Origin of the sequence: Vibrio profundum, from assembly GCF_050337555.1 — a bacterium.
GTDB lineage: Bacteria > Pseudomonadota > Gammaproteobacteria > Enterobacterales > Vibrionaceae > Vibrio > Vibrio profundum.
Map to the genome: position 1 here is coordinate 1 of NZ_JAKJTA010000009.1, position 212126 is coordinate 212126.

At 43.4% G+C, this 212126-nt stretch carries 189 protein-coding genes and 3 pseudogenes; 103 read left to right on the forward strand and 89 right to left on the reverse strand.

Features of this window, described 5'->3' with window-relative positions:
- Positions 1-218, reverse strand: a 218-nt coding sequence (locus L4C34_RS09705; RefSeq protein ID WP_428787760.1) for a transposase, incomplete at its 3' end; no start/stop codon positions are given.
- 153 nt (positions 219-371) lie between these two features.
- On the opposite strand from L4C34_RS09705, the gene L4C34_RS09710 reads away from it, so the two are divergent.
- Both L4C34_RS09710 and L4C34_RS09715 read left to right on the forward strand, forming a co-directional pair.
- On the forward strand, positions 372-1256 hold the full coding sequence (locus L4C34_RS09710) for a hypothetical protein (protein WP_428789149.1): 885 nt from the start codon (positions 372-374) through the stop codon (positions 1254-1256).
- A 73-nt stretch (positions 1257-1329) separates the two neighbouring features.
- The gene (locus L4C34_RS09715) at positions 1330-2349 is read left to right on the forward strand and encodes a hypothetical protein (RefSeq protein ID WP_428789150.1); all 1020 of its coding nucleotides are present in this window, start codon (positions 1330-1332) and stop codon (positions 2347-2349) included.
- A 140-nt stretch (positions 2350-2489) separates the two neighbouring features.
- Here the strand turns inward: L4C34_RS09715 and fhuB are convergent, their stop codons facing one another.
- From fhuB to L4C34_RS09735, 4 genes are all read right to left on the reverse strand, one after another.
- Positions 2490-4463, reverse strand: coding sequence for a Fe(3+)-hydroxamate ABC transporter permease FhuB (gene fhuB, locus L4C34_RS09720; protein WP_428789151.1), 1974 nt, complete (start codon positions 4461-4463; stop codon positions 2490-2492).
- Positions 4460-5386 carry an iron-siderophore ABC transporter substrate-binding protein gene (locus tag L4C34_RS09725; RefSeq protein ID WP_428789152.1) on the reverse strand — a complete coding sequence of 309 codons (927 nt, stop codon included), beginning with the start codon at positions 5384-5386 and terminating at the stop codon, positions 4460-4462. The genes fhuB and L4C34_RS09725 overlap by 4 nt, the downstream gene beginning before the upstream one ends.
- A complete protein-coding gene (locus L4C34_RS09730; RefSeq protein ID WP_428789153.1) occupies positions 5380-6147 on the reverse strand; it encodes an ABC transporter ATP-binding protein in 768 nt (255 codons plus the stop codon). Before L4C34_RS09730 ends, L4C34_RS09725 begins: the two co-directional genes overlap by 7 nt.
- Positions 6148-6259: 112 nt before the next feature.
- Positions 6260-8446 (reverse strand): TonB-dependent siderophore receptor, encoded by a 2187-nt coding sequence (locus tag L4C34_RS09735; RefSeq protein ID WP_428789154.1) that lies wholly within the window; start codon positions 8444-8446, stop codon positions 6260-6262.
- A gap of 274 nt (positions 8447-8720) precedes the next feature.
- Between L4C34_RS09735 and L4C34_RS09740 the strand changes: the two genes are divergently transcribed.
- Positions 8721-8972, forward strand: coding sequence for a DUF6500 family protein (locus L4C34_RS09740; RefSeq protein WP_428789155.1), 252 nt, complete (start codon positions 8721-8723; stop codon positions 8970-8972).
- 42 nt (positions 8973-9014) lie between these two features.
- Here L4C34_RS09740 and L4C34_RS09745 read toward each other — a convergent pair whose 3' ends face one another.
- The 6 genes and pseudogenes from L4C34_RS09745 to L4C34_RS09770 all read right to left on the reverse strand — a co-directional run bounded on the left by L4C34_RS09745 (position 9015) and on the right by L4C34_RS09770 (position 17158).
- Positions 9015-9812 carry a substrate-binding periplasmic protein gene (locus tag L4C34_RS09745; RefSeq protein WP_428789156.1) on the reverse strand — a complete coding sequence of 266 codons (798 nt, stop codon included), beginning with the start codon at positions 9810-9812 and terminating at the stop codon, positions 9015-9017.
- Between the two features lie 280 nt (positions 9813-10092).
- A pseudogene (locus tag L4C34_RS09750) lies at positions 10093-10449 on the reverse strand (helix-turn-helix domain-containing protein); the annotation flags it as partial.
- Positions 10450-10507: 58 nt separating this feature from the next.
- Positions 10508-12982, reverse strand: a complete 2475-nt coding sequence (locus L4C34_RS09755; protein ID WP_428789157.1) for a GNAT family N-acetyltransferase — start codon at positions 12980-12982, stop codon at positions 10508-10510.
- On the reverse strand, positions 12979-14169 hold the full coding sequence (locus L4C34_RS09760; protein ID WP_428789158.1) for an MFS transporter: 1191 nt from the start codon (positions 14167-14169) through the stop codon (positions 12979-12981). Before L4C34_RS09760 ends, L4C34_RS09755 begins: the two co-directional genes overlap by 4 nt.
- Complete coding sequence (locus L4C34_RS09765) at positions 14166-15557, reverse strand: lysine N(6)-hydroxylase/L-ornithine N(5)-oxygenase family protein (RefSeq protein ID WP_428789159.1); 1392 nt, start codon at positions 15555-15557, stop codon at positions 14166-14168. Before L4C34_RS09765 ends, L4C34_RS09760 begins: the two co-directional genes overlap by 4 nt.
- Positions 15558-15562: 5 nt before the next feature.
- Entirely contained in the window at positions 15563-17158 is a 1596-nt protein-coding gene (locus L4C34_RS09770) for a pyridoxal phosphate-dependent decarboxylase family protein (protein ID WP_428789160.1), read from the reverse strand.
- Positions 17159-17638: 480 nt separating this feature from the next.
- Between L4C34_RS09770 and L4C34_RS09775 the strand changes: the two genes are divergently transcribed.
- The 4 genes from L4C34_RS09775 to L4C34_RS09790 all read left to right on the forward strand — a co-directional run bounded on the left by L4C34_RS09775 (position 17639) and on the right by L4C34_RS09790 (position 20231).
- The gene (locus tag L4C34_RS09775) at positions 17639-18124 is read left to right on the forward strand and encodes a YbhB/YbcL family Raf kinase inhibitor-like protein (protein WP_428789161.1); all 486 of its coding nucleotides are present in this window, start codon (positions 17639-17641) and stop codon (positions 18122-18124) included.
- Positions 18125-18201: 77 nt separating this feature from the next.
- The gene (locus L4C34_RS09780; RefSeq protein ID WP_428789162.1) at positions 18202-18990 is read left to right on the forward strand and encodes a helix-turn-helix transcriptional regulator; all 789 of its coding nucleotides are present in this window, start codon (positions 18202-18204) and stop codon (positions 18988-18990) included.
- Positions 18991-19110: 120 nt separating this feature from the next.
- Positions 19111-19521, forward strand: a complete 411-nt coding sequence (locus tag L4C34_RS09785; RefSeq protein WP_428789163.1) for a hypothetical protein — start codon at positions 19111-19113, stop codon at positions 19519-19521.
- A gap of 158 nt (positions 19522-19679) precedes the next feature.
- Entirely contained in the window at positions 19680-20231 is a 552-nt protein-coding gene (locus L4C34_RS09790) for an inner membrane-spanning protein YciB (RefSeq protein WP_428789164.1), read from the forward strand.
- 90 nt (positions 20232-20321) lie between these two features.
- Here L4C34_RS09790 and L4C34_RS09795 read toward each other — a convergent pair whose 3' ends face one another.
- Entirely contained in the window at positions 20322-21143 is an 822-nt protein-coding gene (locus L4C34_RS09795) for a 5'-nucleotidase, lipoprotein e(P4) family (protein WP_428789165.1), read from the reverse strand.
- Between the two features lie 374 nt (positions 21144-21517).
- Here L4C34_RS09795 and L4C34_RS09800 point away from each other — a divergent pair, with 374 nt between their 5' ends.
- From L4C34_RS09800 to L4C34_RS09835, 8 genes are all read left to right on the forward strand, one after another.
- Positions 21518-22699 carry a diaminopropionate ammonia-lyase gene (locus L4C34_RS09800; protein WP_428789166.1) on the forward strand — a complete coding sequence of 394 codons (1182 nt, stop codon included), beginning with the start codon at positions 21518-21520 and terminating at the stop codon, positions 22697-22699.
- A gap of 357 nt (positions 22700-23056) precedes the next feature.
- The gene (locus L4C34_RS09805; RefSeq protein WP_428789167.1) at positions 23057-24031 is read left to right on the forward strand and encodes an ABC transporter substrate-binding protein; all 975 of its coding nucleotides are present in this window, start codon (positions 23057-23059) and stop codon (positions 24029-24031) included.
- A 77-nt stretch (positions 24032-24108) separates the two neighbouring features.
- The gene (locus L4C34_RS09810; protein ID WP_428789168.1) at positions 24109-25740 is read left to right on the forward strand and encodes a methyl-accepting chemotaxis protein; all 1632 of its coding nucleotides are present in this window, start codon (positions 24109-24111) and stop codon (positions 25738-25740) included.
- 21 nt (positions 25741-25761) lie between these two features.
- Positions 25762-27381: an ATP-binding protein gene (locus L4C34_RS09815; protein ID WP_428789169.1), complete on the forward strand. Its 1620-nt coding sequence runs from the start codon at positions 25762-25764 to the stop codon at positions 27379-27381.
- Between the two features lie 234 nt (positions 27382-27615).
- Entirely contained in the window at positions 27616-29052 is a 1437-nt protein-coding gene (locus tag L4C34_RS09820; RefSeq protein WP_428789170.1) for a hypothetical protein, read from the forward strand.
- Between the two features lie 3 nt (positions 29053-29055).
- Positions 29056-30120, forward strand: coding sequence for a TolB-like translocation protein (locus tag L4C34_RS09825; protein ID WP_428789171.1), 1065 nt, complete (start codon positions 29056-29058; stop codon positions 30118-30120).
- Entirely contained in the window at positions 30117-34937 is a 4821-nt protein-coding gene (locus L4C34_RS09830; protein ID WP_428789172.1) for an OmpA family protein, read from the forward strand. Before L4C34_RS09825 ends, L4C34_RS09830 begins: the two co-directional genes overlap by 4 nt.
- Before the next feature lie 419 nt (positions 34938-35356).
- Positions 35357-36739 (forward strand): NCS2 family permease, encoded by a 1383-nt coding sequence (locus L4C34_RS09835; RefSeq protein WP_428789173.1) that lies wholly within the window; start codon positions 35357-35359, stop codon positions 36737-36739.
- A gap of 199 nt (positions 36740-36938) precedes the next feature.
- Here the strand turns inward: L4C34_RS09835 and L4C34_RS09840 are convergent, their stop codons facing one another.
- Positions 36939-37169 carry a glutaredoxin family protein gene (locus tag L4C34_RS09840; protein WP_428789174.1) on the reverse strand — a complete coding sequence of 77 codons (231 nt, stop codon included), beginning with the start codon at positions 37167-37169 and terminating at the stop codon, positions 36939-36941.
- Between the two features lie 135 nt (positions 37170-37304).
- The gene (locus tag L4C34_RS09845; protein WP_428789175.1) at positions 37305-38204 is read right to left on the reverse strand and encodes a LysR family transcriptional regulator; all 900 of its coding nucleotides are present in this window, start codon (positions 38202-38204) and stop codon (positions 37305-37307) included.
- A gap of 278 nt (positions 38205-38482) precedes the next feature.
- On the opposite strand from L4C34_RS09845, the gene L4C34_RS09850 reads away from it, so the two are divergent.
- From L4C34_RS09850 to L4C34_RS09860, 3 genes are all read left to right on the forward strand, one after another.
- Entirely contained in the window at positions 38483-39067 is a 585-nt protein-coding gene (locus tag L4C34_RS09850) for a hypothetical protein (protein WP_428789176.1), read from the forward strand.
- A gap of 247 nt (positions 39068-39314) precedes the next feature.
- The gene (locus tag L4C34_RS09855) at positions 39315-40304 is read left to right on the forward strand and encodes an ABC transporter substrate-binding protein (RefSeq protein ID WP_428789177.1); all 990 of its coding nucleotides are present in this window, start codon (positions 39315-39317) and stop codon (positions 40302-40304) included.
- A gap of 270 nt (positions 40305-40574) precedes the next feature.
- Complete coding sequence (locus tag L4C34_RS09860; RefSeq protein WP_428789178.1) at positions 40575-41414, forward strand: substrate-binding periplasmic protein; 840 nt, start codon at positions 40575-40577, stop codon at positions 41412-41414.
- Between the two features lie 68 nt (positions 41415-41482).
- Here L4C34_RS09860 and L4C34_RS09865 read toward each other — a convergent pair whose 3' ends face one another.
- Complete coding sequence (locus L4C34_RS09865) at positions 41483-42331, reverse strand: LysR family transcriptional regulator (RefSeq protein ID WP_428789179.1); 849 nt, start codon at positions 42329-42331, stop codon at positions 41483-41485.
- A 102-nt stretch (positions 42332-42433) separates the two neighbouring features.
- Here L4C34_RS09865 and L4C34_RS09870 point away from each other — a divergent pair, with 102 nt between their 5' ends.
- The 3 genes and pseudogenes from L4C34_RS09870 to L4C34_RS09880 form a co-directional block, all read left to right on the forward strand.
- Positions 42434-43612 carry a YbfB/YjiJ family MFS transporter gene (locus L4C34_RS09870; RefSeq protein WP_428789180.1) on the forward strand — a complete coding sequence of 393 codons (1179 nt, stop codon included), beginning with the start codon at positions 42434-42436 and terminating at the stop codon, positions 43610-43612.
- A gap of 218 nt (positions 43613-43830) precedes the next feature.
- On the forward strand, positions 43831-44601 hold the full coding sequence (locus tag L4C34_RS09875; RefSeq protein ID WP_428789181.1) for a thioredoxin domain-containing protein: 771 nt from the start codon (positions 43831-43833) through the stop codon (positions 44599-44601).
- 152 nt (positions 44602-44753) lie between these two features.
- Positions 44754-44969, forward strand: a pseudogene (locus L4C34_RS09880) (IS1 family transposase); the annotation flags it as partial.
- A 263-nt stretch (positions 44970-45232) separates the two neighbouring features.
- On the opposite strand, the gene L4C34_RS09885 reads toward L4C34_RS09880, so the two are convergent.
- Together L4C34_RS09885 and L4C34_RS09890 are read right to left on the reverse strand one after the other, a co-directional pair.
- Positions 45233-45865 (reverse strand): hypothetical protein, encoded by a 633-nt coding sequence (locus L4C34_RS09885; RefSeq protein WP_428789182.1) that lies wholly within the window; start codon positions 45863-45865, stop codon positions 45233-45235.
- 500 nt (positions 45866-46365) lie between these two features.
- Positions 46366-46950, reverse strand: coding sequence for a thiamine phosphate synthase (locus tag L4C34_RS09890; protein ID WP_428789183.1), 585 nt, complete (start codon positions 46948-46950; stop codon positions 46366-46368).
- 107 nt (positions 46951-47057) lie between these two features.
- Here L4C34_RS09890 and L4C34_RS09895 point away from each other — a divergent pair, with 107 nt between their 5' ends.
- Positions 47058-47351: a DUF6559 family protein gene (locus tag L4C34_RS09895; RefSeq protein ID WP_428789184.1), complete on the forward strand. Its 294-nt coding sequence runs from the start codon at positions 47058-47060 to the stop codon at positions 47349-47351.
- A 117-nt stretch (positions 47352-47468) separates the two neighbouring features.
- Here L4C34_RS09895 and L4C34_RS09900 read toward each other — a convergent pair whose 3' ends face one another.
- Positions 47469-49601, reverse strand: a complete 2133-nt coding sequence (locus L4C34_RS09900; protein WP_428789185.1) for an FUSC family membrane protein — start codon at positions 49599-49601, stop codon at positions 47469-47471.
- A 455-nt stretch (positions 49602-50056) separates the two neighbouring features.
- Here L4C34_RS09900 and L4C34_RS09905 point away from each other — a divergent pair, with 455 nt between their 5' ends.
- The 4 genes from L4C34_RS09905 (at position 50057) to L4C34_RS09920 (ending at position 55360) form a co-directional block, all read left to right on the forward strand.
- Positions 50057-51469: an efflux RND transporter periplasmic adaptor subunit gene (locus L4C34_RS09905; RefSeq protein ID WP_428789186.1), complete on the forward strand. Its 1413-nt coding sequence runs from the start codon at positions 50057-50059 to the stop codon at positions 51467-51469.
- Positions 51456-54548, forward strand: a complete 3093-nt coding sequence (locus tag L4C34_RS09910; RefSeq protein ID WP_428789187.1) for an efflux RND transporter permease subunit — start codon at positions 51456-51458, stop codon at positions 54546-54548. Before L4C34_RS09905 ends, L4C34_RS09910 begins: the two co-directional genes overlap by 14 nt.
- Positions 54549-54759: 211 nt before the next feature.
- Positions 54760-54999 carry an RNA recognition motif domain-containing protein gene (locus L4C34_RS09915; protein ID WP_428789188.1) on the forward strand — a complete coding sequence of 80 codons (240 nt, stop codon included), beginning with the start codon at positions 54760-54762 and terminating at the stop codon, positions 54997-54999.
- 154 nt (positions 55000-55153) lie between these two features.
- Positions 55154-55360, forward strand: a complete 207-nt coding sequence (locus L4C34_RS09920; RefSeq protein WP_428789189.1) for a hypothetical protein — start codon at positions 55154-55156, stop codon at positions 55358-55360.
- Between the two features lie 260 nt (positions 55361-55620).
- Here L4C34_RS09920 and L4C34_RS09925 read toward each other — a convergent pair whose 3' ends face one another.
- Both L4C34_RS09925 and L4C34_RS09930 read right to left on the reverse strand, forming a co-directional pair.
- Complete coding sequence (locus tag L4C34_RS09925; protein ID WP_428789190.1) at positions 55621-56007, reverse strand: YgiW/YdeI family stress tolerance OB fold protein; 387 nt, start codon at positions 56005-56007, stop codon at positions 55621-55623.
- Between the two features lie 224 nt (positions 56008-56231).
- Entirely contained in the window at positions 56232-58559 is a 2328-nt protein-coding gene (locus L4C34_RS09930) for an FdhF/YdeP family oxidoreductase (protein WP_428789191.1), read from the reverse strand.
- Between the two features lie 288 nt (positions 58560-58847).
- Between L4C34_RS09930 and L4C34_RS09935 the strand changes: the two genes are divergently transcribed.
- The 7 genes from L4C34_RS09935 to L4C34_RS09965 are packed head-to-tail and all read left to right on the forward strand — an operon-like array spanning position 58848 to position 64621.
- Positions 58848-59435: a DedA family protein gene (locus tag L4C34_RS09935; protein ID WP_428789192.1), complete on the forward strand. Its 588-nt coding sequence runs from the start codon at positions 58848-58850 to the stop codon at positions 59433-59435.
- A complete protein-coding gene (locus L4C34_RS09940) occupies positions 59432-60565 on the forward strand; it encodes a D-alanine--D-alanine ligase (RefSeq protein ID WP_428789193.1) in 1134 nt (377 codons plus the stop codon). Before L4C34_RS09935 ends, L4C34_RS09940 begins: the two co-directional genes overlap by 4 nt.
- A gap of 28 nt (positions 60566-60593) precedes the next feature.
- The gene (locus tag L4C34_RS09945) at positions 60594-61148 is read left to right on the forward strand and encodes a hypothetical protein (protein ID WP_428789194.1); all 555 of its coding nucleotides are present in this window, start codon (positions 60594-60596) and stop codon (positions 61146-61148) included.
- 2 nt (positions 61149-61150) lie between these two features.
- Positions 61151-61936 (forward strand): NRDE family protein, encoded by a 786-nt coding sequence (locus L4C34_RS09950; protein WP_428789195.1) that lies wholly within the window; start codon positions 61151-61153, stop codon positions 61934-61936.
- A gap of 19 nt (positions 61937-61955) precedes the next feature.
- On the forward strand, positions 61956-62393 hold the full coding sequence (locus L4C34_RS09955; protein ID WP_428789196.1) for a YHS domain-containing (seleno)protein: 438 nt from the start codon (positions 61956-61958) through the stop codon (positions 62391-62393).
- A 9-nt stretch (positions 62394-62402) separates the two neighbouring features.
- A complete protein-coding gene (locus L4C34_RS09960) occupies positions 62403-62852 on the forward strand; it encodes a hypothetical protein (protein WP_428789197.1) in 450 nt (149 codons plus the stop codon).
- A gap of 2 nt (positions 62853-62854) precedes the next feature.
- Positions 62855-64621 carry a bifunctional lysophospholipid acyltransferase family protein/GNAT family N-acetyltransferase gene (locus tag L4C34_RS09965; RefSeq protein WP_428789198.1) on the forward strand — a complete coding sequence of 589 codons (1767 nt, stop codon included), beginning with the start codon at positions 62855-62857 and terminating at the stop codon, positions 64619-64621.
- A 122-nt stretch (positions 64622-64743) separates the two neighbouring features.
- Here the strand turns inward: L4C34_RS09965 and L4C34_RS09970 are convergent, their stop codons facing one another.
- The gene (locus L4C34_RS09970; RefSeq protein ID WP_428789199.1) at positions 64744-65541 is read right to left on the reverse strand and encodes an MBL fold metallo-hydrolase; all 798 of its coding nucleotides are present in this window, start codon (positions 65539-65541) and stop codon (positions 64744-64746) included.
- Between the two features lie 278 nt (positions 65542-65819).
- Here L4C34_RS09970 and L4C34_RS09975 point away from each other — a divergent pair, with 278 nt between their 5' ends.
- Positions 65820-66680, forward strand: coding sequence for a DNA ligase (locus L4C34_RS09975; protein ID WP_428789200.1), 861 nt, complete (start codon positions 65820-65822; stop codon positions 66678-66680).
- A 16-nt stretch (positions 66681-66696) separates the two neighbouring features.
- Here L4C34_RS09975 and L4C34_RS09980 read toward each other — a convergent pair whose 3' ends face one another.
- From L4C34_RS09980 to L4C34_RS10000, 5 genes are all read right to left on the reverse strand, one after another.
- Positions 66697-68415 (reverse strand): methyl-accepting chemotaxis protein, encoded by a 1719-nt coding sequence (locus tag L4C34_RS09980; RefSeq protein ID WP_428789201.1) that lies wholly within the window; start codon positions 68413-68415, stop codon positions 66697-66699.
- A gap of 11 nt (positions 68416-68426) precedes the next feature.
- Positions 68427-69161 carry a Tll0287-like domain-containing protein gene (locus tag L4C34_RS09985; protein WP_428789202.1) on the reverse strand — a complete coding sequence of 245 codons (735 nt, stop codon included), beginning with the start codon at positions 69159-69161 and terminating at the stop codon, positions 68427-68429.
- Positions 69162-69370: 209 nt separating this feature from the next.
- The gene (locus L4C34_RS09990; RefSeq protein ID WP_428789203.1) at positions 69371-70741 is read right to left on the reverse strand and encodes an MATE family efflux transporter; all 1371 of its coding nucleotides are present in this window, start codon (positions 70739-70741) and stop codon (positions 69371-69373) included.
- A gap of 218 nt (positions 70742-70959) precedes the next feature.
- Entirely contained in the window at positions 70960-71163 is a 204-nt protein-coding gene (locus L4C34_RS09995) for a zinc ribbon domain-containing protein (protein WP_428789204.1), read from the reverse strand.
- Between the two features lie 263 nt (positions 71164-71426).
- Entirely contained in the window at positions 71427-72293 is an 867-nt protein-coding gene (locus tag L4C34_RS10000) for a fructosamine kinase family protein (RefSeq protein ID WP_428789205.1), read from the reverse strand.
- Between the two features lie 299 nt (positions 72294-72592).
- Here L4C34_RS10000 and L4C34_RS10005 point away from each other — a divergent pair, with 299 nt between their 5' ends.
- Complete coding sequence (locus tag L4C34_RS10005) at positions 72593-72937, forward strand: DUF3802 family protein (RefSeq protein ID WP_428789206.1); 345 nt, start codon at positions 72593-72595, stop codon at positions 72935-72937.
- A 66-nt stretch (positions 72938-73003) separates the two neighbouring features.
- Here the strand turns inward: L4C34_RS10005 and L4C34_RS10010 are convergent, their stop codons facing one another.
- The 5 genes from L4C34_RS10010 to L4C34_RS10030 form a co-directional block, all read right to left on the reverse strand.
- Entirely contained in the window at positions 73004-73906 is a 903-nt protein-coding gene (locus tag L4C34_RS10010; protein ID WP_428789207.1) for an EamA family transporter, read from the reverse strand.
- Positions 73907-73929: 23 nt separating this feature from the next.
- Positions 73930-74640, reverse strand: a complete 711-nt coding sequence (gene phnR, locus L4C34_RS10015; protein ID WP_428789208.1) for a phosphonate utilization transcriptional regulator PhnR — start codon at positions 74638-74640, stop codon at positions 73930-73932.
- 29 nt (positions 74641-74669) lie between these two features.
- Positions 74670-76394, reverse strand: a complete 1725-nt coding sequence (locus L4C34_RS10020) for a putative 2-aminoethylphosphonate ABC transporter permease subunit (RefSeq protein ID WP_428789209.1) — start codon at positions 76392-76394, stop codon at positions 74670-74672.
- Positions 76395-76434: 40 nt separating this feature from the next.
- Positions 76435-77547, reverse strand: coding sequence for a putative 2-aminoethylphosphonate ABC transporter ATP-binding protein (locus tag L4C34_RS10025; RefSeq protein ID WP_428789210.1), 1113 nt, complete (start codon positions 77545-77547; stop codon positions 76435-76437).
- Positions 77548-77638: 91 nt separating this feature from the next.
- On the reverse strand, positions 77639-78634 hold the full coding sequence (locus L4C34_RS10030) for a putative 2-aminoethylphosphonate ABC transporter substrate-binding protein (protein WP_428789211.1): 996 nt from the start codon (positions 78632-78634) through the stop codon (positions 77639-77641).
- Between the two features lie 287 nt (positions 78635-78921).
- On the opposite strand from L4C34_RS10030, the gene phnW reads away from it, so the two are divergent.
- From phnW to phnX, 3 genes are all read left to right on the forward strand, one after another.
- Positions 78922-80025, forward strand: coding sequence for a 2-aminoethylphosphonate--pyruvate transaminase (phnW, locus tag L4C34_RS10035; RefSeq protein ID WP_428789212.1), 1104 nt, complete (start codon positions 78922-78924; stop codon positions 80023-80025).
- A gap of 142 nt (positions 80026-80167) precedes the next feature.
- Positions 80168-81616, forward strand: coding sequence for an aspartate aminotransferase family protein (locus L4C34_RS10040; RefSeq protein WP_428789213.1), 1449 nt, complete (start codon positions 80168-80170; stop codon positions 81614-81616).
- A 98-nt stretch (positions 81617-81714) separates the two neighbouring features.
- Positions 81715-82530: a phosphonoacetaldehyde hydrolase gene (gene phnX, locus L4C34_RS10045; RefSeq protein ID WP_428789214.1), complete on the forward strand. Its 816-nt coding sequence runs from the start codon at positions 81715-81717 to the stop codon at positions 82528-82530.
- A gap of 88 nt (positions 82531-82618) precedes the next feature.
- Here the strand turns inward: phnX and L4C34_RS10050 are convergent, their stop codons facing one another.
- Positions 82619-83407 (reverse strand): sterol desaturase family protein, encoded by a 789-nt coding sequence (locus L4C34_RS10050; RefSeq protein WP_428789215.1) that lies wholly within the window; start codon positions 83405-83407, stop codon positions 82619-82621.
- A gap of 79 nt (positions 83408-83486) precedes the next feature.
- Between L4C34_RS10050 and L4C34_RS10055 the strand changes: the two genes are divergently transcribed.
- From L4C34_RS10055 to L4C34_RS10075, 5 genes are all read left to right on the forward strand, one after another.
- Positions 83487-84299 (forward strand): tRNA-uridine aminocarboxypropyltransferase, encoded by an 813-nt coding sequence (locus L4C34_RS10055; RefSeq protein ID WP_428789329.1) that lies wholly within the window; start codon positions 83487-83489, stop codon positions 84297-84299.
- 46 nt (positions 84300-84345) lie between these two features.
- Positions 84346-85254, forward strand: coding sequence for an N-acetylglucosamine kinase (gene nagK, locus L4C34_RS10060; protein WP_428789216.1), 909 nt, complete (start codon positions 84346-84348; stop codon positions 85252-85254).
- 390 nt (positions 85255-85644) lie between these two features.
- Positions 85645-86319, forward strand: a complete 675-nt coding sequence (locus tag L4C34_RS10065; protein ID WP_428789217.1) for a hypothetical protein — start codon at positions 85645-85647, stop codon at positions 86317-86319.
- Positions 86320-86894: 575 nt separating this feature from the next.
- A complete protein-coding gene (locus L4C34_RS10070; RefSeq protein ID WP_428789218.1) occupies positions 86895-87587 on the forward strand; it encodes a DUF2711 family protein in 693 nt (230 codons plus the stop codon).
- 81 nt (positions 87588-87668) lie between these two features.
- Positions 87669-87947: an SMI1/KNR4 family protein gene (locus L4C34_RS10075; protein WP_428789219.1), complete on the forward strand. Its 279-nt coding sequence runs from the start codon at positions 87669-87671 to the stop codon at positions 87945-87947.
- Here the strand turns inward: L4C34_RS10075 and L4C34_RS10080 are convergent.
- The gene (locus tag L4C34_RS10080) at positions 87925-88215 is read right to left on the reverse strand and encodes a type II toxin-antitoxin system RelE family toxin (protein ID WP_428789220.1); all 291 of its coding nucleotides are present in this window, start codon (positions 88213-88215) and stop codon (positions 87925-87927) included. The two genes, L4C34_RS10075 and L4C34_RS10080, sit on opposite strands and share 23 nt — an antisense overlap.
- Complete coding sequence (locus L4C34_RS10085; protein ID WP_005377003.1) at positions 88205-88453, reverse strand: type II toxin-antitoxin system Phd/YefM family antitoxin; 249 nt, start codon at positions 88451-88453, stop codon at positions 88205-88207. The genes L4C34_RS10080 and L4C34_RS10085 overlap by 11 nt, the downstream gene beginning before the upstream one ends.
- 183 nt (positions 88454-88636) lie before the next feature.
- Here L4C34_RS10085 and L4C34_RS10090 point away from each other — a divergent pair, with 183 nt between their 5' ends.
- On the forward strand, positions 88637-89056 hold the full coding sequence (locus L4C34_RS10090) for a hypothetical protein (protein WP_428789221.1): 420 nt from the start codon (positions 88637-88639) through the stop codon (positions 89054-89056).
- 77 nt (positions 89057-89133) lie between these two features.
- Positions 89134-89454: an SMI1/KNR4 family protein gene (locus L4C34_RS10095; protein WP_428789222.1), complete on the forward strand. Its 321-nt coding sequence runs from the start codon at positions 89134-89136 to the stop codon at positions 89452-89454.
- Positions 89455-89606: 152 nt separating this feature from the next.
- Here L4C34_RS10095 and L4C34_RS10100 read toward each other — a convergent pair whose 3' ends face one another.
- On the reverse strand, positions 89607-89870 hold the full coding sequence (locus L4C34_RS10100) for a DUF2960 domain-containing protein (protein WP_428789223.1): 264 nt from the start codon (positions 89868-89870) through the stop codon (positions 89607-89609).
- Positions 89871-89933: 63 nt separating this feature from the next.
- Complete coding sequence (gene mobA / locus L4C34_RS10105) at positions 89934-90551, reverse strand: molybdenum cofactor guanylyltransferase MobA (RefSeq protein ID WP_428789224.1); 618 nt, start codon at positions 90549-90551, stop codon at positions 89934-89936.
- Positions 90552-90743: 192 nt separating this feature from the next.
- Here mobA and L4C34_RS10110 point away from each other — a divergent pair, with 192 nt between their 5' ends.
- The 5 genes from L4C34_RS10110 (at position 90744) to L4C34_RS10130 (ending at position 95692) form a co-directional block, all read left to right on the forward strand.
- On the forward strand, positions 90744-92336 hold the full coding sequence (locus L4C34_RS10110; RefSeq protein WP_428789225.1) for an ABC-F family ATPase: 1593 nt from the start codon (positions 90744-90746) through the stop codon (positions 92334-92336).
- 184 nt (positions 92337-92520) lie between these two features.
- Positions 92521-93240 carry a Sir2 family NAD+-dependent deacetylase gene (gene cobB, locus L4C34_RS10115; RefSeq protein WP_428789226.1) on the forward strand — a complete coding sequence of 240 codons (720 nt, stop codon included), beginning with the start codon at positions 92521-92523 and terminating at the stop codon, positions 93238-93240.
- A 154-nt stretch (positions 93241-93394) separates the two neighbouring features.
- Positions 93395-94207, forward strand: a complete 813-nt coding sequence (locus tag L4C34_RS10120) for a DUF2189 domain-containing protein (RefSeq protein WP_428789227.1) — start codon at positions 93395-93397, stop codon at positions 94205-94207.
- Complete coding sequence (locus tag L4C34_RS10125) at positions 94200-95030, forward strand: glucosaminidase domain-containing protein (protein WP_428789228.1); 831 nt, start codon at positions 94200-94202, stop codon at positions 95028-95030. Before L4C34_RS10120 ends, L4C34_RS10125 begins: the two co-directional genes overlap by 8 nt.
- Before the next feature lie 287 nt (positions 95031-95317).
- Positions 95318-95692: a hypothetical protein gene (locus L4C34_RS10130; RefSeq protein WP_428789229.1), complete on the forward strand. Its 375-nt coding sequence runs from the start codon at positions 95318-95320 to the stop codon at positions 95690-95692.
- A gap of 236 nt (positions 95693-95928) precedes the next feature.
- Here L4C34_RS10130 and L4C34_RS10135 read toward each other — a convergent pair whose 3' ends face one another.
- Positions 95929-96783: a fumarylacetoacetate hydrolase family protein gene (locus tag L4C34_RS10135; RefSeq protein ID WP_428789230.1), complete on the reverse strand. Its 855-nt coding sequence runs from the start codon at positions 96781-96783 to the stop codon at positions 95929-95931.
- A gap of 192 nt (positions 96784-96975) precedes the next feature.
- Between L4C34_RS10135 and L4C34_RS10140 the strand changes: the two genes are divergently transcribed.
- On the forward strand, positions 96976-97884 hold the full coding sequence (locus tag L4C34_RS10140; protein WP_428789231.1) for a LysR family transcriptional regulator: 909 nt from the start codon (positions 96976-96978) through the stop codon (positions 97882-97884).
- A gap of 77 nt (positions 97885-97961) precedes the next feature.
- On the opposite strand, the gene L4C34_RS10145 is transcribed toward L4C34_RS10140, so the two are convergent.
- A complete protein-coding gene (locus tag L4C34_RS10145) occupies positions 97962-99704 on the reverse strand; it encodes an HPP family protein (protein ID WP_428789232.1) in 1743 nt (580 codons plus the stop codon).
- 306 nt (positions 99705-100010) lie between these two features.
- On the opposite strand from L4C34_RS10145, the gene ttcA reads away from it, so the two are divergent.
- Entirely contained in the window at positions 100011-100904 is an 894-nt protein-coding gene (gene ttcA / locus L4C34_RS10150; protein ID WP_428789330.1) for a tRNA 2-thiocytidine(32) synthetase TtcA, read from the forward strand.
- Between the two features lie 183 nt (positions 100905-101087).
- Positions 101088-101513, forward strand: coding sequence for a hypothetical protein (locus L4C34_RS10155; protein WP_428789233.1), 426 nt, complete (start codon positions 101088-101090; stop codon positions 101511-101513).
- A 202-nt stretch (positions 101514-101715) separates the two neighbouring features.
- On the opposite strand, the gene L4C34_RS10160 is transcribed toward L4C34_RS10155, so the two are convergent.
- On the reverse strand, positions 101716-102300 hold the full coding sequence (locus tag L4C34_RS10160) for a TetR/AcrR family transcriptional regulator (protein ID WP_428789234.1): 585 nt from the start codon (positions 102298-102300) through the stop codon (positions 101716-101718).
- A 113-nt stretch (positions 102301-102413) separates the two neighbouring features.
- Between L4C34_RS10160 and L4C34_RS10165 the strand changes: the two genes are divergently transcribed.
- The 3 genes from L4C34_RS10165 (at position 102414) to L4C34_RS10175 (ending at position 105984) form a co-directional block, all read left to right on the forward strand.
- Positions 102414-103052 carry a glutathione S-transferase family protein gene (locus tag L4C34_RS10165; RefSeq protein WP_428789235.1) on the forward strand — a complete coding sequence of 213 codons (639 nt, stop codon included), beginning with the start codon at positions 102414-102416 and terminating at the stop codon, positions 103050-103052.
- Between the two features lie 215 nt (positions 103053-103267).
- On the forward strand, positions 103268-105049 hold the full coding sequence (locus tag L4C34_RS10170) for a glycosyl hydrolase family 18 protein (protein ID WP_428789236.1): 1782 nt from the start codon (positions 103268-103270) through the stop codon (positions 105047-105049).
- 179 nt (positions 105050-105228) lie between these two features.
- Entirely contained in the window at positions 105229-105984 is a 756-nt protein-coding gene (locus tag L4C34_RS10175; protein WP_428789237.1) for a substrate-binding periplasmic protein, read from the forward strand.
- Between the two features lie 47 nt (positions 105985-106031).
- On the opposite strand, the gene L4C34_RS10180 is transcribed toward L4C34_RS10175, so the two are convergent.
- The 3 genes from L4C34_RS10180 to L4C34_RS10190 all read right to left on the reverse strand — a co-directional run bounded on the left by L4C34_RS10180 (position 106032) and on the right by L4C34_RS10190 (position 111277).
- Positions 106032-106436: a hypothetical protein gene (locus L4C34_RS10180; protein WP_428789238.1), complete on the reverse strand. Its 405-nt coding sequence runs from the start codon at positions 106434-106436 to the stop codon at positions 106032-106034.
- A gap of 117 nt (positions 106437-106553) precedes the next feature.
- Entirely contained in the window at positions 106554-109679 is a 3126-nt protein-coding gene (locus L4C34_RS10185) for an efflux RND transporter permease subunit (RefSeq protein WP_428789239.1), read from the reverse strand.
- Positions 109676-111277 carry an efflux RND transporter periplasmic adaptor subunit gene (locus tag L4C34_RS10190; RefSeq protein WP_428789240.1) on the reverse strand — a complete coding sequence of 534 codons (1602 nt, stop codon included), beginning with the start codon at positions 111275-111277 and terminating at the stop codon, positions 109676-109678. The genes L4C34_RS10185 and L4C34_RS10190 overlap by 4 nt, the downstream gene beginning before the upstream one ends.
- Before the next feature lie 224 nt (positions 111278-111501).
- Here L4C34_RS10190 and L4C34_RS10195 point away from each other — a divergent pair, with 224 nt between their 5' ends.
- The 6 genes from L4C34_RS10195 (at position 111502) to L4C34_RS10220 (ending at position 118497) form a co-directional block, all read left to right on the forward strand.
- On the forward strand, positions 111502-112116 hold the full coding sequence (locus tag L4C34_RS10195) for a TetR/AcrR family transcriptional regulator (RefSeq protein WP_428789241.1): 615 nt from the start codon (positions 111502-111504) through the stop codon (positions 112114-112116).
- Between the two features lie 317 nt (positions 112117-112433).
- Positions 112434-112835: a hypothetical protein gene (locus tag L4C34_RS10200; protein WP_428789242.1), complete on the forward strand. Its 402-nt coding sequence runs from the start codon at positions 112434-112436 to the stop codon at positions 112833-112835.
- Entirely contained in the window at positions 112835-113245 is a 411-nt protein-coding gene (locus L4C34_RS10205; protein WP_428789243.1) for a hypothetical protein, read from the forward strand. Before L4C34_RS10200 ends, L4C34_RS10205 begins: the two co-directional genes overlap by 1 nt.
- Positions 113246-113535: 290 nt before the next feature.
- Positions 113536-114609: an efflux RND transporter periplasmic adaptor subunit gene (locus L4C34_RS10210; RefSeq protein ID WP_428789244.1), complete on the forward strand. Its 1074-nt coding sequence runs from the start codon at positions 113536-113538 to the stop codon at positions 114607-114609.
- An 8-nt stretch (positions 114610-114617) separates the two neighbouring features.
- Positions 114618-117674 (forward strand): efflux RND transporter permease subunit, encoded by a 3057-nt coding sequence (locus L4C34_RS10215; RefSeq protein ID WP_428789245.1) that lies wholly within the window; start codon positions 114618-114620, stop codon positions 117672-117674.
- A gap of 415 nt (positions 117675-118089) precedes the next feature.
- Complete coding sequence (locus tag L4C34_RS10220) at positions 118090-118497, forward strand: hypothetical protein (RefSeq protein ID WP_428789246.1); 408 nt, start codon at positions 118090-118092, stop codon at positions 118495-118497.
- A 220-nt stretch (positions 118498-118717) separates the two neighbouring features.
- Here the strand turns inward: L4C34_RS10220 and L4C34_RS10225 are convergent, their stop codons facing one another.
- The 11 genes from L4C34_RS10225 to ccoN all read right to left on the reverse strand — a co-directional run bounded on the left by L4C34_RS10225 (position 118718) and on the right by ccoN (position 128351).
- On the reverse strand, positions 118718-119056 hold the full coding sequence (locus L4C34_RS10225) for a cytosolic protein (protein WP_428789247.1): 339 nt from the start codon (positions 119054-119056) through the stop codon (positions 118718-118720).
- Positions 119057-119341: 285 nt separating this feature from the next.
- On the reverse strand, positions 119342-120295 hold the full coding sequence (gene uspE, locus L4C34_RS10230) for a universal stress protein UspE (protein WP_428789248.1): 954 nt from the start codon (positions 120293-120295) through the stop codon (positions 119342-119344).
- Between the two features lie 153 nt (positions 120296-120448).
- The gene (gene fnr / locus L4C34_RS10235) at positions 120449-121189 is read right to left on the reverse strand and encodes a fumarate/nitrate reduction transcriptional regulator Fnr (RefSeq protein WP_428789331.1); all 741 of its coding nucleotides are present in this window, start codon (positions 121187-121189) and stop codon (positions 120449-120451) included.
- 85 nt (positions 121190-121274) lie between these two features.
- Positions 121275-121946 carry a sulfite exporter TauE/SafE family protein gene (locus L4C34_RS10240; protein WP_428789249.1) on the reverse strand — a complete coding sequence of 224 codons (672 nt, stop codon included), beginning with the start codon at positions 121944-121946 and terminating at the stop codon, positions 121275-121277.
- Entirely contained in the window at positions 121943-122122 is a 180-nt protein-coding gene (gene ccoS / locus L4C34_RS10245; RefSeq protein ID WP_428789250.1) for a cbb3-type cytochrome oxidase assembly protein CcoS, read from the reverse strand. The genes L4C34_RS10240 and ccoS overlap by 4 nt, the downstream gene beginning before the upstream one ends.
- The gene (locus L4C34_RS10250) at positions 122123-124558 is read right to left on the reverse strand and encodes a heavy metal translocating P-type ATPase (RefSeq protein ID WP_428789251.1); all 2436 of its coding nucleotides are present in this window, start codon (positions 124556-124558) and stop codon (positions 122123-122125) included.
- Positions 124559-124595: 37 nt separating this feature from the next.
- On the reverse strand, positions 124596-125069 hold the full coding sequence (locus L4C34_RS10255; protein WP_428789252.1) for a FixH family protein: 474 nt from the start codon (positions 125067-125069) through the stop codon (positions 124596-124598).
- A gap of 53 nt (positions 125070-125122) precedes the next feature.
- Complete coding sequence (ccoP, locus tag L4C34_RS10260; protein WP_428789253.1) at positions 125123-126109, reverse strand: cytochrome-c oxidase, cbb3-type subunit III; 987 nt, start codon at positions 126107-126109, stop codon at positions 125123-125125.
- Positions 126106-126282, reverse strand: coding sequence for a cbb3-type cytochrome oxidase subunit 3 (locus L4C34_RS10265; protein ID WP_428789254.1), 177 nt, complete (start codon positions 126280-126282; stop codon positions 126106-126108). Before L4C34_RS10265 ends, ccoP begins: the two co-directional genes overlap by 4 nt.
- Positions 126283-126291: 9 nt before the next feature.
- Positions 126292-126912 carry a cytochrome-c oxidase, cbb3-type subunit II gene (gene ccoO / locus L4C34_RS10270; protein WP_428789255.1) on the reverse strand — a complete coding sequence of 207 codons (621 nt, stop codon included), beginning with the start codon at positions 126910-126912 and terminating at the stop codon, positions 126292-126294.
- An 11-nt stretch (positions 126913-126923) separates the two neighbouring features.
- Positions 126924-128351, reverse strand: a complete 1428-nt coding sequence (ccoN, locus tag L4C34_RS10275) for a cytochrome-c oxidase, cbb3-type subunit I (protein WP_428789256.1) — start codon at positions 128349-128351, stop codon at positions 126924-126926.
- Between the two features lie 320 nt (positions 128352-128671).
- Between ccoN and L4C34_RS10280 the strand changes: the two genes are divergently transcribed.
- From L4C34_RS10280 to L4C34_RS10295, 4 genes are all read left to right on the forward strand, one after another.
- The gene (locus L4C34_RS10280) at positions 128672-128956 is read left to right on the forward strand and encodes a hypothetical protein (RefSeq protein WP_428789257.1); all 285 of its coding nucleotides are present in this window, start codon (positions 128672-128674) and stop codon (positions 128954-128956) included.
- A gap of 311 nt (positions 128957-129267) precedes the next feature.
- Complete coding sequence (locus L4C34_RS10285; protein WP_428789258.1) at positions 129268-130605, forward strand: TackOD1 domain-containing metal-binding protein; 1338 nt, start codon at positions 129268-129270, stop codon at positions 130603-130605.
- Between the two features lie 58 nt (positions 130606-130663).
- Positions 130664-131929, forward strand: coding sequence for a glycosyltransferase family 2 protein (locus L4C34_RS10290; protein WP_428789332.1), 1266 nt, complete (start codon positions 130664-130666; stop codon positions 131927-131929).
- Positions 131926-132981, forward strand: coding sequence for an HlyD family secretion protein (locus tag L4C34_RS10295; RefSeq protein ID WP_428789259.1), 1056 nt, complete (start codon positions 131926-131928; stop codon positions 132979-132981). Before L4C34_RS10290 ends, L4C34_RS10295 begins: the two co-directional genes overlap by 4 nt.
- A 135-nt stretch (positions 132982-133116) precedes the next feature.
- Here the strand turns inward: L4C34_RS10295 and L4C34_RS10300 are convergent, their stop codons facing one another.
- Complete coding sequence (locus L4C34_RS10300; RefSeq protein ID WP_428789260.1) at positions 133117-133716, reverse strand: LysE family translocator; 600 nt, start codon at positions 133714-133716, stop codon at positions 133117-133119.
- A gap of 257 nt (positions 133717-133973) precedes the next feature.
- On the opposite strand from L4C34_RS10300, the gene L4C34_RS10305 reads away from it, so the two are divergent.
- The 9 genes from L4C34_RS10305 to L4C34_RS10345 all read left to right on the forward strand — a co-directional run bounded on the left by L4C34_RS10305 (position 133974) and on the right by L4C34_RS10345 (position 140062).
- Positions 133974-134345: a DUF805 domain-containing protein gene (locus L4C34_RS10305; RefSeq protein ID WP_428789261.1), complete on the forward strand. Its 372-nt coding sequence runs from the start codon at positions 133974-133976 to the stop codon at positions 134343-134345.
- Positions 134346-134421: 76 nt separating this feature from the next.
- Entirely contained in the window at positions 134422-134829 is a 408-nt protein-coding gene (locus tag L4C34_RS10310; RefSeq protein ID WP_428789262.1) for a hypothetical protein, read from the forward strand.
- A gap of 82 nt (positions 134830-134911) precedes the next feature.
- A complete protein-coding gene (locus L4C34_RS10315; RefSeq protein ID WP_428789263.1) occupies positions 134912-135652 on the forward strand; it encodes an SDR family oxidoreductase in 741 nt (246 codons plus the stop codon).
- A gap of 553 nt (positions 135653-136205) precedes the next feature.
- The gene (locus tag L4C34_RS10320; protein ID WP_428789264.1) at positions 136206-136454 is read left to right on the forward strand and encodes a hypothetical protein; all 249 of its coding nucleotides are present in this window, start codon (positions 136206-136208) and stop codon (positions 136452-136454) included.
- A 116-nt stretch (positions 136455-136570) separates the two neighbouring features.
- Complete coding sequence (locus tag L4C34_RS10325) at positions 136571-136981, forward strand: hypothetical protein (RefSeq protein ID WP_428789265.1); 411 nt, start codon at positions 136571-136573, stop codon at positions 136979-136981.
- 156 nt (positions 136982-137137) lie between these two features.
- Positions 137138-138022: a substrate-binding periplasmic protein gene (locus tag L4C34_RS10330; protein WP_428789266.1), complete on the forward strand. Its 885-nt coding sequence runs from the start codon at positions 137138-137140 to the stop codon at positions 138020-138022.
- 198 nt (positions 138023-138220) lie between these two features.
- On the forward strand, positions 138221-138973 hold the full coding sequence (locus tag L4C34_RS10335) for a substrate-binding periplasmic protein (protein ID WP_428789267.1): 753 nt from the start codon (positions 138221-138223) through the stop codon (positions 138971-138973).
- Between the two features lie 231 nt (positions 138974-139204).
- Positions 139205-139576, forward strand: a complete 372-nt coding sequence (locus tag L4C34_RS10340) for a hypothetical protein (protein ID WP_428789268.1) — start codon at positions 139205-139207, stop codon at positions 139574-139576.
- A 78-nt stretch (positions 139577-139654) separates the two neighbouring features.
- Positions 139655-140062 (forward strand): hypothetical protein, encoded by a 408-nt coding sequence (locus tag L4C34_RS10345; protein WP_428789269.1) that lies wholly within the window; start codon positions 139655-139657, stop codon positions 140060-140062.
- Positions 140063-140166: 104 nt separating this feature from the next.
- Here the strand turns inward: L4C34_RS10345 and L4C34_RS10350 are convergent, their stop codons facing one another.
- A complete protein-coding gene (locus L4C34_RS10350; RefSeq protein WP_428789270.1) occupies positions 140167-140898 on the reverse strand; it encodes a substrate-binding periplasmic protein in 732 nt (243 codons plus the stop codon).
- Positions 140899-141433: 535 nt separating this feature from the next.
- On the opposite strand from L4C34_RS10350, the gene L4C34_RS10355 reads away from it, so the two are divergent.
- The 4 genes from L4C34_RS10355 to L4C34_RS10370 all read left to right on the forward strand — a co-directional run bounded on the left by L4C34_RS10355 (position 141434) and on the right by L4C34_RS10370 (position 144818).
- Positions 141434-142630: a serine hydrolase domain-containing protein gene (locus tag L4C34_RS10355; RefSeq protein WP_428789271.1), complete on the forward strand. Its 1197-nt coding sequence runs from the start codon at positions 141434-141436 to the stop codon at positions 142628-142630.
- 686 nt (positions 142631-143316) lie between these two features.
- Entirely contained in the window at positions 143317-143748 is a 432-nt protein-coding gene (locus L4C34_RS10360; protein WP_428789272.1) for a hypothetical protein, read from the forward strand.
- Positions 143749-143904: 156 nt separating this feature from the next.
- A complete protein-coding gene (locus L4C34_RS10365) occupies positions 143905-144285 on the forward strand; it encodes a hypothetical protein (RefSeq protein WP_428789273.1) in 381 nt (126 codons plus the stop codon).
- A 125-nt stretch (positions 144286-144410) separates the two neighbouring features.
- Positions 144411-144818, forward strand: coding sequence for a hypothetical protein (locus L4C34_RS10370; protein WP_428789274.1), 408 nt, complete (start codon positions 144411-144413; stop codon positions 144816-144818).
- Positions 144819-144937: 119 nt separating this feature from the next.
- Here the strand turns inward: L4C34_RS10370 and L4C34_RS10375 are convergent, their stop codons facing one another.
- Complete coding sequence (locus tag L4C34_RS10375; RefSeq protein ID WP_428789275.1) at positions 144938-145327, reverse strand: hypothetical protein; 390 nt, start codon at positions 145325-145327, stop codon at positions 144938-144940.
- Positions 145328-145836: 509 nt separating this feature from the next.
- Between L4C34_RS10375 and L4C34_RS10380 the strand changes: the two genes are divergently transcribed.
- Positions 145837-146211, forward strand: coding sequence for a regulator (locus tag L4C34_RS10380; protein ID WP_428789276.1), 375 nt, complete (start codon positions 145837-145839; stop codon positions 146209-146211).
- Positions 146212-146299: 88 nt separating this feature from the next.
- Here L4C34_RS10380 and L4C34_RS10385 read toward each other — a convergent pair whose 3' ends face one another.
- The 10 genes from L4C34_RS10385 to L4C34_RS10430 all read right to left on the reverse strand — a co-directional run bounded on the left by L4C34_RS10385 (position 146300) and on the right by L4C34_RS10430 (position 156456).
- The gene (locus L4C34_RS10385; RefSeq protein WP_428789277.1) at positions 146300-146953 is read right to left on the reverse strand and encodes a hypothetical protein; all 654 of its coding nucleotides are present in this window, start codon (positions 146951-146953) and stop codon (positions 146300-146302) included.
- Positions 146953-148152, reverse strand: a complete 1200-nt coding sequence (locus L4C34_RS10390; protein WP_428789278.1) for a hypothetical protein — start codon at positions 148150-148152, stop codon at positions 146953-146955. The genes L4C34_RS10385 and L4C34_RS10390 overlap by 1 nt, the downstream gene beginning before the upstream one ends.
- A gap of 12 nt (positions 148153-148164) precedes the next feature.
- Complete coding sequence (locus L4C34_RS10395; protein WP_428789279.1) at positions 148165-149265, reverse strand: PD-(D/E)XK nuclease domain-containing protein; 1101 nt, start codon at positions 149263-149265, stop codon at positions 148165-148167.
- Positions 149266-149348: 83 nt separating this feature from the next.
- Complete coding sequence (locus L4C34_RS10400) at positions 149349-150563, reverse strand: secretin N-terminal domain-containing protein (RefSeq protein WP_428789280.1); 1215 nt, start codon at positions 150561-150563, stop codon at positions 149349-149351.
- A 58-nt stretch (positions 150564-150621) separates the two neighbouring features.
- Positions 150622-151692, reverse strand: coding sequence for a zonular occludens toxin domain-containing protein (locus L4C34_RS10405; RefSeq protein ID WP_428789281.1), 1071 nt, complete (start codon positions 151690-151692; stop codon positions 150622-150624).
- A 2-nt stretch (positions 151693-151694) separates the two neighbouring features.
- Positions 151695-152063 (reverse strand): DUF5455 family protein, encoded by a 369-nt coding sequence (locus L4C34_RS10410; protein WP_428789282.1) that lies wholly within the window; start codon positions 152061-152063, stop codon positions 151695-151697.
- A 19-nt stretch (positions 152064-152082) separates the two neighbouring features.
- The gene (locus L4C34_RS10415) at positions 152083-153507 is read right to left on the reverse strand and encodes a hypothetical protein (RefSeq protein ID WP_428789283.1); all 1425 of its coding nucleotides are present in this window, start codon (positions 153505-153507) and stop codon (positions 152083-152085) included.
- A gap of 71 nt (positions 153508-153578) precedes the next feature.
- Entirely contained in the window at positions 153579-153803 is a 225-nt protein-coding gene (locus L4C34_RS10420) for a major coat protein (RefSeq protein ID WP_428787983.1), read from the reverse strand.
- A 271-nt stretch (positions 153804-154074) separates the two neighbouring features.
- A complete protein-coding gene (locus L4C34_RS10425) occupies positions 154075-154389 on the reverse strand; it encodes a chemotaxis protein (protein WP_428787984.1) in 315 nt (104 codons plus the stop codon).
- A gap of 78 nt (positions 154390-154467) precedes the next feature.
- Entirely contained in the window at positions 154468-156456 is a 1989-nt protein-coding gene (locus tag L4C34_RS10430) for a replication endonuclease (protein ID WP_428789284.1), read from the reverse strand.
- 119 nt (positions 156457-156575) lie between these two features.
- On the opposite strand from L4C34_RS10430, the gene L4C34_RS10435 reads away from it, so the two are divergent.
- Positions 156576-156944: a DUF3693 domain-containing protein gene (locus L4C34_RS10435; protein WP_428789285.1), complete on the forward strand. Its 369-nt coding sequence runs from the start codon at positions 156576-156578 to the stop codon at positions 156942-156944.
- Between the two features lie 230 nt (positions 156945-157174).
- On the opposite strand, the gene L4C34_RS10440 is transcribed toward L4C34_RS10435, so the two are convergent.
- The 3 genes from L4C34_RS10440 to matP all read right to left on the reverse strand — a co-directional run bounded on the left by L4C34_RS10440 (position 157175) and on the right by matP (position 158912).
- Positions 157175-157783, reverse strand: coding sequence for a hypothetical protein (locus L4C34_RS10440; RefSeq protein ID WP_428789286.1), 609 nt, complete (start codon positions 157781-157783; stop codon positions 157175-157177).
- A gap of 366 nt (positions 157784-158149) precedes the next feature.
- Complete coding sequence (locus tag L4C34_RS10445) at positions 158150-158452, reverse strand: DUF3634 family protein (RefSeq protein ID WP_428789287.1); 303 nt, start codon at positions 158450-158452, stop codon at positions 158150-158152.
- A 10-nt stretch (positions 158453-158462) separates the two neighbouring features.
- The gene (gene matP, locus L4C34_RS10450) at positions 158463-158912 is read right to left on the reverse strand and encodes a macrodomain Ter protein MatP (protein ID WP_428789288.1); all 450 of its coding nucleotides are present in this window, start codon (positions 158910-158912) and stop codon (positions 158463-158465) included.
- A gap of 162 nt (positions 158913-159074) precedes the next feature.
- Between matP and L4C34_RS10455 the strand changes: the two genes are divergently transcribed.
- Positions 159075-160730 (forward strand): S16 family serine protease, encoded by a 1656-nt coding sequence (locus L4C34_RS10455; RefSeq protein ID WP_428789289.1) that lies wholly within the window; start codon positions 159075-159077, stop codon positions 160728-160730.
- Between the two features lie 71 nt (positions 160731-160801).
- The gene (gene fabA, locus L4C34_RS10460; RefSeq protein ID WP_428789290.1) at positions 160802-161320 is read left to right on the forward strand and encodes a bifunctional 3-hydroxydecanoyl-ACP dehydratase/trans-2-decenoyl-ACP isomerase; all 519 of its coding nucleotides are present in this window, start codon (positions 160802-160804) and stop codon (positions 161318-161320) included.
- A 149-nt stretch (positions 161321-161469) separates the two neighbouring features.
- On the opposite strand, the gene rmf is transcribed toward fabA, so the two are convergent.
- From rmf to L4C34_RS10530, 14 genes are all read right to left on the reverse strand, one after another.
- Entirely contained in the window at positions 161470-161643 is a 174-nt protein-coding gene (rmf, locus tag L4C34_RS10465; RefSeq protein WP_428789291.1) for a ribosome modulation factor, read from the reverse strand.
- A gap of 177 nt (positions 161644-161820) precedes the next feature.
- Complete coding sequence (locus L4C34_RS10470; protein WP_428789292.1) at positions 161821-163524, reverse strand: DUF3466 family protein; 1704 nt, start codon at positions 163522-163524, stop codon at positions 161821-161823.
- 6 nt (positions 163525-163530) lie between these two features.
- Positions 163531-165450 (reverse strand): ABC transporter ATP-binding protein, encoded by a 1920-nt coding sequence (locus tag L4C34_RS10475; RefSeq protein ID WP_428789293.1) that lies wholly within the window; start codon positions 165448-165450, stop codon positions 163531-163533.
- Positions 165428-165670, reverse strand: a complete 243-nt coding sequence (locus L4C34_RS10480; RefSeq protein ID WP_428789294.1) for a glutaredoxin family protein — start codon at positions 165668-165670, stop codon at positions 165428-165430. Before L4C34_RS10480 ends, L4C34_RS10475 begins: the two co-directional genes overlap by 23 nt.
- 11 nt (positions 165671-165681) lie before the next feature.
- Complete coding sequence (rlmKL, locus tag L4C34_RS10485) at positions 165682-167814, reverse strand: bifunctional 23S rRNA (guanine(2069)-N(7))-methyltransferase RlmK/23S rRNA (guanine(2445)-N(2))-methyltransferase RlmL (protein WP_428789295.1); 2133 nt, start codon at positions 167812-167814, stop codon at positions 165682-165684.
- Positions 167815-168516: 702 nt separating this feature from the next.
- Entirely contained in the window at positions 168517-169059 is a 543-nt protein-coding gene (locus tag L4C34_RS10490) for a cell division protein ZapC (RefSeq protein WP_428789296.1), read from the reverse strand.
- Positions 169060-169283: 224 nt separating this feature from the next.
- Positions 169284-170294 (reverse strand): quinone-dependent dihydroorotate dehydrogenase, encoded by a 1011-nt coding sequence (pyrD, locus tag L4C34_RS10495; protein ID WP_428789297.1) that lies wholly within the window; start codon positions 170292-170294, stop codon positions 169284-169286.
- 259 nt (positions 170295-170553) lie between these two features.
- Positions 170554-175410, reverse strand: coding sequence for an NAD-glutamate dehydrogenase (locus L4C34_RS10500; protein ID WP_428789298.1), 4857 nt, complete (start codon positions 175408-175410; stop codon positions 170554-170556).
- Positions 175411-175599: 189 nt separating this feature from the next.
- The gene (locus L4C34_RS10505; protein ID WP_428789333.1) at positions 175600-175818 is read right to left on the reverse strand and encodes a DUF2835 domain-containing protein; all 219 of its coding nucleotides are present in this window, start codon (positions 175816-175818) and stop codon (positions 175600-175602) included.
- A 64-nt stretch (positions 175819-175882) separates the two neighbouring features.
- Positions 175883-178489: an aminopeptidase N gene (gene pepN / locus L4C34_RS10510; protein ID WP_428789299.1), complete on the reverse strand. Its 2607-nt coding sequence runs from the start codon at positions 178487-178489 to the stop codon at positions 175883-175885.
- Positions 178490-178668: 179 nt separating this feature from the next.
- Complete coding sequence (locus tag L4C34_RS10515) at positions 178669-179346, reverse strand: hypothetical protein (protein WP_428789300.1); 678 nt, start codon at positions 179344-179346, stop codon at positions 178669-178671.
- A gap of 140 nt (positions 179347-179486) precedes the next feature.
- The gene (gene prc, locus L4C34_RS10520; RefSeq protein ID WP_428789301.1) at positions 179487-181481 is read right to left on the reverse strand and encodes a carboxy terminal-processing peptidase; all 1995 of its coding nucleotides are present in this window, start codon (positions 181479-181481) and stop codon (positions 179487-179489) included.
- A 17-nt stretch (positions 181482-181498) separates the two neighbouring features.
- Positions 181499-182125: an RNA chaperone ProQ gene (proQ, locus tag L4C34_RS10525; RefSeq protein ID WP_428789302.1), complete on the reverse strand. Its 627-nt coding sequence runs from the start codon at positions 182123-182125 to the stop codon at positions 181499-181501.
- Between the two features lie 100 nt (positions 182126-182225).
- Positions 182226-182720 (reverse strand): GAF domain-containing protein, encoded by a 495-nt coding sequence (locus tag L4C34_RS10530; RefSeq protein WP_428789303.1) that lies wholly within the window; start codon positions 182718-182720, stop codon positions 182226-182228.
- Positions 182721-183003: 283 nt separating this feature from the next.
- Here L4C34_RS10530 and L4C34_RS10535 point away from each other — a divergent pair, with 283 nt between their 5' ends.
- The 3 genes from L4C34_RS10535 (at position 183004) to rsmF (ending at position 188445) form a co-directional block, all read left to right on the forward strand.
- Positions 183004-184233: a PqiA/YebS family transporter subunit gene (locus L4C34_RS10535; protein WP_428789304.1), complete on the forward strand. Its 1230-nt coding sequence runs from the start codon at positions 183004-183006 to the stop codon at positions 184231-184233.
- Positions 184217-186868, forward strand: a complete 2652-nt coding sequence (locus L4C34_RS10540) for a PqiB family protein (protein ID WP_428789305.1) — start codon at positions 184217-184219, stop codon at positions 186866-186868. The genes L4C34_RS10535 and L4C34_RS10540 overlap by 17 nt, the downstream gene beginning before the upstream one ends.
- A gap of 155 nt (positions 186869-187023) precedes the next feature.
- Entirely contained in the window at positions 187024-188445 is a 1422-nt protein-coding gene (rsmF, locus tag L4C34_RS10545) for a 16S rRNA (cytosine(1407)-C(5))-methyltransferase RsmF (protein ID WP_428789306.1), read from the forward strand.
- Between the two features lie 181 nt (positions 188446-188626).
- Here rsmF and L4C34_RS10550 read toward each other — a convergent pair whose 3' ends face one another.
- Positions 188627-189460: a CvfB family protein gene (locus tag L4C34_RS10550; protein WP_428789307.1), complete on the reverse strand. Its 834-nt coding sequence runs from the start codon at positions 189458-189460 to the stop codon at positions 188627-188629.
- Positions 189461-189558: 98 nt separating this feature from the next.
- Here L4C34_RS10550 and L4C34_RS10555 point away from each other — a divergent pair, with 98 nt between their 5' ends.
- Entirely contained in the window at positions 189559-190929 is a 1371-nt protein-coding gene (locus L4C34_RS10555; RefSeq protein ID WP_428789308.1) for a hypothetical protein, read from the forward strand.
- A 39-nt stretch (positions 190930-190968) separates the two neighbouring features.
- Here the strand turns inward: L4C34_RS10555 and L4C34_RS10560 are convergent, their stop codons facing one another.
- The 3 genes from L4C34_RS10560 to L4C34_RS10570 form a co-directional block, all read right to left on the reverse strand.
- On the reverse strand, positions 190969-191442 hold the full coding sequence (locus L4C34_RS10560) for a DUF4442 domain-containing protein (protein ID WP_428789309.1): 474 nt from the start codon (positions 191440-191442) through the stop codon (positions 190969-190971).
- 230 nt (positions 191443-191672) lie between these two features.
- Positions 191673-192419, reverse strand: a complete 747-nt coding sequence (locus L4C34_RS10565) for a DUF481 domain-containing protein (protein ID WP_428789310.1) — start codon at positions 192417-192419, stop codon at positions 191673-191675.
- A 364-nt stretch (positions 192420-192783) separates the two neighbouring features.
- A complete protein-coding gene (locus L4C34_RS10570) occupies positions 192784-193668 on the reverse strand; it encodes a putative PEP-binding protein (RefSeq protein ID WP_428789311.1) in 885 nt (294 codons plus the stop codon).
- A gap of 263 nt (positions 193669-193931) precedes the next feature.
- Between L4C34_RS10570 and L4C34_RS10575 the strand changes: the two genes are divergently transcribed.
- Together L4C34_RS10575 and L4C34_RS10580 are read left to right on the forward strand one after the other, a co-directional pair.
- Positions 193932-194984, forward strand: coding sequence for a 3-deoxy-7-phosphoheptulonate synthase (locus tag L4C34_RS10575; protein WP_428789312.1), 1053 nt, complete (start codon positions 193932-193934; stop codon positions 194982-194984).
- A gap of 29 nt (positions 194985-195013) precedes the next feature.
- Positions 195014-195499, forward strand: a complete 486-nt coding sequence (locus L4C34_RS10580) for a YajQ family cyclic di-GMP-binding protein (protein WP_428789313.1) — start codon at positions 195014-195016, stop codon at positions 195497-195499.
- A gap of 238 nt (positions 195500-195737) precedes the next feature.
- Here L4C34_RS10580 and L4C34_RS10585 read toward each other — a convergent pair whose 3' ends face one another.
- Positions 195738-196679, reverse strand: a complete 942-nt coding sequence (locus tag L4C34_RS10585) for a precorrin-2 dehydrogenase/sirohydrochlorin ferrochelatase family protein (protein ID WP_428789314.1) — start codon at positions 196677-196679, stop codon at positions 195738-195740.
- A gap of 403 nt (positions 196680-197082) precedes the next feature.
- On the opposite strand from L4C34_RS10585, the gene L4C34_RS10590 reads away from it, so the two are divergent.
- The 6 genes from L4C34_RS10590 to L4C34_RS10615 all read left to right on the forward strand — a co-directional run bounded on the left by L4C34_RS10590 (position 197083) and on the right by L4C34_RS10615 (position 202704).
- Positions 197083-198111 (forward strand): amino acid ABC transporter substrate-binding protein, encoded by a 1029-nt coding sequence (locus L4C34_RS10590; protein WP_428789315.1) that lies wholly within the window; start codon positions 197083-197085, stop codon positions 198109-198111.
- A 66-nt stretch (positions 198112-198177) separates the two neighbouring features.
- The gene (locus tag L4C34_RS10595; protein WP_428789316.1) at positions 198178-199386 is read left to right on the forward strand and encodes an amino acid ABC transporter permease; all 1209 of its coding nucleotides are present in this window, start codon (positions 198178-198180) and stop codon (positions 199384-199386) included.
- A gap of 3 nt (positions 199387-199389) precedes the next feature.
- Positions 199390-200487 carry an amino acid ABC transporter permease gene (locus L4C34_RS10600; protein WP_428789317.1) on the forward strand — a complete coding sequence of 366 codons (1098 nt, stop codon included), beginning with the start codon at positions 199390-199392 and terminating at the stop codon, positions 200485-200487.
- 37 nt (positions 200488-200524) lie between these two features.
- On the forward strand, positions 200525-201289 hold the full coding sequence (locus L4C34_RS10605; RefSeq protein WP_428789318.1) for an amino acid ABC transporter ATP-binding protein: 765 nt from the start codon (positions 200525-200527) through the stop codon (positions 201287-201289).
- 290 nt (positions 201290-201579) lie between these two features.
- A complete protein-coding gene (locus tag L4C34_RS10610) occupies positions 201580-202242 on the forward strand; it encodes a Bax inhibitor-1/YccA family protein (RefSeq protein ID WP_428789319.1) in 663 nt (220 codons plus the stop codon).
- Positions 202243-202374: 132 nt separating this feature from the next.
- Positions 202375-202704, forward strand: a complete 330-nt coding sequence (locus tag L4C34_RS10615; protein ID WP_428789320.1) for a TusE/DsrC/DsvC family sulfur relay protein — start codon at positions 202375-202377, stop codon at positions 202702-202704.
- A gap of 34 nt (positions 202705-202738) precedes the next feature.
- On the opposite strand, the gene yccX is transcribed toward L4C34_RS10615, so the two are convergent.
- The gene (yccX, locus tag L4C34_RS10620; protein WP_428789321.1) at positions 202739-203011 is read right to left on the reverse strand and encodes an acylphosphatase; all 273 of its coding nucleotides are present in this window, start codon (positions 203009-203011) and stop codon (positions 202739-202741) included.
- 231 nt (positions 203012-203242) lie between these two features.
- Here yccX and L4C34_RS10625 point away from each other — a divergent pair, with 231 nt between their 5' ends.
- The 8 genes and pseudogenes from L4C34_RS10625 to L4C34_RS10660 all read left to right on the forward strand — a co-directional run.
- Positions 203243-204436 carry a class I SAM-dependent methyltransferase gene (locus L4C34_RS10625; RefSeq protein ID WP_428789322.1) on the forward strand — a complete coding sequence of 398 codons (1194 nt, stop codon included), beginning with the start codon at positions 203243-203245 and terminating at the stop codon, positions 204434-204436.
- A 58-nt stretch (positions 204437-204494) separates the two neighbouring features.
- On the forward strand, positions 204495-204848 hold the full coding sequence (locus L4C34_RS10630; RefSeq protein WP_428789323.1) for a DUF2750 domain-containing protein: 354 nt from the start codon (positions 204495-204497) through the stop codon (positions 204846-204848).
- A gap of 223 nt (positions 204849-205071) precedes the next feature.
- Positions 205072-206208, forward strand: a complete 1137-nt coding sequence (locus tag L4C34_RS10635; protein WP_428789324.1) for a polyamine ABC transporter substrate-binding protein — start codon at positions 205072-205074, stop codon at positions 206206-206208.
- A gap of 133 nt (positions 206209-206341) precedes the next feature.
- A complete protein-coding gene (locus L4C34_RS10640) occupies positions 206342-208876 on the forward strand; it encodes a bifunctional diguanylate cyclase/phosphodiesterase (protein ID WP_428789325.1) in 2535 nt (844 codons plus the stop codon).
- Between the two features lie 546 nt (positions 208877-209422).
- Positions 209423-209875 carry a DUF2061 domain-containing protein gene (locus L4C34_RS10645; protein ID WP_428789326.1) on the forward strand — a complete coding sequence of 151 codons (453 nt, stop codon included), beginning with the start codon at positions 209423-209425 and terminating at the stop codon, positions 209873-209875.
- Between the two features lie 533 nt (positions 209876-210408).
- Entirely contained in the window at positions 210409-210792 is a 384-nt protein-coding gene (locus L4C34_RS10650) for a hypothetical protein (RefSeq protein ID WP_428789327.1), read from the forward strand.
- A 255-nt stretch (positions 210793-211047) separates the two neighbouring features.
- Positions 211048-211524, forward strand: coding sequence for a peroxiredoxin (locus L4C34_RS10655; protein ID WP_428789328.1), 477 nt, complete (start codon positions 211048-211050; stop codon positions 211522-211524).
- Between the two features lie 429 nt (positions 211525-211953).
- A pseudogene (locus L4C34_RS10660) lies at positions 211954-212126 on the forward strand (IS110 family transposase); the annotation flags it as partial.

Below are 212126 nucleotides of genomic sequence, written 5' to 3' on the forward strand. Positions count from 1 at the left end.
AGAGCACGAAGCGGGAGAGAGAAGATACCTTTTATCATTAGGGCGGTTTCAATCGCCGTGTCGGTGTATTGAAACCCTCGACCTCTCTTGCCGTGATGGGTCATACATTTCCAGGCTTTCACCGCTGAATCGTCAATCCAAAAAGTAACCCCGCCACGCTGACAGAGTGCTTGGTTGTATGCTCTCCAGTTCGTGATTTTAGCTTTCGACTTACCCATTTTTGTATCCCAACAATCATTCTCAAAAGATCAGATCGTAAGGATGGAAAAAGGTTCAATCGATTTGGGCAACAACGCCTTGGAGAAGTGTAGCATTGATCTTAATATTGAAGTGATGGAATATGCGCGAAAATCAATAATAACGAGATTGCAATGATACCTTACAATCAGCTAGTAAAACTAGAGTCAGTTTTTTCTAAAGAGTTTGATATACAAAAAACTTCCAAGGGAGGTATTGTAAACTTGGAATGTATTGATATCCGTGATAATACTTTGACAGTTCTAATGTGTGGCTGCCCACTTTATTCTCACGATGGAGGGTTTATTACCCATAAAACCAGAAAAGGGATAGATGATAGCCGTGTAGCGGTTAAATGGCAGCACCAATTGCGTGCAGCAAAGAGATTAAGAGAGTTTTCTCAAGAGTTTGGTTATAGATTAAAATTTAAATATATATTTGCGGATAAAGGCGTTCTAGTACCAGATGGTTATGACCTAGATCAACTTGATGTAATATTAAATCACCATGAAATGCTTTACAGAGATAGCGTAAGCTTGTTTATTGGTAGTAAGAGTGACAGTGTGGATTTCACCACATATAGAGAAATTGAGCGCAATAACTCATCTTCTATCGTAAGCATGTGCCCAGATTATATACAGTATAACCAAAGCTCACAAGAAACATTAGGTGAGTCAAGGTTTAATCTAAAAACCCCAGAGAAAATGAAAGAAATCGAAGAAACATTAAAATTATTTATCGATCTGGGTATTGCGAATAGTGATGATTTTTATCATGAAGGACGCGTTAGGCGTCGTATCATGGAGAAAATTACGTCTTTATCTAAATTTTCAGGAACTGATGCAGCATTGGGGATCTTGAAGCAATACCAAATCCTACATCATTACAATGCTGAAGAATACAAAGGTTCACTTTTCCCATATTTTGAAAGAGTGCCTTATTTATTGTTGAATATGAATATTTTTAATAAAAGGTCGCAACAAGCATTGGCCTCTAGAATAGAAATACTATGCAATTGATGGGGTAGGTGAAGCGCAGTCTATTGAGACTATTTATGTTTAGCGTAAAATATGGTTATAAGATTAGATTACTATGTTGAAAGAAAATGCAAAAGAAACCTTAAAGGAAGATGTTTTCAATAAGTGGGTTTTGGATCTTGATTCTCAGTTACAAGAGCCAATGTATAATAAAGATGCTTTTGAGAGGCTTATGTCAACAGCATATAAGCAAGGGCTTCCCGTTATTATGCTTTGCGTTGGATGTATGAATTGGAAACCATCTGATGAAGATGGAGAGTTTTATATAGATAAAATGAATCCTGATTACATCCGTCTTAAAAGAGCAGCTAAAAGGATTTCCTCATTTCAAAAGTCGTTATCTACGTTCGGTGTGAACTCAAAATGTTTTATAAATCTTTCTAGAACTCAGCCGACAATTGAAACAAGCATCGGGATTGATGGGAAAAAAGTACGTATTCAAGGGAATGAAACAATAGACGAACTGGCTGATGAGGCCCAAGATATATTTTCCAAGCTAATTGGTGATTATGGTGGTAGTTCAGAGTGTATCAATGACTTTGAAGTGATTTCTTCAGTATATAAGAATATAAATTTATCAGAACTACAAGAAAGAATTACGTTTAGCGATGAAGAGATATCGACTGAAAGTTTCGATAAGGGGTTGTATCGAGCTATAACAACAATCCTGCCTCAGCATGTGCGCTCTATACTAAGTAATAAAGGAATTGTACCAGCTGGAATCTTATGGGTGGACTTGATGTCTCCAGCCGCTGGCTGGCATCGAGACCAATTACATGAGAGTTTGGCTATAGGTTCCCCTGATATCCCAGCAGTAATTATATCTAAGAATTCTGGGAAATGGTGGGCTAGAGGGGATAGTGAGAAGGCGTTCCCTACTAAGCTGTCTATTTTGGCCGAAGAACTGAAATTAAAAGTTCCTCCTTCTTCAGTACCTACTAATAGAGGCATCTTGAGGAAGTCTGGTTATAAATCCTTATTGTGTTTCCTTGATAGATACCACGTCCCATATGACTCGATAAAAAAGGAAAATAAGCAGGCTCTGATTGATTTCATCTATGAAGTTTCTGAGTGATATGCTGATGAATTATTTAATACCGTTCTTACTTACTTGAGGCTAAATCAGGTTAACCCTAGCGTTATTTATAATGTTTAGTCGCTGACTTTAAACAGGCAACCCCAAAAAAGAATGTTAGGGATTGCCTGTTTGACTCTTTATCGCCTTTCCTTCACAAGCAAAAATACAAAATAGCTGCCTCCGATGATTGAGACGAGCACCCCTGCGGCGATTTGTGCGGGGTGCACGACTAACTGACCGACAATATCGGCGCTGGATAATAATAGTGCACCGAGTAAGGCGGAATACATAAGTTGTGGGGCGACTTTTCTAGCGCCGAGCATGACCGCGATATGAGGCGCAATTAGGCCGATAAAAGCTACGGGGCCCATGGTTGTGGTGACAAACGCTGACAATAACGCGACGATAAACAGCGCTATAACATAAGCAAACGAAACATTGAGGCCACGGCCGCGAGCAAACTCTCTGCCAGTGCCAATTAAAGTTAGCCATCGACAAATAAAGAGTGAAAGGGCAACAAGTACGCTCACGGATATCGTCAAATAAACCGCTGAGGTTTGGCTCACTCGGTAGGTGGAGCCCGCTAACCATTGTAGTAACACAAATTTTTCTTGGCCGACTCGGGTGAGCGAGAATTGTACTAGAGCCTCAAGCATAGCTGAGAGAGCAATACCTGAAAGTATTAGCATTGATGGAGCGAACTGATACTTTCGACCGATGGCGAGTAATAGTGCGAGGGCGACTAAACTGCCGATAATTGCAACCCATGGTGACAAGGTGTGGATTGAGCTACCAAATAACATACTACTAATGACCAGTGCTAGCGTCGCGCCTGCCGATACTCCTAAAATATCGGGGCTAGCAAGAGGGTTGTACACGAGTCTTTGTAAGATAGCGCCGGCTATGGCTAATCCAGCTCCGGCGCTAAGCGCTGTCATCAATCTTGGCCATTTGATAGACCAACTGAACTCATTGGGTATTTTCCAGATGATCCCACCCAGACTTGGCTGGGTAAATATAGTTACGGTAACCACGGTAACAAGCACAATACACAGTAGCAAAGGGGTAGCGATTGGCGCCAGCTTTTCTCTACCTTTTGGCAAGCTGAGTGACATGGTGTCTTGAGCCGATCGTTTGTCGCGTGCCAATAATATTAGTGCGGGAGCACCAAGGATGGCAGTGGCGGTGCCCGTCGGGATAACATCGAGAGAGAAAAAGCTCAACCCTACTGATAAAGCATCAGTGAGGGTGAGTAGAAGCGCGCCTAACAGTAGGCTAGCGACTAACTCATCTCTAGAGCGGGTGAACCCAAGGTAGCGCGCAATATTGGGCGCAATAAGCCCAATGAAACTGATTACACCTACCGCAGTGATAGCGGTGGATACTAGCCACACGCCAATTAGGCTTAACAATAAAAAAGCGGCCCCAACATTAAGGCCGCGAGCAGATGCGCCTGAACTGCCTAAACTCATCACGTTTAGAATTCTTGGCGCAAACAGAGGCAGAGCGATAGCGATGGCCAGCTTGGGTAGCAGCCAGTGAACCCAATGCCAACCATTCTGACTTAAGTCGCCGGCTCCCCAGATAAATAAGTTTTGCGCATATTTATCGTGTAACAGAATAATGGCCGTGGCAAAAGCGCCCAATAGTAAATTGACCGCCATACCAGCCAAGACGATAGGTAGGCCGCTGAGATTTCTCAGCCCGACAACAGCCAACACTAAGCCCATGGCGAGCAGTGCACCACCTAAAGCAAACCAGTGTGAATAGGCTCCGACCCACTGCGGAGCAGCGACGCTTAACGCGACTAATCCGAGCCAAGCGCCAGATGACGTGCCCAGCGTTAGCGGTGACATCATTCTATTTTGAGTTAATTGCTGAAACAGGCTGCCGACTAACCCTAACGCTCCACCGACACATAAGGCCATGAGCAAACGGGGCAGGCTGGCGTTAAGTAGTGTTGCCCATTCAAATGAGTTGTTCACATCCAGTTTGTGAGTGAGTGCTAATAGCGCAAGCTGATTCGGTGGTCCAAATTGACTTTGGGCTATGAATAGATTTAGGCCTGCTGCCAATATGCAGCAGATGAACAGTGCACTCCAACGTTTCATGCTTTACCCGCAAGTTTTAGTAAGCTGTGAGCGAGTGCCTCAGCGTTATATTGAATCGATAAAGCGCCGCCATAGCTCCAAGTCGAGGCTGCACTGGCCACGTGCCCATCTTTGACAAACGGCATCATATTCCAGATAACGGAACGTTTTAGCTGTGATTGTTGGGCAAAGGGCAAAAAGTAAACGCCGATACCGTGGCCGATATCTTTCAGTGACGTTAGGCGCTTTTGTGTCACACCCCATTGTGTCGTGGGTTGGGGCATCGCATTATTGAACCCGAGTTTTTGTAGCGCGTATTGTGGGATAGAATTATCTCCATACACGTAAACTGAGGTGGTGCTTGCAAAGCGAAATGCGGTGACTTTCGGGCGTTTTCCTGGGTAGGCGGCATCTAACTGGCTTCTTAACTTAGCCAGTTTTTGATCCATTTGAGTTAACTTTTTCTGCGCGACGTTTTTTTTGCCTAGGAGGTGTCCTATCTGCAAAAAGTTGTCGATGGCTGCCTGCACGTTGTTGTGTAGTTCGCTGTAGGTTTGGTAATACAAAACGGGTGCAATGTGTGAAAGCTGCGGGGCTAAATCTTGCTGGGTCGAACCGACTAAAATGACATCAGGTTTCAGCTCTGCCAAGAGTTCATAGTTTGGCTCGGAGCGTGTGCCAACATCCACTGTCCCGCTAGGTACGGTGGGTTTTACCACCCAATCTTGGTAGCCTTGAATGTCAGGCATGGCGACGGGTGTTACGCCGAGTTCTATGACTTGCTGCGCCAGTCCCCAGTCAAGTACCGCGATGCGAGTGGGGACTGCAGGCAGTGTTTTCGAGCCGTTGCTGTCGGCGACCGTATAAGCGGCATTCGCACTCATAGAAAAAAAGAGCGTTGAGCTGAGTAGTGTCAGCAGCACAAATGAGAGTCGCTTTAACATATGACGGCAACCTTATTATCTAGGGTAGGGTGATTGATGAGTTGGATTTCGGTGTCGTATAAGCCCGATAAAATAGAAGGCGTGAGTAACTCGTCACGGCCTCCGGAAAAAGCCACTTGCCCTTGTTTGAGTGCCAAAATATGATCGGCAAAGCGCAGTGTGAGATTGATATCGTGCAGAATCACAATCACGCCTTTACCTTGCTCTTGATTCAACTCGCGCAGCAACGCCATAAGGTGGTATTGATGTTGAACATCCAGCGCGGATGTCGGCTCGTCTAAAATCAGCAGAGGAGATTGCTGCGCAAGCAACATGGCGATCCAAGCTCTTTGTCTTTCTCCACCTGATAGCACTTCGGCGTTATGTTCGGCATAGCTTTCCATTTGAGTTGCCTGCATTGCTTGCTCAATAGCTAGGTGATCGGCAGGTTTCATTCGACCAAACGTTCCCAGCCATGGGAAACGGCCTAATTTGACTAACTCGCGTACAGAAAGGCCAGCGGCTTGAGGGAGGTGTTGAGGCAGGTAGGCGACTTGTTTGGCAAGCTCACGGCTAGATAAATGATGGATAGCGTTGCCATGCAAACGGATATCGCCACTATCAGGCTGAGCTTGCCCAGCAAGCAGGTTTACTAAAGTCGATTTGCCCGAACCATTGTGGCCAAGTATCACAGTTACTTTATCGGCGGGGATCGATAATGATTCAATATCGAGGATTGGTTTGCCATCGCGAACCACGAGTAGGTTTGAAACTTGATACATAATAGTTTATTGAACGGTCCCTGTTGATGGAGAAATGGCCCTGTTGCTTCCACTTAATGGAAAAAGCAGAGCCTTGTATTAAATGAGTGAGTTATAACGTTACACTGTCATGTTACAGTTCGTATTTCACATGCAGTTCAACTGAACGTTCAGCACCATACCAACAGTTGTTGCTGTTGTAGCAGGTGTAATATTCCTCATTAAACAGGTTGTTTATCATTAGGTTGGCAGAAGCGCCGTTGAGTGATTCACTTAAAAAGCCCAAATCATAACCGAGCGACATATCCACCACAGTGTACGCGGGCACTTTACCCTCGGTATTGTCGGCATTCATCTGCATGGTGCCAACGTAACGAGCGCCTGTACTGATGCGAGAGCCCGCTAGAGTGCCTTCGTAGACGTTATAGTTACTCCATATCGCGGCGGTGTGAGTGGGTACATAAATTGGTGTGGTGCCTTCCAAGCCAGCTGTGGCGTCTTTGTTGATTTTCATATCGGTATAGGTGTAGCTAGGAGCGATATCTAGGTTGTCGGTGACATACCAGCGGCCTTGTAACTCAAGCCCTTGTGAAGTAACTTCGCCGACTTGCAGCTTTTTGTTAACGTTGTCAGGGTCATTAACCAGAGTGTCATTTTTTACTATATGGAAAAGAGACATAGATGCCTGTTTTGAACGATCGGGAGCTTCGTATTTCAGCCCAAGCTCTAACTGTTGACTGGTTTCTGGTTTGAAGGTGTTGTTATTTGCGTCTCGACCAGCGGCAGGTTCAAAACCAGTAGCGTAACTGAGATAAGGGGCTAAACCATTGTCAAAGTTATAGAGTGCTCCGATACGATAGGTGAAATCACTTTGGTCGGCAGAGTCCAATGTTGGGGAACTGCCATTTAATTGGGATAAGTCGCTAGATTTATAGTGATCAAAGCGTCCTCCAGCAAGTAGCACCCAATTCTCAAATCGCACTTGATCTTGGAAATAGGTGCCAATTTGATCGAGTTCAATATCGTGGGTTTGGGGAGCCCATGATTTTGGAGTAAGATTGCTTGGGTTCAGTATATTGTTGTTTGGATCGAATATATTGAAATCATTCCAACCTGCATCGGACGTTGTATATTCTGTGTAGGTGGAATTACCATCCATACTCTGATAATCAAACCCTACCAATAAGTTATGTTGCCAATTACCCGTAGTCACCAAACCGGAAAATTGGTTATCGATAGCGAAGGCGGTCATGCTTTCATCGGTGCTGTATATATTTCTGCTTAACGTTTTGTTGTCTGCCGTTGAAAGGCCCGTGTTGTAAGTATTGCGTTGGTGCAGTGTACCGTCGGTATAACGAGCATTTTGTAAAAATGACCAGTTGTCGTTGAATTGATGATCGATTTTATAGCCAACCATCAACATTTTACGCTGGAAGCTATTCCAGTTGACGTCTCCCGCGAAAGTTGATGGAGAGGTGGAGCCATTAGGGTTGCTAATAAACATGCCAGAGGCGGGCAGTGAAGAGTTAATCCCCATTGCCGGATCATTTTGATAATACAGGTTAAAGTTAACTAAGGTGCGATCCGATACTTGCCAGTTTAGCGAGGGCGCGATGAGGTAGCGCTCTTCAGTGGCGTCATTGACTTGGCTATCTTGCTTACGAATAAGGGAAATAAATCGATAAGAGAAGTTGCTATCGCCGATTTGGCCAGTGCTATCAATCGACGCCTGCTTCAGGTTACGTGACCCAGTCGCGACATCCACTTTGGTACTTTTCTCAAGTTTCGGCGTTTTAGCAATCATGTTAACCATACCACCCGGTGGCATTGCACCGTAGAGCACGGAAGTTGGCCCTTTAAAGACTTCAACCTGCTGAATCGCAATTGGGTCGATCTGCGGTTGTAAATTCCAGCCCGTTAGGTTTTGCAGAACCAATCCATCGTAATAACTCTTATCTAGCTCGAAACCGCGGATTCTAAAGGTATCATACATGGTAACTGACGCGCCTTTGGTCTCAGTGATCACGCCGGGCACATAACGAAGTGCTTGGTTGAGTGATTGAACTTCTCGGTGTTCAAGCTGGTCTTGGTCAACAACTGAAATACCTTGTGGCGTTTCTTCTGGCGCGAGTGCGGTTTTAGTCGCTGTACTGCGGTAGGTTTTCCCATAAACCGTGATCTTGTCTGCTGGGTCTGCTTGTTCGTTTGTCGTAGTGGTCTGGGTATTTGTATCGTGTTGGTCAGCCAATACAGGGGCTGCAAGTAGGGCTAAAAGTGAAGACGCGATAGCGGTGCGCTTCATGCCAAATGGGATATCCATGCTTTCCTCAGTTATTAATAGTTTTGCTAATGATAATTAGTATCATTTGCATTCTACTTATATCGATATTGGAAACTTAACAATTTGGTGCACCAAGCGTATTTTTATCAATATGGGTAGCTGGTTGGTTAACGATTCATCAATAAATTAGGGTGATGAAATAAAGAAGGTTTGAACTATCGAGCTGCTCTGCGTATACAATCAGTGTTTCAGCTTGTTCATTCTTACAACACTATGTAATATATAAGATTTCTATTCCATTCCAGGTAACAATATGCGCCAGTCTCTGCGAGAAAAAATGATAAAAATATGCAATAAGAAAATTGAGCAAAAAGGGGCTAATGTCGGCGTTTCTTTTTACGCATTTTTTGCCAATAAAAATAATGACCCAGAGCTATTGATGGAAGCGGCTGCGTGGTGGATTCACAGCAATGAGCTTGACCATTTCGAGAAAGCGGAGAAAATCATCGCGCTGTTGGAAAGGGAAGTCGCTCCCGAAAAGTTTTGTGAGGTGAGTTGTGGTTGAATTTTCCTTTAGAAAAGTACTCGGTTGGAGTTGACCATAACATCAGTCACTTGTACTCATTAAACGGACCTTATCAACCATCAGGCCATCGTGAATGAAACCATTAATGAAATAACTTCGAATTAGGTTAAGATACTCTCCATTGTTGATAATTTCTGAGAATCCTTTTTTGAAGGTCTCTAGTTCTTTAATACAACTTTCAGTGAATATTACGTGAAAATCATCTACAAAAAGTGGTTTCGGCGCATAAGAAAAATGGCTAACAGGTCCTGAATAGTATTTATCAATTGTATTCATGCCTATCAACAATGGTAATACAAAAGTATCTATTCGATCTCGCGATATCATTGATATATTTTGCTTTAAAGTTGGGACGTATGTTACATTTTCAGTAATACCAGCCGTTGTTAGTGCCCGTTGAACAGCTCCGCCCCGTACTGTGCCAATACGATACTTTTGTAAATCTTCAGTGCTATTAAATTTTAACCCATCGGGAAATCTACTTTTCATGTAAAATAAGTGTACCCGTCCAATGTAAATCGGAATGTAGAACAAACGTTCACGGAAATTCTCACCAAACCAGCGAATTGTACCTATCGTGATACATGATTTCTTCTCAGATATAGCCCAATTAATACGAGCTAGAGGGTACATGCTGTAGTGAACGTCAACACCTTGATTTTCATATGATTTTCTCACTATATCTGTTAATAATCCATTTTCCTCTGAAAACAGCGGAGCCATGTCTACAGTTACAATCGTTAAACTTTGCTTCCCATATGCTGTAGATAAGAATAGAAACAAAAATATGTTAATTAACAATATCGTTTTCTTTTTCAATAGGTAAAACTCATACTTTTAGCAAAATTCGCATTGCGGGATTTAATGCTCTAAATGGATTTTTATTGATTCAGAACCTCGTATGAAAAACGAAAAATCTAACTCTGAAGTAGAACACCTAAACTCACAATCAAGTATAGTGCATAAAAGTACTAACACTGGCTCCGTTACAAAGTTGGCAATTTGAACCACCCTGATTAATATACGTAGTATCAAACCGTATCTCAAAGCCTTGCTCACTAACAACAATTTAGCTTACGATCAATTCTCTCATATACTGCTTTCTATAGATGCTTGGGCTTGCGCCGAATTTTTGCTTAAAGGTGCGGCTGAAGCTAATTTCAGATCCAAAGCCGAGCTCGACTGCGATATCAATGACACGCTCGGAGCTATTGACAAGACGTGTCGCCGCATGAGCTAACTTGAGTTCCCGTACATAAGTAGCGAGGGTGGTGCCAGTTTCCCGTTGAAATACTCGTTGTAACTGCCATCGCGACCAACCACTTTGTTTAGTCAGATCAGCAATAGATAAGGGCTTACACAAGTTGTGATGGATATAGCTCAACAAATGTTGTATTCGTTGTTTGTCCTGTACGGACTTATCTGAGTACTGTTCTTTATTTTTTTTAGTCGTCATAATTTCTATTGGGCCGAGAAAGGGCAACGAGTGCCCTTTAAAATTGTTACTAGAGCTATCAAATTGCTAAAAATTGCGTTTCATCTTGCTCGTCGGATTGTGCTGCTCGCGAGCGTTTGATACTTGTGTTGGAATATTTCCCAATTGGATTTTTCAATCTTCCGGCAAACTGTAAGCTCGATGCAGGATCAGCCAAGTCGACCATTTGTTGGTTGTTGGCAAGCTGCAAACGGTTGAGACAAGAGTGTGCAAAAGTGTCGGCGAACAAGTCATGTTGCGCGAACTTAGTTGCAAACTCAGGGTGTGCTGTTTGGTAGCGCTGGATACACTCAGAGACTAAGCGCCAGAATTCATTTTCGGGGAACTGACTATACTCAACTAAAATCGCGCTCATATAGCGGAAGAAGCAATCAAATACATCGGTGAGAATCGCAAGGGTTTCTTCAGTTTCAGGGACCTTAACGGCGATCCGTTGTACCTTTTCAGGTAGCTTGGCTGTGCTATTGAGTAAGCATATTTCTTCGCCGATGTCCTTCATAATGGCTCGAACGGGTACATGATTCTCAAATATTAAGATTAGATTTTCTCCGTGGGGCATAAACACTAATCCATGCTTGTAATAGCAATGCAGTAGGGGAGAAAGGTAGGCATCAAAATATTGCGTTAACCAGCTTTGAGTCGATAGGCCGGAGGCTTGAATCAAATTCACTAGCAAAGCGTCATTGTTTGGGTCGATATGAAGTAGTGAAGCCATGGTCATCAAACGCTGCTTGGGTTTGAGTAAAGGCAACGGGCTTTCTCGCCAAAGCGCCGCAAGCATTTTTTTATATGGATTATCTTTGAGGCTTGGGTGCTCGTAGTAGTCGTTGCGATAACCAACCGCTGCAATCTCTCTTAATACGATAAAGCCTTTATCTTGTAGGTACGTATCCTTGGTCACCAACTGATTTACCCAATCGTTAATGGCAGGTGTTGTACGCATGTAATACGCCGACAAACCTCGCATAAAGCCCATATTCAATACAGATAGAGCGGTTTTTACGTAGAACTTTGTTGGGTGACTCAAATTAAAAAAGGTGCGTATCGATTGCTGCGCTTGGTATTTATCGTCACTTTCGCCCAGAACGATAAGGTTGTTGGCTGCGATATCAGGCGCGAAAATATGCGCCAGTTTATTCAACCATTGCCAAGGGTGGACGGGAATTAATATATATTCATCAGGGTTGCCACCTTTGGTTTTGATTTTCTCGTTGAAAGCTTCTTGGCTGGTGATGTCTACTTCTTGGTTAATCCAAGTTTGATAGCTTATATCGTCGCAACATGTGAAATCGGCTTGGCTTTTGTGTGCAGCAAGCCAAATGAGCGCGATTGGCTGGCCTGATTCTGGTGCATAATCACGGAAATCTTGCGCATTGAAGCCGATACGCCCGTTGTTGGCGATAAACGCGGGATGGCCTTCACTCATCGCGGCCTCTACTTTCTGAAAATCGGCGCTGAGCAACTGCTCGGTATTCAGCCAAGGTTTTTCTTCTTTAAAGGCGGCAGAGTAGAGCGTGCTGGTGATTTCTTCTAGATACGTTGGCAGCAACTTTTCTGGAATCGCTAAGGTTTTGCTAAATTCAAGAATAAAGCTTACCGAGTCGAGTGTGGCAGGCTGGCCGTTATAGGTTTTGCAGATAGAATCTGCATCGATCAGCCAATGCTCCAATAGCAATGTTTGCGCCTTGAATTGATACACAGTGCCATCTGTATCGGCGGTAACTTGGTACATTTTCCATTGTTCTTGGTGACTCATATGGCCGTTAACTCGGATGTTCACTTCGCTAAGAATCAGTTCTGGGCGCAGTAGCCGTTCATGGCTGAGCTCAGCCAAACATTTTTTGATGTGCAGGCGGTTTACTTTTTTCCATGTCTCGGGTGTGATGGCAGAGATGGCTAACTCTGGAGACATCGGTTTATGGATGGAATAATTTTGCAGTTTGAGGGCTGTCTGGAATTGTGTCTCAGTACAAAATGCGAGGTTGGCGATCTTCTCTTTAAGCGTAATACGTTTGACGTGCTGAAATCCGGCGCGCTTATTGAGCGCATGTATTTTGTGGTTGCGATGATCTGGTTCCACCACGACGCGTTTAACCTGTGGCGTTTGAAACAGAAATAGCATCACAGCTTTAAAAATTGCAAAGGTAAAACCGGAGATCGGTGTCTCGGCTGGTGCAATGAGAATATGCATGCCGATATCACCATCTTCAGGTTGATAATGATTGCCAACTTCTTCATGTTTAGGGTCGTAGGTTTCGACTAGAAAGCTCGGCTGACCTTGAACAAGCCCGACGAATACCTCACCGACAGTGCTATCCATCAGATTTTTATAAAACTCGCCTACTTGCAGTGGGGAATAGTGGTGCATTCCCCAAAATTCGGCATAGCTCTGTGTTACCCATTGATGAATGTGAGGGATATGTTCGTCTTGCTTTAGCGCAACAAAGTGAATGTCGCCGATAGTGGCGTCTTGGGCAGTAAATAGTGGATTCATTGTGCCTCCTGCATATGAGAAATCGAAGATTGGGCGTTATTTTTAAACGCAAAAGAAAAGTAGCCAGCGGTAACGATTAAGCCTGCCATCGCTAAATAGAATGGAGCGACGAGCGAGTGACTATCGACGATGTATCCGACAGTGAAAGATGCGGCGATCAAGCCTATATTCTGGAAAAAGTACACCCGGGAAAAATCGCTTGCGTAGTGCGCGGGTGATGATTGAGAAAAGAGAAACACTTCCAATCGGACGGTCGCTTGAAACAGCCCCCAGCCAAAAATAATACGCCCGATGAATACCCACCATTCTTGCTGAGTACCTTGCAACATTATTCCGGCAATTCCGATAAATAGCGCCGCGAGAATGCTTTGTCGGTGGCTGCTATTTGAGTTGGCTCGGTGATTAATCCACAGCCCGACTAAAGCGACCCATCCGGGAATCGAGTATAGAAATCCTGAGACTATCTCGTTGTTGAGGTGTGAAATGGATTCCCAATAACGCGAGAAAAATGGTCGGATTAAAAAGACGCTAAAGTAAAACAGCATAGAAACTAAGCCGATATTTAAGACAAATTTTTTATGTGCTCGGCTAGGTTTGTCGCTGATGTCATTGTTGTCCGATACTGCTCTGAACGGAACTTTAAGCATGCTGATGATAAATACGCACACCAAGACTTGAATGACATCGCTGATTGGCATCACCAAATACACATCGCGGGGAGTAAAAAACTGCAAAATGATCCCGCCCAGCAAGGCCCCGCCAATTGCACCAAAGTGCATCAGAACAGAGAACAAACTCACCATGCTCATGTGTTTATGTTTTTCTTCTAGACGAATTACAAAGGGATAGATCAATAAGTAACTGGCTTTAAAGACCAGCATCAACTGCGACAATAGCCAGAATTGGACCAAGGATTGGCTGTAATAGCAGGCGAGCCCAAGTGCGCCAGCTATCAACTGGGTGTAGACCCACAAGTGTAGCTCGTTGACTTTTTTAGCGACTTTCGCCCATATGGGGAATGCAAGCATGACGGTAAAGCAGCTGGCTGCGAGATAATAGCCTACGTGCTGAGCAGAATGCATATCGAATGTTTGCGCGAAAAACTGCGAATAAAATGGTAGCAGCATCGTATCGGCGACCACTGAAACTATGGTGAGTAGGATCAGTGAATACTTCAGGCTTTTCATAGTGTTTCCATTGCCTCTTCGCGAGTTTGTTCTTGTCCTTGTTGATGCTCTTGTAGATCAGCTGAATGGATTGGAGCAGAAAATTCTTGGAACGCGATACGTTTTTCGATGGGGTAGTGCTCTTTACCCGTTAGGTGTTTAATCAAGACTGAATTTCGGTAACAAGCCATACCGAGATCGGGCGTGACGAAGCCATGGGTGTGTAATTCAGCGTTCTGAACAAAAATCCGGCCGCTGTTTTCATTTGTTATCTGCTTATCTATTTTCTCATTTATTTTCTTATCTATGCTGTAGTGCCGACTGACATCAAATCGACCTTGTTCATCCCATTTGATGTGGTCGGCTATCCCTTCGAGAAAGCTCGGCAGCTGATAAGCGTAACCAGTGGCTAAAACGAGCCCTTCACTTTCCAATTCAAAATGATGCTCCTGCTCATTTTGTTGAAAGCCCAAGGTAAAGTGATTATCACAAGAGACTCGCTCAAGAGAGCTGTTGGTAAACAGGCGAGTATTCACTTCTCCAGACAAGCGCTTCACATACAATAAATCGTAAATCTCATTGATTAAGCTAGCATTGATGCCTTTATACAAATGTTTTTGCTGGCTGATCAGGGTATTACGTTTACTGGTCGGAAGGTGGTAGAAGTAATCGACGTATTCTGGCGAAGTCATCTCTAAAGTGAGCTTGCTGTATTCCAGAGGGAAAAAGCGAGGTGAGCGTGTTACCCAATTCAATTGATAATCGAGAGTGTCGATGTCTTGCAGCAAATCGTAGTATATTTCCGCCGCACTTTGCCCGCCGCCGACAATCGTAATGGATTGTTTTTTTTGTAGGTCTTTCTTATCAAAGAGGTAATTTGAGGTATGTGTGACTTTATCGGCGTATGGCTGACAAGTCTCCGGAATATATGGAGCAGGGCCGGTGCCCAGTACGAGTTTTCGGCAATAAAACTGGTCGTCGTTCTGTTCGGATAGATTTTTGGTGGTGACTTTATATGCGTCTTTGCTTTCATCATAACAAACGTGTGTGACTTGCTGTTGGAAGCGAACTTGGGGTAGTTGCGCGGCTGCCCATTGACAATATTGGTTATATTCTTTGCGCAGTAAGAAAAAATCTTCTCGGATATAGAAGGAGTAAAGCCTGCCCTGCTGTTTGATGTAATTTAAAAAGCTCAGTGGATGAGTAGGATCAGCGAGGGTAACCAAGTCCGACATAAAAGGGGTTTGTAGATGCGCCGATTCCAGCATCATGCCTGGATGCCAATCAAATTCTTGGTTTTTGTCTAAGAACAGAGCATTGACACCCTCTATGTTGCTGGTGAGTGCGGCAAGGCTTAAATTAAATGGGCCGACGCCAATGGCGATAAAATCATAGATAGGACTATTCATGGTGATTAAGCTTCCATACGTACAGGTTCTGAATGAGACTGAGAAGGTTGTGAGTAAGACTGAGAAGATTGTGGTGACACGCGTGAGGTAAAGTATTGGCGGCCAAAGCGCTTGATCAATACTCTAACTTCGTCGATGTCTTTGAGCGTGGTAGCGGGGTTGAGTAAGGTAAACTTTAAGTAGCGCTTACCTTGCACCTGCGTACTGGCAATGACCGCCTCACCGCTGCGGAAAATGGCTTTTCGGATGTGCTCGTTGGCTTTATTGATATGGTCGTCGCTTGCAGGTGTACTCGGCACAAAGCGAAAAATCAAGGTGCTTAATTCTGGCTGATGCAGCAGTTCAATATTAGGATCGTTCAAAAAGAACTGATGGGTACGTTTGGCTAAATCTATTGCGCTATCGAAGGCTTGGCCAATGTTATCAGCCCCCATGACTCTTAACGTTAGCCATAATTTGAGAGAGTCGAACCGACGCGTGGTTTGCAAACTTTTGTCGACGAGATTGGGTGTGCCTTCTTGCCGTTGGCTAAGTGGGTTTAGGTACTCAGCGTGATGAGTGATTAATGCCAATTTACGTCGGTCTTTTACGAAAAAGGCCCCACAACTCACGGGTTGGAAAAAGGATTTGTGATAATCAACCGTGACGGAATCTGCTTTGTGAATATTGGCCAATTTATCTCGATGTTTCTTAGAAACCAGTGTGCCTCCACCATAAGCGGCATCTGCGTGCATCCACACATTGTATTTCTTACACACTTCCGCGATACCGTCGATAGGGTCAATACTGCCAAAATCTGTTGTGCCTGTTGTGGCGACCACCATTAGAGGAATGAGCCCCTCGTTTAATGTTTCTACAACTGCTTTGGTTAGCGCGGCGACATCCATTTGAAAACAATCATTGCTAGATATGGAAATGACGGCTTGATAGCCAAGCCCCAGTAGAGCCGCCGATTTTTGAATACTAAAGTGGCTCAACTCTGAGGTGAAAATACGGAACTTATGGCTATAAGCTGGCAAGCCTTGTTCTCGGATATTATGTTGGCCAGATTGTGCGCAATAATTATCTCGGGCGAGCAGCAATGCCATGAGATTAGATTGAGTGCCGCCACTAGTGAATATCCCATCAGCCTTCTCGCTGTAGCCAATTTTCTCTGCCGTCCAATTGATCAGCTTTTGCTCAATCAGAGTACCGCCTGCACTTTGATCCCATGTATCAAGTGAGGAGTTAACGGAAGAAAGGATCTGCTCCGCAAGAATCGCAGGGTAGACAACTGGGCAGTTGAGATGCGCCATATATTTAGGGTGATGAAAATATATCGCATCTTTTAGGTACAGATTATCAACTTCTTCCAGCGCTTTATTGAGGGAACTCAATGGAGTATTAAGCTCAATGTGGTCAAAATTTTCTGCGAGCTCATTTGGCAAAATGCCAGTAAATGGCTGGTGAATATTTTGGATACGCTGGGTGATGAGCTTAGCCCCTAGCTTTAAACTTGCTTTGTATTCGGGGAGATTGTCTTGGTTGAACAAAAAGTCGCTTGGGTTGTTTGCTTCATGCTGAGAGCAGCAAATACGACGAAGTGAATCCGCACTGTTCATGGTGAGTCCTTTTATTTCGCTTATATCTGTATGGTTAATCTAATGAGATCAAAGACATAAATACTGCTAATGATTTGTTGATGCAAAACGGCATTATAATGAGAATCATTATCATTACAACTTTTATCTTTGTCATTAGGGTATATAGACGTTTACTTGGATAAAAATTGTCCTGTGAATTCAAACTGATTCTTGATGCTGGCGTGAGAGGTGGCTGAGAGAAGCATATTGGCTATGTAGGCTAGTTATTGGCAATGTAGGTTAGTTATTGGCAATGTAGGTTTATTGCCAATGTAGATTAGTTATTGCCAATGCAGATTGGTTGGTCTCGACTCTGCGCCGATTTAGACTAAATTTAGTAAAACGCTTCAAAGTCTCATAATTATGCTTTATTAACTCTAATTTGAGATTTACTGACATGTTAAGGGCGGTGACTGGCGGTATATTGGGTGCGTAAACAAGACATAAGGAAACTAAACAATGACCACGAATACTTTTGCACTAACCAGTAACGACATTCAAGAAGGGCACCCAATGGCGAAAACTTTCGCTTATTCAGATTGGGGTAGTGATGGAGATAACTTGTCTCCGCAATTGAGATGGCAAGGGGTACCTGAAGGCACAAAAAGCTTCGCGATCACTTGTTTTGATCCAGATGCCCCCACAGGAAGTGGTTTTTGGCACTGGGTTGCAACGGATATTCCAGAAAATGTTACCGAACTCACACGTGGGGAAGACATGATTAAGCTGGGCGCGAGAGAATTCCGTATTGACTATGGAACGGCCGGTTTTGGTGGTCCTTGCCCGCCCGTTGGACACGGTATGCATCGCTATCAGTTTACGGTTTGGGCGCTTCCAATTGAGAAGCTGGAAGTAGGGAATGATGCGTCACCGGCACTGGTTGGTTTTAACCTAAATAGCTTAGCGTTAGCAAAATCGACATTAACGGCTACTTACACTCGTTAGCATTTGACGTGTACCACTGTAGAGTAATTCACCTATTACAAGGCTGAATGTTATAGGACTAATCGGGGAGTTGAACGATGACCAATCTTTACCAAATTACTCATTTTAGAGCAGGTCTACTGCAAAAATTGAGAAATGTCAGAATTCACTCCCCAACGATTGTTCAAGTTCTCTCGGGCAGTAAAAAGTTGTTTTGGAACGAGAAAACGTCCTCTCTTTCGCCGTCCTCCTTGTTATTATGCGAGGCGTCTCTGTCTCTTAGTTTTGATAACCAGCCGGACAAAGGCCACTTTTCTTCTAGGATGTTTAGTCTATTTAGTCGGCCGAGTGAATCGATGCTCAGGCTTAGCTATCGTAATGAGGTCGAGCGTGATATTCCCGCCGTTAGGTTGGATAGCGCGCTGTCTAATACTTTGAACATATTGCAATCTTTAGAACTTTTAACCATGAGTGTTGAAACTCAGTCGTTCTATCTAATGGCTTTGTATCAGCAATTGGCCGAGAAGGGGGTATTGCATTGGTTATTTTCTAACGAAGAAGCGACATTTGGCCAAAAGTTGCGACATTATCTTTCCCAACATCCAGGTGCGGAACATTCTTTAATTTCGGTTGCTGAGCAGTTTGCAATGAGTAGAGCCACGTTCAGCCGTCGCTTGAAACAAGAAGGTTATCAATATAGGGAAGTGCTCGCGGAAATAAGGCTTAGCTACGCGTTAAGGCTTATGCAGCAAGGGAGTGCGAATGTTTCTATTTTATCTCATATGTGTGGTTACCAATCAGAGAGCCGCTTTTGCCAGAGGTTCAAAAGTAAATTTGGCGTGTCTCCTGCGCAATATATCAAAACGATTGGCCCAAGTGCGCCGTAAGTTAGCTTTCTTACACTCACCCATTCGTCTAATGAGTTCAGGCCACTCATCGCAAAAGTACACGTTGTTAATCTATAATCTAGTTAGGCCACGACCTACATGATGATAAGATCCCGTATTATGAGAAAAGAAAATTACTATAATTTTGATATACAAGGAAAAGTTTTTATAATGCAGGCGACTGATGTGTGGGACGTCACCATCTCTGAAATGTTTTGTCAGGACATCGCGTCAGAAACACGGCCCTTGATGGGCTCGCTATGGGGGATGGTGGTTGACTTGAGTCAGTGGGGGCTATGTGTACCCGAAGTGTGGGGGAATATCGATAATGCGCTCAGGCATCTTCAGGATAACAAGCTGATATGTCAGGCATTTATTGTAAACACTACGATACATAAAGACTTAATGAACAAGCACCAAACACGAGTAAAAGAGATAGAAGGACACGAACCCAAAAGTAAATTCGACTTCTTTGAAAATTATGAGGTGGCGATAGATTGGTGCAACCAAGAAATAGCTCACCATAAGTAACAGTTTTTTCCACAGTACCTTTCGCGCATCTAGCTCTAATAACTCTGACATTCTTTTTACTTGAATGAATTCAATTTGGTTATATTATGCTCTGATCTTGTCTTGTCTTTGATGGCAGGCTGTCAGTCATATTGAGGGTAGAACACTTGCGAAACCGATTGAATATATTATTACTCGTTGCATTCTTTATCGCCTATCACTTTTCTAATTTATATACCGCTACGGCTATCGTTGTTGGTGGAACGATATTATCAACGGCTATCATCTACTGTTGTAAGAGAAAGCTCGTCATCTCGGATTGGCTGACATTAGCCTCGGTTTTGGTTTTTGGCGGAATGACGTTATTCACACACAATACTGATTTCATCAAATGGAAGGTGACAGTTGCCCACTTTGCAATAGCTGTGGGAATGGCGGCGAATCTTATTTTTACCAAAACTCCAACCTTTAAACGCTTTATTGGCACTAAAGTCGATGCACCTGATTGGTTATGGAAAAAAGTCGATATATATTGGATAGCCTATAACCTGATCATGGCGATTGCCAACGTTTATATGCTGCGTACCTTCACAGATAGCCAGTGGGTGCAGTTTCATTTGTTTGGTGGGACCGGCATATTATTATTGGTTGTGCTAGTTCAGTTTCTTTATATCAAAAAATTGCTTAGGCAAGCTCGTCGGCTGGACTCTTACGAAGAACCTTCAGTTTAGCTGGTTTAACTGTGTTTTTTATCACAGGAATGATGTTAATTAGGGCGCTTATGAGCGCCCTAATTAATGTATGGTTAGCAAAAAGAGCAGTTACTTTCCATCCCAAGACTTAAGCGCATCGTGGCGCACTTGGTTTTTGCCAGCATTATTGAGCTTGAAATATCCCTGTGCCATACCACTTTCCCAGCCGCCATATGTCGGATTTGGTAGAACGATGTAGGTCAGGCCGTATTTGGCATGGTCGGTAGCAACATGCTCTCTACGTTCCTTATTTGACTGATGGATAACAGCGGAATCGAAATCGTCTAGGTTATCACCGGCCAACATGACGATTTTGTAGCCTTCCTTGGTAATTTTATCTCTTCTTGCTTGTTTATCTGAGGTGGTGGTTTTTAGTAATACGGTTTTATCATTGACTCCACTAAAACCAAGTGCATTCAAATTTTTCGCGGTTTCAGAGTAGCTCGCATGGGTTCGGTTGCTCACGTAGAACATGGTGCCCCCATGGGAATTAACGTAGTTTGCGAACGCGACAGCGCCCGGAACCGCGACTGCTTTACCTGCTTTTTCCCACTGGTGCCAAGTTTTAGACGAATAACCTTGATCATGTTTAATTCGCCATGCCGCGTAGGCACTATTGTCAATCATGGTTTCATCGAGATCGACGACCACGGCCAGTTTTTTATGTATGTTCTCTGGCGAAATCTTTAGGTTGTTGAATGATAGTCTAGCGGCATTAAAGGCTTGATAAGCAAGAGCTTGGTATTCGCCAGATTGTTGAACCCAGTCGACAGCGAGAAGCGCTTGGTTTTCTAACTGACTAGTAGATACCAGGCTTTCTTTCGCGGCTGCTTGCCACGAGGTAATCGTTAGTGCTGACGTTACGATCATCGCTAATATTTTTTTCTTCATCAAACAACTCCTAAATAAATTGATTGCTCCGGCCGGATAGCATCCATGTGTGGACTTATTCGCCAAAGCGGGTCATTTTTATCGAATAGCTCCAATTATCTCAAGCGGTATTACACTCTTATCATTTGAAGTGAGATTTATGTCTCAATGAAATTTATATCCCATAAGCAACTGGGTGGTTATCGCTTTCTCCTAGCCCTACGTGAAATATTGAGAATTATGGTCGGAAAGATTATTGCTGTATGTATTTTGCTCAGCCGAACGGCAATCTGAATTTTATTTTTGACTTACTGCAAGTTATTACGTACTGCTCGATAAGCGTTAGACGGTTCGCAGTATGGTAAGGCAAATTTCTGGTAATTGGATAGGTTAATATGATCGCCATAGAGAAAAATAAATTTTATACAGGGCAGGGTTGTGAACAATTTTCGGCGAGAATTGCCCATCAAACTCGAGTATTTCATCGGCATATAGAAGACTATCAGCCAACCCCTTTGGTTTCATTAGATCATCTAGCGAGCTTTCTTGGGGTTAAGGCTATTTTGGTTAAGGATGAATCGAAACGATTTGGTCTTAACGCGTTTAAAGTGTTAGGTGGTTCTTATGCTTTGGGTAAACATCTGGCGGAAAAACTGAATATTGAGGTGTCTGAATTGAACCTTAGTATAGTTGCAGATCAGTTGGGGGATCAGATGACGTTTGTCACGGCGACGGCGGGCAATCATGGCGTTGGAATTGCGTGGGCGGCGAAAAAAATGGGCCAGAAGGCCGTCGTTTACATGCCTAGAGGAAGCTCCGCCATCAGTGTAAGCCGTGTTAAAGCGCTTGGCGCAAACTGCATTGTCACCGACTGCAACTATGACGATACGGTAAGACTAGCGGGCCAAGCGGCAGAAAACAATGATTGGACGTTAGTACAGGATACAGCTTGGGAAGGCTATGAAGAAATTCCAACTTGGATATCACAGGGCTACACAACCATGGCGGATGAAGCGATTGAACAAGCTCAAAGACTTCCATTTGGTATGCCGACCCACGTTATTCTTCAAGCTGGAGTCGGAGCGATGGCCGGAGGGGTATTAGGATATTTGTCAGACAGGCTGGGTCCTCATGGTTTTCAATCGATTATTGCTGAGCCGAGCGCTGCAGATTGCTTATATCGCTCTAGCAAAAATGAGCTGGGTGACACTGTCACAGTTGGTGGGGAACTAAACTCACTCATGGCTGGTTTAGCATGTGGCGAACCAAACCCAGTGACTTGGCCGATTTTGAAACAATGCAGCAATTATTTCGCGTCGGTAGATGATGAGATTGCAGAACTGGGAATGCGAGTGTTGGGCAGGCCACTCGATACCGATGATAAAATTATTAGTGGTGAATCTGGAGCAATGCCTGCAGGATTGCTCTATCAATTATGCGGAGATGAGGCGCACAATGAAATCCGTCAAGAGCTTGGGCTGAATGAAGACTCTATTGTAATGCTATTTAGCACTGAAGGTGACACCAATCCAGACCGATATCGCCAAATAATGAAGGAAGAAGAGCTTAAAGTGTGAGCGCTCTTAGGTTGTTACTACCTATATATCAACAACAACCTACACTTACATTAGCTGCGAATCCATACACACTTTGGACCTACCTTCCTACTGAGTACACCTGAAATCCGGTATATAGCCCCTTACCGCTTGTGCTACGAGTGTTGTTAATGCTCGTAGCCAAATCCAATGTGATATCTCACCTTGAGCCTATACCAAAAACCAAAATTAGCAATAGGTCCGATGCGGACAAATAAATCCGATAAGGACGGTTATTTGAGATTTTATCAATAAACCTTATCGTCTATGTGGTATCAAATGAGGTTATTGTCTACATTTAAAAGTAAGTCTATTTGGTAATGTAAAGTAAGGTTTTCTATGAGTCATTTATCTAAGTTTATGGTTGGTTTACTGTGCTTTTTTGCATATTCATCCGGCCTTTTTGCTAAGGAAGAATTACGAGTTGGCTATTTACCTATCTTAGACCACCTACCGTTAGTCGTGTCTCACTCTAGAGACAATGATAAATATGAACTCATAGATGTAAAACCAAGGAAATTCAAGAGTTGGGGGCGAATTACAGGTGCATTTAATAATGGTTCGATTGATGCTGCCTTTATACTCTCACCTTTAGCTATGGATATGTATAATAAGAAGAAGAACCTTAAAGTAATTCTTCTTGCTCATCGAGATGGCTCCGCTATTACAGTGAAAGTTGGTTCTGATATAAAATCAGCCGAAGGTTTGAAAGGTAAAAAAATAGCAATCCCTCATCAACTCTCAACCCACAAAGCCCTTCTAAGTCAATATCTTATTAATTCTGGTCTTACATTGGATGATGTTAATACTTCCGTGATTGCGCCGCCACATATGGAAAAAGCAATGGGGAAAGGTGCGATTGATGCCTTTATTGTTGCCGAACCTTTTGGGGCTAAATCTCAAGTCAATGGAGTAGGTAACATCCTTGTTATGACTAATGAGATTGAGAGTGACCATCTAGATTGTATAGTGATTATTAGTCAGAAATACCTAGAGAGTAATCGAGATGGCGTTAAGGAGTGGGTGGCTAGTTTAATTGAAGCCGGTGTATATATCGATCAGGATAAATTGAATAATGGCTCATCAAACGTGGCTGATATTGCATCTCAAAAACAATATATGGGATATGACAGAAAGATAGTTATTGATGGTTTACAGACACCTTCGGACAGGATTAGTTTTAGTAATCTAGAACCCTCAATGTCTGGGTTTGAAAAAGTGTTAGGGATGTCTAATCAGGCGGGAATGATAGAAACGGTTGAGCTTAGCGAATTTATTGACGCCTCGGTATTCAATGATGTATCAAAAAATTAATGAGTGGTTTTTAGGATTTACCGTGAATGACGTTTACTTTTCGGCTTATAGATATTTTATAAAGGTGCAATAGAGTAATGAATTATTTAATGAGTCAGCTTTCATTTAAAGTCAAACTTGCAATGTCATTTTTTGTTATATTGATAATATTGATTGTCATTGGTGTTTTCAGTATTGTAAAGCTTGGTGATATTTCTATGTTGGCTTTAAATATTGCTACGGAGAAAGTCCCTGAATCTTCTAACTTATATAGATTAAGGATAGAAATGGATGATTTTCGTACCGATGTTATCACTCATATCAGTACCTCTGATGAGGAATTGATGGGCGAAATTGAAAAAAGCTTATTAGCTCGTTCAAAGGATGTTGAAGAGAGAATAAACTTAGCGCTGAACCTCTCATCTTTAGTTAACCAAAAAGATAAGATTAACCAGGTGAAAGCTGATTGGTCCTCTTTCGTAGAACTTGCCAATCAATCACTTGAACAAAGTAATAGTTATATGAAGGATGATGCGCAAGAGTTGATGTTGAATGAAGGTATATCTCAGTTTTCCAAAGTTCAAACAAACCTTATGTCCTATATCAACCTTTTAGAAGATAGCTTGAAATCCAATACTGAGGTAGCGGTGACTAGCGTTGAAGATGCACGTATTTCTATCATAACCTTCATGGTGCTGGCTATTATATCTTCTATCCTAATTGGCTTATCGAATGTTAGGAGCTTTACCAAAGAGATAGATAAGATTTTGTCGGTATTGAAGGAATTCTCAGAAGGTAACTTGACCAAAAGTATTACAGTTACTCGCATGGATGAGATTGGAACTGTATCGAAGTTATTAAATGATACGGTTGGTAATTTCAATCGACTCATTAGCTCCATATTCCAAGTGTCTGAAAAAACTAATAGCACATCAATAACGATGTCTCAAATAAGTAACAATATTAATAGCTCGTCGATGAAACAAAAGGAAGAGATAAGTCAGGTTTCTAATGCGATTAGTGAATTGTCTTCGGCTTCTAGTGAAATTGCTAATAGCACTTCGGAAGCCGATAGCACGGCACATGATACGAAAACCAAAGCGGATCAAGGAAACGAAATAATAAAGGATACCGTTTCGGTTATTCGTGAGCTTACGGTGGATATTCAGCAATCGGTTGAACAAACTGAGAAGTTAGAGAATCATAGTAAAGACATTGGTATGGTCATGGAGGTGATCAAATCAATCGCTGGGCAAACGAATTTATTGGCTTTAAATGCTGCGATTGAAGCTGCAAGAGCGGGGGAGCAGGGGCGAGGTTTTGCCGTTGTTGCCGATGAGGTTCGGACATTAGCGAAACGCACCCAAGACTCTACCGAAGAAATTGAAGTAATCATACAACAACTTCAAGAAATTACGACGAGCACAGTATCGACGATGAAAACGATACAATTGAAGGGAAGTGATTGTCTTGAGAGGGCTGAAGATGCCAATACTAATTTAGACCAAATCGTTGCATCGGTCGTAAAAATATCAGCGATGAACGGATCGATAGCGAGTGCTGCTGAAGAGCAAACATCGGTTGTTGCAGGAATACATAACAATATGACAATTATGTTAGATCTTATGAATGAAAGTACAACTCAAGGAGAAGATATATCTAAAGAAAGTGAAAGTCTATCAAGTCTTACTGGGGAAATGGGCGAAGTGATATCGACATTTAAGGTCTAAATATCTCAGGTTGTTAGTATTATGAATATTAGAACTATAATTTTTTTGGTGATAACCGTTAGCCTTTTGTTTCATTTGGCTTTTTTAGCCGCGGGCAGCTTTTATCTGCAAGACTTCGTATGGGTTTCTTATGAGGTGCATTCGTCTGTAGAAATGGCAGGATCAGTCATTGCCTTGGTTATGGCTTTAATATTAGTGTTTTTTGAAAAAGCGAAGATAGGCACTAGTTATAATATCCCCATCGCTGCTGGGTTTGTCTCGATGGGGGTGTTTGATGCGTTTCATGCGGCAATACCAACTGGGCAAGTGTTTGTGTTTCTTCATAGTATGGCTGTCTTTGTTGGTGGGATATTCTTTCTCTCAGTTTATGTATCTGAAAAGTGGACATTTTTTAAATCATTACGTTGGTTGTACTTATCATTAGCTATTTCTGTATTGGTGTCTACATTCAGTTTACTTTTCCCAAACCTAGTGCCATCTATGGTGGTTCAAGGCGAGTTTTCATTGTTTGCCTCTAGCCTTAATTCCATTGGCGGGATTGCATTATTTGCATCCGCAATCAAGTTGATACATCAGTATCGTTTGAAAAAAGAAATCAACGATTTATTGTTCTGTCTACATTGTGTGTTATTTGGTTCCGCCGCAATCATGTTCGAATTGTCTGGCCTATGGGATATATCATGGTGGGGATGGCACTTTTTACGAATGTTTGCCTATGTAGTCGCGCTCTGGATTATAATTTTGGATGGGATTAAAGTTCTAAATATATATAGAAGTAAAAAGGAAGAATTGGAGAAAGAGGTTGAGCTGAGAACACACGAGCTAAATGCCAGCAACAGTGAGCTTGTTACGACACTAAGTAGTCTGAAATTGACGCAAAAAGAACTGGTAGAAGCGGAAAAAATGGCTTCCCTAGGACAAATGATATCGGGTATTGCACATGAAATAAACACACCACTGGGTGTTGCGATTACCGGTGTATCAAGTTTCGATTTGTGGTTAGATGAAGTACGTTCAACAACTGACTTGAAAAAAATATCGGAATCAGTGAACGATATGTCAGATATGAAATCGATTATTCAGTCTAATTTGGATAGAGCATCTGCTTTAGTCGATAAGTTCAAAATGGCTTCGGTAGCCAATAGAAATTTTGAAATAAGTGGATTTTACTTAAAAAACTATATAGACGAGATATTTCAGTCTAGGAGTACGGAGTTTGTTAGCACGAAATCAAAATATCAGGTATTAGGTGATGAAAAATTATTCGTGAATACCTACCAATCAATTGTTTACCAAATGATTAATATCCTTATTAGTAACACTTTTCGCCATGGTATGTGTAACGATCTGGGATGTGATATTTCCGTTAAGGTACGCTATAGCACAAAATGTATCTCAATAGTTTACACTGACAATGGCAAAGGGATTCCTAGCGACGTTCGTGGCAAGGTATTTGACCCATTCACTACATCTGAAAGGTCGTCAGGTTGCCTGGGTCTCGGGCTCCATATTCTCTACAACTTAGTAGTGCAAAAACTAGGCGGCACTGTTGGGTGTAAATACGACGTAGACCAAGGCGTTTACTTTGCGATAGACCTACCAGTCACCTACAAAGATAGCTGCGTCTGGGTCGGTTCATAACGGAATCGCTTGATTGCTTCTTGCTATGTTTAGGTTTCGATCCATCTAATTCTCTCCCCGTCGTTTCAGGTATATTTCCCTCCCTCATCGATCTTGTTGGTGTTCATCTTCAGTGTCTAAATCCGATAAATCGAGCAATGTTGTTCAATAGTTATTTTGCCTAGTAAAACCTGCGTTTTGCCTAGTGATTAGTGTGTTTTGGCACTAATTTATCGTTGCAAGGTTAGGTAGAATATGTACCATCTTTTACATACTTGTTTAGTGATTATGGATTGGGAATTTGAACCAGTAGATGGACCGATACAGGCAGGGTATACACCGATTCAGGAAGATGTGCCTTTAGTGCGAACTGTGGCAAAAGTGCCCGTTGAACCTATTCCTGATAGCAAAATTGTGGTTGAGTTTGCCGGGCAGTGGCCGAAAGCCGCGGCTAACTTGATGCTCAGTAAGACGAAAAAGCAGCATGAAAAGCACGTTTCTCCTAAACATGATTTTGACGTGCAGCACCGCAGCTTGGCTAAATTTGAAGATTTAGAAGGCGAGCCGAGAAACTTATATCTGCGTGTAGTATGTACAGATCAGCCGATGCCAATGTTGTTTAAATTGGCGGAACAACTGCAGCCTGTCTCGAAAAAAACCGACATGGATGAGTGGGACAATGTTCTGGTGCCGATATTGCCAGTGGTCGAGAATAATGGACAGCAAGCGATGTTAGAACAAGGCTACATTTATATCGTTTGGAACAATAAAGTGTGGCGCGAGCTGGAAGTTGATCATCGTCAACAGTTTTCAGATATTGACCTTAGGTATTACCGAGGGAAAGATCCAGCAGCCACTAAGCAGACTCGCCATGTCGACGTTGATGGTAATACGCTGGTTACAGATGGCTATGTGGGAGGCGAATCGTTCGAGCTCAGACAAAACGGTGTGAAAGTGTTTACTGGCACACTGCCGCACAACCAAACTAGCCGAGTGTTTGGCTTCACAGAAGAAGAAGTCGACGTAGTTTTTCCTGAGCTTGATCTCGAGCCTATGACTGTCGCCACTAAGCCGAGCCCAGCAAAAGCGGGCGCGGGTGAGGAGCGTATCGCGCAAGGGATGCCAATGCCACATGTTTGGGTGCCTTATAAAATCAAAGGTCAGACCCAGCAAGAACTGTATCTCCATTACAGCGTGAAACCACTCACGCTTGATCAAGTCTCTGATCTGGAAAGTGACCCAGCCAGCCACGCCATTAAATTATCAGAGCTTGCTTCTTATAGTTCCGCACACAGCTTTTCTGAATCTGGAGAAGTTATCTGCGCGTTAAAACCTACCGATCAGAAAACGAAAGGCGCAGCGCAATTGAACTCTTTAGCTAAATGCAACATAGCAGCTTGCAAGCTTACTGGGGCAGGAAGGCCACAAATACGTTACCTTTGGGAGCCGAATGTCGACCAGAGCGATGACTTTTTCGCGATCCGTAATCAAGACAAAGGTTGGATTTCTAAGGCGTATTTGCGCACCGCACCCAAAGATGAAGAAGGTTACTTATTGCTGAACTTTGCCTCTCCACCACCAGAAATCGATAAAGTTCAGTTAGTGCGTGCGGCTCACAGCGATCTTGGTACAGGTACGCAACATTATATTGTGCTGGAAGACGCCATTCCCGTTTCAGAATTATTAGGATAAATCATGAAAAAGTTTCTAACCGTCGCGACGGCGGTATTAATGCTGGTTGGTTGCGGGCCCAAAAAAGATGACGGCCGCACTTATGTAAGCAAGCATAATTATTACATGATGGAGAAAAGCAAAGGAGGTACGGCCAAAGGCTGGGCGTTCACTGGGCAGGTGCGAGAGTTTCCGGTGTATTACGTTTATCGTGCCAAAGAATGGCCGAGAGAAGATCTCAATGATGCCAGCTCATATGATTTGCCCAGGGTGGAGTTTTTTTGGGCAAATTTAGCTTCTGATGACCCTCATTACACAAAATATGAAGGACGCGCCAAGGTATGGAGTATGAAAACGGATGGTACCGATCTAAGGCTGGTTACCGATAATGCCAATATAGATACAGAAGGGGCCGGAAAAATGGCGCGCTCTCCGAATAATCGCTATTTAGCGTATGGGTATTGGGGCACGGGTAAGGCAGTTTACGACCTTAAAACTAAGAAAACGTATCATTTGGCAAATAGTGGTCCGATTGGATTTTTATGGGCAGAAGATAGCAGCTACTTATATTACCGAACTAGTGTTCATGATGTTTACAAGTGGGATGTGAAAACTCATAAGAAGACTAAGGTGGATTTTCGTATTTCAGATACGGGGATTATATATAATGGAAAGAGAATTGTTGTTGCAGATTTTGCGCTAAACCAGACAGATGAAAAGAGTGGACAGCAAGAAAAGGTTATTTCTTGGGCCAGAGGTTTAGGGCTGCCTACTGAAACAACTGCGGCAGAGTATCGTTCTATTTCTCCCAAAGGACAATATGCATGGGCTCGGTCAAAAAAATATACATTCTTCGTCGATAATAAAATTGGAAAAGTAACGATAGTTCGCAAAGAAATGCCCTATATTCTGGGCGTAAATGGCCGCTTTGGTGACGCGAACCTTCACGCAACAGTAATGGAAGTTCGCGACTATAAAACTATGCAAGCTTGGTCATGGCGACCATTGGGGCACAATAGGACACTTGCACCTATCAGTTTATATAATGCTTTTTCGAATAACGGGATGTGGTTTAAAGGGGCGAAATGATGGGGCGAGTATATGATAATGAGTTTTATCTTTTGGGTGCACAGTTCCATGCTACTGAAGACTCAGGCGGTAACAAATCATTTGATCTCTGGAATCAACAAAACGATTTAACTCTAGAAAAACAGTTAGTAGGCAAAGTACGTCCAATTCCGTTTACACCCGTAATGGTCAATGCTTTAAGTGGCGCTAAAGATAAATATCTTTGGGGTACCAACATAGAAGGCAAATTAATGGAGCTTGGTTTAGCCCAGCCAAGTGATGAGCGGCTGGTTAAAAAGCAAGGGCAAAGCCCGAGTTCTGCTGATCCTATGGTGTTACATCACTCTAGCCGAGTGGAGACGATTCAACCGGGCGTTAATTATGAGCTTAGTTTTCCACCGCTTAACTTGTTGGCGCAAATGATTGGGGATGGTGGAGAAAATGGAGGCGCGGCAGATGTAGAAACGTTGGCCGACAACTTGAGAGATTTTGCTACCACTGTCGAACCTAGCCTTAGTGGCGCACAGTTTGTGATGACTCAGGTTCTTCCGTCACAGTTGGCGCCTGCATATCAAGCACTCGCTGGTGAGCAGCTGGATACGGAACAAATAGCTTATAACGAGTGGCGTGAAAATAAGCTGAAAATGCCAGATAAACCAATTAAGGGTTTTATGCTGCCGAGGATGCATGCCTGTTTAGTGGTATTTAGCGATCCACTGTACGCTGGTTCGGAGGTTTCATTAGTACGTCCTCTTCAGGACGTTTCTCCTGGAGGAACTCATGATTCTGGGGAAGAAGTGTTGGCGACAATTGTCGTCGGGACTCATAAAAAGCTTATGGATGACGGTGCCCATATAGAGGGTTTGCCTAGCGCATTTTTCAGCTTTGATCCCACACAAGTCGGTGATGGCTTTTACCTTGTACGCGTCCAGTTCTGGGAAAAGGAATACGAACAATTTCATCAGCAAGATGGGTTAAAGCTGCCCGAAAGTGTGAAACAGGCCCATGTTGAAAAGGCTTACGTCGCTAAAAATTCAGGTGAACAGCCACAAAACTTATATACTTATGAACTGCATGAAAAACTAGTGTTTCAAGACAGTCCGGGTGTGGGGAAAATGGCTTGTGTGTGTGGCGATATGCTGACATTGGAAGAGCTCATTATTCAGCAATTCCCGTCGCGCTTGCCAGCTTATAGCGACTTTGTGACCCAAGGGTTGACTAAGCAAGTGAAAGGTGAACCGGGGCTCGCGGTATTTTCTTTGGTGGATACTGTGAACTCGGCCTATGGCTCACTAAAGCAAAAAGCTTTGTCGAATCAACTTCAATGTGGAGGTTCTGCCGGCGATATCGCTAAAACTATTGGTGCCGCATTATGGGATGCCACTGATAAGGCGTATGTTCCTGATTTCATTATGAAGGGGATGGCAATTGCACCAGCGCTTGCGGTGCGACAAGAGGCGCTTGCGACTTATAATAAAGCTAAGATACTCGCCCGAAGAAACATAACATGGGCGCAAAGTTCTAAGTTGGTGTTTCGCCACTACGTGATGGATGATAGTTATCTAAAACGTATGTACACAATTGGACGTGATGCCAATGAAGCGACAGAGGTGTCATTGGAGCGAGCATTTGGTCATATCTCTAGTTCTTGGGAAAGCGGTGCACTACTTGAGCGAGGCTTACCTGCCATGGAGACTTATCTTAGCATTAAAGAGGCGCATGGAGAGTATAAAGCACAGCAAAAAGAGGTAGATAGTGCCGATAATGTGTTTGCTCAGCTGGAAGTCTTGGTAGCCAGTTATCTTGAGGAAATTGTGTTTGTAAACAAATACGATGATAAAGACAAGTGGAAGAATAAAGCTAAGTTGTTGCAGGATCAACTTGGTCAAGATGCACATATTGCGGTCGATCAAAGAGGAATCGCAATACAGTTAAATTTCCAGTTTAACTCGGCACATTTAGAAAATGAAGTGCAGCCGCTAAATAGTGACTGCCGTGAAATATGTGAAAATCTGAAAAAACTACTGGAAGATCACCCTTACTATCAAGTAGTCATTGAAGGGCACGCGGGGGTTATTGGGACAGAAGAAGCCAATATTAAAGTATCCAAAGCACGCGCGGAACATATCAAAAATCTCATACTTGACCCAGACGGTAACGTTGGGAATGAAGCGGAACAAGAAGAACTATCCCAAAGATTGAACGTTAAATATTTCGGGAAAAGTCAACTGCTACGTGGGAAGGAGTCTAATTATCATGATACCCACGATCGTTCGGATTCAGCAGATATAGCGGTTGATCGCCGAGTGGTTATTCGGCTATTGATTCCAGAGTTTTCTCTAAGTTTACCGCCAAGCAGAACAGGATCAGCAAAGTTAGAAAAATTACACCTTTTGTGGCAAGCGCATTTGGTTGCGGCGGAGGAGCATGAAACAGAGCTTATTAAAGAGCTTTGCCAAGCATTGGTGAGTGTTGCTTTATTCACGCCGCTAGCACCGTATGCGGCATGGTATCTAATTGCAGAATCGGATCTGGCAATATTGGATACCGCGGCAGAACTGTATGACTCCACACTGGGCGGTGGTGTATATCATGCATTTAAGCAACAACTTACAAGCAAAGATGGTATTCATACATTAGCGAAGATTAATAGAGAAATTTTAAAAAAATATAAGAATGTCAACCAGCCAATTCAAACTGAGACGATTGAGCCAGATCAACTCGCAAACTATTTAAAGAGTTCATCAAATAAAAAAGAGTTGATGAAGCGGTTTTTATTAAGGGCTTATGCTCTTAATTCCCTCATTGAGCTACTTGCGATTATTTCAAGTGAAAAGAAATTGTTTCAAACGCTTGGGGATTTGGTTGAAGCTTATCATGTAAACGATTTTATCCAACGATACTTAATGAGTGACAATTGGGATTTGACGTTTTATGAAGGGAATACGTTGGCAGTAAACTGGGTTAATAGATATAAGCAAACGGCTGGCAGTTTGGCTTATATGGCCAGTAGGGGAGTGAGTTTTGATTTTTCCGACAAAGTTTCTGGGGCATTTTGTACTGGTTTTCCGGTTCAAAGTGCGCTCTACCTAGATAAACCGAAAGATCAAGACACAGGTGGTACACCATCTGTGGTAAATAATGCGTTGGAACAATTTTGCCGCGATTTTGATTTCACTCCGAAAAAAATATCAGATAATGATATTGGATTTTGTCGATTGCTGGTGTTTGATACAGAAACTGATCAGTGGCTAACATACGACAAATGGATGGAGCATAGCTTATCTTTATATGTTCCTTGGCGGGGACGTTTAGGGCCGCAAGACAGAGTTAAAATTCAGGTGGTTTTAACCGAAAAAGCGACCAAAAATTGCAAGTCCGTATTTGTGCATGACCTGTCTTATCTTGCCACTGGTGCGGTATTCGACACTTATGGACCAACGTTTAAAGTGATGTTTACGCACGTCTCCCAAGACCACTTTACCGATCCAGACGGGTATATAAAATCTTATTTCGATGGTCAAGGAAAAGGTGGGGCGACCGATATTCTTAGTGGAATGGAATTTGAACCTACTTTCTGCTTTGGTAGCTATCAGATGCATGGCCTGAAGCCTCTTTGCTCGGCGAGTTGGCTGGATGAAATAGCGGCTGTAATATATGGGGAAAGTAAATTTGAGTATTGGGTAGTCAGTAACTTCCAGCAGTCAATGATCTATGAAATGAGACTAGGCAGTGTACCTTTATCTGTACGCTACCCTTATTCACCAATAAAGGTTGGTCAACGCTTAGAAAAACATATCAAAAATTGGGTTTCAATTGAAGATCGACTGATAAGCTACGGCGTGTTTGATAAAACGACTGAAACTCATAGTTACTCCGGCCAGTATCTATATCGAACGCACCTAAATGATTCTGATTTTTTGGTGGAAGATTTTGTAATGAGCCAAGCATCTGAAAGGAAAGATAATACGCCAAGTATCTTGTCTGGAAATATGTTCTCAGTAGCCGGGCTTAAAATAGGTGATGAGTTTAAGATGGCTTCAGAGTGGTCAATTCAGGCTCTAACCGACCACTTTTCTTGGCAAGAAGAGCAGGATTTTTCTGTGTATATCGCGGTGCTCGGAGATGAAACCGCAAGAGATGATTATGCCGCCATGGCGATGGACGGTGATTGTTGTCCGGTAACGTTTCAATTTTGCGAGGACGGGGTTATTAGTCACACCGATATGTATTATGGTGGAGCTTTAGCTCTGACAAAGTCTGAGACTTATAGCGAGTCGAGCTCAGGATACAATGGTATGTCTATGTCTCCTTCTTATACGCTCGCTCATGAAGAAAGCGATGGTACTCAACTGTCGAAGTATGGCCTATCAGACTTTATAGGAGCAGCAGTCAGGGAGATAGAGCAGAAAAGTGCGGATTATAACAGCGTATTGAAGCATAGTTCTGAGAAGCATATCTATGTAATGAAGTGTGATTTGTCCTACATGGCACCGAATGGTAGTCCTGTTCAAGGCTTACGTCCATTTGGAGATATAATAGATAGTAATGGTCATATAAAAGGGATGGACTTGTCAATCTCTCAGCTAAGCCAATCAAACGTAAATTCAACGTTCCCTGTACCAGAATTGGCACTTTCTTTGCCACCTTCTGGAGCGTTTGACAGTCTAACAATGCCTTGGTGCCGTGACATCAATGAATCTGAGGCTAAGAATCTATCTGCTTATCATTATTGGAGTACATTGGATGCCAAACAAAAAAGCGCTTGGCTGAAAAAATGGATAGAAGATGACAAAACATCCACTCAAGCTCCTTCAGTAGAGTTATTGCAAGTATAATCCTACAACAGAACCTCAGAGTTCGACTTTCGACCTCTGAGGTTCTGTTTCTATCTTTTTCCCTTATTATCCTCTCCAATTTCAGCTTGTTTTTCAGTCGAACACATTAGTAATGCTCTATTTATTGCATACTTCTCGTTGAATATTTACGCAAAAAATCAAAAAAATATGACAAGAGAGAACTTTTCCTAGCATTGACGCAATCGTTTGCTGTATTCTTTCAGCCTTCAAAATATGTCTATTTATTCAGTTCTGGTGCCGACGTGTTTGGCATTGTTGAATATTAATCGATTAAAAATTGTCGTTTATCGCGTGTGCTACATCACTAACCCACTCATGTTGGTTATGAACTGTTTTAAATACGTGAGTGAGCGGTGGTGCAATTCACAACACTGATAGTTTTCAAGGAAACAATAACAATGTCGAAAAATCACTCGTTTGACTCTAATCAGGCTTCAACCCTTTCGGGTAGCCAGCAGGGCGGTGGCTTGGACAAGTACTTTAAGATCTCTCAGCGTGGTAGTAGCGTTAAACAAGAAGTAGTTGCAGGCTTAACGACCTTCTTAGCGATGGTATATTCGGTGATTGTTGTGCCAAATATGCTTGGTGCGGCAGGCTTTAATCAAGGCGCGGTATTTATTGCTACGTGTTTAGTCGCGGCATTTGGTTCTTTGTTGATGGGGCTTTGGGCAAAATTACCAATGGCTATTGGCTGCGCGATTTCTTTGACGGCTTTCACCGCGTTTAGCTTGGTATTAGGGCAGGGCGTTAGTGTTCCTGTTGCCCTTGGCGCTGTATTCCTAATGGGTGTGGTGTTCACTATTATCACGGTTACGGGCATTCGTCAGTGGATCTTAACTAACTTACCTTATGGTGTGGCGCATGGTACTGGGATCGGCATTGGCTTGTTCTTGCTGCTTATCGCTGCGAATGGCGTTGGGTTGGTCGTGAAAAATCCAGAAGCAGGTCTGCCTGTTGCGTTGGGTGATTTCATGTCGCTTCCTGTAATTATGTCTATCGTGGGGTTGGCGGCGATCATTGGCCTTGAAAAACGCAAAGTGCCGGGCGGTATTCTATTAGTCATCGTCGCGATTTCTATCTTTGGCTTGATTTTCGATCCTAAAGTTGTCTACAAGGGTTTGTTTGCGATGCCTTCGTTTGGTAGTGGTAATGATTCACTGCTAGGTAAATTGGATATTATGGGCGCGCTTTCTCCAGTGGTGATTCCAAGTGTATTGGCGTTGGTTATGACGGCTATCTTTGACGCGACGGGCACCATCCGTGCGGTTGCTGGCCAAGCAAACTTGCTGGATAAAAATAATCAAATTATTGATGGTGGTAAGGCGTTAACGTCTGATTCTGTTACCAGTATTCTGGCTGGCTTTGTGGGCGGCGCACCTGCTGCTGTGTATATTGAATCAGCGGCTGGAACGGCAGCGGGCGGTAAAACAGGCTTAACGGCAACTGTCGTTGGCGCTCTTTTCTTAGGTATGTTGTTCCTCGCTCCGCTGAGTTATTTGGTGCCGAGCTACGCCACTGCGCCTGCCTTAATGTATGTTGGATTGCTCATGTTAAGCAACGTGACTAAGTTGGACATGGATGATTCAGTAGATGCGCTATCTGGCCTCTTGTGCGCGGTATTTATCGTGCTGACGAGTAATATCGTGACAGGTATTATGCTAGGTTTTGCTGGGTTAGTGATTGGCCGAGTGATTTCAGGGGATTGGAAAAAGCTCAATGTCGGAACGGTCGTGATTGCTGCTATCTTAGTGGGCTTCTACGCTGGCGGTTGGGCGATCTAACTGCTTTAGCAAATTGGCTTAATAGCTTAATGGTTTAGCTGAGTCAGTTGCTTAGCTAATATAGCGTCACATAGAAAAAAGCTCCTTTGCGTAAGCAAGGAGCTTTTTATGATCTTAAGCCATTTTCAATGCTTCGCAGTATTCCTCGAAGGAAAAGTGTTTCCAGCATTGTGAGAAGAGGGGCGAAAGGGGTTTAGAATCAGTTACCTTTATACATGCGTTCGAATCCCTTAGGATCCCATCCAATCATGTAGCGATCACCAATTTTCAAGACCGGTAATGAACGTGCGCCAATCGCATCCAGTTCTTTACGTCCTCGTTGCATCTTTGCGTTGGTTAAGCGGTACTGATAGCCTTTTTCATCTAAATAGCGCTGAGCATCTTTGCAATGAGCACACTTATCTTTTACGTATAGGACTAGTCTTGTCATCACGGTTACCATTTCATTGACTCTGAGGTGGGGGATTATAACGAATTTATAGCCAATAGGACAAATTCTTGAGCTTAGCGCTATGGTGAGAAAGGCTTGGGCTGGATTCTAGTAATAAGCTCACTCGCTGAGCGTTTATTGGCTATCAATATCGAGTTCGGACAGGTGCTCTAGGAATATCTTTAGTTTGGCTGGCATCCAGCGTTTGTTGGGGTACACCACATACAAGTCGATGGTCGGCAGCTTGATATCAGGTAAAACGGGAATCAACTCCCCTGCACTTACTTCATATTTTGCAGTGAGCAAAGGGAGTATCGCAATTCCTAATCCCGAAATAGCCGCTTCTTTAACGCAATAGATATCGTTGATTTTAATCCGGCTTTGCAACTTTGCTTGTTCCGCAGGATCTTCTAGGAGTTCGCGCATGAACTCGAATGATTGGCCACGGGAGAATTCGATGATGTCTGAATTTATTAACTGTTCTTTCGATTCAATCTTGCCTTTTTGATCTAAATAAGAAGGCGATGCAAACAAGCCCAATTTCATACGGGTTAGCCTGCGTGCAATGAGACTTGAATCTTTTAATCCCGCGCTTCCTACATCAATCCTTAGCGCCACGTCGATTTGATCGCGTACCATATCAACACTGGTGTAACCCAACACAAAATCGACAACAACATGAGGATTATCATCCATAAATGGCTGAAGGAGTTCACTGATGAACAGGCGAGATAAAGTATTGGGCGCTGATACTCGCAACGTTCCCGTGGCTTCGTCTCTAAGGGTCATGGTGTATTGCTGCGCTTCTTTAGCCGTATCCATGATCTGATTGCAATATTGTAGGAAGCCTTCTCCCGCTTCGGTCAGGGTGACAGAGCGAGTGGTCCGGTTTAACAAACGTACGCCGAGGTTTGTTTCTAACTGGGTGACCTTGCTGCTGGTGGTCGATTTATCCATATTTAACTTTTCTGCAGCTTTGGTAAAACTTTGGTTCTCCGCCACCAAGGCAAATATTTGAATTAAATTCAAATCCATCAAGGATCCTTATTGTTGGATATACCCAACAGTATGTTCTCGTTTACCCCGATTATCAAAGAAAAAAAACATTATATAGTTACGTCAGTTGGGAATGGCATTAACCGCACAATTGCATTTAATCGCCAATCTCACGATAGAAATAAATTGGAAAAAATAGAAGTAAGAAGTGGTACTGCCGTAGTTATTATCTGAAATCAGGAGTGAGTAACTTTACGGTGCACCAGTAATCTCCAGCTAAGCATCTTGTATAAGGTGTTGAGAAGAAGGAAAGACAAATGAATCAAACACGACCGGCTGGGTTAACAGCTATCCTAGTGATCTCCTCGTGGATGACCTACCGAGTATTAGGATTGATATTTTTGGGTGAGACCGATGCGTTCGGGGGCAGTTTGATGGCTTCGGCTTGGGTTATCCCTCTAGGTCAAGACGCTTTAGTCGGGCTGTGTGCTCCGTTCGTCGTCTACCTTCTTGCGACTCGCCCGAAAGTAATTACTTACGCGATTGGCTTAGCGTGGCTATGGTGGGGTGTGACCGATTTCGTTGTAGGTATTGTGACTGGAGCTAACTATCCGCCAACCACATCACTATTTGGCCCGTATACACCGAGCGCGATGATGGAAATTTGGTTATACGGTAACTTATTTGTAGAAATATGGGCGCTATATTTGATGTTGACTCCTTCGGTAAGGGTGTACTTCCAACGTGGAGAAAACCAAGCTGCGATGAGCGTATCGCAATCACCAATAGGCGGAGCGTGGATTTACATTATCATTGTGTCTGGATTGGTCGGGCTTACTTTCCCTTACGTAGCCATTGTGATTGATGGAGTATTTCAATTGTTGGGCTTTGCCGCAGCCTGATGATAATGAGAGCGAGCTATGGGTAACTCAAAGTTTCACGGTAGATAAGTACTGTGAAATTTTGCAATTTAGAAATTTAGAAACTTAGAAACTTAGAAACTTAGAAACTTAGAAACTTAGAAACTTAGAAACTTAGAAACGTTGAGGGGATTTGTGCTGAGATACTGCTCCCATCACATAATCATTGTGTACACATCAAACTGAAACTCATACACTTAAATTATTGTATATAAAAGGGACTCTAAACATGAAACTCGCCATCCCCTTATGCCTGTTAGCACTCGTTCTGCCTAGTTTGGCTAGTGCAAAAGAATGCGGCACCATCACAATTGCCGATATGAATTGGAGCTCCGCGAGCCTCATTGCCAATGTGGATCAGTTCATTCTCAAAAACGGTTACGGTTGTGATGCCGAGTTGGTACCGGGTGATTCTAACCCCACCAGTGCCTCTATGATTGAGAAGGGCCAGCCGGATGTTGCGCCTGAACTGTGGACCAACAGTTTGAAAGATGCGCTAGAAGAAGGTGTTAAAGAGAAACGTTTGAGAATCGCGGGTAAGGTGCTCTCTGATGGCGGTGAGGAGGGGTTTTGGGTTCCGAAATACCTAGTTGAACAGTACCCAGATCTTGCCACGATAGAAGGGGTGAAAAAGCATGCGAATTTGTTTAAGAACCCAGAAGATCCAGACTCATTTGCAATCTACGGATGTCCCGCGGGTTGGGCTTGCCAGATAACGACTGAGAACTTATTTAAAGCACTGAAGTTGAAAAATGCGGGTTTTTCAATCGTAGATCCGGGCTCTGCCGCAGGTTTATCAGGGTCGCTCGCCAAGGCCTATGAGCGACATAAGCCTTGGATCGGTTACTACTGGGCCCCCACGCCTATTTTGGGAAAATACTCCATGGTTAAGGTTGATTTTGGCAGTGGCATTGACGAGAAAGAGTTCATAAATTGCACCACGCAAGCCGATTGTTTGAACCCAAAAGTGACGATGTATCCTCCCGGCCCCGTATACACCATCACGACAGAAAAACTCGCAGATAAAGCTCCCGAAGCTTATCAGTATTTTTCGAAGCGCAGCTTTACTAACAAAGACTTAAACCATTTGCTGGCTTGGATGGAAGAAAATCAAGCTGACGGTAATGATGCCATGTACTACTTTTTGACTCAGTATCCGCAAATATGGCACCAATGGGTTCCGCAAGCGGTAGCGGATAAAGTCGACGCGGCACTGTAACCTTCGACGTATACTAGGCAATCGGTTCGCAAGAAGTTGGTTCACAAGACAATTGCTTCACAAGACAAGCGGCTCACAAGCCAAGCCAGTTCATAAGACACGCTATTTCACAGACAAACTAGTCCACAAAACAAACTACATAGATACAAGAAGCCCTCTGAGTATTAAATGCTCAGGGGGCTTCTCTCTGATATGAGAGCGGTATCGATTATGGAAAAGTGAGGAAGAGGGGCTCTATACTTAAAACAGAATTTGGTTGAGAAGATAAGTATGTCCGTTCTATGGGGCCGACAAGGCGTTAAAACGCGAATCGTTAAGCTGTGGCCGTTACTAACTCTGTTATTGGTTACGTTGAGCAGTTCGTCTACGCAAGCGAAAGAGACGCTGACTTGGTGCACCATTTATAAATGGAGTCCTTGGGTGTATCCGATAAACGGAGTGTATGACGGCATTTTAATCGAAGAACTGACAAGGATTGAGCAAGAACATGATGTTGAATTAATTATGGTGCCTGATCTTAGTTGGAAGCGTTGCCAACGCCAAGTTGAAACAGGTGACGTTGATATGATAGTTGGAGGGTATAAAACGAGTGCGAGGGAAAAGATATTTTCTTACATCAATACTCCATCCTTTACCGACTCATCTAAAATTGCGGCGTACACCTCGGCAAATAATGATTCAATCCCCAAGGTTGATAGCCTAAACGAATTGACCGGCTATTCCGTGGCAAAAATTATAGGGGATAGTCATGGGACAAAAGCCGATACGTTCATAGCTTCTCTACCAAAACAGCAAGTTCATCCGGTAAGCAAACACGACCAGCTGTTTAACAAGATATTGTTAGGCCGGACCGATTTGTTTTTCAGCAGAGATTCTGGTTTTGATGTCTATATCAAGGGGGTAGGGTTAAACCCGACAGACTTTAGGAAGGTATTGACAGTCGAAGATACGGTGGCTGGCTATATTATCTTTGCGAAGGAATCTGCAAACTTTTATAAATACAATCAGCCATTTTCAAGTACCATTTCTGATTACATGAAAGACATCAACCTGAAAGATAAAATTAAGTATCATAAAAATAGAGCAAATAAAAACAAATCCCAAGAGTGATTAAGTATATTTTCTGCGCCTTGTCTATAGTGTGAAAGTGCTCTGAGGTTACGCTATATATCAAAATGTTAGGATCTCAGGGATGTCATCATTTCTTGCAACGTTATGATGGAAGGGAAACGTGTGGTATCTCTATGCCGAAGCAATTGGACTTTAGTTTGAGCATATTCGATGGGCAAAGGCGTGATGGTTAGTTGGTCACTATATTGTGATGCTTTGAGTATTCGTTCAGGCATCAAGGTACAGCCGAGGCCAATCGCGACACACCCGAGAATGCCATCTAAAGATCCTAACTCCATGACTTTCAATTCTGTATCTCCATTTGCACGTCGCCATGCAAGGGCTTGAGCTCGGTAGGAGCACCCGTCTCGGAACAAAATAAGTGGAAGCGCGTTAACGTCTAGGTCTTTTTGGTGAACCAACACCAAGAGATCATTTAGGCTCGCTTCAGTGACCAACTCGTCGTGTGCGACTGGGCCACTCACAAATACGACATCCAATTCATGATCAATTAAACGGCTCACGAGGTGGGCAGTGGTAGAAGTGTGTATTTGAAGAGATATTCCGGGGTGAGAATCAACGCAGTCTTTTAATAAACAAGGCAGGTCTGTGGCGGCGAATGTTTCAATTGAGCCAATACGCAGTTCACCGCTTGAGCGGCCAACGTGGCGAAGCGCAGATGCGGTTTGTTGTTCAAGTTTCAGCATTTTTTGCGCATATCCTTGCAACGTTCTACCCGCTACCGTGAGCACTAGACGTCTACCTTTACGATGAAAAAGTGGCACGCCAAGTTCCGACTCTAGACGCTGAATCCGCATTGTGACGTTAGATTGAACAGTATTCAGCATTCTGGCAGCGGATGAAATCCCGCCTTCCTTTACAACGGCATCAAAAGTACGTAGCGATTGAAGATCCACTCTGATATCTCAAATTAAGATGGTTTTAATCAAAATAAATCATTTTTATTGAATTAACAAATTGATTATATTTGTGTTCAAACTTTAATGTAGAAGATTTTTATGTTGGCAAAGATAAACAAAACGAAAGTGCTCGTTGCTGGGATATCGAGTCTAGTCCTCAGTGTTGGGATTGCTCGGTTCGCCTACACCCCTATGCTTTCAATTATGCAGCAGCAAACGGGACTCAGTCAAAGCATGGGGGCATTGCTAGCTAGCATTAATTACATTGGCTATTTTCTGGGCGTATTACTAACTGCTTCCATCCGAGATATTCGAGTAAAGCATACCTGCTATTGTATCGGGATGGTGTTGGCTGTGGTCACCACCTTTTCAATGGGCCTGACGAGTAATGTATGGTTGTGGTCTGGCTTGAGGTTACTATCTGGCCTGAGCAGCGCCGCAGGGGTTTTGATGAGCTCAGGGCTGATACTCAATTGGCTCATTAGCAATAAAAAAAATGCGCAACTTGGCTTTCACTTTTGTGGTATCGGATTGGGGATCGTTGTCGCCGCTTCTCTTCCTTCTCTGACCTATCAAATTTTAGATTGGAAACAGCTTTGGTATGTCTATGGCGCATTGAGCGTTCTGCTGCTAATCCCCGCTTTGGCTTGGTTACCAAGGCCTGCATCTCAGCAATTCAAAGTCAACGATGGCCAAGTCGACAGCTCTCCATCTGCTAAGTTCTTACGATATATGAAATTAGGTTATTTCTGTGCTGGTGTTGGATACGTCGTGAGCGCGACATTTATTGTCGCTATTGTCAATTCAGCGCTTGGCAGCAGTAATGAAGGCAATGCGGTCTTTATTCTACTTGGGTTAGCTGCAATGTTCGCACCCATATGGGATAAAATTTCGATGAAAATGGGGCGTCTCAATGCTCTGATACTCGCGTGTTTATTGCAAACGCTTGGGGTTTTATTACCGACGCTCAGTACAAATATCGCTGTGTTGCTCGTCAGTGCCGTCTTGTTTGGCAATACATTTATTGCCATCGTCAATCTAGTGATGACGATGTCTGGCCAATATTATCCGAGTAATCCAGCGAAAATGATGGCAAAAATGACGATCAGTTATGCGTTCGCTCAGATCATTGCCCCCATCGGTATCGCTATCATGGTGGCGCATCATCTTAGTTATCTTGATGGGTTATATTTTGCGGGAGCGATCATGATAGCGGGAACGTTGAGCATGATTAAATTAAAGTCTCTTGAGAAACCATCCTCCGCAGTTCATGCGTGACGTATATCGTCGTATCGACTCTTAAAACGTCCCCTATAAATAGAGGGGGCGAAGGGAGAATTTGCTGTAGAAGAAATGTGAGGTCATAAGCGTTTTTATTGTGGGCCATCGCCAACAGTGTGTTCTCGTTTACCCCGATTATCCACGATGAAAATCTATATATACTGCGTTTTATGGGTTGAGGTTCAGCCCCAAAGATAACCGCAGGAGTATATATTATGACTATGACAACAACGCAGAAAATGTTACCGGATGGCTCTAACCCAGAAGGCGTTAATCCAGTCCCCGCTCTTAACTGGAACTCGACGGCAGACTTAACTGACATTGTGGTACATGGCCCAGCATTTTCTCATGCTACGACCAAACTGCGCAGTATTTTGGTATACGCCGATTTGCCGTATACGCATATGCAGCACCTAAAAGCCAAACCACAAGGCATTCGCCCAAATACAGACTATCGTAAAGTGCCCAACATTGATGTAGCAGGTCGCCAAGTAAACGATTCTGGGGTTATTTTGAGACATTTACTTCCTGTATTGGGCCTAGAGTTCGATGAAGAGTGGGAAGAACGAATTGTATTTGAACTTGATACTACGTTTAAATTGCACTGCACGTCTGATGATTGGGCGCGCTTGGCGGTAGCAACCTTAGGTGCGCCTAAGTTTTTAAAATGGTTGGTCGGCCCTAAACTTAAAAGTATGGAGCGCAAGCAAGCGCATCATAATATTAAAACAACGGGTTTAGGGCATCGAGAAGGGGATGAGGTGAGAGTTGCTCGTGACTTTAAATCTTCGATGCGCGGCCAATTTCACGCAGGCGACGCACCTGGACATGTCGATTTGTCGCTCTATGGCTTTTTGGCAGGGTATCTGCACGGCGACTGTAAAATCGTCCACAATATGATTGAGAAAGCGGGCTTAGAGAAATGGGTCGCCGATATGAAGCGAGTGGTACCGTTAGAAAAATTATTTGAACACGGTTGGTCATAAACCTCACGACTCAAGGTTGAATTTACCGCTAAATAGAAACGGCCAGACAGCGGCAATGCTGTCTGGCCGTTTCTATTGTTGGCTGTAGCCAATAGTGGGTCGTAACTCCAACCTATTGATATATGGTACAATCTCATGTTTGGGGAATAACCATGGCCACCATTGAAGTAGCTTGCCGGTTTTGTGAACAAACCGAGCCAGTGAAGAGGCACGGAACAGGCTCCACTGGGCATCAGCGTTTCCGTTGTCTCGACTGTAAACGCACCTTCCAACTCGATTATGTGTATGAAGCTTGGAAGCCCGGCATCAAAGAGAAAATCGTCGATATGGCAATGAATAGTTCAGAATTAATGAAACTTTATAAAGTGCATTATGCTTGTCATGGTCCAGACGGCTGGAGATTTGAATCGGAAGTAACATTCGAGGACGAGGTGGCTATGTTCCGTCATGTCATAGAAGCCACACAATCAGGGCATTCTGCCGCAATCTCGCATATTGTACTGGTCTAATAGGATCGGACACTTTACTAATCGACATTGGACGCTTTAGGTTGGGACATCGAGTTTAGTGGACTCAATGTCCAAAACTTCTGGTTCGGATCATGTTCCAAAAGTTCGCTCTACTACATTTTTCACCAGTGTAAGTCATCAGGGTGTAAGCCAACGCTAGTGCGGTATTGTTCAAACAATCCTTCTTTTTTCATCGCTTTTAGATGTCCGGATAACTCCGATCCAAGGTAGCCATACTTTTTGTATAAAAAGGCATGCGCCGTCACTTCTTCCATCACCCCAGAAAGGTAGATATGCGACGAATATTTAGAAAGCTCTTTGTTCCCTCTCAACTCTTGCTTTATTCCACCTAACACATCAACAAATACGTCAATTCTTTTTCCAGATTTAAGCATTCCTAACGCCTGGCCTATGGTGTTTGCCTCAAAGAGTCGACTTTCAGATACCATTCTCCTTAACTGCGTTCTCGCTTTCTTACTTCCACGTATATAACCTACTTTTAGGTCCAGTCCTTTGAAGTCCTCCCAACTAGAAAACTTCAAGTCCTTGTCTCGTGAGTACGCCACAAATATCAATTTCGATAAATGTTCTTCCACCCGCACCAAATTTCCGTATGTCTCATTATATGAATATACTCGGCTTATCTCACCATCAAATTTCCCTGCATTCACGTAAACGCTAGAGCGCTTAAGAGGAAGAATAACCATATCTAACTTAATTCCCATGCGACCAAGTGCTTCATTAAAGATAAGCACATACCATTGAGTCCTTGCTTCCTCTTTGGGTAAAAAAAAGGTCAATGTTAGAGTATCTGGTCGATTGTTCGCACTAGATATAAGAGGAAAACAAAGCGCCAAAATTAGTAGTAAAGGTGCTGTATAGTTAGATCTCAATGCATGCAACCCATAATCAATCAGTTGAGTACCTTTATTGTAGTAGAATAAAGTGGACCCAATGAGTTAGACACGGCTTTGTTGAAGCGCTCAATATCCGGTCGTGACTCCAAGCTAGTGAGTTAGTTTATAACCTTTCTCTTTTACATGGATTGAATAAAGACGACTGTTGAAGTGAAATGTCGTTTTTGTTCTCAGACTAATCCTACCGTGAAGGGTACGAGCTTTACATTTTCAACCAATTAGCGTCACGACCACGTATATGGATGGTGTCAGAAACGAATCTCAGATTACAAACCATAGCTCAATGAGACTTTCACTTAACAATTAGGTTTTCACTTAAATTGAAGTGAATGACTTGCTCATAAGTTCCAAAATGCCCTCTTGGCGGCAATGCCATAGGCGCCTTGGCTGAGTGCGTGCGTATAATGTTCTAATTCCATACCACCTAAGGCATATACTTTCGCCGATGTTTGCTTGGCTAAGGTTGCAAACGTCTGCCACCCCATAGGGATGCCACGCGGGCTACTTGGCGTTTTAAATATTGGGCAAATGATAGCGAGATCCGCAGTAATCGTATTGGCGATATCCAGCTGTTCTTGATTGTGGCAGGATACGGAAATAATAGTGCTTTCAGTTGTCGGTCTACATGAGAATGTTTCCGCGTAGGCACTGGGCATATGAATACCATCAGCAGCGGTTTCCTTTAGCAATTCTAACGAGGTGCTAAGTAGCACTTTTGCATCGTGTCTATGCACCAAATCAATAACCTGATGCGCGAGTGTCATATATTCATCGACAGGTAGATTCTTCGAGCGAAGCTGGACAAGTTTAACGCCTTGTCGCAAGCTGTTTTCTAATGCCATAAGATAGCTTGGCAAATCGCCAGTGTAATCTGGGGTGATTAAATAGAGGTTCAGATTATCGAGCTGGTTTTTATTATTCATTATACTGATGGGAATGAGTTCTAATATGGCTATGTTGACATGTATTTCACTGACAATACAAGGCTTTATTGCTCAGAAGATAACGAGGTAAAAGGAAGAATGAGAGAGTGTTAACAAAAGAGGTGTTAGCTCGCTGGTGGCTGGAGCGCAAAACTCAACAGATCGCGACCAAGTTGATTCCTTGGCTACAACTTAATGGCGAAAAAGATATCTATAGCTACGATGATGTCAATTACGCTTGTGACCGAGCCAAAATCCCAGATAAATACCACGAACTTGCTTACGCTATTTTCTGTGCTGATAACGCTAGAAGCAGCCAACAGCGTCAGTTAGGGTTACAGCGTTATTTGGCCCCAAAAGGCAAGAATAAGCGCTCCAAGTTCCGCCACCATCCTTGGTAGCTTAATCCTTGAGAACTTAATATTTCAGAGCTAAATATTTGAGAAACTTAATCTTTAGTGGCGAACTTGTTGGTCGATAAAAACTTTGATAGCTTAATCTTCGGAAGTCAGCGGAGGTTATCGTTTGTCTTTCAATCCTTGATTGATTCCGTCGACTTGACTGTAGATGTGCCCCAGAAGGTCAATGACTACTTGGATATGGTGTCCGACTTGGCGTTGCTTAGTGCTATTAAAAGCAGACAGATCACCCGCAGTTGGGGTAAGAAGTGTTTCCGGCCATGATAGCGTTTGCCAATCGAGCAGTTGATGACAGCTTTGGAAGGCAACGGACGTGGCTTGCTCGAATTCTTTTAGCTTGTCATTAGGTAAATTGATTCCCTGTTTTGCCAAAATAGACAAACACGCCATTTGATTCATGATGATGTGAATGGTTTGGCTGAGATCTTTCACTTGGTCTAGATACAACTGTTTGTGAAGAGGCTCTCGCAGAGCTTGCTGATATCGGTTAAGTAACTCACTTTGCGCTTGAATAGCGACGGTGCGTTTGCGATCAATTTGCTGGTCGTCGCAACTTACGCCTTCATGATAGCTTGCGAGTAACTTGTTCATCAGTGATTCTAAGCTAAGTAAGCTGTCACTCATTTGCGTTCGTAATCGCTTGGAGCTCCATTGCGGCCATAGAACTAAGTTACCTATGATTGCGACGGCGCAAGCAAGGATCGTGTCCCATAGTCTAGGTAAGATGCTTTCTTGGCCAGTATGAGCCAATATCTGAAATTGCAGCAACACAAACAAAGTGATACCAATCACGGCCACGGAGTAATTGGTCTTTAACTGAGTGAAAAGGGCAGGGACGACTAAGCTGATGATGAGTAACATTACCCAAGTCGTTGGGTTAAAAGATAAAACGATATAGGTTAATACTAAGCCAATGACAGTGCCGATCATCCGACTTTGTGCTTTTGCTTGAGTAGACACATAGTCACTTTGCATCACGATAGAAATCGTCATCAAAATCCAGTAATCATTAGACAATTTGAAGAACAGTCCAATCTGGTAGCCAATCACCATACAGACAGCAAATCTAATGGCGTGGCGCAGCACGGTTGAATCCCAGCGAGCATTGGTTTTTAGTTTTTCTATCCAGCTCCTGCTTTGTCTCGTATCCACAAAATCATGCTGGTATGTAGGCTTTAAGGTTTCGACCCTGCGGGCAATATTGTCAAAATGCTCTTTTGTAATGTCGAGAAGTTCTTGGTCAACGTCTTCTTCGCTAGCCTCTACCGCGTCATCTAATTGTTGATGAAACTCGGATATCACTTGTTTTAAATCGGCTTGGGAAGGGTGACGATGGTTCAGAATAGCATGGCTGAAGGCTAGAAACTGCTCAGAAAGCGTATTCATCAGCGCGTCAAACGTAGGCTGGACTTTTTCGCTACGTAGTACAGGAAACAATTGCTGAGGCGAATGGGTGGTTGAGTTGATTAACTCATGCACTTCTTTGGCGACAAAAAACATTTGTTTTAGTTGTGTAGCTTCACTGTCGTAGTGATTTTGTAAGCCTGTCACTAATTGCTCGGTGGCGATCATTTGGCTAGTCAGAGCGTGCTGTAGTGGCAGCAATGGTTGACTATCAAAAGGTGCAGCCGCAATTAGTTGATTCTTTAATTTGGTGTAGCGAGAAAGCGTGGTGTAGTAACTCGATAAGCTTTCTCGTAGTGGCTTATATGGCCAAATGGATTGCCAAACTCGGCAAATGACAAGATGGACGCTGGCACCGATTAAATAAAGAGTAGGCGTTACCCAAAGGGAAGAGTGCACATTATTTGGGGGTGTTAGCACCACTAACAGGATAGTCGCCGCTCCAAGTCTGGCGCTAAGAGGACTAAACGCGGCAAACATGGCTAAAATAAAGGTTAATATGGCGACGGAAACAATAAAGGGTATGTGTATTTCGGTGGCAAACAGCAGCAAAAATGGCGCTAAAAAGAACCAGCAGCAATGAATCAGGCCAGCTTGCCAAAATTTTGGTTTTGGATCGTCAGCACCGCTAATTAAAGTGGCAAACATGCCAACGGCAGCAATAACTCCTAGCGTACTTTGGCCGATGGCAAAACTACCAAATAGTAAGAATAGCAGCGAAAGGCCAGATTTAGCCCCGTAGTTCAAGTTAGGTTTGTTGAGCAGTTTAGATCTATGGAGTAGTTGAAATAGCCAATTTTCTTGGCTGGTGGGTGCTGCATACGCCATGTTTTCGCGGTCCTGTATTTACTTGAAAGTCACTAGAAATATGTCGCCGAGGAAAGTTTCTTCCTTGGTATGTTGAAGTAGAGCCGTTGTGTCATAAGGCTCTGCTGCGTTTCAGATTCAATGTTTGCTAGGTAAGGGATGACGAGGTTTAGCAAGCCATAGGAATAAACATTATGTTAGCACATATTCGTCGCTTTCCATGCCAAATTGCTAGCAACTGAAATGAGTAATATGAAGGTGACATTGTCACTAAATTAAGTTGGGATTTAGGTAAACTATGGAACGATTTGAGTATCAAAAAGCCATTATTACTTTACATTCTCTAATCTGTAGTAATATCACCAAGTGTTCTGTTGCTAAGAGCATAATTATACGTAGCTTTGACAATACGATAACCTAGCATAGATTTATATAGATACCATAGTGCGCTTAATTGCCTTTGATAGAGTGTTGTCATGAATATAAAAATAAGAGCCTTAGTTATGGCGTTAGGCTTGCCATTACTATTTACTACTTCGTCATGGGCTGATGAGCCACAGCAAACAGCGATACCAATCAAAGTACAGGTTGTTAAAAATCGCCAGTTTACGGACAAGCAGCAGGAAGTGGGAAAAATCATTCCTGTTGATTCAACCGATCTTACGTTCAGCGCGTCTGAAAAGTTGATCGCTAAATTTTTTAAAGATGGCGCTTACGTTAAAAAGGGTAGCGTGATTGCTGCGCTTGATAATACCCAAGCGAAAGCTGAGCTAGATAAAGCAGAAACACAATATGCGATTGATCAGTCTAAGCTAACCCGTATGTTAGCCTTGGTGAAAAAACAGCCTGATTCGATTGCCAAGCAAGACATAGAAAATCAAAAACTCCAAACTAATTTGGCTAAAGTTGATGTCGACCAGAAAAAAACTGATTTACAGAATTACCAGCTGATAGCCCCATTTGATGGTCGATTAACGAGTTTCAATTATTCGATTGGCAGCCGATTAGATAATTCGGATGTCGTGATTACCTTGATTAAAAGCGATCCTGTTCAAGTTAATTACTCCATCGGACAAAAAGATTTGGGGGAAGCAAAAATTGGCCAAAAGGTAAGCGTTAAGGTTGATGCTTTTAAAGATAAAGTGTTTACTGGCGCCGTTAACTACATTGCCCCACAAGTAGATAGACAATCAGGGCGTATTGAAGTCCACGCTAGTATTAAAAATGATCATAAGTTGCTGGTTCCTGGTATGTTTGCCAATGTTATCCAGTATTCTAGTCGAAAAGTGACTTATCCGATTGTGTCGCAAGAAGCGGTATTAGTTGATGGCGATCATCGTTACGTGTGGCTGTATAACGGCAAAGATGTGACTGAGCAAGAAGTCCAACTTGGTGATAACACCAACGATGGCTATGTCGCGATCATCAAAGGTATTTCAGTTGGAGATAATGTCGTTGTGGCGGGTCAACAAAACTTGAAGGTGGACTCCGTGGTTAAACTGCAAAATGCTGAGACTAAGAATGCAGGTGTGGAACCAACAAAACCAGCTACACAGCCCAATGTTGCCCCAGTAGTTAAAGCGTCAGCAACGCAGCAGTCCTCAACTACACAGCCCGCACCAGAAAAAACGGCGGCAAACAAAGATAATCAGGTGGGTTCAACAGAACAAGCTGATAGCAAGAGTAGCGCTAATACGGTAGTGGCCGAGCCTCAACCTCTGACAATTCAATCTAAGGCTAATCCGCAACAGCCAGTGAAGCCGGAGGCAAAAGTTAAGCTGGAACAAAACGTCAAACCGATACCTAAATCACAGGATAAGGTACAACCATCAAGCCAATCAACCCCTGTAAAACAGGACTCTAAGGGTATGAATAATGAAGCTGCCTGAGGTATGTATTAAGCACCCAGTTTTTGCCAGTGTGATGTGCATTGCCATTGTTTTGCTGGGTGCGCTCGCGTTAAACAAGTTACCTATTCAATACTTTCCTGATCACAGAGCGCCGAATGCGACGGTTTCAGCTAGCATTGACGGTGCTAGCGCAGAATTCATGTCGGATAATGTGGCGGATAAACTGATTTCAGCGGCAACGGGTTTGGAATCGGTTAAGAGCATGAACACCGATTGCCAACAAGGTAGTTGCCAGTTGCAGATTTACTTCAATGACAACGTATCTGATGTGAAATACGCCAGTCTGATGAATAATCTGCGCAGCAAAATTGAGTCGATTTCGGATTTTCCACCGAGCATGATTGATAAACCCGTTGTTACCGACGACTCATCTGAAAATGCACTGCCGAGTAACATTATTACTTTTGTGGCGAGTGGCAATATCTCTAAGCAAGAAATGTATGACTACATTCGCCAGCAGCTCGTTCCTCAGTTTCAACATATACCGGGCGTTGGCGCGGTATGGGGACCATACGGTGGCAGTTTAAAATCAGTTCGAGTGTGGTTACAACCAGAAAAAATGATGTCTGTTGGCGTAAGCGCGACCGATGTCGTGAGCACACTAAGCAAATATAACGCGACTTTTACGGCGGGCACGATTAAAGGTGAAGTCCGTGATTTCTCCATCAATCCAGTGAACCCAGTTAAGAACGTGGATGATGTACGCAACCTAGTGATTCGAGATGATAATGGCAAGATCGTTCGAGTAGGGGACGTAGCAAATGTTGTCATGGGAGAATCCAGTCTTACTCCTTCAATTTTGCGAGTAAATGGCAAGCTGGCGATGTCGATTCAGACGTTACCGCTGAAAAGCGAAAACCCAGTCGTCGTTTCACATCGAGTGACTCAGGCGATGGCGAAAATGCACATCCCAAGCTCGATCACCATGAAGATGGTGTATAACCAAGCAGATTTCATCAAAGCTTCTATTGATGAAGGCTTTAAAACGCTCATTATCGCGATTATTTTGGTTTCGATTGTGGTGGTATTATTTTTAGGGTCGATGAGAGTCGCCATGATTCCTCTGGTGACCATCCCAGTGTGTGTAATTGGCGTATTTGCGGTGATGGCTGCGCTCGGCTTTAGTATTAACGTACTCACCATTTTGGCGATCATTCTCGCCATCGGTTTGGTGGTCGACGACGCCATTGTTGTGGTAGAAAACTGTTATCGCCACATTGAGCAAGGGAAAACCCCAATGCAAGCAGCGTTGGAAGGAAGCAAAGAAATTGTTTTCCCTGTGATCGCAATGACGCTGACTTTAGCAGCCGTGTTTTTCCCAATCGGTTTGATGTCTGGACTCACCGCTGATTTATTCCACCAGTTTGCGTTTACCTTAGCATCTGCCGTGATTATTTCTGGCTTTGTTGCCTTAACCTTGTCGCCAATGATGAGTGCGCATATGCTCAAACCAATGGAAACAGCGCCGAGTTGGTTTCAATGGGTCGAACATAAGATTGAAGCGTTAACCGAAAGGTATGTACGTTTATTAAAGCTGACATTTAACAATAAAAAATGGCTATCCGCGATCTGTACAGGACTCATTGCTTTGTCAGTGTTAGCTGCGTGGTTAATGCCTCAAGTGCTGTTACCAACTGAAGATACGGGCTTCATTGCGGTTTCGACTAAATCACCAAGTGGCGTGGGGCGTGAGTATCATTTGCAGAATAACGCCCAGTTAAACAGTGTATTTAAAGGTGACCCAGCGATTGAAGCGAATATGTCTTATATTGAGGGCACACCTGAGAATCAAGTCATACTGAAACCATGGGATGAGCGTAAGCAGAATATTGAGCAAGTGATTAGTCAGCTCCTTAAAAAAGCCAAATCGACAGTCTCTGCGTATGGTGTTTCTATGTCGGTACGTTCGGCAGACAACCTCAACTTGCCGTCGGGCTTGGTGTTGGAAGTGACCACAGTTAACCGCAATTTAGGTGCTCTGGGTGATAGCGCCCACAAGGTGGTGAAAGCTCTGGAAAACTACCCGGGTGTCAACAATGTGCAAAACTCTATGCAACGCGATCTATTGCGCTTTGATTTATCCATTGACCAAAATGCTGTAGTGCTTTCAGGAGTAGACTATTCGGATGTGACGAGTGCGCTTTCTACTTTCCTTGGTTCAGTCAAAGCTGCTGATCTAAAGATGGACGATGGTTATACTTATCCGATCCGTGTGCAAGTTAACAGAAAGATGCTGGGCGACTTTAAAGTTCTCGATAAGCTGTATGTGTTATCTGGCTCTGGCCAACAATTACCACTTTCACAGTTTGTGACGATTAAACAAGCAACCGCGGAATCTCACATTAAAACCTTCAATGGTTTGGATTCAGCAGAAATTACCGCCGATTTGATGCCGGGTTACAGTGCGAGTGATGTTCAGACGTTTATCGATAAACATGTGCCTGATTTGTTGAAAAATGGTCAGTCTTATCAATTCAACGGCGTGGTGAAAGATCTGCAAGACTCTTCTCAAGGCACCAATGTACTGTTTGGTATGGCATTAGTGTTCATTTTCTTGATTCTTGCGGCTCAGTTTGAAAGTTTTGTCGACCCATTAATTATCTTATTGACCGTACCTCTGTGTTTGGTAGGGGCTATCCTCACGCTCAGTGTCTTTGGGCAGAGCCTAAATATCTATTCGAAGATAGGCTTATTGACGCTAGTCGGGCTTGTGACGAAACACGGTATTCTTCTTGTAGAGTTTGCCAACAAACAACAGCAAAAAGAGGGAGTGTCAGCCCTAGATGCAGCCATAGAGAGTGCACGTTCACGTTTGCGACCAATTTTGATGACGTCGCTGACGATGATAATCGGTTCTCTTCCTTTAGCGCTTGCCGTCGGGCCGGGTTCGATTGGTCGTATCAACATCGGCTTAGTTTTGGTCGGCGGGCTGGTATTGGGAACCTTGTTCTCGCTGTTCGTGGTGCCGATTGCCTATGTGTTGATGGCAAAGTTAAAACAGCAAGATATTATCTTCCAGTTACGTCAGCTTAGGCGAAGTAAACCAAAAGCTGAATAAATAGCCAAATAGCCAAATAGATAACCAGATAAATAAAGCCGCGTATTAGCGGCTTTATTTTTGGCTCACGTCTCGGATGTTCACTTTGACTGCAGTCAGTTTCGAAAGTTAAATATGAGTGGTCAGTTAGTCGCTACATTAGCAGAACGGCCTTGGCTTATGGCTCCGAACCTGAGAGAATCCCTGCCTAATTTATTTTCGAAGGTTCATTATGAAACTTTTAGTTCGCAATCTTGCTCGCACTACAACTGAGCACGAAGTTCGTACTCTCTTTTCTTCTCATGGCACTGTTGGCCAATGCACACTGGTTTTGGATCAAGAGACAGGTAAGTCGAAGGGCTTTGCGTTTGTTGAGATGCCAGATGATGGGGAAGCAAAAGCTGCAATTGCAAGTTTGAACCTTACTGATGTTGCGAAAAGCAAGATTCGTGTAAAGAGAGCGGAAAGCTAAATTTCGCGTCTTTACTAAAAAAGCCAGCAATGTTATTTGCTGGCTTTTTTGTGGGTGTCTCCTAACTCATTTCTGCGCAGAGCTGGATTATTACTGTTCAAGATCGTTAGCTATACTGAATCTTAGGCAATAATCTAAAAAGTTAGGCCATTTGATGACAAAGCGTAATATCCATGGTGACTTTACAATAACGTTTGAAAATCGGTTATTGGATACTGCGACTTGGGGTGCCACGAACAGTGAACTGGGTTTTGCTTTGCGTAAAATATTCCCGAAGCAAAGCATCGTCGGTGTTTTTCCTAGTTACGCTGAAGCTCATCAAGCTTGTCGAGACAAGTTCGCTGAATCACAAAGGAAGTGACGGAATTGGCTCTTCTTGGCAGTAGCCTCGACTAATATAAAGGGAGAGCAGTTAGAATACTTGAGTGAAATGAGATCATGATGAAACATTATTTGATGCTGATTGTTTTGAGCGTTGTACTTACTGGGTGTCAGCTTACCCGGGTCGAAGGGAAAGTTCACGATGTGGACGTGAAAGTAAGCACCAATGACGAGCATTCCCATGGGAAATTTTGCCCTCCCGGTCAAGCTAAGAAGGGCAACTGCTGATACTTTTTAGGATCATTGCGCTTGGGCAAGCGACACCTTTTTCACGTCAATGGTGCGTGAAGTCCAGTCTTTATCAATCTCACCTTTAAGAACGACTTTGGTTGACGGTGTGGCATTGACTCCATTCCAGTGATCGTCGTCGATATCAACTTGAACCTGACCCGTAGAGTCTTTAAACATATAGTTCTCGTCGCCTAGTGATTGAACGATATAACCCGTTAATTTGACGTTTTCATCGTCCCCCGCTTTTTGCGCGGCACTTGCTGTGGTGATGACTGAGTCGGCTGTTGGTCCAGTAAAGCCTCCGCCTTGCTGTTTATCAAGATTGTGGTGCTTTGGCGCAGCCATAGCAGACGCCGAAGCAAAAATTATAGCAGAAGCGATTAATAGCTTTTTCATTGTGTATCCCTCTTGTGTATTTGCGTGTTACTACGAGAGAAATAATAAAGCCGTTCATATTAATTGAGACTGAATAACTTGTTTATCTAATCATTAATTCAAAAAGAACCCAGATATTATTTGGTCATTGTCGTCGTTCGTTTTTAGAATAGCGAGCGAGTGTAGGGCAAGGAGAGGGGCGAATTAGTGACAGGAGAGGTGATCCTGTCACTACCTGTAAAGGGTTAGACTTTCTCTTGGTATTGGATAGTCTGGTTGTTGTTTGTTTCCGAAAAGACCTCAACAGCGATTGATTTAGAGGTTGGAGTCCAGCTTAGATCTCCCATGCTGCCAAGTGGCACCAGTGGGTTTGTCTCAGGGTAATAGGCGGCTAGGTTTCCTTTGGGGACATTGTACTCTACCACAGTAAAGCCGCTCACGACTCGCTCTACGTCGTCAGTCCAAATACTGCGCATGGACACGGTATCACCGTTTTTGAACCCTAACGCACCGATATCCTTTTTGTTCATAAACAGTACTTTTCTCTGCCCATATACGCCTCTATAGCGATCATCCATACCATAGAGAGTTGTATTGTACTGATCGTGTGAGCGAAGGGTTTGCAGAACAAGTTTATCCGGTTGAAGGTCGTCTCGGACAATGTCGGGAATGACTGAGCTGGGCAATGGGTGAGCAAATAACTTCGCTTTTTTTGTCGGTGTTGCCCAGCGCAGTTCAGCAGCAGAATTGCCTAAGTAAAATCCACCAGGGCGGCTTATCTTATGGTTGAACTCGGTAAATTCTGGCAGGGTTTGAGATATTTTATCTCGTATAAAGTCATAATTTCCGATGAGCTTGTCCCAATCGACTGGTTCACTTCCGACTGTCGCTTTGGCGATCCCCCCGATTATTGCAGGCTCCGAGCGCATCTCAGCGGTGTCGCTTTCAATCGCGCCTGCAGACGCATGAACCATGCTAAATGAATCTTCTACCGTAACTTTTTGTGGGCCAGCCGCCTGTATATCGATATCGGTCCTGCCAAGACAAGGTAAAATAAGCGCTTTTTTACCGGTGACGAGATGGCTGCGGTTCAACTTGGTTGCAATATGCACAGTTAGGTCGCAGTTCGTCAACGCTTGCTCAGTGATAAGAGTATCTGGTGTTGCGGCGGCGAAATTTCCGCCTAATCCGATGAATACTTTACTTCTGCCTTCGAGCATCGCTTGGATCGCTTGCACTGCATTGTGCCCTGAGTGGCGCGGCGGGGCAAAGTCAAAGGCTTGGCCAAGACTATCTAAGAAAGCGGGGCTAGGGTGTTCGTTGATGCCCATTGTGCGATCGCCTTGCACATTACTATGGCCTCGAACTGGACACAATCCCGCTCCCGGTTTACCTATCTGACCTCTCAGCAGTTGCAAGTTCGTAATTTCTTGAATGGTGGCAACGGAATGTTTGTGCTGGGTAATACCCATTGCCCAAGTACAGATTACTGATTTTGCTTGTAAGTGAACGTTAGCCGCTTTCTCAATCTCTGACTGGGACAGTCCTGACTGAACCTCAATTTTTTCCCAGCTGGTGGCGTCGACTTGAGATAAATATTCGTCCATTCCAATACAGTGAGTAGCAAGGAATTGTTCATCGAAGATGCCTTGTTGCTTATTGTGCTGTTTCTCTCGGTCAATCGCTAGCATAGCTTTCACCATGCCACGTACCGCAGCCATATCACCGCCCAATTTGGGAGTGAGATACAAACTGCTGATTGGCGTTGAGCCTCGTTTGATCATTTCTAGTTTGTTCTGGGGGTTGGCAAAGCGCTGCAAACCGCGTTCTTTGAGAGTATTGAAACTGACAACGTTCGCTCCACGACGTGAGGCTTTGTAAAGCGTATCCATCATACGTGGGTGGTTGGTGGCTGGGTTCTGACCAAAGATAAATATGGCATCGGCGTGTTCGAAATCTTTGAGAGTGACTGTCCCTTTACCAATACCAATGGCTTGATTAAGAGCAATGCCACTGGCCTCATGACACATATTTGAACAATCGGGAAAATTGTTCGTTCCGTAGAGTCGAACGAACAGCTGGTAAAGAAAAGCCGCTTCATTACTTGCTCTTCCGGAAGTATAAAACTCTGCCTGATCTGGGCTGTCGAGTTGATTTAGCTCTTTGGCAATTAAAGAAAAAGCCTCGTCCCAGCTGGTGGGCTCATAGTGGTCACTGGTCGGGTTGTAAGTCATAGGTTCAGCAAGGCGGCCTTGATATTCGAGATAATAACCGCCTTGCTTGCGTAGCCATTTGACAGAGTGCTGCTGGAAAAATTCTCGGGTGACCCGCTTGCTGGTTGCCTCCCAGTTGACAGCTTTCGCACCATTTTCGCAGAACTTAAATTTTGCGTCTTCGCGCTCTTCTCCCCATGCGCAGCCGGGGCAATCAAAGCCGAAATCTTGATTGGTGTGAAGGAGGTTACGGATATTCTTTGCAACGTTTTCACTTTTAAGTAGGTGACGGGTGGTGTTCGTTAACGCTCCCCAACCTCCGGCAGCGTGCTGGTATTTTTCTATCTTCTTTTTAACCATGAGTTGACCTTGAGCCTGTGTTTCTTCGTATTGTTAGATTTATAGTGGTTACATAGCACATAGCACATAGCACATAGCACATAGCACATAGCACATAGCAGCGACATGATAGGTAGCAGTTGCATAACAAAGCCGTAAACGATGTGCTGACGTTGAAATGAAATTTTTTTTGTGACCTCTCGGTCTGATAGTAAGTGTGTCGACAAATGTAACCGGTTCGTTATTGTATAAAAGTTAATGGAATTCAAACAATAACAACTTTTAAGTTTGTTTGGAAAAGGAGAAGCCGTGTCGTTTATTGCCGAATTACAAGCGTATTTAACTACCTCACATGATGCTTGGTACTGGCTGTTTGTTGGGATTATCGTTTTGTCTTACCTGCTTGAGGACTTGGCGATCATTACGGCGGCTGTATTGGCAGCGCAAGGAACGTTGAGCTTTCCGTTAGCACTCTTAGCGATATTTATTGGCATAGCGTCGGGAGATATCGCTCTTTACTACCTAGGTAAATATTGTCAGCACTTTCGAGGCGTTCGTTATCGCGCTCTTACAAACCGATACTTTCGGTTGCTACGTAAACGATTTAGAAAAAACGCCTTTTTAAACTTATTCATCATCCGCTTTGTACCAGGGCTGCGTAGTGTTGGGTTTACTCTTAGTGGCTTTTTCTCAATCCCCATTTTGACGTTTTTTCTAGCCGTCATTTTTGCTACCGCCATTTGGACTTTGCTTGTCTTCTCAACTATTTATTACTTAGGGATGACATCTTGGATTCAGTCTTCACAGCATCATTGGATATTGGTTCCAATAGCGCTTGGTGTGCTTTATATACTGAATCGCGTCGTCAACAAATCTTTTACACGAGGGTACTCATGATTCAAAAACAACCGATACCATGTATTGCTCCCGGTTGCGTGAATGCTGGGATGCCTATCTTAGAAATAGATACCCGCCGTGCTATTTCTCCCTATGAATTTTTGCCAAGTTGGTTTTTTTATACTCCTGTGGTGATCCAGAGTTTTTTTCAGGGAATCAAGTATGTAGATTGGCGGTTGCCACTGATTGTTAACCCCAGTATTAAACTGAGTGGCATGGTTGGTGAGTCGAAGCACGATATTTTGAGCCTAGCAGGAGATAACGCAAAAGAATGGATCTCTCCCTTCACAACGCGGACTAAGTCTGCGTTGACCATCGAGCAACAAACCCAATTAGCGCAAGAGGCGATGAATGCGGCGCAATTGGATTTTCCTGTGGTCGCCAAGCCTGATTTAGGCTGCCGTGGTGTCGGCGTCAAACTCATCACTAACCAAGCGAAATTATCGGATTATATTGCCAGCTTTCCGATTAGCGCGCGTTTTTTATTACAGAAAAAAGCGATTTACTCAGCTGAAGCTGGGGTGTTTTATGTCCGTTATCCGGGGGAAGACAAAGGGAAAATCATCTCTTTGACTTTGAAATATGCCCCATCTGTGATGGGTGACGGTAGACATACACTGAGAGAACTTATTGAGGCGTGTCCACGCGCAGGGGCGTTGAAACATTTGTATTTTCCTCGCCATATCCACCTTCTAGATGACGTAGTTGAAGCAGGAAAGGAGTTCCAGCTGGCTTTTGCGGGAAGCCATAGTCGGGGTTCTATTTTCCGTGATGGTAATCAGTTTATTACCGAAGAGCTGGCAAGCAAGCTAGACCAAATTTTCGATGATATAGAAGACTTCCACTACGGCCGTTTAGATATCAAATTTGACGACATCAACAGCTTTATGCAGGGAGAGCGTTTTACTATTTTAGAAATTAATGGCGCCAGCAGCGAAGCCGCACATATCTGGGATCGCAATACACCGCTAAAAGAGATATTTTCAACGCTACTCAAACAATACCGGATTTTGTTTGATATTGGGGCAAAGCAAAAAAAGCGTGGATACAAAAGCCCGCCAATCTCAAGCTTATTTAAAGCATGGCGAGAAGAAAAGTTATTGACTCAGCAATACCCAAGCACGGATTGAGCTTGGTCTAAGAATAATAAGGAAGTGTATGTTAGCCATCACAGATTCAACGATTACTAAGAACAGCGTCAATAACGTTAACCCAGCTGTGATCACTGGTTGTATTGATACCTTGCAGCAGGGAGCCTCTTTTTTGGCCAAGCTCTCCGAGGAAGAGTACACGGTGATTATTAAACCGCACTTTATCAGCTCCATCGGTGAGCACTTTCGTCATATTTTAGATGTTTTTCATGCCATTATGCATGCCAATCATGCGATAGATTACAATCAGCGTCGACGTGGTCATGAAGTTGAGCGCTATAGGCACAGTGCCGAAATGGAACTTAGCGGTGTGATTCATTGGCTAAAGAGCAAAAATGAGCCTGAATTGTTAACGCCAGTGTCAGTGATTACTGAGGTTTCCCCTTGTGCAACAAAGAGCTGTGAAATGGGCTCGACTCTGGGACGTGAGCTCACATTCGCGGCACTTCATGCGACGCATCACTATGCGCTGACAAAAATTATGGCAGGATTACTCGGCAGCCCGTCAGATAATTCTTTTGGTATCGCTCCGGCAACCGCTACTCATATAAGAGGGCAATAGGTATGTGTTCCGTGTCTTGGCTGGTGAATAAACAAGGATACCAAGTCTTTTTCAATCGAGATGAGCAAAAGACTCGCACTGTGGCCAAACCGCCAGAAGTATTGAACATTGAAGGGGTAAATGTGGTCATGCCCATCGATCCTGTCGGCAGCGGCAGCTGGATAAGTTTAAATGAGTTTGGTTTGTCCCTATGTTTGCTGAACAACTATCAAGGGCAAGTTCCCAAAGGAGAATTGGTTAGCCGAGGGATGTTGCTCAAGCAACTATCAATAAGTAGTACTGTAGCGGAAGTCTCACTGGCGTTTTCTCGCATTGACTTATTGCAATTCGCGCCTTTTACCTTACTTGCCTTTGACCCTTCTCTAAATGCTAGCAAATCTGACGTTATGGCATATGCATGGGACGGGGTTGAAAGTAGTATTTTTCCTACAGATTGCCCGTTGTTTTCTTCAGGCGTGGATCTTGAGCGAGTGAAAGACGCGAGGTTAAATATGTATAAGGAGATCATTGCCGCGGGTAAGGATAAACATTCGCTTTTGAAATTCCATACACATCATCACCCTCAGTATTCACATTTATCGACTTGTATGCATCGAGAAGATGCTCAAACCGTCAGTTTTACTCTTCTTGAAGTGACCGGCACTCAGAGGAAAATGTCGTATGTAGCAGGCAGTCCTTGTCAGAATCTAACTCATAAAGCGCTTGAACAAGGCGCGGTTCATATCGAAACGTCGCAAGCATATGGAAGCGTCGCAAGTTTTCGCTCCATAACAAACACAATATCGTAATTTAGAAGGAAGTTAAGTTATGAAAAAAATACTAGGCTTTGTCCTGCTGATCATGAGCTTTAGCTCTTTTGCACAGGACGCAATATACACTGGATTCTTTAGTGATAAAGCGTTGGAGGGCTACGATACGGTGGCGTATTTCACGCAAAACAAACCTGTTAAAGGTAATTCTGATTACTCCACTGAATACAAAGGGGCGGTTTGGAACTTTTCGACCGAGAAAAACCTTGAACTTTTCAAAGCTGATCCAACTAAATACGCTCCTCAATACGGTGGCTACTGCGCTTGGGCGATTGGGGCTAAGAACGATTTTGCGCCAGGCGATCCTCAGCAGTGGTCGATTGTCGATGGCAAACTTTACGTTAACTACGACAAATCCATTAAAGATAAGTGGGAAACAGATAGAGCAAAATTCATCAGCCAAGCAAACGTGAATTGGCCTAAGTTGATTAAATAGGAGCGCGCTATGACTTTTACCGTTCGTAAACATTTACCATCAGCATTCATCACATTTGTCTTTGTTCAGTCGTTATTTTTTAAATTCACAGGATCTTATGAAACTGATTATATTTTCGGCACTTTAGCGAATTGGTCTGGCCTAGATTGGTTTGGTCAAGTTGGAGGCTACCTCATTGGCGGAGCCGAATTGATAGCGGCAATTTTATTGTTTACGCGTTGGCATGGTATCGGGGCGCTGATGTCGGTGGGCATCATGTCTGGCGCAATATTTTTCCACTTATTCACACCACTCGGAATTGTTATGCCAGAGTTTGATATGACAGGAAACATTGTTGGCAATGATAGCGGCCTGCTATTTGGAATGGCTTGTACGGTGTGGTTATGTGGTGTGTACCTGATTGTTCAAGACCTCAAACATGGTGGAATTCTGTTTCAGATACTCAATAAGGAAGCATAAATATGCTAGGAAGCCCGTTTAGACTGAGTCGCCAAACTCCTTTTGGTATCGGAGAATCGTTGCTGGAATGGATTACAGGTTTATCAAAGCTTGATGCTCATTATCAAAAGCGTCCTGCGGCGCCATCGAGTTTTGAATTTATGAATTACACATTATCAACGCTCAATATTCGTTATGACATTGCGAGAGGAGGACATGAATCTATCCCAGAAACTGGCCCTCTAGTGATTGTTGCTAATCATCCATTGGGAGCGATTGAAGGTGTCATTTTGGCGGACTTTATTGGAGAAGTCCGCAAAGATGTCAAAGTGTTAGCTAATCAAATATTGAAGCGCTTGCCTGAAATCGATGATCTGTTTATCGGTATTGATGTGTTTGACGGCCCTAATTCAAGGAGGACTAACGCGAGAGCTATTAGAGAGGCGCATCAGCATCTAGCCGATGGGGGCGTTTTAGTGGTATTTCCTGCAGGGGAAGTGTCGACTTATAATAAGTCTTCGCAACAATTGCTAGATATCGAGTGGAGTACATCGGTTGCCAAGTTTGTTAAGCGCAGCCAAGCCGTTACATTGCCGATTTTTATCAATGGCCGTAACAGCTCTATGTTTTATCGAGCGGGTAAAGTGCATCCGATGCTTAGGACCGCACTTTTAGGGCGAGAACTGCTGAACAAAAGTGAAAAAACCATCTCGATCTCTGTTGGAAGCCCAATTCCTTACAATGAAGTTAAGAGCTTCGAAAAAGACAAGGATGTAGTGAGTTATTTCCGTCTCAATACTTATTTAATGTCGCCTGAGAGTCACAGACCGGCGGACCCAATCACGACTTATCAAACCCCTATAATTGAGGCGATTGATCCAGAACAACTGGCGCAAGAAGTTGAAAACCTACCAATGGACGCCTGTTTGTTAGATCAGGGAGAGTTTGCGGTTTACTGCATTGGCACGCAAAAAATCCCTTTGATGATGCAAGAAATTGGGCGAGTGCGAGAAGAAAGCTTTCGCCAAGTTGGCGAAGGTGCGGGGCTAGCTTGTGATGTCGATGAATATGATCTTCATTATTTGCAGCTTTTCGTCTGGCACAAAGAAGCGAAGGAATTGGTGGGCTCGTATCGCCTCGGTTTAGTCGATCAGCTATTGAAAGAAAAAGGCATAGATGGCTTATATTCTCGCAGCTTATTTGAATATGATCAGGCGTTTATCGATACGTTAGGGCATTGTATTGAAGTTGGCCGCTCTGTTGTTGCCGCGAAATATCAACGCAACTTAAACTCTTTACTACTGCTTTGGAAGGGCATTGCAACGTTCGTTTATCGTAATCCTAAATATACCCATTTGTTTGGACCAGTGAGCATCAGTAATGAGTACAGTCATACAGCTCGTCATCTCATGGCGGCGACACTGTCAGTGCATCATTACGATCAGAAAAAAGCTCAATTAGTGAAACCATCCCGGCCGCTAAGAAATACGGGTGAAACGTTTTGGCAGTCTAACTTGCTGTCTTCGCTTGCTAACGTGTCGATGTTGTCGAAAGTGTTGTCGCGCATGGAGCAAGGTAAAGGCTTACCGGTTCTGTTACGTCAATATTTGGGAATGAACGGTAAGTTGGTGTGTTTTAATGTGGATCCAGCTTTTAATGATGCTTTAGATGGTTTAATTGTCGTTAATTTAAAAATTGTCCCGATAAAAACGCTTGGTAAATATATGGGACGAGATCGAGCGCAGTGGTATTTAGAACATCATTACGATGAGTCGGCGAAGACAACGTAGCCTCAACGTTAAATACTGAGTATTATCCATTGATATGATGCCGCTGTACTGACTTTATTTTATCGTCATTACAGCGGCTTATGGGTTTAGCAACTTGAACTTATAGGTTTAGCAACTTGAGCTTATAGTGCCTCAGGTGGTGTTGCAGTCAGGTTATATTTTAGCGCTTGGTTAATCAGTTTAGGGGCAGCGAGTTGTTCGTCTCTGTGCTGGCGTTTGTCGACGAACTCCGCTTTAGAAGTACAATCGCTTAAGAAATCATTGTCGTGTTTTTCTTCACCGATGCTTGTTTTATACACCAAATGCTCTTGGTCTTTGGGGTAGTTATGGCATAGGTAAACCTCAGTGTTGTCGCTCATTTGATACAGTTTGGCGATAGATTCAAATAAATCTCCCGCGCCGCCGCCAGGGAAATCTGAACGACCTGTTCCGTGATGAAATAGAGTGTCTCCCACGAACAATGCATCACCGATCTTGTAAGTGACATCGGAAGAGGTATGCCCTGGGGTGCGGATGACTTCTAGATCGGAGTCACCAAACTCAAGATGCTCTTGGTCTAATAAGTAGTGTTCAAAGTGGTACATCTCACTTAAACCAAGTTCGTCTTTCCACGCCGAATATACCTCTTTAACCTTATCCGAAACGTGGATAGGGGCGTTCATCCGCTTGCTTAGATAGAAAGATCCAGAGAGGTGGTCGGCATGTACATGTGTTTCCAAAATCGCGCTAACGTGTAGCGAGTTCTTGCTTATGTACTTTTCGATCTCTTGCGCCGATTCGAAACTGACTTTGTTTTCGGCGGCATTGTAGTCGGCGACAGGGTCGATAATGACCGCTTCCTTGGTATTTTTGTCTGAAATGACATAACTAATGGTGCCAGACTGGGGATGGAAAAAATGTTGGATTTTCTGGGTGGCCATAATATTTCCTCAACTGTCAGGAAAAACTTAACTACTGTTATTGAGTTTAGTAGTCTCCTTCGGTAGCGCAAACTTGCTAAAAAGAAGTATGGAAATTCCGGCCTAGCAGGGGCGTATATCACTGGGTCTATTTGCGACTGAAAGTCGATATATTGGTAACTGCGATATGAGTCAATCGGCAAAGTCTTAGAAGTCTAGAATGTTAGGTGTTTAAGATCTCGCTGTGCGCATGTGATGGAGTTAGCCTACACAAGCGTATTTTACACAGAGTGACCTTGATGAAACTGACCTTATCCTTGTTATCACTAGCAATTAGCTCCGCTATCGCTAGTGAATTTAACTCCTCTACGAATCATGTACCTAATACACCAACGAACGTTGCCTTAGCTAATTTATATAGTGGCGACATAGTGTTACACGATTATTGGGTGAGCGAAAAGTTTGATGGCATCCGGGCAATTTGGACGGGCTCCATTTTGGTCACACGATCAGGGAAGCAGATAAACGCACCAGATTGGTTTACCAGTCAATTACCCAACATCAAGCTCGATGGCGAGTTGTGGGCGGGGAGAAAAGGTTTTTACAAAGTGCAGCAGACGGTTCTGGATAAAAGGCCAAACGATCAAATGTGGCGCATGGTGAGATATATGGTATTCGATTTACCCGATCACCAAGGTGACTTCATACAACGTTATAAAGCTTTGCAAGCCCAATTCAAAAGTGGGCGTAACACACATGTCAGTTATGTAGAGCAATTCCCTGTAGAGAATCAAGCCAGCCTTACGGATCTTCTAGAACAGATTAGTAATAGCGGCGGTGAAGGTTTGATGCTGCGAAACAAGCATAGCGATTATCAAAGCAGCAGAAGTGACGATCTGTTGAAGATAAAACAATCTCAGGATGCAGAGGGAATAGTGATTGGATATAAGGATGGGGCGGGAAAATACCGTGGCATGATGGGGTCAGTGCGAGTAAAAATGGCCGATGGTGTCGAATTTTATATCGGTAGTGGATTTAGCGATAAAATGAGAAAGACACCGCCAGCATTAGGAAGTGTTATCACTTTTGAATATAACGGTTTGACGCATAACGGTATCCCCAAATTTGCACGCTTTGTGCGAGAGCGTCGGGAAGAGTAAATAGATAAGTTTGCGATCAAACCTTAAATTGCTGTACTAAATCAGCTAATTGTCGAGATAGCTGCATCAATTCTTCACTAGCTGATACGGTTTTTTCAACTGCTTGAGTGGTTGAAACCGACCCATCACTGATAGATACGATATTTTGATTAATATCTGCTGCTACCGCTGCCTGCTCCTCGGCGGAAGAAGCAATCATGGCATTCAGCTCGTTAATTTCGGAAATTTGTTCTTCAATTCTCTTTAGAGCCAGTCCCGCACTTTCCGCTTGTTCTACGACTCCCTTAGCTTCGTTGTCGCCTTCCGACATCACACTAACCGCGTGTTGAGTACCAGTTTGTAAATTGCTGATAATTTTATTTATTTCCTCGGTGGAGTCGTGTGTCTTTTGTGCCAGTTTTCGAACCTCATCTGCTACGACAGCAAATCCGCGTCCTTCTTCACCTGCTCGAGCGGCCTCGATTGCCGCATTTAACGCAAGAAGATTCGTCTGCTCAGAGATACCTCGTATCACATCCAGCACCGTCCCGATAATATTGCTTTCTTTTTCTACTTGAATGATGGCCTCATGGGCACCCGACATCATTTTTGAAAGGCTTAACGCTTGATCCATCGAACGTTGGACTACTTCACCGCCATGATTGGACGCATCGGTTGCATTTATCGTGACTTGTTTGGCATGTTCAGTATGCTGAGCTACTTCTTGCACCGTCGTGGCCATTTGATTGATGGCGGTGGCGACTTGTTCTGTTGAATGTTGCTGTTCCACCACACCTTGTTTGGTTTCTTGCATAATGCTAACGAGCTTAGAAACCTCAGTATCAAGCTGTTGACAAGCATCCGTCACTTTACTCACAATCGTGGAAAATTGCTCCATCATACGATTGAAAGCGGCTCCGGTGACGCCAATTTCATCCATGTTTTTGATTTCAAATCGGCTGGTTAGATCCGATTGTTGCTCAATACGTTCAACCGTACTGCGTAATCGTTCTATCGGCGAGCAAATCTCTCGGCGCATTATATAGGTATAAATAACACCCAATACAAATATGATTATCAGCAAAGTAAGCGACAAAGTGAACAGCTCAGCGGTCATTCCAACAATGTGCGCCGCGGACTCTCTTACTTGCTCACCAGAACGAGTAACCTCCAGGTTGGCTGATTTCACTTGTTGACTGACTTGTTCGATGTTTTTGTTCGCGGCCTGTTGAAAATTGAATATTAGGGATCCAATCTCTTCAGCTTGAACTCTACCGCTTGCAATCAGAGAGTTACCTCTAACTCGGTTATCGTCCACATACGCATCAACAGACTCAAGCATGACATCATAAAATGCCTGAATCTTATTGGTCAGTGCTTCTGCTAGATCCTTATCTAAGACGGATAACTCTTGGATCTTATTATTGAGTTTTTCGTGTGTCGTATTTGCGTTATCTTCGGCTTCATTTAGCCAGCTAACCGACAAATCCAATAACCACGCTCTCAGTTCCCGGAATTCTTTGTCAATTTCCGTTGCTAGCAGGTATTTACCACGCTCTGTTTCCTGTAGAGACTGCATTTCTTCTTGATGTTTAATCGCATTAACCTGCTGCACAACCAATTCTTGCTGATCAACACTGATTGAAGAAATACTTTCAACCGTTGTCAACACATAAATTAACGTCAAAGCTACTATCGCAGAGAAACCAAAACTGCCTGCAACTAGCTTGGTCGATATCGTCATACTTTTAAACATACCTATTACCTTTACTGATAGATAACTAGGCTGATTGCTCCACCTAATTCACCTAACGTACCTCCTTCTTTTTTACCACCTGTAATGTCTCTCTCTCCTTTGGGTGTACCATGACAGCCTAAACAGGACTTGCCATAATACTCAGGTAAAATAAATCTAAACGCTTGCTTTCCTTTGACGCTCGATTCTTCATAAAATGGCGTCCCTTTTTTATAGTCAGCGCTCTTAAACTTGGTTTCTATAACATTACTTTCCCATTTATCGGGCCTGTTGGCGCGATTTCTCACGTAACTTTTAGGAGCCGTTAGCTTAATTTTCATTTTTCCAGCCATTTTTGTACTAAACTCATCGGCGACCTGACGAGCAAAAATGGCGGGCAAGAATCCTTTAAATCCCACACCTTTTTCGTTAATTAATTCTTGGTTCCCATCCATGACAAACACAACAGCCGATAACATGGCACTTTGAGCATTGGTGAGATTATTAACATCGAGCGGAGTTCCTGTGGCCTCGGCATAATTGGATAATGCCTGCTCTTTAACCACCTCCCCAGATAGACCTTTATCACCGATGGAAGCATCATTAATATGCTTTTGATTCACTGAAATGACTTTTCTGGATGCGCGATAGAGTGTGGTAAGTTCTTGACTGACTTCTGGATCTGAGTTGGCGACTGCGACCGTAATATCAGTTGTAAAAAGTAGCAGAATACAGGTAAATGATCCTAATAAACGTGATGTAAACATAATGACTATCCCTGTCGATTGTTAGCTCCCAAATTATAAGCAATCGCTTAACCCTAATTAGTAGGGGAGCGTACGTAATGTGAGTATAGTATCAATTACTGCGAGGGTTCTAGATATTCGGACGACGAAGTTTGTTGTGGTTGAATGAATCGGACACTTCAATGAAGGAATGTTCAAACTCACGGTACGACTTTCTCTATTCGCGCTACTCATCGTAGTGAAAAAGCGAGCTGAGTACTGTCAGACTGTTTGTGCATCCAATGTAAGCGAGAACCGAGCATGAGCGCTGCGCTACATAAACCGACGATAAATCCAATCCAAAAACCGTATACACCCATAGGCTCTCTAACCCAATTCGTCATGCCCAGAATGTAGCCAGTCGGTAAACCAAATACCCAATAGGCGATAAAGGTATATTTGAAGATTGCGGCCATATCCTTATAACCACGCAGTGCACTTGCTGCGACGACTTGAATCGCATCGGTAATTTGGTAGATTGCTGCAAAGATGAGTAGGTGTTCTGCAAGTGATACAACTGCTCGGTTGCTGGTGTATAAGGTCGCAATGTGTTCACGAAGCAATACGGTTAATGCAGCAGTGATGACAGCGGTGCTAACTCCAACCAACATGCCCACGCGTGACGCGACGGTGGCTCCGGCGATGTCTTTTTCACCGAGCTTGTGCCCGACGCGGATACTAACAGCATTACCGATACTCATTGGTAACATGTAGACGAGAGAAGAGAAGTTTATGGCAACTTGGTGCGCGGCGACGATCAACGGTCCGAGCGGAGCGACCAAAATCGACACGACAGCGAACAACGTGACTTCAAAAAATACCGCGAGTGCAACGGGTAGTCCCAACTTGAATAAGCGACGCATCGCTTTCCATTGTGGAGGGTGGAACTGGCTAAAAAGTTTTATGTGGGCAACTTTGCGAGAGAATGCAACGTAGGCGAGCAGCATCACAAACATTAGCCAGTAGGCAATCGCGGTAGCGACTCCACAGCCAACGCCACCCAATGCGGGTGCGCCGAATTTACCGTAAACAAAAATCCAGTTTAGTGGGATGTTAAACAGTAGCCCTAGGAAACCAATCACCATCGCGGGTTTCGTTAGCGACAGACCATCGGTGAGGCTCCGTAAAGCTTGAAAGAGCAAATAAGCTGGTGCGGCAAACATCACGGCGTGCATGAAGCCAATCGTTTTTTCAGCCATTAATGGCTGGATGTCCATCAATGTGAGAATTTCTTTGGTTTGAAAGAGTACGAAAAGTATTGGTACTGTCAGCATTAGCGCCATCGACGCCCCTTGCTGAATTTCGTACGCTATTTTGTGTTGTCTTCCCGCGCCATTTAGTTGAGCAACAACAGGGACCAGAGCCATAAGCAGTCCAACGCCAAATAGAATTGCAGGTAGCCAAATGCTGGCAGCAATTGACACCGCTGCCATATCTGTCGCACTCACGCCACCAGCCATAATGGTATCAACGAAGCCCATACCAGTCTGTGAGACTGAGGCAATCAAAACAGGTGTAGCCAGCTTTATTAGCTGACGAGATTCAAATTTATAGGCCTGCACAAGCAGAATGCTCCAGAGGATTAGCGAGGAAAAAGGACTAGAAATGATAAAGAAATGTTGTGTTCGGTGCTACTAAAAACTGAATTCCTTGGGCGCTTATTCAGTTTAGGTATAGGTTCAGTGTAGATATAGGTGCCATCAGTGACGTCGTCACAAATTTTGATTGCTAGGCACCTCTTTGGTTATGGTAGCAAACTGATTAGTGAGAAAATGATAGGTTAGAAGATTTGTTCGTCATCAGCGTCCACCATTAAAGACATCTCGTCATCAATTTCATTGAGTATGACATTAATATGGATGCTATGGCAGCAGGCAGGGCAGTCATCATAGATCTCGTCACTACCGTTGGAGAGATCAAACATCATACTAATAGTGCTGCCACAATGCGGGCAGCGAACATTGCGCCGTCGAATGCTTTTCATACGACTATTCCTAATAAACATTCTCCATAAATTTTACTACAGATCGAATGATACGAGGATTCTATAGACTAAAGTGCTAAGAAAGTTGTTAGCTATGGAAACTAACACTGGAGTTAGTAAGATTTCATATAATTTGTGCTAAGAAAGCGAGTGGTGAAGGTAAGTAAATGTCGATACTTGAAGCCAGATATCACTAAGTGAGATTGAGCTACAACAGAATTGGTTAAGTCAGGTAAAGTTAAGACAGACAAAGTTAAGCCAGTTTAACTGGCCATTATACGTTGGATCATTGCTTCAGCTTGAGCCAGATAATCACCGCCGAATAAATTACAGTGGTTGAGGATATGGTACAGATTATAAATATCTTTTCTTTGTTGGTAGCCTTCGTCTAGCGGGTAAACACTTTGATAGCCTTGGTAAAATTCATGGTCTAGGCATTTGAACAGTGTTGTTGCGGCGACATCACACTCTCTGTCTCCCCAATAGCTGGCAGGGTCGAAGCATACTGGTCCAAAAGCTGAGTTGGCGATATTCCCGTGCCATAAGTCACCATGAAGAAGGGCCGGGCGAGGGTGGTGGTTACTGAGTAAATTTTCAATAAGTTGAGTAAACTCTTCAATATCAACGAAGTTAATACCTTTTTCATTCAGTAGTTGCAACTGCCAAGCGATTCGCTGCTCTGCGAAGAAACGTCCCCATTTCCTGTGCCATTTGTTGGGTTGCAGGGTATTTCCGAGAAAAGTATCTTGGTCAAAACCATATTCTTTTTGTTCTCCCCATTGATGAAGGCGAGCCAGTTGCTGGCCAAATTGATAATGAGATTGTTCGTCCTCTAACGGCTTTAAACAGAGATAATTCAAGATAAGAAAGGAGTGGGATTTAGTGGTGCCAAAGGTCACGAGCTCAGGCAAATAAAGGGTATCAGTCTCCCTTAATTGGTGGATGCACTCCGCTTCTACCTCAAAATTACGGATAAAGTCGCGGGAGTTGATTTTGACGAAGTAGCGCTCATTATCGTCGCTGACCATATAGCAATCACTGATGTCTCCACCGCTGAGTTTGACTTTTTCGGCGATGGAAAAAGAAAACATCAATTTCTCAGAAAGCTGTTGAGAAATCGCTTGCCACATAGTGACTCCTAAGACGTTGTATCAATTTGTTCATAGTTTAGGACATCTTTGCGAATAAAGTCGGAATCATTAGCTAACTATTGCATAATTTTTCTCAAGATTTTGGTTGCTAACTAAGGGAGCCATCACGATATTCGTGGAAGTAAACGAGGTCTATTTTTATTTGTCTTACGTTTTAACACAATCTAGCGCAAAAAAATCGCATGGTTTGCACTGCGACATTGCTAATATCCGCTGTTCTGTCTTAGTATTATTGAAGGAATTCCAAATACAGTACTGTAGTTATACGGAGATAAAGTGTGGTTGTAGAAACCGATGGTTATGTTGCCTTGATAGAACACTTAGCGTTTAACTTGGATGTGTTTGCCTCAGAAGATGGTGACACGGGTGAAGAAAGCGTTGAAGACGTAGTGACAGATATGATCGCTAGTAACATTATGTCTATTTTTGAGCAGAACCCTGAGTTGCATTCCACCGTTCGTTTTCAGCTGCTGAAAGAAGCGGACATTGTCGTTGAAGAGCTAGCCGAAGTGTTAGCGGGAGCCTGGACTCGTCCAGCGACCAATGACCAGATTAACTTTTTGGATGAATACATCGCATTGGTCAAAAACTTATTTGATTCCGCGGTCGCCAAATACGATTAGCTGCTCAGGTCTTTAGGTCTTAAGTTTGCCACGGTTTTTTGATCGTTTGGTTTAGAGTTATGGCACTTAGCTGAAAGATAATATCAACCCGCACATTAGCATGCCCACACCAATGACTCGGGTGTGGCGCCATGATTCCCCAAGAAAGATACATCCCATGATTAAACCGAACACGATACTAATTTGGCGCAGCGCGACAACTAGGCTGACGTTGGCGGTCATGTTCATGGCAGACAAGACCAATCCGTAGGTGGTGCTCATCATAATGCCTGCCAACCCTGCGTGTTTTCGAATCGCCCATGCTTGCTGGATTACATAGGTTTTCTTGCTAACAAGACACCACATGAAAATGGGAATGCTAATTGCTAAAAATTGTACGCCGAGATAAAACACTGCCGTGTAGGAATTGCTGAAAATCTGCCGCACGAATTCAGACACCATCTCCAATGCTTGTTTGTCTAAAATGGAGTAGCCCGTGGTTCCGATAGCGGCCACTAACGCCCAGAAAATCCCTAGATTCAAATACGACTTCGCTCTAACGTCACGAAAGCTTGTCAGTGGAACGCACATACAGCCGAGTGTGATCAACGTAAAGCCAATCCATTGCTGTGTATCAAGTAGGTGGCCGAGAAAAGTGCTACCAAGGCCAACCATAATAACTGGAAGTGAGCGGGCGACTGGATAAACGACCCCTATATCTGAATGTTTGTAAGCCATGATAAGGCCAATAAGATAGATAATTTGGCATACACCACTAACCGAGACTATCCACCAGAAGTGCATGGGGAGAGTTGTCCAGCCGACGGTCAATAAATACCAGATGATGTACGGCGTTAATATCACCGCCGCCGTGGCACTCGCGGCGAGGGTAAACGCCATACCGGAGCCACGATTGTTTTTGCCGAGAATATTCCAGCCTGCGTGCAGAATGGCAGAAAAAACAACCAGTGCCATTGGGACAATACTCATGTATTTACGAATTCCTTAATGTGTTAACTCGAATGTGATAGCTCCGCAACGGATTCAATGCTAATCGCGTCGTGTCGCCAACATTCAATGTCGCAATCAATCAGTTGACCTTCTTGGCTGTAGTTCATGCGTTCCACGACAGTTGCCGGAGTTCCGGATGTCGCTCTTAGTGCTTGCGCGGTGTGATCTAGCAATGAGCTGGTGCTAATGCGATAGCGAACTTTTTGATAGACAGTCTCATAGTGCTGTTGGTAAATCTCGGTTAGCGACTGGGATAAGTCATGATTTAGTAAGTCAGGAAACAGCTCGGGGCGAACGTAATTGGTGACAAAGACGACAGGCCTTCCTTCTAGATAGCGTACCCGATCAATCTGGTAGACATCGGCAAAGGGCGGCAACTGCAATAAAGTCGCTGCCTGCGTATTGGCTAGAATACACTTTGCAGAAATGAGTTCCGTTTTAGGCACGCGATTTTGTGCCTTTGCCATATTGGAAAAATTTAGCGTTTGGGTCGGATCGTATTTTAACGGAGCTGGTGAAATGAACCAGCCACGCCTATCTTCTCTAAAAATGATGCCTTCCGCTTCCAGCAAAGACAGCGCCTCACGTAATGTTACGCGAGTAGTGCCAAAAGACTCTGCCAGTTTGCGTTCTGCTGGCAACTTTTGTCTCGGAGTCAGCATACCTGATGTGATTTGTTCAACGATCGCATCTTTTATTTTTACGTATTGCATTCAATCCCCTCCGTGGTGAGCCATTCCATTTAACGCGTTCTCCATGCGTACATTTTATTTTCAAGCAGTTTACTCGCAGCGATATGGAGCAACTTAGCCGTGCCTGCCGATATCATGATCATGACAGCCATCGCTGCTGCTGCGCCCGTTTGACCGGCGTCGTCCATATTTAATACCGACACGGATGCTGGAATGGTGTTGGTTGAATATAGAAATACTACCGCAGAAGTGGTGGTTAATGCATTGATAAATAGGTAAGTGACGATGTCTAAGATCGCAGGGAGACAAATTGGCAAGGTCACTTTAAAGAAGAGTTTATATTGGGGCAGCTTAATGGAAGCGGCGGTAGCTTCTAATTCAGAAGGGAGCTGCTTCAATGCTGTGAGCGCGGTCATATGCCCGACGGTGTAGTAATGCACTATGGTATTTGTTACTAGAAAGGCCATGGTTCCGTAGATAACATTTAGGGGGTTGTGTAGATCGTTGAAAAAGAAAATGTACCCCAGCCCCAGCACCATTCCCGGAACTGCCATGGGTAAAACAGATATGACTTGCATTAGTTGGCGGATCGGCGCAAACGCTCGCCCTTTTTCGATACAGTATGCACCGATAAAGATAATGCAGGTTCCCAGTATGGCTGTCCATGTTGCAAGGGTCAGAGAATTAAAAAATGGACTCCATCCATAGGTGCTCATTTTAGAAAAATGATAGTTGTGCAGTGTGAGCACTTTGTTCCACGGCCAGAATGTCACTAGAGAGCCGTAAACCGCCATGCCTAGCACCGCAAGAATGGCTAGCGTAATGACAGAGCAGTAAATCAAGCAAGCCCTGTCACGTAATTTGCTAGGTGCGGGCTGATAGGGCACGGATTTTGCGCCGAATAAATTCTGTTGCTTTTTCTGCACCCAACGATCGGCAGTAAACGCCAACATGGCTGGCACTAATAATACGATACTGGTGACCGCCCCCATGGCGAAATTTTGCTGGCCAACGACTTGTTTGAAAATATCGGTTGCGAGCACACTGTAACTTCCGCCAATGACTTTCGCGACTCCAAAGTCGGTCACCACCAAAGTAAATACCACAATTAGCGCGCTGATCAGGCCAAATTTTGCTGCAGGTAAAGTGACAACAAAGAAAGTTTTAATGGGTGACGTTTTCAGCGCTTTTGCGGATTCATACAGCCGCGCATCGGAGGTACGAAGGGAAGTGGTGAGCATCATCAATGCATGCGGGAAAGTCCAGAATGCTAAGCCGAGTGTAATGCCAATTGAGCCATAGACAGAATGTCCATCGAGGATAGATTTGGCAACGCCTTGATTGCCAAATAGGAAAATAAAACTGATGGCTGGCAATAGTGAAGGCGCGAGGATGGGAGCACTTCCCAATATTTGAAAGAGCCCTTTCCATCGCATGCAAGAACGAGTCAGCGCATAGGCGTAGCCAAACGCCAACAGGCCAACAATCGCAGTGACAGACAGGCCGACACTGAATGTGTTACCCAATGAGCGCCACATGTTAGATGAGGAAAAGTAAGTGGCAAAATTAGCCAGCCCCACAAATGCGCCGTCCGAATTTTGGACACTGGTTTTCAACATGGCCCATAGAGGCATGAGAATAAACAATGCCATCATCACGCTCAGTGTTGCCAGAAGGGTAAACAGAACAAGGTTATCGCGGCTAATTCGACTCATCATGGAGCCGGATTTTCCGTTAAGTCTGCTGTCTAGTTGATTTATCGTTTTTGATTCCATTTTCTAGTCTCTGCTTTGCCCAATCTCGGGTTCGCTTAATTTATGCGGCAATTTCTATGTGATGGCTTTGGGTTGTAGATAAATACGCGCGTAGGCTATGCTCAGAAAATTGTATGTAGCGAGTATCCCCACATTGCAGCTTGAGTGCTTTCGCCTCATCACCATGCACATCGACGATGATTGGGCTCGCATCAGGATCGTCGCGTAATCGGCATTCAACACGGTAGAAAGCCCCGAGAAATTCCAACGATGAGATACAAACCGGCAGGGAATAAGGAGAAGCCTCAACAAATGTGATGTTTTCAGGTCGTACGGCCAAATCGAAGTGTTCGCCACGAGATGCGGTATGATTGTCCAACTTTGGCATAGGAAGCAGAGATTCTGCGATGCGAACTTGTGAATCGGATAAAACTGACACATCAATAAAGTTCATACTGCCGACAAACTCAGCGACAAAACGGCTTGCGGGTTGTTGGTAGATTTCTTGAGGTGATCCGACTTGCTCAATGACACCGTGATTCATCACGACAATTCGGTCTGCCATGGATAAAGCTTCGTCTTGATCGTGCGTGACCATGATGGTGGTAATATCAAGCTGACGTTGCAATCGGCAAATTTCGTCGCGAAGATGGGTACGCACTTTGGCATCCAAAGCAGAAAGTGGTTCATCTAAAAGCAGCAGGCCCGGTGATAAAGAAAGAGCTCGAGCTAGCGCCACTCGTTGCTGCTGGCCACCAGATAGTTGAGCGGGGAATTTTTCACCAGAAGTAGGTAAACCTATCATGTCGAGCCAGTATTCGACTTTATCTGAGGCTTCTTTGTTCGACATACCCTGATTTTTTAGGCCAATGGCAATGTTTTCTTGTACGGTCAGATTGGGGAATAAGGCGTAGGATTGAAATACAATGCCAAAGTCTCTCTTTTCTGGTGGCAGAAAAGTGGTGTCTAGACCATTTTGAAAAATGGCACCTGATGTTGGAAGGTCAAGGCCAGCGATCGCTCTTAATAAGGTGGTTTTTCCACAGCCAGAAGGGCCAAGGAAGCACACAAATTCACCTTGCTGTATTGAAAGCGATATTTGTTTTAGTGCGGTGAATTGGCCAAACTTTTTCACCACATTTTCTATTTTTAGATAGCTGCTATGTATGCCCATTGTTATGCCTTTCAGTGGAGAGCTGATCAGTGGAGCGCTGAAAATTCCGAGCTGATATGTTAAAAACAAACGTTTAAATTAGCCGATTAAGTTATGACTTTGAGCCAAACTCCGTAGACCATTTCACGAGAACCGCCTTGCGATCAGAGCCCATTTTTTCAAAGTTCATTTTGGCCATCTTATGACGAACATTAGGAAAATTAGGCGCGTCAGCTTTTACGCCTTTGTGAGCGACGACAGGGTAAGTTTCTGCGTAGAGTTGGTTTGCATCTTTAGACACCGACCAATCAACCACTCGCTTCGCCGCCGCAGACTCTTTAACTAAACCGACCGCTTCGGCTTCCCAGCCAACTCCGTTCGGAACAATGATGTCAATCGGTGCGCCTTGGGTTTTCAGTTTGGCTCCGCGGCTTGCCATAGAAATGCCAATAGCCACTTCGCCCATCGCAGCTTCCACACAAGGCTTTGAGCCTGATTCTGTATAATGGGCAATATTGCGATTTAGCTTGTTCATATAATCCCAACCTTGCTTGTCACCCATGTTTTGTAGCCAAGCAGACACTAGCATGTAGGCGGTGCCAGAAGAGGCAGGATTGGGCATTGAAATGTGACCTTGGTAAATAGGCTTAGTGAGATCTTGCCAAGATGTCGGCTTTGGTAAGTGCAGCTGTTTGGCAACAATGTTGTTGAAACATATCGCGTTAAAAGTCGCGTCATTGCCGAACCATGCTTTGTGTAGTTCTGGGTCATTAAGGGCCGTTTTTAATTCTTTGGCTCCTTTAGGCGTGTAGTCTTTTAGCAATCCTTGGTCTTTTAACAATGCCATGGAAGAGCCCGCCAGTCCCCAAACCACGTCGGCGTGTGGGTTGTTCTTTTCCGCCAGAAGCTTGGCCGTGATCACGCCTGTTGAGTCACGCACCCATTTAATGTCGATATCTGGGTTATCTTTCTCAAATCCAGCTTTGTATTTGGCTAGAAGGTCAGTCTCGAAAGCAGTGTAAACCGTCACCTGTTGCGCTGCTAAGGCGTGATTTGCAACCAAGGAAATCAGCGCAGCCAGAGTTCCTTTCATCAAACGGGTTTTCATCGTCTTCTCCAATTCAGATTGTTGTCTGGTTCAAGTGTTAGTGATTAATTTGGTCTGTACCAGTTTTCGTGACTAACATTAGAAGCACTTTGTGACGATTGAATGAACAAAAAATGGCAGTTTATTAACGAGGTTAGAAACTTTTACTGATGTCTAGGTGCACGACGATCAAGATGTGAAAGTTTTATGAAATCGTACGTTAGCGTATTTACTGTGCATTTTCGGGCCTGTTAGAGTGATTAAGTGTTTTGGTGTAGACCAGATAATTAATCCGGATGGAAATCGAGATGAAAAATGAATACTTGCTACTGACCCCAGGCCCTTTATCAACATCTGAAGGTGTACGTGAAGCCATGCTAAAAGATTGGTGCACATGGGATGACGAATACAATAAAGATATTGTGGAAATTATCCGTACTAAGTTAGTTAAATTGGCCACCTCGCAATCTGGATATACCAGCGTGTTAATGCAGGGCAGTGGCACGGCGTCGGTAGAAGCGACCATTGGCAGTGCAATTGGTCAGAATGGAAAACTATTGGTGGTTGATAATGGCGCTTATGGCGCGCGAATTGCGCAAATTGCGGATTATCTGAATATTCCATGCCATGTCATATCATCGGGTGAGACCACGCAGCCACAAGTGAGCGAGCTAGAAGCGGCACTGGCCTCGGACGCTGATATTACGCACGTCGCAATTGTTCATTGCGAGACAACCACTGGCATGCTCAACCCGATTGAGTCGTTTATTTCAGTGGCAAAAGCTCATAACAAGGCGGTAATACTCGATGCGATGTCTAGTTTTGGTGGCATTCCAATGGATATTGCCGACTTTGGCGTCGATTTTATGATTAGTTCGGCTAACAAATGCATTCAAGGTGTGCCGGGGTTTGGCTTTGTGATAGCAAAACAAAGCGAACTAGAAAAATGTAAAGGGCAAGCGCGCTCTTTGAGTTTGGATCTCTATGACCAGTGGCACTGTATGGAAACGAACCATGGTAAGTGGCGTTTCACCTCACCGACTCACACGGTTCGCGCTTTCTATCAAGCTCTAATTGAATTGGAACAAGAAGGTGGCATTGAAGCGCGTCATCAACGTTATCAAACCAACCAAAAAACACTCGTTTCGGGTATGCGTTCTTTGGGATTTGAGCCGCTACTGGGCGACGACTTGCATTCGCCAATCATCACTTCTTTCTACTCGCCAACTCACAGTGATTATCTGTTTAAAGAGTTTTACCTGCGCTTAAAAGAGCAAGGTTTTGTCATTTATCCGGGGAAAGTCTCCAACGCGGATTGTTTCCGTATCGGCAATATTGGCGATGTTTACCCAGCGGACATCGAGCGTTTGATTGGCGCAGTTCAAAACGCCATGTATTGGCACACAAGTTAACGGTTAGTGACCAGTCATTGGTTGCGAAATACGCATTGCCTATTTGTGCCAAATCTCAATAAGCAATCGAATAATAAAAATAAAGTAACAAATAGAAGTGCTAAATAGAAATGACCAATAGCGAATTATGGAAGATCAGATCATGACTCAGCACCTTATAACTCCCGATCGCGTCACCAAGAATCCTGAATATACGCATTTGCGCAGTGAAGGTGATGTGAATACCACGCCAGCTCGCCAGGCGTGGAATGCGTCAATGAACGATGAACGTACTCAAGCATTATTAAAACGTGACTCAGATGTTTTTCTTCATCAAGCGATGTCGACGCCGTGCCTCGATACACTTGAGGCAGCGGAAGGGATCTTCATCCAAGACGCGACGGGGAAAAAATATATGGACTTTCACGGCAATAATGTCCATCAGCTTGGTTACGGCCATCCGCATGTGATTAAGCGGGTCCAAGAGCAAATTGCCAAACTGCCGTTTTCTCCCCGTCGTTTCACCAACCAAACGGCGATTGAGTGTGCAGAGAAGCTAACCCAGATTTGCGGTGGTGAATTAAACCGAGTGCTGTTCGCGCCCGGCGGAACGTCTGCGGTTGGTATGGCTTTGAAACTCGCTCGTCATGTCACCGGTAACCACAAAGTTATATCGCTTTGGGACTCCTTTCATGGCGCGTCGCTGGACGCGATTTCCGTTGGTGGCGAAGCGTGTTTTCGTCAGGGGATGGGAACCTTGATGGCAGGGGTAGAGCGCATACCGCCTCCAGTTACCTATCGCGGTGCGTTCTCCTTTAACCAAACTTCGACCAATACTATGGGCTCACCTGAACATGATGATGTGAAGTGTGATGTTCATTATGCGGATTATTTGGAATATGTGATTGAAAAAGAAGGCGGCGTCGGCGCTTTCATTGCAGAGGCGGTGCGTAATACAGACGTTCAAGTGCCGAGCTTGGCATATTGGAAACGTGTGCGTGAAATTTGCGATAAGCACAATGTGATGCTCATTATTGATGATATCCCTAATGGAATGGGGCGCAGCGGCGAATGGTTCACTCACCAAGCCTACGATATTGAACCAGACATTCTTTGTATTGGAAAAGGCTTAGGTGGAGGGCTGGTGCCCATTGCAGCAATGGTCACCAAAGACAAATACAACACCTCAGAGCAAATATCGATGGGGCATTACACTCATGAGAAAAGCCCAATAGGCTGCGCGGCTGCGCTCGCCACAATGGAAGCTATTGAGCAAGAAAACTTACTAGAGAAGGCCAAGGCAGACAGCCAATTTATGCGTGAAAAACTTCTCGCGATGAAAGAAAAATATTCATTGATAGGCGATGTTCGTGGCATTGGCATGTTATGGGGCGTGGAGCTAGTGACCGATCGCCAGAGCAAAGAGCGGGCATATGATGAAGCAGAAGCCGTTTTGTATCAGTGTCTCAACAGTGGGATGAGCTTTAAGGTGTCACAGGGTAACGTTATTCAACTCAGCCCACCACTGATTATCACTCGAGAACAACTGAGTGAAGCTTTAGCCATTTTTGAACAGGCGATTGCCAAGGTTTGCGCAGAATTTCAATATTGAAATTGAAAACAGAAAACTGCACTGCGTCTAACGTTTGACGAATAATTCAAATTACGCCAAAGCTCAAAACCGAGCTTTCGCAATCAAAAGGATTGAACATGAACAACTCATTAGTACAAGCGGTTATCTTTGACTGGGCTGGAACGATTGTCGATTTTGGATCTTTCGCCCCAACCAGTATTTTTGTTGAAGCTTTTAAGCAAGGCTTTGAATTTAACATCGATCTTAGCGAAGCGCGTGAGCCAATGGGGCTCGGCAAATGGGATCACATTCAAGCTGTTGGCAGACTTCCTGATGTCGATAAGCGCTGGCAGAAAAAGTTTGGTCGTTCAATGAGCCATGAAGATGTAGATGCGATCTACGCGGCCTTCATGCCACTGCAAAAAGCAAAAGTGGCCGATCACGCTGCGCCTATTTTGAATGCTGTTGAAGTGGTGACAGCTCTTCAAGAAAACGGGGTCAAAGTTGGATCTTGCTCTGGCTACCCTCGTGAAGTAATGGACGTGCTGGTGCCTGTGGCGGCAGATTACGGCTACAAACCCGATTGTGTGGTAGCAACAGATGATTTGCCCCAAGGAGGCCGACCAGCGCCATATATGGCACTAAAAAATGTCATTGAACTCGGTGTTACCGACGTTAAATCTTGCATTAAAGTGGATGACTCGTCACCGGGCATTGATGAAGGCCACAATGCAGGCATGTGGACGGTCGCTTTGCTACTTTCCGGTAATGAAGCAGGGCTAACGTTCGACGAGTATCTAGCGGCAGACAAAGCAACCTTAGACAAAGCCCGAGAAAAAGCGCGCGCGAAATTCTTGCCCTCTAAACCTCATTACCTGATTGATACGATTTCTGAGTTACCAGAGGTTGTCGCTGATATCGAACGTCGACTGGCATTAAGCGAGCGTCCATAGACTTATAGATACATAAACTTATAGGTAAATAGGTTTATAGAAACTTAGAGTCATAGAATTGCTTTGATGACGAGTTAGCCTTAGTTCGTCATCGTTTTCTAAATGGTTGTGTGAGCAATTTATCGAGCCAAATTTCACGTTTGGCTCGAAATCTTTGTAAACCGACCTCATGCTCTGTATCGCCCAATTGAGGGGCGGCTTGATAGCTGATAAACAACCGATCCCAGATAGATAGAAAAAAACTAAAGTTGCTATTGTGGTCTGTCTCATCGATAGAGTGATGAATACGGTGCATATTTGGGGTGACTAAAATGAGCCGAAGGCGAGCCTCGAGCTTGGTTGGAATACGAACGTTGCAATGCGTAAATAGGGCGCTCGTGCTTAACAGGACTTCAAATATGACTACGGAGATCGCAGGCAACCCAAGAGTAACGATCACCACAATTTTTATCCATAACGACAGGTAAATTTCGATCGGGTGAAAACGAACCCCCGTCGTGATATCAACTTCAGTATCGGTATGGTGCATACGATGTACACGCCAGAGGATCGGAATCCGATGAAATAACCTATGTTGCCAATAAATGGCGCAATCTAAGGCAATTATGGCAATCACTATTTTCAGCCAAAGAGAGATCGAAATTATGTTTAGCAGCCCTAGCTGATGGCTAGCCGCGATCTCAGCTGCTTGAAAAGCCAGCAGAGGAGACAAAAAAGCGGTGATGAGGCTACTAGTGATCGCAATAGAAAAGTTATTTAACCACCGAAGCCTCACCTTTGTAGAGGCATTGTTACGACAATAAATCCTTTCCCACCAGATAAACACAGCTAAACTGGTGGTAAAACAGGCGAGTCTGGTTAATTCTACAGCGTCCATATGAAGTTCCACTATTATTCTATTGTTACTCTAAGTACAATCCTGTAATTTTCCAACATAAAGTTAATCGATTGCTATGATGAGAATGCACGCCTTTCACAGTTTAATAGAAACGAAAATGGCACAATCGACCAAGCCATTCAATGCGCGTGGTTCAAAAGTTAAACGCTGCCTCGCTTGCCGTGTGGCAATGGATTATTGTATTTGCACTTATCAGCCTGTCGCGAGTGACAACGTCGCCGCGCTGTTATTGGTCAGTGACAATGAAGTATTGAAGCCGAGTAATACTGGCCGGCTTATCGCAGACGTCGTCGACGATTGCCATGTTTACCAATGGCACCGCTCTGAGCCTAACGAGCGTATGTTGTCTGTGCTAAGCGATGAGCGCTATTTTCCGGTGGTTGTATTTCCGCAAGAGTACGTTGAAAACCCTTCGCGTTTATTCGAGACAGCAGCAACTGAGATAAAGCATGCAGAGAAAAAGCAGGGCTTGTCTGATTGTTCTTCGAACATGTTTGGTGACAAACAGCCTCTGCTTATCTTTTTGGATGGTAGCTGGCGTGAAGCGCGGCGCATGTTTAGAAAATCCCCGTATCTTGATGGTTTTCCGGTGCTATCGATTGAGCCTGAGGTGGTGTCTGAATACGTCATGCGAAAATCCGAGAAGGGCAATCACCTCGCGACCGCCGAAGTCGCCAGTTTAGTCCTTAAAGAAATCGGATTAGAAAAAGAATCGACCACATTGTCTATGTGGTTCGCGGCGTTTAGGGAAAGCTATATGCTGACTAAAACTCGCTTGAAACCGAATTTACAACGTCCGCTGTTGCGACACTTTGAAGAAAAGTGCCCAGACGGCGAGCTGCTTTCTACTCCGTTAGATCCAACCGAGTAGAAGGAACCAGATTTATGTTTATATTGTTTGCATAGGGAGAGTACACATGTATTACGGCTTCGATGTCGGTGGAACCAAGATTGAATTTGGCGCATTTAACGAGTCACTAGAAAGAGTGGCGACAGAGCGCGTTGCCACACCGACAGGCGACTATGAGCTTTTGCTCAGCACGATCACTGAGATAGTGCTGAAACACGACGCTCAATTTGGAAGCGAAGGCAAAATTGGCCTAGGTATTCCGGGTATGGTCAATGCCGACGATAATAAAGTGCTGACGGTGAACGTCCCATCTGCGAACGGCAAAACGTTGCAAGCTGATTTAGAAGCGCAAGTGAAACGCGAAGTAAGAATCGAGAACGATGCGAACTGTTTCGCGTTGTCTGAAGCTTGGGATGAAGGCCTGATGGCCGAGCCTTCTGTCATGGGGTTGATTTTAGGCACTGGCTTTGGCGGCGGGTTGGTTTATGAAGGCAAAGTTTTCTCTGGCCGCAACCATGTTGCGGGCGAACTTGGCCACACTCGTATGCCAATCGACGCATGGTTTCACCTAGGTGAAAACGCTCCGCTGCTCGGCTGTGGCTGTGGTAAGAAGGGCTGCTTAGATAGCTACCTATCTGGTCGCGGTTTTGAGCTTCTATACCAACATTACTACGGTGAAGCTAAGAAAGCCGTCGAGATCATTGAGAACCACTCAAAAGGTGAAGCGAACGCTCTAGAGCACGTCGACCGTTTTATGGAACTGCTAGCAATCTGTTTCGCAAACCTGTTCACCGCTCACGATCCACACGTGGTGGCGCTAGGCGGCGGTCTATCGAACTTCAACCTAATCTACGATGAAGTGCCAAAACGCATCGGAAAATACTTACTGCCTATCGCGAAGTGCCCAACGCTTATTAAAGCAAAACACGGCGATTCAGGCGGCGTACGCGGCGCGGCATTTTTAAATATTAAGTAATAATTAGGCTTTGATGATTGGCCTGAGAGATGTTCTCTCGGGCTTATTTTTTAGTCTCTTACCTTACCTTACCTTACCTATTTACCTACCAAGCATGCACCGTCGACTCTCTTGCGCTGTTCTAGTTGTTTGATATGCCTATCGTTGATGTCGGCAATAAAGATTGAGCATTATTCTGAATAAAAGCGTGTCAGTACTTTTGTTTTTGGCTTCATTCTCTAGAGAATAAAGAAAAATCTTTTATATATCATCAAGATGAGAGTTGATATTGTTAAGGTGGCCAACCGACACAGCTTGCTGCTTAGAGGTCGATTATCTTCGACGCTAAGAACAAGCCAGCAGACTATTAAAGATGTTATAAGCACAATCGAATGTTGAAGGAAGTTATAAATGACCGCGAATGAAATTGTTGTTAGAGATGCAAATGAAGAAGCTCTAGAGTTGTGGATAGAAAAGTACGGTGATAGTCCTTGGGTTAAATCGATGGTAGCTTCCTTACCTGTAGTCGGTAGCTTTTTAGATTCCCACTTCGGCTCAATGGCAAATGACATATACCAGCGTCGGATAGACTCATTGCTTAATGAGATTAACAGTGAATTGTCTTCGCTAAAAGACAAGTCAATCGATAGTTCTTACCTTGAATCTGAAGAGTTTTTTGATTTATCACAAAATGCGTTCAGTAGAGCAGCCAAAATTTCAGATATTGATAGGACTTCTGCAATTGCGAGAATTATTTCTGATTCTATTTTAGGTAGGAAGAACACTTCCACACCCGAGTTCGACTTAATCAATGTTGTAGGAGAAATGTCTCCTTCTGAAGCTCTGATGTTCGGGGAAATCGGTAAAATATACTTATACCGAAAAGACTTACTAACTGGAAAGGATAGTACTCTTTTTGTAGTCGAAGACATAAAATTAGCTCTACCAAAAACCTTGCAAAACAATGCAGAGTTTCTTTGCGCAAGGTTGGTGTCAAAAGGGGTGTTTAGTTCTATGTTTGAAAATTATGGTTTGGAAATAGCAGGCGAAGAGCTATTAAGGTATTTCCAGTCACAGTATTTATAATATTCTGTTCAAGAGTGGTTCTCAACGCGTGGCATTTATACTATGCGTTACGTTTGTTGGCTAAGGCAGTTTTCGGATGCTTCGGTATTGCGTTACTCACACCTAAACATGGCGTTGAATGTCACTATGGATATCGAAGCAATTAAAAGAGTTTTAAATAACTGGATAGAAGGAAGGGTATCTTGAAGGAGAGCTTTTTGTTGAGCCTGAGTGGTATATTCTTTGGCCGCTTGAAGAAGTTGAGAAGTATAATCTAGACTATAAGATTTTAGAGTATGCTCCCAAATTTTTTACATTTGGTGGTAGTGGCGGCGGTGAACTTCTAGTAGTAAATAAAGTAGGCGAGGTATTCTCTATGCCAGAAATTGGTATGCCACCAGATTCGGCAAAGAAGCTAGCTTCTAATTTAGATGAGTTTAAAGGGCTTATGGAACTATAGGACATATTTTACAAACGTATTAGAAGTAGCCATAAGCAATTTATTTTCCTAGTATTTCTTCTTGAATGCAAAGCCGGGCCACTTCCGTATTCGGGTCGTTTTTCGCGGGCGTTATATTTATTAGAGAGATCGAGCAATGACGAATAAAGTACTACCGGCACCAGAAAAATTTGCTTCATGTCCTTATGACGAGAAGATTCTTCCGTTTTACGAGGGACAGTTTGAATCAGTGTATGTGATGCTTCATCCATTTCTTAAGCCGACGAGCCTGGATGTTGAGCGCTTTTGCCCTAAGACGTGGCCCACGAAACATGAAATTCTAGATGGTTGTTCCGCGATATCTTGGCAGGAGATTCTCGATTTAACCAAGCTCTCCAGTTTGTCAGATATTGATGTAGGTTTAAGAACCAGCATAAGGGGTATAAAGAAAGAGCTTTCAAGTCAAGAAGCGGCAGATAATCTAAATTCACTATCTGAAGAGCTAGATATCATCTGCCCGACAGAAGGCCATTTACCGCCAATGCTAGAAAATAGACTATTCAGGGTTATTAAAACGCTTGGTTATGATTGGCTTTGGGTTGGTGATGAATTCGGCACAGAAAGAAAGCTACACTGGGTTGACGATCTAATTAAAAAAGATGAGATTCCCTCGCATGGCTGTGTATTCACGCACGATCATCGCTTATTGATCACGACACATTGGGATAGCCATTGCTCGTTTTTGTGTTCTTCAAGAGAATTAATTGAAAAAATCCTATCCGCAGAGCCTGTTGAAGGGTTTTATTGCACACCGAAAACTGAAGTTTACTGGGGAGCGTATGAAATATAGTAAGAGCATTTTCGGCCTCTTTCCGCTGTGCTCCGGACTAGACGAAATTGCGGGTGTTAGCTGGAAAATAAGGATCAGTGTATGAACGAAATATGGGATAAAATTGAAGGCTTTTTGAAAGAGCATATTCCAACAGTTATTGCCACTTTAAATGGCCCAGCAACTGAGGAGGCTTTGAACCTCCTTGAATCTGAAGTTGGCCATACTATCCCAAAAGATTTCAAGAGCTACTTGCAAGTACATAATGGGGAACTAGATAGCACGGTTGTTTGTGATAAAACGTCTTTAGAACAAGGCGTTAGCGTATTTTACACCTTGGTTGGGCGTTATACCGGAATCAGTCATCGAGACGTTTCATAGCCTTACGGTAAACATCGCTATGTTCGCGTTTTCCGACTGCTAGTACAGTGACAATGATGACATCGTCTTCAACCTTGTAGATCAAACGGTAACCAGATTGACGCAGTTTAATTTTATACAGGTTGTCAGCACCGGAGAGCTTTGAGGCTGTAACGTGAGGGTTTTCTAGGCGCTCAATGAGCTTTTTCTTGAACTGTTGTTGCAGGGGCGAGCCAAGCTTTTTCCACTCTTTTAGTGCGCTCTTTTTGAAATCGAGCTTATAAGTCATCAATATTTACCGAAATGCTCTCTTCAGATTCACGTTCTTTAGCGATAGCAAGTAGCTCAAGATCTTCGAGTCTGTCCATCATCATCTCGTATGCTTCAGCGGGTACGCAGTAAAATGCAGGTTCATTTCGGTTAAGTACCGCAACAGGTTCACCGTAGGCACTAGTTGCAACTTTCATAGGGTTAGCTTTTAATTCAGTAATGCTCGCGGCAACATCAGCTAAAATTCTTGTGGTCATATAATAGGTCTCTAAGTCGGTCTTTATTTAGGTCATTTTAGCTTCAACCAAGCGGTATAACAAGTTGCGTAAAGTGATTCTCAACGAGTGACATTTTTATTATGCGTTGATTTATGTGTTTAAGGTGGTTGTAGAGACTTCGGTGTTGCGCTACGCACCCCCTAAATAAGGTGTAAAGAGAGTATGAGCAGGTTTCGATCAGCAGTTCACAATATCGGTCATCATGCGGTGAGTGGTTTATGTGATCTTCTTAGTGAGGGATACTCTTACTGCGAATCAGAGGGAAAAGCAGTTCTGACTATTGATCTCATTAGTTCAGAGAGAGTTCTTACAAATACGATGGAAAGTGAGATCGTAAAGATCAAGGATAAGGCAGCTTCAATAATGGCGACTACTTGTGGTGTCACCCAGCATGAAATTGCGTCAGCTGAGTTATCTATAAACTACAGATTTACTGATGACGCTTACAGATTACACAAAGAACATATGAAGAGCATTGGTATCTGGTACGGGCATGATCCTTTGTACGATGCAGTTATTGAGTACAAACTAAAAAATGGTACAGTGGCCAAAAGCGAGTTCAGCAATAAAAATATGTACTAACAAGTGGCAGTAACCGGATTGGCATAGCTGTCACTCAAGTTACTTAGTCGGTCGTTAGAGCTCTAAGGAATAGTTTTATGTTTGGTAAAGCTTTCATCGACCCTTCAGGTAATCAATACGGTTCGCTTCGGAAAGTAGAACCCACAATACCGAGAGAGTTGTTTGGAGTGGATGTAATAGCCGAGGATGAATGCGGTAATTACTTCATATTAGCTGAGCGAAGTGTCTATTTCTGGGATCATGAGACATCAGATAGAATCTTACTAACCCCTTCGCTATTTGAATTCGAGAAAGGTTGTGTTGAACCTCGAGACATTGAGTTATCAGAAGAGCAAGTTGTTTCTGTTTGGATAGACCCCGAATTTGCAAAATTACATGGCTTAAAGCCCAAGCCCTAACAAACCGTTTAAGAGTGATTCGTAACGTGTGTAATGGCCAAATGAATTTGGCCACTTGAGCAGATGAGAGAGCAAAAGTTTGATCAATAGCCCGAGCAAAAGTTTCAGGCTATTTGTGAGGCTATAGCAATTTGTTAAGGATATAGCAGTAGCTACTTTTTCTTGCCTACACCCAAATTTTCTTTTTGCTGTAGAGTGATTTTGCCAAATCCTAATTTTCTGAAATGCGCATCACGGTAGTTTCGCACCGCTTTGGTATCTGAAATGGCTTCAAGTTGCTGTTCCATTTTCAAGTATTCGGTGAGATCGATACCTTCTGCTTCGGCCACAGCTTCATGGATGTTGTGGTGAGTTTTATAAGAGAAAGTCAGCGTTTTGTCTTCAGATTTGTAGGTGTAGAGAATGGTACGTACCATGAATTTTTGTATCCCAATGTATATTGTGCGTGGGTGGTCTGACGGCCTAGCCCAGAATTGGCGCTATTTTAGAGCGAATGCGGCCTGTTTGGCAAATTTCGTGAGTTCTTCAGGGGTATTTAAGTTGATGAAACTTTTTGCTACATCGCTGAAATCAACTAAACCAGTCTTACGTTGATCTAAAAATGTCGTGACTTTACGCTCTCCTTGCATAAGGAATTGCTCAAGGGCAGCTTGATTGTCGCGATGCCAAATAGAGAACAGCGGCTGCAGTCTCTTGCCATCGTGCGCGGTGACAATGTCACTTATTTCGTTTTCTTCATTTTGATTGCTGCCTTGGCACAGGCGTTCGATCATCGTTGAGCTGATCAATGGGCTATCGCAAGGGATGAATCCGACCCATTCTGTATCTTGTGCGTGTTTCAGGCCTGCTAATATACCTGCTAATGGGCCTGCGAAGCCGTCAATGTCGTCATTAAAAGTGGGGGCGAAGCGCTGATATTCATCTTGATGGCGATTGGCGCTGATAGAGATGGTATGCGCCTGAGTTTTGAGTTGATTGAATACAAAGCTTATTAACGGCTCGCCATTGAGGGGAATCAAGCCTTTGTCGGACCCGCCCATGCGAGAAGCGCGTCCGCCCGCTAAAATAATCCAATGTATGTTTGTTGGTGATACCATTTAGAATTGCCTTTGTGAATAAATTGAGCGAGTCATTCGTCTTATCACCCATCCCCGCTTAGTCGAAAGCATGTGCTTTGCGCCAAGCCTTGGCTGACGAGGGGATATATTGTATCTAAATACCAGCAACACTTGAATTTCTGGTCGCGAACAAGTAACGTTGCGCCAAATTATTAGATATAGGTAACGGTTTTGATCTCCACAGCAAACATAACTCAGCAATTTGGCGCTAAGCCACTGTTCGAAAATATTTCAGTAAAATTCGGAGAGGGCAATCGCTACGGCCTTATTGGCGCAAATGGCTGTGGTAAATCGACCTTTATGAAGATCCTAAGCGGCGAGCTTGAGCCAAGTGGTGGTAACGTAAGTTACGATCCTAACGAGCGCGTAGCGAAACTGAATCAGGATCAGTTCGGTTACGAAGAGTTCACCGTGATTGATACCGTGATCATGGGCTATAAAGAGCTTTGGGAAGTGAAGCAAGAGCGTGACCGTATTTACTCATTGGCTGAGATGAGTGAAGACGATGGCATGAAGGTCGCTGATCTTGAAGTGCAATTCGCGGAAATGGACGGCTACATGGCGGAAGCTAAAGCCGGTGAGCTTTTGCTTGGCGTAGGTATCCCTGTTGAGCAACACTACGGTCTGATGAGCGAAGTCGCTCCGGGCTGGAAGCTACGTGTCTTGCTCGCACAGGTTCTATTTGCTGACCCGCACATCATGCTACTCGATGAGCCTACCAACAACTTGGACATCGATACCATTCGTTGGCTAGAGCAGGTCTTGAACGATCGTAATTGCACCATGATCATCATCTCGCACGATCGCCACTTCTTAAACAGTGTTTGTACACACATGGCGGACTTGGATTACGGTGATTTAAGACTGTACCCAGGTAACTATGATGAGTACATGACGGCTGCGACTCAGGCACGTGAGCGTCTACTTTCTGATAACGCGAAGAAGAAAGCGCAGATTGCGGAACTACAAACCTTCGTTTCTCGTTTCTCTGCTAACGCTTCTAAGGCGAAACAGGCGACGTCTCGTGCTAAGCGAATTGATAAAATTCAGCTAGAAGAAGTGAAAGCTTCAAGCCGCCAAAACCCATTTATTCGCTTTGAGCAGTCTAAAGAGTTATTCCGTAACTCTCTAGTGATTGAAAACCTGACTCAAGGGTTTGAAGAAGATTTATATTCTAACTACAACGCAATTTTTGAAGTCGGTGAGCGCATTGCAATCATTGGTGAAAATGGCGTGGGTAAAACAACACTACTAAATACGTTAGCGGGTGCATTAGAGCCACGCAGCGGCGAATATAAGTGGTCAGAAAACTCGAACATCGGCTACTACGCGCAAGATCATGCCGTGGACTTTGCTGAAGATATGAACTTAACGGATTGGATGGGTCAATGGCGTCAAGAAGGCGACGATGAGCAAGCTGTTCGCAGTTTCCTAGGCCGTATGTTGTTCTCACAAGATGATATCAAAAAGTCTGTGAAAGTCCTGTCTGGTGGTGAGCAAGGCCGCATGTTACTTGGTAAGCTAATGATGCATAAACCAAACATGCTGTTGATGGATGAGCCAACTAACCACATGGATATGGAATCGATTGAATCATTGAACACGGCGTTAGAGAACTACAAAGGCACTTTGTTCTTCGTTTCTCACGATCGTGTATTCGTTGATTCATTGGCAACCCGTATTTTATCGATTAAAGATGGCAAGATTAACGACTTCAAAGGTACTTACGCTGAATACCTTAAGTCACAAGGCATCGATGGCTAATCTTCACTTGGTTAACCTTAGCTTGGCTGAGCTTTCAAACGCAGCCTAGCGAGTTATAAAAGAAGCACCCAATGGGTGCTTCTTTCGATCTTACTGATGTAAATCTATTTCTAACCCTTGAGTCAGTAGCGGTTAATGTGTAATGATTTTAGCCTGTTACGCAAATAGAATAGAGCTGGGATTGATGAAGTTTCCATATAAGAATATCGTGATATTAACAGGAGCTGGTATTTCAGCGGAATCGGGCATTCAAACGTTTAGAGCCAAAGATGGTTTGTGGGAAGGGCACAGAATTGATGACGTTGCCACGCCAGAAGGGTTTGAACGCAACCCAGAACAAGTGCAGCGATTCTATAATGAAAGGCGACGTCACTTACAACAGGTCTCCATTATTCCTAATGCCGCGCACCAAGCACTGGGCCAGCTAGAGCAGCAGTTAGAAGGCAAGATGACAATAATCACCCAGAATATTGATGATTTACATGAGCGTGGTGGCAGTGTCAATGTGATCCATATGCACGGTGAGCTACTAAAGGCGCGTTGCACGGAATCCCATCAAGTGGTGGATTGTGCAGGTGACGTTGTCACTGGCGATTTGTGCCATTGCTGCCAAATTCCGGCGCAATTACGTCCCCATATTGTGTGGTTCGGTGAAATGCCATTACAAATGGGCGAAATCTATAGCGCTCTTGAAGACGCTGATTTGTTTATCGCCATTGGCACCTCTGGTGTTGTCTATCCTGCGGCTGGTTTGGTTCATGAAGCGAAAATGCATGGCGCCCATACTATCGAAGTGAACCTAGAACCGAGTGCGGTGGAGACCGAGTTCGCCGAAAAGCGATATGGTATGGCCAGTGAAGAAGTGGTCAAGTTGGTCGACGAACTGCTTGAACTACAAAGCTAATCGAAAGCAGTCAGGTTCACCGAAATAACAAAGTTAAACGAAAGCAACAATTGTTTACTGAGCTTTGATGTCAGTTGATTGAGCATTGCAGTATAATGCGCGGGACACAGAGTTTTTTAATTATGGGTACGCGAAAATTACCCAAGGTAATCAAATGAAACAAGATATTGAAAAAGATTTTAACCTAGGCGGCACCGTTGAGAGTGCCATTTCTGGGGATTATGAGCTTAAAGCGGGTGCAATTCTTAAAGAAGCTTGGACGAATACTGTTAAGAACTTCTTTTCCTTTACCCCAGCAATTTTAGCGCTGCTGGTTTTACAGGCAGTGATTTTTTACATTGCGGTCAAGCTGCAACTCGGTGATGTTGGCGTGATTTTTAAAGCGTTAGAGCACCCAACGAAGTTGACCGAGTCTATGTTCCAAGCGATTTTCGTTGCCAACTTTAGCTATGAAGTCATCAGTGCTCCCATATACGCTGGTGTCTGTTTAATGGCCATGAGCCATGCTGCCGGGTTGTCGACCAAGTTAAGACATATTGGCAAAGGGCTACAATTTACCGTTCCTGTGATAGTCGCGACTTTGATCACCTTGCTGATGCAAGGGTTAGCGGGAATGATATTGCCGTTCCTGTCTATCTATATCTCTCTCGCTTTTAGCAATTCAACACTGCTGATCTGTGAAAAACGTATTCCACCGATCCAAGCATTGTTTCTTTCCATGCGGGCTGTGAATAAGAAGCTGCTGACGCTGGCAGGAATTTACTTAGTTGTGATGGTGATGTTCTTCATCGCGGCGGTATTCTATGGGATTGGCCTAATATTTGTGTTACCGTTTTTGTTCCATGTGAAAGGCATTGTCTATCGCAATATGTTTGGCATTAAGTTGCGCATCGTCACCGAGCACCGTAGTGATGACGACAGTGAAAGCGATGATCAAGACAAGGGCTCTCAGGTGTTTCATGCATAAGAAAAGGGCGTATTCAATATTGTTTGTTGGAGTTATTGCAAGTTTAGGTCTGTTTGTGATTCACGACTACCGTCAAGATTCGGCGAACGGTGTGAACCCCAATGATTACTCTTTGGCGGCAATCATCTCTGAGACGCCAACAACATTATCAAACTCGCCGGACTTTACTGCTATTGATAGTGTGGCGGAGAAAAAGAAGCTCTTTTTCGAGTATCTTAAAAAAGGCGTTCAGCTTGAAAATACTCGAGTGTTAAAAGAGCGCACACGCTTAGAAAATCTTGAGAAACATTTTAACGATCAGAACTTGTCGGCTGAAGACAACTCGTACGCTATCCGCTTAGGTAAGCTCTACAACGTGGAAGTACCAGCGGCAGGCGTCGATGCAAAGTGGTTTTCGGTGATGAATGACCGTGTTGATGTGTTGCCGTATGCACTGGTACTGATACAAGCTGCAAATGAATCAGCTTGGGGAACATCCCGCTTTGCAACGCAGGGAAACAACTATTTTGGCCAATGGTGTTATACCCAAGGTTGCGGACTGGTTCCGAAAAGTCGCCCAGACGGGTCGACGTACGAAGTAGCAAAATATGATTCTGTTCAACAATCAATTCATGCCTACTTTATGAATGTGAATCGCAACAACGCTTATCAAAGCCTGCGCCATATTCGCGCTGAACTGCGCCAGCAGAATAAGAGTATGCTCGATGACGATGCGGCTCTTGCATTAACCAATGGTTTGATTAAGTATTCTCAACGTGGCCAAGCCTATGTTGATGATTTACAAACGATGATTAAGCGCAACGAGAAATATTGGGTGCAGTAAGCTCTAGCTTTAATATAGCTGTTTTGAACAGCTAATCGTTGAAAAAGCCACTATAGTGGCTTTTTTTATGTCTTAATTTCACGGTTGTCTCAGACTTTATCTGCACCAGATAGACTGGATATTTCGTTAAGCGACAGTTGGCCTTCTAAATCTCGAGAACGGTTCTACTCTGAGAGTGAATTGTTCAACAATGCCTTCATTAACTACAATTATAACAACGGCAAGATCTGAGTATGAGTATGAGTATGAGTATGAACTACGTTCCCAATTTTCATGGAGATTATTCAATGGAACTCTATTCTAACTATTTAAGGATAAGATTTTGGGGGTCATGGAATCAAAAGACAATGGATGAGTGCTTTGAGAGGACTTTTGAAAAAGTAGAAGCGTTTAACGGGAGGCCTTGGGGTCTACTAGTTGATATGATGAATTGGGAGTTTTCTGGACCTGAGGTGATCGACAGTTGGGATCCTTGTTTGCGAAAACTAATTGATAAAAATCTTAAACTTCACTGTGTCGCCTGTAATACGACACTTTGTGAATTTTTAATAAAAAGGCATAAGGATAACGCAGACTCTAACCACACACTGACAGGTGGGATTTTTGGCACAGTAAGAGAAGCAGAAAGCTGGTTTATTGGGCAACTAAAGAATATTTCTTGACGAAAAACTCTATTCATCGACGTCTTATTTTCAAAAATTTTGGAATTTAGCTCTGATTAAAAAGCTGCCATCACCATGAGACATAACAAAAAACGATCAAACACGATTGGCCTCCGACGGGAACTATCCTCACAATCGTGTTATCAAATGTGATTGCAGAGTAGCCTGCAATCCTCACTCTAACATAATGAAATGTCGATTAATCTGATCGAAACTTTCTTGAAAATGAAACAGTTTTAAACTCTTATAATCTTTTGTTTCTGCTCTCCGAGCCCTTCGATGGAAAGTATTAGCTCATCTTCTGGACGTAGATACTGCTCATTCCAAGATTTTGCATTTCCGGGACCAGATCCTAGGGCAATAACATCTCCGGGGTTAAGGGTCATAAAACGACTGAGTTGACTGACGCATTGGGCAACGTTTCTAAGATAGTCTGAAGAGTTAAAACATTGGCGAACTTCGCCGTTTACTTTCAGTTCAATGTTGAGGTTGGAAGGGTTTTCTATTTCATCTTGCGTTACTAGCCAGGGGCCAAGAGGAGCATAGCCATCAAAGCATTTCGCGATGGTTGTTTGTCCGCCAATTTCTAATCCACCGTCCTTAAACTGCCAATATCTATCTGAAAGGTCGTTGAAACAACTGTAACCCATGACATATTCCATCGCATTTTGTTCGGCTATGTTTTTGCCCGATTTCGCGATAACAACAGCCAATTCAGCTTCCCAATCTAGTTGTTTCGTCATGATTGTATAAGGAACTGGGTCTAGCGCACCACTTACAGCAGAAAGTGGCTTTAAGAAAAACATTGGCTCTTTTAGCGAAACGCCGATTTCCTTATTGTGAATTTTCGAATTAGCACCGATACAGATTACTTTTCCTATATTGGCGACACTGGCTTCAATGGAGTCAACTTCACTTAGTTTGATACTGGGCAGAGCGTCTAGATCTAAAGATTGAAGTTCGCTCAATTGATGATACAAGTTTTCAATACTATGGTCAGAAATGATGCTGGACAGGTCATAGATGCTGTTGCCTTTTCCGATGCAACCCAATTTAGTCGCAGAATCTTGAACAAATCTGATGAATTTCATAGTTAACCTCGTTGTTAGTATTTGGTGTGTTGGTTGTTCTGTATTCCTTTGCTCGATGTTCCTATTTCTGAATCAATGGGAACGTAAACATGTTACTTATTTGGTTTTATTTTCGGAATAAGCAATAATTGAAAGCAGTTTTCGATAAATTAGAAATGTCTGCTTTCAGGCTAAGAACAAATAGATAACAATATGAAATCGATAGAATCTTTACGCTGTTTCATCAAGGTGGTTGAAGAGGGCGGTTTTTCAGTCGCCTCAAGAAAGCTAAACTTGGCAGTCTCTTCTGTATCTCGCTACGTACAGTTGCTAGAAGATGAGTTAGGAACCCCTTTATTAACTCGAAATACGAGGAAAATTACTCTGACCGAAGCGGGGAGGATGGTGTACGAACAAGGGGTAGATATTTGCTTGAGAATTGAAAAGCTGGGAGAGTCAGTAGCAGAAAGGAAGCGCGTGGTAAGGGGGTTGGTCCGAATTACCGCACCGCTATGGTTTGGTTCACACCAGATAGGACCAGTGTTAGTCAATTTACAAGAGAAGTGGCCCGAACTTTTGATCCAAATTGACTATAACGATAAGGCAAGAGACCCTTATGCTGAAGAGTATGATTTATATGTTCAGATAGCGAAGCCAAAAGATTCTGCATTAATTGCTCGGCCATTAAAGCGTGTGGAATATTGGCTATGCTCGAGCCCTCAATATTTAAAAAATGCAGAGCCACTGAATGATGTGTCAGATCTGGAGTCTCATCAATTGCTCAAACAAAGCGCACCCTATGGCTACCAGGGTTGGCATTTTTATGATGATGAAGAAAACTGTACGCAAGTCGATACCTCAAGAGGCAGGTTCGCGAGTAATACGTCCTTGTCTCTTTTGCAGGCAGCCCTTAATCATGCCGGTGTCGTCCTTCTGGCGAGAGAAATGGTCGAAAAAGAGATTAAGCAAGGAAACTTGATTCGATTGATTGAATCGTACCGTTGTATTCCCTACCAACAAGAAGCAACGTTGCATTTGGTGTACTCGAAGGGCAAAACACAAGAGCCTAAATCTAGGGTTGTCGTGGACGCTCTGTTGCTCAGTTTGGGCGCTCACTCATAAAATCTAATCTTGGTTGGTGTTACTCGGGTTATGGAATATTGTAGGCCATGGCTTCCACACCTTTTCACGGCGTACAATCAAGGATAAGGTTTGTCTTTAGAACTTATCGCGCTCAGGAAATCTGCGACGCCAGCAGATAGCTCCTCAGATCTTGAGGTCAACTGCTGAGTTTCATTTTTTACTTCATAGATGGATTTGGTGGAAGTGGATATTGATTGTTCGATTTTGTTTAAGTGGGAAAATATATTGTTGTCTTCTTCTCGATTGTTTAGATCGACGTTATTAGAAATAGTTGAAGATGAGCTGCTGATCTCTTGAATAAGTGCTTCAAGTTCCGATAATATTTTCTTGACCAACAAGGTGGATTCAGACATCTCACTGGCCATATTCTTGATCTCTAAAGATATGATGTCGGCTTTATGGGCGAGTTCTTTTACTTCACCTGCCACTATGGAGAAACCTTTGCCTGATTCTTTCGCTCTCGCGGCTTCAATTGATGCGTTCAAGGAGAGGAGTTTGGTTTGGTCGGCAATAAACTGAATGTTGCTGATTGCACTTTTTACATTCTCCGATGCCTCTGAGAGAGTGGCAACTTCGTTACTTGCTTGACCCATTCTTCGGTGGCACTTCTCTGTTAAGGTGAAGTTATCTTGGATCTTTTGGGCAATCTCGGAGGTGACCGCGCCCATTTCACTTAAGGAAGTTTTGATTTCTTCGATACTACCTGACGACAAATCAACGGACTCAACTAGACAGCCTATTGATTCATTATTATTGATGACGACTTGCTGCACACTGTCTTTGAAAGTATCAACAACATCGTTGATTTTCTCATTGTGAGCAAGGGCATTTAAGGTGATACAGATTTGCTTTGCTGAAAACTGTAAGATTCCCGACAGTGTGTCATCCAGCGGTTCTGTATTTGGGCTAAAGAATTCAAAAATCATTTTGACCTTTCCATCTAAGACTATCGGGAAGGCAAAAAAGCCTTTTACTTTGTTCGCTTTGGCACTTTCGGCTCGAAGAAAGGAAGGGTTATTCGCAACATCTGGGATGAAAATGAGTTCTTTGTCTTGCATTACCTTACCGATTAACCCTTGCCCCACCTCAAAGCTGACACTTTCAGACTGTTTGATCAGATCTTTAACGTCTTGCGCTCGTACCTGAGGGGAGAGATACCATGTTTTTAAGGAGGTCGCGACATTGTTCTCACCGATTAGGTAAGCGTGCCCAATAGGCCATCCAGCGTGTGTGCAGAGTGACTCTATGATTTTCTCAGTCGTATTTTTTAGGCTGCCGCCTTGATTTACAATGTCTGAAACCCCTTCAAGCAGAGTGAATACGGCTTTGATCTCGCCGCTTCTTTTAGGTTGCTTTATCGGTTGCATTTTATTGTGTAGGTGCAGCGATAGGTATCGCATCATTAGGACAATAATTGTCCCCGTTAATACTGGCGCCAGTAAGAAAAAGTAATCTTTTTCTAACACTGCGAGAATCGCCAAAGCACCAGCTGGTGGGTGCTCAGCTTTTAATAAGGTCATCGCGATGATACTTAAAGAGCACGCCAGTATCGCTGCCCAAAGGAGAGATGGAATGAAAACGCCAGCGGTTACCCCAATTAGCGCGGAGATTGTCATCCCAACGGCTATGTTCCAGTTACGGCTATAGTAAGATTGGGGGGTACTGCTTACGATCATCGCTGATGCGCCAAAGCAGCCAATTAATGCGTTTTCCAACGCAGTGAACGGAAGAGTCGCAAACGAGACTAGGATAATTGCTATGATCGCGATAACAACACTCAGTGTTTTTCGGCTATCCATTTTAATCGTCTATCACCTTTTCTAATCCATCAATGAGGCTTTTACTCTTCAAGGCTGCTAGAAAAGCATTCATTGATCATTAGTATAGGATGTATATCACATTTTTTATGAGATGTTGTGAGACCACGTCTATGGATGTTAGTTGAGCATTCGGCTTAATTGCGGGTCAAAGATTGAACGCTGGGGTATAAACTCAACGACTAACAGTAGGAAATGATTCAAACTGCCGGTAAAACCTCGTATAATTGCCGACCTCAAATTTCCCTACAACCAGCAGTCGTCTTTATTGGCGGTGTGAGAAGTCGAATGAGTCAACAAGATACACGCAAAGAAGTTCATGAATTTAATAAACTGCATAAACGTTTAAGAAGAAACGTGGGTAATGCCATTATCGATTACAACATGATTGAAGAAAACGATGTTGTAATGGCTTGTATCAGTGGTGGTAAAGACTCATTTGCGATGCTGGATATTTTGATAAGTTTGCGGAAAGCGGCACCAATTAAATTTGATGTGGTTGCGGTGAACCTAGATCAAAAGCAGCCAGGTTTCCCTGAGCATATCCTTCCTGAGTATTTCGAATCTCTCGATATCCCTTACTACATTATCGATAAAGATACGTATTCTGTTGTGAAAGAGAAGGTGCCAGAAGGCAAGACCACGTGTGGTTTGTGTTCACGTCTGCGCCGCGGCACACTCTATTCATTTGCCGAACAGATTGGAGCCACAAAGATTGCACTAGGGCACCACTTAGATGACATCGTTGAAACGTTATTTTTGAACATGTTCCATGGCGCTCGTATGAAAGCGATGCCACCTAAACTGCGCTCAGACGATGGCCGTAATGTGGTGATTCGTCCGCTAACTTACTGCCGTGAAACCGATCTGATTAGCTATGCAGAGCACAAAGAGTTTCCCATCATTCCATGTAATTTGTGTGGCTCTCAAGAGAACCTGCAACGTCAATCAATTAAAGCCATGCTGGTGGATTGGGATAAGAAAACGCCGGGTCGCGTAGAAAGTATTTTTAAATCTATTCAGAACATTAGCCCAAGTCAGCTTGCTGACCGAGAGCAATTCGATTTTGTAAATCTACCACTTGATCGTCACGGCGAGAGAGCAGAGTATGAGTTTAATGAAGCTACAGTGTCTTCGACTAACATTGATGAGTCTATGTTTATTGATGTTACCAACGTGTAGTTAACTTTTTCGACCTTTTTTTAAAAAGAGCACTGTTAGTAGAACGGTGCTCTTTTACTTTCTGATGGCTTTAACCCTTATAGAATCAATTCATCCCGTAAAATAGACTTTATCGTATCTCATCCAAAGTTTAACTATCCTTAGTTTAAGGGTAAACGAGCCTGCGTCACAAGGAATTAAAAAATGACAGGAAGAAACTCGCATGGGCGTTGGTCGATGGAGGAATTTGAAGGCCGCATACTACGGTACAAGTGTTGGGGGAGCTGGAACGCGGAGGGTTGCGTGGACCTGCTTAATCACATTAAAGGTATGCAAGACGAGATCGACAAGGGGCCTTGGGGGACTTTAATCGACATACGGGAATGGGAGTTATGCCCACCTGAAGTGTGGGAGGCCATCAACAACATGGTAGTTTGGTACAATGCGCACGGTTTAGCATTTGAGACACTAGTTTATCATTCAGAGATCCACAGACATTTAGTTAGTCAAGGCCATGAAACGTTATACCGCCCAAATACTGCATTTTTCACTGACTACGATGAAGCGCATCAATGGGCGAAAGATATGGTTACGAAGATATACACAGAAAGGGGCCTAACGCTACCTTAACCCCTCTTGAATACCATGCATTAAAATGTTGGGGCTACAGTTGGAAGATGGCCTAAAAGGTTCCCCTATCGAAGTTCGTGTTTTCTACGACGAGGATAAGTGTATTGCTTGGTGCAAAAAAAAGAATGTGGATACGAACATGCAGCGTAGCAGTAACACATAAACTTTATGTTTCATCGGTCACGGATACTTCGTTGTGTCCTTAACTTGATAACGCCTCTGCTTCTAGTAGTTGTTGGCATGATAGGAGTATCTTTTCAGCCAAAACTTCGTCGTTAATCGCTCGGGAAATAGCTAAGCCACCTATCATTATCACTGCAGATTGAATGGCTCTTTCACTAGTCGTGTTATTTTCAGTTTGGGGCTCTAGGTCAGCCGATTGAGGGATTGTAGACGTAAAGCGGCGAAACACCTCAGTATAAGTGTTCCTTATTTCTTCATCTCTATGAACGATATCGGTAATTAAAAATGCGAGGGGGCAGTTAGCATGTTCTCCCTCACGATGTGACGGACTAAGGTAACGCCTGACCTCTTCCAAAAATCCACCGCCTTCGGTACAGTTCGCTCGTAATTGCCCTTGGCTATTCGACGCCGCTTGTAAAAGTGCTTCAGAGTAAAGGTCGGATTTACTGCTGAAATATTTGTAAAATACGCCACGCGTTAAATCCGCTTCAGCCATTACTTCATTGATCCCGACTTGGTCATACCCTCGGCGAGTAAATAGATTATAGGCACTGGTGAGGATTTTCTCTCGGGTGTCTAGCTTGTGTTGTGGGTTCCAAGGCATTGGTTATCTCTCTTTATTTTCTATCGAATGCCAACTCTAGCATCTGTTTAAAAGATGTTATTGAACATATTGTCGTTCCCCCTACGATATTTCTAAAAATAGAGGAGCAACTTATGTTAGAAAGTGTTCACATTGTTGGTCCACAATACAGTAGCTTTGTTCGTTCAGTGATGCTGTGCTGTGAGGAAAAAGGGATCCATTATAGTGTTGGCTTCAACCTTCGAGGGAAACGGATCGCTTTTCAAGGCGAGGAGCACCTTAGGTTGCACCCGTTTGGTAAAGTACCAATGATACTGCATGGGACACGAAGCTTATTTGAAACAGCGTCTATTTGCCGGTATTTGGATGATGAATTTCTTGGCCCTAAATTACAACCGAGCAATATTTATAGTCGAGCGCTTGTCGACCAATGGAGTAGTGCTATTTCAGGCTACATTTATGATATTTTGGCTAAAGACTACCTATTAGAACTTAGCGATTCTAAGCGAGATGCAGGTGAGATTGATTGGAATAAGGTCGAACGGTCGACGCCAAGAGTCGAAAAAGCCCTGACAATATTGCACCAACAACTAGCCAATCATTCTTGCTTATGTGGTGATGATTACACCATTGCTGATGCTTTGTTAACTCCGCTTCTGGATTATTTGGCCAAACTTCCTCATGCAGACGATCTGTTGTCTCCTTTCCCTGAACTGAGTGCCTACCTAACTAGAATGCGAAAACGCTCTAGCGCTAAACAAGTTCTCATCTAATATTCAAATTCATTGAATAAAACATGTCATCATGGTGTTGCATTTATTAGGAGCATCCTTTCTTTGTGGTCTCATTTATTAAATTAATTCATCGGCCTTGTAATTAACAAAAATGAAATAATTGAATGCTTTTAATTGATCTTTTTTATTGTTACAAATTAATAAGATTAGGAAAGTTTATGAAACGCGTATAGTCATTTCCATGGAGGATAAAAATGAAGTATCAGTTATTGATCAGCGCCACTCTAGCGGCCTTATGGGGCAGTGCGGCAAACGCAGGCGTTCCCACATATAGTAATACGTTTATTTCTTATGATAGCCCGAGCTATGTGAACTCGTTGCTGGATTACTCGAGTGAACATAATGTGGGCGGTATGATTATGTGGGAGGCGAGTGGAGATTTAGCCGCGACGAGCAAGGATTCATTGCTCTATCAAGTTGCTCATACACAGGTCAGTAATCCACCGCAAGTAGTAGAGCTATTTTGGCCAGATTGGTCAACTGAGCGCAATTATGGCAGTGACGGTTTACCTGTTTGGGGAAGTGGTGGTACGGCGAAATATCGGGATACGCTCGAAGGGCAGAAGCTTAGCGATCAAATCGTTGCTGCACAGTCCCACAACTCGCAAGCAGTTGTTGCCTATTCGTTTGTTGAATCAAATTCTGATGGCTCGTTGAAAGCGTATGACCCTTGGGCAGATTTACAGCCTGACGACGCAACTTGGTGTTCGCAAACTTCCAATTTTTGCCAAGGTACCCCGACCGCTGATACGACTTCTTTTGGGTCGATAGATCAATTCCTAGCATTAAAAGACGATCACCCCGGATTAAAAACCATAATGGCTTTCGGCGGGTGGGGGCATGAAGCGGATATCGATAATGCGATTGCTCACCCAGATACGTTCGCCCAATCTTACTCTAAGTTGAATGAGGCATTGGGTTCATCAGGGCATCCAGTCTTTGATGGAATCAACTTTGACTATGAAAGTGCCGATAAGGATGGACTCGCGACCAAATTTAAAGGCTTGGTGACGCTAATAAAAGCGTTCCATCAATCCAATCCTGAGAGCTTTATTTCTGTCGACTTGATGGGAGATGATAAGTTTCTCGCTAAAATAAAACCTGATTTACAGGCGCTATCCGATGAAATCCCCAATATCCACTTCGATATCATGTCGTACGATTTTCACGGAGCATTTGATTATGGTCCAAATGCGGCGAATAAAACGGGTCTTTTAAGCCGTATCTATAACGGCGATGATCAAAACGATTTCAGCATCGAAAAAGAAATGGCGGCGTTGCAAGGCATTAATCCTCAGAATATTTCACTAGGGTTTGCGGCATACGGGCGGGCACTTTCTAATATCTCCTCAAACAACGGCTCACTGTTTGAAGGTGTGATTAAAGCTGATTCCCTTATTCCTATCGAATATGACATGGACGATCACGGCCCCAACTTTGTCGATGGGTACGGAAACCCAAAATTCAGGTGCTCCGTTCAGCTATCTGATAGTCGCTATCCTGCTTGTGATGGAATGTATCCTTGGTCTTATATCCATAACTCGATGTTGACTGGTGGGTTTAAGCAAGTTGAGGTGAAAAGTGGTGATAAAGTGACGGGAGTTTATGCCCAAAACTTATCGAGCTGGACACCATCGCAGCCATCAGCAGAGTCGGGCACGTTGACGATCAATATTACGGCTGATCCGACGTACTACTACAACTCCCTGACCGTGACGGATGACGCTGACCCTAAGCAGGTCACGTTGAACAATTTGCAACCTAATACGCCATTTAACTTGCAATACCCAGCGACCGATGGTGAATCTAGCCTGCATTTTGATTTTTTTGTGAATGGCAATCACGTACAGTGCGATGGTTTACTTCCTAAAGATGCAAGCCAGCATCTTGATTTCAGTAAGTCGTTGACGGTCACTCGCTCTGGTAGTCCATATAACAGCAGTGACCCTGCTAAGTGCACGGTTACGGTGAGCTAAGTAACTAAACGTCCCCATGCATTGCTTACGTCAGTGGTTAGGCGTGGGGACGAACCTCTACTACGTAACGCGTCGTTTATCTCAAGTTTGTCTATATGGGACGTGTTTTGTCGGAAATGGACTTTGTAGGGCGGTAACCTATACTCAAAATTAGGTATCAAACCTGTCTGGATAAAGTTATGAGGACAACTTACAATGTGATGTTGATTGCTAGCATGTGTTGTTTCTCTATCCTTCCCGCTTCCTCTGCAGAACTTCGCTATGTCACCGATAATTTCCCACCATTTCATTATATAAATGATAATGGCAAGACAACAGGTTTTGCCATAGATTTACTAAATGAAATATGGGGTGAAATGGGGCAGGGTCAGAAACGAGTTAAAGTGCTCCCTTGGGCTAGAGCATATTCTATAGCGTTGAATGACAAGGATACCGTATTATTTAACACGCTGAGAACGCCATCAAGAGAAAAGTTATTTAAATGGGTTTGCCCTATATATGAGCATAAGAATGTTCTAATTAAATTACGAAAAAGTGATATTAATTTAGCTTCTCTAAAAGAAGCAAGAAATTACAAAGTGATGGCGGTTCGGGCTGATTCTGGCGAAACTATTTTGCTAGAGAGAGGTATAGATAAAAATGATATTTATTTATCTAACAAGCTTGATAGTGCGTTAAAAATGCTCATGTTGGAAAGGATCGATCTACTGTCTGTGGGTCTAGTCCCTGCGACCCAGAGGCTTGAAAGTATGGGGTATGATTCGAGCTTAATTGAGGTGTCGATGGTTTTGAGCACCAAGCAGTCATGTTTTGCTTTTAACTTAGAAACAAATGACCAATTAATAGGGAAATTTAAACAGGCATTCCAGAAAGTGCATAAAGATCAATCCCGTATAGATAGCCTTAAGAAGAAGTACAAAATGCCAAAAAACTAGGGTGAGCTATCTAGGTGCGAGGCCAATCAAAGTTGAACTCAGTCATGCTAAGTCGTGGCTTCTGCAAGTTTCTCTACGCAAAACTGGTAGGCTTCGTCATAGTCGAAGAAGCAGTGCAAAGCATCTAGTGTATTTGTTTCGTGCTCCATAGAGAATTTTTGTATTTGTTTGGATAATACAGCAGCATAACTAGCGCAATTGTGCCTTTCGATCCAGTCAAAGAACTCCAGATAGCTCTCTCCGACACCGAGGGAGCTCATCTCCCAATTTCGTGCATCATTTATAATTACCCACGGTGTGTGGTCACCCTCTTGGGAGGAAAGCACGAGATGTTTCATTTCAGCTATCCAAGTAAGGGTTGCTTCATTATTGGTTGCTCCCCAGACCACTGAATAGAGTATTCGGTTTTCAAATCTCATTGTCCATTCCCCATGGATATTGTGCTGTGTCATTGCTCACTCCTTACTTATCTACACTAGCGATATTTATATGATCTTATTTCTTACCGGCATGAGGAATGTGTTAAGCCTTTTTGATCCTCAAGTGCTGAACTTATAGTATATATGGCGCTAGCGTATTTTGGAGGTGGTTTCACTTTGCCCTGATTTACTTGCCACCAGAAAATACAACGATGGAATGACAAATAGCGTCAGTAGAGTCGAAATAAGTAGACCAAAGATCATGCCATTGGTCATTGGTTGCCATAATGCGCCGCCGAATAGTGATAGTGGGAGCAGCCCGCCGATCGTAGTTAACGTGGTTAAGATGATTGGCCTCATCCTCGCTCTTCCTGCTTCCGCAACGGCCTGTTTTAGGGGGATGCCTGCTGCAGAGTTTGTCTCGATAAAGTCCACCATGACGATAGCGTTATTGATCACTATCCCTCCTAGCGACAAAATCCCGAGCAGCGCCATGAATCCTAATGACCAGCCAGTGACCCATAAACCGATGAGTACTCCGATCAGACCTAATGGGACAGTGGCCATTACGACAAGGGGTTTGACTAATGAATTGTATTGAATCGTAAGAATTAAAAACATCGCAACAATTGATAGCCCGATGGCGAGCACGACTTTTTTAAGGGCTTTTTCTGTTTCTTCTCTCTCGCCATCTGTTTCTAACACATAACCGGGAGGAAGGTTTTGAAGAGCTTGCTCTAATTTAGGATACAGCCTAGCAGAAACGGTGTTTGCTAATACATTGGGATCTATTCTTGCACCGATGGTCACCGTAGGAAGCCCATTGCGCCGTGCGAGAACGGCGGGCTCTAATTTGGTGTTTATATGTGCGATGGAAGCGAGTGGTACTTTCCCGTAGCGGCCATTAACAAAAATATCTTGTAAATCATGTAGGCTTTGTCGATTTTCTCTTTCTGCTCGCAGCAGTACTGGGATCAAATGACTGCCTTCCCGATAATCGGTCAATTTGGTTCCAGAAAGAACTGTCGTAGTGGCGAGCGCGACATCTTCATTAGTCACCCCGGCTAAATTGGCGGTGTTGGCGTCGACCTGTACCTCTACTTGATTAATGTCAGATCCCCAATTGCTATAAGGCTGAACAACTCCCGGAGTTTCTTTGAATAGAGTCAGTAGCTGATCAATTTTTCTATCAATCAGATCTCCTCTGGAACCTGTAACTCGGAAGGCGACCGGATCTTTAACGGGTGGGCCAAGCATGAATTGATCGACGGTGATTCTTGCCCTAACGTAATGCTTCAGCTGCTCGCGCACTCGGGTGGCATAGGTGTCAGTGTGGTTAACGCTGGATGTGTTCACCAGAACAAGAGCGTAATAAGGGTAGGGGTATTCAGGTTCCTGAGTCAGCATGATTCTTGGTCCCCCTGTACCAATAAAACTGATCGCTGATATTAAACTCTCTTCTCCATTGTTCGCTTTACTTTCTTCCAGCAGAACGGTCTCGACATCTTGCACTACAGAGGACGTCTCTTGAATCGATGCCCCTTCTGGTAACCAAATTTTGACAAAAAACTGATCGCGAGAGCCATTAGGAAAGAACTGAGTACCGATTATGGGGATTAATAACAAACTCAAGAGCAGGCCCAAACCGGACAGCCCCACCGCTTTTCCGGGACGGGCAAGGCACCAATGTATTATAGAATCATACTTTCTCAGCCAAGCCTCTAATCTGGCGTTTTTCTGGCCGCTCCCTTCTTTGTCGCTCTTGAGTAACCATAGGCACATTAAAGGGGTGACCAGCATTGCTACCAAATAGCTCATCGCTAATGTTGTTGCGACGACAACGGGTAGGCTAGACACATATTCGCCGACATTTCCTTCAATGGTCAGCATAGGTAGAAATGCCGCCATAGTCGTGAGCGTTGAGGTTAATAATGGGATTGCTAAGTCTTGAGCTCCCGCTTTCACAGCCTCAATTTTGGTCTTGCCCTGCTGGATAAGCCGTACCGTGTTGTCAGAGACAACAATTGCGTTGTCCACCACCATACCTAACGCAATCACTAAAGAGGCGATAGAGAATTGTTCAAGCTCAACGCCAAAATAATTCACCACAGAAAACGCCGCGATCATTGAGAGAGGAACAGCGGTGGCCATAATCACCGCGGGTCTCCACCCCATGGTCAATAACGCAACCCCTAAAACAATTACGACCCCTTCTAAGAGGTTAATTTGGAAATCAGCAATTCGACTCTCAACTTGTCTAGGTAGGTCGTTGACGCGTTCAAGAGCGATATCTGGAGGAATGGCAGAGGCGCGCAAGTTGCGAATAGCTTGTTCAACCTTTTGGTTCATTTGAGCAATGTTACGCCCACTTTTCATCGAAATGCCGATAACAATACTGGTTTTATGTGAACCATCTGGTGTGGTGATGCGGGTTAACGAAGTATAGGGCTCTTGGTAGCGCCGACTGATAGTAAGAGGAAGATCTTTTAGAAAAACAGGTCGGTCATCGACTTGACCTACAATCAGGTTTTTCATTTGCGTGATGGAGGTGAATTCGCCCGTTGGGTTAATCGCATAACGGGTTGTTTTTGTATCCAACTCTCCACCTGGGCGAACGATATTGCGTGCTTGAAACAACTCTTTTAGTTCGGAGGCTGTAAGCCCTAGTTTTGCCCATTCTGAACTATCGAACTCAATGTAAATACGCTCTGGTTGTATCCCCCACAACTCCACTTTAGCCACGTCATCTATACGTTCTACTTCATCCTCCAAACGCTCGGCGAATTTTTCTAATTCTCTAGGGCTGTATGTTTTATGTGTGTTTGTGCTATGGGAGTTTTGTTCATATAACGCAAAAACGATTTCATAAACATCACCAAAATCTGAATCTACAGAGGGCGGACTTGCGCCCTGTGGTATTCGGTGACTGATGGAATCAACTTTAGCTCGAACATCATCCCAGACCTGATCAGTATTGGTGATCTTATCGCTTGCCGATACCTGAATGATGGAAAGTCCCGACATGGATTTGGACTCGACGGTCGTCAGTTCTGGGATTTCAAGTAGGACATCTTCAATAGGCTCAGTAAGTAACTCCTCAACTCGCGAGGAAGGGGCTCCCGGCCAAGAGGTGGTGATGAGAGCATCGCGGATCGTAATTTCAGGGTCTTCTCGACGTGGCATAGTACCAAAATTGAAAGAGCCGACGAGTAGTACAATAACCGCGATGGCGAGGACAATAGAACGATGAGTTAGCGCAAAATGGGGAAGGTTCACGGGGTCACAACCTGAGTTGTTTGGGGCAGAACCTCGGAAACCGTTACTGGCTGATTATTGGAGATATAGTGGACGCCCCCTACGATAATTTTGTGGCCAGCGACAAGGCCTTCTCCATTTCCTTCTCTTTCTACTTCTACTTCTACTTCTTCTTTTACTCCTTCTATTCGTTGGCTTTCACCTATGCGGTCAAACAACGATACAGGTGTGGCGACTGCTTTCCCGTTTTCAACGCGATAGACATGAGGGGTTTCATTAATATTAATAATGGCATGGTTAGGGACATACAACCCTTTTTGGGGTTCACCATAGCTAAAGCGAACCGACACAAGGCCTCTGGGCCTAAAAAGCCATTCAGGCCGACCAATCAACACCCCATCTAAGTAACTTTTTACTGGGTTTAAGATCAGAAAGTCACCCTCGGCAATCGCCTCGGTGTTTTTTACACTCCGAAAGTTCCATTTAACGACGCTGGTGTATGAGTTACCTAAGATCACAGGAACACGTTCTGGCAGATGTTTTCCTACGGCGCTACTAAAAGCATTCTGATTGAGACTAATTTTAGGAAGGCGTAGTACGTACATTTTCCCGCTGTCTTCTAGCAAGGCTTCGGTGGGGATGAACAGTGGCCCGTTTTCTCCTTGGAATTCGCGAATAGCCGGTAGGTATTCATTGATCACGGGGAGGCCTTGAAACTTCGGGTTATCTTGGTGGACATGAAAACGGGTATTTCGGAGCATTAATACAATGCGGAACGTTCTCATCAAGGGGTCGGCCACGGCACTTTTTTCATAGACGACAGCGCTGACAGGTAATCGTTTTTCAGGATGGTATGGGTGAGTTGCGTAAACGGTAACATGGTCTCCGGTTGCGATTTTTCTTTCCGCGTCTGCGCTAACCTCGACTTGTATCTGAATGGGGTCCATCAAGGTTAATGTGGCGACAGGAGAGCCTGTGCTAACAACGGCTCCCTCAGAGGTTTGAGACTTTGTAATTCGCCCTGAAAACGGTGCATAGAGAACAGCATCGCCTAAATCTTTAACGGCTTGGTTAAGTTGCTGATCCGCTGACTCAATTTCTGACTGGTACGCGGCCACTTGCGCGGTGGCTTGGTCGAAGGCGCTTTGAGCATCATCAACCGTTTGCTGGGTCACTAGACCTTTGACCAACACTTGCTTCTGCCTAGATAAAGTCTGTCTGGCGAGTTTAGTTTTCGCTTGAGCAGAGTCTAAGTTTCGGCGAGCGACGTCGAGTTTCGCGCTTAGAGCCCCAACTTGAATCCCATAACGAGTGTTGTCGACGACGGCGATCGGATCTCCCCGACGGACTTGTTCCCCGTTTTCGTTAAAAGCGGGTCCTCTTACTTCCAAACCTTCATCGAGCACCATCGTAACTCGGCCAGATACTTCAAATGCCACGTCTTCTTCTCTGTATGAGGTCACAACCCCAGTCATCTCTTGCTCACGGAGAAAGCTTTGTTCGGTCAAAATTATTACAGACACTGGGCGCGTCGGCATAGTTCGACTTAATTCGCTAGAGCGATCGTTGCACCCAATGGCAAGTAATAGAAGTACGAGGAACGCTGTCATCCATCTCATTGTTGTCCCTTATCTTCAACAGACACGAAGCCTTTCCACTCCAGTATAGTTGACCCGAACATACTGACCCGAACATACTGACCCGAAGATCAGTTGATGTTGGGAATCATCCCCGCTTTATATTGTCTTTTCTGTTTATTGTTTTTCTAAGCGCGAGTCGTGGCCCTAGCACTTTAAAAAAAATGTAGTAACATAACTCATAATATGTAACACGGGGTTGAATTATGAATAAGAAGGTTGCTCTTCCTCATAGAGGTCCAGAGTTTCACCAGCGTCGAGATCAAATCGTAGATGTCGCGTATGAGCACTTCCGCCACTATGGCTACAAAAAAACCTCAGTCGGAGATATCGCAGCCATTATTGGCGTATCCAATGCCTATATTTACAAGTTCTTTTCGTCCAAAAAAGACATTGCAGAGGTGGTCTGTGCGAAGGCTTTACAGGTCATTGATGACGAGTTGATGTCGATTACCGAACAGGATTATAGCCCGCCAGTTAAACTGCGGATGGTGTTTAAGAGCTTGCTAGAAAGCAGTGTGGAGCTGATGGCTAAAGATAGTAAAGTCCATGAAATAGCCATGCTGAGCTTTGAAAATAAATGGTGCTCAAATACTAACCATCAAGCGAATTTACATGAAGTCGTCGAGAAAATTGTGGTGCAAGGGCGAGAAGATGGCATATTCGAGTGTAATGTTCCACTAGATGAAGTGTGCCTTTCGATAACCGACACTATGTTCTTAATTTCTCACCCTCTCATGGTAGAGCAGCACGATCCGAATACCCGCGATGCAAGTTTAGTGGCAATGACGAATATGATCTTACGAAGTCTTGCTGTGTAGGTTTTGAATTTTGTAACTAGTCACCAGTAATGTGCTTGGTTTGGTATACAGGTGCATTTCCTATTGTACTTATATTTCCCTCACACTGAGAATATACCCGTCTTAACGCCGAGCGTTTGGCTTATATCGCTCGGTCAAGAATATGTTTTCTATCATATTTTAAACCACTATCGCTATGTTGAAAAACACAATCTATCACAGATAACCTCTTTAACATGAACGCTACCGTATACTATATTTAGTGGGTCAGTTAAGTCATTAGAGCGCGACTGGTTTGACTAATCCATGTTTTATCAATGTATTATAGTGAGGTTAGGATGACAGATCGAAATATTCACGGGGATTGGAGCATTACTTTCAAAGATAGGTTTATGCTTTTTGTTGTTAAGGGGGCCACTAATGATGCGGCAGCTCTCGCCGCGTTCAAAGAAATAAAGCAACTTGTGTTGTCATCCCCCCAAAGTGATAAGACCCCTTGGGTGTTTCTCAACGATGGGCGACAATGGGAAATGGACTCTGCGAACAATGAGGAAATTTATGCTGATTTGCTTCGATGGTTAGAAGAACATAATTGTATTTATTATGCTCTTGTTAATTCAAGTAAAATTCAGGAGTTTGCGCTTGAACGTCAGATACCAAATTTAGGAATACTTGAATTCTCATTTGATTATGATGAAGCATACGCGACTTGTCTTCGCAAGCTAGAGGAGGGGAAATAATGCCGAGAAATATTCATGGTAATTGGGCTACGAAGTTTGAAAACAGAATACTGTTTAGCAAAGTGGATGGCTCGACTAACCACGAGCAGAGTTTAGCCATGTTTAAAGATATTCAACATCAAGTTTTGTCGGCTCACCCTGATGGCTTGGAAGCATGGGTCGCGTTAACTGACGCGCGTGATTGGGGACTGGCCACGGAAGATAGCTGGGAAAGCACAAATAGAGTGATAGATTGGATGAGGGAGCATCAATGTGTGTTTCTTGCCGTTGCATTTTCCAAGCAGCTGCAAACATACGCTGCAGAACAGGGTTTCGTTAATGAGGGCGGGGTGATTCAGTACTTTTATGATTACGATGAAGCTTACCAAGCTTGTCTAAATAAACTAAAACAAATCAAAAGCCATAAATAAGATTTTCGGCATAAAACCCCCGGTTCCCCTCTCCTGCCAAACCTCTCTTTTCATCACGTCTACTTGTCTTTACTGATTTTAAATTGTCAACTTTTTGCCTTAAATACCCGAGAATGAATTATCTTGTTAAAGATTCTTCCTACCTTTCACCGTGTAATGGTCTGTAATTATTGCCTTTTTCTGTCTGTTTGGTATTTCACCTCGAACTATGATCACTCGAAGGTTACAAGTTTGACTTTTTGTAACCTGTAACCGATAATGTTTGAACTTTGGTCTACAGGTGTATTGTTATGTCACGCTTATTTTTTGGCTCTATCGCGTTTGGGTTGCTACTGACAGGTTGCAGTCCTACATCTAAAACAGTACCTGATCCGCGAATTCAGGTTCAAACCGTTCAAGTAGTTCCTGTCTTGCTTGATTCGGGTCATACCCGGACGTTTAGTGGAACTGTGGAATCTCGGGTGCAAAGCAACTTAGGCTTTCGTGTTGGTGGAAAAATCACGGAGCGGCTCGTCAGAGTTGGCCAACATGTCAAGAAAAACCAAGTTCTAATGAGACTTGATACAAAAGATCTCTCGCTACAATTAGTCTCGGCAAACAAAGCAATTGAATCTGCTAAAGCAGATTTATACCGAGCCAAAAACGATCAAGAACGTAAAAAGAAACTGGTTAAAAAAGGCTACGTTTCTAGTCAAGAATACGATGATGCACTAGCGACTTTAAATTCGAACAAAGCTCAATTAGCAATGGCAGAAGCAAGTGCTTCTATCGCAAAAAATGCCACCCAATATTCTGAACTTGTCGCAGACACCGACGGTGTGGTGATCAGCACTGATGGAGAACCTGGGCAAGTGGTAGCAGAAGGCCAAACGGTTCTCACTTTGGCAAAAGATGGCGCGCGCGATGCAGTCATAAGCTTGCCTGAAACAATACATCCCAAATTAGGTGCAACGGCACGGGTAAGCTTTTTTGACAATAAATTTTTGCCACAAAGCGCATCGTTAAGAGAGATCTCGAACTCGGCTGATTCTGTGACACGAACCTACACTGCTCGTTTCCAGTTGAATGATATAAAGCCTCAGCCGTTACTTGGCTCAACAGTGAACGTGACACTTATGCAACCGTCAGACAGACGTGATGTTCTGGTGCCAATTGGGGCACTTTTTGATGATGGGCATGGGGCCGGCGTCTGGGTGCTAAACCAAAAAACCTCTAAGGTTGCTCTTCGTCATGTCACGATAAAGCGTATGACTGTGGAACTAGCCAGTATCGTAGGGGATCTCAAGCCGGGCGATTTGATTGTGGCCATGGGGGCGCATCATCTCTACGAAGATCAAACCGTAAAAACTATACTCGTTAAGTAGGTAGCACGATGAAAAATCTTAATTTATCGGCCCTAGCGGTGCGAGAACAATCAGTAACACTCTTTCTTATTATTGCTATTACGATTGCTGGGGTATTTTCATATTTTGAATTAGGGCGAGCAGAAGACCCTTCTTTCACCATTAAGGTATTGACGGTATCAGCTGTTTGGCCTGGAGCGACGCCGCAGCAAATGCAAGATTTGGTCGCCGATCCAATGGAGAAGCGATTACAAGAATTACAGTGGTACGATCGCGTTGAAACTACTACGCGGCCAGGCATGGCGTTAATGACCTTGACGTTGAAATCGGGTATGCCTCCAGAAGATCTTGCAAGTCAATTTTATCAGGCGCGGAAAAAGTTAAGTGATGAGGCAAAGAATCTGCCTCAAGGGGTAATGGGGCCATTCATTAATGATGAGTACTCTGACCCTTCGTTTGGTGTCTATGCGCTAAAGGCGCCGGATATGCCAGAGCGCTTGTTGGTTCGAAAAGCAGAATCGATTCGCCAGCAGCTACTTAGTGTCCCCGGCGTGAAAAAGGTGGATATATTAGGAGAGCAACCTGAACGTATATTCGTTGATTTTTCTTACGCTAAGTTAGCGAATCTCGGTGTTGAACCAGAAGCGATTTTTTCGGCATTGCAGAACGCCAATGATTTGAGTCCTGCGGGATCGATTGAAACAAAAGATCGCCGCGTCTATATGCGTTTGGATAGCAATTATACAGGTGTGAAAGACGTTGGTAATACGGTCGTTGCCAGTGGTGGCCACACCTTTTATCTAAAAGACATCGCGAACATTACACGCGGTTATGAAGATCCTGCTACGTATAAGATCCGAAACGCCGGCAAACCTAGCTTGGTATTTAGTGTCGTGATGCGCAAGGGGTGGGACGGCCTAGAGTTGGGTAAAGCACTCGACCATGAAACCAAGTCCATTACGGCTCAGTTACCAGCGGGAATTTCATTTAGCAAAGTTTCCGATCAAGCCGTCAACATAAAAAGTGCCTTCGATGAGTTTATGATCAAGTTCGTCGCCGCGATATCGGTCGTGTTGTTTGTGAGCTTTGTCAGTATGGGATGGCGCGTCGGGGTTGTCGTTGCGGCGGCCGTACCGCTTACTCTCGCGATGGTGTTTGTTATCATGGAGATGACGGGGCGCGAGTTCGATAGAATAACGCTTGGCGCGTTAATCTTGTCGCTGGGTTTATTGGTCGATGATGCGATTATCGCGATCGAAACCATGGTGGTCAAAATGGAAGAAGGAATGAGCCGGATAAAAGCCGCAGCTTATTCTTGGAGCCACAGCGCGGCTCCTATGCTTTCCGGAACATTGGTCACCATTATTGGCTTTACGCCCGTTGGCTTTGCTCAATCTGATGCTGGTGAATATGCAGGTAATATATTTTGGATTGTCGGTTTTGCCTTAATTGCTTCGTGGGTGGTTGCTGTCGTCTTTACACCTTATTTAGGCGTTAAGTTACTGCCTAACATTCCAGTGGTGTCTGGTGGTCATAATGCTATCTACGCAACGAAAAATTATGAGAAGTTGCGACGCGCGATCCAGTGGGTGATCAAACGTAACCGACTGGTTGCGGGCACAGTATTATTCTTATTCCTATTGTCTGTTGCGGGAATGACGTTAGTACCTCAGCAGTTTTTCCCGACGTCAGATCGCCCAGAAGTATTGGTTGATATACAAATGCAAGAAGGGTCAAGTTTTGCTGCGACGGATAGGGCGACCAAGCAAGTGGAAAACTGGCTTCAAACACAACCTGATGCCAAGATTGTGACGTCTTATGTTGGCCAAGGCGCCCCTAGGTTTTTCTTCTCATACAACCCAGAGCTTCCTGATCCAGCTTTTGCCAAAATAATCGTATTAACGAAAGACAGCGTGGCGAGAGATCGGCTAATTCATGACTTGAGGCAAAAAGTTCAGCAAGGACTCGCCTCTGAAGCGCTTGTTCGGGCGTCAAAATTAGTATTTGGTCCATATACACCGTATCCCGTTGAATTTAGGGTTATGGGGCCCGACCTGAATAAAGTTCGCCAGATCTCCACTCAAGTCTCTGATGTAATGCGTAAAAATTCTCATATGCGTACTGTGAATCAAAACTGGGGAGAACGTCAGCCAAAAGCGCATTTTGTGATTGATAAAGACAGGCTTATCCAGCTTGGTCTATCGATGAGTGATTTGGCCCAGCAGCTACAATTTTTGACCAGTGGTATTACAGTGACTGACATGCGAGAGAATGTGCGCAGTGTTGGTATCGTCGCTCGAAGTGCCGGAAGTGAGAAGTGGGATCCGAACAAAGTCAGGGATTTTGGTGTGGTCAATTCTAGTGGTAAATATATTCCTCTTAGCCAAATCGGACATGTAGAATTTTCAGCAGAAGAGCCAGTTTTAATGCGTCGAAACCGCGTTCCGACGATCACGGTTAGAGGAGACGTTGCTGAAGGTATTCAACCTCATCAAGCTTCTTCTGAGGTACTGAAATCACTAAAACCACTCATCGCAAAACTGCCTAGCGGGTATAAGATTGAAGAGGGAGGGATTGTTGCTGAATCTAACAAAGCCAATAAAGCTCTGCTTCCTATATTCCCTATTATGATTGGACTGTCGCTGCTGGTGATTATGCTACAAGTCCGTTCATTTTCGACCATGTTTATGGTCTATCTCACTGGACCTTTAGGGTTAGTCGGAGCGGTACCCGTGTTACTACTGTTTCAGCAGGCGTTTGGGTTCACGGCGATTCTAGGCCTGATAGGTTTATCGGGGATAATAATGCGCAATACTCTTATCCTCATCCAACAGATAAAAGACAATAGAGCAGAAGGTATGAGTCAGTATGAAGCTATTACTGAAGCAACCGTACAACGCTCACGCCCAGTGATCTTGACGGCAATGGCGGCCGTATTAGCCTTTATCCCTTTAACTCACTCTCTGTTTTGGGCTCCGATGGCGTATACCCTCATCGGTGGGACAGCGGTAGGAACGGTCCTCACCCTGCTATTTTTACCTGCGTTATACGCGCTTTGGTTTAAAGTTAAGCCGAATGTAGGCTAAAGAGTTTGGGAAACTAGGCCGCTCAAATATTGATAAATATAGCCAGTAGATGAACGATCTTCTTTTCTCAGCACGAATGTAACATTGCGTGCTGAGAAGAGAGAGGGCTGGTGGTTTTTTGATGTCGCCTCACATTAAAGATTGAAACCGGACAATAAAGTGTGGAACTCAGCTCATAAAGATCGAAGCTTTTTGAGCCAGTAGTGACTCGAAGATGCCCCAATACAAGCTAACTGCATCAGCTGCCCCAACGGTATTAAGGTAGCTCTGCCTTAATAAAAGTAATCTGGAACGGCTAGTGAAGTGAGGTTTACCACTTTTACGTGGCTCTTGCGCCGAAGCCGTCAGTTTCAAAGTTACAATCCCCCTATCACCTATACTAATTTGAGGTGTTGTCTCAACTTGGTAACGAACGATGACGAAACGAAATATTCATGGTGATTGGACCATGAGTTTTGAGAAGAGGCTATTTTTTTCCAAAATAGTTGGAGCCACCAATGACGAAGCAGCGCAATCTTGGTTTGATGAAATGATAGATATCGTCATGGCATCTGAAGGGGGTGATCGTACACCTTGGGTTGCATTGGTTGATGGCCGAGAATGGGAAACCGCTTCCTTAGATGCGATGGAAACCAACAATGAGTTAGCGAATTGGATGTTTCAACACAACTGCGCCCAAGTTATTACTGTTTATGCCAGCCGATTGCAAGTCTTTGCTGCTGAAAAACAGTTGAACCGAGATGGCTTGATTCAATTTTATTTCAATTACGACGAAGCTCTTCAAGCTAGTTTTGATAAGCTCTCCAACCTCCAAGGTAATTGATGTTTAGCCCACCGTTGTTATGGTAAGAAGCTATGTGGCCTGTTGTGCGTTGTCCATACTCAGTTTGGGCACATTCTGTACTTTTATCTTCAGGAAGTGACCAGCTGGCTTGGAGCCTCTTGAATGATACAGCTCGCCAGTTAACCGCAGCATTGCTTTTCTTATTGAAGCTAGGATCCGGCTCCATTCAATTCGCAGATTTCAATTTACTGGATAATTTTCAGTCCATTCGGGTAATAAAGGTTTGCTCGTCATCCACAAAAGCCACAAAGCCGCCATGATAGACAAACACCCGACCACGCCCCTCAACTAGGCAGGCAAGCTGTGGGTTCAAATCTTCTTCGTTATCCTGGCTTTGAAATGTGCCAGTATCGGTGATTACGCCGCTGAGTGTAGGTAAATATCCATAAGCACGTTTGGCTTGATCAATCATGCTCAACTCGCTGGCGGTAGAAAAGTAAGAGGGGATCGTACCAGCGTCTTTAATGAACATGGTTTTCAGTTCTTCAAAAGCTGTAATTACCAGCCAGTCGATTCCGTTAACATGATGGATAAACATAGAGTTTCTCAGTAATTCTGATGCGGAGATTCTATCACTACTAGGGGAGAACGTAGTAGAGATTTAGTTGCTAAAGGCGGTAATTCTGTGCCATTTCCGGACATTCACTAGGCCAACCATCTTTGTTGTTTACCCACTTTGTTGTTTACCCACATTTGATGCAGCTCTTCACGTTTTGATGACCAACTGGTATTGGCGAAACTTCGATACATTCCTAAAAAGTCAAAAAAACACGGGGTACTGTATATATAAACAGTGCCCCGTGTTTTTTTGACTTTTGCTCAATTATACAGCGTGTTTAGGGTCTAGAGGGCTGATAAAACCATTAGGTTTCAGGGCAAGTACATCGCAGTCAATTTTATCTATCACGTGCTCTGCGGTATTCCCAATAAAAACTGCGGATAATCCGGTTCTTCCGGTTGTTCCTAGGATGACCATGGCGGCGTTGAGCTTTTTGGCGACACTAGGAATGACATCTTCAGGGAGTCCTTGCTCGACTCGTGTTTGTTCTTCATCAATCCCATGTTTCTGTCTAAGCGCTTTCATTGACATTAGATGATGGGCTCTAACGGCATCACTGTAGGTTGTCGGGTCGAACTCAGGGAGTTCAATAGTAATATTGGCAGGAGTGATAGGATAGGCGTTAACGAGAAATGCTTCCGCACTCATACGTTCCGACAGGTCTTGTAATTGCCGTACCATGCAATCATTGAGACCTTTGTGGGTATCACTTTCAGAGCCAACATGAACGGAAGCGACGATTGTTGCATTTTGCGGCCAGTCTGCGCTCTTAACGAGTAATACGGGCACCGGACACTTGCGCAATAAATGCCAATCTGTAGGTGTGAAAATAACGGATTCCAAGACAGCGTGCTTACGCGTTGCTTTGATAATAATGTCGTGCTCGCCGGAGAACACTTGGGCAATGATGGCCTCGTAAGGGCGGTTATGCCAGACGACTTTGATGGTTAAATTGAGATTGTCATTGTCATTCACATAGTCAGCGGATACCTTCTCTAGCCATTGTTCTCTCTGGTGAATGACACCGCGGCGCATCGCATCTCTTTCGTCGATTGAAAGCATTGATGTCATATCGTATGAAAAGTCATAGATAGCGAGGAAAATGGTGATGGCACTGCGTGATGAACTTTGTGCGGCCAACTGAACCGCACGTTGAAGTGCGGGTTGTTCGTCGCGATTGATATCAGCACACACCAGAATATTGCTATAGATACTCATGATTTTTCCTTAGATTTCACCAAGTAACATAGGAATAACTGTAGCGCAATTTGTTGGTGCGGTTGAGAAGTATTGATGAAAGGTAAGGAGAAATATGATGCAGCTCAGTTTTGAGCTACATCTTTTTTAATATAAAGGATTTTATATAGGGGACTATTGAGGAAGGCCTGCAAGCGCTTTTAGCGCCGCTGAGTCGAGAATATGGATATCTTTGCCTTTAACGTCCAAAATATCGGATTTTTGAAACCGCCCAAGTAGTCGGCTCACGGTTTCTACGGTTAGACCGAGGTAGTTACCAATATCGCCACGAGTCATAGTTAGACGGAACTCTTTAGAGCTAAACCCGCGCTGCGAGAAGCGAGTAGAAAGATTCGCTAAGAAAGCTGCCAATCGTTCTTCGGCACTCTTCTTCGAAAGCAGCAGAATCATGTCTTGATCGCCTTTAATTTCGTCACTCATTAGGCGCATAATTTGTTGGCGAAGTTTAGGCATCTTACCGGACAGATCGTCTAAGGTATCATACGGAATTTCACATACCATTGCCGTTTCAAGCGCTTGCGCGAAGCTTGGATGGGTGTCATCAGTGATGGCGTCAAATCCTACCAAATCGCCCGCAAGGTGGAAAGCCGTTATTTGCTCATCGCCTTGTTCGGAAATTGTGAAACTCTTAATACTGCCTGAACGGATAGCGTACAGAGACTTTAATTTATCTCCGGCTTTAAATAGTTGCTGGTTTTTTTGAATAGGCTTTTTACGCTCAATGATTTGATCGAGTTGGTCGAGCTCGTTGTCACTCAGGGTAAAAGGGATACACAATTGGTTGATGCTACAATTCTGGCAGTGGATAGAACTGTTTGCTTTTGGGCATTGTTTCTGCGCCTTATCTGTAATCATGGCTACCTTCAGGAGTAAATTGCTTGGCAGCATTCTACCACCAATAACGGTGGACTTATAGAGATAACCCTACAATTTGCACGTGTTATATAATATTCATTATTATCAAGGTGTTGCTAGCGGTATACACACCAAAAGTGATAAGCATAACAGCGCCAGCTCGACGTATATTTCTTGACGTTCGGAAGGAGCTTAGCCACTGGCTGCCGTATCCGATGGCTAACATAGAAGGTAGCGTGCCGAGCCCAAAGAACAACATAGTGAGCGCGCCATGGGCAGCACTGCCCGTAACGCTGGCCCACGTGAGCATAGAGTAGACCAACCCACAAGGAAGCCAACCCCATACAAAGCCGTATGGTAAGGCGTGCATAGGAGATTTGAGCGGAAGTAAAGATTGTCCGAAGGGAGAGATATATTTCCAGATGTATTGGCCCGCTTTTTCAATGATAACTAAACCTTTCCACCAGTTGCTAATGTATAAGCCGAGCAGAACCATAAATAGGGCGGCGAGAAGCCTTAACCAGGTTAGGATATGGGTATTGGATGAGAAAAGCGCTAGGGAAGAAACGGCCCCGCCAATGACTGCACCGAATAGACTGTAACTGATTAGCCTACCGGCGTTATAAAATAGTGGGATAGTGACTGATGGCTTTTGGCGATGGATATTGAGTAAACTGGCTATGCCGCCACACATTCCCATACAGTGACCCGAGCCAAGTACGCCGACCATAAAAGCTGCGGCCCAATCAAGCGTCATTCTTGTTCATCCTTTTTCGCTTTTTCGCTGGTGTTTTCTTCGTCCTCCATGAGGATATCGAGCCCTTGGCGATCAAGATCTTCAAACTGATCGTGTTTGACTGCCCATATGAAAATACCGCCAGCAATACATACCAACACTATCGCAATTGGAATCAATATATATAGGCTTGCCATTTAAATTCGTTCCTCATTTTGAATCATCGGCTTGCTCGTATTAGGTGCTTTTAATAGGCGCAGAGAGTTGGTCACTACAATGAGCGAACTGGCCGACATGCCGATCACCGCAAAGTAGGGAGCAATCATTCCAGAGATCGCTAGCGGAAGAATACATACGTTGTAGCCTAACGACCAGAGCAAGTTTTGCCGAATAATATGGCGAGTTTTAAGCGCTAAATGTCGAGCAAATAGCAGTTTATCTAGTTGATCTCCGAGCAAAACTATATCTGCGGTTGCTTGTGCAACGTCAGTTCCTCCTCCCATCGCTACGGACAAGTGGGCGCCTGCTAATGTCGGAACATCGTTGATACCATCTCCCACCATTAGTGTAATTTTGTCCTTGGCTAGTTGGTTGACGGCATTAAGTTTGTCTTCAGGGGAAGCTGACGCAATGATATGAGTAATGCCCACTTGAGATGCGACATCCTGTGCATTTTGCTTGTTGTCACCGGTTAACAGCGTCGTCTGAATGCCTTCTTTTTCATATTGTTGAATGAGCGCCTCAGCGGTATCTCTAATGGAATCTTGATAGGTAAAAGTGGCAGCATGACGCCCATTGATCGATAAATAGCAGCTATTTCTATCGTTGGTACGATGCTCTGATAGAACGAACTGAGCGCAGCCTAGCCGTATTTGTTGCCCTTGAACATCGCCTGATAGGCCTTGGCCGATATGATTCGTAACCTTGGTGATTTCTTCTAGCCCGATCGAGTGTTTTTCATCGAAGCTGTCGTAGTAACGTTGAAAGGCGCCGGATAGCGGATGGTTGGCATGAGATTCTAATACGGTACTTATGGAGACACATTCTTTTAAGGTAAAAGGCGCGAAGCATTCAATGTTAGTCAGCGTTATCTTGCCAGTAGTGAGTGTGCCAGTTTTATCGATAACCAGTTGATTGACTTTGCACAGGGTTTCGAGTGAATGACTGCGCCTAAGTAACAGGCCAAATTTAGCCAATTGCGATGTGGCGCAAGTCAGGGCTGTCGGAGTCGCTAACGAGAGTGCACATGGGCAGGTCGCGACAAGAACAGAAAGGACCACCCAAAGGGCTTGTTCTGGGTTGTGCTGGTGCCAGTAATACCAAGTGCCTAGTGCGATAACAATCAGGGAAGCGACGAAGTACCGAGCGATGGTGTCTGCGAGTTTGGCTATTTTGGGCTTAGTCAGTTGAGCTTCTTCTTGTAATCGTACTATATGGCTGACTGCTGAATTATTTTTCTCTCGAGAAACACAAATCGTTAGTGCTTCATTCCCGTTGAGAGTGCCAGCGTAAACCTGATCAGATTGTGTTTTCTTAACGGGACGTGATTCGCCGGTGAGCATAGATTCGTCAATATAGGCTAACGGTGAGAGTAAGTCGCCGTCAGATGGAATACGCTCGCCAGGTAATACGGTAATTGTATCTCCTACTTTTAATTTGGATACAGCGACGCTTTCTCCGCTCGTTTTTTTGGCTACGGTAGGAACTAATTTGATTAAGTTTGCGGTGACGATGGAAGCCGTTCTTCTCGCTCTAACTTCCAAAAATCGACCAAGTAGTAAGAAAAAGGTAAACATCGCGATGGATTCAAAGAATACTTCACCTGTTTCGTGAATGGTGGCGTAGGCGCTGGCTAGGTAGGCAAGAATCAAGGCAAGGGAGATAGGGATGTCCATCCCTAGTGTTTTTCCTTTTAAGTTGCGCCAAGCGTTGTGATAGAAAGGGAAAGCAGAATAGACGAGTACCGGTGTGGCAAAAATTAAGCTGACCCAGCGAAGGTAGCTTTTCATCTCAGGCTCTAATCCACTAAATACCTCGAAGTAAAGCGCGACGGCCAGCATCATCACTTGCATACTGGCTATGCCCGCAATCCCTAATCGGTATAGATAGCGCTTGGCTTCTCTTTGGTAGGCCTTCTCTTGTTTGTCTGGTTCAAAGGGAGCGGCGGTGTAGCCGAGTCGGTGAATGGTTTCCAGAATCTCACTGAGTTTTACTTCTGTCGTATACCAACGTATGAGTGCGCGGCTCGTTGTGGTGTTGACTCTTACCCATTTTAGACCTGCCAAGGTGGTTAATCGTTTCTCAATTAACCAAGCGCAGGCTGGACATGATATGCCCTCTATCGCTAGGGTGATGCTATCTAGCCCATCTAGGGAGGAAACAAACTCAGATTGAATCTGAATATCGTCGTAATGTTGCAAATGGGATAAAGAGTTGGGAACTAAATCTGCACGCTCAGCGGGTTGAGTGCGAAATTGGTAGTATGAAGTAAGCCCGCTGCTGACAATCGTTTGTGCAACCGCCTCACACCCGGGACAGCACATTGCTCGAGATGACCCTAAGATCTCGACGAGGAAGCGCGAGTTTGTGGGAACCATTTCTCCGCAGTGATAGCAAGTTTGCTCGTTGTTCACTTATTACCTCAGCCAACTTATAGCCTAGTGTTTCTTTTTATAGCCTAGTGTTGCTATGAATAGGGAAGTTAATTTTGCCTTGTAGCTTCCAAGCTTTATCGTAAGGACTCACTTCGATAAACCATGGTCCTTTTAGTTCGTTGTCTAGCTTGACTCTATATTGACCATTGGCGGATGACGTTAATAATTGGCTGAAATCACGATCGGGTAGGGTTCGATGTGCAAATAGCACTTTGATTGCAGGGTAATGGGCTAACTGACCTTGATGCAGCTGCAAGGTCAGCTCTTTACCCGAGGCTGTCATACTGATCGCAATGCCTAGTTGCTTGGCCACTTTCAATTTAGATAAATCTTGGTTTATGCTCTTGCCTTTCTTGTAATAGTCATCGGTGACAAGAGATACGGAGTGCTGAGAAAAAATGATGACAGTCGCTATGGTCCAGATAACCACAGTTAAAGGTAATATAATTAAGAACCAAGGCCAAAACTGCTGATACCAAGGTTTAATCATTTTATCTCCTATAGATTAGGGAATTCACTTAGTAGAGAGTTATCCAGCGAGAATCATTTAGCGGAGTCTTGTTGATTGTTAAGGCTCCATACATAGGCGGCGACTAACTGAATTTTGTCTTCTCCTAAGATATTTTTCCACGCTGGCATAACGCCTGCTCGGCCATACATCACACTTTCGGTAACATCTACGCGGGTTCCGCCATATAACCAATGTCGGTCGGTTAGGTCAGGGGCTCCAAGATCTGGATTGCCTTTACCATCCGTTCCATGACATGCGGCGCAAACGACAAAACGTTTCTTACCTGCGAGCGCTTCTCGTGAATTAACTGATCGCCCAGATAAGCTCAAAACGTAGCTCACCACATCTTTAACGCCTTGTGCGCCTAGAGCGTCATTCCAGTTAGGCATTTGTCCTATACGGCCAGCGGTAACGGTGGTGATAATCGCATTCGGCTCGCCGCCATAAAGCCATGCGTTATCGGTTAAATTTGGAAAGCCTTTTTGACCTCGAGCATCTGAACCATGGCATTGAGAGCAATTTTGCAAAAACAATCTTTGGCCAACTTTCAGAGCCTCTGAATCTTTCGCTATTTCTGGAATTGTTCGTAATATTTTGCCGTCTTTTTGATATGCCAGCCGAGAGAAGGTTTCACCGAAGTATTGGTCCGCATCGCCGAGTTCTTTGGCATATTGATCCAGCTGCTTATTCGCTTGTGCCTTGGCAATGGATGCTTTGTATTCAGAAACGGTACGGACTGTTTGATCAGAGCTTGTCCAACCTAATAATCCTTTGAAGCTACCAAGCCCTGGGTAAAGAGCAAGATAAAGAACGGCAAAAATCAATGTTACCACAAACATATACGCCCACCACTTAGGGAGGGGGTTGTTAAGCTCTCGAATACCATCGTACTCGTGGCCCATGTCCTGGCCTTCTTCGACAGAAGTATTATTACTTGAGCACCAACGGAGAAGTAAAGCGCAGCCAATGAGGGTCCCTACGGTAATAACGGTGATCCAGATGCTCCAAAACATGCTCATGGTTTTTTCACTCCTTTCTCAGATGAGGAGCGTTGAGGCTCATCATCGAATATCATTTTGGCATCTTGATCGAAACGTGCTTTGCGTTTGCCGCCATATGCCCACCAAACGACGCCAATAAAACACGCGAATAGCAATACGGTCCAAATACTATGAAATGTCGCAATATCCATATCGATTCCTTACTTCATCGCGTGACCAAGAGATTGGAGGTAAGCAATAATGGCGTCCATTTCTGTTTTTCCTTGTACGTCAGTTTTTGCATCTGCAATTTGCTTGTCTGTATAGGGCACCCCAAACTTGTCACGGAAAATAGTCAATTTGTCAGTCGTAAGTTTACCGTCTAGTTGATTCTTTGCTAGCCACGGAAACCCTGGCATATTTGACTCAGGCACAAGATCTCTTGGATTGATTAAGTGAACTCGGTGCCATTCATTGGAATAGCGACCTCCAACCCGAGCTAGGTCAGGACCGGTACGTTTCGAACCCCATAAGAAAGGATGCTCCCATACGCTTTCTCCAGCGACCGAATAATGCCCATAGCGCTCAGTTTCCGCTCTAAATGGACGAATCATTTGGCTATGACACACGTTACACCCTTCACGAATAAACACATCGCGACCTTCTAGCTCAAGCGCGGTGTAGGGGCGTAGATTTTCTACCGGTTCAGTGGTCTGTTTTTGAAACATTAGAGGAGTAATTTCGACCAAGGCACCCAAACTAATCGCTACTATGATCAGGATGGCTAACAGGCCGACATTCTTTTCTATTTTTTCATGGCGATTGTTTGAACCAGAATCCATCCTCAGTTCCTCTATGCTGGCTGTTGAAGCGCTTTTAAGCTATCGCTTGGTGCTGATACAGTTTTATAAGTGTTGTACGCCATTAATAGCATTCCTGATAAGAAAACTAGACCGCCAATGAATCTTATGGTGTAGAACGGATAGGATGCTTGAACTGATTCAACGAAACTGTAGGTTAAGGTTCCATCAGCATTAACGGCTCTCCACATTAGCCCTTGCATCACACCGGAAATCCACATTGCGACGATATAGAGAACAGTACCTATGGTAGCTAACCAAAAGTGAATGTTGATTAGTTTAATGGAATACATCCGCTCTTGGCCAAACAGGCGAGGAACGAGGTGATACACTGAACCAATTGATACCATCGCAACCCAACCTAGAGCGCCTGAGTGCACGTGTCCTATCGTCCAGTCGGTATAGTGAGAGAGGGCATTAACGGATTTTATCGCCATCATGGGTCCCTCAAACGTAGACATGCCGTAGAAAGAGAGAGAAACAATCAAAAAGCGTAGAATCGGATCGTTGCGCAGCTTATGCCACGCGCCAGATAGCGTCATAATCCCATTAATCATGCCACCCCAAGAAGGCGCAAACAGCACGAGCGACATCACCATACCTAGAGACTGAGTCCAGTCTGGCAGAGCGGTATAATGTAAATGGTGAGGGCCTGCCCATATATAAAGTGAAATGAGCGCCCAAAAGTGAATGATAGACAGCCTATAAGAGTAAATCGGTCTTTCTGCTTGCTTGGGCACAAAGTAATACATCATTCCTAGAAAGCCTGCAGTAAGAAGGAAGCCCACTGCATTGTGCCCATACCACCATTGAACCATAGCATCGACGGCTCCGGCATAAACGGAATATGATTTCCCTAAACTAACCGGGACGGCAAGGCTATTGACGATATGTAACACCGCAACCGTTAATATAAAGGCACCAAAAAACCAGTTTGCGACGTAAATGTGAGATGTGGTTCGTTTAGCAATTGTGCCAAAGAAAACCACCGCGTAGGAGACCCAGACAAGTGCTATGGCAATGTCTACTGGCCATTCAAGTTCGGCGTATTCTTTTCCAGACGTTAGTCCAAGAGGTAAGGTTAACACGGCGGATATAATAATGGCTTGCCAGCCCCAAAACGTAAATGGGATTAACAAACCACCAAAGAGTTTCGTTTTACATGTTCTTTGCACTACGTAATAGGAGGATGCGAATAGGGCGCTGGTACCGAAAGCAAAAATGACCATATTAGTATGAAGTGGGCGTAGCCGACTGTAAGTCAACCAGGGTGTATCAAAGTTTAGCTGAGGCCAAACCAATTGGGCGGCAATAAGAACGCCTACAGACATACCAACTATTCCCCACAAAATTGTCGTGAGCGTGAATTGACGTACGACGGTGTAGTTATAATCTTGCTCAAGCTGGTGTTCTTGGCTCATAGTCTGTCTTTCCAGTTTTTTAGTTGACGACCCTTTACATCTCTAGTGACCCATGTCGTAATAGCGCTCAAAGATTCTCATACCTAAGCCGAATATCCTGATTTGACTTTGTTGTAATAGAAAGAGTGACTAACACGGTCAAACTATAGTCCAATTAATATTTTTATGACAAATCGGTAGGTTAGTTCTTCCGCATTCTATTTCGAACCTTAGTACCCAAAGGTAGTGTTTACATGGCCGCTGAAAAACTTACGAAAGGGCGATTAGCCCAAATCCTCTTAATGTTAGTCGTACTTTTAACTGCTTTTTTTTGGAAAACGATGAAATTTGAATCAAATCAAGTTATTCACTGCAATCTTGATTCTCAATGTGACTTTCAAATTGAGAATCACAAGGTTCAGATCGATCAGGTAGGTGAGGGGACGATAGCGATTCATTCTGAACTGCCTATGTCTATCGTTAGTAAAATGGCGGTAGTTGAGGTGAAGCACAATCAAAACGAATGGCGCGTTGATTACCCTAAAACGTTCACTAAGTTAGATCTATTTGTTACATTGTCACTGAATCCGAAATCGAATTATCAAATATCCATCATTTTGAATTAGCACAGTTACTTGCTGGTGCGTGGTTAGTACACAACAAAGCTAATGCACTATAACTAAATGCCGTATAGAGAATAAACCATAGTTATCCAATAACAAAAAAACGCTATCCACACTCAAAACCTTATTCGACTAGAAAGATGTCAAATTTATGACTCAGGTCATATAGGATCGTTTCTTGCTTCTCACATAAAGAAGCGTCAAATTGAAACACATACAGGAATAGTGATAACGTAGAAGTAATGGACATATAACCTTTTGATTTCAAGTTATAAGTTTGTATTAAGTCACACTTTAGTTAGAAGGAACTCGTTATGTCGGAAGCTTTACACTCTATCACCTTGTTTGGACCATATAATAGTGTGATTGAACAAATAGGAATACATACACACTTTAAGCAAGCCGAAAAAAGTGTATTTGAAGAAAAGTCCGTCACGTGCTTGATAAACTTGCCCGAAGAAGAACAAGATGACATGCTGAAACGCATTCATCTATCAACATATGGTTGGAGCTGGACAGTTTATACGGCTATCTCAAGCCCACTAAGCAAATACCTCTCTGATGGTGAAATCACTAAAGAGACAGAGTTAAGCCAAGATATCCTCAAATCACTACGTGTACCCGATCAACCAAAAGATAGGCTGCTTGCTTACTTATGGGGCAATTCAAATCGAAAATTAATGCCTCAAAAAGCGCTCACCAGTACTGAACTGTATCGTTATCCGCTGCTGGATATCTACCATAATCAAGACTCGACACCTTTTCGGTATTTACATCGCCTCCAGCAGCTCGACATTTTAAAAGTAGACAACTGCGTTGACAGAGTACGTTATTGCCAGAAATGCGACTCGGGGTATCTAAACTACGTTGATTCATGTCCGGCTTGCCATTCAATCGATATTACTTCATATGACGCGGTTCATTGCTTCACGTGTGGCCACGTGAACGATTCAAGTGAGTTTATGTCGGCTCACACCATGAGCTGTCCGAAGTGTTCGACCACGCTCAAGCATATTGGGGTTGATTATGACAGGCCGCTGGAATCCTATCATTGCAACGACTGCAAACAAGAATTTGCCGAGGCTAATGTCATCGCAAAATGTCTATCATGCGATTTCGTTAACGATGTTAATGGGCTCAAGCCAACAACTTTTTATGCATACAAAGCTGGCGAAAACGCACAGCGTTTCTTATTCGAAGAAGAACTGAACCCTAATTACAATATCCAGCTACAAGGCACGGTAAACCCATCTGCTTTTGAAGCAGCGACGTTATGGAAGAATCAACTCTCCGCACGACATCAGCATCAAGACTTGCTCATTGGACTAAAGATTGCCAATGCAGATGAGTACATAAAACAAAATGGCGACGTATCCTACATAGAATTCATGGTGCAATTATCTGAGTACTTGGAGAAGATATTTAGAAACACCGACCTAAGTTGCCAATATGATGACGACTTGATTTATGTACTACTGCCACATTTTGAGCACGATTTTTTGAAAGTCGTTTATGCTCGCCTTGAAGATTGCGCAAACCTCATCAATTCAGATTTGATTGAATTAAGGGTAAAACACTGGGCGCTACCTGATCAAAGTTTGCAAGACGTAAAGTCTTGGTTTAAAGAACGTACGAGTGAGCTCAATGATTGATTTTATCCAGTATATCGCATTCATCTCTGCTGGCGTTTTCCGGCAAGTGACATCGAGTATGGAAGCATTCGCCGCTTTCTTCCCGATGATCATGATTATAGAATCGCCTCTTATACTGATGATGATATTTGGTATTTTCCGCTGGTATTTCAAAAATACTCGCCCCATTACCGCTCCCCACACCCCACCGATCACCTTCATTATCACCTGTTACAGTGAAGGGGAAGGAATACGCGTCACCATTGATAGCTTGGTAGAGCAAATTTACCCAGGGCAAATTGAAGTATTAGCCGTTGTAGACGGGGCAGTGCAAAACTCAGATACTTTTCAAGCGGCAATGAATGCCTTTCATTACTACCAAGGAAAAAAGCCAAACCGACAAGTCAAAGTTATCCCAAAATGGCAGCGGGGTGGTCGTGTTTCCACGTTAAATATGGGACTACATAAAGCCAGTCACGATATCGTGATTAATGTAGACGGGGATACTTCCTTTGACAACAACATGGCCCTAGTGATGGCGAACCAGTTTAAAGATCCTAACGTGATTGCATCAGGCGGTGCTTTGCGCGTTCGTAACGTTAACACCAATATCCTTACTCGAATGCAAGCACTGGAATATATGATGTCGATGCAAGGAGGGAAGACTGGCACATCGCAGTTTGGCCTTTTAAACAATATCTCTGGTGCGTTTGGCGCATTTCGCCGACCAATTTTAAAACGTGTCGGCGGTTGGGACACACACACTGCGGAAGATTTAGACTTAACCATGCGCTTAAAGCAGTATAAGTCGCGCTATAAAAGCAACAAGTTGGCTTTTACACCACATGCAATTGGGCATACCGATGCACCAGCATCCGTTAAAGATTTTGTGTTACAACGCCTCCGCTGGGATGGTGATTTGCTATTTCTTTATTTAAGAAAACACATCAAAGGGCTTTCTCCGAAGCTTCTTGGTTGGCCAGTGTTTCTGTATACACTAGTGTATGGCGTGCTAAAAAACGTTCTCGTCCCAATCTTGGTCGTCTGGTATTTCATCTATCTGATTTTCGTCAATCCAATCATTTCTTCGATGGCCGCTATTTTCCTAATTTATTTGGTTTACTTATCCATTATATGGGTTAAGTTCACCATCTACTGGCTATTGATTTCTGAAAGAAAAAGTGATGATTTTTTACTAGTCGGCTGGCTGTTTCTCTATCCGGCCTATGCCTTTTTCGCCAGATTTGTTACAGCGTTTTCAGTATTTAACGAAGTATTTCGTCGCTCTCATGAGGAGTCAGGGATGGCTCCATGGTGGGTACTAAAAAGAGGGAAGAAATTTTGAAAATTAAATTTATGCTCGACAAGCAGAAGAACCCAACTTCACAAAAAGGATTAAACGTATCCTACGGTCAAATGAAGCGTGGTGGCTATCGATTTCGCTGGTTCTTGTTGCTTACCATGATATTGCTACCCGCAATGCTGGCTGTCTATTACTGGTTATTACGCGAGCAGATTTTCACTATTGCTTCAGGCATTGTGACTTATCAACCCATTGAAATTGTCGCTCCTGAATCCAGCACCATCAGTGACGTATATGTTAAGGTTGGTGACAGCGTCACTAAAGGGCAACCACTTTTCTTGCTAAAGAATCAGGTTTTAGAGAAAGAGATTCAGTTTCTTGAAACCGAGATCAATCGGCTCCATCACTACAATTCATTGCGAGAGAAGAACGAAGTTAAACTGTATAGATCCGCAAAAGACAATGCACAGAAAAACTTAACTGAAATGGGAGCAATCAAAAAAAAATATGACTCGTATTTCAAAGATGGCCATGTCAGCACCGCTGATTATGCTTCGGTGCTAACTAACTACTACACCACGGAGACTCAGTTATCTGATGCCACGCTACAGCTGCAACTAGCCAAGCTCAAAGGGGCCGATGAAGATTACGTTGGTGATATTTCAAATATCATACGCAACTTAAAAATGAAATTGATGGTTAAAAAGGAGCAAGAAGCGTTGTTACTCGTGAAAGCACCTTTTGACGGTAGAGTATTGAATGAAATAGGGCGTGTCGGTGAGCGAGTGGACTCCTCGTCGGAAGTGATGACCTATTCGAAGTTGGACCAACCCGCGACCATTAATGCTTACTTAGATGCCAAGTACATTAGTAAAGCTCAACTTGGAGAGGTCGCGCAAATTAAGTTACCCAATGGAAAGACGTACTCTGCGAAAGTTTCTGCGCCAACACAGCTGGCATTAAAGATCCCGGAGCAGCTCACCAAGCCCTTTGAAGGGAAGCGGTCACTGATGAAGGTGACATTGTCACTTTACGAATCGAAATTAAATAAAAATTCGCTTATTGAGGGTATGCCAGTCGAAGTGTACTTTTAGGCAATCTACGTTCAGACAATTCAAACGGCCTCCCTAGAGTCATTGCTTGGGGAGGCTATTCAGTTCACTCATTGTTTAGTACAAGTGGTTTAGTTACTTAATGAATTAATAGAAGTGATTTAACGCTCGAAAAATCTATACTCCAGTCCACAACAATACGGCACATCCTGCCGTCAGAAGGGCCATCACTTTATTGAAGAGTCTCCAGTGAGGCTCAGTTCTTAAGACTTTGGCGATTTGACTTCCTAGCACCAGCCATATTCCTGAAGTTAGAGTACCAGACCATGCATAGACGGTAATCACCGCTAAAACAGACCACCAGTAGTTATCACCCGGCACCGCATAACCTGTTAGCACGGTTAAAGTCAGAATCCAGCCTTTAGGGTTTAAAAACTGCATCAACAAAGATTCTTTCATCGTGAGAGGGCGTGCTTTGTTTGATTCCACAGGCTTACCACGTTGGGCAAGCAGCAGTGCTAACCATAGCAAATAGGCGCTGCCCAGTACCTTTATTATCAGCGGGATCATCGGATAATGTTCAAACGCGTGGCTAATGCCCAAAGATTCCAATCCCATGATGATATATATACCAGCAGGAATACCGAATAAATGGGGTAAAGACCGTTTGATGCCAAAGTTCGCCCCTGATGCCGTAATCATAACGACATTTGGGCCCGGGGTAATCGTAGAGACAAACATAAAGATAAAGAGGGAAAGTAGATGTACTGAATTCATTCAAAACTCCGTAGTAAAACTACATTTTTCACTAGTTTTCGAGCCCAGTAAAGCAGGTTTTGTAATCCAGAAGTGATTTAATTGGTTTTTTATAAACAAAAATAATCAATTGATTTCACATGTGAGTAGGCTGAGAGCTAAGATATAAAAGGACGAAATAGTACTGTCTCTAGCCTTTAAGCCTCTACCACTAGAAATGTCTTTAGATCAGTGCTTGAACATATCGCAATGCTGTTAACCGTCATAAGGAGAAGACGATGAATTGGTATCTACTCGTATTGAGCAAATACACGGTATTTGGGGGAAGGGCGAGAAGGAAGGAATACTGGTATTTCACTTTAGTCCACGCGATTGTGTCTATCTGCCTAACCTTTTTAGATGAACATTTTCGTCTGTACGTCGATGAGTCCCCACAAGGAATTCTAAGCACTCTGTATCTCTTACTGGTTTTCTTACCCATGTTAGCGGTCACAATTCGCAGGCTTCACGACAGCAATAGAACGGGTTGGTGGTTTTTCATCATGTTAGTTCCTATTATTGGTCCTCTAGTGTTACTGTATTTTCTTGTTCAACCTAGTAATGACGGGACCAACCAATACGGTCCAAATCCGAAAACTGAGTCAATGTGATGGCAATATAGAATGAGTTGAATAATTTTCCTATTGCCTATACTTTGAGGCACGGAGACTCAGAGGGGAAGCATCAATGACATCAAGGAATATTCACGGACTCTGGACAATGAGTTTCAGTGAACAGACTCTTTTTTCAAAACTCACTGGCCCGACAAATCGAGAAGCAGGCGATGCTTGGTTCGAAGATATGAAGCAAAACATATTAACATCCCAAAATGGTGATAACCTTCCTTGGGTATCTATTAATGATTGCCGTAACTGGGACATGTCTTCACTCGACTCCTGGGAAACTAATAACACGACCGTTGAATGGATGTACGAACATAATTGTGTGCTGCTCACGATAGTCTTCTCAAAGAAGATTCATCGATACGCTTTCGAAAAAGGACTTAACGATCAACATATCGTAAGGTTTTTCTATGACTACGATGAAGCCTATCAAGCCTGTCAAGATAAACTAAATAGCAGTCTGCAATTCTAAGAAAAGCCCCTCCTAACTCCGCTTTCATTTCTAACCTTCACGGAGGCGGTGTTTTATTTCTGTAAAATCAAAAAGGACATATATGTACGATTTTAGCGGTAAGCATTTCGTTATCACGGGCGGAACCAGTGGCATTGGTTTATCGACAGCGAAAGCAATCGTGGAACAGGGTGGTTTCGTTACCGTCACTGGCCGAGATCCAGAGAGAATAGCTCATGCCCAAACACTCCTAAAGGAGAGTGGTAGAGCCGTTAAAAATGACGCTTCGCTTCTCAACACTGGTCAATCTCTATTGGAAGAGTTAGGAGACACTCCCCAAATAGATGGTCTATTTCTAAATGCTGCAATAGCAGATATAGGGACGATACAAGATATAGATCCATCCCATTACCACAGTATTATGGACACTAATGTTCGAGGCCCATTTTTACAGATCTCTGCACTGAGTCATTGCCTAAAAGACAAGGCTTCTGTCGTGGTCACCAGCTCTAGTTCTATTTATGAAGGTGCTGCAATGACTAGTGTTTACGCAGCATCAAAAGGGGCCATTTCTGCCGCCGTTCGCTCATGGGCTAGGGAGCTTGCTCCTCGTGGTATTCGTGTCAACTCGTTATGCCCAGGACCAATCCAATCCAACCTTCGCAGCTTCCTTCTTGACGAAGCTCGCGAAAGCTTCGAAAAATCGGTAGTGAGCCAAGTCCCTCTCGGGCGAGTAGCGTCGGAAGAAGAGGCCGCCGCTGTCGCTTTGTTCTTATTATCGGAAAGTTCATCCTATGTGACAGGCAGTGAATACGCCGTGGATGGCGGCTTAATCATGAGATAAGCAATCTATTTTTAATAAGAAAACCAATAATTTAGTCAGTAAGAGCGGGCTAGGTAACACCTAGCCCAAAGCCAATACTTTAATGCTTTAGCGCTATCTTCTTGGAAAAATGGAGGGATATTTTATAGAAGGATGGTTTATGGTCTCAGAGGCACCAACACCAGCGAGTAAGGGGCTACGCAGATAAGTAAACCTTATCTCGAAATCTACGCTTCCTTAAGATTGAAGATGGCATCGGTGCGTTTTAACAATGGCTATCAACTCATTGTGATTCTGGATAGCCGTTTACATACTCCACGAGCCGAAGGCACGATGAATCAAAATTCCTTCTTCAACGTTGGACAAGTCAAACACATAATCACCATGTGCATTTCTTTCCCTTACCATTGAATACCTCACATCACTCTTTCGCACGACACTATGAGTCGTAAATCCACTTCAAAAGGCCGATGTTTTCAAAATAATCATCCAAGGCAGAACTATACTTAGCTTAAGAAAAAATGTGCTTCTCTATCGCATTTTATGACGTGTCACTATCAGTAGGGCTATCTATATGAAAAAATCCGATTTTATTCTAAGCCAAGAGCTCTTAATTGAAAAAGAAGTCACCAACACAATCGAAGCAATTGAAAGTAAGCTCCGAGAGAATGGATATGCCTGTCTGCAAATTAGATTTGAATGTTCTCCAACACTTCTTACTGAATTAGAAACTCGTGTCGGTTCCCACTTTAAAGAACGAGAGTGGACTATCGATATCGTCGTGAGCCGAGCACATAAGACTATAGACGTTGAAGTCTATTAGTCAGACACTTTCTGACTAAATAGTCATAGTCGCTGACTTACAAAATCAACCGGTAGTTTCAATAAACATAAAGACTTAACCGATGTTGAGTAGGTTTATAATGCAAAGGTAGAAAAGTGCATCCAAATAAACATGGGATATCCCACACCTCAGCATCAACTGGTATTCTATATCAAGTAGCTGAAGGTTCCTGGAACCTACAAACAGCCCAAGAGTTCGGTAACGAGGCAAAATCACTCGTCCTAAATGAGCTCCCCGATCAATGGGTACTACTCAATGACTTGAGGAAATGGAATTTCTGTCCCCCAGAAGTATGGGACTATTTCCCACCCTTATATGCTTGGCTCGCAGATCACGGCATGATTGCGTATGGCGTCGTATGCACAACAAAAATGTTAAAGCATTTTGTCACTAACATGGATGAAAAAGCCGGAACCCCCGTACTATTTGGCCAGTTTTACTCAGATAACTACGATGAAACATTAGAATGGTGTCAAAGCAAGCTCGAGGAAGCTAAGAATCAATAAGAAAATAAAGTCATTTGTAAACTTTGCCCTCAGATACTAAGCATGGACGTAATTTCTCATACGTTTAAGACATATCCCTGTGAGGGCCTCAATAAGCGCGTTTTCAAGCCCTAGCTATAATTAATTGAAAACGGAGCAACATAGCGAACTCGAACGATGAAAAAGAGAAATGCTCATGGGGACTGGAATATTAGTTTTTCAGGGCGAAGACTATTCTCTAGCGTTTTGAGAGGCAAAGATGTAGGGGCTAGTCGCTCTTGGTTCAAAGGGACATATATTTTACTAATATCTTTACTCATGTCTACCGCCACCTTCTCCCAGAATAAAACGCCGCCAGAAGATACAATAAAAGTATGTTGGGGTGAGTTTGCCGGAGAACCTTACTTCTACATTGATGGGCACCGACCTCCTTATACCATTGGTAAAATCACTAAAGGTATCGTTTTCGATATGACTAACTCTATAGGAGTGCACATGAACAGAAAAATAGAATGGGTATACACAAATAGAAAAAGACTGGCAACAACAATCAAAAGTGGCAAATGCGATATGTTCGTCGGTATGGCTAAAGAGTGGGTTCCTAACCCCAATGATTTTGAGTGGACACCTATGATATATAGGGAAAAATTTAGATTTTGGTCGTTCAGTAAGGACAAGATAAAAATATGGTCTGTCAATGATGTGACAGGGGGAAAAATCGGTGCTGTAAGTGGCTATTACTACCATGAATTCGATAAGGCTACGCAGGATGGAATTATTAAGAGAGTAGACGCAAAAAATACAGAAACGATGATTAGGATGTTTATAGCCGGTAGAACAACCATGTTCATTGGATCAGAAATATCCACATACCACAACTTACTAAAAATGGATCAACATTATCATATTGTCCCTTCTGATTATTTAGAAGGGCATACAGACGTAAGAATAATGTTATCTAAGAAATCAGGCATAGATATCGTTGAGTTAAATAGAGTAGCTTGGATGCTAGAAAAAAAGAGAGTATTTAGTAAAATCATCATGAAATATAGGATTCAATAACGTAATACAATAAATACAATAAATACAATAATTTATAGCAAAGATTGTTAGTAAGTAGTAGAACAATAAGTGATTCAGTTAAACCCCATCATATCCACTCCGATTTACAGATAGAAACCTCAGATCCATACATGACTGCCTAACAACTATACTTCAGTAGTAACCAAGTAAGAACAGCATTGATAGAAAGGAGCAGGCATGAAAGTAAGTGGTGTTTTAGCATGGCTAGTATTGCTCTTTTCGGCGTTCAATCTGCAAGCCCAGATTACCTTGTACACTATGGAAAATTTCGTCCCATATTCCTGGCTTCAATCAGGGCGACAAACAGGTATCGATATCGAAATTATCCAGTTACTGAGTAAAAAATCAGGCGTGCCTATTACAATACGGCTTGTACCCTGGAAACGTGTCATCCACGAAACCAAGAGCGGACACGTGGATGGTGCATTCTCTCTTTTTCGAACCGAGGAAAGAGAATCCTTCGCAAAGTTCATTCCCACGCCAATTCATGAAAGCACATTCAAAGTCTTTGTGCGTAAAGGTGAGGAGTTTAAGTTTGAATCCATTTCCGACCTATATGGAAAATTTATTGGCAAAAACACCGCATTCTATATAAGCAAAGAATTTGAGCAGGCAAAGAACGAAAAACTGATTCAGGTTGAAGAGGCTTCTATGAAGCAAAACATAAAGAAACTTAATGGGAGGCGGGTACAGGCTTTAGTTGGCAATCAACAAGAAGTCTATTATTGGCTATCTATAATGGGTTTGTCTGATTCTATCGTAGCCTTACCCACACCAATGTTTCCTTCGCGTGGTGCTTATTTGGCCATTTCAAATGCCTCTCAAGTGCGTAACAAAGAGGAATTAATAAACAAACTCTCGAAAGCTTTAAAAGAGATGAAGGACAGTGGCCAGATAGACAAAATCTACGCAAAGTATGGGCAGCAATAAGATAGTCTCTGGGGTGGGTTTGAAATGATCAATGAAAAGCTAAAGCTCCCTAATGATGCACGAGTTGGCCCGCAACAGATAATTATCGCCGTTGCTAGAAATAGCGGCACCCAATGATCAAAAGGATTCTTCAAACATAATGAAATTGATATCTGTGTTCTATACTGTGTAGTGTTTTCCATAACTTGGTTGCGAATGATGACACAGCGAAGTATTCATGGTGATTGGACCATGAGTTTTGAAAATAGAGTATTTCTAGCTAAAACCATAGGTTCTCTCAATGCAGAGGGTTGTGTCGCGTGGCTGGATGAGATGAAAGATAAAATCCAATCCTCACCTGAAGGCGACACTACACCATGGGTACTCCTGACAGACTCCCGGGACTGGGAAGGAGGGTCATCCGACTCGTGGGCGAACATCGATGATATTTTAGATTGGATGTTTTCTCACAATTGTATTTTCAACGCCGTTGTTTTTAGCAAAAAGCTATTGGAATGGGCCGGAGATAAAAATCTAAGCAACCGTTACTATAAAGTTTTTTACGATTATGACGAGGCCTACCAAGCTTGCCGAGATGCTCTCACAGAGCTAAGTAGTGACTAAATAACTTCCATTACCATTATGTTAAATCAAACATTGGCTATACTGGTGTAAAGCATTCCTACAATTTGGTAACGGGTGATGACACAGCGGAATATTCATGGACTCTGGCACATGCGACTTGAAGGCAGATTTTTGTATTCAAAAGTCACTGGCGCGACCAACAAAGAGGCCGCACAAGCTTGGTTTGATGAAATGAGACAAACTATCCTTTCATCACCGAAATCTGACTCCGAACCTTGGGTCTTTTTAGATGACGCCCGTGATTGGGGGACTGCACCTGCAGACTTCTGGGAGACCACTAACGAAGTAGTCAATTGGATGTCTGAACATAACTGTGTTTTTATAGCGAGTGCTTGCTCAAAAAAAATACAGTCCTTTTCATGGGAAAAAGGGTTAAATAACCAGAACATTGCGCATCTTTTTTTTGATTATGATGAAGCTCACCAAGTCTGCCTAGATGCACTCGCTAAAGCTCAAAATAAGTGACCCAACCATTGACCAAAAGGTCTCCTCAAATATAATGAAATAGCTAAGTTTTTGCGTTAGATTGAAGGCTTGTTCCAAGAAACAGGACTGGAGAATCGATTACACTACTCAACAAGGTACCGATTCTGTATTACTTTTAGCTGACCATTTTTTGAAATTTCATCAAAAGCCTGTTGCAGCATTTTCAGTGTTTTTGGATCGGTTTCCTTGTTTATCGCTATGTGGTATTGCCCAGAATCTTTATTAGTTAAACTCCATACTGACTCAAACACGTTAGGATCATAACCAAGCTCATCGATATAATATTTCATTTGAATACTCGTCATAATGATCACGTCGACTCTTTCTCGTATAAGTCGATGAATATTTTGTTGATTCTTGGCTACAGGTGAAACATTAAACCCTTCTCCAATCAGCCTTTCTGTCATTCCTCCAGAAATTAAGCCTCCAATTACGTACTTTTTTAAATCGTCGTAGCTTTTCGGGTGAATATCTATTCGGCTTTTTAGTTTATACAAATACGCTCCGGGAGGCGCTATTGGACCAATCCAGAAAAATTTATCTTCTCTATCTGATGTTCTTCCTACGGTATAGATCAGAGTATTTGGATTATGAGTCCCAGATAAATAGACTCGCCCCCAAGGTGCCATAATCCATTGATCAACTTCAATATTCGCAGTTTTCAAAAGAAGAGTGGTGATTTCACTGCTCATCCCGGCAGGTTTCCCATCCTCGACATAGCCAAAAGGTGGATATATCTCCCCCCAGACGGTTATTGTATTAGCGACTAAGAAAGATGAATAAAATAACAGTAAACTGGCGAGGAGTAATCTCATTCCGCGACGGCCTTACGTTCCATTTAGTATGAAAAAGTGTAGTACTTAATCGACCATGTAACCAGATAAGGGTCTGGCTACGTTATTCTGAATGTAAGCAATTAATCAGCATGAATGAGGGTAGGGAACTAGGGATCGGAAGTCATTGGGATGGGTTCGAGATGATGAGCGACAAGTTAAAACTCCCTAATGATGTACTTGTTGGGCCTAAGCAGATAATCATCGCAGTTGGAGTACTAGAAATCGTTGTTCCCAGTGACCAAAAGGCTTCTTCAAACATAATCAAGTTCGCTTGAGAGATAGCTAGACTCTTCCCGACTATGAAGCTCTAACCTCCTACTCCTATAACACGCAATGGTGATAATTCCTCCATCAGAACTATTACTTAATTTCTGCAATACATTCTCTACTCGTCGATTTGTTAAGCTGTTTCTATGAGAGGAAAAATGATACAGTTCAAAGTAATTATCAAGACCAAAAATAAAGAACCACTTGACAATAGGTAATTTAAAATAAACTATCAGAGCATGTTTTTATGAAAAAACCACTAGTACGAATAATTGTTTTTATGATTTTCCTTTTATTTTTGAACATTTCGTATGCTTCTAATTTAAATAAATGCAATAGTATTCATGACATATTTAACTCGTTTCGGGTTAATAATAAAATAACAGGTATGGCTTTATATGTGCATTCACCTAAACTAAAAATCAACGCATGTTATTTATTCAGCGGAACAGTGCACAAAAACACTAGAGAACCTATATCAGACAATAACTTATGGCAAATAGCTAGCATTACGAAGTCTTATTTTTCATCGATTTTACTCCAGCTAGAAGCGAAATCACAGGCAGGTGAGATCCCCATAGATTTCAACATTAATCAAAGCATTAAGCACTGGCTACCTCAATATCCCAAATGGGGTGGCGTAACAATAAAACAATTATTAAATATGACCAGTGGTATTTATAGTTATACGGAACTTCCAATTTCTAAGATGGTACTAGAAAATCCACAAAAGGTTTGGAAACTAAATGAAGTTACCAGTCTAGCTTATAACCATATACCCAACGCCTATTTTCCTCCTGGGAAAGGGTGGCACTATACGGATACTGCCTATGTGATTGCTGGTCAGATTATAGAGAAAGCTTATCAAAATATCACTGGTAAAAACATTCCATTACGTTCAATTCTCAGACAAAGTATTCTAGGTAAATTCAAACTAGATAATACTTATTATTATCCTGAAGGGTTACCCAATAAATTATTAACTAGAATGGTTCATGGTTATAACTATTACACAGAACAAGATTTCACTGAGGAAAACCTATCAATTGCCGGACCATCTGGTGGAATTATATCAAACCCAAAAGAAGTGGCATATTGGATAGAAAGCCTATTTAATGGAAAGGTATTACCAAAAAAACAGATGAAGGAAATGGTGTCATTAGTATCAATAAAAACTGGTCAACCCGTCGTTACTACTGAGACTTCCATTGTTCCAGCTTATTCTTTAGGTTTAACTGAACAATACTCAAAAAAGCTAGGGGAAGTATGGGTGTATGAGGGGGTATCATCTGGTTATACAGCAGGTTATTTTTATGTTCCAAAATACGACACAATTATTAGCTACACAGCAAGTATTGGTAGTATAAAAAACAACCCTCTACAGTTCTCACAATTAGCTAAAGAAGTATTATTGTCAACTCTAAATGAAACGCAACACCCTTGAGGAAGTAAATTACCAACGTAAACCTTTTGAAATTCACTGTAATGGCATACGAACCTGGGGTTATTTGTGACCTGAAGTAAGTCCTCTAACAACTCACATTGTGACACTACTATCAATAGTTCGCATTATGTGAGCATATGTTAAATCTACTTCCTTTCGTTCCTTTTACCAAAAGGGATGGAAATGAAGCTTAAGCGCCACAGTGGGAATCAGATTGATAAATATGGAATTTTCACAGCTATACACTGCACTTTAACTATAGAACAAGTCGCCGAACTTTGTTTTCGAAGTGTGAGGACCGTCACTCTATGGAATCAATTTAAAAAACCAATTCCACCAGAATGTAAACGTTTGATTCGAATGTACGAGGGTAGGGAACTAGGTATCGGAAGGAATTGGGGTGGTTTTGAAATGATAAACGAAAAGTTAAAGCTTCCTAATGATGTCCTTGTTGGCCCTCAACAGATAATTATAGCTGTAGGAGTGCTAGAAATATCGGCACCCACCGACCAACGCATTTCTTCAAGAATGATCACGTTCGCTAGAGAGATAGCTAAGTTCTTTCCGTGAACGGAGTCCTAAGCACATCACACGGTGAAACGAAATCCATAGGACTGGTCTGTCTCAGTTGAGAATTCAAACGTTAGCTATACTAGAGTGAGGCAGTTTCTGTAAAACGGTAAACAATGACACCGAGAAATATCCATGGCGACTGGAAAATGCATTTAGAAGGCAGAATATTGTATTCAAAAGTCGTCGGTGGAATCAATGAAGAAGCAACAAAGGCATGGTTTGAAGAAATGAAGCAATGCATCTTATCTTCTACAGACGGTGATACCAAACCGTGGGTGCTATTGAATGACTGCACCGAGTTCTTAGGAGCCGCACTTGACTCATGGGAAGCTATTAATGAAGTAACAGACTGGGAATGTCAGCATAATTGTGTTCTTCTCGCGACCGTTATATCCAACAAAGTACAAAATTATCTGATGGACACTATATTAAATGGACAATTAGCTCTCCATGTCTACTTCGACTATGATGAAGCCTACCAAGCTTGCCTCGAAAAACTCGCTGAAGTTCAAAAAAGCAAGTCATTCCATAAACCACGTTCTTAACACTGACTGTTGTACTGGTCAGCTAAAATTGGCGTAATATGAAAAGAGGGCGCCTTTGCGTAAAGCCTTCGAACGCTAAGCTATACTAAAATAAGGCAGCATTCTAGAGAGTGAAGCGAAAAAATGGTACAGCGTAATATCCACGGGAAATGGACAATGAGTTTTGAAAATAGAATTTTCAAAAGCAAAACGACTGGAGCCATCAATGCAGAGGGTTGCGTGGCGTGGCTAGATGATATGAAAGATAAGGTTTTATCATCTAATGAAGGTGATACTACACCATGGGTACACGTAACAGACGCTCGTGGTTGGGAAGGGGGAACATCCGATTCATGGGAAGCCATCGACGATATTACTACCTGGATATATACACATAATTGTATTTTCAACGCTTCTGTCATAGATAAAAAAATGTACCAGTGGGCTGGCGAAACACACTTAAACAACAAATACTATACCGTTTTTTATGACTACGACGAAGCCTACCAAGCTTGCCTACATAAACTCGCTGAAGTTCATAACGAACAAGACAAGTAGTATCCTCTACAGCGTTCATGTGTTTATTTACACACCTTCTTGAGCCAGAGACGCTGTCACGCATGAAGTAAAAATCAGTCACGGTCTATACTGAGTTGAGGTATTAAGAGACGTTGGGGTAAACTATGACACAGCGTAATATTCATGGTGACTGGACCATGAGTTTTGAAAAGAGAGTTGTCTTAGCCAAAACGATTGGCTCCATCAATGCAGAAGCATGTGTCGCGTGGCTGGATGAGATGAAAGATAAAATTCAATCCTCACCTGAAGGTTATACTACTCCATGGGTACTCCTCACAGATTCCCGAGACTGGGAAGGGGGTTCACCCGAGTCATGGGCAAACATCGATGATATTTTAAGTTGGATGTTTTCTCACAATTGTATTTTTAACGCCGTTGTTGTGAATAAAAAACTTCAGATATGGGCTGGAGAGACAAATCTAAACAACCAGTATTATAAGGTTTTTTACGATTACGACGAAGCCTACCAAACTTGCCTTGATAAACTCGCTGAAGCCCAGCAAGACAAATAAACAGGTCCCAAAGTGCTCCCTTTTAACCTGACCACTACATAGGGCATTCACCATCGGCTTCAAGTGCTTTCTCATTCTACAAGAGATTGATTGTATAGAGTCTAAATACTGATTGTGCACTAGAGGCCGTCTAAGTTCGCTCTACAATATGTAGCTTCTTTTTCTTTGCACCACCTTAGACACTCGTCGTAGTTCTGGAAAATGGCATAGTCAAATCCAGGGTAATTATTGTCCATATGTTCTGTGGTTAGTTGCTTGAACATAATCCGGTTCATCGCCATTCCATTGAAACGCATATTATGCTCAATTGCCCAGAGACCGTCTTGCTGTGCCGTTTCCCAAACTTCAGAAGTAAAGAACTCCCATTCGGTGGCATCTACACACGTTCCCCAAAATGGAAGATTGGACTTTAACACTTCACTCTGGACATGGTCTTGATAATCACGCCACCCCTCTACATTCCACATTCCCTGTAGTTTGATATAAAGCGTGTGGCCTTCGAAGTGCATTTCATACATGCCATGTCTGTTACGATTATGGATCATAAGGATAAAAAAGGTCGATTGTCGCAGTCATATCTATAGATTAGTCCTAATCTGAAATAAAAGCGTACAACGCTCAAATGATTGATCGACTCCAAACGTAAGAAAAATCAAGCTAAGCCCTTAATTCATTAAAAATACATTAAATTCAATACGTTACATTTAATCTCATGAAAGTGCGCATTATGTTTACTTATGTTAAAAAAGGCTTATTTTTCAATGAATAAGCAAAGTTGTGAAAATGATGACTTCTAACTGCATTAGCTTTGAAATTGTCATTACTTCTCTTATCGACGCTCACCGAGCACATTTCAAAGCAAAATCCTCATTTTCAACACTTTTCATTTGTGTGATCAATATCTCAATTGAAATGAGACATTAAGTGCTCTGCCTCCAATGAATTAGAGCTTTTACTTTATATTAACTAGAGTTTGCTTTTGATACGAAGCCCATTAACCCTAAAAGGGCAAGTATCAATGCACCATAGAGACATGACTAAAAACTACATTTTTCGTAAGTTTGAATGCGGATTAACCAAGAAAGAAACAGCAGATCTTTGCTTCAAGTCGGTGAAAACGGTATATCAGTGGGATTTAGGTCGAGACATACCTAAGGAATGTAAACGGTTAATGAGGCTCTACACCGCCAGAGACTTAAGCCCCAAGAAAGACTGGCAACAATTTAGGATGAGAAAAAACAAACTAGAGATTCCAACTGGTGAGTTAATTGGACCGCAACAAATTTTGTGTGGTCACGCACTTACACAGATTGAGGCCCCGTCAGATCTTGAAACATCAACCAAACTGCTTAGGATTGCTAGGTCGATAGAACGGATAAAAAGGAAATTATAGAGGCAACTGGTAAAGTAGGGGATCCGACTCTTATATCTATATAACAACTGAAAAGCCGTAAGATTTGATTCAAACGGCTTTAACTAAATTACTGAAAGGAATGTTCAAGCATTGATATAAAAGTTTGTAAATTTGCTTCATGGACACGGAAACGACCTGTTCGAGACACTTCAGTATCTATACCATTGATAATCATATGAACAATATCGATTATTGCAGGCGTTTTGCTGTAATTGGCTAAGAAAAACGGGTGTAAGTTTTTAGTACTAGCAATCTTCGATTTAGCAAGTATATGTGCATCATACTGGATATTGGATAACGACATAGATTTTACGACTAAATCATATTTATCTTTGTATACTTGTAACAATGCCTTAAGATCAAATTCTAAGGGCTGTAGATTACTTTTTAAGTCAAAAAGCGTCCTTATCATCTCAAATGGGTATTTCATACTTCTAGGTGGGTCTATCACGTATAAAGCATATTTAGTATTAAAACGAATACAGAACTTTACTTTAATATATGATACAGATTCAATCATTGAAATATCTCCATCTGGAGTTTCAATTTCTTGATTACGAATCTGTTTTTCAATGAACTGAACGACTAATTTATCATTGTCGTCATCGATAACATCAAACCCAAACCCCCCTTCACTGGTATATGGCTGTGTGGCAAGGCGCTCTCGAACTACCGATTCATAGGTAATCTGATCAACCTTATAAATTTTAACTTTAACCATCAACTAGCCTCCTGCTTATCTGGCTCAGATTTAGGCTGATAGCTCGCTTCTGCCTCTGAGCTGACGAAGTCATTAACGACGAAAATATGTTTTTCTAAATGATATATTACTTGATCAAATTCAGCGTCCGTAAGTTTTACTCTCGTCTCAGGTTCTCCAGCTGTCTCTTTGCTCACAATTTTAAACTTGAGATCTGTGGCCTCATATTTTTGATCAAATGCTAGTTCAAAAGTAATAACGGGGTTACCCGGTAGAAATGTAGCTTTTGACTTCCACTTAATTTGGCTACGATAGAAGCTATCTTTACATAAGTCTTCTATTTGACTAGTGTTAACTAATGATTTTCCGTCGTATGACGCATTATCAATGAATGTTTTGTTTTCCTTATCATCTATTTTGGCATCATTCTCGAATTCATCACCTTCACCTTCATCGACCTCGATAAATTCTTCATCGTCTAATATTGTCCTAATTTTACTTACACGAACCTTTTCTAATCCCGCATAGATAAACTTAGAGGATGATGAATGTACGTGCTCAAAATCATATATATTTAATGCAAATGCATTTCTCAAATCAGCATCCTTGATGTCAGATAGGTCTATTTCTCTAACATCAATAATGGAACGAGTCTGTTCTTGGTATGTTTTTAATATCTTATTAAGGATCTCTTTAATTCGTTTTGTATAGGTATAACGAACAGACACATAGTCTTTACGTTGAATAAATCGAATTTCGCCACCATACAACTTTCTTTGCTGAAATTTATTACGTTTAAAATCGAATTCAGTGTATTCTATAGAAACGGTGTACATTCCAATTGCACCAAAGTGCTCAATTTCTTCATTACCTAGCATTGATGGTCGGTTCTGTTTTACTATTTCAATGACATCATGTAATTCATCAATATCAAAGTCACCAAAGTCTGCTTGGCCGTTGAAAATTCTCTTGACTGAATACAGCTCTTGATTGGATTTTGAGTCAAGTTTTTTCTGTATATTTTCAACGTGAGAGTATGAAAATGGTAAGTCGGCAAGTCTTTCAACTAGTTCTTCTCGCTCCAACTTCTTAGAAAAAATCAGCCCCCGATCAAAGCCAATTTTACGTAGTGATTTAGGCGCCATCTTAGATTTATTTGAATGCAATGCAGTATATATATCGCTTTCGTTCGCAAATAGTGTTGCTTGATACTTATTCATTTTCTTCTTTCCTTACCCAAAATCACATATACGAGAGTGGTTTTTACTTGCTACTTGAAAATCGAAGATCGAAACAGTCTTTGTATGAATAGGGATAGAAATGACGGTATCTTTCAGGATAGTTAGTTGCTGAGCATTAAATGAATACATTCCAGCATAAGACGTTATAGCCTGCTGCAAATAACTACTACTTTCTGAGGAAAATGGGGTACAGATGTAAATGCGATCAAACTGGCTCAGTAGTTGGTAGTTAAAAATATACTCAAGTACAAAGATAAATGGGTTCTTTGTCAGAGCATCTTCACTCCAAAAAATGTTTAATATCTTTTTGTTCTCTCTCTTAACCGTGTCCCCATCAATTTTTACAAAAAAATCATGCTCATAAGTAAACATCAACATGCCTGAAGTGATCATTTCGATTGAAGCTGGTAGTTTAGTATCTTTAACTGAAATCTTGTTGTGTTTATCAGGGTAGAAGAAGCCACACTTTTCGCGACTTGGTATTTTTTGCCAAAGTATTTCGTCTGATTTAGAATCACAAGGAATATTGCGACGTCGATTAATTTCTTCTACCGAACTAAGTAGAAAACGAATAGTTTTAGGGTCAAATATGGCCATCATTGAGTCGGAGGGAAGGCTATAATCTGCATTTGGCACACCAGATAATTTAGTCAATAAGTCGTCATCGTACATCTCGTCGTGATTGTAAATGAAAAGCATCCCATGTACTTTATAGTTGCTAGGTTGCTGTAATAAAAACTCACTTCGCCACTCTTGACTTTTAGATGAACACTCGACTTGTTCAGACAGGCTACGGATAGTTTTCATTATATCAGAGTAATTTCTGATAGTTTTTTTTGAGTACGACTTTAAATCAGTTTGTACGTAGATTGTTACTTCGCTGTTATATGGATCAGGATACGAGAATACAATATCAGTCGGATGGGTTTTTATTTTGGGTTTTTCTGCATTTTGTTGTGCCTTTGTAAGGTGAGAACGCATACAGCAGTCCCAGTTTATATCAGTTTTATCACTGACATCCCACTTCATTTCAGTAAAGATTTGACTTGAAATGATTTCTGCTATCACACCGATATTCTTAGTTTCTGCCACTACGTTAACCTGTATAAGTTGTTGATTGTTATCAGGTGATTTTATCGTCACTCAAGCTTCGCAGCAATGGCTAAATACTATTATCAGATTACGGTGGTTTTTATGACTACTTTAAGCTCTTTCTGTTGACGCACTAACGACTCAGAACCAAACAACCAACCAATTAGCGGAATGTCACGTAAGACAGGCACTCCGCTTTCACTTGTCTTTTCTTCAGTTGAGATAAGGCCACCAAGTACAATCGTCTCACGGCTTTTCACTTTGGCGACTGTCTTAAGAGTCCTCTTGTTCGTGATAATATCCGCCGCCTGAGTGGAATTGGTGACGGATTGAGACTCTTGTTCAATTTCCAGTACGACATAATCACCCATAACATGCGGTTTCACGTTGAGTGATACTCCCACATCTTGGCGTTCTATGGTGTTAATCTTATTTCCGCCGTCCGTCACTTCGGTAGAGGTAATGAAAGGGACGTTCTGGCCGACCGTGATGTAACCACTTTCCCGATCCATGATTAACATTTGGGGCCGAGAGAGCAGCTCTGCATTTTCATTGCTCTCTATAGCCTTAACCAACGCCGAAAAATCACCACGTTCATACATCAACACATTGTCACTAGTAAGACTGGCAATGGTGGTATTGGTAATGAAGCCTGCATGCTTAAACGCAGCATCAAGATTAACTCCAACCTCATGCGATTTATCAACGCTCGATTCAGTGATAATCGCCTCAATGAACACTTGGCGTTGTGGCTTATCGATACCATTCATTAGTGTATCTATTTTCGCGAGTTGCTGTTCAGTGCCAGTGATGATGAGCGCGTTCGTGGTTGGTAGAACTTCAACATTATAATTCTGTACTGGTTGCTCTTTGATAGCTTGGTTTTGTGTAGCAGCCAACATCGACGAAATCAGGTCAACAACCTTTGTATTCCGCACGTGTTCGAGGCGATAAAGCTTCACATACACGGGGGTAAGTTGAGTAACCGCCTCTGTGGTGAGTTGAACAATATAGACATTGTCTTTTTTTACTAACTGATAGCCATGCGAACGAAGCACCGAGTTGAAGAAAGCAGGGTACTCACTTGATATTAAATCCGGCGCGGTAAAACTAACTGTTCCAGTGACACCTTGACCAAGTACAATCGTTTGACCGGATTGAGTCGCAAACCATGACACAAATTCCGCAATGGGTGTGTTGGCGGTTTCAAACTTAGTCGGTTCATCTGCGAAAGCGGCGAGGGGAATAAGAAGGAATAAAAGGGCAACCCCACTGACGCGCTGTGCTTGTCTGCTCATTATCAAAGCCAAATTGAAAAGCATTTGACTCTGACAATCGAGCTTAGGTTGATAGCCATTAGCAATACAGTTCATGAGATGGCCCTCCGCGATTGACCGTGATGTGACAACGTGACTTGGCTGTAAACTGATAACCCATGGCGGCCAGTTCCATGCTGTTCTTACGTTGGCCGTCTTTATCGATCTCAAAGCTAAGCTGACCATCCGGCGTTTGCATGTAGCTGGTAATACGATAGCCAGAAAAATTGAACGCTTGATAGTTTGGCTTCTCTACTGTCGACGTCATTACATTAGTAACGGTGTTAGTCTCCGAGGTGTAGAGCAAAGACACGCCAAGAGAGAGCAGGGAGCCCAACGTAAACATGGTCAAACGGGAGTATTTACGCGCCACAATTTTGGTGATCCGCATGATGTTTCTCGCTGTATAAGGGACACGGTAACGTCCGTGAGAGTACCAAGTCGGCAACTTCATATACACGCCGTCTTCATAGTGACTCGAAAAGATTTGTTTGGTGTCGTAAGTGGCATAGAGTTCAGTTCCCCACAGGTGCCACTTATCTACGGTTAAGGCTTGCGCGTTATCGCCATACTTCACGATACCAATGTGTAGCTTGGGCAGTTTCAAGTGGATCAAACCGAGCGTAATGATCCTAATCGCCGAGGACACTATCGGAATTTGCATCCTATCGAGACGGCGGCAAAATACCGTGTGTTCGGCCAAGGCTAAACGCGCTTGCTTATCGACAATCGAAATGTCTTGCACGATAAAAATGATGTCCCAACCTTTTTTACGTGCATGCAGAAACCAATTGATCACGTCTTGGCGAGATTTGTCATTCCACGTGCGCGAGTTAAACCAGGTGCCACATTCATCCAGAACGAGTAAGCCATTTTTCGATTCATCATAGCTTTGGTTTCCGTTACCCAACGCGTCTAAGTCTTGCAAGGTCGGTTTGTCTGGAACTCGATAGCATTGCGTTTTCTTGGTATAGCGCCCGAGCATCGCACACAAATTGAGATCAAGATTGGTGGCCACAGGAACGCCGCGAATGAGTGCCTCTTTAATACGGCCCACCGAGGTAAGTGACTTACCTGCACCGAGTTTGCCCGTCACAAAATAGACCGCCATCGCTATACCCCCGCAACCTTAGTGATCGCGTAGTATTGCCATTCCCACACCCAGCGAAGTAAACGTGCAGACATAACCGCAGAAAAACACGGAATAGAGTTAGACGGTAGAAAGAAATCAACCGCTTGATTCAACGCTGGAGGGACCACAAACGACAGCGCCCCGAACAAGGCATAAATGGCCGCCGATAACCCAGCCGCCAGACCAATGATCATCACAACGATGGTTAAGTTAATGGCAAAGCCACGCGTTAACTTGCGAGCAAAAAACGCCATCACTTGAGCAGCGAGACTACCGAAGAACATTGCAATGGCAGGAATTCGAAGCGCCCCCGCGACACTGCTAATAATGGGTAATAGAATAACGGGCATGAACTTATCTCCTTATACGTTACGCGGTCGCTTTACGACTTTTGGGCGTGACTTCATCAAACAAAATGCTCATCAGCATTAGTCCCGTGTACAAATAGAACAGATAGGACAACACCGTTTTGATTTGCGCCGAGACACTGCAATCAATCGACATCGTTTTACCTGAGAACTCGAACACCAACGGCGAACAATTCCCAACTTGAGGAAGCACCGCCAACATCGCATCGTTCAGCGCGGTAATGTTAGACTCAACCTCACCCGTTAGCGGAGTGGTCGCGATGGCCGTCGCACTATCAACAGCAGTGGTTTCAACGTTATCCAATTCACCGTCGGCCACTTCACTCACTTGCGTCATGATGTCGGTAATGGTTCCCGAATCGAGACCATGAGGGTTTTCACAATAACTATTCTCTGCACTTGGCACACAAGCTTCACTCTCTACCGCCTCTTTAAGTGCATCCAATTTTTGACCGAGCTCATTGGTATTGTCATTAATGGCATCCGTCGCAAGATTGGTTGCCGCCACAGTCCGAGAACCTGCATTCGCAACCGCTCCCGTGGTCTGCAATTGGAGATCCTTTTGCGCTTGGAATATCTGATAATCCTGATTCAGTTGGTCAACCACCGACTGACCCACCGCGTTATTGGTCGCGTTAAGCTGATTGAGCGCCGTATTAATATCCGCAACGCCTTGAGTGAGATTAGTATCGAGAGAAGTGAGTGCCGTATTTGCATCACGGTTCAGATTCTGTACTGCTTCAAGTACCGCCGTATCGGTAGAGGACGTTTCTGTTACCGTATCGGCTTCTTGCTTATCGTAAGAGTCGGCTTTTGGCGCAGTGCTTGCGGTCGCTGGATTGAAATTTAATTCGGGAATGGGAGGGGGTGTCGTTGGATCATAATCAGCCATACACTCTGGCCAGCCCGCCTTACCAATCACGCAGGCATTAGGTTGAACACATTGAGGCGTATACGTTTCCGTTTCATTGACACATTGCGCGGAATAAATGCCTTCACTTACTTCGCATTGTTCTTTGTCTGAAGCCATCATAGCCACCGTTTCATCTCGATCACAAAACTCAGGCAGTGGCTCACAGGCTTTAGTATCAGGGTTATATGATTCAGATGATGGACAAGCATTCACAACGGAGATATAAAAAAGCATACCCTGAGTTACCGCCGTCACTCCATATATTCCGCCATTTGATAGATAAGTACTTATAATCGTACCGTTATCGTGTTCACCACCATGTGTAAGCCAACCACACCCGATAAAAAAATCAGGGGCAACGGTCATTCCAACTGAACCACATTGTGGATTTGACCACCAAAGGCTAGACGTTAACTTATAGAGAACGGGTGGCGTTTCATTCGCATACGACCGTTGTGGGAAAGAAAGTAATAAAATAGCTAATAATAAAAATGAACCTGAGTAATAGCGCATAACATTTCCTTTGTTACTTGCTAAAAATAAGGGCGGAGAACCCGCCCCAGAAGTACGACTAAAAAGAGTAATTAAGTCGCTTTGCTGACCGCTTTTTTGAATAGCTTGATACCTGCAAACCCGACCACCACAATAATGGCGATGCTCCATGCCGATCCCAAGAAATCCGTTGCTGCCGTGGACACCGAATCAACCGCTGCTTGCGCTTCCGTACTCAAAGCCGCATGAGCAACCGAACCGACAAGAAGAGAACTTACTGCTAAAATTTTTCCGTAATGCTTTTTGATCATGTTCATAATGTGTATTCCTTACACGAGTTAGTTTGACGTTGAAACCTCGACCGCACGTTTCCAAATAAGCAGCTGCTTACCAATCGCGTAGCCAAGGATAAACACTGTCGAAAATGACCCAACCATAAAATCAATAGACAGCATTTATCTTTGCCCCCCGAATATCATCCCAATGCCCAAAATCACGAACAACAAGCCGATAAACACCATCAATTGGAAGTTATCAAACGCGGCCATAAACTCAGTAAATTGGGCATCTTTCATCGTCGTCTATCCGCTATTTCGCTTGAACTTGGGGTAGGGCGTGGAGATAAAACCCATTCAATGACACGTGTTTTCCGTCATCATTACCGAAGCTCATTTCGCGATATTGGATCTCAAATTGGTGACGCTTACCAACCAAACTCTTGAGCATTTTTCCGGCTTCACCGTTGGCCCACAGATCGGCACTGACTTTGACATCAATCGCCTCAGTGGGATTGGTGGTCAGGAATTTAAACTTGCCTGACAGCAACGCTTCACCCGTACTGCGATTGGTTTTGGTTTCTTGCGTGATGTCCGCATCATCAAAGATCAAACCTTCAATTTTCATAACCATTTCCTTTTTGTCGTTCGTTAGTTGTTGAGTAAATTAAAAGAGGGAGTTATTGACACAAGTCCAAGGAAGAACTCACATTAGAGTCGGCGGGGCTGCGCCCACCAACTCTAACGCGAGTCCTTCTAAACCCTCAGTCAGATACACGGCCTCAAGGTGTTCGCAATATTGCATGCGCTCTTCGTACTGCTGGAATCTGTCTTCCAACATGTATTCGTATTCGCGATTGCGCTCCATGACATCGAACCAATCAACAAGATTCGACATGACGCCTTCACGAGAGCGCTCAAACACTTTCTTGTCGGTTACTTTCCATTTGCGAAAACGCGTCATGATGTAGACGTTCTTAAACATCAAGCCATTAACTCGCGCTTGGGCCGCATCGCCGTATTGGGTAACAGCATCATCCGATTGGCATATTTTCTCGATGGCTCTTGGCACCATGTAGTGCAATTTCACCGGCGTCTTTTCGCCATTCACAATCACGCCACCCATGGCATAGCAGAAGGCTTTCCAATCTCCATCGTCCGCCGCGCGGCGAACCTTTTCTAATATGTAATGCTCAGCATTGTTGAGATCTGAAAACATGGCGTCATCCTCGTTGAATTCTTCACGTAGTCGGCGAAGCTCGCGCCAAACACTCACGGACGGGCCACCTATGAACTGGAATTGTCGTATTTGATTCACGCGTGACCACGTCACAACACGTTCGGCGGCCTCGGTTCCTTGTAGATTTGAGCCCTTATCGCCATCAATATGCTGGCCATCGATGTTTTTGCTTAGATATTTGGCCACATAACCAACCGCAGAGCCTTTTTTGAAGTCAATATGCTCACAAGTGAAGCGATGTTTCTGCGCACCTTTCTCATTGGGTGAATCTTTGAGCGATAAACGGCGGAATTCGGACACCACAAAATCGCGATGTTTTGGCTCCAAAAACAGCAAATAGTGATGATGCGGCGTACCGTCTTGGTGGGGCTCGACGATGCGCATCCCATAGGTATGAATTTTGTGTTTCGACAATAATTTGCCTAAGGCTTGCCACACACCCATGATGTGTTGATGCGAGGTTTTGGCATCAGGACGGCCAGCGTCTAGCCATTTTTGATTCATCTTTCCACCGGAAACTGGATGGAAGCGGGAAGGGGCCGTGGCGGTTAGGAAAATCGCAGCATGATCAGACTCTCTCGCAATGTCTTCAAAGCCACGGATACGAACGAACATTTCGCCACGGCGTATCTCAGGATTAGAAACCGATTTATCAGACAGCTCTTTCAATGTGAACCAGTTATGCTCGTTGCCATCTTCATAGGCCACGGTTTGTTCTAATACGATTTGATTCGACTTACGGCGCTCTCGATGACGTTCCACTGAAAAGTCTGAGCAGTAGACTTGTTTTGCGCGTTGCACTAACGCCAAATCGCGCGCCACTTGTTCCACGGTGTACGCACACTTGCGGCGAAGCTGACGACACAGCCATTTTTCATCCAACGCACGGTTAACCAGTGCAAACAATTCGCCGTTATCTTCGGCTTGTTTGATTTGTGACTTGCGAAAGCTCAGGCCCAACATGGCCAACAATTCCACCGCAACTTGAAAACGCTCTTGCTCTTCGTCGACACCGAACTTAGCCAACTCGCGCATAAACTGTTTGGATTTGTCCGCCGCCAGTATACGAATGTCGTCATCGTCCATGGCCGCGCTGTAATTAAATTGATTGAGGCGATGATTGGCGTCGGTCATTTGGCGCAGCGCTTCAATATCGTCTTGTTGTTGGCACACATCTTTAAACGTTCGGATCATGTCTTTGCAGAATCGGCCATTGCGTTTGAACGAAGCCGGAATGCGTAACGTCGAAATACTCGGCTCGGCATCGGTGGTGACAATGTGATTGTGTTGGTCGAACATCCAGCGCGAAAATGGAGTGGGGCGCGTGTGGTCAACTTTGGGCTTAGTCAGATCCAATTGATAATCGTAGCTGTCAGGTTTAAAGGCATCGTTGCTAGTGCGAGCTGGCACGAAACAAGTTTTTCTTGTCTGCATGTCTTCAAGTACTTGATACATAATTTGTCCCCGATGGCTTGGTAACGATTTATCATTACTCTAAGACACTATTAATCGTTCCTGCAAGATACGATTTTTTGTTATCGTTGGACTAGAATGAAGAAAACGGAGAAATGAATATGTATCAAAGTCAGCTATTAGACGCCTACAAAAAGGCGAAAAACTACATTCAAGACAAGCAGATTGCCCATGACTTAGACTTACCTAAGTCCAGAATCTATGAAATGAGAAAGGGAAAGCGCTATATCTCTGATTCAGAAGCAGTTTTCTTGGCAAAAGAAGCAGGAATTGATCCTGAGCTGGCATTGTTAGGTTGTCACGCGGATCGCAACGAAAACCCAGCGATCAAAGCCATGTGGGAAACCATCGCAAAAAAATTCGATAGCCGTGGATTACGAGCCATATCAATGGCTAGCGCGGGTTTAGCTTTGGTTCTAACATCCGATTTCGCCCACGCCTCTAAGTGCGCATTATGTATCTTATGTTAAATGAATATGAGGTTTCTCTATTCTTCCATATCTTTATTGGGTAAATTGAACATAATGATGATTTACCATAAAGTATATAATTAGTATTAATAATCACTTGGTTACGTTCTGGCGAACTCTCCATGTGACTATTAATATAACTATCTGGTAATTGAATATTTAGGGTTTGCGAAAATTGGCTTTACATGAAGACTGATAATAATCTGACTTATGAGTTAGCTGAACGGCATTCAAATATATCTGAGAATTTTAATTACATTGCCGGTTGAAACGTCGACCGATGCCATTACGTTGTGTTTTGTCCATTCTCCATCTTGGTTCTTTTCGTCAAACTCTGTACTGACAATGGCCTTTGGCTTATTTATACCGTACATAACTAAACGATAATCTGTTTTTACTGGCCGATACGATCTCTCGTCTGACACAAACTGATGCTTAACCAAATCATTGAGCTCTACGTAAGATCCGTTGCTATGATTGAACCCTCGCTCAAACTGATCAAAATTCACATAATGATATAGCTTGCCATGTTGGTACTCGTCGTAGCATGTGTTCGCCGCCGAACCCAACGTTAGGTTCCCATTTGCCGTGTAGGTTAACTCACTTACACAAGCATAAAATGAATTAGCTTGGGTGGATCGAACTGCGTGTGTGGATATGAAACTATTGATGATGAGATGTTTTTTACTTTGGCTGAGTTTCGAAAATTCGGTTAAACTCAAATTCTTGTTTTCAACGAAGCTCTCTCTTTGAGTTGCCGCGTAGATGATAAGGCAAACAAACAGTATTATCCCAACAGACATAAACCATCGCGCGACTCTCTCCTTAGATTCATTCATCTCCAATTCCTTGTCAATTTCAAATAAGTGAAACTTCGATGTACTAACCACATACGTGTGCGCGAACAGATTATCAGATAACAAAAATATATTGTGCAACCTAACACACAAACTTTAAAGCAACTGTTTAAAATGAAGACGCTCAATAATTATCTGAAATCAGGATTAGCAGAGAAAAAGGTTTATCTAAAAGGAGTTGAGAAAGTACTGATGAGACAAAGTGAACAAGAACTAAGAAATTGACTTAAGCCGAACAATTTGATGGTCGGCTTAAAAATCCGTGTAACTAACAGTAACCGAAGAATGGTATAGCCCGCTTATGATAAGACCAAATGAAAAGGCATTTATTATATTTAAGACTAACCATTAGTCATCATCGAGAGAAAATCCCTCTTCGACATACACATTACGGATGCGTTCTTGTACCTTTTTTGGCACTATCTCCGAGAAAATAAGAAGTGGCCCTGCATTTCTTTTTAACACTTTTAATTCACCATCGAAAGGTACGATTTCACCGATCTGAATGATGTTGTGTTTGAACCTTTGGGGAAAGCCCCCTTTTGACCAAACAATCACCCCACCCTTAAACTTTACGTGCAATAAAGGTTTTTCTTGAGCGCCTATCCAGCACGCGACCAATAGAGCAATAATTAATATTGCGTATAACATCCCTTTCCCCTTAATCAGAGAGTAACTTTGTCAGATCCTGTTTAAGACTGCTGACCGTTTCCGTAGCTTTTTCACTGCGCGACGCTTCACTTAACAAATACTCGATAGCATCAGACAATGTACACCCTAGCTCGTTTGCACGTTGAGACAACTTTTCCCACACGCGATAATCCAGATCGATGGATTTTTTCTTAGTGTGAACTTGTTCAGCATTAAAGTGACGTTTTCGTTTTGCTCGGATAGCCTGCTTCAACTTATTGTCAAGAGACAAGGCCATGTGCTGTTCAATCCACTGCATAACTAAGGTCGGCTCATGCTCTATATTTTGCAGTTCGTTAATTGCAGCCTCCGCTTCACTTGAATCAATATAACGAGTAATGACTTCACCTTCTTTCCACTTCTTGAGTAAGTATTGCCATTTCCACCCGCATTCTAAATTTTCAAGCTGTTGGTATTTCATTTAATTGATGTTCCTAATTACTTTAGTGACAGCGTAACTCAACACAATAGGTTTGTACAATAAAGATAGAAACAAACAGCGCAACCGTCCATTTGTACTAACACAAATGTGTCACTTTCTATATACTCTTAGATCTCTGTTATGTAAAAGACTCGATACTCAATGAACCACGAAAGCTGGCGTTCTGTTACACCTCAATTTGATAATTTTAGCTCCACAATTAAGCAATACCAATCTATCCCACAAAATTCCGTTTTAGGGTGCCAGCCGAGGCTAGGAAAAACGCTCAAGAGATTCTCTCAGTTATCAGGCGTTGCCAAGATATTGACGATAAAAGCTCCAGATAACACGGTTTACCACCGTTTATTTGTTGAAGCACTGCAACAAGTTAGCGAAAATACAGTCTCCGTTGTTTCAAGCTGCAGCCTAGATATGCGCGATATATTGGGTAGTTACTCTGTGGATAAGCAAGGTAATGTATCGAGTTCGAAACAAGGTGTCATCGCTGAAGCTGAAGGTGGCTTTCTGATCGTATCGGCCAACTTGATTACGCAGAACCCTATCGCATGGTTTAAGTTAAAAGCAGCCGTGTTGGGTGAGGACGTTGAAACCTACAACGCCACACCGACAAGGTTAACGACTCAAGCGGTGAAGCAAGCGCACAACGTTAAATTGGTTATCCTCGGTGACAGAGCCACCTTGGATGATATGCAACTCCTAGATCGTGACATCAATAACGGTATTAACCTTTATACTGAATATGAACCAGAAATAGAGCTAACCGAAGAAAGCATTGCGAGCTATCTGGGGTTTGTAAGATGGTTATCCGGCCATTACTCGCTGCCACCTTTAACTCCTGATTCACTTATCCAAGTAATGAAAGAAGGAGCAAGATACACCGAAGATCAGCGCTACATGCCCTTAGATGTTGTCTGGTATCGAAACTTGCTAGAAGAAGCTGCGTTGGAATCTTCTCAGAGTAATGCTCTCTCTACAGATGATATCGAAAATGCTATTGAAGAAAGATACTATCGAGAGTCTTATCTACCTGAACGCGCGCTTTCCGATATTTTTGATGGACAAGTCATTATTGAAACCAAGGGGGAAACTGTTGGCCAAGTCAATGGTTTGACCGTTATCGAAGTTCCAGGGCACCCAAGACCCTATGGTGAGCCTGCTCGTATCTCATGCGTGATTCACTTTGGTGATGGTGATATATCTGACGTAGAGCGAAAAGCGGAACTCGGTGGAAACTTACACGCCAAAGGGATGATGATCATGCAGGCGTTTGTGTCATCGGCTCTAAAACTTGATGAACCTTTACCCTACTCTGCTTCCGTAGTGTTCGAGCAATCTTATTGTGAAGTGGATGGCGATAGCGCTTCTCTAGCAGAGCTGTGCTCTTTTGTTAGTGCTTTATCAGAATACCCAATCAATCAGCAAATCGCCGTGACCGGTGCCGTCGATCAGTTTGGTCGAGTTCAAGCCGTTGGCGGACTAAATGAAAAAATCGAAGGCTTCTATCACGTTTGTCGCCATCAAGGGCTCACTGGGAAACAAGGCGTTATTTTGCCTAAATCCAATTTGAAGCACCTTGCGCTACACAAAGATGTGATTGAAAGCATCAAAAAAGAAGAATTCCACATCTGGTCGGTGTCCAATGTTGACGAAGCTGTGCCTATCCTTATGGGACACCCATTTAGAGGCGAAGATGAAGCTAGCGTAATAAGCCATATTGCTAAGCGGATTAATAACTACGAACGCCACGAAGTGCCAGAAGGAATGTTAACCAGAATTATCAAAAACTGGCTTAATTAGTACTCATCGGACTTGTTTAGCGAACACGTGTTCACTAACATGCTCATACCTTAAAATAGAGTGATTTAACAATGCAAAACAAAAAAGATTCTTATAACCGTGAAGACCTTCTAGCCTCGAGTCAAGGTGAATTATTTGGACCTGGTTACCCACAACTGCCTGCTCCAAACATGCTGATGATGGATCGCGTCACTAAGATGTCAGAAACTGAAGGTGAATATGGTAAAGGTCTTATTTTAGCTGAGCTAGATATTACTCCTGACTTATGGTTCTTCGACTGCCACTTCCCTGGCGACCCAGTAATGCCTGGCTGTCTGGGCCTAGATGCAATGTGGCAACTAGTGGGTTTCTTCCTTGGCTGGGTTGGCGGTAAAGGTAAAGGCCGTGCACTCGGTGTTGGTGAAGTTAAATTCACAGGTCAAATCCTGCCAACCGCAAAAAAGGTAACGTACGAAATCACCATGAAACGCGTTGTTAACCGTAAGCTAGTTATGGGCTTGGCAGACGGTCGTGTTCTTGTTGATGGCAAAGAAATCTACGTAGCAAAAGACCTTAAAGTCGGCCTTTTCCAAGATACATCTAAGTTCTAAATTTAAGAATTTTTAAAAGCGACTACTCTAAGTCGCTTTTATTGGTGATATCCATTTAGTTATAGTGCACTAAGGTGTAATTGAAAAGCCCCGTCGAGGGGCTTATTGACTTTAAAATCAGCCTACTTTTTTGTGGAAATGAGTTGAGTTTATTTGTAGAGACCAGATTGTATGTCTACTCTGGCATCACGCCAACCGCCTAACCAAGATGATCGCGCTTCCATTTGCTGGTAGGGGCAATTCTCGGAAGACCGCCCGTTTAAGCCAGCTTTATACCCTTTGGATTGTGCTCTTTCAAGACGGTCACGCTTTTGTCTCTTCATGGTGTCATCCTCATACCTGATTGTTCACTACGCAACTGACAATTGTTACGTTGCTGTGGATCTTTTATGACCCTAACACTAAGAATTGATCAAAATCCGCTCTGGAGCAAGCAAAAAAAATAGCACAGAAGCAAAAATGTGATTCTGTGCTATCGTATGTTTTTTAACCTGTTGATTTTAGGATTTCATCTTTCTGCGAATGCCAAATAGTCCTAATGCTGCTAAACCGAACAATCCGAAACTACCGCCCTTTTTGTCGACTTTTGGGTAGCTGTGTTCGCGGGCATCGATGTCTGCGCTAGTTGCGCCAGCAATTGGAATCAACTTGACGGCTACAGTGGATTCGACTCCATCACATGTAGCATAATCGTTAGTTGAGCTATACCCAGCACTACACTTAATCGCCGTAGCGGAAATCACACCATCATCATTGATATCAGTGGCATCAAGAATACGATACGCGTTGTTTGCAGTTGAATACTGCCCACCATTAGTAAGGTCATCTAACCACCATGACTTATTTTCAAATATAGCTCGGCGAGTTGCATCTGTACCTGTTGAGTCATAAGGGTCAATAAAGGCTCGAACACGGCGAGGCTTTCCATCAGTTTCTCTGGTATCTTCCGCGTCAACCTGACCAACAATCTCATTATAATTGTTCACCGCGCCCATTTCCCCACCGGCACTTGAGAAGAATATGCCACCCGATAAAAATGATGCTGACTGAGCAGTAGATACATTAGGCACAACGAATAACCTATTGGCTAATGCTCCGCCAGAAGATATTCGTCTTTTCGCTTCACCTACCGCTAAAAGATTATTGTTAATACCGTTTAACACCGAATTACTATAATCTTCGTCAGAACCCGATTCTGCTCCTGACACCTTAGTCGATGTCCACGTTGGAGTAGTCGAGAGGTCGTCGCTTGAGCTAACAAATACGGTCGCATCCATATCTTGGTCAGTGTAAGTGTTGTACCCAACAGCGTAAATTTTTCCCGAATTAATAACAAAACTGCGGATACTACCAGATCCATATTTGTTATCTGATAAAGTAGTACCACTACCTTCATAAGGAATTATTGCGGCATCAGATGCTCCGCCTGCACCCCATATTGCTGCTTGGGAGTAATAGAAGGTTCCTTCATTATTGGCTGCGCCTGTTGTTGAAACACTTCCAGCTGTATATGTGTATGTACCATCGCTATAAGTATCGAATTCACGGCTTTGCTCAAACGTATTGATATGAGTATTGGAGGTATTCTCATTTAATGCCTTGTTTCGACTATCAACATCTGTACTATTATATGTACTTTGGTTGCCAACTGCTTTTGGGAGCGTAGGAGCATCGTTAAAGAGAGCGTTAATTACTGTATTACCATCAGTATTAATACTTACCAAATTGTCTTCAATATACACTTTAGAATTTGGGGTTGCTGTTCCAGCTTTTTCTTGTCCCCATATTGCGTAGTTAGAAAGTGCCCAACCGTCACATACATTACTTTGGTAGCCTAATTGATCTTCACAATACTGTGCGTAATCATTTTGAGAATCGATATAGCTAAAGCCATTGTCCATACCAAACGGGACTTCTTCTCTATACCTAGAGCCAGCCGCATCCGACATAAGAGTCTCGATTGCTAACTTATACTCACCTTCACTAGCGTCATCATCGCATCCCGAACCAGTAGTAAAACAGCCAGAACTACCATATTGCGCGCCGGACTGGATCGCTACGCCATATGCTTTTGTATAATCGGCCGCAGGTATCACGACAGTTTCTATAGTCGGTTCATAAACCTTATACAACGCCGCATTCGCCTGACACGCTACCAAAAGAGACGCAGCAATTAGGCTGCGTTTAAATATTATGCTACTCATTTATTATTAACTTTCCTGTTGCATCGCTTCGAGCTCTTCCCAACGCTCAAAGGCAATTTCTAATTCCTGCTCTGAAGCAGATAACTTGTCTAACACGGTTTGAGTTTGGTCCACCGTTTGGCTAAAGAAATTAGGGTCGTTAACTTGGCTTTGTAAGTCTTCGATTTGTTGCTCTAATTCTTCTAACTTTGCAGGTAAAGCTTCAAGCTCGCGCTGTAATTTGTATGATAATTTCTTAGGTTTGCTTTTAACCTGCTTTTCTTTAACAGGTTCGCTGGCTTTGACTTCGGCAATAACAGGTTTTAAAATTTCTTGACGCGTCTTCTGCACCTGAGCACGTTGCTGCTGGGCATCATGATAACCGCCAACAAACTCTTCAATCACACCTTCGCCTTCAAAAATCCAGCTTGTGGTCACAGTATTGTCGACAAACTCACGATCGTGGCTCACCAATAATAAAGTACCCTGATAGTTGGCAAGCAAATCTTCTAAAAGTTCCAATGTTTCGATATCTAAATCGTTCGTTGGTTCATCTAGAATCAAAAGGTTATTTGATTTCAGGAAAAGTCGCGCAAGTAATAGACGATTCTTCTCGCCGCCAGATAGAGCCTTAACTGGGGTACGTGCACGTTTTGGCGCAAACAAGAAGTCTTGCAAGTAACTAAGCGCATGACGCTGTCTGCCGCCAACCATGACTTCTTGCTTACCGTCCGCTAGGTTATCAATCACTGATTTCTCAGGGTCTAACGCTTCACGATATTGATCAAAATACGCCACGTCTAACTTAGTGCCACAACGTAGTTTGCCGCTATCGGGTTTTAGATCATCAAGCAGAAGCTTAAGTAGCGTGCTTTTACCGCAGCCATTAGGGCCAATCAGAGCAATACGGTCGCCACGCATGATATTAAAGCTGAAATTAGAGACAATGGTCTTGTCTTCAATCTGATAGCTCAAGTTCTCTGCTTCGAAAACAATTTTGCCCGAGCGGGAGCCGTCATCCAGTTGAATGTTGACCTTGCCCTGCACTTCACGGCGATCGCTGCGCTCTTGGCGTAGTTTTTTCAATGCTCGTACACGGCCTTCATTACGGGTGCGCCTTGCTTTGATGCCTTGGCGAATCCACACTTCTTCTTGCGCCAGCTTTTTATCAAATTCAGCATTTTGCATTTCTTCAACGCGCAGCATCTCTTCTTTCTCGATGAGATAATTATCGTAATCTCCAGGGAAAGAATTCAGTTTTCCTCTATCGAGGTCAACGATGCGGGTGGCCATCGATTTAATAAACGTACGGTCGTGGGAAATAAAGATAATCGAGCCACGGAAGTCTTTAAGAAAGCCTTCTAACCATTCGATAGTGCTAACATCAAGATGGTTAGTTGGCTCATCAAGAAGCAATACATCAGGATCACAGACTAGCGCACGAGCCAGCGCCGCTTTACGTTGCCAGCCGCCAGATAAGTCGCTGAGTTTTGTGTGCTCGTCGAGGTGCAGTGCAGCAAGGATATTCTTTATTCGGTCTTCAAAACGCCAACCGTCTAAATGATCAAGCTGTTCTTGAACACGGGCTAGCTTGCCGATATTTCGGTCTGTGGGTTCATGCCCAACTAAGTCCAATAGCGCTTGGTATTGTTGAAGCTTTTCGCCAACATCTTCTAGTCCACCGGCAACATAGTCAAAAACTGTCGCTTGCTCATTTCTCGGTGGATCTTGGTCGAGGCGAGAAACCACGACGTCTTGAGTAACTTGAAATTTACCATCATCAAGCAAGATATGCCCGGCAATGATTTTCATTAGAGTGGATTTACCCGCCCCATTTCTTCCCACCAAACATACGCGTTCTTTTTCTTGCAAGGCGAATTCGGCTCTGTCGAGCAAAGGGTGATCGCCAAACGCAAGTTGGCCGTTATGTATTGTAAGTAATGCCATGATTATCTAACCAGTGTTGTAGCTGAACTTGATTGAAAGGCCAATTAAGTTCAGCGTCGGTATAACGTAGTACAGGAATAGTGACGCCGTAACGATGAAAGAGCTGATCGTCAAAGGCGATATCGACCACATCGACGAGATGCTGGATACCTAGATTTGAAAGCAATTCAAGGGCCATCTCACAGAGATGGCACCCGTCTGTACTGTAAAGCGTTAACACAAATTCCCTTGTTATTTGTGCTGAATCAACCAGCAGTTATGAATATGCTTATTGCGCGAGAAGTCCAAAGGCAGTGTTTTCGATGAGATGTTATCTGCTTCAAGGTTTAGCTCAGCAAGCTGTTCAAAGTCCATCTTGAAATGGCGCTTGTTGTTAGAAAAGACAATCGTACCGCCTTCTTTTAGCATGCGCTTAAGGTTTTTCAGCAAATCGATATGATCGCGCTGCACGTCAAACGTTTTGTCCATACGTTTAGAGTTGGAGAACGTTGGCGGATCAATAAATATTAGATCGTACTGGTCAGTGCAATTTTCCAACCACTGTAAGCAGTCGGTTTGTTCATATTTATGCTGGCGACCCACTTGGCCATTGAGCTGCATATTTTCTTTCGCCCAATCTAAGTAGGTATTCGACATATCAACCGTGGTGGTTGATTTTGCACCGCCACACGCAGCATGAACAGTCGCTGAACCTGTATAAGCAAATAGGTTTAAAAAGTCTTTGCCTGCAGACATTTGCCCAAGCATACGGCGTGTCAGCTTATGATCGAGGAACAAGCCTGTATCAAGGTAGTCGTATAGGTTAGTGATTAACTTAACGCCATACTCATTGACTTCTATCGTCTGCGATTCACTGCTTTGCTTCTGGTATTGAGAGCGCCCTTTCTGCTTTTCACGAACTTTAAGGACGACTTTATTCGCGTCCACACCCATCACTTTAATGGCTGCGCGAATAATATCAGTTAAACGACGCTTTGCTTTTTCTTCAGGAATATCTTTTGGCGCCGCGTATTCTTGAATCACTAAATGATCTTGGTAGCAGTCAATCGCCACGTTGTAATTCGGTAAGTCAGCATCATAGACACGGTAACAATCGAGCTGTTCTTTCTTCGCCCACTTGCCAATCTTGGCCATGTTTTTTTTCAAACGGTTGGAGAATTCTGGAGCGATCTGCGATTCTTCTGCCTGATTATCTTGGCCTTCACTAGCACCTTCAGGGGGCTTAGATGTGATCAAATAGTTCTTCTGGTGACACGGTAACGCACCATTGCTCAACTTGAACTGTTTCTCTGCACGCATACGCAAGCAGCTAAGAAGCTCATTTGAGCTAGAGAAGATAGAGGCACTGCAACCATTAAATTCTGCCTTCAGCTGACCACCAAAGGCGGTATACAGTGCGATAAGCCCTGGATGAGTTCCAAGTCTTTCACCATATGGAGGGTTAGACAAAATCACGCCATTCTCGAATTCAGCCGGGCGCTTAACCGTGGCAGCGTCAGCAACATCGAATTGAATTAAGGATTCTACGCCCGCACGTCTCGCGTTATCTATTGCGCTTTGGAGTACGTGGCTATCATTGTCAAATCCGTAAAACTTACAGCCAACATTTTTGACACCACGTCGCGCTTGTACTTTAGCCTCAGATTTTATCTCTGCCCAAAGCTCAGCATCGAAATCTTCTAGAGCCTCAAAACACCAATATTCACGTTTCACACCTGGTGCCATATTCGCCGCAAGCATCGCCGCTTCAATCAGCAAAGTACCCGAACCACACATTGGATCGAGTAGCGGTTTATCGCTACTCCAACCGCTGCGTAGTACGATAGCAGAAGCCAAAGTTTCACGCAGTGGCGCTCTACCCGTTTTCAATCGGTAGCCACGTTGGTGTAAACCCGGGCCAACCATATCGATACCAATGATCGCTTTCTCACGGTGCAAGCGGACATGGATTCTTAGATCTGGATTGTCTTTATCGATGTTTGGTCGTGGCAGGCTCTTTTTCTCAAAGCAGTCCACGACTGCATCTTTCACTTTCATCGCACCGTATTGGCTATTGCGAATTTCGCGGTTGGTACCGTTAAAATCCACCACGAATTTCTTCGTGCTATGGAAGTGATTAACCCAATTAATCGCGGTAGCAGACAGATAAAGATCCATATCATCTTGACAGTTAAACTCACCCAGCACGCGTACAAAACGAGACGCTAAGCGGCTCCACAAACAACAGCGATAAATTTGCTCGTTGGTGGCTTTAAACCTAACCCCTGCTTGCACAGGTTTCGGATCGGTAATACCAAGCTCTAATAACTCTTCTACTAGTAAGTTTTCAAGACCATTGGACGTAACTGCAAGATATTGATGCATGAGACTCTATTTATAAAATTAAATGACGGTGGATTATACCTGACATTCGCACATGATGAAATCACGCTAGGCCTTTACTTAGCGGCTTGTTTCCAGCTTAAATAGGCGCCCTTACTTCCTTGTCACGCAAATCCACGTCAACCCACGCAACCTTCAAACCTCCCAAATAACCAATCTCACAACTCCAAATTGCATAAAAATTCACACAATTTTGGTCTATACCAACCAAGGATTAATGACGTTTCTTTCTGACATTATTGAATAAAAAGGGGAATATTTGGGGACTTATAGCCACTATTCAGTGTGAATTAGAACCATTCAAAGTAACATTTTTCTTGGAAATCGACGTTTTATTTGCAGATAAAGTTGGCGCTTTACGTCTAGGAGCAAATAATCTGTGGGATAAACTGATTTTATAGCGATTCAAACATCGATACGAACTAGCAAGTAAGACAGATTTGATGAACTTAATGAGGGGCACAGTAGTGGGTATAGGTGAAAATAGTAAAACCTTTTGGTTCAATATCATTGGGACTGAGAGAATGAAGCTCTAGTGAAGTAGTCTGTTACCGTGAAGCCTAATGTTATGAAACCTAGGCCACGGTAGATGTCTTCTTTTTTGGAAGGTAAGCAAATTATTGGCAAAAAAAATCGGCCATAAAGGCCGATGAAAAATAAAGCAAAGGAACGAAATTCTGTAGTCTAACCCGCCAAAAACACGGGTTGGTTTTGTGCTAATGATTCAGCTAATACGATTCTGTCATGCATTACTTTTATCGCTTGGCCAAACACCAGTGTCTTACCGGGAGACAAAATATATTCGTCTAGGTCGATATATGCGCATAAGCTCGATGCGTCACCGACATCTAGAACAACGAAATACCCTTTGCTATGGCTATTCGTCAGACAAACTATGTCACCTTCTGTCGGCATCGCTGCAAATTCCGCACGGTCAAAAAACCAACTTCTTGGTTGTACCGTCTTGTGGAACCTTTTTGCTGCAACACAATAAAGGGTCAATTCTGCTTGTCTCGGCTCGCTAATATCCAGTGTGGCGATCTGCTCACGAAAAACTTGAAAAGCAGCGGCGTCATCGACCGAAAAGTCATTGGCTCTAAATGCACAATCAACAATAAGCTTGCGCGGTAAATTAGTCTTAAATACTATGTCGTCACCCAGATCTAGCATTAAATGCCCAGCCTGTTCGTCATAGTACCAAGCCCATTTATCACTTGGTTTCAACATTGTTCCTAATCACTCTATATGGCTATTAGGTAGGCAAGAACTCCGCACCTACATAACACTTTGTAATTCTATGAAGGAATAAATAAAAAAAAAGAGGAAAAGCGTCAGCCATTCCTCTTCTATTGTTTGAAAACTAACTACTTATTTTATACCATTTTTGCGTGACACGGTCACTAGATATTTATATCAAGTGACCTTCGCAGCTTTTGGGTATAAATCAGCCTTTAAAGATTCTTAACGATATCTTTAACCAATGTTGGGCCGTGATAAATAAACCCAGAATATACTTGGACTAGGCTAGCTCCTGAGAGAAGCTTTTCTTTCGCGGAGACATAAGAGTCAATCCCACCTACTCCCACTATTGGAATTTCGCCATCAAGTTCTTCATGCAACCGACGAACCACTTCCGTACTTCTAGATTGCACTGGACGCCCACTCAAACCACCCATTTCCTGACCGTGTTTCATACCGTCAACCAGTGAACGATCGAGTGTCGTGTTGGTTGCGATAACACCATCAATTTTGTGACGCAGTAACGATTGGCAAATCTGTTTGATTTCATCGTCACTCAAATCTGGCGCAATTTTTAGTGTGATCGGAACATATTTGTTGTGAATATCTGTCAGTGCCGTTTGCTTCTCTTTTAACGCGGCCAGCAATTCATCTAAAGCGTCACCATATTGCAAAGAGCGCAGCCCCGGAGTATTCGGTGATGAAATATTTACCGTTATATAGTCGGCATATGCGTACACTTTATCCATACACAAAAGGTAATCATCAACGCCCTTTTCTATCGGGGTATCTTTATTTTTACCAATATTGATACCTAGGATGCAATCAAACTTAGCTTTCTTTACATTCTCAACTAACTGGTCGACACCATCATTATTGAAACCCATGCGGTTTATGATCGCATCAGCATCGGGCAAACGGAATAACCTTGGTTTTTCATTACCAGATTGAGCTCTAGGGGTTACCGTACCGACTTCAACAAAGCCAAATCCCATTGCGTCAAATGCTTCGATACATTGGCCATTTTTGTCCAAACCCGCGGCTAGGCCTACAGGGTTTTTGAATGTCAGCCCCATGCATTCGACTGGGCGGTGAGGTAATTGCTGGCGGTATAACATATCCAGTGGCGTACCCGTGAAACGGGTGAAATTTTGAATTGCTAAATCATGAGATTTTTCAGCATCCATTTGAAAAAGTGCAGCTCTCGCTAGACGGTAAAGCATTGTGCCTCCGATAAAAACCCGTACGTATATCAACGGGACAGTATTATTTACTTATTTAAGATTTAATTCAATTTGAATTAAACTAAAACAGCCGAATGAGTGTGATTAGTATATGCCCATCGGGTTTAAATACCCTAATCACAGTGACTAAGTGTAGTTGCTATGAAACTTAGCGTGACAACGTCACCGACCTTCTGACCTTCTATCATAAAAAAGCCCACCAAAATGGTGGGCTAATAATCATAGGATTCTTAACTCATTAAGCTTCGACAGAAGGCTCGTTGCATGAGCAATTAAGGCTGAGTAAGTTCAGCTCCCTCAATGCAACCGAGAATTTGGCAAACTCATGAACCGAACCCACTTTGAATTCATTCAAAATGTTTTCCCAGCGGTGTAATGAAAGTTCATTGTTGATGATCCAATCATCCAATGCGTCCAGCACATCTAACTTCTCAGATTTACAACGGCACTCAAGTACTTGAGCTGTTAATTGACGCTGTTGCCAATCCAAATCTTCTCTAAATGCTGCGCGAGCCAGTGCTTGCCAGTTGTTGTCTACCCCTTGGCCGTTGATCTGCTTCAAGAACCAGTGCAGAGATAAACGATCACCTAAGTTGAAGTAAAGTTTGCCTGTTTGCTCAATACTACGATTAGTCTGTCTCGCAACCGTTGAGATATCGAGCATTGAATACAAACTAGATAGACGAGCAACATAATTTGCTACGTCGGCATCAATGCCTCTTTCAACCCAAGCCTGTGCAACTTGGTTGTGCTCTTCAACTTCGTCAGGAACGAGCATTTCATCTAGCTTAGCCGAGATAATTACAACATCAGCACGGTAAAGATCAATCATCTCTTTGACTGAATGTTTACCAGCACGATTTCTCAATAACCAGCGAGTTAAACGACGTAATGTACGGCGAACAAAATAGATAACATCATATTGAGCCGAAGCTTCTGCTTGGTTATCCAGTTTTCTCACTTTAGTCAGAATGTCACCTAGAGCAAAAATTTCACGGCCAGAAGTATAAGCATTCGCTATATCAGCCGTGCTCGCACCGGTCTCTTCTTGCAGACGAGTAACAAAGTTACAGCCCATTTCGTTAACCATCTGGTTAGCCAAAGCCGTCGCAATGATTTCTGATCTTAGTGGGTGATTCGCCATATGATCTACGTAGCGTTTACGCAACTCAGTTGGGAAGTAATGAGTCAGAAGCTGAGACTGAAATTCATCGTTCGCGATATCATCGTGTACCAGCTCTTCTTTCAAGACCATTTTGCCATACGCGACCAGTACTGAAAGCTCAGGGCGAGTTAATGCTTTGCCTTGTTTCTCACGCTCAAGCAGAGTTTCATCATCAGGAATGTATTCCAGAGAACGGTTGAGGTGACCGGCTTTCTCCATATCGTGAATAAAACGAATTTGTTCTTTCACGATAGACACGCCTTGGCGCTCAGTAACAGAAATAGATTCTGCCTGACAGTAAGCATCGTCTAACACAATGTTACCGACTTCCTCTTCCATCGATTCAAGAATCGTGTTGCGCTGCTTAACCGTCAAATCACCTTGAGCAACCAAACCATTGAGGAAGATTTTAATGTTTACTTCGTTATCCGAGCAGTCAACTCCACCCACGTTATCAACGAAGTCAGTGTTAACACGACCACCGGTCAGAGCATACTCAACACGGCCAAGCTGTGTTAAACCAAGGTTACCGCCTTCGCCCACCACTTTTGCTTTCAGATCAGCGCCGTTAATACGAAGTACATCGTTTGCGCGATCGCCCACCTCAGTGTGCGTTTCAGCTGAAGATTTCACGTAAGTACCGATGCCGCCATTCCACAACAAATCGACCTGCATCGACAGGATCATTTTGATTAGATCATTTGGCGCGAGATTGGCCTTTTTCGTGCCAAGCATTTTTTGAATTTCTGGCGTTAAGCTAATCGATTTCGCGCGGCGAGAGAAAATAGCGCCACCTTTAGAAATTAATTTCGCGTCATAATCTTCCCAGCTAGAGCGTGGCAGATTAAATAGGCGATCACGCTCTTTCCAGCTCGTAGCTGAATCAGGGTTCGGGTCGATAAAGATGTGCAAGTGGTTAAACGCAGCTTGAAGGCGAATATGCTTAGACAACAGCATACCGTTACCAAACACATCACCTGCCATATCACCCACACCAATGGCAGTAAAATCAGTTGTTTGACAGTCGATAGCCATTTCACGGAAGTGGCGTTTCACCGATTCCCAACCGCCTTTTGCGGTGATACCCATCGCTTTATGGTCGTAGCCATTAGAGCCACCGGATGCAAACGCATCACCTAGCCAAAAGTTGTATTCGTCTGATACGGAGTTAGCCAAATCAGAGAATGTTGCCGTACCTTTATCGGCAGCCACAACCAAATAAGGGTCGTCTTCATCATGACGAACAACATTTTTCGGTGGAATCACTTCCCCTTCTATAATGTTGTCAGAAACATCGAGCAACGCACGAATAAAGCGCTTATAGCAGCGTTTTCCTTCGGCGAAGATTTCATCACGGCCGGTAAAATTATGCTGACGTTTACAAACGAAGCCACCTTTTGCTCCCACAGGAACAATTACGGTGTTCTTCACTTGCTGCGCTTTCACCAAACCTAGGATTTCCGTACGGAAATCTTCTTGTCGGTCAGACCAACGTAAGCCACCGCGCGCTACTTTACCACCACGTAAATGCACACCTTCGATATCAGGAGCATAAACGAAAATTTCAAATGCTGGGACCGGCTGAGGAATGTCAGGAATTTCGCTCGGCTTCATTTTAAGCGCAAGCCAAGGTTTCGGCAGCTTATTCGCGTCTAACTGGTAATAGTTGGTACGCAATGTCGCTGTAATCATTTCCATGTAACGACGAATAATACGGTCGTCATCTAGGCTTTCAACATGATCCAGTTGATCAGTGATCTTATTGATTAGCTCCGTTTGACCTTTTTTGCTGCCTTTATACTTAGGATCGAAACGTTTCTTAAACAGCTCAACCAAACCTTTAGCGACGTTAGGGTAATGATTTAACGTATCTTCGATATATTGTTGGCTGAATGGGAAGCCCACTTGACGCATATAGCGAGCGTAAGCACGGAGAATTGAGATCTCGCGACCCGTAAGAGATGCGCCCAGCACCAAACGGTTGAAACCATCACTGTCTAATTCACCCGCCCAAATATCAGCGAATGCTTGTTGGAAACGATCTCGCGCTTCTCTCAAGTCGACATTTTTCTCGCTCTTATGCAGCATAGAAAAGTCTAGGATCCAGTACGTCTTACCGTTAGTTTTATGCACTTCGTAAGGCGATTCACCAATCACACGCAAGCCAAGGTTCTCTAGCATTGGCATAACATCTGACAAGTGAATAGGTTCATCACGATGGTAAAGTTTTAAACGAACAGCCTTGGAATCTGCCGCCGTTTCTTGTGGACGATAAAATAACATCGCCAACTTGCTGTTGTCTTCAATCGCTTCCAGACGTTCGATATCTGCAACTGCAGTACCTGGCATAACGTCTTCTTTGTAGGAGCGAGGGAAAGCACTCATATACTCTTTTGAAAGTGGCAACCCTTTGCTTTCGCCAAAGTTAGCAACAATCGCATCGGACAAGCGATCATCCCAGTTAGATGAGGCTTCCATTAAGTTCAGTTCGATATTTTTTACGTTCACATTCATATTGTAATTATCAACACGGACGATGTAATGCGTTCTAGCCAATGGGCTCTCTGAGAAGTAAGTTGTAAACTCAACCTCTTGCTCACAACCGAAGTAGTTTTTCAAAATACGTTGGGTGTGACGGCGTAACTCTGTGTTGTAACGATCTTTGGTTACATACACCATACAACTGAAGAATCGACCAAACGGGTCTTTACGAACGAATAAGCGCAGCATATCTCTATCTTGCATCTGCACTACGCCAGTCCCTACTTCTAGCAATTCGCCTTCGTCGGCTTGCAACAGTTCGTCACGTGGATAGTTTTCTAAAATATTGTGCAGAGCTTTGTATGAATATGCACCATCACGGTAGCCACTTGCATCTAGGATACGCTCAACTTTTTCGCGAATGAGCGGAATGCCTTCAACACTTTGGTTGTACACCGCTGACGTATAGAGACCTGTGAATCTATGTTCACCAATCACTTTTCCACTTTTATCAAATTTCTTAATGCCGATGTAATCGGTATAAGCTGGACGGTGGATATGAGACTGGGAGTTACCCTTCGTCACGATCAACAAAAATGGCTTTCTTGCTTCCATACGTGCCGAATCAGAAAACTCTGAAAGCTTACTCGTTCTTACACGTTGTGGATCGGCAAATAAGCCAAGTCCTATATCTTCCGTAGGGCGAAGTTCCGTATCGCCTTCAATATCGACTAAGTCGTACTCTTTGTATCCCATGAAAGTAAAGTTATGATCGCCTAACCAACGTAGAAAACGGATGGTTTCGGTAAACTGAACGCTTTCAACAGGTAGAGTTGCTTCCTGAGTTTGCAAGTCATTAGTCACTTGCTCAAGTTTCTCAACCATCAGTAGCCAGTCTTGTACCACCAACCCTGTATCTGACAGGACTTTCAGTATCTCTTGCTTCAAATTAGTCATCGTCTCTTTATCGCTCAAGCGATCGACTTCGATATGAAACAATGATTGGAACACACCAGAACCGTTATTGATCCCGTTGACCACGCCACCTTTTGTTCTTTCAATCTGAGTCGGCCCGTGAAGCATTAAGTGTGACGCCAAGTCTAAACGACTCAAGGCCATTTTGATCGAATCAACAAGAAACGGGCTATCTGGAACTACGATTTCAATAATGGTGTGAGTCGATTGCCAACCTTGACGGCTAACAGTTGGGTTAAACACCCGCACTGATACGTCTTCCGCTTTCTTCTCATTGATATGATGCCAAAGACTAACCACCGCTCCGTACAGATCGGATTCGTTCCTCTCATGCAAATCATCATGAGAAATGTTGCTAAACAAATGGTTGGCAAGTTGAGTAACTAAAGGTCGGTGGGCAAGCTCTAGTTTGTCTTGAATAAGTTTATATACTTTTTCAAGCAGCACCGGCATTAAAGTATCACGCGCGGTCATAATTAATACTCCACAATATAAATTGTTTTTTTGGTAGGGATTGAGTAAGCATAGTGCTTACTGTCGGTATTGCATGGCGTTATTGTAAGAGCTTTATTGAAATTTGGTTAATCGTTTTAGCTGGCTGGAGATACAAATTTATCAAGAATGTGATAAGGGTTTACTTTGAACATCTATGTATCAGTAGCTTTATAGCATTTCCAACTTTATAAACTTGCTATTGTGGTCAGTTATTAGTCTAAAGCGTCCAACCACACCATTTTGCATAAGAAATGGACGAAAGCGCGAAGCGGGTATTCGTAGCTTCATTCCTTGGTCTGTCAGCACTTGGACTTGGCTCGCGGCACCAGAATAGTGGGCAAGAAATGATTGATATGAGATAGAGAGTGAAAATATATAGGTATTCATATAATAAAAAGAAGATGCGATGAATAATAAGGCAGAGGACAACTCCTCCGCCATTGAACTTTATTTAACTTTCCAGTGCCTTAGTAACTTTTTCATATAAATCTTTTGCAAGATTATCCATATTTTTCAAATAAACAAGCTGTTCTTTGATCAGCTCTTGACGCTGTGTATCGTATTTTCTGAATTTCAATAATGGATCAATCAAACGAGAAGCGACTTGTGGGTTACTATTATTTAACTCAGCCAAAATTTCACCAGCGAATTTATATCCTTCTCCTGACTTAGCATGAAATTGAACGGGGTTCATTGTCATAAATGAACCAACCAAACTTCTCGTGCGGTTCGGGTTCTTCAGTGAAAACGCTTCATGTTCCATCGTTTGTTTGACAACAGCTAAAGCGTCTGCAGACGGATTCGCACCTTGTAGCGCAAACCATTTATCCATGACTAAGCCGTCATGAGTCCACTTCTCGCTGTAGCTCTGCATTAAGCGCTCGCGACATTCCAGTTGAGCACTGTTTGCTGCCTGCATCGCCGCTATCGTATCTGTCATGTTATTTGCTTCCAGATACTGACGCTCCACTAGCGCTTCACCTTGTTGATTACGGGCTAAATACGCCAAACAAATGTTTCTTAGAGCACGTTGACCAATTTCGTGATGCTCTATTGTGTATTCATTTTGGCGCAGGCTATGGTACACCGCACTCAGTTCGTCATTCAGCTCAGCCGCTAATATTTGTTTAATCGAAGTCAGCACTACATCGATAGCATCAATATCAACAACCTCATACCAACCCGTTACTTCATGATGACTTGGCAATGTCATCATCTCAGCAACGAACGCTGGTTCAAGATCCGCATTCAACAAAACACCACGGAACGCATCAATCACGGATTCTGGTAATTCAGCATCACGCTCTGCTTTTACTTGTTCAATGTTATGTTTGATATATTTAGCCAACAGCGTTTGGCCTGCATCCCAACGGGCAAAGTCATTATCAGCATGAACCATAAGTAGTTGTAAATCAGCATCTTGGTAGTCATAAGATAGCTTCACGGGTGCCGAAAATTCTTGTAACAGAGAAGGAACTGGTTTGCCTGCTACCTTCTCAAACACAAACGTTTGTTTTGCTTCTGTCAGGTTAAGTACATTCGGTATCGGCTGACCTTCCACAATTAAATCAACTTTTTCTCCCTTAGAATCATAAAGCTCAACCGCTAAGGGAATATGTAGCGCTTGTTTGTCACTTTGATCTAACGTCTGCTGAGTCGATTGTTCTACGGTTAATGTGTAAGTCTCAGCCGCAGCATCATACTGATCCGTGACCGATAACGTCGGTGTGCCGGATTGGCTATACCATAAACGGAAATGACCGAGATCAACACTGGAAGCGTCTTCCATCGCTGCAACAAAATCTTCACAAGTAGCCGCTGTACCATCATGACGTTCAAAATATAGCTTCATGCCTTTCTGGAAGCCTTCTTCACCCAGCAAAGTATGAATCATCCGAATCACTTCACTGCCTTTCTCATAAACAGTCAAGGTGTAGAAGTTATTCATCTCAATCACTTTTTCTGGTCGGATTGGATGAGACATTGGACTGGCATCTTCGGCAAATTGTGGCCCACGAATAATACGTACGTTGTTAATACGGTTAACAGCGCGAGAGCCCAGATCTGAGGAGAATTCTTGGTCACGGAAAACGGTTAAACCTTCCTTTAAGCTCAATTGGAACCAATCGCGACAAGTGACACGGTTACCCGTCCAGTTATGAAAGTACTCATGACCGATCACCGCTTCAATCGCTAAGTAATCTTTATCCGTCGCAGTTTCGTCATTGGCCAGTACAAACTTAGAGTTAAAGACATTTAACCCTTTATTCTCCATCGCACCCATATTGAAGAAGTCTACTGCGACAATCATGTAAATATCGAGGTCGTACTCTAGATTGAATCTCTCTTCATCCCATTTCATCGCATTAATCAAAGACGTCATTGCATGATTCGCCCGATTAAGGTTGCCTTTATCTACATAAATTTCAAGATCAACCGTTTTTCCTGATTGAGTGTGGTATTTATCCTGTAGCACATCAAAGTCACCAGCCACTAATGCGAACAAGTAACTCGGTTTCGGGTGAGGGTCTTGCCACTTAGTCCAATGTCTCCCGCCTTCAAGCTCACCTTGATCAACGCGGTTACCGTTGCTTAGCAAAAATGGGAAATCAGCCTTATCAGCAATAACCGTTGTCGTATATTTGGCTAATACATCTGGGCGGTCTAGAAAGTAGGTAATTCGACGGAAGCCTTCTGCTTCACATTGGGTACAAAAAGCACCATCAGATAGATAAAGACCTTCTAATAAGGTGTTGCCCTTAGGGTTTACTTCCGTGACAAGAGTAAGTTCAAATTTCTCTGGAAGTTGGTGTAGCGCTAAGCCGCCTTCAACCAGCTCGTACTCACTCCATTGCTCACCATTGATCGAGACACTTTTAAGCTCTAATTCCTCTCCGTCTAAACGCAAAGATGTTTGATCGGCCTGCTGCTCAACATGTGATACAGCGGTCACTAAAGTTTGAGTTTCGTGCAAATCAAATGTCAGGTCGACATCTGTAATCATATGAGAAGGGGCTGCATAGTCTTTGCGGTATTTCGCTTGAGGTGTGTGTGTCATATCCATATCCTAATGACGAGTTGCAATTATGAGTCTAGTTCTACGCTGACTGCTATCAAGATACAAGTGGAATATGGAAAAACGAGGCCTATACTAACCGCCTAATAATGCTAGTGTTCATCATTCGTACAACGAGTATTACTTACAACATTGCTGACAACATTACGTGCAACGAATGCTCATTGAACTCGATTTAGAACCGCCAACATACTTTGCCCTTCTCCTTTCAGAGTTAACTGACTATTCTCCAGAGAATATTCTGAACTATGCTCACCATTCTCGTAAATCAGAACCAAGTTATTGTCTTCGGTATAATACACCCCTTTATGAACCGCTTCTTGACCTTGGGTATTGCTGACTCGGAACAAAAATACAAAATCGGGCTGCAAGATCAAATCCATTCTCTCAACTCCACTTGCAATGAGATCTTCTCCGCTTAAATGCGCACTCGCCCAAATCCCAGCCAATTTATTTGATAGGGCTTTAACAAACGTGACACCGTTTAAATTCAACAAATTATGGTTACCATAATAAGCGTAGATTTGTGGCTCGGTACTCTCTGCGCCGAGAACAAGCGTCGTGTCATTGGCTGTATACGCACCTTCCCAGTGCTCCACCGTATTGTCATGCTTTTGGATATCGATGCGAAACGCATAGCTAGAGTCTAAGGTAAGCTTAATTGAACGAAAATTCTCTTCCGCTTCACGAGGCTCAGGGTTCACTAAATACCAATCACCGAGCAGAAACGGCAAGTCAAACTGGGTTAGGTCTACTTTCGCTGACGCGTTAGTTGTCATAACTAGAGTTGTCATGACTAGACTGGTTAGCCACACAAAAAATAATACGGTTTTTCTCATCTCATAATGCCCTCTTTATAGATAAAGCGTAGGCACGGATAGAAAAGAACGCGATTCTATTTACTATCAATCCTGAGACAAATGAGGCAATAAAAAACGGGCTCCCAGAGCCCGCTTTCAATCTATATCTAACAAATCAACTAATTAATCATGTCCACCATGATAGACACCGTTTCATCTAGGTAGGCATCTGGCTTTTTATAATCCTTTGGAACATCATCCAGAGACTTATAAGCAGGCAATCCATTGAGTTTTTGGCGCTGATTGATTCGAGACAGTCGCTGCGCATCAGCCTCTGCACTTTCTTGCTCACGAACTTTCTCATTCAACGAAATTGTGTTGTCGTTCTTCGCTTTTTGATATTTGGCAATATCTTGATCAATAAAACGAAACTCCATATCGTCTTTAATTCGTAAGTCGTGTTCTTTCGTCAGCGTAGCAACCAGACTATGGTTGTCTTTCAATTGATGATATTTGGCTTGTGCAATATGATCCCAGGGAAGTGCATTATCTTCGACACTTTCTCCTGTCTCCGATGGGTCGATTAGAGCAGGATAAGAGATATCAGGTATTACACCTTTATTCTGTGTGCTTCCACCGTCAATACGATAAAACTTCTGAATGGTATATTGAACATAGCCTAGTTCTTTATCAAACAAGTCATAGATCTGGTTTAAGGTTCGATGTTGTTGCACAGTCCCTTTACCAAAAGAGTCCTCACCGACAATCACCGCACGACCATAATCTTGCATCGCAGCAGCAAAGATTTCCGATGCCGAAGCACTATATCGATTGATCAGAACAATCATCGGGCCTTGATAGCTTTCTTTACCGTCGGTATCGCTATTAACGTTCACTCGGCCATAGCTATCCCTAACTTGAACGATTGGTCCACTCTTAATAAATAGTCCAGATAAAGCCGTTGCTTCCGTTAATGCTCCACCACCGTTATTACGAAGATCCACCACCACGCCATCGACACCTTGTGACTTCATCTCTTGTAATAACTTGTCAGTATCACGTGACAAGCCAACATAGAAGCTCGGAACTTCCAGCACGCCAATCTTCTTACCCGACTGTTCAATAACTTTCGATTTCACCGCACGATCTTCTAAACGAATCTTATCGCGAGTAATAGTGACAACGTGACTTTTAGTGTCCTTCCCATCGGGGAGAACTTCCAGCTTCACTTTGGTTCCTTTCGGTCCTTTGATCAACTGAACGACATCATCTAATCGCCAACCAATCACATCAACGATTTTGTCATTGTCTTGGCCAACACCAACAATCCGGTCACCTTCACCAAGTTGATGGCTTTTCGATGCCGGGCCACCAGCGACCAAAGAACGAATTACCGTATAGTCATCGGTCGTTTGTAATACTGCACCAATCCCCTCCAAAGATAAATTCATCTCAGATTGGAATTGTTCGGCATTACGAGGAGAGAGATAACTAGTGTGTGGATCCACTTCACGCGCAAACGCATTCATGTAAAGTTGAAACGCATCTTCATCATGGCTTTGACTTAAACGCTTAATCGCATTGTTATATCGCTTCGCTAAGATGTCTTTTATCTCAGGCCATTTTTTCCCCGTCATCTTAAGATTAAGCGCATCGTATTTAACGCGCTTACGCCAAAGATCATTAAGCTCTTTTTCATCTTTAGGCCAAGAGGCTTTAGTACGATCTAGCTCCAACGCTTCATTGTTATCAAACGTCATTTCTTTATCGAGTAAAGAAAGTGCATAGGCGAGTCTGTCGTAGCGCTTGCGCATAGACAAGTTATAGACATCAAAAGCAATTGTGTTATCGCCCGCCTTAAGCTGATCATCAATTTGTGTTGACCATTTAGCAAAGGAGTCGATATCGGCTTGAGTGAAGATATTACGGTTATAATCGAGAAGTTCTAAATAACGGTGAAAAATACGTTTGGAAAACTGGTCGTTAAGGTCGATATGTTTGTAATGGTTTTGAGTTAGCCGCCACATTACCCGTTTGCTTGCGGTTTCATGCTGCGTTTCTTGAGCAAGGACCGGGAGTTGGTCCTTGCTAATTTGTGCCTCTAGGGCTTGAACTGAAGGAGCCGCTAGCCAAAGGCTAGCTGCTACCAACGTCAATTTTAAACGGGATTTCATGCGTAGGAGTATCTCCTTTAAGCGCGCAAGTGCTCCGCTTTTACGACCATTTGCAGACCGTTTAAAAGTTGAACACGTACATCTTCCTTATTGACTTCAACAATGGTCGCTGCCATGTTTCCTTTGCCCATGTTCACATTCACTTGCTTACCAAGGATAATCTCATCTTTGTTTAAAGCGCGTGACTCAGCTGGCTTTTGCGTTTCTTTCTGAGCTTTTGGAGAAGGACGACGCGATTGAGGCTTTTTATTTGCCTTGTTCTTTGCTTTACCTTCTTCGCGAGCTTTTTGCATTTGTTCTTTTCTGCGAGTTTGAGCTCTTGCTTTGCTTTCAGCCAACGCTGTTTTAGCATGCTCAACGTGCTCTTCTTCTAGCTCACCACAAACATTGCCATCTAAATCAATACGGCTAGAGCCCGGTTTAACACCGTGTAAGTAACGCCAAGAAGAAGTGTACTGCCTTAAAGCTGCACGAAGTTGCGTTTTGCTAACTTTAGGGTCTTCATTTAATCGTTCGGCAAGATCTTGAAAAATGCCAATTTTTAAAGGTTTTGCTTCACCTTCTAAAGTAAAGCACTTTGGGAAACATTCAGCAATATAAGCAATGACTTCTTTGCTGTTCTTCAACTTTTCAGTGTTTTCCATGGGGGTTCCTGGTTAATGCGGCTTCGTCCGCAAGGGTATAGAAAAAGATTTGCAGGTATTATAGTGAGCTGCAAATGAAAAACCACACTCCAAGAATAAATTATCCTTCATTTGCGTGGGAATTAAGCACCTTTTCAATTTCATTCATCAAAAACGTTAATCCTTCTTCATCAACAGCACTAAATCGACCAACTTTAGGACTATCGAGATCAAGCACTCCGCGCAGTTTACCATTAATTGAGAAAGGAATAACCAATTCAGCGTTACTTGCAGCATCACAGGCAATGTGTCCTTCAAATTGATGCACATCGTCAATGCGCTGAACGGAGTTGGTCGCCGCCGCTGTTCCGCACACACCTCGCCCCATAGGAATTCTGACACAAGCAGGATTACCCTGAAATGGCCCAAGAACCAATTGCTCGCTATCAGTTAAATATTCGCTATCAGTTAAATAAAATCCTACCCAATTAATGTTCTCTAGTTCCATATTCAATAATGCACTCACATTAGACAGATTGGCGATTAGGTTGATTTCCCCTTCGATCAAAGCCAATGCTTGGCGAGTCAAACGTTGATAGTTCTCTAATGTATACATAACTTACTTCCACTATGTTGTGTATTGCTATTGCGTGTTTATCGATATCTATTTTACTGACAGCAAATAATCACAGAATTTTTCTGAAGCCTCAAGCTATTCATGCATATTTTAGCCATCTAGACGTGTAAAAAATTATCCACCCTAGAGCTGAGGCAGTGTTTATACTTTTGTTAGAGCATGAGGATTTACGTTAATGCCAACGGAAGACCCACTAAAGCGCCATAGAATCGCCATAGGTTGGTCGAAATAAAAGAAGAGATAAGGATAGAGACGCATCCATATGCCGGATATAACTGAGCAGACTAAAACATCCAAGCTGTGCCCCAGCTGCCGCTTACCTATCCAAGCCGTCAGTTTAAGTGATGGACAAAGAGCAGATTGCCCCCGCTGTGGAAAAACCGTGTATCAAAAGAGTCGTATCAAGCTTTCCGGTAATCTGGCTTTGGCAGTAACCTGCCTATTACTGCTTATCCCAGCACACTACTACCACTTCATCACGATTAACTTATTTGGTGTCACCATTTCCGCAAGCCTGCTTTCAGGAATCACTGCATTAAGCCAAAGTGGTTTTGTGTCATTAGCCCTATTAGTTCTATTTTGCAGTTCAGTTGCCCCTTTGGCAGTGTGTATTGCGGTGGTTTGTACTCACTGCGCCCTACACTTTCGTTGGTTCACTCTGTTAAAGCGATCTCTTTGGGTCATTCGGCAACTGAAATACTGGGTAATGATCGATGTTTTCTTGGTCAGCGTAGCCATTGCCTGTTTTAAGTTGCAAGACTATGCCAGTATTTTTATCGGAACAGGTCTAATCGCACTTATTATCCTCCAAGTGCTAACCGTGCTGCTGCTATGTCGAATCGATGTCCTGCAATACTGGAATACTTGGCAGGAAGAATCCGAACTAGAACATACACATCGCTCGAGTATATGTACGCATTGTCAACTGACTCAGCCGCTAGGTCATCGCTGCCTGCGTTGCAAAAGTAAAATGACACCGGAGAAACAATTTTCCCTACAGAAACCTTGGGCTTACTTGATTACCGCGGGCATTGCTATTTTTCCCGCAAATTTAATACCTATCTCAATCCTGACGACCAATGGCAACCGCACGGAAGATACTATCTTCTCTGGTGTCGTGTCTCTAGTGGATCATGACTTATATGGTATTGCCGTTATTATCTTTATTGCCAGTATATTAGTCCCTTTTTTGAAAATAGTTGGACTCGCTTACATACTCGTTTCAGTGCACGGCAGTAACGCTTTTCTGCCCCATATCAGCATGCGGGTTCACTCACTGCTAAAATGGATAGGAAAATGGTCGATGGTCGACCTTTTTGTTATCTCAATAATGCTGACATTGGTCGACCGCGGGCAATTGCTCCACTTTACCCCAGGGCTAGGCGCTGTTGCATTTGCCGTAGTAGTCGTATGCTCCATCTTGGCGACTGAATCGATCAACCCACAAGTGATATGGAAAAATTTGGACCAACGCCATGAAGAACGAGCCTGATTCAACATCAGCTTCAGCACCAACGATTAAAAATTCAAGGAAGATATCACCACTGTGGATCTTGCCCGTTGTCACTATCGTGTTGGTCAGTTGGCTACTCTCGGAATCCATACGAGATTCAGGCCAGCGCATTCAAATACACTTTTCTGATGCACAAGGGTTAATCGCAGGTAGAACGACGTTACGTTATCACGGGCTAGAAGTAGGCGTAGTGCAAGACATCGTGTTGTCTGACAATCTAAAAAGTATCTACGTTGATGCTAAGGTTTACCCCGAAGCCACTAAGCTACTTAAGAAAAACACCCGCTTTTGGCTAGTGAAGCCCACCGCCAACCTATCAGGGATTAAGGGGCTGGATGCGCTAGTGTCAGGCAACTACATCGCCATTCAACCAAGTCCAATGCCATCGGAAGCCGAAACGAACTTTCGCGCTTTGGATATCCCCCCTCCCGATATTCATGCGAGAGGCGGTTTGAACATTCGACTAATAGCAAGAGATCTTGGTGGGATCTCTGTGGGATCTCAAATCCTTTACCGAAAAATCCCCATTGGTGAAGTATACGGCTATCAGCTCATCGACAAAGATCATGGGGTACTGATTCAGGCGTCTATCAATAAAGAATACAAACACATCATTACCGAAGATAGCCGCTTTTGGAACATCAGTGGTGTCGGCGCACATCTCGGTGCGGATGGGATCGACGTGCAACTCACCAGCCTTGGCGCCTTATTATCAGGCGCAATCGCAGTGGACTCCCCTAATGGTGGCGAGCCCGCAGTGAACAACCAAGAATTTAAACTGTATCGCGACATAAAAACCGCAGGTCGAGGGATCCCAATCCGTATCACGCTACCAGACAATAATCAGATAAAGCCATCAGGCGCACCGATCATGTTCCGTGATATACAAATTGGACAAGTCACGACGCTTGAGCTTAGTAAAGATAGGAATAGCACCATCGCACACGCCGCGATTCAACCCGCCTTTGAAGACATGCTCACCGACCACACCCGATTTGTGTTAGAAGAACCACAATTGTCTTTCTCCTCTATGGACAATCTATCTAACCTTGTCATGGGCAACTACCTGACCATTGCCCCTAGTAGCGGTAAGTCAGCGCGAGAGTTCGTAGCGTATCGAAAAGGTCAGCTTTCTCTGCCTAACCCAGACACCGTGTTTATTCAGTTAGTGGCCGACGACGCATACGGCCTGAGTATCGGTGACAAAATTAGATATAGAGGGATCAGTGTCGGTGAAGTTAAACATATTGAACTCAAACAGCAACAGGTTCTGATCAAAGCTTCCATTACCAAGCAGTACACTCATTTACTCAAGTCCAAAAACCGCTTCTACATCGCTAACCATACTAAAATCTCACTTGCCGATTCTGGTATAGCGATTGATTCGCCGCCAATCAAACAATTGCTCAGCACTTCTATTGATTTTGTTAGTGCTGGGAAAAGCATTAGTCACGATAAAAGTAAAAAAACCGTTTCTTACGCTCTATTTGGCAGCGAACCTTTAGCGAAACTGGCTTTGTTTAACCAAAAGCAATCAAAGGATATTTACCTTTATAGCCAAAAGCTGCCTTCAGTTTCTGCGGGGAGTCCTGTCCTCTATCGAAACTTACCCGTCGGTAAAATCGTGGATTTTAAGCTAACCAAAGAAGGGGTTCTGATCCATAGTAAGATTGACAATAAGTTTCGTCACCTCCTAACCAAAGACAGTGTTTTTTGGAATGCCTCAGGGGTAAAAATAGACGCATCATTAAGTGGCGTAAAAGTATCCACTTCCTCTTTAAAATCACTCATCTCTGGCGCTATCGCTTTTGACCAAGTACCAGAAACAAAAAACAAAGTCGGAAAGTATTGGAAGCTCTACGAGAGTTTAAACTCAGTCAAAAATTCCGGCAGTACTATTCACCTTACTGCAAAGCAAGTAACCAACCTAAGCCCGGGTACCAGTATCAAATATCAAGGTGTTGAGATTGGAACAGTGGAAAGCATTCTTCCCAATCTAAAAAATGGAGGAAGTCGAATTAAGGCCACCATTTATAAGCCTTATGACAAAGTTATTACCCGCCGAGGGAGCTACTTTTGGCTTGCTTCTCCAAAACTAGGACTTAGCGGCGTTGAACACTTAGCCAATATTCTTGGTGATGAAGTTTGGGTCGAGCCCGGACAAGGCAAAGCCAATACCCAGTTCGAATTGCACTCGGCACCCGCTAATTTCAACAGCGTCACCTTTAACTTACAAAGTGAGCATAGAGGAGCAATCAAAACTGATACACCAATACTCTATCGTGGCATCAAAGTCGGCAATGTACGAAACGTCCAACTAGGAGACTTGGCCGACCGTGTGATGGTCACTATCGCCGTGGAATCGGACTATGCGTATTTAGTACGTAAGAATAGCGTCTTTTGGAATGTTTCTGGCGTAGACTTTTCTATCGGGCTCTCTGGTGCCAATATACACTCAGGCACTTTAGAAAGCCTGATTAACGGCGGGATCGCGTTTTCTACCCCCGATAACACTGTACTTGCCCCCCAAGCAAAACAAGGGCGTTCGTTTTACCTCAATGCCTCGATAAAAGAAGGCTGGGAAGATTGGCGACTGGCGATACCTAAAACCTGAATAGCGAAACCCATTATCTAGCTCCTAGCTTCTCACCCTTACTCCCTAACTCTTAGCCTTTAACTCTTACTGAGCTGAAGATTGGTAATCGTCTCCCAATCTATGAATGAGTTAGGTATAATCGCGCTATTATAATCAAGAAATGAGTCAGAACATTGCATTCAGATGTCTACCTACCGGCTGAATTCCTCAGCCATATCGAGAAAATTCTACCTAAAGATTGCTCGATGGACGATTTTATCTCGTCCTGCCAACGTCCGCTTAGAAAAAGCGTTCGTGTGAACACCCTCAAAACCACGGTAGAAGAATTTATGCGATGTGCCGAGTCACACGATTGGCAACTCACGCCAATCCCATGGTGTGAAAACGGTTTTTGGATTGACGCTGACGAATCGCTCACACCACTGGGCAACAGTGCTGAACACATGGCTGGGCAATTTTATATCCAAGAAGCCAGCTCTATGCTGCCAGTCACAGCTTTATATAACGGTGACGACAGCGACTATTGTGCCGTATTGGATATGGCGGCGGCTCCTGGCTCAAAGACCACTCAAATTGCAGCAAAGATGAATCATCAAGGCGTGATTGTTGCCAATGAATATGCTGCCAGCCGAGTCAAAGTATTGCATGCCAATATAGAGCGATGTGGTGTAAGAAACAGCGCCCTGACCAATTTTGATGGTCGGGTATTCGGTGGTTGGCTACCAGAACAGTTTGATGCTGTACTGCTTGATGCGCCTTGCTCGGGTGAAGGAACAATCCGCAAAGATGCCGATGCGCTAAAAAACTGGAGCCTCTCCAGTATCAATAGTATCGCCCAAACCCAGCAAGAACTGATGGAAAGTGCGTTCCATGCACTAAAAACAGGCGGAACATTAGTCTATTCAACCTGCACCTTGAGCCATGAAGAAAACCAGAATGTTTGTCACTATTTACTCAACACTTTTGGTGAAGCTATTGAAGCTCAGTCGCTAAATACCTTGTTCGACGGGGCAGAAAAAGCGACAACGGAAGAAGGCTTTCTACATGTTTTTCCACATACCTATGATAGTGAAGGCTTTTTCGTTGCTAAATTTCGTAAACTGAAATCGGTCACGCCACCTGAAGTGAATAAAAGACTAGGTCGATTCCCGTTTGAAAAAGCCAACACCAAGCAACACCAGCAGATCGAAAACCAGCTTTGTTCAGAGCTAAACATTTCAATCCCAACTGACATGTCATTGTGGCTACGTGAAAAAGACGTTTGGTTATTCCCCAACTCACTTGAACCTATGTTGGGAGAGCTACGTTTCTCAAGAATGGGCATCAAGATCGCGCAAAGTCATAAAACGGGCTATAAATGGTTTCATCAAGTTGCTACGGCACTGGCCACAGGTGAAGAATCCAATTGCGTTGAACTATCAAAAGATGACGCCAGAGAGTGGTATATGGGTCGCGATGTGCGACCAAACGATGCCGGAAAAGGTGCAGTACTCGTGACCTTCCAGCGACAAGTGATTGGGCTAGGGAAATGGGTTGGAAATCGAATTAAAAACGGCTTACCGCGAGAGCTAGTAAGAGACAAAAACCTGTTTTAAACCAGATGCTTTAGTGGCTAGAGCCATAACAGCCTAGCAATACTGCCGTAATGTACTAGACTTAAGTAAGAAAATAGAAGATATGAATCAATAGGTTAGCTAGGCTCAATCTTGAGCCCTTCCCCTAGGCCCACACTTTTGCCAGTCTGGGCCTTTTTTCTTACCTAAAATTCAATCAAGCTTATACTAAGCGGATCCCATCCTTTTCGATCACTAACTTACCTTGCTTATATAAGCCGCCAATTGTCTTCTTAAAGGTTCCTTTACTGGTACGAAACACCGAGAAAATAGCGTCTGGGGAAGACTTATCATTTAGTGGCAAGAAGCCACCTTTTTTCTCAAGGGTATCTAAGATTTTTTGGCTCAAATCATCAAGCCTCTCTACGCCGACTTTCTGCAATGAAAGATCAATTTTTCCATCTTCTCGAACTGATTTGATATAACCTTTTAGCTTCTTGCCCACAAAAAGTTTACCAAACACGTCTGACGAGAAAATCATTCCCCAATGAGCGCCATTAACAATCGCTTTGTAACCCAATTCACTACGCTCAGCAATCAACAGATCGACAACTTGATTAACGCTATAATTTGCAGGCGTTTTATCCAATAACTTGTTGAACTTATTCGTGCCGACAACACGGCCAGACGCGTTGTCTCGGTATACATGCACCAGCAAGTTTTGTCCTGCAGATAATTTACCTCGTTGCTCACTGAACGGAACAAGTAAGTCTTTTTCTTTGATGCCCCAATTCACAAATGCACCAGTACTATTCACCGCTTGCACTTCCATCAGTCCCCATTCACCTACTTGAGCAATGGGTTTATCAGACGTCGCAACGATTTGGTTGTCAGAGTCAAAATAGAGAAACACGTCTAGAAACTGGCCAACTTCTGCGCCTTCAGGTACATGTCGAGTCGGCAACAAGGTGGAACCATACTCTTTTGCATCTAGAAAAAGGCCAAACTCAGCAAGCTTCACAACTTCTAGGCTGTTTACTTGTCCTACTTTAATCATCTTACGTCTCTCATCTGAAATTTGCGGTGATTATACATAATCTCTGTTATGCTTTCCTTTATTACCTTGGAAATTTACATGTTTTTAAGGAGCTGTCGTTGGTCACTGTTGATAAACATGACGCTATAACACTCAAAATCTCTCATGCAATAGGCGCTTCCAAGCAATCTGATCTCGATATCTTTTTGTTTATTCCCGGTGAGTTAAGTCTCACAAAGGAAATTCTCGGCGAAAACGAATTTTACTATAATTCCATCCAGCAAAAACGAACCTACTTCAGTGATAAAACATTATTGCCGCTGGTTCATAGCCGGTTAGCTAAGCGTAAGCGTTTATCCACGACCCAATATAGGGTCAGCTTGAGCTTATTTGCTTACCAATATGTCATTGCACTAGATAAAGCAGTCAATGACCTAACCAATATTGATGAAGATTCGATCACGGCTGAAGAAGTCGATGTAATTCTCGAGCTCGCGTTAGATATTCTCAAGCGGCTACGCCGGAGTATTCCTTTCGAAGAGACGCTCAAGCGTTACTACGCCAACATCGACAACTATTTATCTTGGTATACCGAGCAAAAGTTTCTCGCATTAGTGTCAAATATGGCTCGCGGGGAAGACTATAGCGTTATTAAAGAGCGGCTGATCAGTATCGCAGAGAAAGAGCAAGCTCATCGCTCACTACACAATTACAACTCCTCCCGAGTTAAGCAAGACATCACGAAAATGAGCAATAAGATGCGCTTGTTACGGCGCTTGATTGAACACCCAATCTTATTGCAAGAAAGCACCATTACTCTCGGCAAAAACCTGCGCCGTGCATCAAAAGGCATAGCGACTGGTTTTGTCATGGTGTTTGTTACCATCATGGCCATTATGGCTCGCGATTATTGGGGTGAAATCACCTTATCTTTTATTGCAATCATGTCTTTGTTATACGCGGTACGTGAAATATTTAAAGACGACCTTAGAGATGCGCTATGGCGATGGGTTCGCAAAAACAAACCGAAATGGCGTAAGCGATATACCGACCCAACAACTAAGAAAACCGTCGGACAAAAGCTTGAATGGCTCGACTACAAGCTGCTCTCAAGCCTTCCTGATCGCATTCAAACCATTAGGAAAAAGCGTGTTGTGCAGCGAGAAGAGAAGATTTTGCACTATCGCTCAGAGACTGAAATGTCGACCTCTAGATTTATGAGTGGCTACGAAGAAACACGAGAAGTCAGTTTCTTCAACTTGCGCTCATTTACTCGTTTGATGGATAAAGGCAGCGACAAAGTTTACACGCTGAGTAAAGGGCAAGTCAGTAAAGAAGCCGTTGAAAAGCGGCACTTATTTAATCTTATCGTCAAGGAGTACGACAAGATCAACGGGGCGCAATATTACCGTTGGAAAATCGTGCTCAACCGTAGCAAAATTGTTGCGATTGAGCAGATTGAACTCACTAGTTCTTCGAGTGACGAGTAACCATGAAGCGTGAGCTATTATAGGCAATAGGCTCGACAGCTAATACCGTTTAACGGACAGAGTAAGATCAAATTCAGCAACAGCTTGGTTACGATCAATCGCAGGACAAACTGCCGTAATCCGAACACTTTCGTTCACTCGCTCACCCGTCTCCATCGTTGTTGCCAGCATCTTATCGATCACGGCACCATCATCGCAGATAAAATGCACGTCACTTTCCGCTCGCTGGATAAACCGGCCTTCAACATGTTTGAAGGCCAATGAGATGCGCATGTTATTCTGCTTTGCCTTAGTCATCGCCATAAACCCACCCGCCACATCTGCCCCAATAGCCAGTGCACCAAAATACATGCTATTTAAGTGGTTTTTAGTTTTCCGTTTTAGTGGGATCTTAATTTCAACGCTACTTTCGTCTAACCGTAATACTTTCGCACGGGTTAACCAAATGAAGGGTACTTTAAAAAAGCCGAAAAATTTCAGATAGATATTTGCTCTCGCGACAGGGGATAGCATTCTGATTCCTTTAAAAAATAGTCATCAGACCAGTTAACATCCCCAACATTCAGAAGTCAACATTTGGGCGTTTACCACTCCGTAAACCTTGTCATGCCGCACAATGGCTGTGAACTTATATATTCTCGGACCTATATATCAATAAAGAGTTTGGCTCCATGACACAATTTTCCTAGGCTCTCCCTAGGCAGATCCCGTGAGTGCCTAAGGAGATTGCAATCAAGTACGCACTAAAAAGAGTAGATGACATTAACACTTGAGTAATAATCTGTTTTCTCGGTATTGGTACTGCCTTCTGGCTGGTTAGTGTTATGAGTAACGGTATAGCCAAGTTGCAGTCCGAGATTCTCGAGTATTTTTGTCGTCAGAGCAGATTTCGCTTTTATCTGTGTATTGTCGTTGCCGCTGTTAACATTGAGTGATTGAACGAATGAAGCGAGTTTACTGATATGCCAAACAAAGTTGCTTGAAACCTGACCTATCATTTCCTCATTTTTTTCGCCTGTCTCAGCGACACGTTGGAATCGGTAACCTGGACCGAGTTGAACATCTAGGGTTACGTTTTTATTGTTCACAAGTCTCCGACCCAGCCCTAACGCGTTGATAAGCGTAATATCGTAAGTGCTAAACTCGTTGTACGTATTACTGCTGGTGTAAGAGACGAAATTTTTATCCGTTTGATAGTAGTTCACTCCCACTTCCATATCATAGATTTTGGATGCGGTTTCACCATTACTGGTGCTATCAATAGCATCGAAGTCGAGTTTGTTGCTCCATTTGTTTTTTTGATAAAGGACAGTCACTCCGCCATTAGTGCTAGTAGAATCATTGTTACCCCCGGTTGCACTAAAACCAAACTGGACACTTCCCGACCAAGGTGTATCCCCTGTATCCTCGTCGGTATCCTTAGCGACAGCGGGTAATGATAAAAAAACAGACAATGCCAAACAGGTAATTGAAAGGGAGTTTGTTGTCATCTTGCCACCTCTAATAAAGACAAACTTTTATTGGTATACGGCTTTTTGTAACACAACAAAAGATAACAACTTGTAATCAAAAACCCCCAAAGATGTTAATTAAGGGTAAATTCAAAAAAAATTGAGAGCTACACTTTGAAACTAAGCTTTTGAGAGCCAAGCTTTAAGGACCACAGTATCTCCTACGAAATATATCCCCTACGAAATAGCTGCTGCTTTGAGCAAGAATGAGTGGCTACAATAGCATCTTTCTTAAACAAGAAAGACGCTGTTATTATCTGAAATCAGGTTTAGCTAGGAAAATGATTTTCCCTAGCTAATTTCCCTAACCCAAATACGGTCACCTCATCCACGCACCAAAACGTTACATGGTCACATGGAGAATTTGATGCTCATGAGGATGAACTAAACGATCTCGATAATTCTGATGGAAGCTAAGCGACGTGCTCACTACCGTCACTGGTTTTCCTGCATTAAGCGACGCTGTCAATGCCATGTCTAATAGGGCTAGCACCGCTTCATTTTCAGGGTCGACCAAATGGGCCACTTTTGTATTGTCCGATGCAAGCCCTAAAGTGAATTGTGCCAAATGGCTAACATTGATCGAAATCCCGTCAAAATAATGCAGTAATTTGTGTGCAAGCAACGCCGATGATGGCACATCGATTGAAAAGTGAACCTTCAATCCGTCCACGCCTCGGGCCAACCCATATTCCGCTAGTCTATCTATCATCATTGCCGCATCAGACTGAGTCCGGACAAAAGGAACGGTAATATCTACCTCGAGATCAGGGTATAATTGGCGAACTTTCTTAACGACGGCGCATTCAATTTCAAGCACTTGATGATGCGAATAGGATGAATAGCGCACCACACCGCGTTCTCCCATCGCAGGATTCACATGAGAGGACTTTTGGCCATCACCCACAAGAGCACTATAGGCCGTACTATCTGCGTCACTCAAACAAATACGAATTCTTTTATACTGCTCAGTAACAGCACTGGCCATTTCACCCACTAACTTATCTGCTACATATATCGCCCAATCACTGCCCGGTGTGAATTCATTTAAAAATGGACGAAGTGCCTCTATGTCATATACCTGTTCATAGCTCAGTGCAGGATGAAAACCTAGGTGATGCTGAACAAGATCAAATAAAGAAACATATAAACATTGATTGTCTATCTGGTTGCAAGGGCCTGCGGGTAAGGTGTCCGCTTGGTTTAAGGCTTGTGGTTCAACAGACATAATGATCCCAACCTATTGTTTAAGTGATAAATAAAATACGACCATTACACAAATCCAGATAAAGTTAAACCCACCCGTTTCCTCCTTTCACCCCTCTGATCTCGTCAAATCAACGCCAGTAAAATGCAACCAGACCATTTTAGCTATGCACAAGCCTTCTGCAAAGCAGTCGATTAAGTGAATTTGACTATATTAACAGTTTATTACTCTGGGCAATTCCGCTATCTTTACCTCTTCGTCGACAGAGAGAAACAGACTTGGACATGCCAGTTAAAACAGATGAACTCAGAACTCAAGCGTTAGGCCCAATGCCAACTCCTGCTGAGCTTGGGCAAATGCACCCTATCACGAGTGACGTTGCTGAACGAATTGCGCAATCTCGCTTGCAAGTAGAAAAAATACTGAAGGGCGAAGATAAACGCCTATTAGTGATTGTCGGTCCATGCTCAGTTCATGATCCCGATGCAGCGCTAGACTACGCAAACCGCCTCGCAGCAGTACAAAATCAATATGAACAAGAATTGTTCATCGTAATGCGTACGTATTTTGAAAAGCCAAGAACGGTAGTTGGTTGGAAAGGTTTAATCACAGACCCGAATTTAGATGGCTCTTACGCGCTAGAAGCTGGACTAAGTAAAGCCCGCCAACTACTACTCGATATTAATAAAATCGGTTTGCCAACGGCAACCGAATTCCTTGATATGATCACTGGACAATACATCGCCGACCTTATCACGTGGGGAGCCATAGGTGCCCGCACCACTGAGTCACAGATCCACCGTGAAATGGCGTCAGCGCTATCGTGCCCTGTCGGGTTTAAAAACGGCACCAATGGCAACGTAAAAATTGCGATTGATGCGATTCGTGCGGCTAAAGCTTCACACTATTTTTACTCTCCAGATAAAAACGGCCGTATGACAGTGTACCGCACCAGCGGTAACCCTCATGGACACGTAATACTACGTGGCGGTGACACCGGACCAAACTTTGATCAAGCCTCCGTTGAAAGTGCCTGTCAGCGCCTTGCTGAATTTGACCTGCCGGCCCGACTCGTTGTCGACTTTAGTCATGCAAATTGCCAAAAACAACACCGCAAGCAACTTGATGTCGCAAAAGATATTTGCGCGCAAATAAAATCAGGCGGTGGACATATCGCAGGCATCATGGCTGAGAGCTTCATTGAAGAAGGCAACCAACCAATGGATGACCTTTCTGCCTTGAAATATGGCCAGTCAATCACTGACCCATGCCTAAGTTGGGAGCATACAATCGAAATGCTAGATATGCTCGCTGACGCGGTTAAAACTCGTTGCTAATAATCTATAAGATATAAGGATTTTTATTCATGCCTTCATTCGATATTGTATCTGAAATTGATTCTGTTGAACTTCGCAATGCCGTCGAAAATGCGTCACGTGAACTGTCGACTCGCTTTGATTTTCGTGGCGTTAATGCATCTTTTGAATTGCTCAAAGATGACATAGTAAAACTAAGCTCTGAAGACGATTTTCAGCTAAAGCAAATGCGCGATATGTTGCGCGGAAACCTCACTAAGCGCGGCGTCGACGCCAATTCTATGGAGTCAAAGACTGCCGAGCAAACAGGTAAAAACTGGCGCCAAGATGTTGTATTCAAGCAAGGAATTGATACGCCTACTGCAAAAAAAGTGGTTAAAGCGATCAAAGACGCAAAGCTTAAAGTACAGGCCTCTATTCAAGGTGAGAAAGTTCGTGTTACAGGTAAAAAGCGTGATGATTTACAATCTGTTATCGCGCTAATGCGTGAGGAAGATCTAGGCCAGCCGTTCCAATATGAGAACTTTAGAGACTAACGATCTATTCAGTGCCTAGCAATTGGCTAGTATTTGACCATTACTCGGTCGTTAGTAATCTAGCTTCTAACCGATTGTTTTCTAATAGCTTAGTTCTAATAACTTGGTTCTAATAACTTGGTTCTAAAAACTTGGTTCTAAAAACTTAGTTCCAAGTATCCTGTTGAGCTTACGTAATGAAAGCTCAACAGGTTTTCAAAGACCATCTATCGAAGATCTACGACGAATGAGTCGCCGACTAAGTGATATTGCCGAGTCTGAAAAAGCGGTCTTGGCTGGCTAAAAGTTGGTAGTCGCTGTATTGGATAACTGATATCAGTACGCAAACCGTTAATCTAGCCTCCCTCGCTTGCTCAAGCTTCGCTGCCAACTCAATCGGCGTCTGATAAGATTCCCGAGCCGCGTCACGTCTAACTAAATCAAGAAACGCAAATTCACATTCCTGAGCATAAAACACCTTGTCCGCAGATTGCATCTCTTGCAACGATCTTAACGTCAGCATCTCAACATCAGATCCACATTCTACCCAACTGATCCTCCCACTGTCCGGCAACGCGCTATGCAGCATGAGCTGAAAAACTTTCTCTAGTTGTTCTCGATTAGGCGATTGGTTGACTTCTGGTCGAGAGAGGAATGCCTCCCAAAATTTCCTTCTTTCCTCAACAGAGGCATACATTTGTTGAACGGTCTCCCGTTTGGCCGACGAAAACTCGGCCAGCAGACTAACGTGTTGCGGCAAAACTGACTCAATCGATTGACGAATTTTTTTAACGAGTACGGGTGAAGCACCTCCGCTAGAGATTGCGATTTGTACTTTGCCCCGATTCACCACCGAAGGTGTAATGAAGTCGCAATATGGCTTATCGTCCACCACATTAACCAAGACACCGATTCTTTTTGCATCTTTATAAACTTGATGATTAAGGTTTGGGTTATTGGTCGTCGCCCATACCTGAACATAGTCACGAGAGAGAAGCTCTGAGCTGTAAAAGTTTTGAATCCATTGACACTGATCGTTGTGAACCAACTCAAGCAAGGCGGGTTCAAGCTTCGGCGACACTAACGTCACTATCGCACCAGCTCGGAGCAGCATCTCGACTTTACGACTCGCAACTTCTCCACCACCAATGACAAGAACCGCCTTGTGAGTTAAATCGACAAAAATTGGAAAATACTGCATCGCTGTCCTCATCCTTAATCTGACTTGTTTGTGTTTTAATCCTAACACCTTGCTGCAATAGCTCCTATAGGCAGCAAGGTGTTTGTTTTCATTGATTTAATAAGTGTTCGTGAATGCATAAACAGATAACGACCACTCTCCCAGATACTCCTACCCCTTCAAGAGAATAGGTAAGTGGGCGCCCCTTACTTATTCACAATCTAAATAAGATGTGACAGAAATCAAAAATCTTTTTAAATGAATGGTTTGAGAAAACTACAATCGTTACCTACGCTTATAACTGATTGATTTATTTGCGAGCAAAAAACTCGCTAAACGGCCAATTCGGTGATGACAAGGATTATTCACTCGTTGTATCTGATTTCGCCAATGATGTAACAACGTTAAAACAGGAAGGAAACTCATGGCAAACAAACTTACGCTTATTGCCGCTGTCGTAGCTGCCTCAACATCACTGGCCACGACGAATGCATTTGCTGCAGACAGTACACTGCAAAAAGTGACCAAGCAGGGCTTTTTAACATGTGGAGTCAGTACTGGCCTACCCGGCTTTTCCAACCCTAACTCAAAAGGTGAATGGGAAGGAATAGACGTGGAATATTGCCAAGCGGTTGCAGCTGCAGTGTTGGGTGACAAGACTAAAGTCAAATACGTACCATTGACGGCAAAAGAACGCTTTACTGCCTTACAATCGGGTGAAATTGATATCCTATCTCGCAACACGACTTGGACTCTACACCGAGATACGGCATTAGGTTTGAACTTTGCTGGCGTTAACTACTACGACGGCCAAGGTTTTATGGTCAAGAAAAATCTTGGTGTAAATAGTGCAAAAGAGTTAGACGGGGCATCGATTTGTGTTCAGTCCGGGACAACAACCGAGCTCAATTTAGCCGATTACTTCCGAGCTAGTGGCATGAAGTATAAGCCAGTCGTATTTGATACAGCTCCGCAAACTTCCTCAGGATTTGATGCTGGGCGTTGTGACGTATTAACCACTGACCAATCAGGTCTATACGCACTTAGATTAAACCTTAAAGATCCTTCATCAGCGATTGTATTACCCGAAATTATTTCCAAAGAACCATTAGGACCCGTCGTTCGCCAAGGTGATGACCAATGGTTCAACATCGCTAAATGGGCCCTATTCTCGATGGTCAATGCTGAAGAATACGGCATTACTTCAAAAAATGCTGACGATATGCTTAAGTCAAAAGATCCTAATGTCCGACGTATTTTGGGTCTAGAAGGACCAAAAGGAAAAGGCTTAGGCATTAGAGATGACTGGGGCTACCAAATCGTTAAACAAGTCGGTAACTATGGCGAAAGTTTTGAAAGAACCGTAGGTAAAGGCTCTCCATTACAGATTTCTCGAGGTGTGAATGCACTATGGAATGCAGGCGGTTTCATGTACGCTCCACCAATCCGATAACGTGACATCGTAACAACATGGGCGGGAATTCCCGCCCTTACCATTTTCGCTTGAGGTGCTAGTTGTATGAAGCCGACTAACAATCACTCACCAGACTCACTGCCCACTAATACGGCAAAAAAAACCAATCTTTTTTATAATCCCGCTTTTCGATCCGCTGTTATCCAGATCGCCGCCGTACTGCTGCTCGCTTTCTTCTTCTATACCATTGTAAACAATGCCCTTACCAATTTGAGCTCAAGAGGTATTGCGACAGGGTTAGACTTTCTGCACCAGCAGGCAGGTTTTGGTATCGGGCTGTCGTTAATTGATTACACAGAAACGGACTCCTACGGACGCACTTTCGTCGTCGGTCTGCTCAATACTGCCCTTGTCTCTGTGCTAGGAATTATCTTCGCGACAGTACTCGGGTTTATTATTGGTATTGCCCGTCTATCTTCCAACTGGCTAGTTAGCCGCTTAGCAGCTGTATATATTGAAATATTCCGCAATATTCCGCTACTGCTGCAAATTTTCTTCTGGTATTTCGCCGTCTTACAAGCGTTGCCCTCTCCGAGACAAAGCATGAGCTTAGGCGAAGCCATATTCTTAAATATTCGAGGACTATATCTACCCGAACCCATTTTTGAGTCGGGCAGTTCATGGGTATTCATGGCGCTACTTGCTGGCATTATTGGCTCAATCATTATCAACCGCTGGGCCAACAACAAACAACGTCTCACAGGGCAACAAACACCCATGTTTAAAGTTATCGTGGGGCTATGTGTCGTCTTCCCTGCCATTGTATTTTTGATCATGGGCGCCCCAATGCATACCGAGTACCCCGTGCTACAAGGGTTCAACTTTCAAGGTGGGATCAGTATTATCCCTGAACTTGCGGCACTTTTGATTGCGCTATCTATTTATACCGCTTCTTTTATTGCTGAAATTGTCCGCTCTGGGATCAATGCGGTGAGTCATGGCCAAACGGAAGCCGCCATGAGCTTAGGGTTACCTCGCTCGAAAACGCTAAAGTTGGTGGTGATCCCCCAAGCACTGAGGATTATCATCCCTCCGTTGACCAGTCAGTATTTAAACCTAACCAAGAACTCTTCACTTGCGATGGCAATCGGATATCCCGATCTGGTTTCTGTATTTGCAGGAACAACATTAAATCAAACTGGCCAAGCGATTGAGATCATTGCCATGACCATGGGGGTTTACCTCACTTTGAGCTTACTGACATCCGCGCTCATGAACATATACAACCGCAAAGTGGCTCTTGTTGAGAGGTAACGTATGAACAAACATCAATTCCAGCCAGACATGCCGCCCCCTGCCAATACCGTTGGGTTAATCGGTTGGTTACGGAAAAATCTATTCAATAACGTGACAAACTCCATTGTCACCATTATCTTAGGCTATATCACCGTATATCTACTGTGGCATGTAATCGACTGGGCATTTATCAAATCTGATTGGGTCGGTGACAGTAGAGAAGCCTGCTCACGCGAGGGGGCATGCTGGGTATTTATCAGCGTGCGGTGGGAGCAATTTATGTATGGCTTTTACCCACATGCTGAATTGTGGCGACCTCGGTTATTCTACTTTAGTTTAGCCATTCTCACTGCTCTTCTCGCCTATGAAAAAACGCCAAAACGTGGCTGGATCTGGCTGTTTTTTGTTACCGTATATCCGTTTTTAATTGTCAGCTTATTATACGGCGGTGTATTCGGGTTAGAAGTCGTGGACACCCACAAGTGGGGAGGTCTTCTCGTTACTCTCATCATTGCTTTAGTGGGTATTATCGTCTCACTACCCATCGGGATCGTTCTTGCTCTTGGTCGACGCTCTGAAATGCCGATAATTCGCAGTATCTGTACTGTATATATCGAGATATGGCGTGGAGTCCCTTTAATCACCGTTCTATTCATGGCATCCGTCATGCTACCTTTATTTCTAGCCGAAGGTTCGGAGACAGACAAACTAGTTAGAGCCTTAATCGGCGTGGTGATGTTCAGTGCGGCCTATATGGCAGAAGTGGTTCGAGGAGGCTTGCAGGCCATTTCAAAAGGCCAATACGAAGCGGCCGATGCGCTAGGGCTAGTATATTGGAAGAAAATCGGTCTAATTATTCTACCTCAGGCATTGAAGATCACGATTCCATCCATTGTAAATACCTTCATTGGCCTGTTCAAAGACACAAGTTTGGTGCTAATTATTGGTATGTTTGATGTCTTGGGAATAGGCCAAGCGGCCAATACTGACCCTGAGTGGCTCGGCTTTTCAACGGAAAGCTACGTGTTTGTTGCATTGGTATTTTGGATATTCTGTTTTGGAATGTCACGATACTCCATTTGGCTTGAAAACAAGCTACACACAGGCCATAAACGATAAGCTGACATTTTAGTGATTGACAATACAAGGACGTATTATGACTCAACAAGATACCAACGATGATTTACAACCTGTCATTGAAATCAAGGACATGAACAAGTGGTATGGGGAATTTCATGTTTTAAAAAACATCAACCTCAATGTTCGGCAAGGCGAGAAGATCGTGATATGTGGCCCCTCTGGCTCAGGAAAATCCACAATGATCCGCTGTATTAATCGCTTAGAGGAACATCAAAAAGGTCAGATCATTGTATCTGGAAACGAGATAACAGAAGACCTCAAGAACATAGAAGCTGTTCGCCGTGAAGTGGGTATGTGTTTTCAGCATTTCAATTTGTTCCCACACCTCACCGTACTTGAAAACTGCACGCTCGCGCCGATTTGGGTGAAAAAGCTGCCAAAATCGAAAGCAGAAGAAGTGGCAATGAAGTATTTGGAACGGGTAAAAATCCCCGATCAAGCAGATAAATACCCAGGACAATTATCTGGCGGACAACAACAACGCGTGGCCATCGCTCGATCATTGTGCATGTCTCCGCAAGTCATGTTATTTGATGAGCCAACCTCCGCACTCGATCCTGAAATGGTGAGAGAAGTCTTAGATGTTATGGTCGAGTTGGCAGGAGAAGGAATGACCATGCTAGTGGTCACCCATGAAATGGGTTTTGCGAAAGAAGTTGCAGATAGAGTGATTTTTATGGATGCGGGAGAAATCATTGAAGAAAACAACCCGGTTGATTTCTTCGAAAATCCGCAGTCGGATCGCACCCAAAACTTCCTCGCGCAAATATTGCACCACTAACATATAGAGAATAGAAAGCTCGGGATGTCTCACTAAGATACTCAGTAGGGCATTGTATCGGTTTTTAAGCCATCATTACTGGTGATTGAACAGTCGTTTAGTTGCGCTGCTAAAAATGGAAATCTCTAATGTAAATGATGCGCAGGTAGGCTGGATTTCAACTGAAGGTTGCAATGTGTTACAGTTTTCGCATTAACTCCTTGTTGGGGAGCCTATTTAACACTTGATTTTCTAGGTGCTACCCCCCATAAATATAGATATAAATTTTAACCCTTGGTACGAGGCCGATTATGAATAGTCACATGTTTACCAAAACTGCCAGCCAACAGAGTGCGCTGCAATCTAACCGAGTGCTGCGTAATACGTATGCGCTGCTTTCCATGACCCTTTTATGGTCTGCTATTGTTGCTGGTGTAGCGATGGCGCTTGAGCTTCCCCGCCCTAATATTATCATTATGCTTGTTGGCTTTTACGGCCTGCTTTTCTTAACAGAAAAGAACCGTAACAATGGCTTGGGCTTAGTGTGCGTGTTCCTGTTCACAGGCTTTCTAGGTTATACCGTTGGCCCACTGGTCAATATGTATATCGGCGCAGGTATGGGTGATGTGGTACTCACCGCTCTTGGCGGTACAGCGCTATCCTTTATCGCAGCATCAGCTTACGCATTAACCACAAAACGTGACTTGTCTATGTTAGGTGGATTGATGATGTCTCTATTTGTGGTATTAGTCGTCGGTATGATTGCAAGTATCTTCCTGCACTCGACGGTTCTTCACTTAGTATTGAGCAGCCTCTTCATCGTGTTCTCAACACTAGCGATTCTCTTTACAACGCAAGGCATTATTCGAGGTGGTGAAACAAACTACATCTCAGCGACTGTGACCTTGTTTGTTTCAATCTACAACATCTTCATCAGCCTACTTAGCATCTTAGGTATCATGAACGACGACTAGATTGACGTCACGCTAGATTCATAACCCTAAAACCTGATAGCGTCGCTATCAGGTTTTTTTGTCTTTTACGATAAGAATGCTATCCTCCCACCGTAATCCAATTCCCTCGACACTGAAGTACCAGACAGCAATATGTTTATATACAAAGACAATAAAATCGAAACCGATGCCCAAGGCTACCTGATTAACCACTTAGATTGGGAAGAAGGCATGGTTGCTCCACTAGCGGAGCAAGAGAGCATTGAGATCACAGATGCTCATATTGAAGTCATTCATTTTGTGCGCGATTTTTACCTAGAGTTTAATACTTCTCCTGCGGTAAGAATGCTAGTGAAAGCGATGGAAAAAGCCCATGGACCAGAAAAAGGTAACAGTAAATATCTATTTAAACTGTTTAAAAAAGGTCCGGCTAAACAAGCAACGAAATTGGCTGGCTTGCCAAAACCAGTAAAGTGTCTCTAGGCTCCCCATACCGTATTTATCCTGTGGTGTCTTACTACAGGATTTCAAACCCCTTATATTCTCGGCATTCCGTTGGCTCTTCACGAACCTTGTCCACCTTCGCGGTTCTTGGGCCCTGTGCCAACCACTCCTCCATCGCTAAGCGTTGATCTTTAGCACCGCACACCAATACTTCAACGTCACCTTCTAACAAATTTTTGGCGTACCCAGTTAAACCTAGCTTCAGGCCTTGTTCAGCCGTGTGATAGCGAAAACCTACCCCCTGAACAATACCTGAAACAATAAATTTGCTGCACTCGCTCGGCATATTCGTCTCTCCTAATTGCACTGCGCTTCGCCCGCACAATGTTTAGTGACACTTGTGAACTATAAATAACCATAAAGTAGAAAGTATGGCCAACAAAGTACAATTAGGCCAAAAATGCCAAAACCTACGAATTTACTCCCACAAGTAATAGAACATCATTCTTCGTTTGCATTTATGTGAACCTTGCCGGACAATAGCCGCCTTCCTTTCTTTTCAATCAGAGCTTGTTTAATGTCAGCTATCTATCTTGCTAAGGGCCGTGATAAATCGGTTCGACGCCGTCACCCTTGGATTTTTTCTCGCGGAATAGAAAAAGTTGAGGGCGCTCCTCAGTTAGGAGAAACCGTCGATGTGTTATCTCACAAAGGTGAATGGCTCGCCAAAGCTGCCTACTCCCCGAAATCGCAAATTCGTGCTCGCATCTGGTCGTTTAAGCAAAAAGAAAATATAGATACTGACTTTTTCGTTAAACGCGTAAAACAAGCTCAGCTACTCCGTGAAGAACTCATTCAACGTGATGGTCTAACTGGCTATCGCTTGATCGCTGCGGAATCGGATGGATTACCGGGCATTACTATCGATAAATACGGTAACTTCCTAGTTTGCCAACTTTTGAGCGCAGGCGCTGAGCATAATAAACAAGCTCTAGTAGACGCTCTAATCACTTGCTTCCCTGACTGCAACATATACGAACGCTCAGACGTCGCAGTGCGAGCAAAAGAAGGGCTAAAAGAATCCCAAGGTCTCCTACACGGCGAACTTCCACCCGCTTCAGTCATTATCGAAGAAAATGGCGTGAAGATCAGTGTTGATATCGTCAATGGACATAAAACTGGCTTCTATTTAGATCAACGAGATAGCCGCCAAAAATCGGTAAAGTATGTTGAAAACAAAGACGTTCTCAACTGCTTTTCCTATACAGGTGGATTTGGCTTGTACGCTCTGAAAGGCAACGCCAAGCGCGTAATCAATGTGGATGTTTCTCAACCTGCTTTAGATACTGCTAAGTACAATGCTGAACTCAATGAGTTCGACCTCTCCAAAAAGCGTGCAGTATTCCTTAACTCCGACGTTTTCCAGATTTTGCGTGAATATCGAGATCAAGGTACCCAATTTGATGTCATCATTATGGACCCGCCGAAGTTTGTCTCTAGCAAACAAAATATTATGTCTGGAGCAAAAGGCTACAAAGACATCAACATGCTAGCGATGCAGATTTTAAGACCAGGTGGCACCCTGCTTACTTATTCTTGCTCGGGCTTAATGGAAACCGATCTGTTCCAAAAAATAATTGCCGACGCGGCATTGGACGCAGGACGTGAAGCTAAGTTTGTCGAGCGCTTTGAACAAGCCCCTGATCATTTGACAGATTCAGCATATCCGGAAGGTTTTTACCTAAAAGGCTTTGCGTGTAAAGTTCTATAAGGTAATTCAGCGCCGAGGCTGCTACCCTATAAATTATATCAATAATGAGAGAATTCGAATGACTAAATTGACTGATGACATCCAAGAAAATCTAACCTTGTTTGTATCTGAGTCCAAACAAAATCAACTAGTTTGGGGCCTTAAAAACGAAGATGGATGGCTGTCATGCGATTCTACTGAGTTTGAAGAAAGCGAAGTGATGCCATTTTGGTCAACTAAAGCCGATGCTGAAACGCACAATGTAGAAGAATGGGCTGACTTTGAAGTACTCGAAATTCCTTTGGACATCTTTGTTGAAGATTGGCTATTGACGCTCGCTGAAGATGGTGTTCTTATCGGCACTAACTGGAATGCGAAGCTTGAAGGCAAAGAAATCGAACCAGCAGACCTTGCAAAACTGTACATCGATTAATTTCTTTATAAATCGGCTCCTTATTGGAGCCGATTTTCTCAGCACCTAAAGCTTAGATCAAACCGCTAAGCCTTCATTCAAGAATCTAAGTGTTCATTTCAAACACTCAGCTTATCTCCAATCAATCGTCTTAATTATGAGATAAACGTTCCACGACCTTGCGAGTTATTAGATTTGTCATTATCATGATTGCATAACGTCAGCTTGTATATGGAATTCACGGATGAATGACAGTATTACTTTTTTTGCGTCCAAATCGACTGCTCTCACGATTTTAGGCCGTTCTTTATTAACCACTTCTTTGCTAGCCACGGCCAGTTTTTCGGCCATCGCAGACTCCCCTCCCGCGAAACCTATAGCTAAACCGATGGCAGAATTAACATTTCTCACATGGGGAGAGTACATCGACGAAGACATAGTGAAGCAATTTGAGTCCGAGCACAGTGCAACAGTTAACTTCGTCTATTTCGAATCAGATGAAGGCCGTGAAGAAATCCTCACGACATCTGGGCATGAACACTACGACATCATACTTGTCGATTCTGTCTCTATCCCTTTCTACAACCACTTAGGATGGGTCACTGAATTTGATCAAGGTCAAGCTCCTAACCTAAAACATGTGAAGTTACCAACGCTTGCGGGTTTAGAAGGCCGGGACCAAACTTGCACCCCCTACGCTTGGGGTACCACTGGTATTGCTTATCGTGGCGATCTCGTTTCCGAGCCAATTACAACTTGGAAGCAAATCTTCGCGCCGAAGCCTGAGTTAAAAGGAAAGATACTCATGCTTCCATCTGGTGATGAAGTGATCGGGATGGCGTTAAAATCCCTAGGCTATTCGATGAGCAGTGGCGATAAACATGAACTGGATGAAGCTCGCACTCTGCTTTTAACCCAAGCACCCTCAGTCATGGGCTATTCGGCAGTCGCAGTCGAATCCGACAAATCAAAACTCGTCACTGGAGAGGCAAGCGCAGTTATCACCTATAGTGGTGATGCCCTAAAATTAAAAGAGTACGAACCAAAAATTGAATACGTTCTCCCGAATGAAGGTGGGGCAATATGGGCGGACTTCATTTGCTTATCATCAAAAGCCAAAAACTCCAAGCTTGCCCACGACTTTGTCAATTTTATTAATCGTCCAGTGCAAGCCGCACAGAATGCGCTATTCGTTTATAGTGGAACGCCGAATACGGCTGCAGAAAAACTGTTACCTGAAGAGTTTCTGAGCAACCCTATTATCTACCCAGATCAAGAGGTATTAGCGCGCTCTGAGCTCTATCAACCTTTGTCGCTAAGAGCTGTAAAGAGACATAGCTCTATAATGAACGAATTACGGCAAGCGTTAGAGAACAACTAGTTATACTCTAAGGCCATTAAGCTTTCGAAGTAAAATTCGTTCTAAGAACAAAAGCCTCATCGTATAAAACGGGAATGCTAGGGCAAGAACCATCTCAAAGATAAACTGACCCTAGTGCTTCTCTGGAGTAGATATGCAGTTAAAAGGAAAAATCGCCGCTAGCCTATTGCCTATTGTGCTGTTGCAAATGGTTATACTGATTGTTCCTACTTTTATGTTCTATAGCGATCATACTAGTGAACAAATTGAATTACACATTCAAGACTCCGTTGCACAGGCGAGAAGTGCCGTCAATTCTAAGCTATCTTCTCTTTCCGCAAATACAGCTGTCTTTGCAAAAAATGCAATACTTAATCGCTACTTACGCGTAGACAACCCTATCATTAGGGCGAATGTCATGCATGACCCCTTACTCAGTGAATTTGCTTCCTATATGGCAGTCCACCCCGATTACCTTGAGATCAGTTTAGTTGCGCCCGATGGATATAAAGAGGCAACCCTTACCAGCAAAAATTACCCTAATACACTCGACGAAGCAGCAGGCACTTCTTATTTCAAAAGTATTACTCAATCTCTATCGAATCACAAAGTTTTAATAACCAAGGACCCTACAACTCAGCAATGGATTTTAGTCTCAGCTCAAAAAATCCTACAACGTAGCTTAATTGAACAAACTCAAGCTTCTGAGCCAACCCTTAAAGGCTACCTTGTGATTAAACTAAATCTAGATTTTCTTTCTGCACAGCTCAGTAGCACTAAGTGGGCACAAGATGGTTTTGTTGCATTGTACGACAATAAAGGCCAGCTCATTTTAAAAACTGGCGAAGCATCGATAACACCCAGTGCACTGGAAAGTTTATTTCAAAAAGAACAACATGGTTCTGGCACCTATATTCATCAAATTTCGGTCAATAACAACACGTATGTCACCGGGAGTAGTCAACTGGCCGACAATCTCAATTACAGCATTGCTTGGCCAAATTCGGAGTTGCATCAAGTTCTAATCTCCCTTGGCTATACCTCTATCGTCAATGGTCTAATCCTTCTAGTAGCAAGCATGCTACTGGTATATTGGGTGCTCAACCGAAAGCTTATTCGTCCAATACATGATTTAAGTCTCTCAGCGATGAACCTCGGGAAAGGAGAGGAAGTTTGGGAGTTTAAATCCAACTCTAACGATGAAATATCAAGTCTTGCAGACGCTATTAAAGATATGGGATTTGGATTGATTCGGCAAAAACAGCAGTTACATGACATTGCTTATATAGACAGCTTAACGAAATTGCCAAATCGCCACCAAATGCTGGAAGACCTTAACCAACAATACAGCCAGCTAAAGATGGGATTACATGGTGACATTGCTCTACTTTTCCTAGATTTAGATGAGTTCAAACACATAAATGACACAATGGGTCACGAAGCTGGCGATAAAATATTAACGGCCGTAGCCAATAGACTCAAATACGCTCTCAGCACAGTCGATTCAGGCAATATGACCAACTTGACTCAGCCGATAGCTGTAAACAACGCTATCATTGCAGATAACAAAAGCGAACAACCCAACTATCAACTTTGTCGATTAGGCGGAGACGAATTCACGGTATTATTGCTCAACATCAAAGACCGACATGACGTTGAACAAGTAGCAGAGCTAATTCTTCACGCTTTCCACGACCCCTTCCGCATAGCTGACAGAGAATTTAGACTTGGAGTCAGTGTGGGGATCGCACTTGCATCTGAAAGCGGGGAAAGTACCAGTGACCTACTCAAAAACGCCGATATAGCAATGTATGATGCGAAGAAGGAAGGGAAAAATACCTATCGATTTTTCTCTAGAAGTTCCGCTTTAAAATCTCTAAAAGAAATGGAAATCAAAGAAGATCTACACCACGCGCTTTATAACAACGAGTTGACGCTCGCCTTCCAGCCTCAAATCTCGATTGAGGATAATACGTTAGCAGGGTGTGAGGCGTTGTTACGCTGGAAACACCCCGACAAAGGCTGGATTCGTCCCGACATATTTATCCCCATCGCAGAACAGTCAGGTTTGATTGCACCACTTGGTAAATGGGTTATCCTTGAGACTTGCCGCCAAATAAAACGGTGGCAAAAGGCCGGATATCAAGTTCCTCGTGTTTCAATCAACGTCTCATCGGTTCAGTTTTCTAAAGAAAACATGCACAGGGTGATTGTCCAATCTCTTAAAGATACGGGCATCAGCACAAAATACTTGGCCGTTGAAGTGACAGAGTCCAGTATCATGCAAGGGGCTGATTCCATTGCTCAATTAGAGAAAATTCAAGCCGAAGGAATCAGAATCGCCCTAGATGATTTTGGTACGGGCTACTCTTCGCTTAGCGCGCTTAGAGGCCTACCGATTGACGAGTTAAAAATTGACAAGAGTTTTGTATCCGATCTAAGTAGCGGTTCTGACGGTAAAGCCATTGTCTCCGCCATCATCGCGATGGCTCATCAATTAGGGCTCGAAGTGGTGGCTGAAGGTGTTGAAACCAAAGAAGAGCTCGACTTCCTCAAACAAAAAAGCGCTGAAATTATCCAAGGCTACTATTTTAGCAAGCCATTGACCAAAGAAGAATTTACCATGCAACTCGTCTCCCATTCAGCCATGAGTAAACAAAGCAGCAACGGCCTATGGTTGGTAAGATAAACCCTAAAATCAGTGAGTGACGAACGCTTTAAATCTCGCCACTCACCCCTATTAGCCTAGAGCTGAGGCTATCGGCCTTTTTAAGAATGGTAGCATTAGGCAGTTTTAATTTCTCTTCGTGGGTCTGATATTGGAGTCCCAACCTTAGTCATTGACAGCCAAGGCGATATTACTGCCACAGTGGAAGAATCAAGAGAGCTTCACCAGAAAATTCCTCATTCTCGATTCGAAGTGTTGCAGGGAGGCCATACAAGTGTCGTAAAACAGCATCAGGTATTTTTATCACTTTTACGAAGTTTTTGTCTAGATGAGCAAGAGAAAGATTAATACTAGGGTTTGAGATCCTTGTCGCCTCGTCATCCAAGTTCATCACAAAATCCACACTTCTAATGGGATTTCATCCAAATTCAACACTTAGCGGAAACATACCAACGGGGATAAACGATAGGCAGACCCTATCCCATTAATCAAAATATCCCCCTTGACCAAATGAGAATGATTATCAATAATATTTACATCGCAGAGAACTGCTATGAGGATAACACGATGATCAAAACAATGACTTTTGCCGCCATCCATTTTAGCATCGCGACGATTGTTGCTTATGTTTTGACTGGAGATTTTCTACTTGGCAGTCTGATTGCTACGATTGAGCCTTCAATCAACACTTGCGCGTTTTATGCTCATGAGAAAGCTTGGCAAAACGTTCCCTACCTAAAGAGCCGTGAGTCAATGACCAAACTGAAAACGTCGAGCTTTGCCGTCATTCACTTCAATGTGGCTTTTTTGGTCGCTTATGTGATTACTGGCGATGCCTTCATCGGAGGGTTAATGGCATCAATTGAGCCAGCCATCAACTCTGTGGCTTACTTCTTCCATGAACGTGTTTGGCTACGGAAAACTCAATCCGTTACACCGAAAGATAAAACTGGTCAGTGCAAACAGCGCTTATTCTCCCCCCAAACGAGCATTGCATTAAGCGCCGACCAACGCATATAGCAAGGCAGCCAAACTCCTAAATTGGGAGAGATTAAGCGGCTACGCCAGTATTACGTACTTGTTACGACGCTACTTGGTTAGCTGTGGCGTGGGCAGAGTTGCATGGTAGAGCGACAAACGATTCAGATTTGGCGGCGGCCACCAAACATGTGCCAATTCATGTCCGCCGATATGTCCTAGCCACGATTAAAACGGTGAGTGATTAGAACGGGCAACGTGGACGCCTCACATTAGAGATTGCAGCCGGACAACAAAGTGTGGAGCATAGCCAGTAGAGATCAAAGCTTTCGAGCCGAGGGTGACACGGATATGCCCCAATTAAGCTAGCTTAGGAATGTGAGCGGATAAACCTAGATCAAGTTTGACCGATTAGCGGTAATCCGAAACGGTGAATAAAAGCGCACTTACAAGATCGGAACGTGCGTGGCTTCTTATGGAAATTAATACGTTGGCTATACTGAGTTTTAGTACTCTCTACAGATGAAACTTGGTGGCAAACGATGACCCAGAGAAATATTCACGGAATGTTTTCAATGAGCTTCGAAAAAAGAATCTTACATTCAAAAGTAACGGGGTCTACCAACAAAGAGCTAAGTCAAGCTTGGTATGAAGACATGAAGAAACATATTCTTTCTTCTTCTAATAAAAACACCCTACCTTGGGTCGTTTTGATTGATAGCCGTAATTGGGAAATGGCATCACAGGACATAGAAGAAATAACCAATGAAACCATTAATTGGGCACGAGAACACGGTTGTTGCTTGTTCTGTACGGTAACTTCAAAAAAAATACAACAATTTGCCCTGAATAAAGAATTTGGTCATCAGAGTATCGTGACAATGTCTTCCGACTATGATGAAGCTTATCAAGCATGCCTAAATAAACTCTCTGAAGCCCAAAACCAGCATAGCAAGTAACCTCTCTACCAAAAACATTACCCTATAGTTATTCCTGACTTGGTCACGCCCCTTTGTGTGTTTCAACTGAATGGCGGTGGTGACGATAACATATTGCTTTAACGATATTGCTTTAACGATAATACTCGCGCTCAATAAAGGTAGTAATCACCTTATCGTGCTTTGGCATCATTTCATTCCCTTACTTTATTTAGGTAGTCTGTTTTTGCTTTGATCGTTACACTGTCTGAAACTAATAAACCAAGGAAAGCAGACATGATCCAGAAAGGTCAAACATTACCAACCGCCACCCTCAGCGAACTAAACGATGACGGAGTGCTAACCCACGACACAGATGAGCTTTTTGCAAACAAACGTGTTGTGCTTTTCGCTGTCCCAGGAGCATTTACACCAACCTGTTCAGAGTCCCATTTACCTGGTTACGTCGTTCTAGCTGACGAAATTAAAGCAACTGGTATCGATATCATCGCGTGTGTCTCAGTGAACGATGCTTTTGTGATGCAGGCTTGGGGAGAGGCACAAAACGCCACAGAAATTATGATGCTAGGCGATGGTGATGCCAACTTTACCAAAGCGCTAGGACTTGAGATGGATACTGCCACATTCGGCGGCGTTCGTTCACAACGATATGCGATGGTTATAGAAAATGGCGTGGTGACGCAGCTAAACGTCGAGGAGCCAAAGCAATTTGAAGCGAGTAAAGCCGAGACTATTTTAGCAGCTCTGAAGTAGTATTTAAGAACACAGCGGTTCCGAATAATCTACTCTGAACCGCTATTCTGGTTGAATTCAGGGATACACATAACGCCTCAAGAAGAGCCGGCTTAACTTGTTACATGCCTTGTTCGTCTTTGTACTCAATACCACCTAATAGCTTTGAAAATAGTGTTTTGTAAAACTGTTTATCTTCATTGAGAACCCGACGACCAAACACTGCTTATTTGATTTTTACATTAAAATACTTCCCATTGTCAGAAGACAAAAAAGTTTGATCGTTTTTAGCCTTAAAACTAACAGTTTTCGTTATACCTTTCGCTTAAAGTTTGATCATTTATAGGGGCGATGTCATTTCTATAGAGCCAGGATATACAATATAGATAATTGGACTCCCCATCCCTGAAACAGCTACATTTATATACTGGTTGAACAATGGAGTCCGAAATGAACAAAACAATCATTGGCGTAGATCTGGCTAAAAAAGTTATCCAAGTTTGTACATACTCAAACAAAAAAGTGCGTTCAAATGTTGAAATGACACCGAAGGAATTAACTTTTTGGCTTAACACCATTCAACCAGCAACCATCGTATTTGAAGCATGTAGTACCTCTAATTA

Bases quoted from the DNA above. Each gene is read 5' to 3' on its own strand.
- L4C34_RS10055 (WP_428789329.1), top strand. From the start codon at position 83,487: ATGAGAATGCACGCCTTTCACAGTTTAATAGAAACGAAAATGGCACAA.
- L4C34_RS09735 (WP_428789154.1), bottom strand. From the start codon at position 8,446: ATGGATATCCCATTTGGCATGAAGCGCACCGCTATCGCGTCTTCACTT.
- L4C34_RS09955 (WP_428789196.1), top strand. From the start codon at position 61,956: ATGAAAAAAATACTAGGCTTTGTCCTGCTGATCATGAGCTTTAGCTCT.
- L4C34_RS09860 (WP_428789178.1), top strand. From the start codon at position 40,575: ATGTCCGTTCTATGGGGCCGACAAGGCGTTAAAACGCGAATCGTTAAG.
- L4C34_RS10160 (WP_428789234.1), bottom strand. From the start codon at position 102,300: ATGCCTTGGAACCCACAACACAAGCTAGACACCCGAGAGAAAATCCTC.
- L4C34_RS09965 (WP_428789198.1), top strand. From the start codon at position 62,855: ATGCTAGGAAGCCCGTTTAGACTGAGTCGCCAAACTCCTTTTGGTATC.
- L4C34_RS10415 (WP_428789283.1), bottom strand. From the start codon at position 153,507: ATGCGCTATTACTCAGGTTCATTTTTATTATTAGCTATTTTATTACTT.
- L4C34_RS10410 (WP_428789282.1), bottom strand. From the start codon at position 152,063: ATGCCCGTTATTCTATTACCCATTATTAGCAGTGTCGCGGGGGCGCTT.
- L4C34_RS10225 (WP_428789247.1), bottom strand. From the start codon at position 119,056: ATGTTTATCCATCATGTTAACGGAATCGACTGGCTGGTAATTACAGCT.
- L4C34_RS10530 (WP_428789303.1), bottom strand. From the start codon at position 182,720: ATGTATACATTAGAGAACTATCAACGTTTGACTCGCCAAGCATTGGCT.
- L4C34_RS09845 (WP_428789175.1), bottom strand. From the start codon at position 38,204: ATGGATTTGAATTTAATTCAAATATTTGCCTTGGTGGCGGAGAACCAA.
- L4C34_RS10090 (WP_428789221.1), top strand. From the start codon at position 88,637: ATGAGCAGGTTTCGATCAGCAGTTCACAATATCGGTCATCATGCGGTG.
- L4C34_RS09875 (WP_428789181.1), top strand. From the start codon at position 43,831: ATGACTATGACAACAACGCAGAAAATGTTACCGGATGGCTCTAACCCA.
- fabA (WP_428789290.1), top strand. From the start codon at position 160,802: ATGCAAAACAAAAAAGATTCTTATAACCGTGAAGACCTTCTAGCCTCG.
- L4C34_RS10505 (WP_428789333.1), bottom strand. From the start codon at position 175,818: ATGAATACCTATATATTTTCACTCTCTATCTCATATCAATCATTTCTT.
- L4C34_RS10580 (WP_428789313.1), top strand. From the start codon at position 195,014: ATGCCTTCATTCGATATTGTATCTGAAATTGATTCTGTTGAACTTCGC.
- prc (WP_428789301.1), bottom strand. From the start codon at position 181,481: ATGAAATCCCGTTTAAAATTGACGTTGGTAGCAGCTAGCCTTTGGCTA.
- L4C34_RS09870 (WP_428789180.1), top strand. From the start codon at position 42,434: ATGTTGGCAAAGATAAACAAAACGAAAGTGCTCGTTGCTGGGATATCG.
- L4C34_RS10255 (WP_428789252.1), bottom strand. From the start codon at position 125,069: ATGATTAAACCTTGGTATCAGCAGTTTTGGCCTTGGTTCTTAATTATA.
- L4C34_RS09840 (WP_428789174.1), bottom strand. From the start codon at position 37,169: ATGACAAGACTAGTCCTATACGTAAAAGATAAGTGTGCTCATTGCAAA.
- L4C34_RS10120 (WP_428789227.1), top strand. From the start codon at position 93,395: ATGAAACAAGATATTGAAAAAGATTTTAACCTAGGCGGCACCGTTGAG.
- L4C34_RS10155 (WP_428789233.1), top strand. From the start codon at position 101,088: ATGACAGGAAGAAACTCGCATGGGCGTTGGTCGATGGAGGAATTTGAA.
- L4C34_RS10430 (WP_428789284.1), bottom strand. From the start codon at position 156,456: ATGTATCAAGTACTTGAAGACATGCAGACAAGAAAAACTTGTTTCGTG.
- L4C34_RS10400 (WP_428789280.1), bottom strand. From the start codon at position 150,563: ATGAGCAGACAAGCACAGCGCGTCAGTGGGGTTGCCCTTTTATTCCTT.
- L4C34_RS10330 (WP_428789266.1), top strand. From the start codon at position 137,138: ATGAAAAAGAGAAATGCTCATGGGGACTGGAATATTAGTTTTTCAGGG.
- L4C34_RS09960 (WP_428789197.1), top strand. From the start codon at position 62,403: ATGACTTTTACCGTTCGTAAACATTTACCATCAGCATTCATCACATTT.
- L4C34_RS10390 (WP_428789278.1), bottom strand. From the start codon at position 148,152: ATGAATAAGTATCAAGCAACACTATTTGCGAACGAAAGCGATATATAT.
- mobA (WP_428789224.1), bottom strand. From the start codon at position 90,551: ATGGTATCACCAACAAACATACATTGGATTATTTTAGCGGGCGGACGC.
- L4C34_RS10165 (WP_428789235.1), top strand. From the start codon at position 102,414: ATGTTAGAAAGTGTTCACATTGTTGGTCCACAATACAGTAGCTTTGTT.
- L4C34_RS10030 (WP_428789211.1), bottom strand. From the start codon at position 78,634: ATGAAAACCCGTTTGATGAAAGGAACTCTGGCTGCGCTGATTTCCTTG.
- L4C34_RS10065 (WP_428789217.1), top strand. From the start codon at position 85,645: ATGACCGCGAATGAAATTGTTGTTAGAGATGCAAATGAAGAAGCTCTA.
- L4C34_RS10285 (WP_428789258.1), top strand. From the start codon at position 129,268: ATGTCGGAAGCTTTACACTCTATCACCTTGTTTGGACCATATAATAGT.
- ttcA (WP_428789330.1), top strand. From the start codon at position 100,011: ATGAGTCAACAAGATACACGCAAAGAAGTTCATGAATTTAATAAACTG.
- L4C34_RS10135 (WP_428789230.1), bottom strand. From the start codon at position 96,783: ATGAAATTCATCAGATTTGTTCAAGATTCTGCGACTAAATTGGGTTGC.
- L4C34_RS10640 (WP_428789325.1), top strand. From the start codon at position 206,342: ATGCAGTTAAAAGGAAAAATCGCCGCTAGCCTATTGCCTATTGTGCTG.
- L4C34_RS10645 (WP_428789326.1), top strand. From the start codon at position 209,423: ATGATCAAAACAATGACTTTTGCCGCCATCCATTTTAGCATCGCGACG.
- L4C34_RS10350 (WP_428789270.1), bottom strand. From the start codon at position 140,898: ATGAGATTACTCCTCGCCAGTTTACTGTTATTTTATTCATCTTTCTTA.
- L4C34_RS10220 (WP_428789246.1), top strand. From the start codon at position 118,090: ATGACGAAACGAAATATTCATGGTGATTGGACCATGAGTTTTGAGAAG.
- L4C34_RS10320 (WP_428789264.1), top strand. From the start codon at position 136,206: ATGAAAAAATCCGATTTTATTCTAAGCCAAGAGCTCTTAATTGAAAAA.
- rmf (WP_428789291.1), bottom strand. From the start codon at position 161,643: ATGAAGAGACAAAAGCGTGACCGTCTTGAAAGAGCACAATCCAAAGGG.
- L4C34_RS10435 (WP_428789285.1), top strand. From the start codon at position 156,576: ATGTATCAAAGTCAGCTATTAGACGCCTACAAAAAGGCGAAAAACTAC.
- ccoP (WP_428789253.1), bottom strand. From the start codon at position 126,109: ATGAGCATGTTTTGGAGCATCTGGATCACCGTTATTACCGTAGGGACC.
- L4C34_RS10630 (WP_428789323.1), top strand. From the start codon at position 204,495: ATGACTAAATTGACTGATGACATCCAAGAAAATCTAACCTTGTTTGTA.
- matP (WP_428789288.1), bottom strand. From the start codon at position 158,912: ATGAAATACCAACAGCTTGAAAATTTAGAATGCGGGTGGAAATGGCAA.
- L4C34_RS09850 (WP_428789176.1), top strand. From the start codon at position 38,483: ATGAATCAAACACGACCGGCTGGGTTAACAGCTATCCTAGTGATCTCC.
- L4C34_RS09725 (WP_428789152.1), bottom strand. From the start codon at position 5,386: ATGTTAAAGCGACTCTCATTTGTGCTGCTGACACTACTCAGCTCAACG.
- L4C34_RS10375 (WP_428789275.1), bottom strand. From the start codon at position 145,327: ATGCACTTCGAAGGCCACACGCTTTATATCAAACTACAGGGAATGTGG.
- L4C34_RS10655 (WP_428789328.1), top strand. From the start codon at position 211,048: ATGATCCAGAAAGGTCAAACATTACCAACCGCCACCCTCAGCGAACTA.
- L4C34_RS09730 (WP_428789153.1), bottom strand. From the start codon at position 6,147: ATGTATCAAGTTTCAAACCTACTCGTGGTTCGCGATGGCAAACCAATC.
- phnX (WP_428789214.1), top strand. From the start codon at position 81,715: ATGAACAACTCATTAGTACAAGCGGTTATCTTTGACTGGGCTGGAACG.
- L4C34_RS10345 (WP_428789269.1), top strand. From the start codon at position 139,655: ATGACACAGCGGAATATTCATGGACTCTGGCACATGCGACTTGAAGGC.
- L4C34_RS10635 (WP_428789324.1), top strand. From the start codon at position 205,072: ATGAATGACAGTATTACTTTTTTTGCGTCCAAATCGACTGCTCTCACG.
- ccoO (WP_428789255.1), bottom strand. From the start codon at position 126,912: ATGGATTCTGGTTCAAACAATCGCCATGAAAAAATAGAAAAGAATGTC.
- L4C34_RS09830 (WP_428789172.1), top strand. From the start codon at position 30,117: ATGATGGGGCGAGTATATGATAATGAGTTTTATCTTTTGGGTGCACAG.
- L4C34_RS10335 (WP_428789267.1), top strand. From the start codon at position 138,221: ATGAAAGTAAGTGGTGTTTTAGCATGGCTAGTATTGCTCTTTTCGGCG.
- L4C34_RS09770 (WP_428789160.1), bottom strand. From the start codon at position 17,158: ATGAACAGTGCGGATTCACTTCGTCGTATTTGCTGCTCTCAGCATGAA.
- L4C34_RS10290 (WP_428789332.1), top strand. From the start codon at position 130,664: ATGGAAGCATTCGCCGCTTTCTTCCCGATGATCATGATTATAGAATCG.
- L4C34_RS10075 (WP_428789219.1), top strand. From the start codon at position 87,669: ATGAACGAAATATGGGATAAAATTGAAGGCTTTTTGAAAGAGCATATT.
- L4C34_RS10020 (WP_428789209.1), bottom strand. From the start codon at position 76,394: ATGGAATCAAAAACGATAAATCAACTAGACAGCAGACTTAACGGAAAA.
- L4C34_RS10315 (WP_428789263.1), top strand. From the start codon at position 134,912: ATGTACGATTTTAGCGGTAAGCATTTCGTTATCACGGGCGGAACCAGT.
- L4C34_RS10500 (WP_428789298.1), bottom strand. From the start codon at position 175,410: ATGACCGCGCGTGATACTTTAATGCCGGTGCTGCTTGAAAAAGTATAT.
- L4C34_RS10625 (WP_428789322.1), top strand. From the start codon at position 203,243: ATGTCAGCTATCTATCTTGCTAAGGGCCGTGATAAATCGGTTCGACGC.
- L4C34_RS10405 (WP_428789281.1), bottom strand. From the start codon at position 151,692: ATGGCGGTCTATTTTGTGACGGGCAAACTCGGTGCAGGTAAGTCACTT.
- L4C34_RS10305 (WP_428789261.1), top strand. From the start codon at position 133,974: ATGAATTGGTATCTACTCGTATTGAGCAAATACACGGTATTTGGGGGA.
- L4C34_RS10575 (WP_428789312.1), top strand. From the start codon at position 193,932: ATGCCAGTTAAAACAGATGAACTCAGAACTCAAGCGTTAGGCCCAATG.
- L4C34_RS09805 (WP_428789167.1), top strand. From the start codon at position 23,057: ATGAGTCATTTATCTAAGTTTATGGTTGGTTTACTGTGCTTTTTTGCA.
- L4C34_RS09835 (WP_428789173.1), top strand. From the start codon at position 35,357: ATGTCGAAAAATCACTCGTTTGACTCTAATCAGGCTTCAACCCTTTCG.
- pepN (WP_428789299.1), bottom strand. From the start codon at position 178,489: ATGACACACACACCTCAAGCGAAATACCGCAAAGACTATGCAGCCCCT.
- L4C34_RS10190 (WP_428789240.1), bottom strand. From the start codon at position 111,277: ATGAGATGGATGACAGCGTTCCTCGTACTTCTATTACTTGCCATTGGG.
- L4C34_RS10605 (WP_428789318.1), top strand. From the start codon at position 200,525: ATGACTCAACAAGATACCAACGATGATTTACAACCTGTCATTGAAATC.
- L4C34_RS10365 (WP_428789273.1), top strand. From the start codon at position 143,905: ATGAGTTTTGAAAATAGAATTTTCAAAAGCAAAACGACTGGAGCCATC.
- L4C34_RS09800 (WP_428789166.1), top strand. From the start codon at position 21,518: ATGATCGCCATAGAGAAAAATAAATTTTATACAGGGCAGGGTTGTGAA.
- L4C34_RS10490 (WP_428789296.1), bottom strand. From the start codon at position 169,059: ATGTTGAAACCAAGTGATAAATGGGCTTGGTACTATGACGAACAGGCT.
- L4C34_RS10515 (WP_428789300.1), bottom strand. From the start codon at position 179,346: ATGAGAAAAACCGTATTATTTTTTGTGTGGCTAACCAGTCTAGTCATG.
- L4C34_RS10550 (WP_428789307.1), bottom strand. From the start codon at position 189,460: ATGATTAAAGTAGGACAAGTAAACAGCCTAGAAGTTGTGAAGCTTGCT.
- uspE (WP_428789248.1), bottom strand. From the start codon at position 120,295: ATGAGTATCTATAGCAATATTCTGGTGTGTGCTGATATCAATCGCGAC.
- L4C34_RS10370 (WP_428789274.1), top strand. From the start codon at position 144,411: ATGACACAGCGTAATATTCATGGTGACTGGACCATGAGTTTTGAAAAG.
- L4C34_RS09795 (WP_428789165.1), bottom strand. From the start codon at position 21,143: ATGAAGAAAAAAATATTAGCGATGATCGTAACGTCAGCACTAACGATT.
- L4C34_RS10070 (WP_428789218.1), top strand. From the start codon at position 86,895: ATGACGAATAAAGTACTACCGGCACCAGAAAAATTTGCTTCATGTCCT.
- L4C34_RS09740 (WP_428789155.1), top strand. From the start codon at position 8,721: ATGCGCCAGTCTCTGCGAGAAAAAATGATAAAAATATGCAATAAGAAA.
- L4C34_RS10175 (WP_428789237.1), top strand. From the start codon at position 105,229: ATGAGGACAACTTACAATGTGATGTTGATTGCTAGCATGTGTTGTTTC.
- proQ (WP_428789302.1), bottom strand. From the start codon at position 182,125: ATGGAAAACACTGAAAAGTTGAAGAACAGCAAAGAAGTCATTGCTTAT.
- L4C34_RS09755 (WP_428789157.1), bottom strand. From the start codon at position 12,982: ATGAATCCACTATTTACTGCCCAAGACGCCACTATCGGCGACATTCAC.
- L4C34_RS09820 (WP_428789170.1), top strand. From the start codon at position 27,616: ATGTACCATCTTTTACATACTTGTTTAGTGATTATGGATTGGGAATTT.
- L4C34_RS10195 (WP_428789241.1), top strand. From the start codon at position 111,502: ATGAATAAGAAGGTTGCTCTTCCTCATAGAGGTCCAGAGTTTCACCAG.
- L4C34_RS10010 (WP_428789207.1), bottom strand. From the start codon at position 73,906: ATGAGTATTGTCCCAATGGCACTGGTTGTTTTTTCTGCCATTCTGCAC.
- L4C34_RS10355 (WP_428789271.1), top strand. From the start codon at position 141,434: ATGAAAAAACCACTAGTACGAATAATTGTTTTTATGATTTTCCTTTTA.
- L4C34_RS09765 (WP_428789159.1), bottom strand. From the start codon at position 15,557: ATGAATAGTCCTATCTATGATTTTATCGCCATTGGCGTCGGCCCATTT.
- L4C34_RS09825 (WP_428789171.1), top strand. From the start codon at position 29,056: ATGAAAAAGTTTCTAACCGTCGCGACGGCGGTATTAATGCTGGTTGGT.
- L4C34_RS09930 (WP_428789191.1), bottom strand. From the start codon at position 58,559: ATGGTTAAAAAGAAGATAGAAAAATACCAGCACGCTGCCGGAGGTTGG.
- L4C34_RS10130 (WP_428789229.1), top strand. From the start codon at position 95,318: ATGGAACTCTATTCTAACTATTTAAGGATAAGATTTTGGGGGTCATGG.
- L4C34_RS10125 (WP_428789228.1), top strand. From the start codon at position 94,200: ATGCATAAGAAAAGGGCGTATTCAATATTGTTTGTTGGAGTTATTGCA.
- L4C34_RS10100 (WP_428789223.1), bottom strand. From the start codon at position 89,870: ATGGTACGTACCATTCTCTACACCTACAAATCTGAAGACAAAACGCTG.
- L4C34_RS09855 (WP_428789177.1), top strand. From the start codon at position 39,315: ATGAAACTCGCCATCCCCTTATGCCTGTTAGCACTCGTTCTGCCTAGT.
- L4C34_RS10050 (WP_428789215.1), bottom strand. From the start codon at position 83,407: ATGGACGCTGTAGAATTAACCAGACTCGCCTGTTTTACCACCAGTTTA.
- L4C34_RS10040 (WP_428789213.1), top strand. From the start codon at position 80,168: ATGACTCAGCACCTTATAACTCCCGATCGCGTCACCAAGAATCCTGAA.
- L4C34_RS10025 (WP_428789210.1), bottom strand. From the start codon at position 77,547: ATGGGCATACATAGCAGCTATCTAAAAATAGAAAATGTGGTGAAAAAG.
- L4C34_RS10560 (WP_428789309.1), bottom strand. From the start codon at position 191,442: ATGCTATCCCCTGTCGCGAGAGCAAATATCTATCTGAAATTTTTCGGC.
- L4C34_RS10210 (WP_428789244.1), top strand. From the start codon at position 113,536: ATGTCACGCTTATTTTTTGGCTCTATCGCGTTTGGGTTGCTACTGACA.
- fnr (WP_428789331.1), bottom strand. From the start codon at position 121,189: ATGATTACAGATAAGGCGCAGAAACAATGCCCAAAAGCAAACAGTTCT.
- L4C34_RS10595 (WP_428789316.1), top strand. From the start codon at position 198,178: ATGAAGCCGACTAACAATCACTCACCAGACTCACTGCCCACTAATACG.
- L4C34_RS10535 (WP_428789304.1), top strand. From the start codon at position 183,004: ATGCCGGATATAACTGAGCAGACTAAAACATCCAAGCTGTGCCCCAGC.
- L4C34_RS10200 (WP_428789242.1), top strand. From the start codon at position 112,434: ATGACAGATCGAAATATTCACGGGGATTGGAGCATTACTTTCAAAGAT.
- L4C34_RS10265 (WP_428789254.1), bottom strand. From the start codon at position 126,282: ATGGATATTGCGACATTTCATAGTATTTGGACCGTATTGCTATTCGCG.
- L4C34_RS10590 (WP_428789315.1), top strand. From the start codon at position 197,083: ATGGCAAACAAACTTACGCTTATTGCCGCTGTCGTAGCTGCCTCAACA.
- L4C34_RS10585 (WP_428789314.1), bottom strand. From the start codon at position 196,679: ATGCAGTATTTTCCAATTTTTGTCGATTTAACTCACAAGGCGGTTCTT.
- L4C34_RS10650 (WP_428789327.1), top strand. From the start codon at position 210,409: ATGAGCTTCGAAAAAAGAATCTTACATTCAAAAGTAACGGGGTCTACC.
- L4C34_RS09925 (WP_428789190.1), bottom strand. From the start codon at position 56,007: ATGAAAAAGCTATTAATCGCTTCTGCTATAATTTTTGCTTCGGCGTCT.
- L4C34_RS10475 (WP_428789293.1), bottom strand. From the start codon at position 165,450: ATGGCATTACTTACAATACATAACGGCCAACTTGCGTTTGGCGATCAC.
- L4C34_RS10360 (WP_428789272.1), top strand. From the start codon at position 143,317: ATGACACCGAGAAATATCCATGGCGACTGGAAAATGCATTTAGAAGGC.
- L4C34_RS09810 (WP_428789168.1), top strand. From the start codon at position 24,109: ATGAATTATTTAATGAGTCAGCTTTCATTTAAAGTCAAACTTGCAATG.
- L4C34_RS10145 (WP_428789232.1), bottom strand. From the start codon at position 99,704: ATGGATAGCCGAAAAACACTGAGTGTTGTTATCGCGATCATAGCAATT.
- rlmKL (WP_428789295.1), bottom strand. From the start codon at position 167,814: ATGCATCAATATCTTGCAGTTACGTCCAATGGTCTTGAAAACTTACTA.
- pyrD (WP_428789297.1), bottom strand. From the start codon at position 170,294: ATGCTTTACCGTCTAGCGAGAGCTGCACTTTTTCAAATGGATGCTGAA.
- L4C34_RS10385 (WP_428789277.1), bottom strand. From the start codon at position 146,953: ATGGTTAAAGTTAAAATTTATAAGGTTGATCAGATTACCTATGAATCG.
- L4C34_RS09785 (WP_428789163.1), top strand. From the start codon at position 19,111: ATGAGAAAAGAAAATTACTATAATTTTGATATACAAGGAAAAGTTTTT.
- L4C34_RS09970 (WP_428789199.1), bottom strand. From the start codon at position 65,541: ATGGCCACCCAGAAAATCCAACATTTTTTCCATCCCCAGTCTGGCACC.
- cobB (WP_428789226.1), top strand. From the start codon at position 92,521: ATGAAGTTTCCATATAAGAATATCGTGATATTAACAGGAGCTGGTATT.
- L4C34_RS10420 (WP_428787983.1), bottom strand. From the start codon at position 153,803: ATGAACATGATCAAAAAGCATTACGGAAAAATTTTAGCAGTAAGTTCT.
- L4C34_RS10455 (WP_428789289.1), top strand. From the start codon at position 159,075: ATGAACCACGAAAGCTGGCGTTCTGTTACACCTCAATTTGATAATTTT.
- L4C34_RS09890 (WP_428789183.1), bottom strand. From the start codon at position 46,950: ATGAATAATAAAAACCAGCTCGATAATCTGAACCTCTATTTAATCACC.
- L4C34_RS09760 (WP_428789158.1), bottom strand. From the start codon at position 14,169: ATGAAAAGCCTGAAGTATTCACTGATCCTACTCACCATAGTTTCAGTG.
- L4C34_RS09815 (WP_428789169.1), top strand. From the start codon at position 25,762: ATGAATATTAGAACTATAATTTTTTTGGTGATAACCGTTAGCCTTTTG.
- L4C34_RS10240 (WP_428789249.1), bottom strand. From the start codon at position 121,946: ATGACGCTTGATTGGGCCGCAGCTTTTATGGTCGGCGTACTTGGCTCG.
- L4C34_RS09900 (WP_428789185.1), bottom strand. From the start codon at position 49,601: ATGGCGTATGCAGCACCCACCAGCCAAGAAAATTGGCTATTTCAACTA.
- L4C34_RS09940 (WP_428789193.1), top strand. From the start codon at position 59,432: ATGATTCAAAAACAACCGATACCATGTATTGCTCCCGGTTGCGTGAAT.
- L4C34_RS10280 (WP_428789257.1), top strand. From the start codon at position 128,672: ATGAAATTTGAATCAAATCAAGTTATTCACTGCAATCTTGATTCTCAA.
- L4C34_RS10170 (WP_428789236.1), top strand. From the start codon at position 103,268: ATGAAGTATCAGTTATTGATCAGCGCCACTCTAGCGGCCTTATGGGGC.
- phnW (WP_428789212.1), top strand. From the start codon at position 78,922: ATGAAAAATGAATACTTGCTACTGACCCCAGGCCCTTTATCAACATCT.
- L4C34_RS10570 (WP_428789311.1), bottom strand. From the start codon at position 193,668: ATGTCTGTTGAACCACAAGCCTTAAACCAAGCGGACACCTTACCCGCA.
- phnR (WP_428789208.1), bottom strand. From the start codon at position 74,640: ATGCAATACGTAAAAATAAAAGATGCGATCGTTGAACAAATCACATCA.
- L4C34_RS09975 (WP_428789200.1), top strand. From the start codon at position 65,820: ATGAAACTGACCTTATCCTTGTTATCACTAGCAATTAGCTCCGCTATC.
- L4C34_RS09710 (WP_428789149.1), top strand. From the start codon at position 372: ATGATACCTTACAATCAGCTAGTAAAACTAGAGTCAGTTTTTTCTAAA.
- L4C34_RS10380 (WP_428789276.1), top strand. From the start codon at position 145,837: ATGCACCATAGAGACATGACTAAAAACTACATTTTTCGTAAGTTTGAA.
- fhuB (WP_428789151.1), bottom strand. From the start codon at position 4,463: ATGAAACGTTGGAGTGCACTGTTCATCTGCTGCATATTGGCAGCAGGC.
- L4C34_RS10615 (WP_428789320.1), top strand. From the start codon at position 202,375: ATGTTTATATACAAAGACAATAAAATCGAAACCGATGCCCAAGGCTAC.
- L4C34_RS10425 (WP_428787984.1), bottom strand. From the start codon at position 154,389: ATGAAAATTGAAGGTTTGATCTTTGATGATGCGGACATCACGCAAGAA.
- L4C34_RS09775 (WP_428789161.1), top strand. From the start codon at position 17,639: ATGACCACGAATACTTTTGCACTAACCAGTAACGACATTCAAGAAGGG.
- L4C34_RS10610 (WP_428789319.1), top strand. From the start codon at position 201,580: ATGAATAGTCACATGTTTACCAAAACTGCCAGCCAACAGAGTGCGCTG.
- L4C34_RS09995 (WP_428789204.1), bottom strand. From the start codon at position 71,163: ATGAAAAGCATTCGACGGCGCAATGTTCGCTGCCCGCATTGTGGCAGC.
- L4C34_RS09780 (WP_428789162.1), top strand. From the start codon at position 18,202: ATGACCAATCTTTACCAAATTACTCATTTTAGAGCAGGTCTACTGCAA.
- L4C34_RS09945 (WP_428789194.1), top strand. From the start codon at position 60,594: ATGTTAGCCATCACAGATTCAACGATTACTAAGAACAGCGTCAATAAC.
- L4C34_RS10440 (WP_428789286.1), bottom strand. From the start codon at position 157,783: ATGAATGAATCTAAGGAGAGAGTCGCGCGATGGTTTATGTCTGTTGGG.
- L4C34_RS10340 (WP_428789268.1), top strand. From the start codon at position 139,205: ATGAGTTTTGAAAATAGAGTATTTCTAGCTAAAACCATAGGTTCTCTC.
- yccX (WP_428789321.1), bottom strand. From the start codon at position 203,011: ATGCCGAGCGAGTGCAGCAAATTTATTGTTTCAGGTATTGTTCAGGGG.
- L4C34_RS09980 (WP_428789201.1), bottom strand. From the start codon at position 68,415: ATGTTTAAAAGTATGACGATATCGACCAAGCTAGTTGCAGGCAGTTTT.
- L4C34_RS09950 (WP_428789195.1), top strand. From the start codon at position 61,151: ATGTGTTCCGTGTCTTGGCTGGTGAATAAACAAGGATACCAAGTCTTT.
- L4C34_RS10180 (WP_428789238.1), bottom strand. From the start codon at position 106,436: ATGACACAGCACAATATCCATGGGGAATGGACAATGAGATTTGAAAAC.
- L4C34_RS10215 (WP_428789245.1), top strand. From the start codon at position 114,618: ATGAAAAATCTTAATTTATCGGCCCTAGCGGTGCGAGAACAATCAGTA.
- L4C34_RS10095 (WP_428789222.1), top strand. From the start codon at position 89,134: ATGTTTGGTAAAGCTTTCATCGACCCTTCAGGTAATCAATACGGTTCG.
- L4C34_RS10085 (WP_005377003.1), bottom strand. From the start codon at position 88,453: ATGACCACAAGAATTTTAGCTGATGTTGCCGCGAGCATTACTGAATTA.
- L4C34_RS09920 (WP_428789189.1), top strand. From the start codon at position 55,154: ATGACAAAGCGTAATATCCATGGTGACTTTACAATAACGTTTGAAAAT.
- L4C34_RS10310 (WP_428789262.1), top strand. From the start codon at position 134,422: ATGACATCAAGGAATATTCACGGACTCTGGACAATGAGTTTCAGTGAA.
- nagK (WP_428789216.1), top strand. From the start codon at position 84,346: ATGTATTACGGCTTCGATGTCGGTGGAACCAAGATTGAATTTGGCGCA.
- ccoN (WP_428789256.1), bottom strand. From the start codon at position 128,351: ATGAGCCAAGAACACCAGCTTGAGCAAGATTATAACTACACCGTCGTA.
- L4C34_RS10080 (WP_428789220.1), bottom strand. From the start codon at position 88,215: ATGACTTATAAGCTCGATTTCAAAAAGAGCGCACTAAAAGAGTGGAAA.
- L4C34_RS10540 (WP_428789305.1), top strand. From the start codon at position 184,217: ATGAAGAACGAGCCTGATTCAACATCAGCTTCAGCACCAACGATTAAA.
- ccoS (WP_428789250.1), bottom strand. From the start codon at position 122,122: ATGGCAAGCCTATATATATTGATTCCAATTGCGATAGTGTTGGTATGT.
- L4C34_RS10300 (WP_428789260.1), bottom strand. From the start codon at position 133,716: ATGAATTCAGTACATCTACTTTCCCTCTTTATCTTTATGTTTGTCTCT.
- L4C34_RS09905 (WP_428789186.1), top strand. From the start codon at position 50,057: ATGAATATAAAAATAAGAGCCTTAGTTATGGCGTTAGGCTTGCCATTA.
- L4C34_RS09985 (WP_428789202.1), bottom strand. From the start codon at position 69,161: ATGTTTACATCACGTTTATTAGGATCATTTACCTGTATTCTGCTACTT.
- L4C34_RS10470 (WP_428789292.1), bottom strand. From the start codon at position 163,524: ATGAGTAGCATAATATTTAAACGCAGCCTAATTGCTGCGTCTCTTTTG.
- L4C34_RS10140 (WP_428789231.1), top strand. From the start codon at position 96,976: ATGAAATCGATAGAATCTTTACGCTGTTTCATCAAGGTGGTTGAAGAG.
- L4C34_RS10445 (WP_428789287.1), bottom strand. From the start codon at position 158,452: ATGTTATACGCAATATTAATTATTGCTCTATTGGTCGCGTGCTGGATA.
- L4C34_RS09915 (WP_428789188.1), top strand. From the start codon at position 54,760: ATGAAACTTTTAGTTCGCAATCTTGCTCGCACTACAACTGAGCACGAA.
- L4C34_RS09910 (WP_428789187.1), top strand. From the start codon at position 51,456: ATGAAGCTGCCTGAGGTATGTATTAAGCACCCAGTTTTTGCCAGTGTG.
- L4C34_RS10000 (WP_428789205.1), bottom strand. From the start codon at position 72,293: ATGTGGCAAGCGATTTCTCAACAGCTTTCTGAGAAATTGATGTTTTCT.
- L4C34_RS09715 (WP_428789150.1), top strand. From the start codon at position 1,330: ATGTTGAAAGAAAATGCAAAAGAAACCTTAAAGGAAGATGTTTTCAAT.
- L4C34_RS10600 (WP_428789317.1), top strand. From the start codon at position 199,390: ATGAACAAACATCAATTCCAGCCAGACATGCCGCCCCCTGCCAATACC.
- L4C34_RS10205 (WP_428789243.1), top strand. From the start codon at position 112,835: ATGCCGAGAAATATTCATGGTAATTGGGCTACGAAGTTTGAAAACAGA.
- L4C34_RS10565 (WP_428789310.1), bottom strand. From the start codon at position 192,419: ATGACAACAAACTCCCTTTCAATTACCTGTTTGGCATTGTCTGTTTTT.